Origin of the sequence: Bradyrhizobium sp. CB3481 (genome assembly GCF_029714305.1) — a bacterium.
In the GTDB taxonomy this organism is placed as follows: Bacteria; Pseudomonadota; Alphaproteobacteria; order Rhizobiales; family Xanthobacteraceae; genus Bradyrhizobium.
The window spans coordinates 5,023,905-5,254,590 of record NZ_CP121647.1; the positions used below are offsets into that span (position 1 = coordinate 5,023,905).

Genomic DNA, 230,686 nt, shown 5'->3' on the forward strand with positions numbered 1-230,686 from the left:
GATCTGCCCGACATAGATTCTTGCTGGATACATCCGCCGCCCCATTCGCCCGTGTAACGCGAACGGCGAGATGAAAACGGTGAAAGCGCCAAGCCTTCAATCGAAATAAAAGATCGGGCTGGCGGTGAGCGCGAGATTGATCAAGCCCCGACCAGACGACGCGATTGAAGATCAAGGTCGGCACAGCATCATCAAACGACTCAACAGCGCGTGAACAGTTGGCGCAAATGCTCTCTCGTTGTGACTTCGTCAATCCGACCGAGATGATTGGTCGCTCAAGGCCGGAAACACCTTGCGCGATTCGCCGCGACGGTGGATGGCACGACGCGATGCCGTATGACCGAGCTTCTTCTAATTGTACTCAGGCGCGAAGTTGAACAAGCCGCAAAATGCGTGAAGAGACCGTGTCGATCCCGTTAATGTCATGGGGATGTGCCCTGGCGACCGGTCTCGTCAGCTTGATCGGCGTGCCGACGTCAGCATCGTCGTCGGCAGCATGACGGTGCTGATCATGTTGCAACTTACTGCCGCCGCTGCTGCTGGCGAAAGTTACTTTGCGCCGGCAGATCGAGACCTATACCCGGCCTGTTGTTCGCAACACATTTGGACGGGGGGTAGAAGCCTCCTCATCGGAGGGCTTATCCGTAAGATCGTAGTCATTGGAGTCCGAGCCGAGCTAGTCATCATCGTAGGTCGCAATGCTTGTGCGGATCGCGGTTCTCCACTGATCGCCGCGATCCCATGCTTCGGCGAAGACAGAAGCAAGATCGGCGTGTTGCCGGTTCGCGATCATCGCGTCGACGGTCGATCTGGCCTGGAGCCGATCCTTTGCGCTCTTTGCCGTCGCGTCGCGATCCTCACGGCGGGATCCGATGATGAGCTTGTGGATGGCGTACCGTTCCGGTGATGGGGATGAGAACCGGCACGCCCGCACCATGCAGCAGCACAGCGCGGATGGGCTGAACATCAGCTAGTACCCGCTTTCTTGGAACGTGAGTCGTGATTCAAGGTCGGGATGATACCCGAAGCAAGAGAAGTCCACCTTTCGAGGAAAGATCGCAAGGTGCTTGAGGCGTGTTGTCGCTCACCGATGACATTGCAGCGCGATTTGAAGCGGGCGCGGATAGTCCTGTTGGCGGCGGACGGGCGCAGCACCCGGTCGATCGCCAACGAAGTTGGGGTCCAGCCGCGGATTGTCAGCCTTGGCGGCATCGCTATGCCGACCAAGGCCTTGAAGGGCTGCAAGACAAGCCGCGGCCCGGCAAGCAGCCTATCTATACGAAGACGACCGACAAGCGGATTCTGAAGCTGCTGGATAAGCCGCCCCCGCAAGGATTTGCGCGCTGGACCGGCCCTCTGCTGGCCGAAGCGCTCGGCGATGTTGACGTCCAATATGTCTGGCGGTTCCTGCGCAGCCACAAGATTGACCTCGCGGCTCGCAGGTCCTGGTGTGAGAGCAATGACCCGAACTTTACGGCCAAAGCCGCCGATGTCGTTGGCCTTTACGTCGCCCCGCCGGCGAAGGCTATTGTGCTCTGCGTGGACGAGAAGCCCTCGATCCAGGCTTTGGGGCGAGCGCAGGGCTATCTGAAGTTGCCCAATGGCCGCGCCTTGACCGGCCAGAGCCACGATTACAAGCGGCATGGCACCACAACATTGTTTGCCGCGCTCGAAGTCGCCACCGGAAAGATCATCGCTACGCATTCCAAACGCCGTCGCCGTGTCGAGTTTCTCGATTTCATGAACAGCCTCACCGCGGCCTTTCCGGGCCGAAAGCTTCACGTCATCCTCGGCAACCTCAACACCCACAAGAAGAATGAGAACTGGCTCAAGGCCCACCCCAACGTGCAATTCCATTTCACGCCGACAAGTGCGTCCTGGCTCAACCAGGTCGAGGTATGGTTCTCAATCTTGCAGGGGCAATCGCTCAGCGGCACCTCCTTCACAAGTCTCAAGCAGCTTCAGGAACACATCGATGCCTATGTCAACGCCTACAACGACAAAGCCGAGCCCTTCGTCTGGACCAAGAAAAAGGTCCGTCAACGCCGTTTCAAAGGCCGTCGTATCACTCAGCTCTGATTCCGGGTACTAGTCGAGAAAACGGAGCGGCAGTGCCGCCGCCCCGCCTAACGCCGGCATTGGGACAGGCTTTTGCAGTCTGGTGGTCGGACCACTGGTTCGGCGTCAAAAATTCCACGTTGAAGTTGTCCCTCGATACGAACTGGTGGAGACCCTGCCGTCGGCCTGGCTCGGAATTTCGCGAAAGCTCGGGTCGACGCGTCGAAGCACCTCAAGGATGGGGGCATGGAATCCTTGATGCCCACCGAGATTTCATGGAATGGCGCAAAGTCGGCGTCGCCAGTTTGCATGGCGACCGCATCGAGCCGTCTGCGAGCACGGCGGAGTAACGTTGGTAGGCTACGGTGCCGACGAGCACCCCCTCATGCGGAACAAGCCGGACTTCGCCAATGCTTCCACCACTTGGCCTGTTGTCGGCGACGGGCGCGGCAGATAGGCCTCTCGCGTCACGTGGAAGCGAGACGGCGGCGTCCTTCGCCGATGGCAGCTCGTTCAATTTTTTCAGGTCGGCCTTCAAATCCTTGAAGGCCTCGACCTTTTTGGTGATTTCGGGGTCGTCCACCGGACCGACATAGCGGCGCTCCTGGCCTCCTCCCTCGGGCTTGGGTGTATCGAAGTACCAATACTTTTTGCCCTTCACCTCGACGGCCACGAACCGCCCCTTCGAGGAGAACTCTGAGGTGAAACTCTCCTCGAGGCTGCGCTGGACCAGCTCGGAATGGAGTGTCTGGTAGGTAATGTCGAACCGCTGGCTCGGCGCCACGGCGGGGAACCAAACGCAAGGAAGTTATACTGAAATCGCTAACATTACGGGAATGTCAAACCGAACAACCTCGCCTGAAAAGTGAGGTCGGCAACCATCATCCCTTTAAGGTCCAATCCCGCGCTTCATGCCGATCGACCAGGATATGCCCTCCCCGCCCACATTGCCGGTGACCACCTGTCCGCGCGCCTTCTCCAGCACAGCGCGCCAAGGCACCAGTGCGAAGTCGTGGGACCGCTCGATAAGAGCGAAACGGCCACTGTTCAGCGTCAGCATTCGCCGGTAGACGCCCGTGAGACTGTCACCGGTCTTGAAGTCGAGATGCTCAAGCCCTGTTCGCGCAGAAATATCCGCAGCCGTCTGGCGGAGCTCGCGAGCTTCAAGCGTCCGCAACAGATCCCGCGCATAACGCACCTGACCATCTTGCTCCCGCGCAAGCCCCTGCTCGATCAGCCATTGCCTTCTCGCCCGTATTGCCGCCTCGACCTCAGCACCCCATCCATTTGGCCCGACCACCTCACGAGCCTTGGCGACAAGCTGACGATCGAGCCAGGTTGCGCCCACCGCCTGCGGCAGATCCTGGAGCCTTTGCCAAGACAGCACCGCAAGGCGCACCGGATTGCGGGAGCGCTGGCGGCTCTCGTACTGGAGCGCCCGATCAAAGTAGTCCTCGCCCACGGCCCAGTTGCCGTCATTCAGCCGGCTGACCATCCCTTCCTGCCGCATCGCTTCAAGCCGCCGCACATGGGTTGCGATATACTCGCCCGAGGCGTGTGGGTCGAATTGGCGATGAAGGCGGTCACTGTACCGCCCATGATGAGCGGCGATCTTCGCGATGGTTCGATCGATGTCGCGCGGTTCTGTCGAGCGAGCCTTGAGCTCAACAATCGTGTTCCGGACAGGCAACTCGTCACGACCGGGCAGGCTACCGATCTCGGCATAATGCGTCCGCCCATCGATGCCATCGAGCACGACATAACGGCGCTCCTTAAGCTCGTCCGAAAATCCTTCACCGACGAGGCGTCCGACTAGACGCTGGCCGCCCTTGCTCGGATCGAAGATGGTGTAGGTGCCCGCAGCCCGCGACAGTCCAGCGGCAAAAAGTTCGCGATGCATGGTCTTGATAATGTCACCGCGCTCGCCCATGCGCTTAAGCTTCGCCTCAAGCCCGGCATCGATCCGCCAACGGCTAGGGCCATCTTCTTCGGCCAACCCCATCCGCTCGAGGGTTCGCAGCCGCCCCATTCGAGCGGCCTGCCAGGCCGGATCCCTTGTCGGCATCATATTGAGCGCAAGAGCGCCATCCAGCGCGTCCCTCAGGATGGCCCGGTCGAGACGCGTGAACCGTTCAGCCGCAACCTCCTGCTGGAGCTTGCGCGCGGCCTCGATTTCCGTCTCTGGACCGAGCTCCCGCGTAATGAGATCCGTAGCTCTCGCTCGGAAGCCGTGAGCAATATAGTCCCGGGCGATCACGAGGTCCTGTCCTTTGTCATCCTTTCCACGCAAGATGATGTGGCTGTGCGGATGACCGGTATTGAAATGATCCGCCGCGACCCAATCGAGCCTGGTGCCCAGATCAGTTTCCATCTGCCGCATCAGATCGCGGATGAAAGGCTTTAAGTCAAAGAGTTCCGCACTATCCTCAGGCGCCACGATGAACCGGAACTGGTGGCGATCGTCCGCACTTCGTTCGATGAAGGGCTTGCCGTCGGCGCGGTCATTGCTTGCGTTATAGAGCTCGCCGGGCTCACCGTCCCGCGTGACTCCGTCGCGTTGCACGTAGCGCAGATGGGCACGGATGGCACCAGTATCGCCGGCCTTGATACGTACGATGCGCGCCTTGATCACGACCCGACGCAGGCCCTGATCTCTCGCACGTCCGGACAGTACCGCCCCGTATGCGTGCCCGCGACCGATTCGGTCGCCCGAGAAGTTCGACGCGCGATATGAACCGGCGCCGGCCTTCTCGGCAGCCTGCCGGACGCGCCGGAGATAGCTGGTTGCTTTCCCGGCTTTGCGGTTGCCGATCCGGCCAAGCTTCACTTTGAATTCGTCATCGTCGATGCCATGCATGCCGCAGGCTCTCCGTCAGGAAAGCCGCGGATATGTGACGCTGGGGTGTGGCCGCCAAGACGCAGACGAAATCAGCAAGCGACGCGATCGACTTAAGCTGCAGTAGGCGACATCGCGCCCAGCGGTGTCGCCAACTCTTGGATGTGCAGACAAGGACTTACGCCTCATCAAGCGCCAGTGCTTTTATCTTGCTCTCCCGATTCCCTCATACCCTCGTTTCAGCCGTTGATCTCAATGGAAGAGCTTGCTTGACCTCCTAGCTCGCGATCTGCCCCCAATGATGGCCCGGCCGCAAGGCTGAAGAGGTGCGCGCCCGTTTTGCGACGCGCACGATCGCCGTCATGTAGCACTTCAAGATTCCGGATTCCAGGTCCAGAGCGGGTGCGCCACGCCCAAGATATCGCACCGCAGAACCGGCCCGAAGTAGCGCGAGTCGAACGAATGAGGGTGGGGTTGCAGCAGGAAAAGCTCACCTTCGACGAGCCTCAGGCAACCTACCCAGGTTGGCAGTGACCGCCCCTTGTGGTCCTTCTCGAACACCTCGGCAATGACCTTTCCATTGATCGATATGGCGCCTACGGGCTCCTTGGCGCGGCACACTTCATCTCCCCCGGCCGCGGCTACCTGCTTCAGAAGCGGCACCGACACCGGCAAAACGCCATGTGCGATGATCAAGAGCTGGATGCCGGGCGGCGGTCTAAACAGCGCCAGTTCGCCGCGCGCGGGCAGCCGTTGCTCCAGGTAATAAAAGCCGAGTGGCGCGCTGCCCGAAGCATTGTAGATCAGCAGCGGCATCCCGTTCGTGAAGGAAATCAGCATTGCGATGATGCTGGCGCACATGACCGAGAGCACGGCAACCTGGCGCCAGGAAATGGCAGGATTAATCGGCATCGGAGGTCGACCTCCGCTTGTTCGCCTGCGAATACTCGATAAGGTCTTCGATGTGGTAGCGGACGTACCGTCCGTGCTTGCGGTAGGCGGGCCCTGTGCCGTTCACACGCATCTTCTCAAGGGTATTCTTGGTGAGACGCAGCCAGGCAGCGGCTTCCGCCGTGTTAAGAAACGGCCTCTCAGCCTCTCTTTCTTCATTCTTCATCATGCGAGACACTCCTTTTTTTGCACCTGACACAACTCAGAGGCGCAAGAAGAAGATTCGTCAGATTGAGGGAGGTTTTGGGAGTGGCGAAAATGACAGGCTCGAGTTCGCCATCCGGCGTCAGCAAAAATCGTCAAGCGAGGATGGCAAGGCCGCAGCCCAAACTAGAATCAGGCCCGATTAATCCAGCGAAGTGCCACGACCGCTTCGAGCCTATAACGGACCTCGGATGCTACCGACGCGGAAACGAGATCCCACGTAGTGCCGCGTGTGGGCGGCCGTGTGCGATCAGCACGATTCATGTCATCTAACCTGTGATGGCGGCACGCGCCCGAGATCTTTGGACCGCACAAGACGCTTTACAACAGCCCGAGAGACCAGCGATCGCAAGGGCACGCGGAGTCGCTGCCGGCAAAAGCCCAGCTCGGCGAGTTGGGATAAGATTCCACTGCCCTCGCCACCATAAGGATCAAGCACTACATTTGCCTGCTCCCAAAGCCGCAACTTCCCCTCCGCGCACGACACGCTGCTCTATCGCCAACGCCACCGCATCTCGAAGATTTTCGCCAAGCTCAAGGACATGCCGCCGCATCGCAATCCGATACGATAGGTGCGCACACGCCTTCTGTATCGCAGCTAACGTTGGCTAATGAGGCTATCCCAACAGATCGCGATAGCCGCCTTTCATCAATTCGGTCCCTTTGGCGACGAGGCGACGCGTGCGGTCCTTCAAAAATTGACTAGGCCCAAGCCATTCCTCAGCAACTTTCTTCTCTCCAAATAGAGTAATCGCGATCTGCCGATAGGTCTTGCCGTTCAGGCTTTCATCGAGCGCGATGAGGGCATGGCGGAGGCGTTCGTCGCCTGAAAGCGCTGGTGTTTGAAGGGTGCTGCTATCGCTCTCAGTGAAGCGGTGAAGCCGCTTCAGGATCTCGGTCTGCCCTAAGAGATCGTCGAGGTCGTGGAGTTCAAAAACCGCAACAAATGACGCGGTCAAGACGGACAGATCTTTGATTTCGACATTGACGCGAACGCCGCCCATGCCTTTGATCGAAACGTACTGAACGCCTTCGGTATCAATCACCGCTACTCGATCGCCATTGAAATCAGCGAGTGCGCGCGTCATGGCACCACTGTGCTCATTCGGCATCCTAGCCCTCAGCCGGACCACGCGTTTCAAGGCATTGGCATGCCAGACTACGGTTGCGTCATGGGCGCAGAGTCTCGGATCGGCGAAGGCGTAAAGCCCCCACTTCTCCGCACGCGGAAATCGCTGCCTGAGACGCAACAGCCGCGTGCCATCCTTCAATGTAATGCATGGCAGGTGCCGCGGAACGGAGGTTCGCCAGTCGGCGATATATTCCTCATTTCTGCGTAAGAACTCCCACGCCCAGTCGGCCCCATCGTAATCCGCGACCCTCAAGGAAAGCGCGTCCTCATCGGTGCGACCACGCGAAGAACCAACGGAATGATTCATTAGCCCCCGCAGATAGCTTTTTCAGCGCGGATGGTTCGGGCCAAATGGGGCAAGAGAACGGCCCTCACGAGTTACGTTGCGGTTCCGTTCTTTGCGTGGTGCATTTGGGTATTTGGAGAGACAAGCGACTTGAAAGGTCTAAGCGGGTAAGCGAGATGTCGCAATGTCAATATTGTCAATTTGATGTTATGTTTTCAGTGGTGCATGCCGATTCCCGGCCTGCACTCGTTCAGCTGAGGAATGATGGAGGGCACATGGCCAAGAAAGCGAAGAAGGCAAAAAAGACCACTGCGAAAAAAGCCAAAAAGAAGAAAAAGTAGCTCCTTTCCGTGACAACGTGCTCTCATCTATCGGGGCGTCGCACGGTAACCCGCTACTGTAGTTGACGTACCCGCCTTGATTAGATCGACAGCGCAGAACACCTAAGCCGGATCGCATGTGCCTTGCGCTATGCGGTCCGGCTTTTGGTTTACGTGGTACTGATTGTCCGAAGATGGTGGTCTCCAACGCAAAGATACCATGAGCGATTAGTAGAAGCCATTCATCATCGTCGGCACAAGTTTCGATAGCAGCAGGGCGATCGATGTCAGCGCCGAAAGGCTGACGATCGCTTGAGCGACGCAGATGCGCTTGAGCGTTGCCGCTTCATCGTCAAATACCTTAAACGAATGCGCCATCATTCGACTCCATGATACGGTCCATAGTTTCCTCTGGGCAGAGTTATAGAGCGAGTCGCACCCGATCGTTATTAGCCTAATTTGCTCATGCGAGCTTGACTCTTCAGCGACTCAGACGAGTCCTCCGTGACGTGGAAATCGAGCTTCGGCCTCGAATCGTTTGCGCGAAACCTGAGTAAAGAAAACGTTAAACGGAGGCCCGAGTGGCCGACCGGCAAACAGCGCAAATGCGATGGGAAGACGAAGCCTGTTGGGCCGATGGATAAGGAAGGGCCCGCCCGGATAAGACCGGGCGGGCCCTGGCAGCCTGCTCTCACTCTGGGCTCTTGCGCGGCCGCGACCAAAGGAGCGTGTAGCCTTCGCCGCTTTCTTCGTCGAACAGGTTCGCGTAGATCGGGGCGTTGAACGAGGGATCGTCGAGCTTGAGCGAGAGATAGTCACGGCCCTCCTCGGAGCGCTTCGACCAGGCCGCTCCGATCTCCGCCCTGCCGACGTAAACGCGGTGGCTGGGGGCGTTTTCGCTTGCGCGGTTGGGCTCGGCGACGATGCGGACGCCTCTGGCCTGCAGGCTCAGGGTGATGATCTCGCCCTGGAAATCGTTGCCGACCTTCTTGAAAGAACCGATGGTAGCCATGTCACTTCTCCTTGTTTCGAGCCCGCGACCACCGCGGCCTCGATGGCGATGAACAGGCCGAAGGCGATCGGCGACGCACCCGCTTGCGGGCCGAAGTGCAACGGAGGACGCCGGCGGAAAGACTTTCTTGCCTCGCGAGGAATGGGCTTTGCCCAGGGGAAGAAAGTCTTGACGACGGCGTTGCGGCTCAGACGATCGAGGCGCAGCCGGGCTTCGGCCAGATCAAGCCATCAAGAGGCCAGGTGCGTCCGCGGGCTGGACAGCCCAGGAGAAGACGTGAGCAATTATCGGGCTTCAGCATATAAAAGGTCGGCTCGTTCCAGCGCACGGACAGAAACCGCATGCGAGAAACGCGCAATCGTTTGCCCGGAAATTGCCCCGATCGCATCCGAGCACCCGCCCATTGCACTCGGTGCCGAATGATCGGCATTCTGGTCCTGTGACGCTCCGAACGATGTCGCGCTCACCACGCCGAAGTTCGATGGCTCCGCGACTCCACGTCAACGAAGGCCTGTTCGAGAACGCCGGTGGTGAAGCATCATCCCCCGTGCATTTCGGCCGCGAGGACCGGTTGAGGCTCGCTACGGACTGCGCTACCCGCGCCAAACGAGCGTGGCCCGGCGTAAATGGCTAGGCGGCTCCACGCGGTAGCACCGACACAAATCGCCCCGATCCAAGCGAAGACCTCACGCCAAAGCAGCGACGGCACGCCGATCTGGGAGGCCGCGAGAATTAGGTCGTAACTCGCCAGAGCCGCCGGACCGACGAAAGCCGCACCTATCAGTGTGCGGAGAATCAGCGGCCGGGCGGCAAATGCGAGTTGACCAATCGTAATCGCCGTGACTCCCGCGGCAATGCCGGTAAGAAGCGTGCCGAAAATTCCGGCGCCGCTGTGAAGCGCCGCCGTACTAAAACCAATGAGGAATGGAAGGGCATACACCGTGAGCTCAAAGACGAGCCAACAGAAGATACCGATTCCGAGAACGTTGAGAATGAGTCCAATGGCAAGCATGGTGGTGCGCTCCGTTCAAAGATGTGACGGGTCGCGCCTTCCACCACCACCACGGCGCGGGCGAAAGTTAACCGAAATGAGATGAAGATGCGAGACAAATCCCTCGCTCGTGGTCGTCCACCGAATAAGAGAATATGGAGCGAGCAACACGGACCGCGCAATTCTGTTGCGTCTGAAACGAGATGATGGCGCTTACGCGCCGCCGTCGCCGAATTTCCAAACCGGAATTCCAAGCCGCCTCGCTTTGTCGGCGAGATTGTCCTGGATGCCAGTGCCCGGGAAAACCATGACCCCGATCGGCATTAGCGCCAGCATCGTATCGTTGCGCTTGAAGGGTGCGGCCTTGGCGTGCTTTGTCCAGTTCGGTTTGAACTCGATTTGCGGCACCTTCCGGTTCGTTGCCCATTTCGCCGCGATCAGTTCGGCGCCCTTCGGCGAGCCGCCATGGAGCAGGACCATGTCGGGGTGCTTGACGTGAACCTTGTCGAGACGGTCCCAGATGAGGCGATGGTCATTGAACTCGAGGCCACCGGTCAGTGCGATCTTAGGCCCGGCCGGCAACAGCGGCTCTGTCTCGGCGCGACGTTTTGCAGCGAGGAAGTCTCTCGAGTCGATCATCGCTGCGGTGAGTGAATGATGGTTGACCAGTGATCCGGATCGGGGCCGCCAGGGCGATCGGGTATGGACTTCGAACTGCTCGATGGCCAGATCTCGAAAGCGCTCAATGCAGTTTCGGCGCTCGATCAACGAGATTCCTTCTGCGGTGAGCCGCTCGAGTTCGACCGATCGCACCTCGGAGCCATCCTGCTCACGTTGGCTCTTCCGCTGCGCCTGCTCGTTGTTGTCGAGCTCGCGCTCGACACGGTGCGTCGTGCGATGGAACAGATTGACCGCCGACCATAGCAGGTCTTCCAGATCCGGCTCCATGCGAGTGTCCCTTAGCGTGACGACCAGAGCGTCGAAAATATCAGCTACTGCGGCCGCGATCGTCTTGCCCTCGGGAAGCGGCCTCGGATCTGGCTCGTCGCTGTATGGACGATAACCGTAGAGCTGCAATTCGGTCAGAGCGTGGTCGGTTGGGGATGAGCCGTGCGGCGGTTCGAATTCGCTATCGTCATGATCGGTCATGGTAAGACGTCCTTTGCCGGATTGGCCGCGCCCATCGCGGCCTTCGTGGCGATCACCAGACGGCGGGCGGGTCGGACCAGAACCCGAAACGAAGTGGCGGGCCGAAGCGAAGCGAAGGATGGCAGGGGGGCGGGTATTTTGCTTCGCGATGCAAAGGCGGTATTGCCAATAGTTAATTTTTGAATTTCGATCACCGCCGGCGGAAAATAGCCGCACCATAGCCATTGGCGGTCCGCCCCCGCTCGCCGTCCGATCGCCCTTTGGAAGGCCGGGCGCGGCGCTATCCGGCAAGGGGCGCGCCCGGTTCACGATCTCCGACTTCGCGTTCGAGCGTCGGAAGTCTACACTATGAGCGCTGTCGCCGAAGACAAAAAGCGGGCGACGTCCTCCGGCACAAGCTGAACGCGCAGGCCTGCCCGAAGGTCGTCGATGCCGAAGGCGCGCAGATCTTCATTAAAGTCGCCAAGCCGAGGCGATAATGCGATCGCCTCGATGCCTGCTGTTTCGGCACGTTGCGTCAGAACGGTAGCCGCCACGTCGCCGGCGGCATCGTTGTCACGCGCGATATAGAGCCTGCGCAGACCCGGAGGAAGCAACATGGCAGCGAGGTGGTGGGCCGAAAGTGCTGATACCATCGGCAAGGTCGGCAGAGCGCAGCGCAGGGACAGCATGGTCTCTATGCCCTCACCCGCAGCGAGTACATCGTTCGCCACCCCGAATCGGACTGCATTTCCGAGCAGAAAACCCACCGCGCGGCGCGGCGTATCGATTGGCGCCTTGCCGCAACCTGAAGGATCAAGCCAGGTGCGATGGATGCCGGTGATGACGCCATTGAGGGTGGTGACGGCGGCGATCAGCGCGGGCCAGGTCTCTGTCGGCAAGTAGTGATCCGGCTTATAGTAGCAGCGCGGATGGAAGCGAAGGCTCTCGGTACCGTGCGAGGCCGAAATGCCGCGCGTCCGAAGATACGTTTCGGCGATCGTGCCATGGATGGGCGTTGAATTCGCCATAAGGCGCCTCACCGTTTCCCGTAAGCCGACTGGAGCGGGCGCAAACGGGGATTTCGACTCCGGCTTACGCTCAGGCCGCGGCAGGTTGAGAAACCGACGAGCCTCGGCAAGAACATCGCCAAATTCAAGCAGCCCACAGCTTTCCCTGATGACGTCGAGCAGATCCCCGTGCTCACCAGTTGCCGCATCGGTCCACTTGCCAGCGGAGCCCTTCCCTGCGCTAGGTCCGCTCAACCGAACAAACATCGACCGGCCGGGTGTGTTGCGTGCGTCTCCGACGATCCAATAGCGGCCAACGCGGCGACCGTTGCAAAGATAGTGGCGGCAGACAAGTTCGGCCTGCTCGGCAAGTCGGCGGGCGAGATCAGATGCCTGGATTGACATGGTTAGGCCCCGATAAACCGGCCGCACGGTGATTGGTCCTGGAGGAGTGCGCGGCGCGCAGCGCCTTGCGCAAGCTCCTTGATCGAGTTCCCCGCTTTGACGCAGCGGAAATTGGATTGGCTGAGCGCCAGCCTATTGAGGGGAACATCACCGGACTGACCCAGCGTGATCTTCTGAACAGATTTTGCCATTGAGATTGCTCCGACGACGGACGACCAGAGCCTTTCTCTGGATCTCCTGGTCCGTCACAAAGCGAAGTGCCGCCCTCTTCCTCTCGAGGGCGACGCCGAAACCGAAGCACAGCGATTGAAGTGGGCCGCGGCCGAAACTGCCGCGCGGGCCAACCGGCGTCAGGCGACCCGGTCGAGCAGCTTCTTCGCCTGCCCTTCGAGACTCAGCCGGACATCCTGGTGCGGCTTGTCGCGTGCGACGGCCGTGATGCCCTGTACGAAATCGAACACACTTTCGGGCTTGTGGCCTTCCTCGGCGAGCACAGTCTCAATGATTTTCGCCGTCTCTGATTTGCCAAACCCACGCTTGCGCAGGAATTCGGTTCGATCATCGTCCGTGCGCGCAACGATGCGGTCACGCGCAGCCTTGATGCCGTTCACGAAAGGCATGGGCGAGGAATTGGCGAAGCGGGTAAGCGCAGGTGCTGCTTCGTGGGCGAAGCGTGAGGCGGCATATTTCGAGTGGCGGATGGTGATTTCCTCAAAATCCTCCACGCCCCAGAGATTGCGATTCTGGCAAACGGCTCGGAGGTAAAAGCTCGCGATGCCAAGCGTCTTGGCGCCCACCTCGGAATTCCAGCAATAGAAGCCGCGGAAGTAGAGGTCGGGCGAGCCGTCCGGCAACTTGCCCGCCTCGATCGGGTTGAGATCGTCCACCAGGAACAGGAAAACGTCACGATCCGAGGCATAGAGCGTGGTGGTGTTTTTCGTGACATCGACCCGCGGGTTATAGATGCCGGTCGCCCAGTCGAGCACACCAGGGACCTTCCAGCGTGTATCGCCGGTGCCGTTACCGGCTATCCGCTGGACGGCGGCGACCAGTTCATTGTCGTAGATGCGACCGTAGTCGGGGCCCGTGACGGCGCGCAATTCGACGCGTCCGTCCTCGACCACGAGGGTCTTGATCAATTCGCCGCGATGCGACGTTAGCCCATACTGGAGATTGATGGCGGCGAGAGGTGCTGGGAGCTGACGCAAATAAGTGGACGGCGCACCAACCATGGTCGTGAGCTGACCGAAGCTCCAGTGGGTCGGCGCAAGGGGCACATCCTCACCCGGTAGCAACAGCGTCAGCCGCTCCGCATCATCGCGATTCGCTTCCACCCTGATCGCGGAGCTCTCGGCCGTCCGGGTGCGGCTTCGCTCGGCGCGGCCGCGAACGGCGGCATATAGCTCTGACAGCGAGAGGTACCGCTCGTCCGCCGGCCGGGAGAACCATTCGGAGGACACGCGGCCAATCCGCTCCCCTCGTCTTACATCCACCTTGTAGCCACCATGCTCAACGCGAGTGGCGTCCAATACATTCAGCTGGGTCATGGGTTATCTCCATGACGGGCGCCGCGAGCTATCTCGCGACTTCTAACCCGTCACGGAAAATTCCGGCCGACCTCTTACTCTACGGTGCCGGCTGATCGTCTCTGACGCCGCAGGGGACTTCGCCAAGACCCGATCTGAATGCTTCCGTAGGAGGCAAAACGGAGCGACTTGCGGGCGTGAGCCCACAGAAGACGCTGCCGCAGTAGCTTCAGCATAGCGCCGCCCCTCCCGGCGCGCCGCGGGATCGACCGCCGTCCGAAACCTTTAAGGCACTCGCAAGGATCGGCGCAGCGTCGGCGCGAAGCGCGGCGGGATCCGGAGCCGAGTGTTCCGGCGAGAGACAGACTTATTATGTATAGAGTGCGACGCACCAAGCCACCGTGTCGGGACATGGTGCGGCGCCTGCGGCACGCCTCTTCGATGGGCATCTAGGCTCATGGAAGCGATATCTCCTCTCGAGTCATCGTCTGCGCATCGTAGATTCTCACCCGAAGCATTGGAAAGCGCTTCTTCAGCTCTTCAGCCCCTGTCTTTGCTCCGTCTCTGGTCGTAAATTCGGCTTTCAATCGGCCATCCACTTCGAGCGCGTAGCCTGACGTGGGTAGTTGGCGGGCGGCAGCAACCATCTCTGCTTCTCTTCTATTTGGGCTGTTGAAGATGATGGCTTAGCGTGAGTCGCTCAAATCGCGCCAGCGGCAGAATGGGCTTCTGTGGATCGTCACGAGCCGGTAGCTCTGAGCAATTGGCCTTCCGGCCTTCGATACTTCGGGAATTGCTTGATTTCTTCGCAGCGACAAGCGGACGGGTGCCGGCCTTGCCAGCGCGATCGCGGGCACTCGGATGCCGACCCCCATGGGACGGCGCTTGGAGGCGGCGATGAAGGTCAGGTTCGTATGAATGCGAGCGCTCTTCCATTTTGCTCTTATCAAAGGGCTTGAATCGTACGTAGCGTCATATTGTAGGATCTCCGAGTAGATCGCGACAGCTCTGGTAACGCGAACCGAGACCGTTCCCTTACGGTCAATGGTGGCTGTGACAATTCTGAGGGCCCTATTGAGCTGCGCATTGGTCGCCACGGCCGACGTTTGTTGTCAGAGGTGAGACGATGACGAGCAATGCTATTGATGTATTTGTAGCCGGGATGGGTGTTATTGGCTCGATAGTCGCCCACGAGATCGCCCGAAGTGGATTCCGGGTGCTCGTTCCGAAGGCCGGGCGCTTCTCCCCGGCCTCAGTGGCAACTGTCCAAGCTGATATAGCGAGGGTCAACTTTCGTCGTAAATCCCGTTTGTTCCGAATATTTGAGCGAATCGGGAAACTGGATGAGTGATACCGGATGAGTTTGCAGGAGGACTTCCGCTTTGCGATCCCCGGCGGCAGGGTCTTGGAAATAACGACGACGACAGGCTGTATCGTCGGATGTTCTTATTGTCCCCAGGACAAGTTTGCCGCGCGGCAAAGAGCAGTATCTCATATCAAGTATCTTTGCCTTGACGATTTTAAGCGATGTGTGGAGCGCGTACCAGCAGCTATCGACATTAGTTTTGCCGGTTATTCGGAGCCTGGGCTCAATCCGAAGTGCACCGAAATGGTCGAGCACGCTTACGCGTGTGGCCATTGCATCCGGATTTTCACGACACTTGTAGGAATGAACGGGCGAGATCTACGACGCTTGCAAGCGCTTTCGGATTTTCATGGTCCATGTTTTCGATGATGGCGCGTACATGAATAGGCGCTTTGTGAGGCAAGAGTATCTCGATTTAATGCGTCAGTTAGTCGACGCAGATATTTCCTCGATTCAATTCGTAGTATTGGGAGAGGTCCATCCCGATGTCGCCGACATAATCCCTGCCGGAGCGCTAATTCGCACGCCACCGCTGAGTAGCAGGGTTGGAAGCGTCGATCCGAAGCTGGTTGAATCACGCCAGCCAGTCGTCGGACCACTGACATGTGTTGACGAACGACAGTATCGGAATGTCCTTCTTCCCAACGGCGACGTTGCTCTGTGCTGCATGGATTTTGAGCGGCGCCACGTTTTTGGTAATCTTCTGCGCGACGAATACGAAGATCTCTTCAAAGGGCCAATTTTTAGCCACCTTGGTCGATCATCGCAGGTTGCGCGCAAGAAATGGGCCGATCGCCTCGAGAACCCCCATCCGGGCTGCTCCGCAGGCTGCAGACGGCGGCGGCAATGGTACGTGCGCAAGCAACTTTCTCCGAGCTGATCCGCAGGATCGTCCCAGCTTGCGCATCACAGGCAGTGTGACTCAAACTCATCAGGCGGTTGGCAAACGATCGTGGTTGCAAATCATTCTAATTGTTCAAGCGCTCACCCCTTTAACAAGGCTAAGCCAACCATGTATCCATTCGGCAACTCACGGACTTTCATCACGCCGAGCATAGGCATTCTAACCACGAATGCGACGGACGCGATCAAGGCAGTGATCCAGGCCTTCTTTGAGAACGGCTAAGTTTCCTTATGGCGGAGCGAGTGACGGTTTTCTTCTATGGTCTGTTCATGGATCCGGAAGGCCTGGAGGCGAAAGGTCTTCGGCCGGTCAACGTGAGGCAGGCCTTTATCGAGCGGTTTACACTGAGGCTGGGAGATCGGGCGACGTTGCTGCCCGATCCGAACGGGCGGGTCTACGGCATCACCGCGACTCTCACCCACACCGAGTTAGATCGGCTCTATTCAGGGCCAAGCGTCTCAGCCTATCGACCTGAACCCGTCCTCGCCCAATTTGCCAACGGCACGGCCGAGCTTGCGCTTTGCTTCAATCTTCCGACCATCCCGCAGGAAAAATCGACCAATCCCAGTTACGCAGCTGACCTGCGAGCAGTCGCCCGGAAGATGGGCTTGCCGGAATCATACGTGGCCAGCATCGGAAAAAGGGAGTGAGTGCTACGTCCACATCTCGATACGGCAGTGCGAGTCTGCAAGTGGCTATGGCGGAGCTGACGCATTACCGGAAGCACAAACTGAAATGAGAGTTTGAGCGCCACTGGACACCGCGATCCTCTTCGCGTCAGGTGCCTTGAGGATGCCGGCCCTCTCAGTTCCTTGTCTCCGCTCCTTGTGGGAGGGGGGATTTTAGACATATTCATGCGATGCCGCTGAAACGGCTTGAATCGCACGTGGCGTCATCCTGTACGGCTCTCACAGGTCACGACTGTCTCTCGCAAACGGGGCTTGGCATGGACTTGCCGTAAATTCAACACTGGCTGTGACAGTCTCACCGCCGTGTTGACCTGCCCATTGATGGACAGTCGCCATGACGCATGGCCGATGTTTGTCGTCAGAGGTGAGACAATGACGACAATGACGGCCGATGCCTTTGATGTATGTGTAATCGGGAGTGGTGCCAGTGGGTTCGATAGTCGCCATGAGATCGCCCGAAGCGATTTTCGGGTGCTCCTCCTGAAGGCCCCAAGGCTACCCCGCGGCGCCTCATTGGCGACTGTCCAACACGATATGGGTGACGCGTTGGTGGGCTCTCCGCCCGCTGCCTTACCGCCGTTCGGACGCCCATGGAGGTGTCGGCGCTCGGCCGTGGAATGACCTCCTATGCTGGGATCGGCTCCCGTTAGCGCACCCGTCGAGCCCTACTACGCGGAGCTCGAGCGGCATTCATCAGGGGCCCGGACGGCCATGTTCAGGGCCGGGTTGATCCGCGGTGCAGCAATGAGAGCGAGGCTGTCCGGCTCGGCCAGCAGCTGGTTGACGGCCACGACGTTGACCTCTGGCAATTGGATCGACACGTCCAGACATTCAAGCACACCTCCGAGCGGCCAAGACTACGGCCACCAATTACTCGCGATGGTGTTCACTGATCTCGGACTCCGCCTGGCCAAAACTCCAGGTCGCGGTCTGCAGGGCATCCGTTCTGTTCCCAAATCTCCCGAGCTCGCGCAGCGATCGCCTGTTTCGTGCGTCTCGCCTCCAGATGCCGCCGCAGCTTCTGCCTTAGCTCGTCAACCCAAGCCCTCAGTCGCTCAACGGTCGTCTGGTCATTGATGCGGAAGGCAAGCCGGGTCGCTTGGTCGATCTTGAGCTCTAGCTCCCGGGGATCTTCACTCTGATCCATAGACCATCTCCGTCCAAATAAGACGGTTCGGGTCACGGTTTTGTTCATCGATCGGGAAAATTCTGGTCAGCCCGGCGCACGACGGGACCGGACGACATACGCCGGGCTTTTGCCAGTGCGAGGCGCCCCCAATGGCCTATTCGAGCTCAGTCTGATTCTTGGCAGAATTGGGCGCATGCCACGCGAACAGAAAATCGCCTTTGGCGAGATGCGGGATTCAGGCGTCTTCCGGGTAGTCGTGTTCTGCAGGGACTACCGCTGCAGCGACGCGACTCACCTACCCGTCGATGGCTGGCCCGATCATGTCAGGCTGTCGGATATCGAGCCGCGGTTCGTCTGCAAGGCTTGTGGCAAGCGTCGCGCCGACGTGCGGCCGGACTTTCAGCACCCCAAGTTGGGAGCGCATTGAGGTGGTCTTACTGCCCTAACTTCTTTAGGAGCCGGTCACGGTGGAATACATGCTGCGTTTGCATTTCACGAAATAGTCGCAGCAGGTTTTCAGCCTCTGCTGTGTCGTGACCCTCGCGTCGAAGCTTAGTGACCCTGGCTTCCTGCTCCGCAATATGTCTCTCACCTTGAGAGACGTGGCCTACTGTCTCTTCGAGGTGCCGGATATTCATCTGGCGATCCATTGGATTACTCCGGTGGGCGCAAGCCGGGTGACGAAAGCCATTCACATATATGGGCTGCAACGTGAGCAAAGCGGGCCTTGCGTTCAATTGCTTCCCTTTGTTTCCCAGGAGGAAGATGTGCGGCCTGTTCACTGAGGCGCTTCGCCTGGTCCGCTAGGCGCCCTTCAAGGGCTTGAGTTTGTTTGAAACGGCGCCGCTTCTGCATGGCGCTGCTCCCTGTGGGGTTGGGGCGGGAGCGCGACCGGCGTTCTCATCACTGATAACTGCCTAAGGACGGTGCGGTGACAGTAGTAAACGATCCCGGCGGGGTTCCGGGTCCAATTTCGAGTTAGGACCCCATGCAATAGGAACAATCATTTCTGATCAGCGTATACGGGACCCTCCAGCCAATGCCCCCTAAGTCCTGGAGGTAGGCCGCCGGCCCCGGATCCGGCATTCCCCGAGTCGCGGCTTGGCTCGCCAGCAGAAACCGGCGGGCTTTCCCAGTATCAGCCAAGCCTGAGATTTTCTGCAGATTCCTTGCCGCGGTTCGCTACCACCTCGTAGCTAACCTTGGCGCCTTCGTTCAAGCTACTCAAGCCCGCTCTCTCGACCGCCGAAATATGGACAAATACGTCCTTCCCACCGCTGTCGGGCTGAATAAATCCGTAGCCCTTGGTGGGATTGAACCACTTTACAGTACCTGTCGCCACATCCATTCTCTCAATGATTTCAAACACACGGAATGATGGTGACAGAAATCCGGCAAAAAAAGGGCCTTGCCAGCTGCCGCACGCATAAGCCGCCGCTGGGTTGAATCAGCGACGGCCCTACGTGTTACTCTCGCGATTCATGAGCTCCGCGATTGAACGGATGCAAACCGGCGCCGGCTAAGATCGATTAGCCGCTTAGGAACGAACATTCCCTATCGGCGTATACCGGCGCCTCCAGCAATTCGCCATCCCTCCAACGGGCTCGGAGGTGGGCTGGCGGCCCTGGACATGCCGATAGATCCGGGGCCGCAAGCCTGCCTATAGTGGTTCGATAACGAAACCTGCAGGGATTGCTGGAAGGACGGCAGGATCTTTAGGATCGGGCTACAGGTTGGACAGGGCGCACCAGCCGCTCCACAGTCGCAAGCACTCTCACCTAAGAACGGGCGCTTGTAGTGAGTCTCACAGACCCACCGGCTATTGTCGCATCTCTCGCAATACTGCATTGCGAACCCCTTAAAGAAAAAAGGGCCCCAGTCGCCGCTGAGGCGCTTCTTGGGCTGGGGTGTCGCAGCGAGGGGATGCGACGCGGGCCAACCCACTTCTCTCCTCCGCGTTCCTAACCTCCGAGACGGCGCTCTACACGCTTGCGGCTGGTACCGACCTTCTTGACCGCCTTCTTTACTGCGGCGGCCGACTTCCGAGTTTTCCCAGCGTCGTACCTGACCTCGTAATCCTGTGCGCCGGCGACCCGCGCCCGATCCTGCTTGCGGCCGCGGCTCGATTGCTTCTTTGCCTTCGCCATCCTGCGATACCTCCATTTGCGGAAAGCAACGCGCCATTATGCGCCAGGTTCCTGCCGAAACGATTTCATTGAAGTCAGTTTGAATCCGCTTTCCGCGTTGCGTGGAGTTTTGAAATGCGTAGATCCAACTGGACACCATCGATTGTCCCCAATCACGACGATCAAACGATCTACCTCGTGGCGGAAGATTTCGGTCGTTTGGGTAGAGCCTGGCGTGAAGCCGACTACGAAGCCACCGACCTGGAAACGGTCATTCAAGACCTGCTCAATGACCAATACAGAAATCCGATCCGCGTGGTGGCCTTCAACACCGCCGAGCGATGGTCGGAAGACGTTTCTAAGGACGTTGCGCGAGAGCTGCGCCGCCGCTGCGATTTGCGGATGCGCGATCTGCCCGCTTCGCTCTTAGATTTTGTAGAGCGTCACGAGATGGCGTGATCGGCGCCAGTTGACCTTACGGTTTGCTTAAATCGACTGTCAAACGCCATCCGGAACTGCCCCCCGCATTGCCTCACTAAAAATGTTACCGGACAACTTCCCTGTCGAGTCTGGGGCGGAGCTGCCGAATCAGTTCGGTGGCGGCTATGGCAGGAAAGATCAGCATGCGCGCAAAGCGCGAGATCACATCAGTGCTGGCCGAGCGTTATCGGGCGGGCGGGCGGCCCGAGAAGGGACGGATCCTAGACGAGCTTTGCGCCGTCACGGGATAGCATCGCAAGCACGCGATCCGAGCACTGTCAGTGGACGGCGCATCGGGATCGGCCGTGCCGCGGCGGCGGGGCCGGACCTACGGGGGTTCCATTCGCGTTGCACTGATTGTGCTATGGGACGCCTCTGACCGGCTCTGCAGTAAGCGGCTCGTCTCGATGATCCCGTTCTTGCTTCCGGCACTTGAACGGCACGGCAGATTGCAGCTTTCTGCCGATGAGCGGTCGCTGGTTTTGAAGGTGAGCGCGGCGACGATCGATCGCCTGCTGAGCGATGTAAAGATCGCCGCAGCCGGAGGACGCCGACGGCGGGCGGGCTTTTCCAGTGCCGTACGGCGGCAAGTCCCGGTGCGCACGTTCAATGACTGGGGATCACCTCCGCCGGGTTACTGCGAAGCGGATCTGGTCGCGCACGGCGGTATGTCCGTATCCGGCGCGTTCATTCAGACGCTAACAATGGTGGATATCGCAACGGGGTGGACCGAATGCTTTCCGCTCGTCGTGCGTGAAGCAGCTCTTGTGGTCGAGGCTCTCGAGCGCGCGCAGAACCTATTTCCTTGGCCCGTTCGCGGGCTCGATTTTGACAACGACGGCACCTTCATGAACGACACGGTCGTATCGTGGTGCCGCTCTCATGATGTCGAAGTCACTCGTTCCAGGGCCTACAAGAAGAACGATCAGGCGTTCGTTGAACAAAAGAACGGAGCTATCGTTCGCCGCCTGGTGGGCTACGGGCGGTTTGAAGGCATTGATGCCGCTCGCTCATTAGCTCGCCTGTTTGCGGCGGCACGGCTGCACATCAATTTCTTCCAGCCCTCATTTAAGCTGAAGGAAAAGCACCGCGAAGGTGCCAAGGTGATCAAGCGCTATCTTCCTCCCGCTACGCCGTACGAAAGAGCATTGGTCCACCCGAGGCTCAATGAGGCCTTCAAACGTCGGCTGCGGGAGATTTACCGCACGCTTGATCCGGTGGCATTGCTGGCACAGATGCGGGACGCTCAAAATGAGCTGGGCAAGCGCGTTGATCAGCGGGCTAGAAAGCCAGCGATGACTGTCGCGCCGGTGCAAAGCGACTTGGCGGCCTTTGCCCGAGAGCTCGGCGATGGTTGGAAACAGGGTGAGCAGCGGGGCATTCATCGGCGCCGCTATGTTCGGCGCAAGCCTGTGCCACGTCGGCCATCGATGCTCGACCCCTACATTCCTATCATCGAGGAATGGCTCGCCGCGGCTCCGCACCTGTCCGCAGTCGATCTTCTCTCTCGGCTGGAAGCGCATGCGCCCGGTCGGTTCGGCGGCCATCAGCGGCGTACGGTGCAGCGATTGCTGAAGAATTGGCGATCAAAGGCCGCTCGACAGCTCATCAGCAGCACAGAGATCACATTGTCGGTCCAAGCTTCGTGTCTGAGTATCTAATCCCAACAGGTTCTTTCGCCGAATCACCGCAAGCCGCTCGCTCGCTACGGCGCGCTGGAGGGCGCGCTTCGCGAGCGGCTTGCTCGGACTCGCGGCAGCTGATTCAGGAGACACCAGGGTGCGCTTCGGTAACATTGTCATCTGAGGCAATATGAGGGGGCAGTTTTCCATGGCGCGCGACAAATCGACTCGCATTTCGTCCCAGTGTGCCTATTTTTCCCGCATGCCTAAGCCTGCGTTTGAACCTTGCATTCCTACTCCTGGAAAGACGGTGCCAGCCGGCGCCGAGTGGATCCACGAAGTCAAGCATGATGGCTATCGCCTGATCGTCTAGCGCGAGGGCCAGCGAGTGCGGCTGTTCACGCGCAACCGCTACGATTGGAGTGATCGATTTCTGCTGATCGTTGAGGCCGCGCTGCGCAACCGGATCAGCTCCTTCGTTATCGATGGCGAAGCTGTGTTGATCGGTGTTGATGGGCGATCCGATTTCAACGGCCTCCATAGCCGCAAGCATAATGACACAGTTCTACGCGCTCGATCTGCTCGCTCTGCAAGGCGAGGACTTGCGGCAACTGCCGTTGCACCTTCGTAAGAACAATCTCGCGAGGCTGCTGGCACGGCGTATCGATGGCATTTTCCTGTCCGACTTCGAACAGGGCGAGATTGGACCCGACCTCTTACGGCAGGCCTGCCTGATGGGGCTAGAGGGTTTGGTTTCAAAGCGCAGAGAGCCCTTACCGCGCCGGCCGATCGCCGCATTGGATTAAGGTCAAGAACCGTACTCATCATTCGATTGAGCGCGTGAAGGAGGCTTTGCGATGAGGCCTATTCCTCGCGGCAAGTATCTGGACGAGCGGCTACGGCGTTCCTCGACTGAGGCTGCTAAAAATCACATCCGATGTCCGCTGTGCGGCGGATGGATTGACGTTAGTGATCTTGGCGCCCTCTCCGATCACGCCGGCCCGCTACCGCATCCTGCGATAGATCAGCCCCAATAGTGCAAAAAGCGGCTCCGGCAAATACGCCACGCGACGAAGCCGCTAGCCGGGAGGAAACACCGGCTGCGGGCTGTGGAGCGCCGTACAGCCAGGCTCCTTAAATAATCCGCCGGTATGGTCCAGCCTGTCGCCTGTCTGGCCACCGACAAAGACATGCCAGGCAAAAGCCGTCGCGGGAACAATCATCAGAGGTCAGGTTTACCGCCGTCTTCAGCCATCTGCCGCCAAAGCATCTGAAGGCGTGCTGTGGCCCCGGATTCTTCCCCGAGCCAGGGGCCACAACTTTGGCTCGTCTTAACCGGCCGCCATTGTGCGTGATCTAACGGCTCAGTCGCCTAGCGCGCGTCGGCAGCTGCTCGAGGTTGCGCTCTATGCGATCGGCGGAGGCGCTTCATCTTTGCTCGGCCGGATCGTCGCCCCGATCGCTGCCGCCATGGTCGCGCGAAGCTGATAGGATGTTACAGCTTCCGCACGGCTTGCTTTGTGGTACCATGGTTTATGGCAAAGATAAGTGTGGTACCAAAGAAAAAGCGAGGCCCAGCGCCGACTGGCAAGGGTGTTCAAGTCGGCGAGCGTTGGCACCCTTCCGAGCTTGCCGCGATCGATGCATGGATCGCATCGTCATCCGACAAGACGCTTACCCGAGCCCATGCAATCCGGCGGCTCGTTTGCCCTTGGTTTAAAAGTGAAAACACCGCGCGGCCGATCGAATGTGGGCGAGAAACTTCGTGCCCGTGAAATGGCTGGCGATACGATCGATCAGTTGACGGACACGACGGCGGCTCCCGACGATCAGACCGAACGCAAGCAACGCCTGCTCAAGGGCGCGGAAGAGTTTCAAGGTGTGAGGGTCGATCGGCCAAATAAGAGGTAACGATGGATGGGAGGATCTACAGCAGCAAGGGACAATACGTCGCCGACATCAGTGCCGACCAGATTTATGACTTAGCAGGTCACAAACTGTGTGATCTCCGAGGGCAAAAGATTTACAAGCCAACAGGTGAGCTAGTCGGTCATCTCAGCTCGGCTGCTGGAAATAGAAGGTGGTAGACAAATCCACCGACAGGCTGTTCCCCCACCAGTAAAGCCATCCGCCGGCGTGTCGATTAGGGCTAAAAGCTGAGTAAAATGGAAAGCGAAAAGGATCCTCTAGCTGAGTACGGGCTGGACGCCATCGACCTCAGATGGACCATGAAGGACATCGCGGCGAAGCGATTTCGAATGGTTAACCAACAGCACGTTGAGAAACTCATCGAGCTTGGCTTGGTGGAGAGGCGTGACGGTGTTCTCTACCTCACGATCGCAGGACAGAACACTGTTTGGGAGTAGCCGCAGTAAAATGAAGCCCCAGCCGACAGGAGTGATCTACACAATCCTGGCCGACGATAAGCCCATCGTCGCCCTTGCGGCCAGCGGACGCGAGGCCGGCGACCTCTGTAAGGAAGAGTGGTTTCGAGCAGAATTGTCAGCATTGAAATCGAACGGCGAGGCGCTTTACGGAACAGGAGTCCGATTGCGTGCTCGCCCAGCCGTCGAGAATGAGTTGGTCATGTATCAGGAACAGTCGGACAAAGCAGCAGCTTCCGACGAAATCCTATTCGTGTATTTGGTTGAGTTAGACCGGGAGTAATCCAGTGGCATGTCGACCGGAAGCCATCCGCCGGCTGGTTGAGCGGAGACTGAGAGCGACAAAATGAGCGGCGACAGCCGGCGTTGGACGCGCTCGCCTTCGAACCTTAGCCGGGGCTGATCGAACTATCCCAGCTGTTGCAAAAGAGCTGAAGCGGACAGAAGCTGCGGTCGCTCGGCGGGCCTACAAGCTGGGATTGCGATTTGGCAAGCCTAAATCACACGGTATGGGCATCCGCCGGCTGGTCAAGCTGGGGCTGAAGGTGAAGAATTGGCCTATTATCTGCGGCCGACTTGTCACCATCATTTCCTGGATGCTCTTGGCCGCTTCGCACAAGCAGCAGTTCAGTTCGTCGATGGAAAAAATGGCCTGGTCGAATTAGGAGACAAGCCTGTCACTCCGATCCCTGAGTCGCGGCACGTCAAAGGCTGAAGGATGTCAATTCTTTGCGTCGCCACCAAGCGAGAATGGCTCCGGCGAAAACGAGACCGGGCAACCCACCACAAACTAAGGGGCCGGGAACGGGTGCAACCCCCGACCACGGTAAGGTCGTAAACGACTCACACGGTGTAAGCAGGAACCCCTTCTGTTGCCCCAAACTGTTATATCCACTGCCCACAATGTAACCAAGGTTGTTGACGCCGTTGGCCGATGTGAGCGTCCACCCGATTCCACTGGAATCCATGAGGTTGTTGAGATCAACAGGGATGGAGTTTCCATTCCACAAGGTCGCGTGGCTAAAGTCACCAGAAACCAAACTATTGCCCATGATCACTCCGAAATCGTTGATACTAGCGGCCAAGCTGTTGCCGCCCAGCGAACCGAGGTCCGTGATTGTAGTACCCTTCCATATACTCGCGTGCTGAGAGGCAACGCTAATGCTACCCCAGCCCACGACCTGTCCGAGATTATTGATATCGAAGGCTACGCTGCTTGGTCCACCTAGCGAACCGAGTTGGTTCGGAATGCCGTCGGTCCAGACAGTTGCCTGTATTTGGACGGAAGCATCGGTTTTATAACGGACAACCTGGCCAGCATTGTTGATTCCAGCAGCTACGCTATAGGGCCCAGCAAGGGTCGTCTGGACGCCGCTACTCCAGATCGCTGCCATTCCCGCCACATTTAATCCCTCAATACCCACCACCTGTCCGACGCTATTGATCGCGTAAGCGGCGCTGTTACTTCCAGGACACTCGGGATTCCGCCGTTCCAGATCACGGCTGAAACGACGGCCCCGTTATTAGTCATCCCCACTACTTGTCCCGCGTTGTTTATAGCATTCGCAACGCTGTTTGCCCCGCCAAGCGTCGTCGGAATGCCGCCGTTCCAGATGGTCGCTTGCGCGGAGCCGCCACTGAGTCTGCTCCAGCCGACCACTTATCCGGAAGCATTGATCCATAAGCAGCGCTTGCCGTTCCGCCTGACAAAGGGCCAAGCTCGGTAAATATATAGCTTTGGGAAGCTGCGGGGTGCGTGAAGCCCACCACCGAAAGAAACGCAGCGACCGCGCCTAATAAACACGGTTTAGCAGCAGCGCTGAGACTCAAAAATCTGCGCATGACCTACCCCATGAATCGAGCATGTTAGCCGATCAAGCCGGCAACCTAGAGTCAACCGGGTGAGGCAAAACTAGCATGGGATGATTTTGACAAACCTCACGCCATCGCAGCGTAAGATACGCCGTTCCGGTGTCCACCCCGAGCGAACGGCATCAGAAATTATCGCCGTGAAGAACCGCGCTGCCATTCGTCAGCGTGATATCGGCGCAGGTCGTATCACCCGGCAGACAGACGTTGTAGGCATTGACGATATCTGGGCGCGCGCGAGCAGGAATACCAGCATATCGCCGCTGACGATATGGCCCCAGGGCCTTGGTACGTGGGCGGACTGGCGCTGCATCCTCCGATCATGCCGCAGCCGATAATGCGGCGGCCCATGCGGGCGCGATCGGCGAAATCAGCGTCCATGCATGCGCAAGCCAAAGCGTCGCAAGCAGCGCAACAATGCTGGCCTTAAGACGTGCGATCATCTGTCGTCCTCATTAACGTTGAGCAGTTAGGTTAAAAGCACGAACCATTGCTCGCCTGCGTTGCGCCACATCCGTCAAGCGACTGCAGGTTGCGGCCTGACTCTCACGCGGACCGCTCTGCTCCTTGCAGGACACGGGCCGCTGGTCTGCTTGTCCCCACTTGAGGCCGGCGGTCCACCTCAGCAATGCCTGGGTGGTTGATAGTTGAGGGCTCATCGCGCTCTGCCTGGTGTTACGCAGGAGTTACACCGATCGGTGTTCCTCCAACGGAACTGTTATTCCGACTCCACATCGCGTGAGGCTTGCGAAATACTTCGCAGACCGGGGCCGAGATGGATTTGATAACCGATTGGATTTGAAACCCGGAGGCCGCAGCGCGAGAATGCCTGCGGCTTTTCATTTGCTCGTCAGACATTGCTGAGCGGCGGACCGCGCTCAACCGCGCCAGTACGCTTGCGCCGGGCGCCTCCCACATCCGGGGCCGCCGCTTCCGCCCGGCAGATGACGCAGCGAGCCTATGACTAGCGCGATATCGCTGCATGACGCGCACATCTCCTCATCTCCACGTCTCCGGCCCCTCGTTGGACTAACCTCAGGTCAGATGGCCCTATGGGATTGCTCATCGCGCCGCCGACGAACGACCGCAGTTCATCGCGTGTCAAGCTTCCAGCCGACTTCGGGCGGTTTTTTATTTGCGTTTCCTAAGTTCAAAGCCGGACCGACGTCGCGACGGGAATATTCAATGATCCCGGCCCGGAAAAGATGATGTCCTTAGGCTTACCGCACTGGCTGATGATAGTAGGCACTTTTCTCGTGCTTGCCGGCTTCATTGGCTTCGCCTTGAGCCGAAACAAGGAAGTTAAAACAGATACCGCCGCTGTACCCGGCGAAACCAACAAGACCTCTCCAGATCCGGATCGCAATGGGGAGCCGAAGGCCAATCAATAATGCGATCAAAGCAAATCCTGATTTGGACGTCCGCGATTGGGTATTGCCGTGTATTTCGCAGTAGCGACCTATTTTCAATGTAGCTATCAAGGCAGACCCGGGCGCCCGCAGAGTTGTTCTTTTGCTCTCCCGTTGATGCCCAGTTCGCCGTGAGTGCAAGTGGCAAGTCACACTGGGGCCAACTTGATCATACAGTCAGTCGTAGGTGGTCATCCATCTAGCGCGCAAAAGATGGCTCTCGAAGGATAGCCGCGCTCGATCAGCCTCAGTGTTTGCGTAAGGCGAAGCACGAGGGACATACCGCCAGTTGCGCCTTGTTAATCAGCATCAAGCACGCGCATGTACCTGATCATGTGCCGCCCGTCGTCCTCAGGAAGGACCGGTCCGGCTGGCGCTACTCAGCGATGCTTGGATTAAGCGGTGGCATTTTCAATTGGACTCCGATGAGATTGGCAACCGATCAATCAATCGCTGCTCTCATGCGCCGATGTCAATGGAAAAACAATTAGGCATCCAAACCCCTCCGGCTTGAACGCGGGCTCTCAAGATCCACGAACCGAAGCAATGCAGTGTTCAATCAAGCTGGTGCCGAAGCCTTTCCGATCCGGCTGAGACAGGACAGGCACGCCGACTTCTTCCCACCGGATGCTCAGTTCATCCTCTGTGCGGGACCATTTAATCCGAAGCTGTCCTACTGGATTGGAGAGTGCCCCCGTATTTCACAGCGTTCGTGAGAAGCTCGTGCACGATTAGAATCAGATGACGCGTCTGCTCCGCCGAAAGCATTACATCAGCGCCGTGCAGGACGACTTGCTCCAGCTTTTTCCCACAATGCGTGTCTAAATTAGCCATACCAAACAACGAGCGGCCTCTATGTGGATAGCCTGTACAGCGGGCACTGATGTAGAATCAGGCTGCATTTGATTGTTGCATTGATTCGCACTTGATGGACTGGACAGCCTTGCGCAGCGCCAACCGCTTGCCGGGCTGTCCCTCCTGAACTGAGTTGGCTTTGACATGAGCAACGACACCCAGATCATCGTTCATTTCTCCTGTCCGCATTGCTTGACCATCTATCGAGCGAGGCAGGAACGAACAGCGGATGATTGTTCTGGCGAGTTCTATTGCAAGCACTGTGGGTCGCCGGTTCATGATTGGACCGGGAGTTATGATTTCTCGAACTGGAATCCGGTATTCGATGCCAGGCAACGTGGTTGGAAACCGCTATCCCTTCTCGCCTGCCAATTGCGGAAGTAACTAGCTCATGCGGCCGCCCTCTAGCATGGACCTCTCTACCTCATAAGCCAGCACCTTCAAATGTGCTGCGAGCCGCTCGAATAGTTCGCGCTTCTTCGAATCGGTCGCGGCGTTGCGGATTTGCTCGCAATCTTCCGCGTCCCTGCGCAGCTTCTCTAGTGAGCCAGCATGTCCTGCATCGGAGTGCCCCCTGCTTGCTCTGCTGATCAGACACCCAATGTCGATGAGAAGCAACAACAAACGTTAAGTGGCCTGCTCGAATAGGATGACCGCACCCACTCTGCATTCAACAGCTAGGGTCTCTGCGATACTGCAGCGCTCGCCTCGCGCTCTGTGCCGCTATTGGCTCAAATGCGCTATTGGATCAATCCCGGTACCCCTTGCATTTCGTTTCTTCCTTGTATTCACCGTGCTTGCCCCACTTCCGCTCGATCCTGCACGGGCCACGGTAGTATTCCTGTTTGTAGTCGCGGTCGTAATAGCCGTAACTCCGCTCGTAGCGACGATCATCGCCGTAGCCCCGCCGGCCCTTGCCGCTTTCATCTTTCCACGGGTCAGCGAGTGCGGGTGAAATGAGCAGGCTGGTAACCGCCAGGCTTGCGCACAGGTGTTTCATCAGGCTCCTCCTCCAGTCGCGGTCGGGATAACTGGGCAAAGCAAGCTGGGTTCCGTTTATCAGAGGAGGATACCATGTACGTGGCGATGGTTGAGGCGACGGTTGTTGAGGCGATGCGGATGAAGGCTGCTGCCCATTCTGGCTTTCCGCCGCCATGGGGCACACAGGTGCCTATGTTGCTGAGAAGTCGCTTGGCCTACACATCTCGCGCCTTGGAATAATCTCGACGCCGTCCGATGTTAAGCGCCGCGCTCCGATTCCAAGCCTCGAATGCGTCAGCGTAATGCCTGCGCATCTGTTCTTCGGCGGCGAGACAGTCAGAGAATTTGTCAAATACAAAGTCAGTGTTCACAGGTGTGATGCCGCCGACCAAGACAACCAGCATCCATTTCATAATTCACTCTTGCGTTCTCGCCCCACCTCAAAACCGACTGACTTTCTGCAAGTTCCAGAGCAGTCCATCCCGTTCTCACGGGGAATGCGTCGGTCTCGATAGTCAGGCCGGGTCAATCACACAAGGCCGCATCGGCAACGAGTGATCAACCCATCCTCCGCGACATCGAGCAACGCCTGAACTGTGCCGCTACTGGTTCGGTAGGTGACCAGCACGGCCTCGCCATCCAACTGTATTTCTTCGAGTTCAAGCGCGGGCTGTTCGATGAAGCGCTGCCGCCAATAGGTCGCGATACCCTCCCAACCAGTGATGATCTTGCGCCCTTCGCAAGCGCACTCAATCACGGCGTCCGGGCTGTACATTCCAACAATCTGATTAATGCGAGCAGCGCGGTAAGCGTCCAGCCAATCCACCGCGACGGCCATTGGGTCACATGACCTCATTTGCCCTTACCTACTTGCCAATATGCAGGCGACTTATCCAGGCGGAAATGAATGATCTCTGAATGTTTGAAGGAGCCGTTCTGGCGATTCGCGCCTTAACCTTCATTGGAGGTAAAACATGCCAGCAACACAACCAGCATGGAAGCGGCCTGGATCGCCCATTGGCAAGAAGGGACCGCGCAAAGCTAATCCGAAGTACAAACGCCGCTCGCGCCAGCCGTGGAGCGATAACGAAGTGAAGCAGCTACGCTCGCTTGCCAAGGCCAACATGCCGACCGGCGTGATTAGTCTGAAGATGCAGCGTCCCCCCGCTTCGATTGCGAGCAAGGCGCAGCGCGAGGGAATTTCGTTGAGGCCGGTGAACCGCTCACCATACAATCGTCGGAAAACAGCGCGGCGCTAATGGAGTGTGGATGGGGCTTCGAGGACTTGGCTAACGTCCGGTTCCTCAAGCCCGTCAACGCTGACGCATTCGCAGGGCATCCCCGCTCCGCATTGGCATCCCAGTTCTTCAGTCCATGTCCGCTGGGGATGGCTTTCGCATACCCAGCCCACGCCAAAGCAGACGGGACAATCAGGGTTCATCATTCCGAAATAGCCTTTTGAACGAACGGGCACGTAGTAAGCCCTCCGATGTGATATCGCGGTACTCAACGTCCGCAAAGAATTTCGGTTCAACCCACGTCGATTTCGGCTTCCTGATGTGTCGCATCAGCTTTGACTTCGGGCTGACCACGGTGTCCAGTTGGTTCCTGATCTGGCTGAAGACGGGGCGTGACCATCCGGTGCCAACCTTGCCCAATGGAGAAGGCCTTCGCCCTCCTGTTTTCCAAGATAGAGCGCCGCGACCCAACTAGGGTCCTTGATAAAGCCGACGACCGGAAACTTGCCCTTGTGAACAGCCTTGATCTTGAGCCAGTTCTCATTGCGCTCTGAACGGTAAGGGGCGTCAGCCCGGTTAGAGATGATCCTTCCCAGTTCAACTTCGCAGCATGTTCGAACATCCGTTGGCCATCGCCGACAAGGTGTTCGGAGTAGAGGACAGGCAATTCGATGCCGTTCTCACCCAATAGGTCCAGCAGCACTTGCTTGCGTTCGAGCTGCGGGAATTTGCGGAGGTCACCGTCGCGCCACAGGGGGTCGAAGGCGTAATAGACCAGCCGGTCCTGTCTGCCCGCTGCTAGCTCCGCCTGTAGTTCTGAGAAGTTGGTCCGTCCTTCATGAACGACAACTACCTCGCTATCGATGATCGCCTCACCGGGAATGTCGAGAGCGGCAGCTATGGACGAGAAGCGCCTCGTCCAGTTAAGACCATTACGGGTCTCGCTCTTGGGTGCCTTGGCCTTCAACGTGGCTAGCTGGGAAATACGGTTCGACCCAACGCAAGCTCATAGAGAAATGCCCGCCGCGCGGCGGACATTCTTACTCACTTTGCGGGAATGCCCAACAACCAGGGGGCGTGATCCATCGCCACTAGGTCGTCGCTGGTCTACCTATTCTCTTGCCGTTGCGAGTATCACATCAGCCGAAGCCTGATCGCGCCGGCCGAACTGGTCAGCGGTGCGAAAAGAAAATGCCCGCCGCATGGGGTATGCTACGGGCTGGAGACGGATTACTCATGTCCTCGTTGGGACAAGGGATAACAGCCAATCGGCCCAGACGTTCCCATCCGGTGTGCGAAAGTCATGTTGGAGGATTCAGGCGCGAGCCCCTAACCACTCGCTCATGTAGGCTGCGGTGGCAGCCTGATCAACCTCGCGGAGGCCGCTTGAACATTGTCGCTGCTCCCCTGCTTGTGTGAGGCGGGAGCGCACATTGCGTTCACGTCACCGACAGATGCCCAGAACCGCTCGGTGGTGGAACAATGATAAGCCTCTTCGGGGAACCTGGCTGAACGGTGTTGGACGGAGCGTGTCGAAAGCTGGCGTGCTGCACCAAGAAACAAAATTGGCCCCCGCATTGGGTATGCGACGGGCGGGAGACGCATTCCGTGTCCTCGTTGGCACAGCGAAAACAGCCGACTGGCTCAGACCGCTGACACAGAATCTGATCAGCTCAATTTTCCGGCAGCGCACAAACGAATTAGGTCGAGTTCAGGTTTTAAGTGCCCGCCGCAATGGGCAGGGTTGCGACGGGCCGGAGAAAGCGATTCATGTCCTCCTTGTCAGGAGGCATGAAAACCGCCAGACCAACGCCGCCGCCGGGCCGTCTCCACCACTTCAAGTCGTTTCGGCGCACTGATCGTATGGCTGTCGATACGTACAGTTCTCAACCATCAGGTCAGGCGACCACAAGGCGGCTCTCCTCGGCTCGTTGAGGGAGTTAGTCTCTCGGCGTAAACTGAAGGCCATCCAAGCAGGGTCTTACCGTCGTTAGCCATCCCGCCATACAGATGCTTCGAAAGACGTTGGTGTGCGTCAGCCACTTTGTTCCATGTAAGGCGCGGCTACTTGGCAATGGCAGCCGTGTAAAGAGGCCCAAAGCGCTCCCATTTCTCACCGTCGAAGCGCATAAGTTGTTCTTGTTTGATCGGAGCATAATCCGAGGGGGACGTGTTTAGCGTTATTCCTGGAAGCAACATATCGAGCTGAAACTCTTTCAGGCTGGCGGCCTGCCTCATGATGTTCTCTCGTGTCAGATCGTTCCCGCACATGTTCAGGACGGCAGCGAGCGTCTGCGCAACCGAGTACCCATACACGGCGCTCAAATCTGCCTTGTCCGCGTATCGCTGCTGGGTATCTTCTTGGGCCCCTTCTTGCTCTCGAGGTCAGGTAGAGAGCAACGCTTCTCGGCCGTCACCATGACAGCGACACAGTTTACCGTTGTGGAAGTGGTGAACTGCCTCAAATGAGCGTGCGCGGTACCGCAGCGCTGCCGCGCAATGCCCTGCCGTGCTCTTCATGCATTGTCTGCTGAACTTCGAGCTGTGTTCGAGCGGCCCGGTCATGGTGCCGCTCGCCACGATGTTGAAGGCTCTCAAGTCCGCGGACTAATTGCCGCAGAGATAAGCGTGGAGCGCTTCCACGCATGCATCGACGTTTTTCTTATTCTTCCCCTTGTGGGGCGGAACGACCGTGAGATTGGCTTGGCGATAGTGCGGCGTGCGCTGCTCTACCATTGCCTCGAAAAGCTTCTTCTTGATGCCCACCTCGTCGGAGCTCTGGGCGAGGTTGCTAGACTCCGCCTTGTCGATCCGCAGCAACGGACGGCTGGTGTCGTTTGCAAGGCGCTTCCATATCTCGTCCCGGTTGGTGTCGAGCCAGATCGACACCGCCTTATCCCGTATGAGGCTCCGCGTTTCCTCGCTCTCGAATGCCCCACCGCCGGTTGCGATGACCACGTTGCCTTTCTCCACGCACTGCGCGATCACGCTTGCCTCGCGCTGCCTGAACCACTGCATACCTTTGTCTTCGGTACTAAAGATTTCCGTTATCGTCATACCCGTGTTCTTCTCGATCATTTTGTCGGAATCGATGAAGGCCAGCCCCAGTTGCCGCGCGAGAGCTGGGCCGATGGAGGACTTACCGGCGGCCGGCAGGCCGACGAGCACAATCGGCCGCACGCCAAGGGCCGCAACAACTTCTTTTGCAGCCGGAGATATCTTGGGCATGCTTGTTCGTGCGGCGGCTCGCAACCCAAATTTTGCGTCAATAGCACGTGTACCCTGCCCTTCTATATCCCAATGGGGGAGGTCCTTGGCGCCGTACGGAATTGGCACCTCACTGCAGACGTTTGTCACGCGCTCCGCCAGGACGGCAATCTTAGATTCTTCGAGGGAAGCTCCAGTAGCTTGTCGCCGCAGCTTGTCCTCCTCCTTGTAGGCATCGTGATTATCAAGCTTTGCTTGATAGCTGTCTGGCGTATGGAATTCCGTCTCGAAGCGGTATCCGCCCGGGGTGGCGAGCACAGTCTTTATGCCGACGAAAGTCGGATGTGGTATCCTGAACCAATTGGTGGTGCGAATTTCGGCGTAGCCAAGCTCGTAAAACGCAAGCATGGCCTTCTTGAAGGCACGCGCAAAATCCTTGTCGGGGATTTCGAAGACATAGCGTACGGCGCTGCTGATCAGCTGGGTGTCGCCGTCGCATTTAACAGTGGTTCCGGTCAATTCCGCGGTCATGGAGTCTTTCGATCTCAAGCGGCGTTTCAAATGGGGCATATCCACCTGGATATCCGCCTGCCTGAGCATCTCAGCGACCTGGAATGCCGTTGCGGTGATCTCCTTCTCTTCTGCCGCGGCCCTGGCAGACTCGATCTTGGCGCGCTGCGCGGCCTCCTCGAGGGTCAATGTGATCGTCACGCCGGAATCCTCGGCCGTCAGGTTCCGGCCGAACGGCTTGGGCAAGATGTGCTTTTCGACAGCCACCTTGACCGAGGCTTCCATGACTGAAGCTGCCAGCGTGGGATTGTCCTTCAGCATCTCCAATGTTGCGTCGACATCGAAATGTCCCTGGTTAAGCGTCGCGGCCATGCTCTTGATGTAGGGCACGTTTTTCAAGCCTGGCGTCTGGTGGAGGAGCCGCTGGAGCTGTTGGGTTTTCTTCATAAAGATGCGGGTGCCAGTATCGGATTTATAGGCGTCGGTTCCGACCTTTATGCCGAGGCTCAGGAGATTTTGTGCGCTCTGTATGAGATCATCCGGATCGTAACCATCCGCTCGTGGATAGATCCGCGCAGGATAATGGTCGAGCACAGCTTGGACACGTTCCCGTGGATGGGCAGCGGTCACATAGGCCTCCGCCACATTTGGGAAAAGCTCAGAGAGCGCTTGGCTCAACGCCGCGGTTGGCTCGCTTACGCGTTCGATTGTTTCGGGCGGAAGATGCTCATTCGCGCTCGCAGCCCACGCCTCTAGATCGGCCACGAGCAATTCGGCGATTTCGCGTGCAACCGGATGCTCAGCAACCTCGATCTCGCGCGTCATCCTTTCAAGCTTGTCTTGGACATCGTGCCCGCTCACCTGTTCCCGGTCAAACAAGAGGCGGATATCTCGCTTGAGCTCGTGGTGAATGCCCTCGTAGGCGCCAAAGATGGCCCGCTCGGCAAACCAGCCTCGTGCTTCATCGGGTTGAGCCAAAAAGCTTCTCTGCAGACAACTATAGACCTCCAAAACGTCCTTTGTTGCAGCAAGGATCTGGTTGGCACGACTGAATTGGTACCTGCCGTCTACGATCGCCGGCGTATGCGACTTTGGCGGCTTGAGCGACCGAACTCCGCGAGCCTGCTCCGCCTGATCGAACTGCCGGACGTGCTCATAAAGCTGGGGCCGGTCGCCAATGATAATGGCCGTATCGCCATCGAAGTCGCCATCGAGTTTTTTCTGTTCATCAGGCGGGATGGCAACCAAGGACCCCGGAGCGAAGATCTCAGTCGCCTGCAGGATGCCGATACAATCGAGCGAGGTGTCCGCCGTTACGCGGTCCTTGCGCTCGGTCCAAGCTGAATGGGACTTAACGTCCTCGGCCGACATAACCAGCCCACGATCTCTATAGTTGGCCGGCCACATCTCGTCTGGGACCACAATCAGAATGCCTTTGGCGAAAAACATCGGATCGTCAGCCGATAGTTGATCGCCTGATTTTTCCGCAACATTAAAGCTGTATTGCATGGCTAAGCACTTATCGAGGAAGGCTGCGGTGGGGTCACCGGCAACGGATGACTTGACTTGTTCGAGAGCGAACGGGCGCAGGTTTGCCTTGTCATAGGGCGAGCGTCCGATCAGCACGCCAGCCGTATCGGCCAAGGTCTCGCTCTTGAGCTTAGGCACATGCAGATGGCCATCATCGGATGGCACGGCGACCGCGCCGGGACCCTCGATGTGTCCGGCCGTCACGGTGCGAAACAGCTGTTCGGACGAAAGTTCCTGCTCGTGTCTGCTCTCAAGCCAGTGCGCGGCCTTCTCTCGCACCTCTCGGGCCACCTGCTCACTGCGGGGATAGTGTTGCAGCGCCGAGACGGGCAGCGACGATCTCCGTCCCTCACCAAAAGCAAGCACCCGATCGGGCCCTTCCTGCTGGCCAGCCCGCTGAACAGCCACCATACGCTCGGCCAATGACGCCCGGATGAAGCCGCAGCCATCATGCGGTCGCAAAGCTATGGGCCCTTCCGCCCCGGTCAGCTTAAAGGGATGTTCGTGGCCGGCAGGGCGGTCCGGCAGCAGCGACAGCTTGAAGTTGCCCTCCAGCGCATAGTCATGAGGGCCTAGATTATTGATCGCAGGTGGCGCCGCAAATCCCCTGCGCTGCATGTAATAGTATGCCTCTTTGAATGGAGCCCAGGCGCGCGATAGCTGCTCGAATGAGGTGCCGGGCGCGCTGTTCGCGTAAGGAACGGCAAGCAGCTTACCGCCGGATGTAGTGGCTCCCGCGTCGCCCGGAGCGCGGGCCGCAATCTGAGAGACGGTCGGTTTCGGCGCTTTTAACTTGCTTCCGCCGAACAGGTCCATTCGATATGGCACACCGTCAACAGTGAGCGTCCGGGCTAACATGAAGGTGCTTGGCTTTCCCGGCAGTTGGACCGCTACAACCGGCACGGCCCCCGAAGTGAGCCGATGAAAAATCGAGTATCGTGTCTCGGGCTCCGTGGCCAGTCGTCGCCCCTGCATGTCAACGACAGGCAACTTCATGATCCCAGCCTGCCCCTGTGGGGGCCTGGGCTCATGATCCATCTCCCTCAGTACGGCATGCACGTCGAAGCTGGACGGAGGATGCTGGGCGTGGACCGCCGCCACATTCTGTGATATGAATGTGTCTAGCGCATCGAGCGGCTCGTCCGATTCGAGCTCTGCGATCAGATTCCAACTCATGCTGGAGAGATCGCTTTCAACAAGGCTGCGCGCGCTGGCCAGGATCTCCCTGGACTTGCGCTGAAGCTCTTGCCGTCTCATCTGCAAGTCAGGCTTCTTGCCTTCGACATAGGGCCGCCTGTATAACTCCTGCAGGATCGTCCGGGCCTTTAGCACTTGGTAAATCGAGAGGGCGGGACGACGGCTCGCGATGGGCCCACGTGCCCGCTCGGCTTTGCCTGCATTGAGATGTGCCTCGATCTTGCCTTCCACGATCGGCTGTAGCGCGTTCAACAAGTTGAGAGCCTGCCTGCGGTGCCAGCGCAACTGCTTCTGCTGGCTGCGCGCTAGCGGCAGCAGAGCTGCAGATAAATGACCCATGGTCTCGAGGTTATTCGCGGCGGCGAAATCAGGATAAGAACGTAATTCGTTGAGCCGATCCAATCCCACTGATGCAAGCGAACCGAGATCATCGAGCAGTCGCGCCTTAGCCAGTGCCTTAAAAATGTTCGCAATGGCCAAAACATCGGCCTGCTCAAGCCGATCATTCGCATACTGCAGATAATGGGACAGCTGGTGTAACCGATCCTTTAGCAGAGCAGATTCCGCAATCTCGCCATTGTCCTCGCCCGACATGAAAGCTCGCGCCAGAGCATTAGCAACAATGCCGAGCTGAAGCGTGGTAAAAGCGCTGAATCGTCGCACTCCCTCGCCTAGTCCCCTCGCGATTTTCACTATGACTTGCCGGCACGCCGCCTCTTCCGGCCATTTGCTGAAGTCGTTGATCAGGCTTGCGAGGTGCTGCTGAAAGAAATCAGAGAGTCGGTCGTTATCGCGGATCTCACAGGCAATCGCGACGGTTGCTTGGGCACAAAATTCTTCTTCCGGCCACTTGCTGAACCCGTTCACCAGGTTCGCCAGCTCTTGTCCGTTAAATTGAGACAGCTCCCTGCCAACAACATCGCGCGCGATTGCGACAGCGGCTTGGCGACAGTGCAACTCTTCTGGCCACTTGCTGAAGCTGTTCATCAGGTTTCCGAGGTCCTGCTGACTATAGCCAGAGAGCCGGTCCTGGCGGCGAAGGACTTCACGCGCGATAGCGACTGTGGCATGGCCTGCGTCCACGTCTTCCGGGCACTTGCTGAAGGCGTTCGCCAGGTTTGCCAGGTGCTGATGGGTGAAATCCGAGAAGTAACCTTCCGGATCGGCGTGGCCGTGAGCGATATCGCCTGCGATGCGAATTATTGCTTGGCGGCAGACCGTCTCTTCCGGCCACTTGCTGAAGCCGTTCGCCAGGTTTGCCAACTCCTGGTGAGTGAAACCAGAGAGTTCGGCGCGGCCGAGAATCTCATCGGCGATCGCGATCGTGGCTTCGCGACAGGTCGCCTCATCGGGCCACTTGCTAAATGCGTTTATCAGGTTTGCCAGTGCCTGCTCATCAAAATCAGAAGCTCTGAGGCCGGAACCAATGATCTCCTTGGCTATCGTGACTGCAGCCTGAGAACAGGACGCCTCTTCCGGCCACTTGCTGAAGCCGTTGACCAAGTTCGCCAGCTGGCGGTTGGAAAAAGCGGAGAGCCGGTTGGCGCGGTGGCTGCGATCAAGGATCGTGCGTGCTATCGCCACTGCGCCTCGGCGACAGGCCGCGTCTTTTGGCCATTTGCTGAAACCATTCACCAAGCTCGCTATGTGCTGGGGATCAAAACCAGCAAGCGGGCCGCCGCGGTCATGGAGTTCACAGGCAATTGCAGCTGTGGCTTCGAGGCAGGACGCCTCTGTCGGCCACTTGCTGAAAGCGTTCACCAGGTTCGCAAGGTCCTGCGGAATAGCATGGGAGAGCTGGTTGACACCATGAATCACCTCGTCGGCGACAGCGACCGTAGCCTTCCTGCAGTCGGGGTCTTCCGGCCACTTGCTGAACCCGTTTGCCAGTGTTGCGAGTTCACGTGTGGGGAAATTGGACAGCCGAGTGGCCTCACGGCCGCGAGCGCGAATCTCCTTGGCGATCGCGACGATGCCCTCACGACAGATATGCTCCGAGGGCCATTTGCTGAACCCATTTGCGAGCAGCGATAGGCTTTGGCTCCTCAGGTCCCGAAGCGCTCCGCTTTGATCGCGGTAAAATTCGGCGATTCTCATTGTCGCATTGCGGCATGTCTTTGACTCTGGGTGACGACCAAACGATGAAGCGAAGAGCGAAGGCGCCCTAGGGTCAAGTTTCTGGATCTGACCGTCATCAAGCTCTAACACCCGAGCTGCCATGGCCTTACAAGCTCTTATACCTGCTTCGCCTCCAGCGTCTCGGCTGACCGCGTTACATGTCGTGGCGTACCCCCATGTCCTCCGCCTGCGGATATCGTCCTCCAAGCTTTGAACAAATTCGCTCTCAAAATGAGAGGCGGCTCTTTGCAGGAATGTTGCAAGGCCCGGCATTCTCAGCTGCTTGGGATTGCCCTGCTTCGTACGATCCACCACAGCCGTTGCGAATGTGTTGAAATCGCGGGCGCGACAAGCGCGATCGATGGTATCGATCGCCTCACGGAGTTTCGCTGCATCCGGTTCTGCACGTCTGTGTGCTTCCGAGCCTGCGCCGTGCAGGCCTTGCGAGGTCACGTCGTCGATGCGCCTCTTTGCTGCTCTCTCGCTCAGTACGTGCTCGGATTGCTCACCTCCTGCGGACCCACGTCTCTGCGAGCTCCGGGGTGCTCGATCAGTTCGCAAGCTTTCGCCGCCCGCACGTGCGGAGGTCGCCCCCCGATTTAGCACGTCAGGATAGGATCTATAAGGCCGCTGGCCTGGTGTAGTCTCTAGGTAGGACAGCGATCGGCCAGATCGTTCAGTTTGGTCTGCCTCCGAGTTGCCAGTGCCCTGATCGGCACGCCACCGATCATCGCCAGAACGCCGCGAGATTGTTTGCCGATCAGGCGCGCTGGAAGGTTGCGGATCGGAACGCACGCGCTCCAGGACACCGACGAACGACCGATCTCGCGAAGGCCCGGGTAGTTCACCGCGCGCACTTTCCGCCCGCTGAGCACGTTCAGCTTCAGAATCCGAGATATCCGACCGCCAACGGTCGCCAATGTGTGTCAAGGTCGATCTCCATGCAGAAGAATACGTTAGCAGTAGTGTTTGTCGTACAACGCGGGGCGGCGCGTTCTCTCCGGCAAACAATCAGTGACATGAGGCTCGAGAAGGTTGCGGCACCAGCGAACGCGAACGGTTCAGTGGTGACGTCCAACGAGCCGGGTGATCCGACAGAAAGTCCGCAAGATCTCTGTCCTCTTCTCTGACGTTTATTTTCCGCACCGATGCAGCTGCCGGGGTCGTATAAACGTCGAGGTAAACGCAACTCGAGGGAGACCAGCCTCGATTTGAAGGAGCTGCATTTGATAAGGGCAACTATGCAAGACTGTCATTGAACTGCATTTGTTCGGCGCGGCCCCAGGGCGATGTAAACCGGGGTAGGTCGTTGGTCAGATGGGCAGAGATTCGCGCAGCCGCCCTCACTACGTCAATAAAACGCGCCGGCGTTTGCAATGCGTCAAGGCTGATGCCCACCCCTCCATCACTGGACCAGTACTTTAGATAGCCGAGCTGACAGCAAGCTGACGGAATCGCCGCGGACAGCGCCAGCAAAGATCAGGTCTTTACAGCCATGAGCTCCGGAGAGTTTATCAATCCGGGATTGATCTTGTTCCAATCAATAACCACGGAAGTCACGGGTGAAATCAGCAGGTGCCAGCTCGTCGTACTCTGCCTGGTCTCGGCATCCTTGGCGGCTCGACCTGGACTGGCGCTGGCATCAGGCAGCACTCAATTTCGGATGCATGATGAGCATCAATCACGGATGCGCACTCGATCGGGAAACTGGATCACATGCACTGGGATGTCGAGATGGCCCGTAAGGGCGGCGTGCCGCCCGACCGCATATTGAACGCGATGTCGCTTCGGGAAATTACGGGGTATTTCCCGCAAAAGCGGCGTTCGTCCGCCAAGGCGGCTTGAGAGTTCCTGTCAAGTCGGAAGAGCTCCGAGGCACAGTGGTCGCGGTGGCCTGCGACTCCGATCATCGTTTGAGTAAGCCACGCCGTGAAGTGATCCATCTCGTCGAAGGCCACGGCATAGAGGGCGATGCACATGCGGGAGCGCATGTCCGCCATCGTTACCTCGCTCGCCGCACTGCGCACGCTCCGAATCTCCGTTAAGTCCATCTGACCCGCTGAGTTGTTCGACGATCTTGCAACCTTTGGCTACCAGATCTCGCCCGGGGATATAGGCGAGAACATCACGACCAGCGGGCTCCAACTGGAGCGACTGCCCCTCGGCGCATTGCTGCGGCTAGGTCCGTCTGCCGCGGTCGAATTAACTGGCATGCGAACACCGTGCGTTCTCCTCGACCGTTTCCAAACGGGCCTGAAGAGACGGCTGCTCAATGGAAGCGAACGGCCACCCTACAAATGCGGCGTCATGGGCATCGCGCGCGCCGGAGGCCCCTTACGGGCGGGCGACAAAATTTGCGTGTTCCTGCCCGGGCGCGATCGGGCGCGGTTGCCACCTCTCTAGCAATGCGCCGTGAACGGCACGACCGCGGGTGCCGCGACGGCTAATGCGGCCTTACCTAGCCTACTCCCGGGCGCGTCGGACCGCACCTTGCAGCCGCTCGCGTTCCTTTTTCCCATCGTTCGTCCTCGGTCCGCGAGCGCTTCTCGAGTGCCTCGATCTCGGCCTGGATATACGTCGCCCGTTTCGCATGCTCGCGCTCAGCTTTATCCCGTTAGCCGTAGCCTTCGCGCGCCGTTCGCGATCCCTCTCCCGGGCAGCCTCCTCGCGCCGACGCTCGGCCTCCCGGCGCTTCTCCTCCTTCTCGAACTCGGCGGCGGCCTTTCGGGCGTCCCGCTCGCTGATCTCCGCAGATGGCCTCTTTGCCGGCTTAGTGCGACGTCCTTCCCGCCGCCTTCCCTTCTCGGCCGAAACCCAGGTCGGACGGCAGATCGGAGTGCTCCGCAAAGCGCCCGTTCGATCCTGCCGGCCGCTTCAGCACCACGCCCGGTCTTGACATCGGCGCGGCGACAACATCCGGGTCGTTCGTCTCCTTGGCGACGCCCTGATGGAATAGATTGCTGCCCGCACCCCACGCCTCAAGCGCTGCCTTCATCGAGGGCGCGGCAATCGCGAGATCGTAAAAGCCGAGCTAGGTCTGGAATGTCTTGAGCTTCCTGGCCATGAAAGTGCGGGCTCTGGGCCGCCTAGCGCCGGCGCGCGACCCAGATGCCAAGCAGAAACGCAACGAAGAGCGACTGCAGCGGGGCCTTCACCGTCACCCTGCGCAGCCGCTCGGCCCAGCGGATCGCCGCATCCTGCGAAGGCGTCTGAGGCGGCCGCCGCGCGTTGCCATCCTCCTCGTTCGTCACAGGTGGCTTCCGTCAGTGCCGAGGCTTCTTTCACATCCATGCGGCTCTCCTGCTCTGGCGTCAGGCGGACTTCCGGTGCGGCCTGGCCGCGGGCTTCTTCGTCGCGGTCTCCTTTGCTTGCTTCTTGCCAGCGATCGGCATCAGCATCTCCTTCTGACCGGCAGCGGCCTTCCGCTGCTTCTTCGCAGACTTCTTCGGAGCTGAGGTCTCGGACGCGGCGCCGCCGACGCTCCTGCGCAGCGCCTCCATCAGGTCGACGACGTTTTCGCTGCGCGGCCTTTCTTTCGGAGTAATCGGCTTGCCCGCGCGCTTCTGGTTGATGAGGTCGACCAACGCGGTTTCGTAATGGTCCTCGAACTTCTCCGGTTCGAAGCTGCCGCTCTTTTGATTGACGAGTGCTTGGCGAGATCGAGCATGTCTTTTGTAACTTTGACGTCCTGGATCTCGTCGAAATACTCCGCCTCGCTGCGCACTTCATAGGGGTAGCGCAGCAGCGTGCCGACGAGACCCTTGTCATGCGGCTCGAGGGTGATGATGTGCTCGCGGTTGGTGAGCACAACCCGGCCGATCGCGACCTTGTTCATTTCTCGGATGGTCTCGCGGATCACTGCGAAGGCGTCGTGGCCGACCTTGCCATCGGGTCGCAGATAATAAGGACGGATCAGATAGCGTGGATCGATCTCCGCTTTGTCCACGAACTCGTCTATGTCGATCGTGCGGGTGGATTCCAAGGCGACGTTCTCGAGCTCTTCCTTGCTGACCTCGATGAAGGTCTCCTTGTCGAGCGCATAGCCCTTGACGATGTCCTCGTTGGGCACTTCCTCGCCTGTGTCAGCGTCGACCTTCACATATCTGATGCGATGGCCCGTCTGCTTGTTGAGCTGGTTGAACGATATCTTCTCGCTCTCGGAGGTAGCGGGATAGAGCGCGACTGGACAGGTGACGAGCGACAGACGCAGAAAGCCTTTCCAGTTGGCGCAGGGGGCCATGTACGCGGTACTCCGGTTTCAGGGTGGCTTGGATTCAAGACGAACGGAGAAAGCTGGTTCCGACAAAGCTGATGCCCGAGCCCCAAATTTTTCGGTCCCGCGAGTCGACTCTTTGTTCTTATTATGTTCTCATTGGCTATGACCGATCGACCCGCCAGTTGGCGCATGCCAAGCAGGAAAGAGATGGAAAAGATGGCCTCCGCCGTCGGGAGGAAGGCTCCTCCGGTACCCGCCTTGGCTCCCGGCCATGACCTGCCGCCAGAATACTGGCAAGCGCTGCTGGAAGACGCGCGGACGGCGCCCCCATCGCCAGGACCATCGAGCCGCGCGCTGCGCCTATCCGAAATTGCCCAACACCTTCTGAGAGTGAGCTGCCGGCGCTGCGGCCGAACGCTTGACATCCAGAAAGTCGACGCCGTCCGGCTCTAAGGCGGCCGCACTTTCTGGAAACAAGTCGGGCTTCGCCTGTTGGACGACACCTGCACGCACAGGACCGGTCGTCATGAGGAAGACGGCTGTTGGCCATCCTACTAGTCGTCAACCGGACGATGACACCCAAGCACCACCCTGGCCCGCTTTCCGGAGGAGACCGCAATCCTTTAGCAAAGGAGCTCGGCAGAGCCCGCGCGATGACGACGATTCTCGCCACGCGGTCTGGCGAGGCGCTGGATCAAGGCGAAGCCTCGATCTGAACGGCCGATCAGTTGCTCTGCGAATCCTGGAATGTGGTCGGACGGCGAGTCGATCGACCGGTCGCCTACGGTCGACCAAGCCTTTAATGGCGGCTATAGCCGGCCCGAAATCCAATGCTAGCGCTGCAAGTCGAGGCGGAACGTCGACCTTGCAGGCCTGTCCTTAACGCCTATTGCTCGGCTTCGGCGGCGATTTTCCATGCGCATCATCTTCCATCTGGCGTGATAGGCGCTGCACCACGCAGATCAGCTCGACGAGCCGAACGCCGTCAATCGGGCGGATGTGCATTGTTGGCCGCCGCGCTGCAACAAGCTTCTGCATGTCGTGATCGAAGCCGGCCTGGTTTACAAAAACGTCGCCGAACACCTCCTCCCAATTCTTGCGGTTCAGAATGATCGACGCGAGGTGACCAATCTCGGTGTAGCTGATGAGTGGCATTGGAGCCTCCCCGCGCTCCAGAGCCTGTTTGCGGATGCGCTTGGCTTCGCCCGCAATGTTGCCGTCGACGCGGTGTTTGAACCAGTCACTGCCGCATCTAACCGAAAGCTTGCGTGTGATGTAGGCTCTAAGCTCTTCCTCGAAGCGGCCGAGCACCCTGTAGGCATCGTGCCGCGTTCCGCGTGAGCGGATTGTCATTGAGACTTCGCCGAACCCAATGACCGCGACCGTATTAGTATCGGAGCGGACGCCGCTGGTGAGACCGCTTTCCACGATGACCTCGACGGCGACCGCAAGATTCGCGCGAGCTAACCCGGGATCGACCTCAGCGGAATCGTACATCCGCCGGCGGACCCGCGCGTCTTGCCAGAAACTATCGGGCAGATCCGGACGCGTGCGCCATTGGCCGAACAGCGACTGATAGGCTTCACGCCAGGCAGGCGTCTGGGCGCCGATAAGATCGGTAACGCCTGCGAATGCGGACATCTTGAATCGGGTCGCCTCGAATGAGGCGTTAAGTCGATGATCCAGTCCCAGCACGGCACTCAATTGTTGTTGGTCCATGCTGATCGATGCCGATAGCGGTTTCAGCATCGAACGCTGAAGATATGTTACCTCGGCGGCAATGTTTGGGAGCGCGGGATAGAGCTTGCTGATGTCAGTGACTGGCAGCTTGCCGAGGGTGCTTGCCCACTGGCTCATGCGAGCGACATCAGCGACCGACCCTCCAAGCGACGCCATGAGCGACGTCTCGAGAGAGCGGTTTTGTTGCGCAATGGCTTTCACGGCCTTGTAGAACCCGCCCTGAGCATTTTCGAGGTCGGAAAACACCCTTCGAGCTTCGCGGATCGCGTTAGCGAACTCCGGCGCTATTGCGATCGTCTTGAGTTTCGCGAAGGCATCTGCGACCGACGGATCAACTCGAGCTGACTTCATTGCGGCAAGCATCTTGGCAATGCCGGGGTCGATCGTGAACCCTGCGAGCATCTTCGCTGCCGTGGTTATACCTTGCAGTTCCGCGCTCGAGGGCAACCCGATCCCGCGGGCAAGCTCGGTCGCGGGTGATTTCATGTCGCGTAAGAGTGCCGCCGCGGGCGAGTGTGACAATTCACGAGCGAGTTTGGCGGCCGGAGAGTCCGCCAATTCGCGCGCGACTTTGAACTGAGGAGACGCGGCGTAATCCTGCACCAGCTTGGCAGCGGGGGAAGTCGCTATTTCGCGAGCCAGCTTCACGCTGGGAGTATTGACAAGCTCGCTCGCCGATTTCGGCGCGGGAGAGTTTTGCAACTTGCGGCGGGGTGCTGCTGCGGGATCATCGGTAGGATGAGTTGGATCGGACATCGTCGACTCGCCATTTGCCAGCAAAACGGCGGTCGCTCGCCCGCCACTTCAGTATAGTGAATATATAGCGGCGGGATCTGCTGATTTCCATCACTCCGTCCGGCGAGAGTTTACGGCATCCGCACAGGCGCTCGCGCAGCGGTCCGAACTAGATAAGTGATGGTTGGAGCGGCTCGTGGTAGGAGACCTTTTGTGGTCCGAGGTGCGCGGACTGCACACGCAATCCCCAGCGGGCTGGAAATTGAGGAAACGGTAATGGCCGATTGTTAGGACGGTAGATTTGCTTGATGCGCGTCCGATTGGCAACTCCGGGGATATCGGGGTGCGCTACGCGGGCATATTTCGATATTTCGCAGAACAGGTTCTGACAGTCGATTGGCTGCAGCCGCCGGCCATAGAGACCGTCAAAGTGCAGACCGAGTCTGGCGAACTCGGTTTCCTGTCGATCGGTCATCCAATGGACGACGTCTTCGGCCGTTGCGCGGCCCGTATCCGAGAAGCATTTGGAAATGCCATCCAGCGCCCCAGGACCTGCCACGACCATGTCGGTTTCGTCGAAATCCAGGATCGAAGAATAGTTCAGGTCGATGGTATACTGGAACGCAAGGAACGGACCGATCCCCGGGTAACTCAGAACAAGCTCGTAGACCGTCCGCAACGAAGGCGCCTGCTTGATTCGCTCCGGCACCAGATCCTTCATCATCTGCAGCAGCAGCGCGATGTGGTTGCTGTGCTTGCGCTCTCGACCGTAAGACGGCGACGGCATGATATAGGCGGCGGAATAGATGCTGTTCCCTCGCCTGCGTAGATTCTCAAGCGTCTGATCGAGAGCCGCTGCGTTGAGATTGGTCCAGGTCAACGGGCCGAGGCGCTGTTCCAGTGCCTCCCACGTTTCGATCCGGTTGAATATCTTGAACAAAATGGTGCGAAAGAAGACTTCGCGAGGATCCTGGGATCGGTCGGCCCCTGCCTGGACTTCCGATATCAGATACTGGCTGACCCGATCGGCCGCTCGATACGTGTTGGTGAACCGAAAACCGGACAGAATCGGATCATCTGTACAACGGCCCACTGGATCAGCAAGGCGACGGTAATACATCGCTAGCCGCTCGGCGGCAAAACGCCAATAGGTGTCGAAGACAATGGTTGGAGTCATCCGACGCCCTGTGTCTGGGTGGGTTCCCCGGGCACGGCGTTCGTGCCTGGTGGGTAAAGAATCAGCGAAACGATATACTGCCGAGAACGGGCCGTCACGATGGCCCGAACAGGAAGAGAGGAATAGATGGTGAAAGGCGTTGATCGGCGGATATCGGTGTCCGAATTTGAGCGAAACGCGATCGCCACGGACAAGCTTGAGCAAAGGTTAGAAACCGCCCTGCTCGGCCTGGTCGGAGAGGTCGGCAGTCTCGTCAGCGCGCTGAAGAAAAAGCGTCGGGACACGGACGGATTTCTTGGATATCACGACGCTGTTGTAGAGGAGCTGGGTGATGTCCTGTGGTACGTTTCTGCTGTGGCGCGCCGCGGAGGAACGACGATGGAGGACGTTTTGTTGCGCGCGATCGGCGATGCGGCAGGCCTCGGCACGGTGACGTTGGGGGCCTTGGCGCCCAGCAGCTCGCGCGGCATTGACGAAAGCGCGTTCGAGGAGTCGTTGCTCGAGCTCGCAGGCGAGGCCGGCGACCTTGCCAAGCGGTATGTGGGCGGCAACTACACGCAGAATGTTGATGCTCTCCGCGGCGACCTGATCAAGTTTGTCCGTCCATTGGGCCACGCGGCATCGGCAGCGGAGGTATCGCTCGACGAGGCCGGATCCAAGAACATTACCAAAACGCAGGAAAGCTGGCCCACGCAGCCCATATTTCCGCCGTTGTTCGACGAAGGGCTGCATGTTGACGAACAGCTTCCTCGCGTGTTGCGAGTTGAGGTTTATGAGCGCGAGGTCAACGGCAAGAAGTTCGTCTTTCAGAAAACGGGGGGAATCCTGCTGGGTGACCGGCTGACCGACAATCATCTTCCGGAAGACGACTATCGCTTTCATGACGTCTTTCACCTGGCCTTTGCAGCGGTGCTGGGGTGGTCTCCCACCACGCGGGCCTTGCTGAAGATCAAGCGGAAAAGCCTGTCGGCCATCGATGAGAACGAAGATGGCGCGCGCGCCAATCTAATCGAGGAAGGGCTTTCGACGTGGATTTTCGAGACCGCGAAGCGGCATCAGTTCTTCGCCCACACGCCACGTCTTGGGCTTGACCTTTTGAAGGCGGTTAAAAACTTTGTACAGGGCTACGAGGCGCACCGCCTGCCGCTATGGATGTGGGACCGCGCCATTCTGCAAGGGTATGCCGTCTTTCGCGAGCTGCAGGTTCACAGGCGCGGGATCGTGACGGCGGATCTCATCAAGCGGGAAGTTCGGTTTGAGCGCTGGCCTGAAGGGTAAACGGAGCATATGGCGACGTCGGAAGGGGCAAGGCACGACACTGCCTAATGAGATCGTTCGCCTCAGAGATGCTCCAGCCGTGCACCACGCCGTTCTGAGTCTTCTTGCCGGCGTCGATCTCGGCATGCGTCGAAATGCAGGTTAACGAGCCGAGGCGCGCTCCTGACTGCGCTGCGACGAAAGCCTGCAGACGACCCAGACCAACGAAATTGCCAAGGGCGCGCCCGATGTAATGATGGTTGCGATACATTACGGTGAGCATCAAGGTCTTGTCATCGGTGAGCTTGAAGCTCAGGAAACTCAGGCACTGGCGGTTGGATACCTTGCCGGCGTCTCGCGCCGGGTCGTAGATCGTCATTTCGTAGGTGTTGCGATAGGTCCGTTCCGACTCGATCTGGGTTTTCATGAATTTGATCAGATCGTCCAGAGGATTGATGACGCGGATGTCCTGTCCTTTGACCTTCTTCCATGCCGTCATGCGCTCGAAATAGCGGCCCCAATCGCGCGTCATCTGCTTCATGCGTGGCAGGACTGCTTCATAGGCAGGATAAAGACCATCCGCCCCGTGCCGATCGAGCAGGCCTTGCGGAAAGATCGTATTGGCGACACTCGAGACGGTGTTGGCATGATGTCGACGGAGAAAGTCGTCGACGGACCGAAGAATCGCGTGATCATTTGGCGAAATGCCGAGGGGGTCTTCAATATCGATGATGACGTTATAAGCTTCGCCTCCCGCGTCATGTACGGCGGCGGCAGCGGCGAGCCAGGCTTGGGCATTGGTCGGCTGCGTCGCAATTGGCGTATACATGGATCAAACCTCCGTCGTCAGAATGGAAGCCTCGATGAGGCGAGGCGTTAAATAATCCTCTGCAAGCCAGGCATATCCGTTGAGACCCCACCCCTCGCCCCAGGAATTGCGGATCAAGATCAGTCTCCTGCCCCCACGCTCGCCATAACCAGCTGCGACGACAGCGTGGCGCCGCTTTGGATCGACGGCCTCGTTGCGGTCAACAACACCGCCAGTATCAGGAAGATAGAATGCGTTCGAGACGGTCATCGTGATCAGGACTGGCACGCCCGCATCAAGCTGATCGATCAGATCCTGGAAGCCCACGGTGCATGGCGCGTGATCGCGGAAAAACAGCGCGGTCGGCTTGGGCGGGAGCCAAGTCGCGACGTCGATCGGAGTGGTCCGGATATAGGGCCAATCCGGTTCGACCGGTTGGCCATCTGACTTGATGACGGCAAGCATGGAGGCCAGCGTCGAACCATCCTCCGGCTGGCCGCCATCACGCTTGACGGCGTGATAGTAGGCCCATTCGGCCGACAGGGGCGTGCATCCCGATCGTAGCGCCGCATGGGTATCGCTCGCTGCGAACGCCATGCATGTGGGACGAGGATTCTGATCCCGCGCAACGCCGAAGTTGCTGCGCAGGTCGACAATGATTTTGACCATGCTTATGCAGCCTGCAGCACCCGCCTGAGTTCTGGCTCCCACATTCCGGGGCTTTCCGGACCGCGGAGATCGTAGCGAAGAAGGAGTTGGTGAAGCGGAACGTCGGCGGCCCAGGGCCGCGATTCTCGCAGCGTGACTTCACCTTGCAGACGATCCTCCGATCGCGCCGTCACTTTACGCGTCAAGGCGCCGCCGATCGCGTCCGGTGCGGTATCCTCGCGATCATCGTCGACGAGCGCAAAGCCCGCATCACGCAGCTGGTCGAAATTCCAAAGATAGCCCGCGCCGCTGTTCTCCCGCAGCTTGACGACGAAAAGATCATTACGACCACCTTCAATCAGTGAGCCTTCGTCGCGCTCGGTCAGAAGCCAGACGTCGACGTGCCAATCCGGTGGCTTGTAATCGCCGAGAAATTCTTGCTTGATCTGCTTGGGCTCGACATCGATCAATCGCTCACGCTGGGCGCGGCTAATCACCTTGTGACGCTCCAACGCGTAGCAGGTCGCGCGATAGCTGGTGCCGAGACGAAGCGAAGCCTGATACATATAGGCGGGATCTGCGAGTTGACGGGCCGACCAGCCCTGTCGCTGCAACATCAAAGCGACCAGCCAGGCCGGCGCCAGAAACATCGACGCGAAGGCATCGGCCTCCCGCTCCTGCCGGTCTGCGGTGCCGGTTGTCGAGAAAGGCGAGCGTCTCAGGATGTTATCGTCATCGAGACTCGGCTCATGACGCATGTAGAGGTGGCCGAGCTCATGGGCGCCGGTGAATCTCTGCACCGGTAGTTGCCGCCTGGTCGTGATCAGGACACCAAGCTCTTCGCTGGGCAGATAGGCACCGAGAAGCTTATCCAGCGGCTGAAACATGAGCGTCGCCCCGAGCTTGGAGATGGCCGAGAACACATCGATGCGGCTGGCATTGCCGCGCTCGATTTGCTCTCGAATGCCGAGATCGCGATGGAGCGTATGCGCCGCTTTGGCGCCCGTCAGTATGGCCGCGCGATTATCGACCATCGGACGTAGCCTTGGCTTTTGCGCGTGATTTCAGGAAGTCGGCGAAGCGCGCTAGCTCCTGGCGATCTTGCTGCGAAAGGGTAGCGGCAGCGCGCGCGACGTGAGCAACCTCCTTCGCAAACTCGGTGGTCGCATTGGGATCTTCTCCGGTAAACCACGCAAGGGGTCGCTGATACAGTTTTGCCAATCGCGCGAGCTCGATGGCGTCGACCTTCCGCGTACCAGCTTCGATATTCGATAGCGCGCTGCGCGGTATGGCGAGGACCTTGGCAACGTCATCCTGCTTGAGACCGACGTATTCGCGCGCCTCTTTAAGGCGCTCACCAAGTACCTGGCGATCTGGTTCTGCTGGTGGCTGCGAAAAGCCGACGCGATCATTGGTCATGGTTTTGGGTCTCCTTCATCGACTGCTCCCAGACCATCTGTGCCTGGGACATGAGGTCGTTGACGCAGGCTTCGGCGCAATCGTAGCCACCTCGAGGAGAGAACGTGGCCGGCAGCTTAAGTCCTAGCATCTCTTCAACCGCACAGATGATTTCGACCGCGACGAGCGAATCGACCTCCGGCCCCCATGAAGGACCCGGGACAATGCCTGTTGTCGCGGGAACATGCAGCCGCAGGATGGCTTGATCGGCGGCCTGAAGGATGAGTGCATCTCGGATGCAGGCCTCAACCTGCGCGGCCGGAAATGCTGCGACCTGAGGGGTAGAAAACGTGGTGGCCATCGATAGCCTCCGTTTGCGCCAATCCAAGTCTGTATATCGGACTTAAATATAATTCATGTCCGATTTTCAGACAAGAGGAAATCCGGAAATCTCGGCTGATGAAGGGCCGGGGCAGGCTGTGGAGAACTCTGGCGGATCGTAGCGTGCCCTTGACGAGACCTCATCCCTAGCTATCTTCACATACATCACGTGAGGATAGTGAATGCGGCATGGCTTATTGAGCCTGGCGGACGGACGCAGCGTGTTTTCCGGCGGCATGGCTGGACGGAAGCTGCTGACGGCTTTGATCGCAACGACCCCCTCTTCCGAGGAGGCGAAGGCGGTGTTCCTCGATTTCAAGGGGGTAGAGGTGGCAACCAGTTCTTTCCTGCGCGGGGCCGTCATCGGCTTCCGCGACTATGCGCGCCGGACTCTGATCAACGTCTACCCGGTGGCCGCCAATATGGCTCCCGCGGTCCTCGAGGAGCTCGAGTTCTTCGTGCGGGCCCGCAATGATGTGTTCTGGATTTGTGACCTCGATGCCACCGAGCAGGTGAGTGGTGCTCGGCTGCTTGGCGATCTCGATCCGGCGCAGCGAGCGACCTTCGACGCCGTTCGCGATCTCGGCGCCGTAACGGCGCCTGAGCTCGCCGCCCGTTTTTCCGATCAGACCATTGGACCGACTGCTTGGAACAACCGCCTCTCCGGCCTCGCCGCGAAAGGGGTTCTGATCGAGCGCAAGGTCGGCAAGACCAAATCGTTCAGCTCCCTCCTGGAGATTGTTTGATGGGCCTCGATTATATTCGCGCCGCGACGGGCAAGCCGTGGAAGAAGCGCTGGAACGGCGGCTTGAACCGCCTGAAGCAGCCGACCCTCCTCGATCTCACCATGTCGGAGGCCGCCCGCACCGTGACGGTCGAGCTTCAGCCAGGCGCATCGTTGCACGCCGGCGACATCGTCATTGTCGAAAGTGGCCCGGCCGGCATCACCGTTAGTGATGGCCTGCGCTCGATCGGTCGGGCGCCAAATCCCTCCGCTGACCTCTCTGCCGCACTCGAAAGCGGCGGCGGCTATGCCGAGGGGACAGTAGAGCGCATCGGCCTGTTTGGCGACACCGGGGAGATCAGCATCCGATGAGCAAGCGTCCACCGCACGAACCGTCGCGTCAATTTCCGCAACCCCAGCGCCTTTGGGACGATGACACCCGTCACTCACCCTCGCTGGGTTGCCCCACCTGCCTGGAATTCGGGCGCTGCGGCGGCGTTCACACCGACGCCGGCGTTCTCGACTGCCGCGACTTGTGTTCGTGCCGAGATAAGAACCAATGCGACATGGTGTGCCGCTTCAATCCTCGCGTTTTCGTGGCTCGAATGCGGGAAGTCGGCGGGCTGTCGTTCGACACCGCGCCGCGAGTTAAGGCGCAGGGCGTTCCACAGTTGCCGGGCATCATCCCGTTCGTCGATCATCGCTATGGACGCGCGTCGACGCTGAACGAACCGGTCGTCGCCTTGTCGCTTTACGAGCTGGTCAACATGGCAACAGGCGCGCTGCACGCCACGTCACGGCAGGCGCTTGCCGAGCGGTTTCTCATCCCGTCTACCGCCACTGTCATCCTCAGTGGGGTGGACAAGGACGGTCCCCTCGAACGCTGGTGGGAGCTTCCGAACCGTCGAGAGATCCTTGCCGGCCTCGCGCGATTGGGCATCGCCGTTACCACAACGCCGAACTTCAGCGTGCTCACCGACGTGCCGCGGATGGACAATCTCTACGCCATGAAGCGCATCCTGCTCGCGTGGACGGAGATGGCGGCGGCCGGCCTGCCCGCCGCACTCCACGTCAACGCCCGCACAGACCAGGATTACAAACGATGGGGGGAGCTCATCGCCAAACGGCCGGAGATCGAGATGCTTGCCTTCGAGTTCGCCACCGGGGGCGGTCGCGGCGAGCGCTTTGATTGGCACGTCGAGCAGCTCGGCAAGGTGGCCGACCGCGTCGGCCGGCCGCTGGTTCTCATGATCCGCGGTGGCGGACGCAAGATCAGCGAGCTTCGCCGTCATTTCGGACATGTCACTCTAGTCGAGACCGAGACGTTTGCGCGCGCCATCCGCCGCCGGCGCGCTGTCATCACGGAATCGGGCCGCATTCGGTGGGCGCCTTCACCCACGCCGAAAGGCGCTCCCATCCGGACGGCGAACGCGACGCGTTTGACTTCCTAATCCTGTCCTGCCCGTGGATGGCGCCGGGGGATCGCCCCGCCGCCGTCGACAGCGCTATCCGACGGAAGAAGTTCTGGACGCCGGCGGCACTTGGCGACGCCCTAGGGCTGACGTGGGAAGAACACGACGGCTGCGGGATCACGACGATCCGCCCGGCCGGCGCTTCCGACGCCGATATGGCCGCCACGCGGAAGATGAAGAACACGGCCGCCAGACGTGAAAAGAGGCAGCAACAGAAGCTTAACGAACCGGAAGCCCCTCCCTTACCAGTCGCCCGGGCCAATGCCATCGCCGACGTCCTACAGCCCGGCGAGTGGTGCACCGTCAAAGAACTGTGCGCGAAGCTGAAGCGTCGCGTGCACTACGCGCACCTGAAAGGTCCCAGCCTTGTGGACGCGGTTCACAGGGCGATCGCCTGTGCGATCGCGGAAGGCTTCCTGCATAAGGAGGTCGAACCCGGTTTTCGCGGCATGCTGGTCGCGTGGATCAGCGCAAGGGACAAGGGGGGACAAGACAGGGACAAACCGTTTGTCCTCCCCTGTCCCTCAGGCTGCGGACACGAAAATCTATCGATAGAAAAACCGTGTCCGCAGCTAAGAGTACCAATAGTAGAATAGGTCTTCAGGGACGTCCTGCCTCGGGCATGCACAGCCTCAGTGGAGCACAAGGCGCATCCGTCGATGCAGCGGTGCTGAACGGCCGGGCGCGCGCTAAGCGCGCTACGGCCTCAACGCAGACCGGCTTCGACAATCGTCCGACCACAAACGACACTGTCGTTGTTGAAAGGGACAACAGCGTTCCGTCGATCAAGACTGTTGTTCGGAAGGAAGAAGGGAACGGTCTTCTTTGTTTGGAAGGAACGGGGACCGAATTTCTGGTCGACTGGTACACCGGCGAGTTCGACCAGCCGTGTCCACAAGGGGCCGGCGGCGCCAAGCCGACCGGCCCCGGCCCATGCCCTTCGCCCCGTCAGACGGCGGGTCCTTCCCTCGCCGGATCATGCGGGCGAGAGGCCCCCGAAGCGCGCCTAGCGTCGGCTTCTCGAATTGACTTTACTTTTCGGCCCTGCCTGAACCTTGGACATAAATGTGCCGCTAAAGTTGCATTGAGGCGCAACGATGAGAGCCGGTAAGGTACTGCTTTGCTGGGGGGAAACAGCCTTGAACTTACTATACGCATTCCTTTTTCTGCTAAGCCTTGCGGCGCTTCCTGTCAGTCTCCTGACAATGCTAAGCCGACGCTTGAGGCGGCGCGCTAAACTCGCGTTCGTCGCCTCGGCTATCACCTCAGTTGTATCGCTCGCCTTGTTCGAGCCAGATCGCCCCGAACGTCTAGCAGACCCCAATGGTAGCGCCAAACGATGACATGGTTTCCCTACCTGCTAACAACGCTCCGGCGATAGAACAGCAACCCCAGTCAGCACCCATAGCTGGTGCACCCGGAACTGCACGGATTTGTCTGACAGACAAAGACATCCGCCTCGGAGAGAAGGCTGAAATCCTAATCCCGGCGACCACCGTCTTTAGAGACGAAGGGCCGAATGTCGGCAAACTGGAAAACCCGTCGACGTGGCGCTACGAAATCAAACAGGGGAGCAGGTTCGCCGCTCAGCTGGCAACGCTGAGTGCAGTTTCCCTGAGCAAGAAAAATTTCTGTGCCGAAACGAAGGTCCAGATGCTTACAGGTCCCGGCGCCTCCGAAACAGCGGCACGCGCTTCAGACAAACACGTGTTCGCGATTGATAACGTGGTAGATTATCCTATCCCGCTGGAACGACCTGCGATCGAAATCGGCAAACTGATAGATGACATCAGCGTGCTGGCCGTACTGATCACCGATGTTAGTCAAGCAATGTCACGGCCTAAACCGCCCGTTGAGGACGAAGCGCAAACTTGTCTCGCTCGCGCAAAGCGGCTTGCAGCGTACCTTGGAGGTGGGACGGGGCGACAGAGAACTATGAACGTCGAAATAGGGCGATTGGGAAAGGATAGCATCACGTACGGCTGCCCTTCTCTGCTGAAGCGAAACGCATCTTTTGAAGTTTATTGGGATGGGCAAGCAAAGCCATTATCAACGACATTGGCCATTGTTGCTAAAGGCGGCGAATACGTAATAGGTGCATCGCGCGCAGAAATCATGACAGAGACGACTGCTTGCGTTGACAAGGGCTCTGAAGCCCACCTCGAACGAGGTAGCAGATCGTGAAGTCCGCGGCGTCAAGATTGAGTGCACAGCGTTCCGAAGAAAAGGCGGCGGCGGCAGCATTACAATTTACAGACGCTTTGGTATTGACCCGGTGCGTGCCATTCCGCCGGCAGAAGCAATGATCGCCGAGGATCGGGCGTCTCACGAACTTAAAATCGAAAATGAACAGAAAGCTGCCAATAGTCGTCAATTCCTTGATTGGTACCAAGACACAACAGTTCCAAAAGATGTGAAGGTCTTTGTGATGATGGTGGCGCGAGTGATAGCGCTTGAGCAAAAATGTCCCACCTCGAAATCACATACTGACAAGTTTGCGAAGTGGGCATCTGATATTGGCGTCCAGCCGTCCGACTTCGTCGCGGATGGCCGGTATGCTCCCCTGATGGCTACGATCTCGTCGCAGTTCGTTGCCGGATCGAAGGATGAAAGCACTGCCGAAGCGTGTGAGGCAATCAAGAGCTACGATTAAACCGGCATTCCCCCCGCGTGCGGGTTAATAGGGTCTCCCGATCAGAAGGATCGGTGGCAGATCGGTTCCGAAGCAGAGTGGTATACAATCGATGATGACAACGATGCCCGCGATGAAGAAGGCGTTTTGCTCCGACTGTAAGGGAGAGAGAAATTGTAATGTGCATGGTGAGTACATTGATTACGCAAGCGATGAAAATGTCTGGGAACGCAAGGAGTGGCTGCTATTGCAATGCTGCGGGTGCGAGCACGTTTTCGTCCGAACTGTAGGAACATTTTCTGAGGACTATAGCTATGGGGTAGATGATCGAACCGGGGAGACCGAACTTATTTACGATGAAACCACGGAATTTTGGCCTGCGACTGCGAAGCGACCGCGACCACAATGGTTTCCCGCCTATTGTTTTGAAGACGAGAAGTTGGAGGGGCTTCATGGAGTAATGACAGAGTTGTACGGCGCGCTTGACCATGACCTTCTGCGGCTGGCAGCTGCCGGCGTGAGGACCGCCTTCGATTTGGCCTCTGAGGCTCTTGGTGTTCATACTGCATTGACCTTCAAGCAAAAGCTGGATGCTTTGGTCGACGCCGGTAAGATCAACAATCTTGATAAGGACAGGCTTGAGACACTCACCGACGCAGCAAGTGCGTCACTCCATCGAGGATGGGCCCCCGCACCTTCGGACATCTCAACGATGGTCGATATTCTTAAGCACTTCGTTCACCGCTGGTTCATACAGCCGGCAATCGATCAAAAGCTAAGTGAACGCAGCGCCGTCCTGAAGCGCACCGTGCCGCCAAAGCTACCGCGTCCAAAGTCCTGACCATGCTTAATCCGAGAATTATCTCGAAGGCCGAATTCGGTCGGCGGATCGGCGTTACCCGGCCGCGGGTGTCACAGTTGGCGGAGGAGGGGCTGCCCGTCAGGAAAGACGGCAAGATCGACTTCGCCAAAGCGAAGCGCTGGTTCGATCGCCACATCGATCAGCATCGGCGCGAGGCCCGAAAGCCCGGCGTCAGCGGTGACGCGCTGTCAACGTCGGAAGCCCGCAGCTAGAAGATGCTGTGGGAAGCCAAGAACCGCGAATTGGAATTCCGCAAACGATCCGGCGAACTGGTCGACCGCGCGGAGACTGAACGGACGATCTTCGAACGGGCGACCGCTGAACGGGATCGATGGATCGGCTGGGTTGCCCGCGCGACGGCGCAGATTGCGACGGAAGCGGAAGTCGACCCGACGAAGCTGCATGCCGTTCTTCACCGGCTTGTCCGAGATCACCTGACCGAACTGGCGGCAACGCCTCTCAACAGCCTTCTCCGCGACTAACCTTCACATGCAATTGGAGAACTGCTACCTCTTGCAACGTGTCGTTGTTTAATTGCGGGGGCTATATGGCGAAGAAGGCAAAGAAGGCAAAGAAGGCAAAATCAGCTGTAGGAAAAACAGCCAAGAAAACACGCAGGCGCACGGGCGGGACCGGCCCGAGGCGCAAGTAACATGAAGCTTCAGGACTATCGAGAGACCTTCTACACGTTTTCCGGCAAGGCCAGTGATCTAAACCGTCAGCTTGCCTTCGCCGGGATTGCTATCATTTGGCTGTTTAAGAAGGAGCCGCTCGCCGGATTAACGGTTCCAAAAGAACTAGTCCTCCCCGGCTTGTTGATTGTCGCGTCTCTAATCGCCGACATGCTGCAATATTGCATCGCATCGGTACTGTGGCGTGTATTCTACCGAAGCAAGGAAAACCTGAATGTCTCCGAAGATAAAGACATAAAACATGGGGTGTGGTGGGAGCGGCCGATCTGGATCGCCTTTTGGCTGAAGATCGCGCTGATCATAACCGCCTATATCTTCCTGATGCGATTTTTGTGGTCAGCTATTTCATTTCGATAGTGGTCGGCCGTGGAAAGCGCCATTTGGGTTGACGAAATCTGGCGTTGCGGGCTTGCTCCCGAACCGCCCCTGACCGTCTCGGCATGGGCTGACGCCCATCGCATGCTGCCTGATACGGCATCCGAACCCGGACCATGGCGGACTGATCGCGCGCCGTACCTGCGCGAAGTCATGGACGCGTTGTCGGCATCGTCGCCGCGTTGAACGGGTCGTGTTCATGAAGGGCGCGCAGCTGGGCGCGACGGAAGCGGGCTTGAACTGGGTCGGCTATGTCGTTTCAAACGCGCCCGGGCTGATGCTGTATGTCATGCCGACGACTGAAAGCGCGCGGCGCAACGTCCGCACGCGCATCGATCCCCTGATCGAAAGCACGCCCGCTGTCCGCGACCGCGTCACGAAGGCGCGGTCGCGCGATCCCGGCAACACCGCGACACTCAAGTCATTCCCCAGCGGTCAGATCGCCTTCGTCGGTGCGAATAGCGCCGTCGGGCTTCGATCGACGCCCGCGCGCTACATTTTCTTGGACGAAGTCGACGGCTACCCCCATGACGCCGACGGCGAAGGCGATCCGATCGCCCTCGCAATTCAGCGCACCGTGACGTTTCGCGGCCGGCGCAAAATCTTCATGGTTTCGACGCCGACGATCGAAGGCGCATCGCGGATCGCCAAGGCGTTCGCCGAAAGCGATCAGCGCAGGTTCTTCGTCCCTGCCCGCACTGTGGCGCGTTCCAAACGGTACGCTGGCCGCAAGTCCGATGGGATCAGGACCATCGCGGCGGCGCTTGGTATCAGTGCGAGCATTGCGGCGATGCGATCTATGAACGGCACAAGCGCGCAATGCTCGCGCAAGGGGAATGGCGAGCGACGGCGGCCGGCGACAGCCGGACCGCGGGCTTCCATCTGTCGGCCCTGTATTCTCCTTTCGAGACATGGGCCGAAATCGCGGTCGAACATGGCGCAGTCTATCGCGATCCGCCGCGGCTTCAGACGTGGGTCAATCTAAAGCTGGGCGAGCCATTCGAAGATCGAACGGCGCAAATTCCAGAACCGACACAGCTGATGGCGCGCGCGGAAAGTTGGGGCGCCGACGTTCCGGACGACGTCGTCGTCATCACAGCCGGCGTCGACGTCCAGCAAGATCGCCTTGAATGCGAAATCGTCGGCTGGGGCAAAGGGGAAGAAAGCTGGAGCCTTGAATATCACGCCCTGGCTGGCAACCCCGCCGACGGCGACGTTTGGGCGCGGCTCGATGCAATCCTGACGGCCGCGCGCCGCCGGCGCGACGGCCGCATGCTGCGGGTCATGGCCGCCGCCGTGGACACCGGCAATTGGAGCAAGACCGTCTACGACTTCGCGACACCACGTCATGGCCGGCAAGTCTGGGCCATCAAGGGATCGTCGATCCGCGGCGCGCCGATCTGGCCGCGGCGACCATCGCGGCCAAAGCCGGGGCGACCGCCGCTTTACGTGGTCGGAGTGGACGCCGCGAAGGAAGTCATCATGGCCCGGCTGTCGATCGACGAACCCGGCCCGGGGTGCTGTCATTTCCCGATCGATCGCGATCTGGATTACTTCCGCATGCTGACGGCCGAACGGCCGATCCGCCGGTTCGTCAAGAGTGTCGCGGTGCGGGAGTGGACGAAGGCCGCGTTCGCCCGAAACGAAGCGCTGGACTGCCGTGTGTACGCCCTCGCCGCCTTTCACGGCCTCCGGGCGTATGGTCTAGATTTAGCGCGCGAAGCCGAACGACAGTCGGTCATCGCGGAGGCGGCGCCGGCGTCGGCCGCGCCCCGGATCATCCATTCGAAGTGGATGCAACGAACTAGGTGATAGATGGAAAACTTCGGCTACTTTCTTCTCGGCTCGGTCGTCACAGTGGCCGTGTCTGTTTTCTTCTACATGAGGGCCGGCGATGAATTGAAGCGGGAAGCCAAAAGGCTAGGAGACCAAGCGGAGCAACTTCGCAAATTGCATGAACTGGCCCTGTTCGCGATTACTCATCCGGAAGCGAAGCCTAAGCCAGTGTACGACGAAGCAGGTCGTGTCATTGGCGTGACCGCCCAACTGACGGGCCGGGCATCGGCCATGTCGTCGGCGCAAGGTTCATCGGCTACGACAGAACCGCCCGCGTCCTAGTTTTCCCTTGTCCAGCGACGTCCCAGCGACGCGGTCCAGATCGGGGCCTAGCGCCTTCGCGCGGGTCGCGTCGCGCTGGATCATCCGTTCTGGCTTGCCAGTCTTGGCCGCGGTATCGGCGGTGAAGCGGTTAGCTTCGCCAAGCTGGCGAACCTTAGGGCGCCCGCGCCCGGTCGCCCCGTTCTTCGTCTCCGGATGCACGGCTTCATAAGCCGCCGTCCGCTTTGCGTTCAGTTTCGCCCGTTGCGGCGGCGTTAGATCGCGGCGGACTGGTCTGCCGATTGAACGGAAGGCTTTGCCGCCGGTTTGGGAAATAGCCGATCCCACCTTGATCGCCAACTCAGTGGGAGATCGTTGTCCATGTTATCAAGACCCCGCACCATCAGATACACAGAGGCAATGAAGGAAAGCGCGGACGACAGAACTTCGCCGAATACCGATCCGTTTCCCAAGGAAAGGTGACCCGCCTCCGGATGGAAGACGGCAATTATCATCAGGCCGACTGCGGCAATGATTTCCAAAATCCCGTAACTAAAGCGATGCCTGCACCGAAGCCAATACGCAACGAAGCCAGCAAACATCAACAAAACAAAGAAGAACGCCTGCATAGATGCTCCCTAGTTTGCTAGGTCGTCGGCGGACGGTCTAACAGGTGCATGCCGATCGCAATTTCCAGCCTGTGCCACGATTTTAGGAAGCTGTCATAAATTTCAGCGGGCTGTTTCCGTCCGGGGTTCGCAAACGCCGTAGCATGCCGTCGCGCGTCCCTAGCTTGAGCAAGAACGTTCCTATCAGGACAGATGCCTTCAATGTGGTGAGTTAGTGCCGAAAGCGGCGCGACCCAATCGCTATTCTTATCGGTGATTACGCCGTAAATCTCGGAACAGCGCTCTTTCCAAGCTTCATATTGTGATCGATCAATCTTCATTCCGGCTTCCTCTTGGCGCACTCTGCTTCGCGTGCTACGCGCAGTTCCGGCTTGTCTGAACCCGATCCCTTCTTTTCGCTGAGCGGATACTCGACATCCTTTAGAACAACGCCGTTGTCGTCCCACACGCGCTCAGTGTAACGATCGCCAGCGCGGTCAATCCGGCGTATCTTATTGATGAAGTCACCGACAGCCTTTCGTAACTGTCTGCCTGTGAACACCTCCGTCAACGGCTTCTTCTTGCCGGGCCTCTTGTGTTTCATGGTTACCGCGCTGTCCATCTTCACGGCGTATTCGATCGTCTGGCAGAACATGCGTTTATCTGACCCGCATTGCTTGCAGGGCCCATCATGCAGAATTGGGGCAGAGCAGTTAGAGCATCTGACTTCTCGTGTTTCGGGCATCGACGGACTTCCCTTGAAACCGGCTTCTGGTTGCCAACTTTGGGCCGAAAGTGCTGCACGTCCTTTCTAGCACAATGCCGGGAATATACCCGGCGCCCGACGCTTTTCCCGGCTCTATTCCCGGTTGTTTTTGCACAGCTTTTCAATAACATCCGACGGGCCGCCGGCAGCGTCAACTGCCCGGCGGCCCTAACTTCCAACATGGAGTGGACCATGCCGAAAGCTGTTTCCGACAATATCATCTTTTTCGACCCGCGCCGCGGATCGAACCGTACCAGTTCTGCGCCTGACACGGTGCTGCGCATAATCGGCGAGGGACGCCGCACTGACGGAAAATGGGTGACGCGATGCGTGATCATTCAGCCGTCTGCAGAAATTGTTCCCTTGGAGAAAATCTGATCTTGAGGCGCGGCGGCTTCGGCCGCCGCTTCTCTGTGGAGCGCAGCACGATGACGACGATAGCCAGAGAGGATCGCGCAGAACGGATCAGGTCGCTGGTCCACACCCCGCTTGAAATCCTCCGCCGAACGCAACGTAGCAATCTCACCCTTCCCAACGGGACCCGCGTCCGCGATTACGAATTCCGCCACAACGCCCTCGCGCTGTCGTTCCGCCGCTGGGTCGACTTTGAAGACCGGCCGTCGATGTTGACGGTCGAGTACGACGGCGACAAAGTGCTGACCGCGTCGTGGACGGTCGACGGCTGGACGCGCCGGTCATATTCGCCCGGTCGGTGGGAAAACGTGCTGCGCCGGTGCGAGCGGATGCCGGCCCCGCCTTAACGAAGGGCCTCGAAGATTACTCTCGAACGTAGTCCGTCAAGGTTTGCAACACTTGGCCGTAGTTCACGAATGGACCTAATTCAAAGCGTACTTGCTCGCCCGGAGAAGTCTCCGTCGCCAGCCGCAGATATACGGCCGCTTTCGACAGCAATGATCTTGCGTCGCCTTCCATCGTCGTTGCGGTTCTCGGTGACGGACGAAGTCGCAGAGTGAGAATGTGCTGTTGATCTAGACTGCAACCCGGAAGGATCGTGTCGTCAATTCGGACCCCAGCCGATCGGCCCGGCGCTCCCGGGGCGGCACCAAAGATATAGTCGTGTTGCCTACCATCGCAATGTTGCAGTTGTTCGATGACGGACGTCCATTTGTACGCCGCCACCCTTCCGACATTTCGAACATAGAACGTGAGCACCAATCGTACGTACAACTCCCCGTTATGTTCCCATCCTGCTTCAGCATCGATTGCCGTCAGCGACGCTTCCAGATCAGGCGCGGTCATCCTTTGTCGAAGCAGTTCCAGATAGAAATGCGGGGCGGGTACAGATCGCCCGGCCGATCGGTAGAAATAACTGGTGTGGCGTCGGCTCTGATGCGGCGCCAAAGCGCTGTCACCGAAATCGATGACGACGACATCGCGACCATCAGGTATCGCGGACACATCCGATCGCTCTACAACATGCACGCGAAAGTCATTCAGCCTGTAGTCGAGTAAATCGGGAAGCTTCTGTTCAAGCCAGTCGCGTGTCGTTTCCCGCCCTGAAATCAGGTGAGGAACCCCATCAAACGACCCATCGTTTCGGATACCGATCACTAGATGACCGCCGCCCGAATTCGCGAAGGCCGAGGCCGCCTTGGCTAGATCGTCAAGCAAGTTGTTGCGATCACCTTCGATCAACGCCCCCGCCTTCCGCTCAAAATAGTCATGTTCTCCGGTCGGCAGGTTGGTCACGTCCGCCTCTGTCCAACTGGTCTTCTTCACAAATGACACCATGACCTCCCTTCGATGAGCGGCTGCCATCCGGGTCCTGCCAAGGCGACCCTGCATGACTGAAATCGGCGCCGACCGCTTCTGAATTCCGAGTAGATGCCAAATCACTTGGATCGACCTGCCCTCATGACAGACGCCGGGAAAATTACCGGAGAAACATCAAATGTTATCGGTCAACAAGTTGTTGATAACTTGATCAGTCGCTTGTCAAAACCGAGAAAGCTCCCGGGAATTTTCCCGTCTGTTGATCTGATGAACGGATCGTCGCCCTACGTTTCGCGGCTGCGTCACGAATTTTGTTTCGATTGTTCATTGTGTTGATCGCAAATCTGCGGATCAAAATTCAGCAAGGTAAGGCTTCCGAAAATCGGAAACCGGGAAAGCTCCCGGTAAACATCTGATTGTAACACGGAATTTACAACGACGATCCGCCGCGTGTAGCGAATTTGCAGAAACAAATCACGCTACGCGGGTCAGCCAATGCGCATTCGTCGAACCGAACTTATGAAGCTTACTGGCTTAACCCGGGATCGCTTCGACAGCTATGCGAAAGCACGCCAGCTTGCGCTGTCCAACGACGAAAACGAACCCAGCGGGTACACGTGGTTCGAAGCCTTCCTCCAGATCGCCGTCGACGATCTGTGCGACGAACCGAAGCAGGAACGCCGGTCCTCCGCGAAGGCGACGATCTGCGCCGTTGGGCCGGCCCTCGCCGCGCGCTGGCAGGATATCGTCCGGTCCGCCGCCGATCCGAAGCTTCCCGAAATCGTCTGGGTCCGGCTGACACACAAGCATTCCGACGAAGGCCCTCGCCTGTCCAACGTCGTCGGGACGACCAACGAAGTCGCCGCTGCTATCGCACTGGCACCGGACTTCCGAAAGATTGACGGCGGGTCGGCTACAGCCTGCGCAGCGCTCCTGATCCGCCGCGCCGACGAACAGGCGATCGAACTGCCCGACGATTTCTGGACCGCTACGCCGGCCTTTGTCGTCGAAGACGACGCCGCTGTCGACGCCATGTGGGCGCGCCCGATCGAAGCGTCCGTCGCGAAGGCGGCCAAGTGATCATGGCTGGCGCGCTGACGCAGATCGGACAACGTTTCAGGGCCGCGGCAATGGCATTTCGCAGCTACGAAGGCGCCGGCGGTGGCCGCCGTTGGCGCGGCGCCCCCGAGATTGCCCATCAGGGCGCCGCGATGACCGCGGCGCGCGGCCCGATCGGCCGACGCGCTCGGGCGCTGGTCGGCAACGTCGCGCTGGCCAAGTCCGGCGCCGACGCATGGACCTCAAACCTAATCGGCGCCGGCATCAAGCCGCAGTCGCAGCATCCTGATCCAACTGTTCGCGCCCAGATCAACGCTGCATGGGATCGTTGGACAGATCAGGCAGACTTCGATCGGATCGCCGACTTTTATGGCCTTCAAGCGACCGTCGCAGGCCGCATGGTCGTCGACGGCGACTGCTTCGCGATGCCGACGATGGATGGCTTCGACGGCAATCCGTTGCGCATCCGGCTGTTCGACGCCGAGCAGATCGACCCCACTCTTTTCCGCGTGCTTGAAGGAAGCAGCGGCCGGATTGTTGCCGGCGTTGAATTCGATGGCCGCGGCCGGAGGGTCGCCTATCACGCTTACAAGGAACGGCCCGAATTCAACTACTGGGGCAGCCTCGCAATGGTGCGAATTCCAGCGGATCACCTGTTGCAGGTCTTCAAGCCGGAGGCACCGGGGCAGGTCCGCGGCTTGTCGTGGTTCGCGCCGATCCTGCTTTCATTGGCCGACGTCGATCAACTCGCCGACGCCCAGCTTATGCGCCAGAAGGTCGCCGCATTACTGACTGGCTTCATCATCAACCAGTCCGGCGATGCCAGCCCATTCGCCGGCGACCCGTCTTCCGACGGCAGCGCAATCGACAGCGGCCTTGAACCCGGTACGCTGAAGGTTCTGTCGGCCGGACAGGACGTGAAGTTCTCCGATCCCGCGACGATCGACGCCGAAAGCATCGACTTCCTGCGCTTGACCGTTCGGCACATCGCCGCAGGGCTGGGCGTCCCCTACGAAGTTCTGACCGGGGACCTATCGCAGATCAATTTCAGCAGTATCCGCGCCAGCCTTCTCGAATTCCGCCGCCGCGTCGAAGCGATCCAGAACAACGTGATCATTTTTCAGTTCTGCCGCCCGATCTGGGAAAGATGGCTCACAGTCGCGGCGCTTAGCGGTGAAATCGACGCCCGCGGTTTCGCGCGCGATCCGCGCGCGTTCATGGCCTCGTCAACGACGATCTGAACGCCTTCGAAAGCGTTCCGCGCAAGCTGGGTCAGGCGGCGGCGTCGACCGAAGCGCAGGCCCTCGCGGACCTGCTTCAATCGAACAGCGGCAACGGTCCGACCATGTCGGACAATCAGCCGCTGTTCCACACGTCGCACAAGAACAAGGAAGCGACGACGCTGAAGAACTTCAACGACACGACGCCGACGGCGGACGCGTTGTTGGGCGCGGGCCGCCTTGCCCTTCGCAAACAGGTCGGACTGACCGGCGTCGAGTACCTGACGATCACGCCGAAGTTCTTGGTCGTTCCCAGCGAGCAGGAAACGGCGGCTGAAAAGGGTCTGGCGATCGTCGCGCCGACGAAGACGGCGGACTTCAATCCGTTCAGCGGCAAGCTTGAACTGGTTGTCGATCCGCGGCTGACCAGCGCAACGCGTTGGTACCTGGCCGCCGATAGGCTTCCGATAGTGTGCGAAATGCGACAACGCGAACCCGCTAAGCCCTTGATCTGCTTCGCATCATTCGAGCCTGTTCTTGGTATGCAGCCTGCTAACCTTCTTCAGTCCTGCCAGCAAGGCACGGCAGGCTGCAGATTGGATGAGACAGTAGGCACAACAATGCTCCACCGACCCATCTCCCCCGGGGAATTCGCCAAGTACACCACCAAGGATCCCAGAGAGATCCTTCTCGGTTATGAATATGAGATCGACTGGCCCTACGCTGGCCCGCCAGCTGCACTACTCGACCGCACCTTCCACCCTATTTATACCGGTACTGATGGTGATGACTTCTATGACGTCGATGACATGCCTATCTATATCAAGTTGCCGAGGGGTGACAAACGTGTGGATCGGAAGGCGATGGTCAATCCGATCCGCATCCTTCCGCCCTATTTCCAGGTCCGTTATGAACCCCTTGGCCATAGCTCTGGATACGAGATCAAGAGCGCCATTGCTCCGATGTCCATCCACAAGAGGCTCATCAAGCGAATTCTCTTCAAGGGTGTCAGCTTCAACGAACACCCCAATGGCCCGAAGAATGACGGCGGTATTCATGTCTCAATAAACAGAGACTACACCGTTAACCCCTTGAAGGATAAAGTATTTCCATTCGCCCACAACTTCCCTCGCCAAGCGCTCCTAAAGATCAGCGAACGCCAGCCGGAGACGCTAGACCTTTACGCTCAGCAGCATCCTGATTGCCCCGCCAAGCAAGCCGAACGCTACTCAGTCCTCAACACCGCGAACTCCAATCGCTTTGAGTTTCGTCTCTTCGCTGCTCAGAAGCATCTCCTGATCCCAGCCATCGAGATGGCCGACAGTCTCTTCAATGCAGCCAGGGACATTGAAGAGCTCACCGTGGAGACCTGGACCAACTACATCAACTCCAAAGTGAAATACGTTGATATCGCTCAGCACGTAAGGAGTAAGCTCAATGCTTAAGATCATTACCATCACCCTCGCTGTCATCGGCATGGCCATCCGCGCGCGACGATGACGGGCACCTCGGCGATCCAGAGCAGTTTGGCCGCCTGAAGCCGACCGTGGCCGGCGAGCACCATGCCATCATCGACCGCCAGGATTGGCATCGTCCAACCCCACTCGCGGATCGAGGCGGCGATCCCGGGCGTGTGCCGGCGCGAATTGCGCTCATACGGGCACAGCCGATCGATCGGCCAGACCTCAATGGCCGCGTGTCGACTTGGACATCCATGACTTGCCCGTTTATGGCCCGAATAGGTGGGACTCTCATAGCGCAGCCCACAGGCGTGGCTCGCGAGCAGGCGCTCGCATCCGAAACAGCAGATTGCTTCGGCATCCGCGTTCATCGTTAGCAGAATGATTCCGTCCAGCCAGCTATGGGCGAAGACGTCGCGAGGAGAGAGCGAAATCCTTGCTTGGTATGGGCGCCGTCGCTGCCGGTTTTGACTAAAAAGTCGCGGGGCAGTCCTCTCGACGCCCCGCATTCCAACGGCTTGATTTTGCTTCTCCGAGACAAATTTCTCTGAGACGAACATTACTCCGCAGCGTGAGGCTCACCAGGGGCGCAACCACTGCTGATTGGGTCTGCCGTTGCACTGATTTAGTGTAACGGGAGCACCGTCTATCGCTTGTGCTTCGAAGCACCACTGAGGGTTGACTACGCATAGGGTCTGGTGTATTCCCAGTCCTGGCTAGGCGAGGCAGCGTCGTAAGCCTTGAGCAAGAGCGGCTTTTCGGAGCGACAGAATTGTCTTCTGGCCCGATTGCAAGCTGCTCGTTCCTTGCGCTCAGCGCAAACTAGCCCGTGTCAAGGTTCACGTCCCAGAGAATGTAGCGAAAGTGCGTGTCTTTTTGCTGCGGAGTACAATCTCAGCGTCTACGCTCTGCTCCTTTACCCCGAGCACGAGGTTCGGATTTTGGTTGGACTGGATTATATAGATCGCCGTTTTTGGCCTCATCGATTGATGACAACCTGAAACTGAAGACGGTGTCTTCCGGCCACTTGAAGCAACTCAGGGACTTGAGCCTTCATCGGTGTCTTAGCAATCAGCGTGCCACGAAAGAGTTGAGCAGCCCCTGCTTCAGAAGGGCAAGACTGTGCGCTCACGCTGCGCCGGCGCAATACTTGCGCCCGGGTGTTGCGGTCCGGACATATGTGTCCGCAACCGGACAGGGCTGGACGCGACAACACGGGAGGCGGCGGCTGCCGCTCGTGTTGACCCGACCATCTGCGCGAGTATGATGTCTCAATGGTGACCCTCACCACCGAAGCGGAAGACCATTGAGATGCCCCCCTCACTTCCCGTTTAAAAGATGATCGAGCCGTCTGGCATGCCCCTGGCCCGCTTCTTGGAATCTTCGAGGAAGCAAAGGCCAAAAAACCATGCTGCAAATATGCCCGAACCGCGCAGTCCCGCGTACCCGCGCAGGCTCATCCTATCAGTAGTACCCGGTGAAAGTTCAGATCAACGACGACACCGCGCGGACCTTGAGGACGCGCAAAGAAGGCTCCTGTTGAATTCACACCCGCCGGGAATGTGCAAGCGTCACCGCGCACACCGGATGGAAGAATGAAACGCTGCGAAAGGCCTACCCCGCACATTCAGCGCGTGAGCAGGCCACTGTCGGCACTGGCGGCGCCGGCTGTCGGTATTGAGACCGATGTCAGCAACTTAACGCTACAATCGGTACGACGTGTCTGCAGAGCTTGCGAATTCGCTTTGGCACGCGGTTTGCTCTGTTCACGGCATCACCACCAATTGCAATGCGATGGACTTCGGGACGGACTTGGCGCGCGTCGCTGTTAGCGTCTGGTCCGTCCCGACGGTTTGCTGCGGCGACAACGGAGAAAATGGCGGCAGGCTTGTTTGTAGCCGATCTGGCCACCTTGGAGGAACACTGGGGTATCGACGATGTCGCCATAGATTGACAGACCGTGGGGATCAAAGGATGTCAGGCCGTAGCCACCGCCGACGTGCACACCAATATATCCTCCGGTCCAGCTCCACAGTGCCCGTGGGATCTTCACTGCAGTCGCGAGATCGCCCGAATTGGTAGGACCGCTTACAACCAGCGCAACTGTTGCGGCACCCAAAAAAGAACTCCAGATCGCATGATAATCTCACAACGCGCGTCACCTTCCAACGAACAGTTGGCAACTTGCGCAGTCACACCCGTCCATCAATGGACCAAGCGCGACATCTCCGCTTCAGGCATGTAGCGGCAGCGCACGCATACCGACACGCTGAAATGGCCTGAAGCTATTACGCCGGTTTCCAAGCCCCTTTTTCGCGGCTCCAGGATTTGCGCCAGCGCAAGCAATGCGCTGCCCTTTGGTTTTTCGTGCACAACGTCGCGTTCGCAACAGTTCGACTACTTTGAGACAAGCCGCGCGTTTGCTTTCGGATAAAAAGCGCTGTATATGCGCCGGCTAGTTCCGGCGGCAATAGATGGCCTCAGCAATTTGGCCAATGGCCAATCTCTTGCTACCGCAAGCGCCGAGAACATCGATTTCGGCATTAAGGGCGCGATGATCATCAGTTTTCTCGATTGTTTCGGCATTGAGCCGCAAATGGAACGCGAGGCCGCGACGATCGGACGCGCCGCCGTGGTGCGCCAGCCGCGGGAGACGATCGCGCGCGTCGCCTGCAAATGCTGACGACCGCGACCTTGGCCCGATCGGTCACGCTGCCGACCGGGCGGCTGGACATCGCCGTCGAGGAGGTCGCGTGGCCGCTCGACGCGCTCTGCGACTTCGCGGCACGCGAGAATCCACGGCGCGGGTTCCTGGTGGTCTCGCGCGTGCTGGGGCGCAATCTGCCGGCCGCGCCGCAGACGATGCGGCGCAGCGTGCGCGATCTGACCAAGCGTATTCCCGTCGACCTGCCCGGTCCGGTTATGGTGATCGGGCTGGCCGAGGCTGCCGTTTGCTTGGGGCACATGGTGCATGAGGAACTGTGTCAGCGAACGGGGCGCGCCGACATTCATTTCCTGCATTCGACCCGGCAGCAGCTGGATCATCCGCTGCTGTGCCGGTTCGAGGAACCACACAGCCATGCCGCGGCGCATCTCATCTACCGTCCTGCCCTACCGAGCCCGCGCGCGCTGGTGATCGTCGATGACGAGGTTTCGACCGGCAGGACTTTATGCAACCTCGCCGAGGCGCTGACGGATGCCTGGCCAGGGATCGAGGCAATCGTCGTAGCAACGCTCACCGACTGGTCGGTCGGGCGCGGCTGGCAGGCCCGGATGCCGCGCCCGACCAAGTTGGCGGCGCTGCTCAGCGGGCGGCTCGAATGGACGCAGGGCGCGGCGATCGCCGCCGATCCCAACTTCGCGACCGCGGCGGGCTCGCTCGGCCGCATGATCACACATCATAATTTCGGACGCCTAGGGCTGAAGGCACCGATCGCGCCATCTCCCGCCGGCACGCTGCCGGCCGTGCGCGGACCGCTGCGCATCGTCGGCACCGGCGAGTTCGCTTATCCGCCGTTCCGGCTCGCCGAACAGCTGGCGGAAGCGGGGCATGACGTCGTCGTGCAGGCGACCACCCGCAGCCCTGCGTGCCTCGGCGTAGCGATGGCGGCCAAGCTGCGCTTTGCGGACAATTATGGCACCGGGGTACCTAATTATCTCTACAACGCCGATCCGGCGGACGGACGCGCGACGTGGATCGCCCATGAGACCGGCGCCGACACGATCGACCCGATGCTGGTCGCCACGCTCGACGCGGCGCTGATCGGCTGGGTGCGATGATCCGCGCGATCGCCCTTGTGGATCTGGACGACACGCTGTTCCAGACATTTCGTAAATGCCCGCCGGACGTGCCGGTCGAACGGCTGACGCCGCTCGGCTTCGCGCGCGACGGCGCGCCGCTCAGCTATGCGACGCCACGGCAGATGCAGTTTATCGAATGGCTGGCCGAAACGACGCACCTCGTGCCGGTGACGGCGCGCAGCCTTGATGCGTTGCGACGCGCGGATATTCCCTTTCGCGCGGCGATTTGCGCGCATGGCGGCGTCGTGCTCGACGAAGGGGGCGAGGTCGATCCGATCTGGGCGGAAAACATCGCCAAGCGCGCCGCACCCTACGCGGGACAACTAGCGGTGCTGACCGATGCCATCTTGGCCGAGGCGGAGAGGCGGGGCGTTGCGATCAACGCTCGGGTGCTGAGCGAAGGCGAGCTGCCTCTCTACACGATCGCCAAACATGCTGACGCCGATACCGACGCGCTGTTGGCAGTGATCGATGCCGCTGTAGCGACGCTGCCCGCTGGCTGGACTGACCATCGCAACGGCAACAACGTTGCACTGATCCCGCCCTATCTGGGTAAGCATCACGCAGTGGCTCACATTTTGCCGGCGTTACGCGCGCGCTTCCCGGACGCGCCGGTCATAGGCATCGGCGATAGCCATACCGACGCGCCTTTCATGAGATTGTGCGACTTTGCGATGATGCCGTTACGTTCGCAGTTGGCCGGCGGCCTGTTTGATGCCGGTTGACCTCTGCACGCATATGGCGATTCCCTTCTCGGGCAGCTACGATCCGGCTGACGTCATCTTCCTGCTCAAGCCGGTGACGATGGCGACAACGGACGTCGCCGACAAGGAAGCGGCGATCCAGTCGGGCCTGCGCCACTATTCGGAGATGATAGCGCCCGAGAACGTGCCTGGCCCCGCCTATCTGGCGCTCTATCACGCCGCGCTGGAGCGCAACGGCGCCCGTCTGGCGCAGGATGTGTCGAGCCTGGCGGAGCATCTCGCCGAGCGCCGGCCTGGCCGCGAAGTGGTGCTGGTCTCGCTGGCTCGGGCAGGTACGCCGATCGGCGTGCTGCTTACGCGAACGCTGCGCGTCCGAGGGCACCGCGCTAGCCATTATTCGATCAGCATCATCCGCGATCGGGGTATCGATCGCATTGCGCTTGCGCATATCGCGGCCAGGCACGACCCTGGCGACTCCGTTTTCATCGATGGCTGGACGGGCAAGGGCGCGATCGCCGGCGAACTGCGCACGTCGCTGGCCGACCGGCCGTTCGGGTTCGCGCCGGAGCTGGCGGTCGTCGCCGATCCGGCCGGGCAGGCGGACATTGCAGCCACCGACGATGACTATTTGATCGCCTCTGGCCTGCTCAACGGCGTCGTCTCCGGTCTGGTAAGCCGCTCGATTCTCAACGCCGAGGTGGTCGGTCCGGAGGATTTCCACGCCTGCGTCACATACCCGCAATATGGGGAAGCTGACCTATCGCGTGCTTTCGTCGACACTATCGCGCCGCTGGTCGCCGCAGCATCGCCGCAGCCGATCGGCGGCCACACCGCCCGGCGCAAATTGCTGAACAGAAGGTGTGAAGCGATGATCGACGCGATGTTGGAGCGGTGCGGGACGCGCGACCGCAACAGGATCAAGCCGGGGATCGCGGAGGCAACACGCGCCCTGCTGCGGCGTATGCCCGACCGGCTGCTGCTGCGCGACCTCGGGGACCCCGATGTTGCGCATCTGCTCCACCTCGCCGACGAGCACGGCCTTCGGGTGGAACCGCTGGGCGATCGATCGCACTATCGCGCGGTGGCGATCGTCCGTAGTCTGGGACAAGATGTATGAGCGGTCAGTCTCCGCGTTGGCGCTGGGCGCGACGCTCTACATACCATGCACGCGGGACGATCTGGCCGAGACACTGCTCGGTTCGCGGTGAATCCCCGGCCTGCGCTCGGCCATGCTGTGCCTCGAGGATTCGGTGCTGGAACGGGACGTGCCGGATGCGCTGGCGCGCCTCGCGATGGTCCTGCGGATACTGGCCGAGCGGATTCCCGGCGCCGGGACCCGGTGCTGTTCGTGCGCCCGCGAGACGCGGCGATGCTGGAGCATGTGTTATGTATGCCGGGGGTGGAGCAACTGGCCGGCTTTGTCATCCCAAGGCAAATGCGGACATCATACCGGCCTATCCGAGGTTGCCGCTGCGCGGGCGGCACCTGCTGATGCCGACGCTGGAGACCGCGCGAGGCGCGACGCAAACGAATGCGGCGGCTGCGCGACCAGTTGGTAAGTATCCCCCGGCAAAGCCGGGGGCTTTAGGATTTGGGCCGCTCAAAGCGGCTTTCGGGACGCTAACGCGTCCCCGCTTTTGGAGCCGCCTGAAGGCGGCATTAGCGCCACAAGTTCATTTGATCTAACCGGGTATCCTCAGCCTCCTGCTTGCGGATGTACTCCCGGATCACCGCTTCGTCTCGACCGACGGTCGAGACGAAGTATCCCCGGGCCCAAAAGTGCTGCCCTACGAAGTTGCGTTTCCGCTTCCCGTAGACCCGTGCCAAATGGATAGCGCTCTTGCCCTTGATGTATCCGATCACTTGCGACACCGCGTATTTGGGTGGGATCGAAATCATCATGTGTACATGATCGGACATCAGATGCCCCTCTTCGACCCTGCACTCCTTCTGCATTGCCAGTCTGCGAAACACCTCCCCAAGGTGCTGCCGCAGTTCCCCATACAACGTCTTCCTGCGACACTTGGGAATGAAGACAATGTGATATTTGCACTCCCATTTGCTGTGGCTTAGGCTCTCGTAATCGTCCATCGCGAAACTCCTTCTCGTGTGCGTGGTGGCTCACGAGTCGCGAGTTTCGTCGATGGACGACCGCCTGAAATGTCAAACTTCTGCTGCCTCCCCGGCAAAGCCGGGGGCCTCCTTTGTTAGCTAGCCTAGTTGAGCCGCGCCATACCTAGTGCTCGAGATTGCCCATCGTCCGGAAGGACGCTGTCTCTCGCCGCCGTGCCAAGGACAATCGTCAGCTCTTCGCGCAGATAGTCCTCCGTGAAGAACGCGGACGACCGCTGATTTAAGCGATCTTTTGAGCCGGGACAGTTTCGGCGAAGGCCCGGATGATGGCACGCAAGAGTTCTGCGAGCCACCGCAGGAGCAGGCCGAAGTTGTAGCCGGCCGCGGCGAGGACGGCGTTGATGCGGTCGCCGACGCGGCCTTTGGGATAGTTGCGGTCCATGCGGTGCTCGGCCTTGACGTGGCCGATGACGGGCTCGACAGCCGCACGACGCTTCATCTCGCGCCGGATGGAAGCCGTGACGCGGCGGACCTGCCCCGAGATCCAGACCCTGAGCCGATGCGGGTGGTTGTGGCCGCGGTACCCTTTGTCGACATGGATGCGGCGAGCCTCCACGCCGGTGAGCTTCTCCATGTCGGCGACCACAGGGCCGAGCGTGTGCCCGTCGAAGGGATTGCCGTGCAGCGCCTTGGCATGCAGCACGAACTGTCCGCCCTTCGGGGACGTCACGGGGGTGGCGATACTGACCTTGCAGCCGAACTCGTAAGGCGCACGGGCTTTCCCCTTGCCGATGCACTCGACCTCCGGCCCATGTAACGCATAGACCTTGGGGCCGCGCTGATGCTGATCCTGGGTGCGCACCCGCTGCGCCAGATCGAGCAGCGGGCCGAAGCGAGCTTCCAGCGCCGCATCGCCATCAATCTTGCGGCGGATGTCGCGGATGATCCGGCCAAGTCGCGTCCGCAGGAACTTGAGTTGGCGCCGGGCGCGCTTAAACTGATGAGCGTGGGTATAGCGGCCGACCATGATGGCGGCGCGCTTCGCCAAGCGCAGATAGCTCTGGCGCAGCGGCACACGGTTGCGCTTGGCGAACCCGACGAGCTTGGTGATGGCCCGATGCATCAGCCGCGCGTCGGTCGGATGCGCAACGGCCTTTGGCTGCACCGTGGTATCGACCGCCACTCGCTCCAGGTCCTTGGGACCAATGGCGCCAGTCTTGTGCGCCACCGACAGACTTTCCTGGATCAGCGCGACGAGCTGCTCCTCGCCGAGCCGCTGGCGCCAGCGCGTCATCGATGATCGATCGAACGGCAGCCGGTGGCAGAAGCTCAACTCGCCGCAGAAGTATTGGTAATAGGGGTTCTCGATCCAGCGGGCGCACAGCACCTCATCCGAGAGATTGTGCATGTGCTTCAGGATGAACAGGCCGGCGACAAGCCGCGTCGGCAGGCCAGGCTGCCCCGGACCGGTTTGGCACACCGAACCAAAGCGGTCATCCAGAAACTTCCAGTCGATCAGTGCCGCCAACCGCACCAGCGGGTGGCCCATGTCGATGATTTGATCGAGGGCCGGAAGCAACAGGTCTTTCTGGCGATCATCCCGCGGTTTGCTCATCGCCTTCCCCAATGCCGATGACCCGTCGTCAGGGAATCACGAATCGCTCGAAAGCAAAATCCCAAAACGCAAGAAAGCGCAGCCCAACACCCGGCTTTCCTGCAAAATCGAATACTTTATCGAGACAACTTCTGCCTATCCCTCAGGCCGATCTGCATTCTTCACGGACGACCAGATAGCGCAGTAGCTCGAAGAGCAGCTGCAGGACAGCCGCATCACCAATGTGAGAGTGAGCTGGCTCGCTCCTCAGATCCTCAGCAAACGAACCCCATCCACGATGCCTTGGAAGCGCGGTAGCCCCCTCAATCGAAACCCAATTCCGTTGCTTGCCTGTGCGAGGCGCTGATGATCGGGATCGGCGATCATGGCGGAGTCGATCTCGGTCGCGATCTAGCTAGGTGGGCAGCTTGATAGTCTTTGCACTTCCCAGGCTGTCGATCGCCAGTTCTGGATGGGCTTAGGTTCCCTTCAGAACGCGCTCACAGTCCATCGCTCTCGCGCTTAGTGTAGCGGCCAGTCGTTCGATAACGGCATTGCCTAATCCTTCCTTTTGCGCGCGCGCGCGGATGTCGGCGATTAAATCGGGAATCTGCTCGGCCATGGAGATCAGTCGAGCAATGACTTCGTCCGCATCAACGCGCGTTTCGCGCGCGAACTTTTGCCACTGGCGCAAGCCGATTTGATCGAGCTTGTATTCGCCACCAACTTTCATTGCGAGCTTGATCTTCCGCATGTCGACATCGTCGTAGGGAAGAATGCTGGCCAGGTCATAGAGTGGCGCAAGTCGTACATGGGGCCCGCTGGCCAGAAGCAGGGAGTAGTTCTTGGCGTGTGCGTCTGGGCCTCCTATAAGCCAATTGAGGCCCAAAGCGCTGACGAATGTCTTGACGTCAGCCTCGCGGTCCGTCGAGTAGGTACGCAAGAGATCGATCACATCGGCTGGCGTGGGGCCACCTTCATTTTGATATTTCGTGGTCGGCAGGATACCCATGGATTGGCAGATATCTTCCTGATGGACCCGGATGATATAATTGCCACTCAGGTGGCGGTCATAGCGTTCAACCACGATCGCGACTTCGTTTTCGAAACACATTACCCTCGTATCCGCGACCGGCAGGCCAAGGTTGCGCGCCAGCAACAAGCAGACATGCTCGTTCTCGGCGTGTCCGTCGAAATGGCCGGTGGGCGGCTTTAGAATATGCGTGGTCGGAACACGCCCTGATGGAATGCCCCATCGGCCCTTCTTCAGAAGAAGCGCCGTTTTTGGCTGCGCGCCGGCAAGACTGAATTGGCCTGTGTCGCGCGGCAAACGCCAGGCGGCATGATCCTCGCGCAAGGCCTGGAGCCGTTTTGCGATCTCCGGCTCGTCGAGCCATTCAATCTTGTCCTCCTTGCCACTTCTCAAGGGCTCTAAACGATCAGGCGCAACGAACTGTACGGCCCCGGCGCAATCTTCGCCTACGTGGGAAATAAGAGCAAAGACATTGCGGGCCGAAACCTGGAATTTCTTGGCCCACCGATCAAGTACTCGCTCATTGTCCGGCAGGAGCCCCCAAAGGAAGGCCTGCACCGCTGCGGGGCCATGTTGTTCGGCAGCTAGCGGCATCGAAAGTGAGAGAGGGTAAGCCCCGTGTGTGCGGCGCCAGTTGCGATCATAAACAAAAGTCAGTCTGCCGCGCGGGTCGTTACGCACTCGGCCGACTTCGTTGCCATCCAGCAGCACGACGAGTTCGTTCGTCATGATTTGCCCTTTTTGGCTTTGGCGACAATGGCATTGATATCGACGCGGGCTGGTGCCGAGCCGCGGCTCGCCGTCGGCTCGGCACTGGCATCCAAGGGAATGCCGAGCGCGTCAAGTGCACGGAGCACGAGCGCCAATTCAGCGCGGGCGTGGCCATGCTCGATCTCGATTACCCATTGACGGCTGACGCCAATGCGTTTGGCCAGTGTCGACTGGTCGAGCTTGAGACGTTTGCGTCTGTCGCGAATGACGGCACCGAGATCGGCAGGAGTGCGTATCAGCATAGGCGGTCCAAATGTAAGCGTTCGCTTACATTACTATATGTCACCGCTCGCTGACAACAGAAAATGTCAGCATTTGCCTACAATTCCACACGTCACCGATCGCTGACATAGGGTCGGATCAGCCCACGAGACGACCGATTCCGTGAACTTGGCAGTGATGGAACGGAACGTTTGTTCGTGGATTCCTCGTTTGCGATTGACTGAACGAGGAGGAGCTTCATCATGGCAGGATGGCGGCAAGCGGTCGAGTTGGCAATGACCGATGCGGAGATCGAAACGTTGACGGCTCTTTCGCGGTCGCGGACCGAACCGGCGCGGCGGGTGTCGCGGGCCGCGATGCTGCTTGCCTACCGCGAGAATCCGTCGTTCTTTGGGGTGGGCCAAAAACTTGGCGCCCATCATCAGACGGTCCAGCGCTGCGTCGAGCGGGCGGTGGCTGATGGCGCACTGGCGGCGCTCGACGAGCGCCCGCGACCAGGCAAGGAGCCGGTGATCACACCGGAGGCCAAGGCCTGGCTGGTGTCTTTGGCATGTGACAAGGCCAAGGAGCACGGCTACCCGCACGAACTGTGGACGACGCGGCTTTTGGCACGCCATGCGCGAGCACGGACCGCGGGCGGGACATCAATGTCTCGCCCGTCTGGCTCAGGGCACGGTCTGTAAGATTCTCGGCCAAGAGGAAATCAATCCGCACAAGGTGCGCTACTATCTGGAACGCCGCGACGCCGAGTTCGAGCAGAAGATGGCGGAGGTTCTGTGTGTCTATCGCGAGGTTCAGGTCCTGAAAAAGGCCGCCGCCAAGTCGAAGAAACCGGGTAAGCCAGTGGCGATCGTCTCCTACGACGAAAAGCCTGGGATGCAGGCCATCGCGACGACGGCGCCGGATTTGTCACCCGTGCCGGGGGTCTATCCGGCCTTTGCGCGCGATTTTGAGTATCGGCGTCATGGCACGCTCAGCTTGTTGGCTGGAATTGATCTGCTGACCGGGAAGGTCCACGCTCTCGTCAAAGACCGCCACCGCAGCCGCGAGTTCGTCGAATTCCTCAAGCTGCTCGACGCCGCCTATCCGGCCCACACCGCGATCAAGTTGATTCTTGACAATCATTCCGCACACATCTCCAGAGAAACCAGGGCCTGGCTCGAGACACGACCGGCCGGCCGCTTCGAATTTACCTTCACGCCCAAGCACGGCTCCTGGCTCAACCTCATCGAGGGCTTCTTCTCCAAGTTCGCCCGCTCCGTCCTGCGCCACATCCGGGTGACTTCTAAACACGAGCTCAAGGAGCGCATCATGGCCGGCATTGACGATGTCAATCGCCATCCTGTCATCCACACTTGGTCCTACAAGCTGGCCGAGGCCGCCTGATATGATTCGAACCAAGAAAACGCTGACCTAGCATTACAGTTGTAATTTTTGCCTGAGATGGGCCTTGCGCGCGTTGGCCTGATGGGCCCTGCGCCAGGATGACCATGCGAGGATGTGGGCGTGCGAGATGCGCCGCTGGGCAAGCTTCATGGCGATGCGGCGGATTTCCTGGATCGACCAGCGGATCAAGAACGATGCTTCGGTCGAGGCCGCGGTCGGTTTTTTTTTGAGCAATGGCCCAGTGTTGCCATCATGGCAAAGGCAAGCATGACGAGTGAGACATGGCGATGCCAGCCATGCCAGGAGCGAGTTTCGTTGTGATCAAGGCCGAACTCGTTCTTAGCGGTTTCGAAGCTGTCCTCGATAGCCCAGCGATGGCCTTCCACGGACACCAGCTTCTGCATGGACGTGCCCTTGGGGCACCATGTGGAGAAGAAGGCTAAGCTGCCGCCGGCAATGTTGCGGCGGATCAGAAGACCTCGGGTCCATTCCCCGGCCAGGTCGTCGTTGTATTCGCTGGCGTCGAGGTCGGCCAGCTCAAGATAGACCCAGTCGTGCCAGCGTGGACCTTTGGTCCCCTCGCCGGACGGCAGGCGGCGCCAAGCCTTTTTGGGAAGGCTCTGCGCGATCGCGGAGGCGGTGCCGGCGATAGGCTGCGGCTTGCCCCAGGAATAGAACACATGATTGGAAGCAACACCCAGAACATAGCCTTTGCCTGCCTTGCGCAGCAGAGTTTCGATGTCTCCCGTGCCATACACGCTGTCCGCCGCCACGAACGAGAACGGCACCTTTGCGGCGATCGCGCGAGCGATCATTTGACGTGCGATCTTGGGCTTCGTCGCAAAGCCCACATCGCTCGGGACATGCGCTGCCTTCAGGCGAGCGGATTTATCCGTCCATTCCTTTGGCAGGTAGAGCGCCCGGTCGATGAAGGCATGGCCATGCCGCGACACATAGGAGGCGAACACTCCGATCTGGCAATTGGTGATCTTGCCCGCCGAGCCAGTGTACTGGCGTGCGACCCCACACGACGCCTTGCCCTGTTTCAAAAAGCCGGTCTCATCGATGACCAGAACCGCGTCCTCATCGCCAAGCGTCTCCAGCGCGTACCCACGGACAATGTCGCGCAGCGCGTCGGCGTCCCACTGGCCCCGGCCCAAGATCGCCTGCTGGCGCCACGGGCCTGGATCGCCGGCCGCCTCAGCCCGCATCCAACCCGTCTTGCGTGGCTCATTGCCCAACAGTCCGTCGAGAAACTGCCCCGCCGAGGCCGCGACCCGCTCCTGCGTAAACAGCGGACGGATGCCTTGGTTGGCATCCCGCAACGACGAAGCCCACAGCGTCAGCGTATCTTCAACCGACGCACCACCAATCATCAAATCCCGAATCATGGTCACCCATGGATTCAGAACCTTTGATACAATGCAACTGTAATGCTAGGCCGCGATGGCTCACGATCGCGGCGATGACTTCCTTTTCCCCGGGTGCATTCATCGCCGTCGCGACACCATAGACAAGACGTCATCGACATCCGGAATGGTGGCAATCACTGTCTCGATAGCTCGGGGATCGATAAAGTCTCCATTCCGTCGGATTGAGTAGCCCGCCCGGTGTGAGAAATAGAGCCAGCCTGCCTCGTCCTTCCAGCCTATATCGCCCGAATGGAACCAGCCTCCCCTCGTCTTCTGTTCGCTTGCCTCCTTGGCGCCGAAATAGTTCACGGGCGGGACCGTACCGTCAGCGTTACGGAAACATATTTCGCCCAACTCCCCCGCGGGCACGGGCCGCATCGCCTCGTCGAGGATCTCACAGACGGTGCCCGATAGCGCCTTGCCGATCGATCCGACAGGCCCAATCCCGGGAGGATTGAGAGTGAGACCGCCTTCAGCCGTGCCAAAGAACTCGAAGATGGCGACGCCGAAGCGCTCCTCGAAAGCGCGCCACATCGATGCGGGCATTCCGGCGCTGAGAACAAAGCGCACATTGTGTGCGCCGTCAGAACGGCCAGGTGGTTCTGCGAAAATCGCAATCGTCATTCCGCCAAGCAGGTTAAAGGTCGTGCAGCCGTAGCAAGCAACAATCTCCCACAGCCGTGATTTGGTGAACTGTTTGCTGAACACGCCGGGCAATTGTCCACGAAGAGAATTCCCCAGGGTGCTAAATTGAGCATTGGCGTGAGTGAGCGACAATCCGGTGTACAGGCGGTCCCCTGATCGATATCCGATGGACTCGCCCAGGCTCGCCGCGAAAGCAAATCGACCATGGGGCGCGAGAATTGCCTTGGGATGTCCGGTCGTGCCCGATGTGAACAGCATCTGCATCGGCGCATCAAGCGGCCTCGGCTCAAGCTCATTTGTCGGCGTTGCCTCCGCCAACACGGACTGGAGAGATCGGCGGGATGCCGGAGCGCATCGGGACCGATCGTCCAGATCCATCGTAGGTCGGGGAGCTCGGATGCAAGATCTACGACGTGAGGCACGATTTCCGGCGACACGATCGCGCCCTTGCATCTTGAAAACTTGAGCATGTACGCGAGCCGCTCTCCTGGCGTGCGCGGGTCGACTGGCACAAACACCGTGCCTGCAATCTCCGAGGCAATCATCGCCTCGACAAATTCCGGCTCGTTCCACAGAACGATAGCAAATGCGTCGCCTGCCCGCGTTCCGGCACTGTGCAAGGCCCCCGCCAGCAACCGCGCCGCGGACAGCAAGTCGCGATAAGATCGTCTGGTTTCGACGAGCCGGCCCTGAGCGTCTACATCAACAAATGTCAGAATCGGATCGCCGTCGTCGACGCCAACTCCATCCTTCACCATCTCCAGCAGAGTGCGCTGAGTCATCATTTCGCCAACACAGTCATCGTAAGAGCGGCAGCCTCCCCGCCAATGAAGCCTCCGCCGTTTTCGGCCAATGCCAGCCTGGCTCCCTCGATCTGACGCGGGCCTGCGCGTCCCCGCAGTTGAAGAACGAGCTCATAAATCTGCCCGAGGCCCGTGGCGCCTATGGGATGTCCTTTTCGTACAAGCCCGCCGGAAGGGTTGACCGGCACACGTCCGCCCAACTCCGTCGCTCCCGTCGCCAGAAACGATGGTCCCTCGCCGTCACCGCACAGCCCCAACTCCTCATAGTAGATGAGCTCCGCTGGCGATGTCGCATCATGCAATTCGGCCACGCTCAACTCGTTCGGGCCGATGCCCGCCTCTTCATAGGCTTGACCTGCGGTTAGGCGGGCCAAGCTAGGCTTGTCTGGAGCCGCATCAAAACCGCTCGCCAGAATCGAAGACAGAACCCGGACAGGCACTGTCAAACCAAGACGCGCAGCCACCCGCTTCGAAACGATCACCGCAGCGGCAGCACCGTCGCCGATCGGCGAACACATCGGCAGGGTGAGCGGCGGGGAAATCGACCGCGCTGCGAGAACATCCTCGACGGTGAGGACGTCCCGGAACTACGCGAATGGGTTGAGACTGCCATGACGAGAGTTCTTCGCAGAGACCCGGGCAAAGTCTTGCTGAGTGGCGCCGGTCTTCGTCATGTAGTCTCGCGCCAGACGCGCGTATATGTCCATAAAGAGAGATCGGCGCTCGCGTGGCGCCGCTTTGACCTGTTCCTCGCTGAGGTCTTCCGCCAGAAATTGATTGAGCGCTTCCGGCTGCTCAACATCGACGCAACCGGCGTAAACAGCCATCGGCTTCTCTTTATCGACGTGGTAGAGCTTCTCAACGCCGAATGCGAGAACTGCATCATAAGCTCCGAGCGTCACCATCGAGCACGCCTGCTGGAATGCCGTCGATGCCGTGGCGCAGGCGTTCTCGACGTTGACAACCGGGATACTGCCTGCCCCGAGCTTGCGCAGGATCGCTTGACCGGCGACGCAGACCACCGATGTCGGAGCGTTTCTCGGCCTGACACCTCGGCGCTATCAATCCGGCGAGGTCGATATCTCTGGCCGGATATCCAAGTCAGGCGACCGCATGGCGCGAAGCCCTCTGTTCGAGGCGGCCAACGCGCTCACGACACGCATGCGCAAAGATTGTGCCCTTCGCCGTTGGGGGCAGCAATTGATGGCTCGGATCGGGTCGCGAAAGGCGAAGGTCGCCGTGGCGCGCAAACTCGCCATCATCCTGCACCGTATCTGGTTGGATGGCACGGAGTTCGCAGCTGCGCCGGCTAGCTAAGCTAGTATCTCTGCAGATCGTCCTGGAAGGACGCTGGCTGGATTATCCCGCAACTTCTTGGGCGGCTTCAGACCGCGGGAATCACATGGGGAGATCCACTGGCAGGGACCATGATGAGGCGGCACATTCTTCCGACCTCGAAAGGAACGACGATCGAATTCATTTGCCACAAGCCTACTCCTAGATGCCGAGAATGCGGAAAACAGCTTATAAAAGATGCTACGTTTGACCGAGTCGAAGCGTCGCGTCCTGTCGAGCTAGTTGCAAGCTACTCGATCAACTTGATCCAGACGTCGGCTTCGGCTCAAAGTAAGCGTCGTTCTCAGGCCACGGCTTTGAGGGCTTGAGGGCGGTAGGCCCAGGGCAGCAGCTGGTCGATGTCGCGGTTGGGATGCCCGTTAACGATCCTGGTCAGGACGTCGGTGAGATAGGCGAGCGGATCGACGTCGTTGAGCTTGCAAGTCTCGACCAGGGACGCGGCGACAGCCCAGTGTTCGGCACCGCCGTCGGATCCGGCAAACAGCGCGTTCTTGCGACTGAGCTTGATACCACGGATCGATCGTTCGACGGTATTGTTGTCGAGTTCGATGCGGCCGTCATCGATGAAGCGCGTTAAGCCTTGCCAGCGCGAGAGGGCGTAGCGGATGGCCTCGGCGAGCTTAATCTTCTGGCTGATGAGAGCCAGCTTGGCGCGCAGCCATACCTCGAAGGCATCGGCCAGTGGTCGGCTCTTCTGCTGCCGCACGAGGCGACGCTCCTCGGCGCTGCGGCCGCGGATCTCCTTCTCGATCGCATAGAATGCGGCGATGTGCTTCAGCGCCTCGCTTGCGATCGGCGCGGGGCCGGCTGTCGCGAGTTCGTAGAAGTTGCGCCGCATGTGCACCCAGCAGAAGGCGAGCTCGACCTCGCCACGTTCGGCAAGCTTTGGGTAGGCGTTGTAGCCATCGACCTGCAGGACGCCCTTGAAGCCGGCAAGATGGCTGAACAGCCGCTCGGCCTTGCGGTCGGGTGCATAGACATAGGCGATGCCGGGCGGATCGAGGCCGCCCCAGGGCCTGTCGTCGGCGGCATAGGCCCAAAGCTGGCCGGTCTTGGTGCGCCCTCGACCGGGATCGAGCACCGGCACCGTCGTCTCGTCGGCGAACAGCTTGGACCTCGCTCGAAGCACCGTGAGAAGGCGCTCATGCAGCGGGCGCAGATGGAAGGCGGCATGCCCAACCCAGTCCGCCAGTGTCGATCGATCGAGAGCGATGCCCTGGCGGGCATAGATCTGGGCCTGCCGGTACAGCGGCAGATGATCGGCATATTTGGACACCAGGACCTGGGCGACGGTTGCCTCCGTCGGCAGTCCGCCCTCAATCAACCGGGCCGGAGCCTCGGCCTGCAGGACGCCATCTTCGCAGGCGCGGCAGGCGTATTTGGGACGCCGGGTAACCACAACGCGGAACTGGGCCGGCACCATGTCCAGTCGCTCGCTCCTGTCCTCGCCGATCTGGTGCAGGTCGCCCTTGCAACAGGGACAGGTCCTGGCGTCGAGGTCGACCACGACTTCGATCCGCGGCAGATGCGCCGGTAGTGCTCCGCGATTGTTGCGGCGCTTGCGTGCGCGCTCCGCCCGGCCTTCCGGAGCTGTCTCGTCTTGGCTGGCTTCCGTCCAGGCCGCAGCCTGTTGGACGTCCTCGAGACCGAGCAGCATCTGCTCCTCGGGAAGCGTCTCGGCCTTCCGGCCAAAGCGATGGCGCTGCAATTCCTTGATGATCTGGCGCAGCCGCTCGCTCTCGTGCCGCTCGGCCAGCAGCATCGCCTTCAGCGTCTCGGGATCTTCAGGAAGGTTATCGCTCACAGGCAAATCAGAGCATATTCGCGCCCGCCTGACGACGTGCTCGATGCCCCTGATTCACTTCGCCGCAGCGCGGCCCACAATTATCCGGCTTGCGTCGGGACGACCGTCTCCCGTGCGTCGTGGACACGCCGCCAATCAAGCCCTTCGAGCAGCGCCGACAATTCCGCCGCCGACAAACGCATCACGCCATCCTCGATCTTCGGCCAGCGGAAGACGCCTTCCTCGAGCCGCTTGGCAAACAGGCACAAACCCGTACCGTCCCAGAAGATCAGCTTGATCCGGTCCGCCCGCTTGGCTCGGAACACATAAACAGCACCCGAGAACGGATCGGCCTTCATGTGCTCGCGCACCAACATCGCAAGCCCCTCCATTCCCTTGCGGAAGTCGACCGGCTTGGTTGCCACCATCACCCGGACAGTTCCGGACGGGCCGATCACCGGCTTGCCTTCAGCGCATGGACGATGGCCGCAATCATCGCCACGTCCGCGCCTCGGCCGACCCGGATAGTGACGCCTTCGGCTTCGATCTCGATTCCCCCGACATCCGGCTTGGCCTTGCGTCGCGCTGTCTTGTGCTCATGGCCACCAACCGCGACTGGTGCCATGGCGTCTACCACCGCCGGTACAAACGGCGGATCGTCAGCCATCGGCGTCGGCAACCGGCGTGCTTGCCGGCGCCAGGTGAAAACTTGTTGCGGCGTCAGCCCGTGTCGCCGGGCAATCTCGGAAACGACCGCGCCTGGTACCAGCGTCTCCTCGACGATCCGGGCCTTGTCGTCCTTGGAGAACCAACGACGGCGTCCCGTCTCCGTGATCACTTCCAGCCGGCGCGCCGTCACGTCCGACTTAAGCGTATGGTCAAGCATAGACACAAGCCGATCCCTTCAAAGAGATCGTGAAACTCGCCTATCCCATGTGCCGCGAGAAGGTGGGAGCGGAACGACGCTTACGGCTCAAATGCGAATAACTCGGTGGAATTCAGTCTCATCCGACCGCACGCGCTCCGCCACTCTATCTTGGAAAGTCGATAACTCGTCGCTTTCCGAGTTAGCGCAAAAGACGCAATTTGATTACGAACTCGAAGCTCAGTTCGAGCAGTCGGAGATGCGAGATCTATTTCACCTACTTACCGACATCACTCTTCCAACGCTCAATCTGCCTTGAAATGTCGGTGGCGATCACGTTTTCTATTTGATTTTCTTCATTACCACTCCAATATTCAAATCGTCCCAAGCCGCCGCCGCGCCTATAGGAGTCGGCGTACCGCCCGGTCTTTTCGAAGTCTTCCTTGCATTCATCGAACTTGAACTTCTCGACCCAAGTGTGGCCTCCGCCTGTCGCAACAATATTGTCGACACGATAGTCAGTGTAGTGCCCCCCGAATAGATCATCGTACTGGATCTTCAGGCAGTTCTGCATGTAACTGAAGCGGTCAATGACCGTTTCAGGTTTAGTTCTTTCAATAACTCTTTCGATCACAGCTCGAAATCCCTTCCGTTCGCTGCCAAGTGGCAGCACCACCAAATTGGGCCCCTTCTCACCGCGGCCAATAATTACTCCGGGTTTTTGGCTTCCGTAGCGCCCGTTCAGGCCGTAGTCCTTACCATCCTTGCGCCAATGGAGATCTGTTTGAATAAATACAACCACCTCGACGTCCAAATTCTTGATCGGTCCGCCTGAGTTCGTCAGCGCTACATCGTCGTCTTGAAGCTTCCATTCCGTGCGCGGTTTGTTTTCCTCTTCCTTTTTGCGCTGCTCTATCATCAACGACAGCAGGCTTGCATTCAGCTTTTCTATAGCTTCGGTCAAATCCTTGCCAGTTAGACCTGACTTTAGAAGCAGCTGACATGTCGTACTTGCGATCAGCTGCGCAATGACCAGCTTGTCGGCGTTTGGATACTTTACGAATAGATTTTCAGTGATCGGCGTTACTTTACCGACTGCGTCCAAACCGACCAGCTTACCAAGCGCTCCGATCTTTAGCTCGGCGTCGGTTTGGATACCTTTCTCAACCTGAGACGGCGGGGGTGGACAAGTGTCGGCAATCACCGCGGTTGAAGATAGAAGGGTGAGCGTCACGACTATTAGACCTAAATGCTTCCAAGCCACGGCACCTCTCCTTCTCCGGATGACCCAGCATGCGTAGCCCTGCATCAGCGAGAAATCAGAGCGGTGCTGGCTCACATAGTCATAGCTTCGCAAATACCCATTTTCCGCCCTCAGCTCGAAGTACATAAAGTTCGCCCGAGGAGAACGGCGTTTCAGAAGGGTCTCTGCCGTCTGTGTTTAACACTCCCTTCAGCTCGGCCGGCGGATCCACGTCGATGGTTATGACCTGATGCGGCTGCAATGTAATGGTGCGAGGTGCGCCGCTGACCAGCAACTGAAACTTCAGTGTCTGGTCGCTCGACTCGTTGTAAAAGCCAATATTGTTCTTCGAGACAATGGGATCCTCTATGGTGCGGCGGCGAGATGTCACAGGCTGGGCCATGGTCGTGGCTCCGGGCGTCGCGCCTGGGACTTGCACCACAACTGGGGCCACCGCTCCAGGCGTCGGCGCGAGACCGGGTATGTTGAACGTGTTATTGCGTCCTGAGAACTCTCTCGCCGGAGTTGTCGGCTGAGGCATTCGCAGGCCATAATTTTCGACATTCAGATTGAATTGAGCGTAGGATGGTGGTGCTGATTGCATGATAACAGCGAAGATCAGCGCCGCCGCGCTTTTCAATCCAGTCTCTTTGCGCATCTCCTCTCTCCTTGATCATCGCGGCAGATCGCCGAGAGCTACTCCTGTCGTATTGGCTGGACTTCCGTCACGCGGTGGCTCTGCTCCTGCGTTCACCGCATTTCCATTCCGCGCTGGCTCAGCACGAACTCGGTTAGGTTCGTTCTGGACGCCGGCCTGCCCGTCCGGAGTGCTCGATAGACGGCCAAAAATATATCCGGCGATCGTACCCAATAGGCCGAAGACCGGTGCAGTTTGTTGATCCGTGTAGCCGGCCACAATCAAGAATAAGGCGGAGAACACAACGACCAGTATCAGAAACGCCTTGTAAAATTCTGGGGTCAACGTTCCGGTGTACGCCATCAGACACAGCATCCCACCCATTACGATGAGTAGAAGGATCGTAAGCGCGGTGAGCCAGAATTCGTAGGGAGTCTTGTAAGTCAGGTAGGCAGTAGGAGAGCGCTGCTCTGGAGTGTTCTTTTGCTCAGCTGGCGGCGGCGGATTGGAGATCCGTTGGTCCGACGGGCTCGGAGAAGACGCGGGATTAGTCAGCGCCGGCGACTGTTGTGAGTACGCAGGTCGAGGGAATTGTGACGTCAAAAGTAGCAGAAGGACACCAATGGTAAGCCCCAAGAGAACTCTCATAGCCCGCTCCTAAGCTACCAGGTTTCTGCTCAAGACAAATTCACGCAGTCCTCGGAGATACGCCAGCGCAAGCTTATCTTCTCCAAGGGCTGCAACCCTTAGGCAATCGTTGGGGTTCGAACCAAAAAACGGCTCGCAGAGCACGCTCGGAACGTTTGGCAAGGCAGAAACAGATATCCACCCACGACCGCCGCGGGAAACGACAGTCAAGCCGTTGTTGCCTCTGAGCCTCAGGCCCAATGCGCTCTTCACGCTCGATACCAAGCTAGACGCAAGAGCGGTCGCGGCTGGCTTTCCGCCGACTAAAAGTACCTCCGAGCCTGTGGCCGTTGCATCATCCGACGAATTGAAGTGAAGCTCGACCGCGCAAACCGGATTGAAGGCTGCTACCTGCTCGTACGCAGCCATAATTTCGTGCTGCACGCTCGGATTCGATTGTCGCGTAAAAACCTGCAGCTTAATATTGTACTGTGCCGCATTCCTCTGCATAAACGCGGCAATCTCAGAGTTAAACGTAAACTCAGTTCTGGAAAGTGGAGAGCCTGCGCTCGAGCCGGGCGATCGCGCATTGTGTCCGATAACGATAGCGACCCGTGCCGATGATCCGTCGGCCCTCGGTAAATCTGGCATGCGCGGAGACGGCGGTGGTTCTGTCCTTCCCGACGCTCCGGAGCTATCTTGGTTCAGTAGCGAAGTGGCTTCGTCAAATAGCCTGAGAACGCTCGTCACATAATTTGGGTCAGCCGAATAGTTCGGAGCGATAAAGCGAATGTATGCGGCTGCGTTGGTGTTGTACCCCTCCCATCCGGAATACGCATCTCCGCTAGCTATGAAGTGCCAGTAGCCTTCGATGAAGGCTGACGGCGAAGAAAAATTGCAATAGGTCGTACTCTCACCGTCAGTTCCCGTGTAGTCGATGGGAGTACAATACCCCTGCATGCGCGCCCGGTATTTGAGTCCGCCGAAGTTATTGTAGTCTCGCGCCAACCGACTAGTCCCACGACCAGATTCCTGGATCCATTGGGCAAGGCTTGCGACCTTCAGGTCGTTGCTGATCGTATTGTTGCCTCGGTATGCCGCGATGAGCCCAGACCACCCGTTGCCGCTTGCCGGAGGAGTTGCGGCGGAGCCTTGAGGGGGCCGGCGTCGATCTCTACGAGCAGGTGTTCCGGCATCTCTTGGAGGCTCTGGACCACGAACTGGCAAGCCGGCACGAGTACCAATCCCGTTAAGATCCTGAATGAAGAAGTTTGCGATCACGCCGTTCAGGTTGTCGATGATCCGCTGGAGCGCGTTCGTTAGCGCTTGTATTTCTGCCGCCGCAGTTTCGAACTCACTTAAAACAACCTCTTCTTGCAGATCGGCGAGCCGTTTCAGCTCATTCTTGATCTTCTGCTTTTGCTCATCGTCCGTGGCTTGTGCGAAAGCATCTCGCAGTTTGCTGCGTATGGCCTCAATTATGTCGAGAGTATCACTCATTGCAGTTACTCCACGCAAAACAACTACTTTGTGGCAAGCTTCGCTAAATTTGTTTTCGCTGATTTTGCCGCCGTCTCCATTTCGATCGCGAAGGCCGTAAGCCCCGTTACGTTATCCACTAACGTCGGCGGCGCCTCTGCGGCCGCTTTTGCGCGATCCAATGCCTTGATGGTCACCTCAAGCAGAATCACCCAATCAGCCAGCAGCTTCCGGTACGTTTCGATCCGCTTGCTATCCTCCGCGGACATCGCTCCACCATCATTGAACTCTCGGACTGACGCTGCAGTAAGGACTGGGAAAATAGCTGACGTGCCGTTGCGCAGGTGCAAAAGCAGGTCCCGGACAAGACCATAGTTCTGAACCAGAAACGTTCTGAATTCCTGTTGCGCTCGGTACTTGAGCCCGAGTTGAATGAAGGGGAGTAGGGTCTGGAAAATCTTATCAAGCGCAGCCATTGACGTGGCGAGCGAGGCAGCGTTGGCGCCAGTGGCCGTTGCAGCAACGCCGCCCACCGCAACGATCGAGCTGCTGGTAGCCGACTCCATGGCCGATAGTTTGGCTGCTAGGGTTTGGGCGGTTTGTCCGCTCTCCAAACCATACAGCAGATCATTATACGCTTTGATGACCTGCAGAGCGCCTCTGAAGGCAGCCGTACCAGGCGGATCAACAGAGTCCGTCAAGAAGCGAGCAAGCCCGGGTTCAAAATGAGTGGCGCTCCTCGCATACTTGTAGTGTCGCAGGAATAGCGCGCGTTCCTGCAATGCCAATTGGTCTAGAATGGCGGTCGAGGCTTCGTTCGTCTTATCAAAGGCTGTCTTGTAAACCTCGAATTCTTGCACTGAAATCGAGGCACATCCGACCATAAGAAGAAAGAACAAGGAACACGCAATCAGTCGCCGCATACAAACCCCAGGGGCGGCGCAAATAAGAAAGTGAAAAAATAAAAAGGAACGCAGGCCCCACGCAATCTTTACACGAACCTATTCCTACTTACAATTGAAAGATCGATAGCCGCTCGATGGATCTAAAATATCGTTAGCGGCTGCGTTTAGCGAGATCGCGCTTGCAACATCGGATCATGTTTGTTGCGCTGCGAAATCGCGCCCGACGTTGGTGCGACCTAGCGTACCCCGTGCACGCTCAACCGCTCCCGTTTCGTACAGATGGAATGGGCCTGTAATTAGTTACCAGAACTGATCAGTTCGCAACCCAAAACGATTTTTGCTCAAGACATCAGAGTGTTCAAATTGGCACCTCGGATGGCAGCCCGTCTGCTAAGGCTCAACAACAACGAGCCATTGCTGCGCCTCTATCGTGATCTACGGAAGAAAGAACTCAAACTGATCTTCAAAAATCCGCGCCCGCCAGTCTTCGTTCATGGCCTCTAACGCACCATTGATGTAGTCGAGGGAAACGGAATGTACATTGTACATGCTCTCCGGCGAGAATTTAGAATGCGACCGAAGGTAGGTCTCGCGAACCCTATCGACGACAGCCAACTTTTCATTGTAGCCGGGCGTTGCGCCACCGCGGCCAAATTGCGCGAGATATGGATCAACTGGGAGCCCAAGCGCACGCTGATGCACTTCGTAACCTGACCGTGCAGGTGGCAGCCACACTCCGGGTCCAGCTACATGTCCGCCTCCGCCGCCCACGACGACCCCGTCGCCGGCAACGTGTCCACCACCACCATGGCCGCCTTGAACGCCTCTGGCGTCACCTGAGACGCGACCGCCGGGTCCGCCCATTGACAAACCATTCCCCTTCGAGCCGGGCACTTCCACCATCTCCGCCGCTCGCTGGCGGGAGTTTATTCTGTGCCAATGCTTGCTCCATTAATAGGAACGCCAGAAGCGGAATTGCATAGCTCGCTATAAGGCGGCGATCCTGTGTCATCTTGCTTACCGTCACCTATCGGTCACTTGTCCGCCGGAGCCCCCGATAGCTGTGCCGCTGCCACCCACACTGGCTGCTCCACCAGCACCACCCTGACCGTAAGCCTTCTTTCCAGCGACCTGTCCACCACCGCCGTTAATAGCCAGGCCGTTGCCCTCTACTTGGGCGCTTCCACCGGCGCCTCCCTTCGCGGACGAGACATCTTTCTTTCCAATAAGAAATGGCACCACGATGAATAGGTAAGCACCCAACAAAGCGCCAATCACAGCCCGAAGCGGCCACGGCTGCTGCACTAGGCCGTTCCACAATTCTACGAAAGCATCGCGCATTATCGCCCTCAAAAAAAACAAGTGGCTCAGATGTATGACGAAGTTCGGGCAAGACAAGCATACGGCACATAGGCCGGTGAGGCAGTCGGCTATGAGCGACCGCAGTGTCACATCAGCGGTGGCCTAGCGTTCTACAAGTTTTGGCAAAGTAGCAAGCTGGGCAGTGCATCGCGCTGTCCCAGCGACGGCAAGACTGTGTCGCCGGATTTTTATCGTTGGTTCAGCGGCCGTGCGCGTTCGGAACGATTCCTGATTGCCCGGGTTGGAGCAGCCTTGCGTGGGAGGCAACGATGTTGCGTGCGTCAGTAAATCGAGACCAGTTTGGTGTGTCTCCGCATGGTATCGTTCACAAGCCTACGGATGCGGCATTCACACCTACGCCTGGGAATCCCTACTCGGGAATCATGCAGCTAGGCCACCTTGGTGATAGTCAGCCTAACGACGGCGGCTTTCGGCCGGATGATGTATGCCGAATGATGAATGACCTTTGGGTTGATTACGTTGAAAACAACCCCGAGCTGTTTAGGCCGGTTGGCCGAAAGCCACATTAGCCGTCGCGTGACAGGTACGCTCAAGCGCAAAGGACGGCCCGGCGCACGACGGGACCGGACGACATACGCCGGGCCTTTGCCACTGCGACGCTTCGAAATGGCCTATTCAAGCTCAGTCTGATTCTTGGCAGAATTTGGCGCATCTCCGATCGCGTCCGCATCATCAAACACGAGGCTGTCCCGGACTGCGGCAGCTTCGAGGTCCAGATTCCCGGTCAGCCCAGCCAATATTTTTATTGGGATGACCTTCGGAGCCGCAGGCTTAGGCCTGATCTGCTGGAGCAAAGGACCGCACTGGAGAAGGCCAAGGCAGTAGCAAGAGCCGCCCGAGAACGCATTAAAGAGGACCGACACTCGCGTAAATTTCTATCCCTCTATTTTCAAAAGCCTTTCCTTGTCCTGGTCCGCCCCTTTTGACAATCCGATTCCGCTGCCGCGTGGGCGCCGCCTCATCACGCTGAAAAATGCTGCCGCTTACATCACAAAGCTACCGGAAGCCAAGCACTCCACGCCGGAATGGCAGGCCGCGATGGAAGCGCTGATCGGCGTCATGCGTGCTTGTCACGTTGAACGGATGTTTAATCCGGATCTGAAGATGCCGCATTGGGGCAAGCGCAAGCTGAAGAGAGACCAATGACCGTTTTGTCTACGTCAACATCGCCAAGCAGGTCGGCGATACCGAGCACATCAAGGTGTTCGCCAACGTGATGCCGCCGAGAAGTGGTTCGAGGAAAACGACCCTGAGGGCGTCCCTTCGAATACGAGGTTCTGGAATGAACCGCATTGGCCGCCGGACCGCTTACGCCATACTGGTTATTTCTGGTGCTGGCGATCATCTGGGAGGGGCTGGGGTCGTTGTAAGGCCCGGCAACGAAAAGCCCGGCCGCTACTAGCCGGGCGAATCGAAATATTGGGAGGGTGCTAAAACGGGGAGATTTAAGCACGGACGCGTTTACGCGTCGGTTCGCCTTGCGACTCCGGAGAAAGATTTCGGGAAAGAGCGGCAGTAAAAACCCGCCAGCGTGAACCGGCGGGCGCTTCAATGGGGCCTAGTGGCCCACTGAAGCGGTCTTACAAAACACCTATGCAATAAAGATCATCCGCATCCTGGCGGGTGAGCACCACGCAGGTGTTTCCTCTCAGATTTGGTCGCGCGGCAGCCAACTCTTGCGCCAGTCGCTTAGCGGCATGGAAAGCTTCCATGTCGTTTTCAAATGCTAGGCCGCCTGAGTCGTGGGCATTCTGAGCACCCTGGAGGCCGAAGTAATATCGCCCCATCGCGTGCATCCTAGGTCGAGCTTCAACCGTCGGCATATCATGTCACGAGTATGAAATCTGTTCCGGGCGAGAAAGGTGAGAACTGTATCTTGGTTATGGCGAACGGAGCGGGTACGGCTTTTTTGTGCATTCGGCGTCCAACACTGGGACGGCTTGCCACTTTTTCCCAATGATTTGGTAACCAAAGAAGCTGTCAATTGCTGAACGACCATGAAGAACGCGAAGAATCTTGCTCATATGTCCATCAGTCCACAGACTACAATTTCGATAGTGATCATGATATCTGGTGGTCTTGGCGCAGCAGCAAGCCGGGGCCGTTTTTTCATTCCAAAACGAGAATAGAAAGAAATTCATTTCCCGGTTTGGGTCCGCACATTAAAGGCGTGCGCCATGAATACTCCGGATGAGGACACCGTATTGAAGGCAATTGAGGATGCCAGGCGCATCCTTGGCGAATACATCGCACCAGGGCCGCGCGACGCCACTCAAACAGTGCACCGGCTATTGGCCGTTCTCGATAGAGAAGTAGTTGTCCGCGCCCTTGATCGCATGAAACGTCGCCCGACTATGCGGCTCGTGGAATAGACCCGCCAGCGTGAACCGGCGGGCCGTCTAGGAACGATCATTTCCGATCAGCGTCTACGGGAGCCTCCAGCTTTCTCCGTACCGCGAACTTGATCTGACTGTCGAAAAGCGCGTTCAAGCGTCGGTCAGTCAAATTCAGATCAAAGCCCGCCAGCAAGCCGATGAAGCCGCTCGGCTGCGCGTCGTTGAAAAAGACCAGACGATCGAGTCGATGGCTCGCACGATCGAAGAACTGAAGCGCAAAGCTGAGCAAGGCTCTCAGCAGTCACAGGGCGAAGCGCTTGAGCTTGAGCTCGAGGTACTGCTGCGTGGGCGTTTTCCGACCGACCTAGTTGAGCCTATCGGCAAGGGCGAGCTGGGTGCCGATCTTGTCCAGTAAGTCAATGGTTCGATCGGCCAGGCCGCCGGCATCATCCTTTGGGAGTCCAAACGCACCAAAGCGTGGAGCGATAGGTGGTTGGCGAAATTGCGCGACGTAAATCCTGTCCCGGGATCGAGTCTACAGTCGGCATGCTCGGCGACCTGTAGGCGATTCCCGGCAAAGCCATGCCGGAGATTCCAAGCCTCGACATGCCACTACTGGCAGAGCTCGGCAGAGACGGAACGGAAGGCCGGATAATGATGTGGGAAGCCGCTAACCGTTCTACTCTGCTTTTGGACGTGCGGGATTTTTTGGAATGGCATTCATCCTGACGCCTTGGTTCGCCACCACTCTACCACCAGCAACGTCAAAGCCGGCTCGCCCCTAACGCCGTGGTCCGAAGCCGGAAATCTTAAGGCGGGCATCAGGATTGAGGATAACCGAGGAATGAAGCAGCCGGACATCGAACTCTCCGGCGTCGAGAACGGCTGCTCGCCGACTTCGATTGGGATAGTCGATGGCATCACCTTGAGGGTTTCGCTCGCAATAGCGAGAATGTCGCACAATTGGTCGGCGCTGCTGGCGCGAAATGCGAACCCCGGAACACCGCCTCAAATACTTCAATGACCCGGCCTACAGAACCGGAAGAATCAAAGCATCTCGGCGCGATGGCATTAGGCGGTTATCGGCGCATGGTGGTGGACTCGCCATCCACGAACCCGTCCTGGAAAAGGGAGACCACCCGCGCAACTACCTCGCCTCTTTACGAGCATGCTTTTCTCGAGCCAGGACGCGAGCCAGTAAGAGGTTGAGAAACTGCCATCCGGACGACCAAGATCATCGAACGTTGGCGTCTATCGGTAAGTCTGTTGTTTTGCAACGCTGATCTTGGGCGGTGATTGTGGGTAACTGGTGGTTTAGGTCCTTGGTCGTGGTTAGATTGGCCCTCTAAACCGCTTGCAAGACCGCCTATTCGTTCTTGATACGTTCCACACCCATCACCCTAGCAGAGCACCACTAAAGTCGCTCAGGAGCTTCCTGATTGATTTTGTGAGGCCTTTCGGCGGACGGCCGCGCCAACCAATTACCCTAATCAACCGCAGCAGGCGCGACCTAATCTAAGCTGATGCCGGCACGACGGAGTGACTTGGATCACAGATCAAGATTATGTGCTCTGATCATGTGGTGCTGAAAAACTGGCGTTTTCATTCGTTTTTCGAGGGTTTTTGCCCGGAGCAGCGCTAAGCGCTTCTTAAGGTCCCCCCGGAACGAACTTCAAATGATTTGACTTGTACGGGATCTGACGTACAGTGGTCGAGCCAGAGGGAGAAGTACTATGTTGGCGTTTGAAGAGGAGACTTGCGTCGCCCGTGGGCAGAAAAGTGCCCGAATGGAGCAACGTACCACTGTCGAGGCGAAAGAGATCATCGATCGCGCCGCGCGGCTTCTTGGCGTCAACTCATCCGAGTTTGTTGTCACGGTTGCCGCGAGGGTTGCAAGGGAGACTCTGAGAGATTACGAACAAACAAAGCTGACGGCTCCAGACCACGAAGCGTTTCTGAGCGCGTTCGAGGCAACGGAACCCACGCCTATGTTGGTTCGTCTTATGAAGCTCCACAATGAGGTTTCGAAGCCAAAATGAAAATCGATCGCGCTTTTCTGGCGCGTCTGAGGATTGAGCCGCTCGATCGTAATCTTCATGATCGAGCGGCTTTTTCGTCGGGAGTGGTTCGTGTCGACAACTTCCTTAAGAACAATTCCGGCAGCCAGCAAGACAATGACCTCACCCGTGTTTCCGTCGCCTGCCTCGATGATCAGATCGAGGTCGTAGGCTATTACGCCTTGAACTCACACGCGATTGATATCACGACCCTGCCCGAACCCATCCGGAAGAAGCTTCCCCGCTATCCAACGATCCCCGCGATTTACCTGTCGATGATTGGTTTCTCTGACAAATATCGTGGCAGGGGCGGCGGCAGTCATCTACTGGCCGACGCCTTGAAGAATTGCGTCAGGGTAGCCGATATCGCCGGTTCACATATGGTGGTTCTCGATGCTCTCAATGAACGGGCGGCCAAGCTCTATCGCCTGTTTGGCTTCGTCGATCTTCCGAACCATGCGCCTCGCATGACCGTCAGCATGAAGGTCTTGCGAGCGGCAGTTGCTCAGGCCGAGGCGGAAGCAGCCGCTGAGGCCACCGCGGCGGCAAGCACGGAGAGAACTGGCACGTGACGGGCCAACCGGTGCTCGCTCTACGATCGATCCGTCATTTCCGCGAATCAAAGCTTGCGCGCCATACGTCCGCCGATCCGGGAAAGCGCGGCATCATGACGACAATCTCTTTCGGAGATTGGCGTCAGTGTCGTACCACTCTGCCTGACTGCCGTAGTTTTCTGCCACAAGAGCTAAAAGCCTTTGACGTGAACGGCCACTCCACGGCTGTTTGCTGCGACCAGTTTTGATCCTGCGTGGCTAGGTCACGCTCCTGACGCCCGCCCACAACCGTCACTGAGCACCTCGCTGGTTCATCAAACCGATTACCATGCCCCTGGGCGATCTTTCCGTTTCCGATCTCTTCACGTCTCGAACGGGCACGAGGGGCCAAACTCCATCGTTGTCTCGACCGCTTTTCGACAACAGCTCACCGATGCAGTGTTTCCGGCGCTCTCGCGACCATACGAGTTGCACAGCGCCCTCACCTCCGTAACCCACGCTTTCAACTTTTCCGGATCGACTTTTCCATCCTCGGCCGTGCCCGTAGACGCATCACTCTGTGAAGAAGTCAGTAGGTCTGACGTGCGACGCTCTCTCTCACCTTCTCATTCTCAATATGCCACTCTGGCGGGTCCTCCCCGTCTCCCCTGCGCTTGTAGGTCAGTCCGACTGCCTGCACGAAGAGGGCTGGCGTTTCGGCAATCTGACGTTCCAAGTTCGGATCCACCCTTCTGCACGCTGCTCTTATATGGTTCAGGAGCTGGGGTCTCGGTGATGGTGGAATCTATCTCTGCTTCTGCTACCACTCCCTCGAATTGATCACCAACGAAACATCGATTGGTCGAAGTGGACCTCGAAGCGCCAGATTGGGCGTCGGAGGGTTACGCGCAGCATTACTGCCTACGCAGTCCGTCAGTTGGAAGCGGCATGGTATTTCGCCCGAGACATCGGCAAACCAATGAACTGTTTCGTCACCATCCGAGCACACGACATCGACGGTCAGACGCCAATCGAGCGGATCGACACCGGAAGAAAGTGGCGAAACAAGCTCGCCCAGTTCGCTCGGGATAATGGATTTGAGTTCACCAGCATCTGGACACGGGAATCCGACCCCACCAGCGGCAACAAAGAGCATTTGCACCTGCTCATGCATGTGCCCCGTGCTCGCCTCCGTCAATTCGACGACCTCCTCGCGAACTGGTCAGCCGGCAAATCGACAACGAACCAGCGACCTACGTCGCAAGGGTCACAGCTACCGGCCGGCACAAGAACGTCTTCAACTAAATGACCAAAAACTCACCTCAGGCGGCGTACAAGCGCAAACAATACTTCCGGAGCGGTGGTCCGATCTTGGGGAAGCGATACGGCACAACGGGAAACATCGCCGGCAAAGCCCGCGAAGGCGGAAGTGCGGGGCGGCCTCAGGCGTGATCTAGGGCTGCCAATCACTTCCCGAACAGCAGGTGGCAAGGTTAAGGAAGCGCAGACGTCGTTAAAGATTATTTGTCCAGGCAACTCGCGTTCGGCTCAGGCAAAGGTCTTGCTTCCATCCGGAACGAATGGGCGTGTCGGACAAATGCCTAACCACGCCCGCGCGAGCACGGCTGTCGGGGCAAAGGCGCCCGAGCTTGAGGCCACCTCACGACAAAAGCTGTTGAACCTTTTGTTTCAAAAGCGCATCGTCCAGACATACCGCCCATTCCAGCAGCATCTGTCGCACCGTGGTCGGCAAGATGCCGTGAAGCGCAAGTCGATTCAAAACGAGTGATCGGTCCGCGTCAACACGCGCCGCGATGAGGTCCGATAGCAAGCGTACGTCATATCCCCGCTCGACCGCCTGCAGCGCAGCAATAAAGATCTCCTCTTCGAGCCAACCTCCTGCGTAGAAAATGATCCCGGTTTGGGCTGAAGCCAGACCATCTGTGAACCGGCGATCTCGCCAAATGGAAAGTACGTCGACGTCCAGTTGCATCATCGAGTGGGTGAGTTGCTGACGAATGTCAATCCCGTTCGGTTGGCATTCCCCGATAACGGTCGACGCAACGGCGAACATCTCCAATCCTGTCTGCAGCAATGAGAAGGTGCTGTGACGTGCGGCAACAGCGGCCGAAGTGGGCGTCTCGCCGCGCGACAGATTAATTAACATCACTCGACTATGTCGTGGGTCTGCGAACATTTGCCTATCAAATCACCTTTAATGAACCTTGCTCACGAGGATTCTGTGGTCAGGCGGCCGCATTGACAAAATCGGGTGAGAGAAGCACAGGACCGCTGACCTCGGCTCGTTCGTACATCATTTGAAGCGCTTGTTCGGACGTGTCGAGAAAGCCGGCGACCGCCATGGTTGATCCGACCTGCTGTGGCGCAGCGATGCGTCTCAATGGCCAGGCTGCTCGCCGGAGAATGCGCTCCATACGCGTATCGGTGACTGTCACGATGTTGTCTGCGCACGCGCCACGTGCCGCCTCAATCATCGCGGCGAAGAGGATAAGCGTGGCGCGGTTGAGGCTGTTGGCGGCCTGCTCGGTAATAAGCCTGGTGTCGACGCAGAAGCGGGAGCTTTCGAGAATTCGTTCGTCCTGCGGCGCGAGTGTCCCGCCGAGCAGGATGGGAAAGGTGTCGGCCAACATGGTCGGTCCCAGCGTTGGAAGCAGACGAACCGAACCAACTGGCTCTCCGTCGTCCGACATCAGAATGAGATAGGTCGGCCCGAGCGTGTCATACACATCGAGCTCGAATTCACCTGAGATGGACACCGACCAGTCGAGCCTGTCCTTGAAGACACGGCGCCGCAGCCGATACATCGCCGTGAGCAACTCCAGATGACGGCCAAATTGCGGCGCGCGAAGTCCGAGGGCATGCATGCCAACCTCCTGAAACTATCCGGAGGCTTCAAGACCAGAAAGGAACTTTCTAATCGCCTGTTAGATTTTACAGGTGGGTCTGGTTCAGCTTGATTTCGCTAGACCTTTTTGGACGGAGTACAAAAAATAATGCCCGGCGCGACGAGCGCCAGGTCGGTTCTGCATCTCGCGAGATGGCAGGGTGTGGATGATTAGGACAACAAACCGCGTCGCAAGGCCTCGGCGACGCACTGGGCAATAGATGCTGCACCGAGCTTGCGGCGAGCGTTTTCAAGATGAAAGACTACTGTGCGCGGCGCAATCTGGACCAGCACCGCGACATCCGCGACAGTTTTTCCCTGTGCGGTCCATGCCAGGCATTGACGCTCGCGCTGAGTGAGTTCGCTCCCAGCGAGTTTATCGGTGGAGGGTACGTCAACTCTGGCGGCGACATGACTATGAAAATAAAAGCCGGCGAGATGTACGAGATCCTTCCAGTCGGCCGCGCGCCGCTCCAAATCAACGTCGCGGTCATCGGTCGCCAGCGTAAATGCGGCCATCCGTCCAAATCCGCCCCGGATCGGCACAGTGATACCAGATCTAATGCCAAAGGTCGCCGCTTCATCGAAGAACCGGCGCTGTTCGCGGTTTCCGACCGGGGATGAACCCTCCCCTCCCCAACCGAACAATGCGCGCTCGAGGCGTGCGCGGCGTACCACAGGATCGAGTTGCTGATAGGCAAGCTGGAAATAACGACTGGTCCAGGATTTGGGATAGGATGAAATCAACATCGGCGTGTCGCCCGTGAGGCGCAGATAGGCAAATCGCTGGAAGCCGAGCTTCTGTGTGAGACGCGTTGCGACGCCCTCGAATTCAGCCGCGTTGCTTGCGGTTTGGATACTATCACTGAATTCCTGCAAGATACTTTCGACCGGGCTCATTCACGCCCTACCATCATGAACATAAATTGCCGTACTGACGCGCGCTTGGCAGAGGAGCTGTCTGCAAGTAGTCGCGCGACCTCCCGACCGATATAGAGCTGTCCACGATGGCGCGCGGCTGGGTTGAGGAGCACAGGACGAAGCTGCGCTCCATGAGATGGCACTGCTCGATGAAGCGAAGCCCCTTGGGACAGTCCCCCGGCAACTCTGAAAACCCCTCCCACGTTGGACTAGAGCATACGCGGGTCTCGGTGGTACCGCTTTCGTCCACATCTTGCAAACAGCTAAGGCCAGCACTTGCTATCAGCGCAAATGCTTCGTCGCTCCCGATAGAGGCACGCCGATAATAAACCAGAACCATGCTCCAAGTTGAACTGCAAGGTTCACTGCAAAGGCGGTCTGGTAAGCAACTTCCGGGTAATGGCCATACAGAGGCGTCCAGTGCTGAACCACGAAACCGATGAGAGACTGGACCACAAACGCGCAACTGATGTGTAAGACGTTGAGCGCCGCATTCGCACGTCCAGAAAGCTCTTTTGGAAAAAAATCGGCCAAAATCGCGGAGCTAAGGACCGTTCCCGCCCCCACGGCAGCGACGATCATCCACGGAGCGGATGATGGCAGGGGAACCCGCAGAATTACTGCCAGTTGGGCGACGAAAAACAGAATTGCGACAAACTTCAAGAGCGGGCGTGGACCTATTCCGTATCGCCGGAGCTTTTGAGCCGCAACGCCTAGAACCAGTGCGCCCGCACTCGATGCGAGTGCCATGGCAAAGAGATTGCGAAGCAATGTCGACCGGTCCAGACCCTCAACATCCGAGAACCACTGGGCAGCCCACAATCCGTGAAGCGCCCAGGCAGTACCAATGCACGTCGCAGACAGGGGTGCCAAGCGCCAGAAGCGAGGATCTGTATAGATCATTCGCAGTCCAATGGTGGTCTCCTTCGCTTTCAATGAGCGCGTGGCCTTTGGCACGACAAGGAAAATTGCAAGCGCGCATCCAACCGAGGCGATGGCTAGGAGTTCAAACAATCCCCGCCAGCCGACCGAAACGAGCAGGTATTCGGCCGGCAATGTTGCCGTCGCGCCGCCAAGGGCAGCCAGCATGACCATCAGGCCATTGAGCAGCGGGCCCTGCTTGGCGGGAAACCAGAGAACGACAGCTTTCAATCCGGCCATCAATGCTCCGGAAGCGCCAAGGCCTATTAACGCCCTGCCGAGAAGAAGCAGCAAAAAGTTGTCAGAGATAGCAAATAGCGTCGCCCCGGCGGCGGCTGCCAAAAGCACGGCACTCTGGATTTGGCGCGGACCGTATCTGTCCAACAATATCCCAATAGGAATCTGGGCTGCCGCGAAGGTCAGGAAGTAGATAGACGTCAGGAGACCGAGGTCATCGGCACCCAGACCAAACTCGTGAGTCAGCGGTCCAGCAATCGTCGCATTGATGTTGCGAAAGAGTAAGGAAAGGCAGTAAGCAGCGACGAAAGGCAAGAACACGCGCAAGATTAACAGACAATCTTGGAACAAGCCCAGTGGCCTCTGTCGGGCCGTCGCACGCCGGACCGGCAAAAGGGACCGCGATGTCGCGCCGGGACTTGTTTGCTCGGCTCTTAATGCTGGTTCCTGCTCGCACGGTGCCGCTCCGGCAAAACGCGGAGTTTGTCGTTTGTTGCCCGCGGCAGTCCTCGCAGCACCCTTCAGTTCCGGGTGTGTTGAGCGGGTCGGCGCTTCTTGCCTCACTGATTCTGTTGCAACATGCTCCCGATCAGTCGAGTTCACCCGCTCGATTGTTTCCTTGATGAGGGACGTTCCCAAATGGACCCGCCTTGCCACTTGGGCAGCAAATTCGTCGAAGCGCGCAAGCCCGAGGGCACAGGCGTTTGGTTGGTCGGCGGTTGTAAACGCGGGCGTGACGGCAAGAAGAAATCGAGCCTGAAGCGCAACAGTCTCGCTTACAATTCGCACATCTTGATGAAGCTGTTCAAGATTCTCGTGGATGGCGCTCAGCCGGCGATCGATAGAGAGCTCTTTGATGTCATGATCGGCATCGAGGAAATGCGTGAGCGCAGCCTCGATGATCGCCGATTTGGTCGCCCCCGGCCGTTGCGCTGCGACTGCGAGCCGTGCCGCGACGGGCTCGGAAAGATAGACACCGATGCAGGGCTTCATGGAAGCGCCCCGTCGAAAGTCAACCCGGCGGCTGTTGAATTCTCATGCCTCGAGACGGACTGTCTCAGTTGATCGAAATGACCCCAGCCTCCTCGCTCGACGGTGCTGAAGAAACGTTCAACCTGCACGTTGAAGGCCGCAGGTTCTTCGAGATTGATGGCATGGCCCGTATTGGGGCATACCCAAATGCCGGCCGAGGGAATTGTGGACTTGAGCATCAAGCTGGTGTCAAGACATGGGTCGTCTTCGTCGCCCACCGCGAGCAGCACGGGTGCCTTCATCTGTGAAAATTGATCCCGGAAGTCGTACAAGGACGGTCGCACGGCTTGGCACTGGAGCAGAGTGTTGGACATCCCGCGTGCAGAATGCTGCTTCAACCGCTCCGCAAAGTCCTGCCAGCCCTTCGGGTCTTTGTGCTTCAGTCGAATGCGGGTGGAGTGGCCGGCCATTTTCTCGGCCATGGCATCGATACCTCTTGCCGCCAATGTGCGCGCCAGAGCCGTCGCGTTTCTTGACCAATTTTCACGATCCGATGCTGGAGATCCTAACCCTGCTCCAGCTGCAACGATCGCACTGGCCCCTTCGCGGTACCACAAACCAAATAGCAGAGCAGCATAGGCACCCATGCTCGATCCAACCACGTGGGCTCGACTGATCGACAAACCGCGCATGACGGCATCAATGTCGTGAACGGCGATCTCCCAACCGTATGCGGCGGGACTATCAGGAGCGTCGCTCGGTGGATATCCCCGCGCATTGTAGGCGATACATCTATAGCTACGGGAAAAATAACGGATTTGTGCTTCCCAGCTGTGCAGGTCCGATTCAAATTCATGAACGAAAATGATTGGATAGCCCCGACCGTACTCCTCGAAGTAGAGCTTCATTCCACCTGACGCGATAAAAGGCATCACCACCGCCGATCTTTTGGAGCGTCGGCAGGCACGCCGCGCATTGGACGGCGTTATGGCTGAGCAGCTACGAAAACGGAGGTGTCGATTATCAATGATCGGATTTCGACACACCCTGCTTTTCGTATGCGCCGGGAGATGAAGTTTTCCAGTGATTAGGTGTTGCCTGGCTGCAGCGGAGGATTCGACCTCGAAATGGCGAGATAGTGACGCCTCAAGCCGGACGATGCTCTGAGATCGGAGATCGCATTGGGATGACTTGCACCAGTGCCGCGGCGCCTGGCTGACCTTCAGTAAGCCGATGCAAGCTTTCGGGCTTCAATGAGCCAAAAAGCTCCCAGCTTTACTCCTGGCGTCCATCTGACGCTAGCCACGGGAGCTGAGCTTTGAGCGTTGTATAGTCCACCTTCCACAGCTTCGATCGCATATCATCTCTCGAACACAAACGCGCGCACCATCTTGCAACGGGCCGAATGGCGATGTTGTTGGCGCAGCTTTCACGCCGCTTGTGGTGTGCAGGATCTCGGCCAGCGGATGCGACGCGCATTGCCCGCGGACTTTTTTCGTGGCGCTGTCGCCTTTGCAACAAGGTTGTGCTTATTGAAACAAGCTGCGCGTGTGATGTCGAACACAAAGCGGTTGCCACCCCTGCATTTCCGGCGGATTGAATAGTGAACTCTTTCTTGAACAGGTTCGTCTCCTGTTCCGGTGTCGCACAATCGTGCAATGAACTTGTGCATTGAGATCGTTGTGTACCACGCGCCCTTCGGAGAGTAGGTCATGTACGATTGACTCCCGGAAGAGACTTTTCGCGAAAATCCTGCCAGCGGTTAGGCTGCGCGAGCGAGGCGGAGCTTGCTGCACGGCTTCAGATCATGAAATCGGTCTCATCGATGCCGTCGAGTAGCCCGTATAGTGCGGCAGTCCAGTCACCCACGTCGCTCCTTGACCCTCGCCGATGCCATCAACGTCGCCCGCGCATTTTATCGTTTCCATCGATCTTCGCTCGTTCGCGGAAATCTCATTGTTGGTACGATACGTACGAAAGTGGTGCAGTAAGGGCACATGTGATGCGTCGCGCAGACACATACTCTTAAAAACGATCTCTGGATTACCTATTTTCTAAAAGAAACCGTAGACAATGCACACGGAAGCAAACCTTGAACCCGTTCCGAATGCGAGTCCGCCGATGATCAGCGAAGATTTGGCAGCCATGCGCACTCATCGCAACCGTATCCACTACTATCGTCGGTTGCTTGAGGCCCAGCTGACTGAACCTCAGCGCCAATATCTCGAGATACGCCTTTCTGAAGAGCGCCGTGCTTTTGAGGATCTAAAGGCCGCTATCTTTCCGCTAGTTTTCACAATCTCAGACTCACCGGCCCGGAACCCTCCCGTTGCGGCGTGAGCAAGGGTTTTCGCAGACCTCCCAAGGTGCCGCGATTTTCCGTGGCTTGAATAAAAAGCAGATTTTCACGTGGGAATCGTACAAGTCTTAGTGCCAACCGTGCCGATCATCTGCTGTTGTGAAGATCGAGGGAGAGGGTCCCCCCTTGCTTAAAGACGGCACCTATGCGGCTTGGTTCAAGACCGCACTCGGCCAAGACGCCGGCATCCTCCATGTGGAGGACGGCAAAATCTGGGGTCATGATAGCGTGATGAGCTACAGCGGCTCTTGCGAAGTCGATGGAGATCGATTTACCGCGACTGTCACGACAAAACGGCATACCGACGGGCAGCCAACAGTTTTCGGCGACGATCAAGAACTAGAGCTAAATTTCGAGGGAACATGCTCCGGAAAAATTGCCACCTACGTTGGCAAGGCGGAGCAGTTTCCAGGAGTGCTCCTTGAGGGAACGCTTATTTTCAGTGAACAACAGCCGCCTCCGCCGGAGCCGAGCGGGTCGATGCCAAAGTCCTATCCTGATAATCTCTCGAGATTGCCGAAGCGCCCCCTCTGATGAATCAGTATCGTAGCGCGAGCGGCCCGTCAGTATCGTCCGCACCGTACGATGGATTGATCCATCGCTTGATTAAAGGCCTTCGTCAATGTGCCGCCTCCACCTTCGGCGGACGCTCCATGCAGCTGAGCTAGGAGTGCACTCCGTCGGCCGAGCCACACAAAACTACAGCCACAAACCGCTCTCTCGTCAACTCGGGTCGGTTCAGATAGCCCCGCGCGATGCCCTGCATTCCATCAACTGCCCGAACCGGGGCTCACCATGGCCGTCTAAATCCGCCTGTTCGAGCTCGGACGACCAATAGGATACAAGTCGGGTGTCAGCGTAATGGGTCGGCCGCGAGACGGTGCTCCGTGATCATGTGGGTTTCTGCCGCCCCATACTCATTTATCAATCTCACCCTCGGGTGCACTTCGAAGAAAGATCTAAGCATTGGGGTGGTCCGCAATTGCTCACGCGCTGTATAGATCTCTCTCAAAGAGGGCAGCAGCACTCCTTGCGCGCCCCAGGCCTCCGCAAAATGATTCAGCGCTCCGAAGGGGAGGAAAAGTCGTTCTATCTCTTCCGTCCACAGGAGTTCTAGCAGTACGGTGAAATCGGTAAGGATCGTTTCCCGCACGATCGCAAGCACGCCGCCCTCCTTCCAACAACTGAACAATTCCTGGAACGAGACATCGATATTGAGGGTCGTGAGCTGAAGTGTGCGTCGCTTTGGCGCTCCTAACTCTGGCGAGGACCAGAGCAGATTCAAAAGCGTGCTGTGAGGCATTTCGACGCCCTTCGGCGTGCCGCTCGTTCTCGAGGTGTAGCTCACATAGGCGAGATGGCGCGAGGTCAGGCCGAGGGTGCGCGGGTCCGGATCCGACGCCAGCAGATTTGCCCAACTCGGCCTCGTCGTTTCGAGATCGACTACCGTCACATCGACCAGCGCATCAGAACCAAGCGTGGATCTTCCAGCAGCATCGGCCAGCAATAGCCGCGGTGCCGCACCCGCAAGAACCTGCCGCAGCCGCCCGGACGGATGGGTCAGATCCAGCGGCAGACATGCGCCACCGGCCTTCAGGATCGCCAGCAGCCCGACCATCATCGCGAGGCTGCGCTCCAAGCAGATCGCGACAGGCTGATCCGGCCTCACCCCCAGCGCGATCAGATGGTGCGCGAGTTGGTTCGCCCGTGCATTGAGGTGGCCATAGCTCAGGCGTGCGTCCTCGTAGACCACCGCCACCGCGTCCGGCGCCTTGCGCACCTGGACCTCAAACAGCTCATGGATGTATTGTTCCGAAAGATCGCGCGTCGCCATCCGGTTCAGCTCCTCAGCAAGGCGCGGTTATCGGACGACCGCAACCCAATTCGTCGCAGGCATCGGGGGACCACAGCACACAGCAAAGCTTGCAAATGCTGTGTAACACGGTCGATCTGCTTGGGTGCGAAGCGACTTGCATCGAAATGCATCGAAAGCTCCCTCCAGAGTACTCAAATGTTAGCAAATCACCGGACAGGACTGCCTCAGAATTCAGGTTCGAAGCTAGATCGCCAACTGCAGAACAGTCATTTGCCTTGACTGCAATGCCAATCGGCCAGGGTTGGCATGATCGCGGCACCTCCATACGCCGCAATGTTGGCACCAAGTACGAAACCGCGATAGTCCTAACGGATCCATGAACATGTCCTAGCAATCTGCGTGCCGGCAACGACGTTGTGCGAGCTGCTTTAAGAGAGGCAAACATGTGCTTCGCGCGACCGAATACCTGCGCCTCATTGGCGCGTTCCAGACATAGACGTCTTCAACCAGACACGGCCTAACAAGGCAGAGCGGTCAAATGACGACGATCGCGCCTTGTCTTGGACTCGAGCTTGCTCGAGAGTGATTTCCCTGTCGCAACCTCATGACCGAGCGTTCCAGCGTAGCGGCACTATAGCGCAGTTGAGTCGACCGCTGTCGGCAGGGTCAAATGTTGGCGGCCCCGTTTCAGAATACCCTTTGGACAGTCGCTTGCCGGGAGATAATTGCGGTCACGGCTATGCGGGTAGTGAAGCGGCTCCAATGAACACAAATCGGCAGGGAGCAACCCTATGGGGCGCGGCAGGCGCGTCTTCTTCATATGACTAGTTTGCATTTGCCGTCGTACGCGCTGGAGGCGTGCTATATTGGATAGATTCAACCGATAGTCAGGAATCCGTAGCGCGTCATTTCCGGTTGCGGTGCTTCATACAGTGTCGAGCACCTGATCAACACATTGAGTCTTGTCATTGATTGGCGGTGCAGGTGCATTTTCGTGTTCTGTGACGTTTCGCTACAGTAGCACTGCTATTCCTTCGAGCACGACGGCAGCAACGCACCGGAGAGCAGCTTTCGTTTTGCGGATCGGGGGCACACTCGGGTTTTCTGCCCGACGAGACACGCCCGTTCGTTGGAGTTACCGCGTATCTTGAAGGAGATTTGCGCTAAACCTACGCCGTCGTTTCAGGTCATTTGACGCAATGTACCGGCTGACGATGCCCCGTGAAGCTGCCGCAGGAGAAAATTGTTGGATGTTCCACGCACGAGCTAGCAGCACGACGTCTTGTCGAGCGATCGTCACCCAGACCTCAGACGAACAGAAAATCGCTGGCGTGGAGCTGGCTCAGTGTCTTGTTCTGAATCTCGATCGTGTTATTGGCATCGACCGTGATCACGACGCTGGTGCCAACCTCAGCCATGTGCGATTGCAGCGCGCTGAAGTCGGCAAACAGGGTCTTGTCGAGCTGAATGACATCCTGCACGCCTTCGGTGTTCTGAAAATCGGCAATGGTGTCGTTGCCGAAGCCAGGGGCGAAAACGAACGTGTCGTTGCCGGCACCGCCGACCAAATAATCGTTTCCGCCGCCGCCGGTCAGGCGATCGTTGCCGCTGCCGCCATACAGGAACTCGCTGCCGCTGCCGCCCTGCAAGCTGTCGTTGCCATCGTCTCCGAACATTTGGGTTGCCGCGGTGCCGCCTTTGAGCTGGTCGTCACCGGCGTTGCCATGTATCGTATCCAGTCCACCGCCGCCGGAGAGATAATCGTTGCCGTCACCGCCATTCATGACATTGGCCGCACCGCTGCCATAGAGCTGGTCCTTGCCGGTGCCGCCGTCGAGCAGGGCGCCGGTGTCGCCGGTGCTAGCTTTGATGATGTCGTTGCCGTCATCGCCATAAAGTTGGTCCGTCGCCGTGATGAGGCCGGTGCCACTGCTGATCATGTCATCGTCCAATCCGCCGTGGATCACATCGGCGCCAGGACCGCCATTGATCGTGTCGTTGCCCGCGCCACCCTGGATCGTGTCAGTCCCGGCACCGCCGTTGATGACGTCGTTGCCTGCTCCTCCGTCGAGGATGTCGTCGTCCGTCGGCGCCCCGAAGAACAGGTCCTGGTGAGCGGCCATGTCATAGTGGATGGCTTTGTTCTGATAAAGATTCCACGTTCCCGGCGAGCTTGGGTTGACGGCGTCGGCGACGGAAAGATGCTCGCCGTTGACGGTAATGTCCTTGATATAAAGGTTGCGGTCGCCATTGGCGTTGGCGATATCGTTGATGAAGGCGAGATCGAGACTGGAGACGGCCGCTGGGTTGGTGAAAGTGAATGTGAAGGTCTGGAAACCCGATGGGTCGGTCGCGCCGTGGAATTCGACTGTGCTGCCGACCTGCTGCCCATTGATGAGCAGCTGCATTTTGGCGCCGACGCCGTCAACGACGGAGCTGTAGCCCGTCACGGTGACGGTGGTCTCCGTGAGTTTTGGAATTGTATCAGGGCCGCCGGTAATGGCGTCGTCGCCCCCGTCTGCCTTGATCGTATCGTTGCCGACCCCGCCCGACAGCACGTCATTGCCGCCGCCGACATCCATCAAATCGGCAGACGGAGAACCCGTTAGGGTCTGGCCGGGCGGCTGGTGTTGACCTCCGTACCATTCACTAATCAACTGCTGTGCAGGCTTGCCTTCGGGCGAATAACCGATCGGCGAGTATTTGTTGTTCGTATCCCAATTCCAGATCGACGCGCCCCTGAACCAGCTTCCGCCTTCCGATCCCCACACCTGAAAGAAGGCGTTGAAGGCATCGTATTGCTCCTGGACATCCTGCGTCGTGCTCTCGGCCCAGCCGCCCGGGCTGATGTTGGTTCCATCGACGCTGCGATAACCGGTTTCAGTGAAGAGCACCTGCTTGTCGTACCGCAAGGCAAGGGAATGGAAGAAATCGACCGGCGACATGTGATTCATCGCCTTCGCCCAGTAGTCGTCCGTGGACATGCTGTTCCACGCGTTGACCATCTCTTCGACGGTCGGCTCGGTTGTCGTCGTTAGCGGCGGATAGGCGTTGATGCCGATGACATCAACCTTGTCCCAAAAGCTGACATTGATGGCTTCGTCGGTTGCGGCTGCATAGGTGATCTCGCCATGGAACACGGCGCGTACGGAATCGATGATATCGACCCAGTAGCTTCGATATTGGGGTCCGGAGAGCTTGCCGAGTTCATTGCCGATCGAGAACATAGTCGCGCCGGCTTGCTCGGCGATTTCAGCCATGTGGACGATATCGGCCTTGTAGGATGCGAAGAAGGCGCCGGGATCGCTCGGAATGAGTGCGTATGCGAGCGTGCCATCAAGGGCTGAGACCATAGGCTTCAGCGTGACCGAAAGACCGAGCGCATGCGCATTTGCCGCGGCTTGGAGAATATTGGCGTCGCTCTCGGTCTTGTTGGGATCGGCGAAGACATCATTCGACGTCCTGGTTTGCATAAAGAGCCGCGGAGCGAGCTCGATCGAATTTGCATTGGTGCCTGCGATCGCCTGCATGGCAGCGAGCGCGGAACTAGCGACGAATGCACCATTGTAGTTCGAAAGGAATCCAAATCCTTGAACAGGAAACACGCCCGCCATCTACAGCTCCTTTTCTCTTGCACTTTCCGTTGCTGCCTGTGGCTGCGTCGTTTTGCGCAAACTCACCAAGCCGCATGTCCCGCTTGTTCGATGCGGCACAATTTGTCCGCATTTTCACCCGCGCAAAGCGAAACAGCAGCCACACCTACGCGCTCAACGTGAGCGTGTGGTGGCGAGATTGAGTCGATGTTGCGATTGTTGATAAAGCCGCGCGCGTGGTTACGACGTCGTTAGGCTTTCACGACAAATTGGAACGGCTCGCTCAGGAACTTCTCGTCTGCTGGTGCAGGGCAATTCGGGCGCCGGCAAACCCCATCTGCTGCGCCTACTGTTGGAACAGAGTGCGCCCTGAGTTGCACGCCCCTAACTTGCCAAAGGCCGCTTGAAATAAGTTTCGCCTAGTCGCCGGTATCGATGTTCCCTCTACTCGCAGTGACAGGCGGAATCCGAGGCCATGATCCGCATCCCCGACCGCTTGTCGTTGCAAGAAAGCTCGATATGGAAGTACGAGTGATAAGTCCATTTCGGTAAGGCACAGCCGAAAGATTGGCGCTCAATCAAAGCTCGGTGGCGGGATCGCATGAGGCTGCCACCTCGATGATTGATGGATGCATAACTTGAGCTACAAAATCGACAGAATGGGGTGCGGTGCGGCACCACTGTGGAAGATGCCGGATAACGCCTCGCCCTTATTGTGCAGCAGAACTTGTTACAACAGCCTCTACGTACACAGCGCCGGTGCACGTGGATGCAAGGCCATTTGGTCCGTTAACGACGTATTCGACAGCGTGCGAACCGTGTGGCGGAGCTGAGCCCGCGGGACGCCGGCCGGAAATAGAACTGCCCACCAAATCGTGTCATGGTCTCGCGCGACCGAGGAGGGAAAACGATGGCCGCGGACCAGTGGGTGATGATGGAAGAGCCGCAGCCGATCGAGCAACAGAAGCTCTTTGAAGAAACGCACAAGCGGATGGAGCTAGTTCGACGTGTCGAGCACATGATGCTGACCATCGTGAAAACGCAGGTGATCATTGAGCGCTTCATGATCGGGCTGCTCGAAGCGCACGACCGCGATCAGCATTGCTTCTTTACACGGGCAAGAAGATAGAGGGATTAAGGGACAAAATTGATCCACCTGAAGTCGGCCGGCCAATATGGGAGGCTTTTGTCCCTTTGCTCTCATGTCAGAAACGAGCTCGTGCACTCTCTTAATACGGAGACGCTCCCTGACTTTGGAAGGATTGGTTGCGGCAATATTACCCTCGGCTGTCGGCACGAAGCTGACATGCTGCAAACACGGAAAGCCAACGCGGGCATTCTTTATGTGATGCCAACGTGTGCGGGTCTTGATCGACGCCAAGCCGTTTTTCGGACCTAGCGAGTCTTGGAGGAGTTCCCACGTCTCGATCTTGTTGAACAGCTTGAGGCCCGAGCCGCTGATTGTCCCCGACGTCATCGCGCGGCGCCGACCATCGCGCGGCGCCCGCGGCAGGTCGTCACGACAGATGACATGACGGATGAGATATTGGCTGACCCGGTCGGATGCGCGGTACGCATTGGTGAATCCAGATTTGCGTAGGGGTCGCTGTTTCCGGTGTCCAGCCTCGGACCGAGAAGGCGTGACGCAGGCCGATGATCGGCATGAGGATGAAGCCCGCGAAGGCATCGGCCAAAAATTCCTTCGGATCTTCTCATGGATGCGCTTTTGCACTTTCTCGCAGTTCGTCGATTGACGAGCCGTGGCCGAACACGTGATGGCCGAGCTCGTGCGCGCAGTTAAAGGCGCGTCGTGCCAGTGGACGCCGTGCCGAGAGATGGATGCACGGCGAAATTCTCTTCTGGTACATCCCTTCCATATTGATGTTGTTGAACCGCACCTGGACGCGCATCGACTGGCACACACCGTAGATGCAGATGGGGCTTATCTGGTCGAGCTTGACCTTTGCCGGGGTGGGCAAGGCCGCTTGCATGGCTTGGGTTGCCAGAGCGCGTCCATTGAAGCCGGTTTCGTGGTGCACATCACGTTCATCAGCGATTGCCTCCGTCCGTGGGATCGCTGCGCATGGCGGCTAACAGCTTGAGCAGGCGTTCCAGGTCGTCGGGCTTGAGTTTGGACAGTTCGCGCGCGGCCAGCTCGAGCCGCGGGTCCTCCGCGTCAAGCTTGTCAGGCGCTCCGAGTAACCAGGCGACGCTGACGTCATAAATCTCGGCAAGCCGGGCGAGTTCATCGGCGGAGACGCGGCGGTTGCCAGCTTCGATCTCGGTGACGGAGGGGCGATGCAGACCGAGCATCTTCGCGACATGGCCTTGCGACAGGCCGGCGAGCTTGCGTGCCTCTTTCAGGCGCTCGGCGATCTGGGCCCGCTTGACGGAATCGAGCTCGATCATGCCGCCGCTGCTTCCTTTTCGCTCTGCTTGTTGAGGAGATCACCGACAAAGGCGGCCGTCTCGTCGATAGAACGAGGAAGCTTGGTCGTCTCATCGATGAAGATGTTCACATCGTCCGGAATGGTGGCGCCGATTTCCGTGGCAAGGATTGTGGTGGCGGCTAGCCAGACCTTCCTGTCGAATTTCGGCAGGCTTTCAACCGGTTTGATGGCGCCACTCAGCTCCCGACATTCCAAGCCGCTATGAGCCTGTATCTGAGTGAGACGTTAATAGTGTTTACAATAACGGGGTCCATGCTCCCCGCCTCCTGTATCCGACACTTAGTAAGATAATCTTACATAGCGAACCATTTAAGGGGGTTCGGCACAAAAAGTGTGCCTGGGGAAGGGCTGACACTGTCTTCGGGGGTTCTTGTAACGTAGACTAGCATCTGACGGCAGAACACATAGGGAACAAGGGGGCGGCCTGCGCGGTAGCTGGTTTTTTACTGACGGACGCTTTCCCTTTGAGGACAATGGAACATTCATGACCATTCGGGTCAACCAGGAGCATGTGAACGACACCGCGAAGCTGATGATTCATCGGCTTATTGCGCGGGCGATCGGTCGCGACCCTTCGTTGATCGACAGGACGAAGCTTTCGCTCGATCGTAGTTCTTCGGAGCGTTACGAAGGCTATTCGTTTGTGACCGAATGGCATGATTTGCTTCGTCTTCCCCCGTCGAACCTACGTCGTCGTTTGACGAGCCGCGACGAGGAAATGACCCGCTTGCGTCTATCGTCTCCGTTCGTCATTGCCGATGGGATCGACGTCAGCGACGTTGCACTCAGACGTCGGATCTGGCAGGCGGCAAGGCGTCTTGCCGCCAAATCGGTTGCGCTGGAATCCGCGGGTGCGCGGGTCGTCGCGTGACGCAGCAATCGTTCGTGCGTACTTTTGAAGACCTTGTCGAGACAGTCAGGCGATAGCTCGGCTGTTCAAAACCGATAAGGTCTTCATTATTGGCAGTCAGAGCATCCTCCTTTCCTGGCCGGATGCTCCGATCCTCTTGAGGACGTCTGGCGAGATCGATGCCTACCCCGAGAACGCCAGGCTTTGGGAGGTTACGCACAAGGAGTCGGATCCCGATTTCCCTCCCGAAGCCTCGGAAGAGATCAATGCACTCTTCGGCGAAGGTTCGAGTTTTCATCGCCAACACGGCTTTTATATCGATGGCGTCGACGAGAACACAGCCCGTCTTCCGCTCGACTGGAATACAAGAGCAATCTACAAATCGATTGATGTGGATGGCCGTGCGGTTCTGGCGGTTGCGCCCTGCCCTGAAGACGTGATCGTCTCAAAGCTCGCTCGATTGTCGGATAAAGACAAGGAGTTCGTGGAGGCTTACCACGCTGCACGTCCACTCGACGCTGAACTCTTGGTGGAGCGAATGCAGGCGACCTCGCTGGAGCCTGAACTGCAGCAACGGGCGATAGGCTTTCTTAATCGTCTGGCAAAGCGACCGCAGGGCACGCCTTCGAGCCCGGCCGGTTAGTCGCCCCACCGAGCCTCCGAGGTGCCGAGACCTTGCGGGTGATCGTCTTCGAGGCAAAGAGCTTGCTCTTGAGCGCGGTCCCGCTTTCCACACGCACGCGGACCGAGTGCAGCGACGAGGCCAGTTAGCGGCGGCCCCCGGGACAGTGGCAAGTGATAGCGACGCCGAAAGCGGACTGCTTTGCCGCGTGTCCAGCGAGAAGCACATACTGCTTGAACTGATTCGATCCCGGCCCTCTCGCTCCCCTGCCTCGAGATTGATTCGCCTTAGCGAACCCACGCAAGTAGAAGTTGCATTATTTGAGCGCGAGACGTGCACCGAATCGGCAGACCAGTTATTCTCGGCAAGGATCGCCGATTCTCTCTTGGGTCGGCCAGCGACATGCAGCCGGGGACCACGCCATGAAAGTTTTGCGATGGATCGAGCGAATCGCACACTCGATCGGCCTTTTTCTTGCCATCGTGGCCATCGTCGCAATCGGGGTGATTATTGGTCGTCCTTCGGAGAAAAGTGGCAACCAGCCGAACTTTGCGGGCGCAGAGCAGCAGCAAAAGCGCCTAGCGGTTTTTCTCGACGGCACCTGGAACAGCGTCAACAGTAATACGAACGTCTGGCGCATGCGGGCGCTGTGCGCCTCGAAAAGCAAGGATGGCAAGCCTCAACTCGTCTACTACGAAGTTGGGGTCAACGGCTTCCTGGGCGGTGTTTTCGGCCAAGGGCTCGATGAGAACATCCGTCTGGCTTACGAGTGGCTTATCGAAAACTACAACGACGGCGATGAAATCTTCATTTTCGGTTTCAGCCGGGGCGCATTTACAGCCAGAAGCTTGGCTGGATTGATCGCCATCGACGGCATCCTGAAGGCGGGCTCTCCGATCGGAATCACCGAACTGTTTGATCGCTACAGGAAGGGAGACGAGGAAAGCATCTGGACGTTGAAGGAGAAGGAAGCGTCCGGAGACGCCAGCAAGCTGACCGAGCAGGAAAAGTGGCTGCTGAAATATTCCCAGCCAGTAAAGGTGAAGGTAGTCGGCGTATGGGATACCGTCGGTTCCGTCGGCTTAGCGGCTGGCAACATTCCGGGCATTAGCCGCTCTTCGTTTGATTATCTGCAGACAGGATTACGCATCCACATCCTGAACGGCTATCACGCTCTCGCGATTGACGAGCACCGCAACGACTTCGCTCCCACGCTCTGGGACGTTCGCCACCCGAAAAATCCGAACGCGGTCATCGCCCAGGTGCGTCCTCTCTCCAGCATTGAGCAGCGCTGGTTTGTAGGCGCCCATGCAAATGTTGGAGGTGGCTATCAGACCGATCTTCTCGCTCAGGCTCCGCTGCGCTGGATGATGAAGAAGGCGGAATCGCAGGGACTTTCGTTCCGTTCGGAGGTCGATCTGGATGGAGATGCCGTAACGGCGCCGATTGCCGACTCCTACAAGTCCTTTGGTTCAGGATGGTACGCTAAGATTTCTACGCCTCTTTATCGCACCCTCGGCCGAGAGCCGGATGTTCGGGAAGACGGAAGCCACATCAACGTCAACGAGACGATCGATGCGAGCGTGTTCCAACGCTGGCGCGCTGATGCAACCTATCGCCCGGACAACCTTGTCGAATGGGCACAGCGCAAGAAGGTTGATCCCGCCCAATTGCAAACTTCTGTGCGGGCTGACGATCCTCGCGTAAACGTGCCCGACCAATAGGCTTGCGGCAGATATGGGTTATGCTCGGCCCTCTTTTGAGTCTCTTCGCGAGCTATGACCATGGCGCTAGACCACTACGTGTCGCCGGTCCATTTGCGGAACTTCAATTCCCCTGTTCTTCAGAACAGGCGCTATGCCATGCGCAAATCGAACCTCAAGACATTCACGCCACCTCGAAAGACGTCTGCCGTATCGAAGAAGGTAATACGAACAAGAATTTGACCGATTCAGGATTTTTTTTCGCGCGGTCGAGCCCAAGTACAACTCGGCGCTCGCAAAACTCCTGAATGGTCAACCTGATCAGAAGGCAATCCACGTCATTGCGGGATTCTGTGCTTCCTGCGCTCCCGCAGCCATGCGGCTCGGCACTGATCCCCTCGACGCAACGGTGCGATCGACGGCAATGATTCTCGACCGGCAGGGCGTGTTTGGACGCGCGCTCGCCTCGCAACAAGACTATGACGGAGCTTCTGGCCGCCGGCACTGTCGTAATCGATGTCGACGAGAATTATCCGCAAGCCATCGGCATTAGCACGATCCTTGCAAAGGTCTCGCTCTTCGGCGGGTTCGGCGCCGTCGCAAGCCAGCGCATTCTGCCCCACGAGCGAGCTAAGACATCGCCTGATAGTGCATTACAATCGGTTTCAGCCCCGGTCTCGTCGGACGCACCGAAGCCAATAAACGAGCCAACCGTCATGTTGCTAGATCTCTTCACGCCGGTCACCACTGACGACAAGTTGCATCCAAACTTCCGGCGGACGCTCGATCCCGGTGCAGCAGGCGTGCGCGCGGTGCCGAACGGCTGGGCGGACGGTTTCGAGGACCGCGACAGCAAATTCGTTCGAGAATTCCGGACCACTTACAATTCCTTCTTTTGGGAGCTCTATCTTTTTGCCGTACTCAACGAGCTCGACATCGCGGTGGATTTTTCCCATACGGCGCCCGATTTCGTGACGCACGGTTTGCCGCTCGCGATCGAGGCCACAATCGCCAGCCATGCGGTGTAATCGGGGTTGTCTTTCTAAGAATGTGTTGATCAAGCATTCAAGCGAGCTTCTACCAATTTTGAGCCGCCTTGCCCGAGGTGCTTCTATGACAGCAATACCATCACATGTAACCCATCGAAACTGGTAGTGAGCGGCGCTGTGTTTCACACATCGCGCTGGCAAAGACTCGGACATCCGGATCTATCCAGCGCTTAATCTCAAGCTGGGTCCTTCGCGACTGGACTCGATACGAGTTCCGAAACCGATCGGCGCTTTCGCGCCGACCTCATTTCCGGCCTCGGCCGGTTTTCGGAGATCAACCAGTCTATCGCCGAGACGTTGACGTTCTGAGCAAAGGCAAATGTGGAAGGTTGCGCGCCGAGAGTGTGTCCTCAGTGAGATGGGCACGATTTCGCCCTCGGGCGCGAGCCTCTTGCTTTGCAGCAGATGCAATCATGAGCGCCTACTCATACTGATGAACTGCGGCGGACGTACATGACTGAGACCACATGTTAAACAGATAGACGAAGAGCCATGAATCCATCTGCCATGTAAATGGTATCTATCAAAACAATCGATTTTTCTAGTTGTCCGAATGAGGAATATGAGGTGTGGGGCGGCGCCGTTGGGCTAACTCTTAGGAGCATTCGCGATGGCAAACATTATCTGGGGTCGCTCGGATAACAGTAGCGACTTCGGCACCAATGGTGACGATATGATCATGGATCTTGGGGGCAATGACTGGATCGACGCTGGTCCAGGCAACGACTCCATCTCGGCCGGCCCGGGCAATGATCGTGTCTTCGGTGGGGCGGGCAATGACCAGGTCTTCGGCGAAGAGGGCACTGACTATCTCTACGGCGGCAACGGGCGCGACCAACCGCGTATCATCGGTCCAGACAATGACAAGCTCTACGGTCCTGGCGATGATGTCCTCTTTGCCGGTGACGGCAGGGATACTCTGATCGGCGGCGCCGGCCAAGACACCTTTGTCTTCCAGTTCCACAACCCGATCTCAGGGGTCGACCCGCAATCCGGACAACACCAGCATCTTGGATTTCGATCCGGCGCATGACACTCTCGCCTTTGACGCCGTCGGTCTCGACCACGACGGTGTCGGCGCGAACTTTGTCAACCACGCGGCCTTGCAGCCTGGCTCTCCGGTTGATACCTTTTACAGCGGTGCGGCCTCCGTTGCGAACGGCGAACACGTCGTGGTGATCACTGATCTGTCTTTCGCCTCTGGTACTGAGGCTGCGAGCGCGATCTCCGGCGAGCATGCCGGCGACATTATCGTCTACCACGACTACCAGACCCAAACCGCGAATTTGGCCTACGTCACCTCCGAGAACCACGTGGACGAGTTCGGCCATCTGGGCAGTTTTCCCACGGTGGCCGACTTTGCCCACTTGCACCTGACCGCGTCAGACTTCACCTTCGTCTGATCCGGGAGGAGCCATGCCCCGCACCCCGGCGGGGCACTTTATTTTCCACAACTTGCCGCGAAGCATGTGCCAAAGGGCATGCGAGGGTGTTCGTCATAATCTACTTACCCCTAGCAGGCCACTTTCGCCGTGCCTAGGCGATTTCGCGAGCTCCGCTCCAGACGAAAAACGGCTGGTCCTACTATTCTGGGATTGAAAAGTAGTCATAAGTACCGGCAGGACGTCAGCGTCAGGAGCATCAGTTGCCACGCAGATCCGGCACGCCTGCATCGTTGCGGCCCGATATTCCAGATTGCCGTCTGGTAGATAGCGCGCAAGATCACCGCTCTGGTACATCCGCGCGCCGGCGCTGAACGGATCGGCGACAAACCGTTCCGCTAGGAGTTTAGCTCGCGCCTATTCTTCTGTATACGCGTATTCACCTCAGGTGCGGCCCATCCTACAATCATTCTGCGTATACGATCATCGTGATGAACTGGATGTGATCGTCTAGCAGCTGTTCCGGGGCATGAAGAACATTGCCAGAGAATGTGAATGCGTCACCTGGCTCAACGAGAAATGTTTTGTCACCAAAACGATATTGCATCCTACCGCTCAGCATATAAATGAACTCCGTTCCGGGATGCTGAAAGCTCGGATAGCTCTTTCTGTCTTTATCTATGTTGATGAGGAAGGATTCGAAAACCTTGCGCGGTCCCTTGTGATAGGAGAGCAAGCGGTAGGTGTGCCCGTACTTCGTACCTGAGCGGACGACCTCCAATTGGTCAGAGGCCTTGATGAGTCGTGCCTCTCCCATCGTTTGCTCGACCTCACTGAAAAAGGTCGAAAGATCAGTACCTAACCGAGCACAAATTCGGTCAAGCAAGGCAAGGCTGGCGGTAGATTGCCCGGTCTCGAAGCGACTGAGCATCTGGACAGAGAGACATGCCGCCGATGCAACATCGCCAAGCGTAAGTCCACGCTCAAGCCGCGCGCGCCGAAGAGCCGCGCCCATTCTCTTCTCGATCGGCGGTTTCATGGTCGCTGCAGCACTAGTGGAAAGCCGCTCCGGCACGTGTGCTTTTTTAAGCTTACCTTGGCGCTTCTGATCCGCGCTCTTGACCCTATCCAATTCGGCGTCTCCGGATGAATTACCTGTAGAAGATGATGTTCGAGTGGTTTTTTTGCACTTAGCGACGCCAGTTTATCAATATTGCTTCTCCTAACTGGTCCATTGCCAGTGGCAGTGCTCTCAACTGAAGAACGTGTCGCCGAGTTGGTCGGAAGCCAAGATGTCATTATCGAACCCTTACAGTCAGCGGTGCTCGCGAAGGCCTTGAACAAGCCTGTCTGTCGCGCGTCGTTAGGTTCGATAGTTTCGAGCACTTCGCCCACTTGTAAGATTAATGGCGCTACGCGCAATCAGAACGATTGGCTGCTACGCGCTCACCTAGAATCGTTCTCTCTAGACGCGGATTGCACGATTACACCTCTCAACAAACAGAATCGGTCGCAAGCGCAATGAAGCGCCAGTGAATTGCGTGGAGAAGGAGGCAAACAAATTCTCAATGCTCCGCATCCTCGCGATTCCCTCTACAACTCCGGGACCGGCTTGGCCTTACTGCCATCGATCGCAGTGCAGGATTTGGGCCACTGCGATGCTGCAGAACATCCGGCTTTTTCAGGCGTAATGTCGCGTTCGCTACAGCTTGGCGGGTTCTAGATCGAGGTGCGTCTGCTTTCGGACGAAAGAACGCTTAAGCCCCACAGGCCCAAGTATCTGTTCTTTTTACGGGCATTCACGCCAATGGCGGCTTACGCGCGCGCCATGCGGCAGGCCAATTTGAGCTTCCCTCCTGCCGGGCCATTCCTTGCACTATCCGAGACCGATTGAGATCTCGAACAAGCCCGAAACTGCGATCTCGAAGCAGGGTCATCCCCCGCTCCGTCCGTCCCAGCCACCGATCAAGTCTCGCAGCTTTGCCGCTATGGTTCTGAAATTGTCACAACCGCCTTCATGATCGGGTTCGGCCCTCAACGGCGTGGCTCCGCTTACCGGTTAGGAAATGCGTTTGCACATCCCTCCCATTTCTGAGACGCCGGCACCCCAGCCCGACCCGGGAAAGGCGGCCACACGCCGGAAACAGTAGCATCTGCATTTTCCACCTGCCAGCTCGCGCTATCGCCAAATCGCACATCATCCAGCGTGATCCCAACGGCATGGTCCGGATCCAACCCGCGAATCACCAGCGCTCCCTCACCGCCACGCACATGGCGCAGAACGATCTGGCGAAAGATCGGAATGCTGCTGCCGCGCGCGTGGGGATCGTAGCGACTATCGAAATTGATCGGCCATCGGTTGCCGCGCAGGCATACGTTTTCATAGATCACACGCTCCACGACGCCGCCGCGGGTGACATCGCTCTTGATGCGCAAGCCCGATGTTGTGCCGTGGAGCCTCAGGCCGCGCACCAGTATGTCGCTGACGCCTGAGTTCACCTCGCTGCCAATCGACATGCCGTGCCCCCAGCCGAAATAGTTATCGATGATAGAGACATGGCGAGTGGGACCATTGTTGCCGGCCTTGATTGCCACATTATCGTCTCCAGCGCGGATAAAGCTGCGGGTGATGGTCACATCCTGACTGGCGCCTGGGTCGATGCCGTCGGTATTGCGCGCGTCGGCTGGTGCATCGATGGTGATGGCCCAAAAGGTGGCACCTTCCACTTGGTTCATCGCCACGTGGAAATTGGGCGAATTGCGCAATGTGATGCCGTGGAAGGTAATATCCTGGGCATGATCGATCTGGATGAGCCGGGGGACGTTTTGGTTTCCTCCCTCGGTCTGCGCGCGGCGGGCCAGCCGCCACCACGTTTCGGCGCTGCCGACCATGGGCGTGCCGCCCTGGCCATCGATAATTCCGTCACCATAGATGCCGCCGCCGCGCGTTTTGGAAAAGCTGATGAATGGGCGGCAGCCGTCGCCCTTACGATCGATGCGACCACAGCGTCCCGAGCCCTTGTCATAGGCAGCCGGGTCGGCGACGGCAAGAAGCGTAGCACCGCGATCAATCCAGAGCATTACGCCGGATTTCATTTCGAGAGGTCCTGACAGGAATGCACCACCCGCCAAATAGACCGCTGCGCCAGCAGGACAATGTGCAATAGCGTCTTGCAGCCTGGTCGTATCATCCTTGGTAGAGGGCACTAGGCGGGCGCAGACATGGCCAGGGGCAACAGGTTCAGCGATCGAGCGGCGGTCTCTCGCATGGGCCTCGCCGGCGCGAAGAACCGTAACGACAACCAGGGGAAGCACGATCCAGCAGCGGAAAAGATTTATCACGAGCACCTTCGCACGTTTGCTGCGGAATTCGACAGGAGGACCTTCAGTTTATGGGAGCAACTCCGCGCGAGTTGCTCGCGGCGCATGGAGTGGACGCTTGCTCGGCTGGCGACCTGCGCTTATGCGGCCCTCGGCCCGCACATCTGGGGCGCTCCCCTGACAAAGTCGCCGTTTCGTAATTTAGCTGGGCCTAGCGCATGGAGCAGCCTTCGAGTCCGCAACAGTGCGCCGGCGGGTAGATGCACTGCATCGTCGGTGCACTATCTATTCCCTGGCCAAGTGTGAGCTGTGGGTCGGCCTCGCACGTCTTGCTACGGACTCGCTGAGAGCGCCTGCTGTAACTGCGCCATAATCGAATTCGCCAGCTGCAAATTCTCTTCCCTCTTGGCCTCGGCTAGATGTTGCGCCTCCCGAATTATGAAGGGATCGGAAGCCAGCCGGGAAATCGTGTTCAGCTCGCTCGATTGAGCGGAAATGCCGGACAATGCTGCTCCCCTGCCGGCCAGCAACTCCGTGCAGGTTCTAAATAACTGCCGATATGCTTCAGTGACCTCCCGGCCCTTATCCACTACACCGGATTGCTGTGCGTACCGAAGGTCCTGCTCATACCCGATCTCTTTCAATAAGTCAGCCCCGACTAGATCGGTCACTACTTGCATCTCTTCGATGCTCAGTTCGGTCTGCCACGATTGGACTGAGCGCTCATCGACTGTCCTTTTCTCTAGGATCTTTCGATCCCCAAAACTACTGGAACGGAGATAGTCCGCTTGTTCCATCTCCGCCGACGTGATGGCCGTGGGCTCATAGCCGAGGCCAGCGATCACACGGCGCATTTCCTCGTCAGGGCGCGCCACCAAGAGTTCGTATTGCACCACTTGCGTCTGACGGCGACCGCGATGCGCGGCAAGCGTAGGCAGGCCCAGAACGATATCGGCGAGAGAAGATGCGATGGCGGGCGCAGGCTGGTCCATCACAAGACCGGCGAGACACGCAGCTATGGCGGACGGGCAGCTTGCCGATAGAAGCGAAATACCCCATGTCGACTTCAGCGATGCGGCAATAGCGTAGGGATTACGCATTAGAAGGATTCGTGGCGCTTCTGGATAGAGGGAATCCAAAAACTCGAGCACCAACCAATTGCGCGGGGTTTTGTCTACGAAGGTACGCTTGCCCGCAGCTGCCAAATATTGGCCATAAGCCGCATCGGCAAAAGCGCGGCTAACGATACTACGATCTATTCGGCCCAAGAATTCGGAGGTTGCGACCTGAATCAGTGCCGCCCCCGCTAGGTGACGGTGGTCCACCCTGCCAAATGCCTCAAGTGCCAGCATCAGCCAGGGCTCGGGCGGCGCCGCAATATCTGGATGCTGCTGGAGCAAATGCGCCAGCAGCGTCGTCCCCGACCTGGGAAGGCCGAGGAGAAAGCAGACTGTAGGCAATTGTTTGATATCCTGGCTCATGTTTCAACGCCTTATGATTAGATAAAGCGAGCGGCGTCCCAACGGCCGTCACCCGGATGAAGGAAATAACTGCAGCCGTGAGAGCCGAGACCGCTCAACAAGCAACTCACCGGGGTCGGCGAGAAGTGCCTTTACGGCCGCGCCGCGATCCGGCGAACCAGGACTAGTAAGCATCATCAATTCAATCGTCCACTTCTCGATCGATCATGCGCTGCGAGACGATCTACTGCTCGATTTTGAACGCGAGCGCCGCAGGTCCGGCTCACCTGGTCGAATCAGTTCTTCACGTGCGAGTAATTCCTCTGCTTCACCTCTCTTGGCGCTTTCCTGCGGGCTTGCAAGGACAGCCAGAGTTTTGCCAGCCTCTCTCGGCTTCTTCAGCGCCTTTGCCTTCGGGCAGTGTGACAATCCTGCGACACCTCCCTCAATCAGCCGTTATAGATTCTCCAATTGCAGACGAGTCCGCAGCAGGAGAAAAAGACTGACATAGGCTTGTTCTAAGAGATTGTGTTCCTAAGCAATACATCACCCTCGACTTCGCGGGGATATATGTTCACCACTTCGAATGAAGGTAAGAGATCAAGGATGGCTTGCAGGGTGAGCTGCCCTTCGTAGAGCTCTTTGTCGCTGTATTCGGTGTAGATAAAGCGCGTATTGCTCAAGGTTCGTCTGCCGCCAGCGATGACATCTGCCTCGGCTCCCTGCACATCCATCCAGATCAAATCGATCTGGTTCAGGTTCGCTTCGCTGCACCAGTCATCCAGCCTCCGGGTTTCGACTGAGATGGGGTGATCGAACCGAACCCAGCCATATTCGGTAAGGTGATTTTTCGGTGGGCGTATCGAGCCAGAGAGGTCCCATGCTTTCGCCTGTCCGTCTCCATTGCTTGGGTGAAAATCGATCCTGCCATTTCGGTCACTAACCGCGAACTCGAATAGCTTTACCTTATCGAGGCACATATTCATGTTGCTCTTGAAGCGGGTAGCCGCTCGGGGGTCCGGTTCAAAGCAATAGAGCTGCGCCTTTGGACATAGAAACAGAAAACATTGGCTATCGGTCCCGTCATTGCAGCCGATATCCAAGATGACGGGATCTGGCTTTTGAATAAGCGAAATGATGTGCCCATGTATGTTTAACAAGAAGCAGACTCCCGCGTGCGTTCCAGACTCTCTCGCATCGGCCGAAGGATCGATTTTGCGGGCTTTGCTCTTGAGACCGCCGTATTTCCATCGACATCCAATTTCGGCCGACGCTTGCTTATCTGCCATTCTCAACAATCGGTAAAATAGATTGTTTTGATAGAACGCATCCACACGATGGATCGATCCAGGAGGGCTTTTGATCTATTCTTGCGGTCGCGATTCCTCTGCAGCATCGACGCCGCCACTGCTACCACTTGTAACGTCTCCTACCCTGGCTCCAGTTCCTGTCAAACTCCTCGCCCACCTCAAACTTCAAGTCACCCCAAAGTGAAATTCGGGGTGTTCTGTGATTATCGGTCCAGATGCAAACGATCAGCGCTACCGAGTTCGAGCCGAGCGACGCGATCATCTGCGAGTGGTGTTGGATCGCGCCTGCATTCGCAGATATCGTCGCGGGTCCGTGGATTATTTCCTTTTCATAAAGCCGCTTGCGAACATCAGTGAGCGCGGTTCGATCTTTGCGGGCCGTACACTGATGCGCTTTGTGTGCCGCGAGTATGGCTATGGTTTCTTTTCCGCGTCAGCCGTCGTGCCTCTTTCAGCGACGCTGGGGATGAGCCTTAGGGCGATCGAAATTACGTCATCACGGTGAGACTGCCGCGCGCATTCCTTTGCTGGACTGTACAACGCAGCGCCCCGTTTGCTGAAGGACGGGTGAGAGACGGGCGGCTAATCCAGTCCTTCTGGCCCGAAAGCCCTTCTCATGGACCTCCTTGAGCACCAATATCCGTTTGTGAGGCTTTTACCTCGCCTTCTTCCGCGGTGGTGACCCGTGCGATCGCGTCGTCAACTCTTCGGCCGTGCTGGCACCGAACGCCACGCGCCGATGAACTTGGCTAGGCCCCATCGTGGCCTTTGCTGTTAGTCAATCTTGGCCGACTTGGCGAAGGTCTCGCGTGAAGCCATCGGAATTGCGCCTCCACGGGTCGGGTCCGCGTAGAAGCCCCCCGTCGACGCGTAGCCCTTCCCTTTGCAACGCTCGAGCACGATGCCGATCGATTCGATGTTCGGGATGTCTGACTCGCTTAGCTCGGGCATCGAGGCCTTGCGGGAAAGTGCAGCCTGTACGTAGGGTGCCAGCTCCTCTTCTTTACGGCGGACGCGCTCGTCTTCACGTTCTTTCAGTGCAGGCATCACCTCTTTCGCGAAGAGCTCGAGTGCCTCGCAGATATGTTCGTGCCTATTCATCCCGCACTGCTGGATAAAGATCATTTGGTCAATACCGATATCGGCATACGCCGCCAGATGCTCGCGAACACTCTGAGGCGGGCCTATGCTACCCGAACCTGGCGTCTCCTTCATGTCGTCCTTGATCGCTTGAAAGCGCCGCCACAAATCCGTGCGCCCAGGACGGTGTTCGCCATACACCGCGTAATGCGCAATCGAATAGCCGAAGAACTTGAAACCATCGAGTCCTCGACGCATCGCTTCCTCGGCGTCCTCATGAACCATCATACCATTGAGAGTAGCGATATTTGCGTTCACCGAATGACCTATGGGCACGCACTCGTCGGACTTGATGATCTGATAATACTCGTCGCGCCACCCTTTCGCTTGGGACGCTTCCACGAAACCAAAAACCAGCGCCCCCACTCCGTTACGCGCAGCACGCAAAATGCTTTCGCGCCGGGAACACGCCATCCAGATCGGTGGATGCGGCTTCTGGACCGGCTTTGGCACGACGTTGCGGGTCGGCATTTTGAACAATTGCCCGTTATACCCCGGATACGGCTGCATCGTCATCATATTAGCCGTCTGCTCGACGCCTTCCCGCCACATAGCACTCTTCCGGTCAGGCTCGATCCCGAAGCCGTACATCTCGATCAGCGACGCGGACTCCCCGGTTCCCCAGTCGACGCGCCCTCCAGAGATCAGATCGAGCGTGGCGAGACGCTCAGCGACCCTCGCCGGATGGTTATAGTTCGGCGGGGAAAGGCAAATGCCGTGACCAATTCGGATATTACTTGTACGCTGCGAAACGGCACCCAGAAACACCTCGGGTGCAGAGGAATGGGAGTATTCCTCCAGGAAATGATGTTCGACCTCCCACATGTAATCAAACCCGAGACGATCGGCGAGTTCGATTTGCTTCAGCGCGTCGCTGAACAATTTTCGTTCGCTACCTTCTTCCCAAGGCCGCGGCACCTGGTGTTCATAGAACAATCCGAGCTTCATCCGTTTACCTCTTGGAGCTCTAGGTCCGCGTGCCGCCTCTTATTTTCGGCACGCCGCACTAAGGACCGTTGGCCCGGCACTTCGGTTCTTTCGCCCCGCCTGTTTTAAGATCAGAGCAATCGGCGAGCCACAAGACGTTCTGGCAGGCTCTTTTGAAGATAGGTAAACTCCTGTGCTTCGCGTCGCGTCCGCGGAAACGGGAGCGCCTTCGTGTCGAGTTCCGAACTCTTCAAACGGATACGGCTGAATACGATACGCCGAGACACCTGCGCCGTCTCAACGGCGGGCTATTTCATCGATCCAATCTCACGGCGCTCCAGCATGGATTCGCCGATGACTTTCTTTCCCTTCGTTTTCACTCCCAGGCTCGATCAAACACTCTTATGACCAGCTTTCCTTCCACAGCATGAGTCCGATCTGCCAGCATTAAGATGCCCCCGCCTCGGCAACGTCATCCCCCCAAGTGAACGGCTTCGCAATGGCCGCTGTTAACGGATCTTGTTCTCAATCCACGGCGCAAGTCCCCCTATTCTGCTGCCTCAATGGGCCCGCGCATTCCACGAGAAAGGGCTCTTGCCATTCGATGTTCTCGCAAGCCGCCGATAATTTTGCGGGACCACGCCGCTCGAATCTTATTTGCCAATGAGCAATAGACGCTTGCGTCGTACAGTTTTGGTCTTCCTTTCAGTGCTACAACCTGACGCTAGGTGAGATTCAAGCGTCTTATATTTCCTCGCCTTAGCGGTTCCACCGATGTTTAAACGCCGGTTTGTCCGCCGTGCCGATGATCTGTACCGGCGCTCACGATTTGCTCGACGAAGACACGAAGCGCCGCCACTCGGCAGCATTTCCAAAGGGGAGTGCCAATAAATACGACCTTTAGGGATCAAGCATCCTCGAGAAAGATATTGGAAACTGCGACCGAGCCGCGCAACTAAGGTACCTCCAAATCCGTAACTCACTTCGGCCGCGTTCAACGGCCTGATGCCCTGCAGCCGTGTGGTGCACCGCCAAGTGCGACCTCTATTCGGGCTCTCAACGCAAATTGAAAGTCCGCCACATAGATGACGCATTCCACTGTTTGAGGCTCGGCGAGCAGCGAAGCGCTAAGGATGAGCAGTACTAATCGAGATGCAGCATCAGATCGGCATCTCGCGGCCTTCCGGCCCATGGCTGGCCCGGCTTCCTAAGCACCTCGTCAGCCATGACGCAGAGCAAGGGGCATAGATCCGTCAGTGCGATTACATAGCGAGTCCAGGGCAAGCTTTGACGATGCGAAAAGGCGCTAGCTCCATGCCTCATCTACCCGTCGCCGTTGCACGCGGTCGGCCTCGTGCGGGTGACCAGATCGAGCAGATAAGTATGGAAGCTGACACCTTCATGGAGACAAGGCTGAAGGGATGGAATTGTCCGGCGTACCGCGTATGCTGAACCGGTTCATCGGAATCAGGCGGTTGGCCGCGTGTGCTTACGGGCATTGGTAGGAGAAAATGAGATGAGCTACATCTATGGTTTGCTTGGCGGGTTTTTCAAGATCCAGAAGACAGTGCAAGCTGAGGGACGGTACTCAGGCGTTGCGCAGCAATTCTCGAAGGCAAAAAAGGACTCGGAGGACAACGTGGTCTACGTCGATTTCAAAAGCATCTCCAAATCGGAGAAGGGCTCGTGAGAGCGCAAATTGGGGAAAAACTTGAGGCTGGCCGCGTACGATATGGCCAGTTCGCAAGCGCGCCGGGTTCAGGTCCTTGCGGTCACTTCTTTGTGCAAGGGCCTTGCGGATGTAAACTCAGGATCATTGGATTGGTCCACCCAGGGTGGGAGCATGTGTCAGTCTCGACGGCGCGGCGTTGTCCGAACTGGGAAGAGATGTGCTTCGTCAAAGACCAGTTTTGGGATGAAGAGGAATGTGTGATGCAACTTCATCCGCCGCAATCGCAATACGTGAATAACAGCCGGTATTGCCTCCATCTCTGGAAACCGACCAACCAGGACATTCCGACACCACCGGCATGTTTCGTCGGCGTCGTTGGGCTTGGACCATCCGAAGCGGCGATGTTGTTCGCACGGATCGGCACGCTATCGTGAAGAACTTGACCCGCGACATTCGCCCATCTGATCACGCCGAGCGGCCCCCGAAACGCCCTGCTCCATTTCAATAGCAATCTCTGAGGACCGGGGCAAAGCTCGGCGGACCTGCTAAACTTCGCAAAACGTGCATGCCGGCTTGATCAATCCAATTTGCCTCGCAGCAAGGACGAGTGGTTCGTGGCATCATCCTGCCGGCTCTTGCTCGTTAGCGACGAAGTTGAGAAGTGGGACGTGGAGCGACCTCGACCTGCTCATAGGCCGTCTCATTCAGCTCCGGGACCGTCAGGTCGGTGGCGTACTTGGGAAATCAGAATTGGGGTTCGATTGGTCCCACTGAAGGGTCTCGGTGCCGTTAATGAGGTTCTTCACCAGGACAGGAGCAGCGAGATCCGCCCGGTTGTCCGCATCCACTAACGAGCACTCTCGAGGAGCCCACCAAGACGCGCGCTTCAATGGAGCTAGCACGATGCGCGCGGCACCCAAAACAAAACACGCTAAGCCGCGCCGCAGGTGCTGACCGCTTGACTGCACGACAGGTGACCGTCAGCATTCACTGTTATCTTGTCGTACGATCCTTGTCCGGTTGACGAGTCGATGTGGGGAACCTGACTAGGTAGCTAAGTCATCCTCGCCGGTGCCGCGGCAACGACATTGTTCTTCTCTCTTCAACGATGCACACAGCACGTTCTCGTGCGGCACGCCGATTGCTGAGATGAGAACCGCTGCAGCAAAAAGGAAGCGCACCGGTCACTGTCCTAGGAGTCTTGCAATGAGATTTGGTCTATTGACCCTGATTGACATTGAAGCTGGTCCTAGCTTCCCAACCGGCAGACATTGATGTCACAGCCGTTACCAACTTTATCGAATCGACTAAGGAGATCGCCGCGAGCATCAAGCAGACCAATCCGGTAACGAGAGAGCCTTGAGTTTCGGCACGGATCGGCACTACACCCGCACCACGCAGGCGCGCCATTCCACATGATTAGGCTTAGCAGTCTCACGACCGTGTTCCGAGGGGCGCCCGGCGCTACTCGCCTGGTTTGGTGGTCTTCTTTGCTGTGACACTGGCGGTGGCGCTGACCAACTAGTTCAACCCAAAACTACGGTACGAAATGACGCACTGGTGCAAACAAAGACCGCGCGTAATTGAAGGCGGCAGAGCCAATATCGCATTGTGTCCTGATGCTTCGCAAACGCGGACGAGATGGAATTTCTGGCCTCTTCTGGCGATCCTGATCAACGCGCTGCTCTGGGCAGGTATCTACTGGATTGTCAGGGCGTTCTTATGAGCGAGATGGCGCTGGTTAGCAGTCCTGAGCTAGCAGGATCTGCACGCCCCTCCCGACTCTGACGCGCTCCGGAAGATGCCTGTGGCGAGTTGCTGGCCTTCACCAGAAAATATTTGTCTTCCAAGCCGCTGGACTGGTGTTGGCGTCGAGCACCCCACCGCAGCGCGCTGCTGGCCGAAATTGGCGGCATCGCCGTCCAAATAGCTCTGCTGGCTCAAGATGCGGGTTTCGGAAAGCGCGATCGTCTTCATCTTAGCCCAGGGGTATCCCCAAATACCCGGGTGAAAAGCTCTCCCAGAGTATTGATACCGAGACTATTGATGTTGGCGAGCACGCGTCTTGAAGCGACTCGTTCAACCGGCGCTATTACCCCGCGATCTCCCCCCGGGGGTCCGCTTGCTTCTTGCATCGTTTCATCTGACCGGCAGCTCGAATAAGGGAGCCGTAGTCTGGACTTACAGCAGGGCCGCCAAGCAACGCGACGATGAATCAACAATGAGGGCGGATTTGCGCTCTTAACATACTAAGCACGTGTCGCCGATCACTCATTGTGATGGCGCGCCCGGATTGCCCCGGGTCTCCCGCGGCCTTTCTGTTGCGAAAATTTCGCATTGGCACGCCGTGGGTAGAACAGCGTCTGGCGATTTGATCCGGCAATCTGTTGCCTGCCGAAACAGCAAGGAAAGCCCGACGCACCCAGGAGAACAGATGCGTCGGGCCCACAACCCGGGCTGGTTGGGGCATGTGGGGATCCATGCCCAAGATGATCCTGCAAATGATGTGCCGCTTGAAAACTCGATACTATGCCTCCAGCTGGCCAGCCGCCGAGCGATACTGCAGCATTGGTAATAGTGCGCCCATTTTCCACATTACGAGGGGACTTTCGGCCATCAACAGACCTGTCGGGCATCGAACAAACGTGTCATCGAACGGACGAGCCAGATCCGTCTATTTTCGACCGCTCGCATCTCATGACACGCGGTGCTCAAGATCGCTAGGCATTCCCGCGGCCGCACTCGGCAAAGCTCGAGGGCCGTCGACTTGCGCGTCAGGTTGGCGGGCCGCTGCCAAGGGGGCGACGATTCAGAAACACTGACACGTGCCTGATGGTGGCCACCCGTCACTCCCAGGCTGACGGGACTGCCGATCTTGATTCGTCCGTAGTACGCGACGCTATTCACGCCTTTCAACAGACTGTGCCAACACACTGAGCTGAACACGCCGGAAGAACAGCGCCCCGGACGAATGACGTAGGCCCCAGATAAGTGGTGAAGCGTGCTGCCGCGGCTGCACAAGAACTCATTTTCACAGTTCGTACATCGTCAAACGCGCGGAGCGCTGCAAGGGATGATCAAGACCGCCGGTCGGGTCACTGCTGGCGCGCATCACTTCTTTGGCGCTTTAAGCAAACCATCCATTTACCTGCATCGACTGGATCGCCACAGGCACGCGTCGCAAAGCATGCGAACCTCGACCAAGTTTCTTCGGCTTGCCGCAGCGCGGATAAACGCCTTCATGTTCAACGATCGGCACATCCGCATTTCGTTTCACGACCGCGTTCGCGGTGTGTTGAGATTCCGCCACGCGTTGCTTCTTTGAATCATCAGGAGTTCCGTCAGCAGCAGGCGCCGCGCACCCACCGCACTCTGCATCAAAAACACGTTCGAACCCCGCTAGAATGTTTTACAGGCCGGGAGATTTATTCCCACGTTCGTATTTCAGAACTGCAAGAAGTGGTTTTGTCGCGAGACAATGTTCCAATCCCTCAATGCAGATAGAAATCGCGCGGCTGTGTCGGTTATCCGACAAGCGGCAAAATACGACCTGGACGGGTGTCTCCTATGTTGGAAATGAAAAAGCCCGACGCACGCTTCCCGGTACGAGGTGCGTCGGGCCGGTGGGGATCGGCCCGGCTCAAGACCGTGTCGCCCACAGAGCACGTCTTGCAAACTACGTGCCGCCCAGAAACCACCGATGATGAATAGCCATCCAGCCTCTTAATGGAGCCGGGCTTCCTATTTGAAGGCGCGGCGTGCGTACGGGTCCATCTGCTCCGGATATAGTTTCCGTTATCCGTTTCCCTGCCCGATCTGGGTAGCACCGTGTCCTAGACGAGAGCTTCTAGATTTTCTCTCGTACCGCTCGGGGCTTTCAACACGATGGATTGAAGTAGGTCAGCGAGGATAGCCAGGATCTCGACGTCGAGGACAAATTCCATTGATTGAGGGACATGCGGGCAGATTGGCGGATAAATGCCACCGGAACACTTTCGCCGCTCCGAGCCCGAGCCACCACGGACTTTGAAGTAGTAACGAAAACATTAGGAATGATTGGACTCTGGGTCCCGGTACTCACTTGACCACTGCCCTTCTTCTGCGCGCCGGGCTAGCCGCTCATATTCCTCGGCGACCTTAAATAGCCTGTCTCTGGTTTTGGGACAGGCAAGCGACTCTGCTTTGGCCCGCGTCGCTTCCGCCCGCTGGCGCCAATGTTGCGGACCGTACAATGGGTTTCTCGGCTTCATGTAGGTCGATATGCAATGGCTGGGCCAAGAAAGCAGGATTGCGATTCGAACAACGAGGGCAGAGAGAGACGGTCTGTCTTGGGAGTACCGATCGAATAGCTGCCAATCGTCCGCACGCCGATCTTCAGCATGAACGCGTGATTGAGCACTGGCGCCTTTCTACCGGGGGAGTAAGTATATGACGTCACGTAGTTGGCGACCAGCACCAAGCATCCGCTTGTCGCGAATGCCGGCGATATTCTGCTCGAGCATCAACTTCGGCAAAGGCGAACGACCGTTGCCCAAATGGCGTGCTGCTAATCCCGAAGCGAAAGCCCGCGCAGCGACAGATACGAGATCTGCATGCATTCAATGTTGCGGCAGGCGCTGGAGCAAGGAGCGCAGGCAAGTCGACAGCTGCGGATCCGGGCCGCGCCGTGCGCGAAATCGCCTCAAGCCTCCTCCTCTAAGTGAGGTGAGCTGCGATTTCGGCTCAAGTTTAGCCTCTCTCATTAGATTGTGACACATGCTTCTGGAGTACGAGTTTGAAGATATTCACACGTCTGCTTCCAAGGGGGCTTGAATCGTACGTAACGTCAGATTGTAGGGTTTCAAAACAGTGCGACGGGCCTTGGGATCGCACAATCGTTCTAGCAGGTAGTACAATTGCGAATGTCTCAAACGCTTAGGCTGAAGGCCCAAGAGGGTCCGAGGATCCAGCAACGATCCGCTTGGCCAGATAGATTGCAGGTGACGGATCGTCTGGACCGATGTGGCTCAGCATGTGGTCGATCAGCTATCAACGACCTTCTTTAAGCCGCGCCGCACTGCTTCTTTCGTCCTTCTCGTTTCGTGGCTTTGATCTCATCGCTCGGCTTCCAGCTTCTAGCAAAGCTGACTGCAAACTGGGGCCAAACATCGGAAGCTCAACATGCTCATATCTCTCGCGGTCCAGCTGCAACTGATCAGCTTTTTGGTTGTAGTGGTTCAGGTAACAACGTGGCGGACCGAGCCGGGGCGATGGGTGCGCAGACCGGCAAGGGCTTCCGTGGCCATCGGTGCTTTCAACGGTTCTGGCCTGTTTCGCGTCGACCGGTGAAATTGCGCATCGCCGCAGAAAGCGCAGTATCGCAATATGTACGGACTAGGAGACGATATGGTGACTCGAAGTAAGCGTTGGTGTTGGATCTTCAGAGCACGTCCTCGTGCCGCAGTATTTGTTATTGCTCTAGCGACGACCGCAGCCCTATGCAGCGATCGGGCGGGAGCCCAAGACCGGCCGGCGACAGCGGAGGAGCGGCAGGCTTGCACACCGGACGTGTTTCGGTTTTGTAGCGGCCACATACCGGATGCGGATGCCATCACTGCTTGTCTAAAAGCCAAGTTCACAAGCTTAAGTGACCAATGTCGCTACGTGATGTCAGTCCGATACACTGATAAAGGAAAGGCAGGCCCGAGATGAGGTTCCGACAACGAACCGGCATCTTCGATCGCTCGCCTCCGGACTAGCTCCCCTCCTCATCAGCAGTGCTAATAGCTCCGCATGTGGCGTTGTGACATGTGACCGGATGTGGTGCTTGAGAACAACGTCACTCAGTTACGAATGTCGGGCCTCCCGACCTCATGCAATCCTTTGAGTAGACGAATGTCCAAATTATCCTTTGGCACTGTCCTGATTGCCAATAGAGGCGAGATCGCCGTACGCATCATTAAGACGTTGCGCAAACTGGGGCTTCGCTCTGCAATCGTCTACCACGATGTCGATACGCGGACGCCTGCCGTTTCCATAGCCGACATGGCAATTCCCATCAGCGGCCGTACGCCCGTCGCAGCTTATCTCGATAGTGCGCAAATAATCGCAGCCGCCCGTAAGGCGAACGCAGGCGCGCTGCATCCGGGGTATGGGTTTTTATCAGAGAATGCGGATTTCGCCAGAGCCGTGATGAACGCCGGCATTGCGTTCATTGGGCCGGCTCCGGAGAGCATCGAACTGATGGGCGACAAGATCCGCGCCCGTAACTTCGTTCGGCGGAACGGCTTTCCGGTCGCGCGGTCAGCGATCGAAGATGACCATCCAGCGACTTTCGTTTCCAGGGCCAGTTCGATTGGAGCTCCTATCCTGGTGAAGCCATCCGCGGGAGGCGGCGGCAAGGGCATGCGGATCGTGCGCGATCTTGATGGCCTGGAGGACACGATTGCAGAGGCGCGCAGTGAAGCGCAGCGACATTTCGGGGATGGCCGGCTTTATATGGAGCGATCATTCTCCCATCAGGGCGACGGTTGCGGCCTCCTTACCATCTCCGGCGAAACCGAGCCGGTCAGGTTCGCGATCGACGGCGATACGATTCATATGCATTTCCGCGGCAAGATGCGCATTTTGCGCTACCGAGACCTGTTGCGATCGTTTGCTTCAGCGAATGAGAGATCGGATCATCTAGTGGCCGGCGCGCCGATGCCGGGCGTGACGGTTACCACCAGGGTTTCACCCGGCCAACCCCTTTCAGCAGGCACGGCGCTGATGATGATTGAGAGCATGAAATTGGAAACCGTCATACGCTCTCCAAATGACGGCGTCGTCGACCGGATTCACTTTAAACAAGGCGATAGCTTCGAGCGAGACGCGGTGCTGATTACCCTGTCGGAAGCAGGACGCTGAGATGCAGCGGATCCCTTCTCTGGTGGATGTCAAGTCGCAAGAATTTCGGCTGAACGAACTCCACAACAGACGACTTGCGGCCGAATTGAGCAAGCGCCAGCGTGCCGCTCGCTTCAGCCGTCCCGAACGGGATCTTGAGCGCCTGCGGCGGCAAAGCAAGCTGATTGTTCGTGATCGGATCGATGCCTTGCTCGATCCCGACACGCCATTCCTCGAGCTTTCGACGCTGGCCGCTAACAAAGCTTACGACGGCGAGGTTCCTGGCGCCGCACAGTCGTCGGAATCGGCATTGTGGCGGGTCGCGAGGTGATTATTCACGCGGACGATGGCAGCGTGAATGGCGGGGCATGGTATCCGCTCTTCGTCAAGAAGATCGTGCGGGCGTTGGACATAGCGATCGAGAATCGTCTCCCCGTCCTTCATCTGTGCGACTGCGCCGGCGGATTCCTACCTTTGCAGGCGGAGTTCTTCGCGGTCCGCTACTACGCGGGACGACTCTTTCGCAACCAATCCATTCTCTCGAAGATCAGAGTGCCGCAGGTCGCCATCGCAATGGGACATTGCACCGCAGGAGGGGCCTACGTCCCGGCGCTTAGTGACTACAACATAATCGTTGAGGGCACGGGCGCGATCTTTCTCGGTGGCCCTCCAGTCGTGAAAGCTGCCACGGGCGAGACAGTTTCTGCCGAGGAGCTTGGCGGCGCTCACATGCACATTAGCGTGTCGGGTACGGGTGACTATTTCGCAAGCTCATGCGAAAGCCTCTATCTATCGAGCCACTCCAGAGCCGTGAAAGGCGTGGTATCACCAAAGATGGCGCCAAGATGATCATGGCCGTATCTGGTGCCTCGGTGCCCAAATTCACAGTCGTTTGCAATGGCTCCCACGGAGCGGGAACCTACGCTATGGCGGGACGGGCTTTCGACCCACGATTTATGTTCACCTGGCCGCAGTCTCAGATCTCTGCGATGGGCGCGGAGCAAGCGGCAGGCGTGCTCACCCATGTCAAGGCAAGACAGTTGGCCCGTGAGGGTGGACGCCTCTCTAAGCAGGAGTTAGCAGCCATTCGAGAGCCTATTCTCGAAGAGTATCGGGAACGATCGAGCGCCTATTATGCAACCTCCGAAATCTGGGACGACGGCATTCTTGATCCGGTCGACACCAGAAACGCGCTCGCAATCGTTCTTAGCGCTTCCGTTAATACTCCCATTGAGGCGCCACTCACGGCGTCTTCAGAATGTAGCGATCTTCCTTCTGAAAATGCCTATCGTCTCCGCCGCGTCAAAAGCGAACACCAACTCGAGCTAGTAATCCACTGATGTCATCCTCTTCAAACAAAATCGCGCTCTTTATCGATGGCGCTAATCTTTACGCGACCGCCAAAGCGCTCGGCTTCGACATTGATTACAAGCGCCTGCTCAAGGAATTCCAGAGCCGCGGCACGCTGTTGCGCGCCTTCTACTACACCGCGATCATCGAGGATCATGAATATTCGTCGATTCGGCCCTTGATCGACTGGCTCGGTTACAACGGCTACACCGTCGTTACCAAGGCAACCAAGGAGTTCATCGACGCCTCCGGCCGCCGCAAGCTCAAGGCCAACATGGATATCGAGCTCGCGGTCGATGCCATGGAGCTCGCGGATCATATCGACCAGATGGTGCTGTTCTCCGGCGACGGCGACTTCCGCTCCGTCGTGGAGGCGGTGCAGCGCCGCGGTGTACGAGTCACGGTCATCTCGACTATTTCAACCGAGTCGCCGATGATTGCCGACGATTTGCGCCGGCAGGCCGATGTTTTCACTGATCTTGTGGAGCTGCAGTCGAAGCTAGGCCGAGACCCGTCCGAGCGGCCGGCGCCGCGCGAGTCGCGTCATCATACCCCGCAATTCCTGCAGCGGGAGACGGTGGCGCCTGGAGGCGGCGATGACGACTTCGACAATCGCGACTGATGTCACAGTTGAACTAACGCTCAGCAAGACCATTCAAGGGCTTGAATCTTACTTAGTGTCAGGTTGTAGGCTTGGAACTGACAATGACCGAGCCTACACGATACAACCCGACGGGGCGTCGGTTGTGGCGAGGTGACATCCGTCCGCACGAATGACAACTCTCCGCTACGATCGCAGTCCTGTTCTTCTGGCCTCTCCAAATATTGAAAAATCTCATCATGATTTCCGTCCTCGTGGCAGTTGCAATCGCAGCTTGGTGCATAGAGTGGCAGCTTGTATCTTCGTGTACAGAGTGGTCTCAGGATCAACGAGCGAAATGCCTGGCCCTTATGCCTCCGTTGATTTGCCGGTACAAATCGGCAATGACCGAAGCTCTGCGACGCCGCTCAAATTGGGGGGTATTGGCTGCAGCGGAAACCAGGTGCTGTGTGCACGAATGCTAATGTACAATTGAAAGCTGCTCGATGGATGACCTCAAATCGCTTATTGGCAAAGTTGCCAGAGGGGCTACGCTGACCCGCGGGGAAACGGCATTCGCCGTCGACAGCATGGTGGCTACACCGTCGCAGATGGGCGGGCTCCTGATGGCGCTGCGGGTGCGCGGCGAGACGGTGGAAGAACTCACCGGCGCGGCTTCGGCGATCCGCAGTAGGATGCTGCGAGTCATTGCGCCGCACGATCCCGTTGACATCGTCGGCACGGGCGGCAACGCTTCTGGTTCGGTCAACGTGTCGACCTGCACCGCTTTCATCGTCGCGGGCGCTGGCGTACCGGTTGCCAAACATGGCAACGTTGCCCTGTCCTCGCGCTCGGGCGCCGCTGACGTATTGGCGTCCCTTGGCGTGAGGATCGACCTCGCCCCTGACGAGATTGCTCGCTGTGTGCACGAAGCCGGCATTGGCTTCATGTTTGCGCCAGCTCATCATCCCGCCATGAAGCACGTCCACCCGACCCGGGTTGAGCTCGCGACCCGCACCATGTTCAATCTGCTCGGACCACTGTGCAATCCGCTCGGCGTGAAGCGACAGATCGTCGGAGTGTTTTCGCGAAAATGGGTGCTGCCTTTGGCCCAGGTCCTGAAAACTCTCGGCGCTGATTCTGTCTGGGTCCTGCACGGCTCTGACAGACTTGATGAGATCACCCTCACCGGCCCGACGTTTGTTGGCGCGCTGCAGACGGGTGAAATCCGCACCTTCGAGGTGACGCCGAAAGACGTCGGCCTTCCCCCTTGTGACAGCGAGGACCTGAAGGGTGGCAACGCCGATGCGAATGCGGCCGCGCTGCAAAACGTGCTCCACGGCACGCCCAGCCCGTATCGCGATGTCGCGCTTCTCAACGCGGCCGCCGCATTGATCGTGGCCGGTCGCGCCACAACTTTGAAGGAAAGCGTCGTCCTTGGGCAGAAATCGATTGATAGTGGTGCCGCGGCGGCGCGATTGAACGCCTCATCGCGGTCTCCAACGCTTGACAGCCGAGTTGGCTGATGTCGGACATTTTGACCAAAATCGAAGCCTATAAGCGCGAAGAAGTCGCAGCGATCAAGCGCGCGCAGCCATTTTCAGAAGTAGAAGCGCGCGCAGCCCATGCGCCGGCTCCACGCGGCTTCATCAGCGTGATCCGCCATAGGCACGCGGCAGGTGAGTACGCCCTCACTACCGAAATCAAGAAAGGCTCGTCCTCCAGGGGCCACATTCGCGCCGACTTCGATCCGCTCTTACTTGCGAAAGCCTATGAGGCGGCCAGCGCATGCTGTCTCTGGGCCTTGACAGACAAGCCACCTTTCCTGGGGCATCTCGATTACATGGTTGTCGAGCGCGGCGACAACTCTGCCGGTGCGACGCAAGGACTTCATCTTCGACACCTACTAGGTGGCCAAGACGCGAGCCGATGGCGCGCAGTGCATCCTAGTCGTCGGGGCGGCGTTGAACGACAGCGCTGCCCGCGACATCGAAGCCGCCACTCTGGCGCAAGGCACCTGGTCGAGATCCACGACTGGCTGACACTCGATCGAGCCCTGCCCCTCCGTTCTGGAATCGACAACCGCAACCTGCGCAGCTTCGAGACGACAATTGCTAACCAGCAAAGCGCAGGCGCCACGCGCTTGTCGCGGCGGAGGATGTGTCTCGTAGCATTCTCTGCCGAGCTGACCGCGGCTGGAGCGCCACCCGATAGCAGACCGCGCTGACAGCGAAAGCCCCAGCAACGCGTCCGGCCGAGATCGCCGATACGCCAGCGGGGCTCGCTTGCGTGCTGTCGCGTTAAAGGAGAAACACAATGATGTCCTCGCGAATGATCACAGAACTCGGATCCATCGCAAAATTCGAACTCGTGCTTCGGAAATTTCGGGAGATGATCGATACAGACAATTCGATCCCACCCGAGTTGCGGGACTCGCTGCACACGACGCTAGATCAGCATCTTCTTTCCGCGAGAAAGCGCCCTCTCCTCACGACCGGCGGGCAAGAAAGGCGATTGCGATCGCCAATCAAGCAATCACCGCATCGTAAACCCACGGAATCGAACACCAGTCCGGAAGTTGGCTACGAGTTGCCAACGTCGCTGAGCACGAACAAAATTAAATCCATCGACCCGATCGAGTTTCGGCAAGCGATGGGAAATCTGGCGAGCGGCGTCGCCATTGTAGCGGTCGGAACAGCCCTGGGACGGCGCGGGTTAACGGTAGGTTCTGTTACCTCCATCTGTATGGAACCGCCCTGCTTGCTGGTCGGTATTAATGCCTCTTCTGAGACTCACGATGCGATACTCGCAAACGGCCGATTTGGCGTTAGCCTTCTCGGTGGCGATCAGCGGGACATCGCACTGCGTTTCGCTGGCCGGGATGGTGCCAACGGCGTCGACCGCTTCGATACTGCGGCGTGGGATCAGGGCGTTCTCGACGTACCGATTCTGCAAAGCGCAGTGTGCGTGCTTGAATGCGTTTTGCATCGCCACCAAGTCGTTGGCACCCATGGGATCTTTATGGGCCGCATTGTCGCGACGCGACCAGGTCAAGGCACTCCACTCATCAACTTCCGGCGCCAGCTTCGAACGTTACCGCACGGGTGAGTGCAGTTTCCTTGCCCCGCAGCTATTAGGCACGAACTGCGGCTAGCCTCATCTTCCGAGCCACAAAGTTCGGGTTAATAATGATCATAGAATAGCCGTCAGAATGCGGCGCGCACCTGGCGGAGCCCTTCGATCTACATAGGTTCAAGGGTCTTGAAAGGCGCAGTGACGGCTAATTGTCTAGCCTCGAGAGGACTCACCCCACTAGACCAGGACAATGCCATGGTCCCTATTGATGGTTGACCTTTGCCTTGCCGCTCTTAGGCGATCACACTTCTGACGGACCCTACACGAAGATGACGGCAGCGCCCCCAAGTACGGCTGGTCTTTCGCACCCATCAAAGGAGATTTCTAAGGCGAAGCGCTTCAATTCACCAAGAGGTCGCTCGCATCTCGCAACTTCGTGCCTTGCATGGAAGTGGTGCTCAATTTCCCATCACTTAGAGGCGAGCAGCATGCGTGCGGCGAGAGCAACAGTCACGAGAACGTGTCAGCTTAGCGGCTCCTTAAGATCTCGGCGTAGCAACCCGCTCTCCGAGTTTTTTGAGGAATGGGGCTGCTTTTCGCTTTCTTTGATCGCACTCCTGGCGCGACGAGTTTGGACATATTCACATGAGCAATCTTAAAAGAGGGCTTGAAGCGTACGTAACGTCAAATTGTATGACGTCAAAGTAGATCGCGTGCCGGCTTTCTTGTATCAGAGGTCCGAAAGAAGTTCTGTCCGCACAGTTCACCTGGGAGCTCGTATGCCGGCAAATCGCGGAAACGCACAAAGATCGACCCGGCTCCAGAAGTATTCAACAAGCTTCTGCGACCATTGTCGCTCGTCAAGATTGGCGCGACATTTCAAGAATGCACGGTACCTCGGAGCGGCAACGTGAAAAAACGGGACGGCGCCAAGAAGGTGTTGCTAGTCGATCACACTGAAGGCCAATGTCGGGCGATTGTTGGCTTTAAGAATGGAGATCGGGCAATCCCCTATATGTGCGGCGAGCCAGTATTGCGAAAGCCGCGTAAGAAAACGTCGTCGTGGTGCTCTTATCACCATCGTCAGGTGCATGCAGCTCCTCTCGAGCAGTACTTGAGCAAGATTCCATTTTCGATTCGGCTACCACAAGCAAATCAAAAGCGCGGCGCTCAAATCTTTTGTATCCAGGCAATACGCTTGAGCCGACTTTGGCGAAACCGGAGCTTACGTCGACCAGGGAACGTAAAGAGCGGCGCAGACCTCTGTCCTGCACGGGTCCCTTCAGCTTCTCGCGCTGTTCAGGAGCTCGCAAGCTGCGATCATTCTGACCGGACACTACAAGCTTGTTGGATTGCGCAGCTCGCGGATTAAAAGCAAGGCAAGCGACGACGTAATCCTGATCTGCCAAGCGGGTTGGGAGTGCTTGGCCCTGATGCCGTTGGGAGAGAGATACTGTACAAGCCTAAGACGAACTGGACGATTGATGGTAAATCTCTGCACGCTGATTGAGCGCAACGCGGCGTTTGCTCCCGACAAGCCTGCAATTCATTTTGAAGGCGAAACCTTGAGCTACGCCCGCGTCAATGAGAGGGTCGAGCAGGTCGCGCGCGCCCTAAAAAGCCAGCTGGGTGTCGGAAGTGGCGATCGCATCGCGATCCTTAGCCTTAATCGACCTGACTATCTGGTGCTGCTCTATGCGTGCGCGCGGCTCGGCGCAATGCTCGTGCCATTGAACTGGCGGCTTGCGGTCGCCGAGCAGCTTTTCATTCTGTCCGACTCCGCTGCCAAAGTACTGGTGCTTGAACACGCCTTCGAGGGTCTTCTGCCCGAGTTAGCAGAGCAATTGCCGGATACTTTCCTCGTCAGCTTCGACTTTGCGCCGCTCGGTGGCAGCAAGTGGGATGGCCTATTGGACAGAGGCCGCGGTAATGGACGCAATCCGGAGGCGGACATGTCCTGCCCGCTTCTGATCGTCTATACCTCTGGCACAACAGGGCGGCCGAAAGGCGCCGTGCTGCGCCAGGAAGCCCTGCTGTGGAATAGGGTTATGAGTCAGCACATGCATGGCCTCTCGGCTGCCTAATCACTCCGCTTATCTTCTTCCTGCGCCGGACGCTGGAGGAAACGCCGGAATTTCTCGCAATGAAGAAACATCCCACGGTCCGGGAGGTCTTTGCCTCGGCACTCGCCAACTGGCGCATCGTTATTCTCGGCATGATGATCGCGGTCCTGACAACAACGACCTTCTATTTGGTCACCGTTTACACGCCTACATTTGGCAAGAGCGTATTGAAGCTGTCCTCCCAGGATGCGCTCTTAGTGACGCTCTTGGTCGCCCTGACCAACTTCATCTGGAACCCCATCGGCGGCGCCGTCTCTGATCGGATCGGCCGCAAGCCGGTTCTGCTAACAATTGCCGGGCTTGCGTTAGTGACTACCTATCCGGCATTGTACTGTTGGTAAGCGGCCCCACTTTCGGCAAGATGCTGGCAGTTGAGATGATGTTCTCGTTCTACTTCGGTACCTATAGCGGTGCCATGCTAGGCGCTCTTGTCGAGATCGTGCCGAACCATGTGCGCACTACCTGCTTCTCCCTTGCCTTCGCACTTGCGGCCGCGTTGTTTGGCACATTTACGCCATCCGCCTCGACTTGGCTGATTGACCGCACCGATGACAAGGCTTCACCCGGCCTCTAGCTGATGTTGGCAGCCGTGCTCGGCATCATCGCGGCGCTCACCGTCTATCTCGGGACCGCCGAGCCGTCAAAAGTTGCCAAGTCCGTCGCAGCCTGAGCCAGCTGACAGATCTTTAAGCGGACAAGCCACGTCATTGGCTAGCTGGCTAATTCAGCGCGGTGCCCATGTTCGCGCTCTACGGACGATGATCAACCGGGTGCTCGACCGCGCTCCAGCTACCAAGCCACGTGTCTACATCCTGCCGGGGGTGCTCTATGCCGATTCATTCACCCAACCACCGCTGTCTCCACCCGCCCTGGGCCAGTATCGACGCACTGTGCGGCTGATGCAGGCGGACGTGACCTGCCCATCGACATCATCTTTTCTCAGTTGTTGGCGTCGTCGGAACGTTGATGATCGTCTTCGAGCCTATGCCGAACGCAACGAGGGCCTCTCGCTAGCGAAGCGATCTGCCGAGCTTCCGTTAGCGACTCGCGTCTATCCTGATGACCACCACGGCCGCCGTGCTGACAAGGTCGATTTCTCCGCCTCCAGCGCGTTGTTGACACGAACGAAGTTCTGTATCGCCTTCGAGACGAGCTGCTGATACGTGAGACGAAAGTTTTCCGGCTGCGTATGCAGCGGGGCGAGCATGGCATGCTTTTTCGATTGATTGAAGCACTCATCCAACATCTTCTTGTATAATGAAAGGCTATCCGATCTTATGAGATCGCCGCGCGACTTCGCCCGGAAGATCGCTTCTGCCGCAATTTTCCCCGAGGTCATCGAAGCGTTGGCGTCTTCGTTGGCGGCAGCCCCGACCACCAACCAGCCCTTGCCATAGAGCCTCGGTATGGTGTTGTAGCCACCTTTGGGAATGAGGTGTGCGGAATACTCCCCAAAGTTCGAGCCATCGATTAGGCGTGCGATCGATGGGTGACGCTTGAACCGGTCGAGTAGTTCGTAAGGTGTTTCGCCGGTGCGCTGGAACTCGGAGACAAGGCAGGCGATGCCGAGTGAAAGGCTCTCCTTGTTCGCGTAGATGAAACCAATGGCTGTCATGCCGTGCGAGATGTTGCCGGCGGCCTCGATCACGACGCCTTTGTTGCCCTTGAGATTGAAACGGCCTTCGATGGCCTCGCGGGGCAAACAGTGCATTTCTTTCACCGTCAGCGCAACCTGGTCGGGCTCCGGCCTGTCGCGCAAGCCCGCACGCGTGCCGAGCAAGCCGTTGACGCCCTCGGCGAGCACTACCACATCGGCGTGGATGATGCCATCTTGGCGGTCGGTACGTACACCAATGACGCGGCCGCGGCGGTTCTGTGCTAGTTCCGTAACGGTGGTTTGGCACAGGACTGTGGCACCCGCCTCCCTTACCTTGGATGAGAACCATTTGTCGAAATGGGCGCGGAGAATAGTGTAGCGGTGCGAACGCTCGTGGTTGAAATCGTCGAAAGGATAGCGCAGACCGATAAGAGAGCAGTCATCCAGCATCCAGAACCGCTGCTCGGCTAGATAACGCTCGAGCGGTGCGTCCTTACGGAAGTCCGGGATTAGCTCGGCCAGGATATCCGCGTGCAGGATTGCACTCTGGATGTTCTTCGATCCAGGATATTCGCCGCGCTCGAACTGCAGCACCTTCATGCCGCGCTTGGCCATGGTCAGCGCCGCCGCGTTGCCGGCCATTCCAGCGCCAACCACGATTGCATCGAACCTCTCTTCAATCATGACCCTTCTCTCTTGTTCAGGGAGGCACCTTTGTAGACAATGTTGGCGCCGTAAGAGGGGTGCGAACGTGGCATTGCGCATCGCGTGGCGCTCGGAGCCGAGCGCGACGCCGGCGACATCGACCTTCAGCTTGTCGTGCGATCGGTCCCCATCAGTTGCCGAACAGGAGATGCATCTGCCTTAGCGCCTGCTCGATGCAGAGCCAGAGGTGATTGCAGATCTTAAAATGCTCCGCCCGCTCCTTCTTGCCGGCGGCACGAGCTCCCCCATTTGACGCGGGAACTATTATTGCAGTGCTCATCGATAAAAGTGCTTCGGATCAGATATCGCCGGTCAGGGCTGCAAGGTCGGCTTCCAGCCTAGGCTGGTGCTTGAACATGGCTTCAATCAACGCTTCTGCCGGCTGCTCGGCAGGGTCTACCAGCACAGCTTTCTCAGCGCGCGCAGGTGGCGCGAAAACGCGCTTGACGAGTGTCGGCGAGCCTTTGAGACCGCATTTTGAGACGTCTTCGACATCGACGTCCTGGGCGCTCCATTTCACGATGAGGGCCCGGGCGGCACGCAAAGCGTCCGCCATGGTGCCGCGGCGGATCTGGTTAGTCGCCTCCAGCATGGTGATAAGACAGGGCAGTCTTGTCCGCAGCACCTGGACCCCGCCTTCTGAGCGCCGCTCCGCTTCAATGGTGCGCGCGGTGAGATCGAGGGCTCTGATCTTGGCGACATAGGTGAGTTGCAGCACTTGAAGCCGCTTCGCGATGCCGGGCCCAACTTGCGCGGTATCGCCATCGATGGTCTGCTTGCCAGTAAAGATGAGGTCGGGCTGGCCGTATTCCTTGCCGATCTTGCGGATAGCAGTCGCCAGCGTGTAAGTTGTCGCCAACGTGTCCGCGCCTGCAAAGCAGCGGTCGGTGAGCAGTACGGCGCGATCGGCGCCAAAGGTCAGTGCCTTGCGTAAGGAGTCCTCCGCCGACGGCGGTCCCATTGTAAGAACGGTGATCTCGCCACCAAATTTATCGCGCAGCTCGAGCGCGGCTTCCAAGGCAAACAGATCATAGGGGTTGATGATGGTCGGCACCCCTTGGCGCATTATCGTGTTGGTCACGGGGTGCACACGGATCTGCGCGGAGTCTGGGACCTGTTTGATGCAGACGACATTGTGCATGGGCTCCTCCAGCATTGCGTTGGCCGGCAAACCAACAGCAAGTGTTGTACCATTGCGCCGATCTCGAAAACGGGCAGCAACACAAGGGTTTGTGCACGTGTCATGAAACTGTCATGTACCGTTCCCCAGCGCCGCAATTACGACATTCGTCGCGAATGCGACAGCACCGTGAACACCAGCTGATTGACCGATAAGAGCGCCGCCTGAACCGGTACGCGGCCTTGTTCGCTTCAACACACACGCGGATCGCCTAGACTCTGCGAATAGGTGCGCTGCAGCGCTCACCAGAAACTGTGACCAACTGAGCCAGTTTGTACTCGACGATGCTTCTCACAAACAAATCGACCTCTCCGTCCGGACCGTTGATACGGTCTCCTTCGAGCTCGGCTCTCCTTCAGCTCGCCTTGCGACGCAAAGCTCGCACGTATAGCAGAGCATCGTTCAAGTCACACGAGCTCCTTTGGCGCGCTCAGGCCACCGTCCTTTCAGAAAACGCTTGATCTCGATCTTGCATTTCCGCAGGGCGTAGCCAATCTGACGCGGCGTCACTCCAAGCAGCCGCGCCGCCTTTGCCTGCACCCAGCCGGACCTCTCCATGGCCGCGATAACACGCTCGCGATCGACCATATTCGCACCGCTGACGAGAGGTGTGCCGGCAGGCGCTAGTGGCGCCTGCTCGCTGCCTAAGGGGGAACCGTAACTGCGCCGGACGGACCAGCCTGGATTGTGGCCGGCCTTGCGGGCGCAGCGACAATTGGGCCTGGGTGCAGCGGCTTCTCATCCGAAGCGCTCTTCCACAGAATCGCGGAAAGGCACTGGCCGTGGCAACACGCGAACTCGTCTCTGACAATCGATGGTCCAGCGGCGAGCGTCGCTGTCCGCTGCACGCAATTTTCGAGCTCGCGAACATTGCCGGGAAAACCGCAGTTCATTAGGGTCAGAACTCATTAATTTCTCTGCAGAGAGAATACGATCCTGATTCGTTTTGGAAGGGATTGGGATCGTGCGTAAGAATTTATTTTGGTTGAGCGACGAACAGTGGGAGCGCATCGCATGGCTGTCCCCCGTTTCCACTCACAACGAAGTGCAGAGAGCAAAGTGAGGCTGCTCCAGCGAGCTGGCCGCACGAGCGCCTTGGCGGCCGGCGATGATCAGGCCGGGTTCGTCAACAAGAACTGGATTGGTGAGTCCAAGAGCACGATCGGCTATGCGGTTGATCTGATCCTGGAGTGCGTGTGGCTGTTGCGCTGGTTCGGCGTGTAGCGAGAGCGGCCAGTGCTCACAATTCTTGCCGATGTCGCGCATCGATTTTGCACCCAAACATCTGCGCGGCTATTGCCGCTCCGGTCGGGGTTCCGACGTTGCGGAGCGTGGACAGTTATTCAGCAAATTCCCACGCGCAATCGTCGTGGAGCTCAAGCGCGACGAGGACATGCGGCGGCTGACCGTCATCACGAAGACCGAACGCGGCGTCTGTTGATGCGCGGTGATGTAGAGTTTTCAACACCGCTCTGCGGTGCTGTAGGGTTTTCAACACCGCTCTGCTGAGCTGTGCGCGCACGCTACTTCCAAACGCGCCCATTTTGCCCCTGACAGGCAGTGGCATGGCGGTTGCTAAGCTTGGCCCAACACCGTCAACATGAAGGACATGGAAAGCAGTTATGACCGCTCGAATGGATGAACTTGTCCAGACCTGGTGCCGCTCTGATGTCACTCATCAGCCCCGGGGCACGGTCCAAGAACCGCGCCTCACCTCGCGGCTCGCCGCCTGCGCTGCTGCAACGACGCGCGGCAACTTCCTCGGCAGAGATGCCTCCGGTCCCGCTGCAGAGGGCGAGGCGATTTTCAAGGACCCGAGAAATCTGACGACGGCGATCGCGTCGATTCTCAGCGAACCCGAGCAAGATCACAACCGAGCGTGCCATGACCGCTGCAATTGAAATCTACACCCGCCCGGGCTGCGGTTACTGCAGCGCGGCCAAGTCGCTGCTGACCCGCAAGAAGGCGGCCTTCACCGAATTCAACATTGCCAGCGATGCGGCCTATCGCGACGAGATGTACAAGCGGGCTGGCGCAGGTTCGACCTTTCCGCAGATCTTCATCGGCAACACCCATGTCGGCGGTTGCGACGAACTCTATGCGCTCGACCGCGAGGGCAAGCTCGATGATCTCTTAGCGAAGGGTCGGCCGCCGATTCACGGTCGCCGAAAGGTGAGGTAGTTACCGCTAGCACACGACAAAGACCGTATTGCGAATAAGGAGCTATCACCGCCGAGGGTAAGTCCGTTCACGATTCCAAACAGCTCCCACCCGCCTAATTCCCGCTTACAACGAAGTGCAGAGGACCAAAGTGACGCTGATCCAGCAATTGACCGCGGCAAGACTCCACCTATCCCAGCTCGTCGTAATCGTTGGTATTGGCTTGAGCTCGTCGTGCCATGCCCAACCGGCATCTGCAAAACAAGAGATTTGTCTGCGTAATCTTACGAAGGAAAAAGCCCCGATTATGGGCCTCGAGATTATGAGCCCGGACGAGTATAAGAAGCGGGCCGTTCTGTCCGAAACCATCTCCCCTGGCCAGGTTGGTTGCATTGATCTGAGGGGAGTTACGCCGACAGAGGGAACACGTTATCGAGTCTGGTTTTTGCCGCACGACGGCGGGCCGGACGTGCCTTGCAGCCCGGACCGGCCGCCCATTTCATCTCGCAACGAGTCGTCCATTGTCTACAATGGCTCGGGTACAAGGCCGAATTTCAAATGCGAATTGCAGCGATAGGCGGTCCTCCCGATCATGACGGTTACACAATCCGAAGACGGCCGGATGGTTTAGAAAATGGAAAAAGAGGCCCTTGCAGGCCCCGAAATGAATAGCGACGATCAAAGCAAATGCCCGCGGCGCGCAGCTCTGGGAAAAGGCGCAGCTCGGGCGTGAACTGGGTGGTTCGCGAGTGCTCTTTCCACCACCGGGTCCGTAGACATCGCGATACACGACGCATCACCCGGCAGGTTTCCCTCCAACCACACTGCATCCTTCGGGGAGCAGCAGTCCGACGATGATGGGAGAGAAATCGACCGGCATTGAATTGCGCCAGCGGATTGTGTTTGCCCGCCGCTGGTCGGGCTCTGGGGGCCGGTCGCTCCCGGCTTCACCGGTCAATCAAACGCAGTCGCACTCTCGGGTTTAACAGTGGGGGTCGCTTACTTCATGGCTCTTGCTCCTGTTGGCTTCGCTCGTCATAGTGGCCTCCCTGCGGTGCTGGTCCAGGACGGACGCGTGCTCGCGGCCGTCGAAGAGGAACGGCTCAATCGGATCAAACACTCCAACAGGTTCCCAAGCCGTTCGATACGATGCTGCATTGCAGCCGCAGGGGTTCAGCTCAGCGATATCGATCGTGTCGCGTTCTGCTTGTGGCGAACCGTTCCTCGTCAAAAAAAAACGCGCGGCGAGGCTGCAGAATGGGCCGCGCTCGCGGTCTCATTGCTGCCTTACGTGTCCCTTCATTACGCCCGCGCTTACACCGCCGACGATCGCCAGGAGACCGTATCGGAGATCCGACGCGGCCCCTCCGGCCGCGGCGGCATGCGTATTTCCCATGACGTGTTCGATCTCTTGATGCGGATCGAAGGCGAAGCCGTGCTCGGCGATCTCCTTGAGACGATGACGATCGATCAGGTGAGGCGGGAAGCTCCTCGTCAAGGAACTCAGGGGACTGTGGCAGGCGCGGCTCATTCGGCTACATTCCTAACAGACAGCTCGCGCGCAGTAAGAGCGCGATCAAATGCCGGACCAAGTGGAGGCTGCATGAACATGGCCGTGGCGATTGCTCGATATTCAGGAACGGCGGGGTGGCTGGCGCGAGCATATCGGTTCACAGCACTGTCGGCTCGAGCCGAGAGCCTGCCGGCCCAGCGGCAGCTCGGCAGTGCTGCTACGAGCAGCCTCCCGGCCCGATTGGCTCACATCACGTTGGCCGATGATAGCAAGGCCAGCTCTCGGATCTCAGCAAGCCCCCTATCCGTGTGGCATCCCGAACAAGGCAGCGCAAATGCGTGTTGGTGGCGCGATGACCGATCGGTTCGTTGTTTCGCGGCGACGTACCGGTTTCGGAGATTGTCTATGGTCGCTCGCCGCAGCTTGGAGCTATGCGCAGCGGACCGGCCGGACGTTCGTGATGGATTGGCGTGGCTCCTGTTATCTGAAGGAGCCCTTCACCGACGCCTTTCCCATCTTTTTCGAGCCAATTGACGAGATCGCGGGTGTCCGCATCACCTGCGATGATAGCATCAATCAGTTCTCCTTCCCCGGACCATTCTTCCGACAGTGGTGGAATAAACCGTCGATCGAATGCGTGTACCGCCCAGATGAGCATATCTTCCGGGGACGTGACGAGCTGGGTCAGCTGTTCGGAACCCAACGGGAAGTGCCACACCGTGGTGTGTGATGCTTGCTTGATGTGGGGGTGCGAGGAGGCGGCCGAACGGCAGATATTTCGCAGCATCACACCGAGACCAGAGATCCGAACACGGATTGATGCGATCTATCGTGAGCACTTGAACGGATACAGCGTCATCGGCATTGATGTGCGGCACGGCAACGGCGAAGACATCATGGGCACGCGCCCTACTGGCCGATCCGGAGCTCGCCCTGCGGCAGGTATGCACCGCCATTGAAGCGGCCATGGCGCTGCCGCATCCACGGCCGGTAAGGGTGTTCTTGTGTACAGACAGCGCGCTGGTGCTCGAGCAGCTGTCGGCTGTGTTCCCCGCCAAAACATTTCCAGGCGCACCAGGCCGGCCCATATATAGTGCAGAACTCGGGCTCGATGGCGCTTGTTCCGCTCTCATTGAGATGTATCTCCTCGGCCGATGCGACACCGTGATTCGCTTTCCGCCGAGTAGTGCCTTCACGCGCTTTGCCCGGCTATTCTCCCACGCACGATTGAATTTGATCTGAACGATCCAAGCCGTTTGATCTTGATCGAGGACGGCTCCCAGGATCTGCCGGCGTTTTTGAACGCGTGCGGCGCAGACCCTCAACAGTCGAACACAACCCGAAGAGGCTGGCGTGCAAACGGGGAGAACTCGGTTTGAGCTGACTGGAAACACCATCTTTGTTGTCGGCCATCGCGGCATCGTAGGCGGTGCGCTGGTACGCAGACAGGGGCCCGTTCCGAGCTCCCGGCATGCTTGGCAACGACTTGGGATTCCTTGGGGCCATCGCTTAAGCTTTCTGGTGATGCCATCATTCAGCGGGCGTGGTACCGAGCAAGCGGCGCACAGATGAATTGTCGCGCCACTTCGCGAACGAACCTCACGTAGCACGCGGATCACGTCTGGTTACCACTTCAGCCTCGACGGAGTGCTGAAGACATCGCGGCGTATCGGATCGTGATCACTGACGCGCTGAGCGGCTAAACAGCAAACGGTCTGCCGCCTAGCGACCCCCCGCGGATCGATTAAGAGAGCTCGCCCGCGGTTTGATCGGGGGGCAATTGAGCTGACCGACATCGCCAAAGCGCATAACAGCATTTCTCGGGCGCGGTGCGCGTGAGGATGCCTTGCAGAGCTCGAAATCGCTTGGTCTGGCGCCGCGCGAGCTGTTGTTCGAAAGCCGACCTATCTGATGTTCGAAACTCACCAACGTGTTTGCGAACGCGACATTCCGCAGCAAAACGGCGCGCGTTTTTGCGCATCTTACTGGCCCAAATCCTGCACCACCCTGCGGGACGAGGGCAACCTAGTGAGAGGCGCGTTTTGAGTCTTGATCTGACAAGCGAAGATGCGGTTACCGGTCCAGCCGAACCGACCGGGGCGCGCTGTCGATTTCAAGCCGATCCAGGCGAACCTGGCAGCGAGAGCGGAGGACGTTGGTACTGACAGGGCCGTCGCGCGGCACCGGTCATGCGACCGGAAAGCTGTTCTCGGAAACAGGCTGGCGCATCATTTCCTGCGCGCGCCAGCCGTTCGATGGCGGGAGATGCCCGTGGAAGTCAGGAACCGATGATCATGTCCAGGTCGACCTCAGCAACTATCGCTCGCTGCCGCGCGCCATCGCCGAGATCAAAGAGCGCCACGCAGGCGAACCAGTGCACGCGTTGATCCATAATGCCGGTATTTCACCGAAAGCGCCGAACGGCACACGAATAACGTCGTTGACGACGTGGATCGAAACCTGGATGAGCGTTTTCCACCTCGATCTAATGGCGCCAATCCTGCTCGCGCAAGGCCTGTTTCAGGAGTTAAAAGCCGCGTCGGGATCGATTGTCAACGTCACTTCAATCGCAGGTTCGCGAGTGCACCCGTTTGCCGGCAGCGCTTATGCGACATCGAAAGCTGCGCTCGCGTGTTTAACCCGCGAAATGGCGCACGACTACGCGCCGCATGGAATTCGCGTCAATGCGATCGCGCCCGGCGAGATCAAGACGGACATTTTATCGCCTGATACGGAAGAGCGACTTGTGCCCAAAATCCCGTTGCGCCGCGTAGGCACGCCGGAAGAGGTCGCAAAAGTCATCTACTTCTTATGTTCGGATGCGGCGAGTTATGTCACCGGCACCGAGGTGCCAATCAATGGTGGCCAACACCTGTGATCGATCGCCGCCCGGTGGACAAATCGGAGCTGATTTGAGCTACCTCAATGGAAGCGCGTTCGCGGCGAAACCGTATGCGCGACGGTCCCGTGAGGAGAAAAAAGCAGATTGACGGACATTAATTTGCTGTCGTGATTATTGTCATGCCATGAAGATGCGTTATCTCTTCCCATCATCCTCTGAAATGGGGCGCGAGATCGAGCATGCCAGTGCAGCACAATACTCGTAACTTCGAACAAGGTGACAGGGTCGATGGTCATACCAACGGAGACGTCCTAACGCTGGATATCAATACGGCACGAACGCCGAATTTGAGGTCCCAAACTGAGGTCACAGCTGTCGCCTCGCAAGAGAACGCGCGCGCCGGCATATTCGACCGGTCGAAGGTACTCGCCGGTCCCTGCCGCATCGAAGTCACGCTGGCCAATGTCGTTGAGATTGTGAAACCGTTTGTGCCGGCACGGCGCTACACCATCTTGCTTTTCGGCAATGATGGCGGACCGGATCTCACCGTGGGCGCAGGCTTGAGCGATGGGTCCGATGAGCGCTACCGGAAGCGTCTGCCGCAGAAGGCAATCGATCAGATCGTGGCGACAGAAAGGGAGCTCGTCGCGGAGAACGTCAGGGCGCATTCGGCCTTCAGTGCCATAGACCTGGACGCGCTCGGGGCGCCCGACAACATTCCCCTGTCGTTCATCGGCGTTCCTATTCGCATCGAGGCGAAAGTCGCAGGTACGCTGACCATCGACCGCTTCCTGGACGACAAGTCGAGGGTCCGGCTCGACTCCGACGCCCGGCTGCTTACCGTGATCGCCCACCTGGTGGGTCAGACGGTCAAGCTGCATCGCTTGTTCGCGTCCGACCGCGAGCGACTTATGGCGGAGAAAGACCGGCTGCAAAAGCAGTCGTCCGAGCTCAAGCAGTCATCCGAGTTCAAGCCGCCGGCTGGGAAATGTAAGAAAGGGCATGCCAAGGGTATCGTTGGCGACAGTCCGGCGCTGCGCGCGCTGCTCGAGAAGGCCGCAGTGGTAGCCAAATCGAGTAGCACGGTTCTGATACGCGGCGAATCCGGTACCGGGAAAGAGCTGGTCGCCCAGGCCATTCACGAGCAGTCTGCCCGCGCCAAGCGGCCATTCATAAAGCTCAATTGCGCGGCGCTACCTGAGACGGTACTGGAATCCGAATTGTTCGGCCATGACAAGGGTGCCTTTACCGGCGCGGTCAATTCGCGCAAGGGCCGCTTTGAGCTCGCCGACACGGGCACGCTGTTTCTGGACGAAATTGGTGAGATCTCGGCGTCGTTCCAGGCAAAGCTGCTACGCGTGCTGCAGGAGCAGGAATTCGAGCGGGTCGGCAGCAATCAGACCATCAAGGTCGATGTGCGCGTCATCGCCGCCACGAACAAGAACCTGGAAGACGCGGTGACAAGGAATGAGTTCCGGGCCGACCTGTATTATCGCATCAGTGTGGTTCCGTTGGTCCTGCCGCCGTTGCGAGAAAGGCGCACCGATATTCCGCTCCTCGCTGCTGAGTTTCTGAGAAGGTTCAACAGCGAGAACGGCCGTGCACTCAGCTTCGATGCAAGTGCGACTGCACTACTGATGAGGTGCGGTTTTCCTGGCAATGTCCGGGAGCTCGAAAATTGCGTGCAGCGGAGCGCGACGCTCGCCCCGGGACCATTGATCGTCAGAGACGACTTTGCCTGCTCCCAGGACCAGTGCCTTTCTGCCAAACTGTGGAAGAGAGCATCGGACGAGATGGCGCAGCACCCGCGGCCGCCGACACCAGTGCCGGAAAACGTTCCCGCACTCCCCGATGAGCCTGCTCCGCCGCCTGCAGGTGCAGTGTCTCGTGCCGACGGTGAGCAGGCTCCGCTAGCGCCCGCCGACACACGTCTCGTACGCGGTGCGAATATGATTGATCGCGAAAGCCTTATCGCCGCCATGCAAAGAGCCGGCTGGGTACAGGCAAAGGCGGCGCGCCTACTCAAGGTGACGCCGCGGCAGGTTGGCTACGCCCTGGGGAAATACGGTGTCGAGATCAAGAAGTTTTGAACGGGCCATCGGGTTGTTGGCGTGTAGGGCGCCGCCATCATCGCGTGCTGAAACGAATAGCCGGCACAAATCAAGTCTGCGTAGGTTAGCGCCGACGGGCCAGGCGACGAATCCAGATACGGCTTGCGCGTGGTCGGCCAGTCGAGTCTCGACCTTGATCTGATGCGAATCCGATCAGCGAGTCGGTCAAGGTGGCACCCAAGGTCGAGTCTATGGACGTGGCCCTCGTGTCATAGGCAGCGGTAGCTGCGGCGCGCGCCGGCTGCGCAAGTAACGCCTTCCAGGCAGCCCGCTGTGACGGAGCTTGAATGACAGTTTTCAGATCACCGGATGTATTTCGGCGAACTTGGCCGATTCATATCGAGGGCGCTTCGCTGCTCGAAGTGGCGTAAATCCCCGGAAAACTGACCGGCAGCCCCTTTCTTGCCTCTGAGCGAGCCAAAGAATCCGCGTGTGATCTGATACGGCCGGGAGATGCGCACGAGCTTTGCGTCTGCTCGCGTGACTCAGGGGGAGCTGCCCTCGAAAAGAGGTTCTCCCATTGCGGACGGACACGTCGGTTTGCGCCTGCTATGCGAAGGCATCGTCAAGGTGGCTCAGGCGGTTACCAGCACCCCCTACGGGAGTGCTGGGATCCACCTTTGCATTGAAGAGTCACATCGTGGTTCAGGATCGCGGCCCTTGTGATGCAGATGAACGATCTATCACTTTGCGTCCCCGGCGCTGTCGCCTTCGCGAACGCTGGGAGTCTTGGCGCTGGCGGCACGTAACAGCATCATGAGACTGCACAGATCTTTCTCCCATTTTCCGGATTTCTGTAGGACTCTTGCTGTGTTCTCGGCGATCTTCGCAACGTCTGGTGAGGCACATGCACAACATCGTCTGCATCAAGCAGGTCCCTGACTCCGCGCAGATTCGGTTGCACCCAGTGACCAATACAATCATGCGTCAGGGAGTGCCTACCATCATCAACCCCTACGATCTGTTCGCGCTGGAAGCCGCCTTCGAACTGCGAGATAAGCTCGGCGGCGAGATCACCGTTCTTACAATGGGACCGCCGTCGTCCGAGGATTCCTTACGCAAAGCGCTGACCTTCGGCGCCGATCGCGCCGTGCTGCTCACCGACCGCTGCTTCGCGGGTGCGGACACGTTGGCGACGACTTACGCGCTGGCAACCGCGCTTCGCAAAATCGGCCAGGAATACGGCCCGCTGGATCTCATTTTCACCGGCAAGCAGACCATCGACGGCGACACCGCGCAGGTTGGGCCCGGGATCGCGAAGCGGCTTGGTGTGGCGCAGTTCACATACGTGGCCAAGATCAAGGCCCTCGATCTCACCTCGCGCACGATTGAAGCGGAGCGGCGCTCTCGAAGGCAGCGCCCAGGTGCTGCGCACGAAGCTGCCGTGTCTCATCACCATGCTGGAGGGCACCAAGCAGATCCGCCGCGGCGCCATGGCAGATGCCTTGCGTGCAACTCGGGCACCGATCGTGAAATGGAGCGCACTTGAGGCCGGTGTCGAAGACATCACGAAATGCGGTCTCAACGGTTCCCCGACGGTCGTCAAGCGTGTCTTCGCGCCATCTTGCCGGACACCGCTGTCGAGCGGCATTGAAATCCGGAGTGCGTGTCACGCGTAGCTTGCCGTGTGTTGTTTCGAACAGGTCGAATGGAGGAGCTCTCCGCACACGCTCCGATGTCAGCTTTGCAACAACAGTGAGTCACGCTGGGTGAGCGCTCTATCCAACTGCAAATGCGTGCATTTTTGCGTCGGGGCCGGGGCTGGTACTCTTATTGCAAAACGGTTGGCCGAGAGCCGTAAACCGCAACACGGAACAAGGATATCAGCATGAGTCTCGTCACGGCCCAGAGCACCGGAGAAATCGAAGCGGGGAAAGTACATGGCTGAGTGCTACAAGGACGAGTGCATGAACAAAGAGGACGAGTGCATGAATAAGGAGAATGACACGCTATGGGCGCGGCGGGGCAGTAACTTCTTTCCAGTCTCTGCCGTCACCAACAAATTACCAGCAGGTGCTTATCGCTGCTACGAAAATGACTGCAGCGCTTTTCTCGAACAGGTGCCGATTAAGACTGATAAACTGTTGGACTTACCGGACCCCACTATCGAGAGGCTTTCAGCCGAGCACAAGAAGTTCTGGACCCTGGGCGAGCAGTACGCCGAGCGCGGGTTCACGTACAAGCGCGGCATTCTCATGCACGGGATACCCGGTACTGGCAAGACCTGCGCAATCGGGCGAATGATAGAGGATGTCGTACGAAATCATAATGGCGTGGTCGTCCTTGTCGATGACCCGGAACTGGCTAGCGAGTGCCTCCGTCTGCTGCGTCGCATTGAGCCCGAGCGGCCCGTGATCACCGTTATGGAGGATCTGGACGAGCTTGTGGCAAAACACCGCGCTGAGGGCTTCCTTGCGTTACTCGATGGCAACGCTGAGATTGGGAAGGTGCTGCATGTCGCGACCACCAACAAGCTATACCGTCTGGACGGGCGCTTTGTCCATCGCCCTGCTCGCTTTGACACCATCATAGAGGTTGGTCCGTTAGCCGCCCAGGGCCGCCGCGCCTATTTCAAAGCCAAGGAGCCGTCGCTTGATGATGCCACGCTCGACCGCTGGGTTCATCAAACCGAAGGCTACACCATAGCCCATCTGCGCGAAGTGATCATCGCCATCAATTTCTTTGGCCAGGACGAGCGCGCGGTTTTCGAACGGTTAGACAGCATGCGTGAGGGAGCGGAGACAAACAAGATGCCCTACTCGTAAGCTATGGCGGCCCTGATCTCGTCTTAGGACCCGAATAGCTCAACCGGAAGGTGGTGGCTCGGCACGCGTAATCACGCTTCTCACTCGGGGCCGACGGACAATGGCACCTGCCCGCCTGAGGCGCGAAGTACGCTACACTCCATGATCCTGACGAACTTCTCGCGGGGCGCTGTCCACACCCCGCGAGAGGTTTTTGTCGGGTCGCCGCTGGCGCTGCGGGGTCGCATGCATTTCGTGGTGCCCGCTACGACTCGCGCCAAAAGCGCGGGCGCGTTGATCAAAACAGGAACGTTCAAGCCTCGAAGACCCGGCGGGGTGGCGATGCTGTGTAGAGGCCTCACAGCCTGACGGTGCCGCCACCTCGAAATGATCGCAGCCAATGAGCGGATTGTGGAAGTAGACTCCTCCAGCATCGCTGCTCACCGACCGCTGCTTGGCGGGTGCGGACACGTTGGCGACGACTTACGCGCTGGCAACCGCGCTTCGCAAAATCGGCCAGGAATACGGCCCGCTGGATCTCATTTTCACCGGCAAGCAGACCATCGACGGCGACACCGCGCAGGTTGGGCCCGGGATCGCGAAGCGGCTTGGTGTGGCGCAGTTCACATACGTGGCCAAGATCAAGGCCCTCGATCTCACCTCGCGCACGATTGAAGCGGAGCGGCGCTCTCGAAGGCAGCGCCCAGGTGCTGCGCACGAAGCTGCCGTGTCTCATCACCATGCTGGAGGGCACCAAGCAGATCCGCCGCGGCGCCATGGCAGATGCCTTGCGTGCAACTCGGGCACCGATCGTGAAATGGAGCGCACTTGAGGCCGGTGTCGAAGACATCACGAAATGCGGTCTCAACGGTTCCCCGACGGTCGTCAAGCGTGTCTTCGCGCCATCTTGCCGGACACCGCTGTCGAGCGGCATTGAAATCCGGAGTGCGTGTCACGCGTAGCTTGCCGTGTGTTGTTTCGAACAGGTCGAATGGAGGGGCTCTCCGCACACGCTCCGATGTCAGCTTTGCAACAACAGTGAGTCACGCTGGGTGAGCGCTCTATCCAACTGCAAATGCGTGCATTTTTGCGTCGGGGCCGGGGCTGGTACTCTTATTGCAAAACGGTTGGCCGAGAGCCGTAAACCGCAACACGGAACAAGGATATCAGCATGAGTCTCGTCACGGCCCAGAGCACCGGAGAAATCGAAGCGAGGAAAGTACATGGCTGAGTGCTACAAGGACGAGTGCATGAACAAAGAGGACGAGTGCATGAATAAAGAGAATGACACGCTATGGGCGCGGCGGGGCAGTAACTTCTTTCCAGTCTCTGCCGTCACCAACAAATTACCAGCAGGTGCTTATCGCTGCTACGAAAATGACTGCAGCGCTTTTCTCGAACAGGTGCCGACTAAGACTGATAAACTGTTGGACTTACCGGACCCCACTGTCGAGAGGCTTTCAGCCGAGCACAAGAAGTTCTGGACCCTGGGCGAGAAGTACGCCGAGCGCGAATTCTTGCACAAGCGCGGCATGCTCTGGCACGGGATACCCGGTACTGGCAAGACCTGCGCAATCGGGCGAATGATAGGCTGAGTTGGGCACAATTGGGCGACCGCCCCTGGTTCGAGCTTCCGTTCGCTCGAAACTTGCATCCGACGGTGTGATGAGGCGCTCTTCGCGAATGTCATCTGGGGAGCCCGGTGCGGGAAATCTGCACGCCGGATTCTGCTCGGATGTCGTACGAGATCATAACGGCGTGGTCGTCATTGTCGATGACCCGGAACTGTGCTTCCGGTCAGTCCAGGGCGGAGCCATCGCACCTGGTCGCGGGAGGCGAAGGAGCGGATTGTCGGGGAAACGTTCGCGCCGGGAGCGAACGTGTCGGCGATCGCGCGGGCTCACGGGCTTGATCCGTCGCAGGTGTTTGCCTGGCGGCGCAAGGCGCTGGCCTCGGGAATTGTTGCGCCGCTTTCCGAGCGAGCCCGACCGATCAAGTTCGCGCGTTTTGAAGCGGTGGCGGGCGAGACGATGGAAATTGTGGTTGGCGATGTCGCGGTGCGCATCGGCAGCGATGTGGAGCCTAAGCGGCTTGCTGCGGTAATCCGGGCGGGTCGGCAGGCATGATCCCGCCAGGTGTTCAGGTTTACGTGGCCAGCATGCCGGTTGACTTCCGTAAGGGAGCGACCGGCTTGATGGCGCTGGTGCGAGATGGCGGAGCCGACCCATTCAGCGGCGCGCTGTACGTGTTCCGTTCGAAAAGAGCGGACCGGATCAAGGCGGTTTGGTGGGAGGGCAGCGGGATCTGCCCGTTTGCCAAGACTCTCGAGGAGACAAAGTTCTGCTGGCCGAAGATTGCGCCCACCCGGGTGCGGCTGAACCATGCACAGTTGCTCGCGCTGATCGACGTGCTGGACTGGACGAAGGTGCGTCCGGTGGTTGTGAAGCGCCCGCAATCGGTGGGTTGATAAGTTGTGGCGAATTGAGTCAGGGCACTGAAAGGGTTGGAAGATTGGCGGCGGCTCTGCTGTGATGGGCGCCAATGACGCCGCCCGTTGCAGAGCTTCCGACGACCCTTGCCGATGCCCATGCGCCGATCCTCGCCTTGGCGGCAGAGCGGCAGGCGATCGAGGCCGAGAACAGCCGCATCGTCTCCAAGATTGCCACACTGACTGCGGCGAACGCCGATCTCGCCGCGGTCAACCAGGCGGCCGACGCGCGGATCGCGGAGCTGACGGCGATCGTGAAGATGTTGGAGCGCACGCTTTACGGCACGCGCTCGGAACGTTTGCGCAGCGACAAGCCGAGCGATGAGCAGATCGCCTTCGTATTTGACGAGATCGCCACTGGCGTGGCGGCCATTGAAGCCGAACTGGCCAAGGCAGGTGGCAAGGACGACAAGCCGCAACGCGCGCCGCGGCCGCGCAAGGAGTTCGGCGCGCATCTGGAGCGGGTGGAGATCGTCGTCGAGCCCGAGGTGCCTCCTGGTTGCGAACGGCTGGAGAAGGTTCTGATCGGCGTGCGATTGTGACCGATAAACTGTTGGACTTACCGGACCCCGCTGTCGAGAGGCTTTTGGCCGAGGTCAAGAAGTTCTGGACCCTGGGCGAGAAGTACGCCGAGCGCGAATTCTTGCACAAGCGCGGCCTGCTCTGGCACGGGATACCCGGTACTGGCAAGACCTGCGCAATCGGGCGAATGATGGAGGATGTCGTACGAGATCATAATGGCGTGGTCGTCCTTGTCGATCACCCGCAACTGGCTAGCGAGTGCCTCCGTCTGCTGCGTCGCATTGAGCCCGAGCGGCCCGTGATCACCGTCATGGAGGATCTGGACGCGCTTGTGGGAAGGTACCGCGTTGAGGGCTTCCTTGGATTACTCGATGGCCAGGCTCAGATTTCGAACGTGCTGCACGTTGCGACCACGAACGACCTAAACCGCCTGGACAGCCGCCTTGTCGATCGCCCTGCTCGCTTTGAGACCATCATGGAGGTTGGTCCGTTGTCCGCCCAGGGCCGCCGCGCCTATTTCAAAGCCAAGGAGCCGTCGCTTGATGATGCCACGCTCGACCGCTGGGTTCATCAAACCGAAGGCTACAGCATAGCCCATCTGCGCGAAGTGATCATCGCCATCAATTTCTTTGGCCAGGACGAGCGCTCGCTTTTCGAACGGTTGGACAGCATGCGTCAGAATCGCATCAAGTAAGGGAGCGGAGACAAACAATGATGCCTTACCGTGAAGGTGGTGGCTCGGCACGCGTCATGACGCTTGTCAGCTCGGGAGGAACCTTCAAGCCTCGAAGACCCGGCGGGGTGGCGATGCTGTGTAGAGGCCTCACAGCCTGACGGTGCCGCCACCTCGAAATGATCGCAGCCAATGAACCGATTGTGGAAGTAGAAATAGATCCCTCCAGCATCGCTCCCGTACGGGTTAGCCAAGAACTAACCGCTGATCGCCAACCTCGAAGTGCGCGCTCTTGGTGGAGGCGCCGCGCGGCGGGCAGGTCGGCGCGGTCTCTGGTTGGCCAAGAACGCGCGACCGCGATCCTAATCAGCGGCAGTGATGACGGCTGCTACGGAAGACTATGTACTCATTCCGCCATCTCATCGAGGCCATCCGACAGAGGGTTTAAACCCGAACAATGCAGGGATCACCAAGGACCACATCGCGCGTGGCATTGAAATCCGGAGTGCGTGTCACGCGTAGCTTGCCGCTGTGTTGTTTCGAACAGGTCGAATGGAGGGCACACGCTCCGATGTCAGCTTGCAACAACAGCGGTCACGGTAGGTGAGCGCTATCCAACTGCAAATGCGTGCATTTTTGCCTCCAGGCAGCGACTGGCGCCCTCCTTGCAACACACAAAAGTCCAGGAGCCTAACCGCACCGGTATGGGCCTATACAGTGGAGACTGAGAACGTGCACGACACAATGATGGGCATGTAGTCGAAGAACACAGTTGGACCCGCGCAGAACTGAATGGAGGCAAGAACATGTCAACTCACGACCACGAGGATAAGTCTAGCCACAGCACCCACATGGTTGGTCCGTTGTCCGCCCACGGCCGCCGCGCCTATTTCAAGGCCAAGAAGCCATCACTTGATGATGCCACGCTCGACCGCTGGGTTCATCAAACCGAAGGCTACAGCATAGCCCATCTGCGCGAAGTGATCATCGCCATCAATTTCTTTGGGCAGGACGAGCGCTCGCTTTTCGAACGGTTGGACAGCATGCGTCAGAATCGCATCAAGTAAGGGAGCGGAGACAAACAATGATGCCTTACCGTGAAGGTGGTGACTCGGCACGCGTCATGACGCTTGTCAGCTCGGGAGGAACCTTCAAGCCTGGAAGACCCGGCGGGGTGGCGATGCTGTGTAGAGGCCTCACAGCCTGACGGTGCCGCCACCTCGAAATGATTGCAGCCAATGAGCCGATTGTGGAAGTAAACCCCTCCAGCATCGCTCCCGTCCGGGTTAGCCAAGGACTAACCGGCGATCGCCAACCTCGAACTGCGCGCTCTTGGTGGAGGCGCCGCGCGGCGGGCACGTCGGCGCGGTCTCTGGTTTGGGCGCGCGACCGCGTTCCTGATCAGCGGGACACGGCTGGTCAAAGCCAGACTAAGACCCGTCGAAGGGAGGCGGAGGTCGTTGGGAGAGAGCACGACGCGCCGTCCTCCAGTAAAACTCTAAAATGTGCATGTGTGTCGGTGATAGTGTGATTAGCTCGTGCGCTGTCACGAAAACGGCAGGCAAATGTGCTCTTGATCTGGCCACGGAAGGCGGCGAGGCTGCCGCGGCTTATCGGATTGCTCGTTGTTTGCAGGCCTCTTGCCAGCGAGTCGTCGCCGTCGTGCCGGCATGGTGCAAAAGCGCCGGAACATTGCTCTGCACCGGAGCTCACGAGCTTCGGATGGGTGGCCATGGCGAGCTCGGTCTATTGCTGTACAGCTGACCGAACTTGATCAGCCAAGCTCATCCGGACTAAGCTAGGAGTGCGAGGCAGGCCATGTTCTTTCGCATCAGCGCGTTCACGACGTTTATGCACGGCTAGCAGAACAAGCCACAAAGCGTGCACTCTTGGGGCAATTCAACACCGATTGCAACGATGATCCTCTCTGCCGTGTTAACCGCGGCCGAGCTTCTCATTACGGCGCTGCACGGAGGAAGGAATTCGCATCGCTTTGCGGTACTTCACGACGGTGCGGCGGGCGATATTGATGCCCGATGCGCGCAGTCGTTCCACGAGCTTATCATCAGAGAGGATTGCGGATGGCGATTCGGCGTCGATCAACTGCTTGATTAGATGACGCACGGCTTTGGCCGAATGCGCCTCTCCGCCGTGGGCGGAAGCGATCGAGGCCGTGAAGAAGCCCTTCAGTTCAAACGTGCCACGATTGGTCTCGATATATTTGTTGCCGGTCACACGCGAGACGGTCGACTCGTGCATCTTTATCGCATCCGCCACCGCCTTCATCTTGAGCGGCCGCAAATGGGACATGCCATGGATGAAGAAGCCCTCCTGCTGGCGCACGATCTCGGCTGCGACCTTGAGGAGGGTATGGGCACGGTGATCGAGCGCGCGCACCAGCCAATTCGCCTCCTGCAGGCGTTTTGTGGCCCACGACTTGTCGCTGTCTTTCCGCATCGTCTTCGACACTTCGGTGTAATAGGTCTCGTTCACCAGGACGCGCGGCAAAGTGTCACTGTTGAGCTCGACATCCCAGCCGCCGTCGTGTCTCCGCCGCGCATAGATGTCCGGCATCTTGATTTCCGGCCGCAGCCTGCCGAACTTCAGACCCGGCTTTGGATCGAGCCTGCGAATCTCGCCGATCATGTCGGCGATGTCTTCTTCGTCGACGCCGCACAGCTTGCTCAGCGAGGCCGTATCGCGCTTCTTCACGAGATCGAGATGCTCGACCAGGGCCTGCATCGCCGGGTCGTAGCGATCAAGCTCGCGCAGCTGGATCGCCAGGCACTCGCGTAAGCTTCGCGCGCAGATGCCGGGAGGGTCGAATTTCTGCAGCACCGCGAGCACCGCATCGACCTCGTGCTGCGGCCCACCGAGACGCTCGGCTGCCTGCCCGAGGTCCGGCGGCAGGCGGCCGTCCTCCTCGACGAGGTCGATCAGAAATTGCCCGATCATACGTTCTGAAGGCGAGGTGAAAGCGCCCGCAAGCTGCTCGGCGAGATGGTCGGCAAGCGTCAGCTGGGCAGCGACAAAGGCTTCGAGATTGTAGTCTTCGTGGCTCGAGGCGCCGCCGCCCCATTCGGTACAGGCTCTCGGAGCCGCGTCTTTCGCGGCGCGTTCGGCAGCCTCGGCTGGCTCCTCGGGGAAGACATTTTCGAAGCCGGTATCGAGCGTCTGCTCGATTTCGGTGCGGCTGCCGAGATCACGGTTCAGGCATTCCTCCCGGCCCGGCTCGAAGCTGTCGGCGGAGGAACTCGCCGACTTGCCGCCGGCATCGTCGCCGTCGCTGGAACCTTCAGTCTCGGAAAACTCGGGCCGCTCCATAGCAGACTCGCCCGCGACCAGCGGCTCCGGCGCGTCGTCGGCCCACTGCAAGAACGGATTCTGCTCCACCATCTGCGCCACGGAGTCAGCGAGATCCATGTTGGACAGTTGCAGCATGTTGATCGACGCTCTCAGCTGCAGCGTCATGACATGCGACTGGCGGAGCGCAAATTTCTGGGTTAGTGCCATAACAGGTGATCCTTGAACATTGGCCCGATTTCCATCAGCCACGGGGCGGCAAAGCCAATCATCTCGCGCAACAGGTCAGCGTCTTGCGACATCTCTACAACGGCGCGTACGTTCATCATCTCGTCCATCATCGGGAATTGCTCAAATCAGATTCATGTCAGCGTCCCAAACTAGCACTTCGGTCGCACTCGCATCAAAGGTGAGCGTATCGCCGTTTTCGCTGTTGAACTTCTTAAGAAGCTGAGCGGCAAGCAGAGGAATATCACTGCGCTTTTCGCGCAGCGGCGGCAGCAGCAAGGGAACCACACTAATGCAATAATAGAGATCGCCACGGAACTCGTTCCGAGCCACGGCGTCTTCAAGGTTCTTAGTGGTGGCGGCAATTGCATCGACCTTAATGGTCTGGTTGCCGCCGACTCGAACAGCGTCTCCTTATCAGCAAGCTCGAACCGACCCTTGCGGGCATTGAACGCACCGGTAAAGAAACCCTTCTCATGACCGAACAATTCGGACTCAAGTACCGTCTCAGAGAGCGCCGCGCAATTGAGCTTTATGAAAGGCTTCTTGGCACGGGCCGACCGCTCGTGAATGGCCTTGGCGACCAGTTCCTTCCCGGTGCCGGATTCTCCGCGTAAAAGAACGGTGCTGTTCGATTTGGCTACTACCGCGATCTTCTGGAGCATCGCGCGCAGCGCTGGGCTGTCGCCAATGATCCCCGCGACATTAACCTTCTTGCTCTCCCGCACCGGCGGCCTAAGCTCGGACAACTGCTTCTGCAGCCGGTCTTTTTCCGCCATAAGTCTCTCGCGGTCGCGCGCGAACAAGCGATGCAGCTTGACCGTCTGGCTCACCAGGTCGGCGATCATCGTAAGCAGCCGGACGTCGTGGTCGAGCCGGGCACTCGACCTGCTGTCTAAGATGCGGTCGATCGTCAGCGTACCTACGACTTTCGCCTCGATGCGAATAGGAACGCCGATGAACGACAGGGGCATGTTGTCGGGCGCCCCGAGCGCGTCCAGGTCTATGGCACTGAAGGCCGAATGCGCCCTGACGTTCTCCGCGACGAGCTCCCTTTCTGTCGCCACGATCTGATCGATTGCCTTCTGCGGCAGACGCTTCCGGTAGCGCTCATCGGGCCCATCGCTCAAGCCCGCGCCCACGGTGAGATCCGGTCCGCCATCATTGCCGAAAAGCAAGATGGTGTAGCGCCGTGCCGGCACAAACGGTTTCACAATCTCAACGACATTGGCCAGCGTGACTTCGATGCGGCAGGGACCGGCGAGTACCTTCGACCGGTCGAATATGCCGGCGCGCGCGTTCTCTTGCGAGGCGACAGCTGTGACCTCAGTTTGGGACCTCAAATTCGGCGTTCGTGCCGTATTGATATCCAGCGTTAGGACGTCTCCGTTGGTATGACCATCGACCCTGTCACCTTGTTCGAAGTTACGAGTATTGTGCTGCACTGGCATGCTCGATCTCGCGCCCCATTTCAGAGGATGATGGGAAGAGATAACGCATCTTCATGGCATGACAATAATCACGACAGCAAATTAATGTCCGTCAATCTGCTTTTTTCTCCTCACGGGACCGTCGCGCATACGGTTTCGCCGCGAACGCGCTTCCATTGAGGTAGCTCAAATCAGCTCCGATTTGTCCACCGGGCGGCGATCGATCACAGGTGTTGGCCACCATTGATTGGCACCTCGGTGCCGGTGACATAACTCGCCGCATCCGAACATAAGAAGTAGATGACTTTTGCGACCTCTTCCGGCGTGCCTACGCGGCGCAACGGGATTTTGGGCACAAGTCGCTCTTCCGTATCAGGCGATAAAATGTCCGTCTTGATCTCGCCGGGCGCGATCGCATTGACGCGAATTCCATGCGGCGCGTAGTCGTGCGCCATTTCGCGGGTTAAACACGCGAGCGCAGCTTTCGATGTCGCATAAGCGCTGCCGGCAAACGGGTGCACTCGCGAACCTGCGATTGAGGTCACGTTGACAATCGATCCAGACGCAGCTTTCAGCTCGTGAAACAGGCCTTGCGCGAGCAGGATCGGCGCCACCAGATTGAGGTGGAACACGCCCATCCATGTTTCGACGGACGTTGTCAACGAGGTCAGCCGGGTGCCGCTCGACGTCTTGGGTGAAACGCCGGCATTATTGATCAACGCGTGCAACGGTGCGCCTGCGAGGCGCTCCTTGATCTCGGCGATGGCTCGCGGCAGCGCCCTATGATTGCTGAGGTCGACCTGGACATGGTCGGCTGCGCCCGACTTCCATGGGCACCGCCCGCCATCGAACGCTTGGCGCGCGCAGGAAATGATGCGCCAGCCGGCTTCCGAAAACAGCTTTCCGGTGGCGTGACCAATCCCGCGCGACGCCCCGGTCAACAGCACGGTCTTCTGCTCTGCCTGCTGGATCCGGCCTCTATCGGCGTGAAATGGACAGCGCACGTCCGTCGCCGAGGGTGAATCGGCAACGGCACCGTCGTTTCTCAGCTCGAGACTCACACGCGCCTCCAAATCTTTTACCCCACCCGTGAGCACCTGCAGGATTTAGGCCAGTTGCGATGGATTAATGCTCTGCGGTTTGCGCTCGAGTGTTCACAACAGTTTGTCGCGCTTCCGACATAGGACGTTTGCTTTCGGGCAGCGGCAACGCGTTGCGCGCACCAATTCGAGTTCGAGCGCCCGCGAAGCACACCGGTCCACGGCGCTATGCATAATTCCCGGCTCACTCTCCAAGCGAGCATAGTGCAGCGTTGGCGGTTGTCGCTGTTCTCGGTTGCCGTTGCAGTCACCGTGAGGTTCACAATTTAGGTTGGCCCGATACAAAATCGCTAGTGAGCTCACTCGAGTTCGAACTCCGGCGTCCATGTGCGCGAGGAGGACACATTGTTTTTTAGCGCTCCGCGCATCCTAAAGAACCAGGATATCGTCCACGTCATTTCAATTCACCCTCTCCTCGATCGAGTAGCTCCGCTTGTCCCATGAAGTGAGCCGATGAACAAGAGGAGCGCCTCTTCCCAAAGCAGAATTACCTCTGAAAGGACGACACGCCACTTTCGCTTACAGTCGTTTTGAGCCTTGGCTGGCGATGCTAATCAGACGTGACCCCCGCCCTACGTGAGGTTTGGCTTCGAAGCGCCACCTCGTTCACACTCCCTGCACTATCTGGTCAACGGCACCCGCTTCTCGCCGAACGAAGGGGACAACCAGAGGCTCTTTCGTGATTTCAGCATCTATCTGCAGCAGCCAATCCGCTCTTTGCATCCGCAGTGATGCGGCAACGCATCGGTGAAGGCCGAAAACTAGCGTCACCGTCTTTATCACGCGTGGAAGGTCGACGCTATGCGACCATCGCTCCGCACTTAGCGCGTCGTCACCCGGTGTAGTCGAAACAGCTTGTCGAAGAAGTCGTGAATCAGCCTTTTTGGCTCCGTCGCCAACCAGCTCATTGGTGCCAAATCGGTAGACCTCATAACCGGCCAGCCGTAACTCGCGGTCGGCCGACACCATCTCGCTGTAGACCTTCAGCGATGGCCTTTCGCCCTCCGAGAAGTGATGCTTGCCATCCACTTCGATCACGACTCTTTGGCGGCCGGGAAGCAGGAGAAGAAAGTCCATGCGTTGTCGTGGCAGCGGAAGGCGATGCCGGAGCGTTTTCACCACGGCCGGATCGTAGTGCAGATAAACTTGAGGCAGCAGCGCAGGCAGAGCGTCGCCAAGGGCGGTTCGGTAGGCTTTGAAATAGGTCCCGAAGACCTTCCTCTCAGCATCGGAGGCGAGAGACTCCTGCAGGCGCTTCCCGAGGGCAACGGCATCACCACCAGACGCTGGTTCAGACCACCATGTCAGCAAGTCTGACCACAATAGGCCATTCGCGCTGATCGGGCGGTCGTACACGAGGCAGCTCGCCTCACCGGAGAGGATGACGACGTCGTTGTTGATGGCATCGGCAAAGCCGAGCTCCGGCTTCGGCCCGCGGGAGGCGAAGATCAGGTTTTTCGGCCCCTTACACCCCGAATGATCGGCCGGAATGCATAGATCGGATGTCCCGACTGATCGCCATCCACCGCCAGCTCGTAACCATCCCGTGCGAGAATCTTGTTGAGTGCGGTTACGGTTTGAAGTTGCTCCTCGCCCGAGCGGGCCAGCGGGTAGACCGCGTCCTGAAGCACGGCGGCGAACCGCGCCCGCGAACAGTCGAATGCACCGATCTCCCCGAAGAGAAACTCCACCGACCAGTCGCCATGGTTGCGCACCAAGGTCGATGTTGTCCCGGAGGCTCCTGCCGGTGCCACCAAATGCTTCCTCAAACGGATCGGAAATAACGAAATAGCGACCAACCAGCTCGAGGAGGTCCGCTTCCCCAACCAGGTCGTCTCCGAACACGCGCGCGACATCCCGACGCGTGATGCGGGTCAACGGCGGCTCGCTGGCCTCAAGGACTTTGCGACCCGCCTCGTCCAAGGCGATGTCACCTCGTTCCTGAGCAAGCGTCAGCGCTAGCCTCGCCATCTCCCTTTCGGAGAGCCCGTCCAGGGCAGCATCGATGCGCTGGCTTTTCGAAAGCCCGTCCCCGCGTGGAATCTCCAGCCCCGCAATGCGCATCGGCTCGACGTCGAGCGCGGCGTGGGACATCGGATGGAAAAAGCCGGCTATCTTGACGCGGAGATCTGCAGCCATCGTCGGGTTGCCGCCATCGCTATCCAGCGGGGATCGGGATCGCGAGCTGGTTAGCGATCGGCGTATAGATATCGATGTTGGCGCCCGGAGCGCGAACCGAGACCAAAAGCGAATAGCGCGCCGACCGATCCCACCGTTGCAGCGCCGGCTTCTCCTTCCACCACCCGCTTACCGGGAAGACGCCAATTGCATCACGATCAGCAAGCGCGGCCGCACTCCCGCGCCAGATGTCCGAATGGATCGAGCCGCGATCGCGGATGAGCCCGAGAACCCAGTCGTCGCCACCCGCGGCAACGCCGATCTGCCCGGCCTCCTCCGCCTCGGCAGCCCTGTTTATGCGCTGCCGAAACTGCTGGAGGCTTTCGAGCGAGCGTTTGACGGCAAATCGCAGGGAGTGCGAGGCGTAGCGATGCCTGCGTGTCCAGCCTCGCTCACCGGGATTGGGCTCGACGAAATAGGACAACGTCAGCCTCAGCTCGACGTCCTGATCGCCAAGCGCCAGCAGCTCGTCACGAGGCCATGGCAACTGATGCAGATTCATGTTGCGCGTCTTGATGACAGAACCGTCGCGCCGAAAGGGCAGCAGCGCGTCCTCCACCATCAAGGTAGCGTCGTCCGTCGCGCTCCATAGAGCCCGACCGAGGTCGGGTACGCCCCAACCATAGCGTCGCAGCATCGCCATCTTCTGCACTTGGGTCGCGGCAGCGTCAAAGCGTGCCCGCATTGCCGGCGTCCAGTCGGCGGAATGCACAAGCAGCCCTCGCACGGTCTCCGGCCAGAGCTCCGGCCGCGTCGCCAGCACACCAGCAGCAAGGTTCGAGCCGAGCGCCGCAGCAGCGCTCGTGTCACCGAACGTCTCGAACATCCGCATGTTCGGCCGGTAGTGCGTCGTGATCAATTGGAGATCGTCGATGGCCGAAGCCGGGTTCGCGCCATCGTGCGCGAAGTTGCCTCCCTCGAACACGACGTCCGGACGGATTGGCCACTGCCGCTCCCAGATACCAGAGGTGCGGCTGGCTGGCGACAAATCGCCTGCAGGGGCGACAGGCGCCCATCCCGCATAGTCCCGGTGCGTGATGGTGATCTTGTCCGTGTAGGCACCTACAACGAGCGGATTCCAAGCCTGTGCGGGGCTCTCGACTTCCTCCAGATCGTTCCGATCGAGATACTCACCAACGTCGATATCGCCGCGTAGATTTCCGGCGGCCAGCACCATCAGCCGCCTACGATCCCCGCCACCGTAACAGAGCTGATCGATCGCCGCCGACCAGGACGACGGCCGCCCTCGACCGAGCCCGACCTCGCTGGTCACGGCCAGGCAAAAGACACGACGGCGCCGCGGCGCGCGCGCCTCCGCCTTCCCGATACCGACTTCGGTGATCGCGCCGTAAAGCTCAGGATCGTTTTGACCGGAAAGCGGCAGGATCTTCACGGTCTCGAGGCGGTGACGCAGATCGATCTCGTCCCCATGGCTGAGCGCGGCTTCGAGGTCGCCGTACAATGCGACGCCGGCCATCGACGTGCCGTGCCCATTCCAGAAGGCACTGTCACCTACGCCCCATGCGTCGTCATACGCATGCTGATCCGGCGCGTCCAAGCCGGGCTCGATCAACGGATGGGCTCGGGTTGCACCACTGTCGAGAATGCAAACGGCCGGCCCAAGCGCGTCCGGGCCATCGACACGATCGACAAGGTCGCCAGCCCAATCCGCTTGCTCGACCGGCCGCATCTCGAGGAAAAGCGTGGGCGTATCCTTCGCCAGCCGAAGCTCCGCAACGGCGTCCGAATTCTCGACCAACCGCCCCATCATCTGTTCGGTCGCGAGCGCCAATATGACATCGCGTTCCGGGAAGCTGATCGCGTGCGCCTTCAGCGCAACGTCCAGCCGCTGCGCCACATGGCGAAACGTCTCAAGCCGACCATCGCGAACCCAAACCTCCCACCAGGCCTGTCGCCCGGCTTGAGGAAATAGCGCAATGTCGTCGGTGAACAGCGATCGGACGATGGCGAGCCGGACATCCTCTATCCGGGCGACGAGAGCCTCGTTCTTAGGCTTGCCCGTCTTCGTGTTCTCGTCGCGGTCCGCCGTGATCTTGCGTGAAAAAAATTCCGCGGAACGCTCCGGCACAAATACTGTCGCGGAGACCATCTCGTCGCCATCGGCCACCGGACGGACAGCCACCAGCTCGATCGCAGCAGGCCGGTTCTCAAGGGCCTCGACGGCAGCACGCTCCGCGACCGGGATCTCGAATTCGAGGTAGAAACCCTTCTCGCCTTCGGCGACCGCTTCATCGCGCGCCGCCAGCTTGCGGCGGGCGTCGGCGACGGCACTCCCGATCGCCCTCTCCAGCTTCTGAGCGTGTGCCGCCCTTGCGCGCGCGGGCGGCAATCCGGTGATGACCAGGCGCGGCGATGTGTAGGGTTCTGCCTGTCCGCCGCCCTCGACATGGAAGTGCGGCCGATTGCGTGGAGCTCGGGCCATCTCGCGGCGACTACCTCAACTTATGGCGGCTCTGCGCTCCGCCAATGTCGAGAGCAGCGTCGACGTCCTGATCCCATCTGCTTCGGCGAGCACCGCGACCTTTGCCGCCTCGTCGGCGGCACGCGACACTTCAGCCTGGCTCAATCCCGAGGTCGCTTCGAGAACCTGAGTCCAATCCAAATCAGTCAGCTCGAATCCGCTCAGGTGAGATTCGAGGATGCCACGCGCGATTTCGGGGCTCGGCAGGCCATAGGTAATGACATCATCGAACCGCCTGAACACCGCCTTGTCGAGCAGTTCCGGATGGTTGGTGGCCGCGACGATGAGGCTCGGGCCGTCATCGTTCTCCAGGAATTGCAGAAAGGAGTTCAGGACGCGACGAATCTCGCCCACGTCGTTCGGACCAGATCGTTGCGAGCCGATCGCATCGAATTCGTCGAAGAAGTACACGCCGCGCTGGACAGCGATCGCATCGAACACAAGCCGTAGCCGCGTCGCGGTCTCGCCCATCAGTTTGCCGATGAGCCCATCATACAGCACCGTGAGCAGCGGTAGCTTCAGCTCGCCCGCAAGAGCGGAGGCCGTCATGGTCTTCCCGGAACCAGGGGGACCGACGAGGAGGAGCTTTCGACGTGGCGCGAGACCCCGCGCCCGCAGCCGTTCCTTCTGGCGTTGCTCTGTGATGACCCGCGCTAGCCGCTCATGCAGCTCATGACCAAGCACCATGCTGCTGAGGCGAATGTCTGAATAGCGAGCCGCCAGCAGGCTGCTCAGCTCGCCCTTCGGCTGCGCGAGCGGAACCGGGCCAGCACCGCGACGAGCGACGGTGGCGCCCTTGCCTTTCGCGGCGTCGATCAGCTCGCGCAGTTCTTGGGCGAGCTTCCCATGCCCCTGGCGCGCCTCATGCGCGGCAAGCTGCGTTGCCACGGAGAGGAAGCGTTCCTCGTCTCCGTCAATATGGCTTCGCAGCAGTGCAACGATGTGGCGAGCAGTGGTCATGTTCTCCTTTCGGCGCGACCTGCGGTCGGCGATTTCAACACTAACGTCGTCGAGTAGGCCTGTATCGAAGAAAATGCCCCTGCGTTGGTCGATCCACAGCGTTCGTCCCGCACAGACTACGCGTTGCTCGATTATAGCCGACGGATGTTAACGGTCTGGGGCCGAGCCTCACATACAAGCTGTCGCGCCTCTTGCCCCTTGACTCGCGCCTCCGAAGAGAGAACAAATGAAGAACATGATGCTATATCCGCCCCTGGAGGTCAACAACGAGCTTGCGGCCCGAGCCCGCCCTAGAGTCATTGCGCGCTCAGATCGAGAAGATCGAAGGCAGCGGCCGGCGGGCGAATCGGTGCTTCCATTCGGGATCACCGACATCGACTCGCGCCTTCCAGGCGGCGGGCTGGCGATCGGCGCACTCCACGAGATCGCCGGCGGCGGTAACGGCGCCGTGGACGGCGCGGCGGCGGCGCTCTTCGACGCAGGGATCGCAGCACGCACCAAGGGCAAGGTCTTGTGGGTCATCACGCGTCCCGATCTCTTCGCGCCAGCGCTGGCGCAGGCAGGTCTTGGCCCCGACCGTGATCTATGTCGAAGCCGGAAACGACAAGACCGTGCTCGCGTGCATTGAGGAAGGCCTGCGTCACGGCGGGCTCGGCGCGGTCGTCGGCGAAGTGGCGCGGCTCGACATGATCGCGTCGCGGCGGCTCCAACTCTGCGCCGAAGGAAGCGGCACGATCGGGGTCGCTCTACGCCGCTGGCGCCGGCAAACCGAAGCCGCCGATTTCGGTCAGCCTACGGCCGCAGCTACGCGATGGCGCGCCTCGGTCATGCCCTCGGCGGCATTGCCCGTCCCCGGCGTCGGCCGCCACCGCTGGCTTCTGGAGCTGATCCGCGCCCGCGCGGGCGAAAGTGCAGACTTTGAAGTGGAGGCGTGTGATGACTCGGGTCGTCTCGCTCTTCCTGCCGAGCTGGTCCACCGACCGGCTTTGCGGAAGGCCGGCGACGCGGCGCCTCCGGCTGAGGCGCCGCTCGCTCTGATAGGCCGTGACAGGCGAAAGCAGGTGGTGCTGGCGGTGGACGCCGCAGCCGATGCCGCCGGCGTGCGCGTCGGGATACCAGCGACGAAGGCGCGCGTTCTCGCAGGACGTCCCGCATCCTCCCGATCACGAGTATGTTGGTCGCGTACGCCCTGCCGCGGAACTCGTCGATGCTCTTGATTTAGGCGCTGCGGCTGCTAACGCCCCAAGCAGAACCGAAACCGCGTCGTCGACACGCGGATGGCTATACAGCGCAATGCAAAGAGGCGACAGATCGACGAGAATGCTGGTAATGGTTCTCATACAACCGAGAGATCTGCGGACGATTGCTCAACCAAGATCAAACGAGCGGGATCATTCAAGTCGAACTCAATGACTCGGGGCACGAAAAGGCGCGCATAGCGCGTGAAGGCGCTAGTCGGCGGAAAACGAATGACGGTATCGCATCGTCCAAGAAGATACATCTCAAGGAGAGCGGAAAAACCGCCATCGGCCCCGAGGTCTGCACTATGTAATGGCCCGGCCTGATGCGCCTGGAAACGTTTTTGAATAGTGAAAAGATCGGGAAACACACCCGATACCCGATCAAGGATCTGCGCGCTATCCGTGCACAAGAACACCCTTACAGGTGTCGGATGGGGGAGCGCTTTGGCCTTGTGAATGGCAGTGCATACCTGCCGTAAGGCGAGCTCTGGATCGGCCCAGTAGGGCGTATGCCCCATAATATCTTCGCCGTTGCCGTGTCGAACATGAACACCAATAATGCTGTGCCCCTTGAAGTGTTCCTGATAGATCGCATCAATTCGAGCTCGGATTTCAGACCTCGGTCTGATGCTCCGAAATATCTGTCGTTCGGCATCCTCATCGCAACGCCACATCAAACAAGCATCACACACCACGGTGTTAGCTTCACTATCCTTAATGGTTTCGAACAACTGACTCAGCTCGTCACGTTCTTGGAAGATTTGATCATCTGGGCGGTAAATGCATTCGATGGGTGGTCTATTCCACCAGCCTGGGAAAAACGGACCCGGAAATGAGAACTGATTAATCTGGTCATCGCAGATGACCCGTACGCCGGCGATTTCTTCAACTGGTTCAAAAAACACTGGAAAGGCGTTGGTGAAGGGTTCATCCAGATAGCAGGAGCCACGCCAATCGATCGCGAGCGTCCGTCCCGTCCGCTGTGCAAAACGCCAAGCTGCCGCGAGCGACCACAGGCAATCACCAAATCCAGTACGTCGTCGGGAAACAACGAACCGGTCGTTCATCGAACCTCCAACAGGCATTTGCGTCGCCTCGCTCCGTGATACCGCATGGATGGGATCGTTATGGAAACTCTAGGTAAGGCCTTGTCACGATCAGCAATAGTGGCGCCAGGCAAAGCGGACTGGGAGGTCGCTCGTAGCACCGCTACCTCGGAGATTGGGAGGCTGATGCTTCCCGGCCTTACTTGGCCGCGCAGAAATGGTGCGGTGGATGTATTTACTCGGATGGGTCTCGCTCTATTGCAACAGCCTTCCGAAGATTTCTCGAGCATGTTGACGTCGAATGGGACCGATGTAGGGGCCCCTTGTCTCTGCCGAGCTGCTGCGGTGTTGCTAAACTCTCCCCACGAGCTCTGCCACCGGATAGGCCCTTCTCCTAGCTGGCCCTCGTATTTGGAAAAGTGGACACGGCCATATTTATGGATGCCCTGTTGCTCGTCCCTATTGGATCGCATTTCTTAACGCACCCGAGCGCCGCCTGAGGGATGTAATCGAACGAAGCGCTGCTCCCACAATCCCCGGAGCTCCTTGACGAGAGTTTCACGCCTAGCCTCCTCAACCGCAATTGTATCGAGAAGATCTGAGAGCACGGCTTCGCCCTCGATCCGCATCAGCAAATCGAACAACTCATGGGAAATACGCACGCCGTCACGGCTGGAGACGCTCGTACGGATCTTGCAAACTGTCTCCTGGCGGTCTCGGGCCGTGTAAGCGCGGACCCGATGAAGGGATACATAAAGAGGCAATGAAACGGAGAGCCCAGTCCAGTTTTCCAACGTCGCAGCCCGCTTTTTGACGAGAAACGAGCCGACCACCAGTCCATCCAGCTCTGTGGTCAGAAATGTGGCAATCGCATCTGCAACCGAGTCTACGATCGGCTCGGCATTGTTGTTAAACGAGGTATTGAGCAGAACTGGTATGCCCGTCCGCTTCTTGAACTCATTAATAAGTTCCCAGTAAGCCGGATTTGTCTTCCGCGATACTGTTTGCAGCCGCGCCGTACCATCAACGTGCGTGATGGCACCGAGCAAGCCACGCTTGGCCTCGCGCACGCGAACTACGAAGTTCATAAAGGGCAATTCGCGCGTGCCATCCGGAAGATCGAAAAATTCGCACGCATCCTCCTCGAGCACTGATGGCGCGAACGGTCGATAGCCCTCACGCTTCTTGACCATCGCGTTGATCCGGTCCTTGTTCGTGGCAGGCCGCGGGTCGGCAAGAATGCTGCGGTTGCCAAGCGCGCGTGGCCCGAACTCCGAACGGCCTTGAACCCAACCGATCACGGCGCCATTAGCCATCCAGTCGGCTGCATTCCTTGCCACGTCGCCGCTGTGTTCAATGTCGAGATGGCCGGCCCATGCATTCAGCTCCTGCTCTAGGGCTTGGTCGCCCCCAATATCAGGGCCCCAATAGACCTCCTGGAGTCGCTCACGCGGCGCGGGCCGTCCAAGCTCGTTAGACATCATTAGTGCAGCGCCTAACGCGCAGCCAGCATCGTGCGCCGCGGGTTGGACGAAGATGTCCTCGAACAGCCCTGAATACAGTAGCTTACCGTTCATGGTGCAGTTGTGGGCTACCCCTCCAGCTAAGCACAACTGCCTCATACCGGTGGCCTCGCGATGATGCCGGAGAATGTGAAACACGATCCGCTCCAGCGCCTCCTGCAATGAGGCACTCACATCTCGATGCTGCTGCGTAAATGGCATCCCCTTTCGCCGGACTTGGATGTTGCGGAGCAACGTCGGACCGATGCGATCCAGGTAGACGCGGTAGCCACCACTGTCTAAAAGTTCGTAGAACTGCGTGAAGAGCTTGCGATAGGGAGCGGGATCCCCGTAAGGTGCAAGCCCCATGACCTTATATTCGTCGAATAAGCCATAACCGAGATATCGAATCGTCTCGAGATAAAACAGCCCTAAGGAATTGTTCTCTGGGAATGTTTCGAGTTGCGCAACTTCAGTTCCAGAACCTCGCGCCAAGAGGCCCGAGAGGAAATCACCGCCGCCATCGATTGTGAAGACCAAGCTTTGCTCGAATCCTGACATCGAAAATGCGCTGACGGCATGCGCCATATGGTGACTTACGAATGAGACACGTGACGCGTCGACGTCCGTGCCGAACTCCTGCGCTAGTAAGTTCCGCAGCACGAGTTTGGCGTCCAATGGAATGCCGAGGTGCGGCTGGGAAACCAACAACTGTTTGAGCATGGTATTTGAATAGGCCTCGGTCGCGTAGAACGCGATGTGATCGATGTCGCTGAGCTGCACTCCCGCGGCTGAAAGGCAGTATTGAATCGAACTACCCGGGAATTTGTTCGAGTGCTTGATCCGATTGAGGCGCTCTTCTTCGACCGCCGCAATCACCCGTCCGTCCCGGACGAGCACCGCAGCGCCATCGTGCAGAAATGTGTTTCCAAGCTCTAGGGGGTTTTCGTAAACTTTGTCTAGCCCGCCGCTCAACCCCAGACACAGCATCTTAATGCTCCATTACTTTTGGCAGAGGCCCCTACTGGCCTCATTTCAAAAATCATTCCAGCTAAGTCGGCTCGCCGTTGCGAAGGCCAGTCAGACGTCACGAACCTCCACGAACTCTTGCGTAAGGTCTGCACGACTCAAGGACATAAGCTCATCCGATCGTAGTGCCGGCGCTCCGTAGTGCTTATAGATTGCCTGGTTTGTCAGACTGATTTCCCTGCTAGCGATGTCGTGCTTTGTTCGCAGCACGGAGGCAGCATCTACGACTGTGCTTCCAATGAATGGTCGGCTGTTGACGAAAGATAACGCGCCGTGCACTACAGATGTGACCTTTACAAAAACGCGTAGCGTCTGCGACTGCCGCATGCTGCGCCGTCCCACGCCGTTAGGGCCTACTTCACGGTACTGCATCGTATGTCTCCATCCTTTCTGCCGAACGTCGCGTCAGCGCATCAGGCGTCGACGAAACAGCGCCGTCGATAGGAAAAACGGCAGCACCGCGTATATGCAAAGCGCGCTGATATGCATGATGACACTGCCGGCCGGGCGTCCAAGCATCGCTGGCCGAATGAGGTCGACCGAATGTGCTAGCGGCAATACGCCAGCCACGCTTTGAACTACGCTGGGCAGCTGGGCTATCGGAACGACTGCGCCGCAGAGGAAGATCATCGGCGTGATGAAGAGCGTCTGGTAGAACACAAAGTATTCGTAACTGGGCGCAAGCGATATGACGACCATCGCAAGGCTCGCGAAGACGAGGCCAGTGAGGGCGATTATTGGCAGTACATAGAGGATTGATCGCCACTCAGCATATCCCAGCGTAGCGGCAACAATCGTGATTACAGTTCCGGCCAGAACGGCCTTGGTCGCTGCCCACGCCAATTCACCGAGAACGATGTCGCCCAGCGTGAGCTGTGTGCATAAAATTGCTTCCCAGGTGCGCTTGGCATCCATGCGGGCGAAAGCCGCGTACATCGTTTCGAAGGTCGCGGAAACCATCGCACTCGTTGCAACCATGCCAGCCGCCACAAACGCGATGTATGACGCGCCGTCAACGCGCCCCACTATCATTCCGAGACCAAAGCCGAGACCAAAAAGATTCGTCAGAGGATCGACAAGATTCCCCAGAAGCGATGCAAGCGCAACTTTCCTCCATGCCAGAAAATTGCGACGCCATACCGAGACCCAGTTGTAGGCGTTCCCGGGCATGGCCGCCGCATAGTCGTCACCCATCACTCATTTCTCCATCTCGCGCCCGGTTAGCCGCAAATAGACATCCTCAAGGTTTGGAGGCCGCTGCAGCAGTCTTAAACCGGCATACCCGCGCAGCCGCACGCGCACCTGCTCCGGATCCGGCGCATAGCAAAAGAGCGTCTCGCCACTTACTTCGATCCGCCGCGCGTACGGCTTGATCAGCACGCACAGCTCTTTCGGATCACCGCCATAGATCTCGATAACGTCGCAGCCGATCTGCTCATCGATCAGCGTAAGCGGCTTGCCTTCGGCGATCTTGCGTCCTTCATCAAGTACACACAGCCGATCGCACAACCGCTCGGCCTCTTCCATGAAGTGGGTGGTCAAGAGAATTGTCTTGCCGCGAGCCAAAAGCAATCGCAGCCGTTCCCAGATCAGATGGCGTCCGTGCGGATCAAGACCGGTGGTCGGCTCGTCCATTATCAGCACATGCGGATCGTTGATCAGCGCACGTGCGAGCGTCAGCCGCCGCTTCATACCGCCGGATAATTGGGCAACGCGCGCATTCGCTTTGCTCTCGAGGCGAGCGAAGGCAAGCAGTGGCGGCACGATCGCTTCAATCTCGGGCGCTCTCATGCTGAAATAGCGCCCGAATATCAGCAGGTTCTCGCGCACGGTGAATTCGAGTTCAAGGTTGTCGAACTGCGGCACAACGCCGATCCGCATGCGTGCCAGCCGAGCGCGTGCCGGCACTGGCTCGCCGAGCACGGTGATCTTGCCCGCGTCCGGCCGCACCATACCGAGGACCATACGGGCAATCGTACTCTTGCCCGCGCCGTTCGGCCCCAGCAGGCCAAAGCACTCCCCCGGTGCAACAGCGAATGACAGGTCGTTGACGACGGCCTTGTCGCTATACGACTTTCTTACGCCGTTAAGTTCGATTGCTGTCGTGCTCATGCGCCCACGTTAGCCCGCAAGAAGTCGCTCGGCGGGAGCTGGCTGTGCTGCGAGCTTTTTTCGCCAGAGCAAGCCGTCGCACCAGACGTGTTCAACGCGCCCCCACTCGCAAGCCGCTGCGGCATCCGGAAAAAACCCACGTCCATGGTGGTTGGCGCTCGTATTGCAAAGTAGCGGAATGCCGGTGAGTTTTTCGTATTCGACGAGGAGCTCGGCCACCTTGTGCTGAGAGGTTCTTGGAACGGTCTGCAATCGCGCAGATCCGTCGAGATGTAGAACAGCGGGGATTTTGTCCCAGCATTCTGTCCGTATCTGGTGATCGAAAAGCATGTAAGGATCCGGCGTTCCGGGGCTGAAAATTTCCGGCGCACGGTCCTCAAGGCATATCGGCGCCACTGGCCGGAAGAGCTCACGAAGCTTGATGTCGTTGAGATGGTCCTTCATTCCCGCCGATGTCGCGGCTGCGAGAATGCTTCTGCCGCCCAATGCCCGTGGTCCAAGTTCGGCGCGACCGGCGAGGAACACCACGGGCTTGCCGCTCGTGAGGATCATAGCAAGTTCACGCATACTGCATGGCGCAGAGTCCCATTCGGAGGATACGTCGCTGCCTGCCAGGGCCGGGCCACTATACACCGACCATTGCAGCGGGACGAAGCCTTTCTCCGCCGCCATTGCGGAGCAAGCGGCGCCGATTGCCGAGCCGCTGTCATTCGGAAAGGGCGGCACCCAAACAGCATCGAACAGTTCGGTAGCCCGTAGTGCACTATTCCATTTGATATTGAGACCGCAACCACCGGCTATGCATAAATTGCGCGGTCCAGGACGTGAATGCCGCTGCAAAGCAAGGGCCATTTCCCGGACGAGGAGCCGCTCGAGGAAACTATGAAAGGATGCAAGTATGTCTTCGGGCAGCTTGGTCTTTAATCGGAGCGCGCTCGTGTCGAAAAAGTCGTGCGTAGCTTCGAGTGAGCCCTCCGCGCTGTTGATCTGCGCACGGTAACGAAGCGCTTGCTCCGTGTCGCCCGCAAAGCGGTCCTCGTATAGCTCTTGAAACACCGCAACGATGTCTTCATCAACAGACCCGAGCGCGATATAAGCCATCAGCTTGCCGGCAACACCTAGATCCCAGCTGGTACGGCTCGTCCGTTTATAGGGTCCGAAGTGATGGCCCGCGACAGCATAAGCATGACCTATGATCGGAAATAAGCATTCGATAAATCGCGCGCCGCTGGGTTCTACGCAGTAGAGACGTGGAAGGATGCACCCGTCCCATATCAGGCAGAAGGCGGGTTGTCCGGCTTTGGCAAAAGGACTCGTGCAGTATGCGGAGGCCACATGGCCCGTGACGTGCGGATAGCTTCTATACGGGAAGACCCCGCCGTCGAGCATCAGACTAGAACCGTCGCGCGAAGTGAGAAGGCCTTCGGCCTGGCGCTCAACATACGGCGCCCCTTTGAGACTGATAGGTGTGGCCCCACTGAGGACCTGGAATTGCGACTCGACCTCCCCGTCCCAGCCGTCGATGACGAACTGGTCAATATCGTCCGGCTCCAGACCGTGCTCCCTCAAAGCGACAACGACTGCGTCAAGATTGTCGATGGTTTGATACCGCGGATTGTTGCCCCGTTTCTCCTGCTCGACGCCAAAGACCAGCCGTCCGTCCTCGACAAGAGCGACCGCCCCGTCATGCGTCAGCTTGATACCGCAGATCCGCATAGTACCTCCATGTCAACGCTGCCGATTCGATCGGCTCGATCGAAAGGGATGCCGAAAGCCTGCGATCAGGCAATCTTCGTTAACCGACTCGCCCCGACAGTGCACACGCTCTACCTCGATCAACGTTTCGTTCAACATGGCGATGACCGTCTCGGCACCGGCAGCGTGACCCCAGCGCTGGCAATTGGCATCACGCGCGGATCCGAAAACCAGATGACCATCTGGCGCAAGCATACCCACCACGTTGCTGATCGCCGCGCGCATCTCGGGCACGTCACTGAGGTAATAGAGAACTTCCGCCATGACGATTAGATCAAACCGCTCCGCAGTCGAGAACTGTTGGATGTCGGAGACCACCCAGTTGGTGTGTGACCACCTTTTCGTCCGTTGGCACGCTCGACCAATTGCTCGCGGCACGACATCGACCACGGTCAGTCGTTTGCAGTGAGGTGCAAGCTTTTCCGTGAATGCGCCGGCCGCGCACCCGACTTCGAGCGCATTTGTGATGAAGCCTTGAGAAAGCGACAGGCGCAGCATTTGCGTGTGACGCTCCCGCTCGAACTGATTACTGTCGAGCCGCCACGGATCGTCGGCAGTTAGTTCTTGCTCTAATATTTGATAATTCCTATTCAACTTCACGCTTCCCTTTACCTCGATAAAAGAGCACGATCACTTCCGCACTGTCGACGCGTCCGAGGTCACCAACCTCGGCGAGCCGCGAGAACGATCCGTACTACGAATTGACCCCAGACATTTCCGAAGCTCCTGTGACGTTCGCTCCAGCGATCGGGCTTCGGATGACGACCTGCTTTTCAACCCCGTTCGGCAGGTTGGCAGCTTTCCGTGACAGCCAATCGCTATTGCTCAATGTACACAACGCGTAGGCCTTCACGGGGAGTAAGAGAAAGAGGTTGATGAGTGTGTGCAGAGAAAAGCCAAGAAATCGAAGTTGGCGAGCACGAATGGCTGCCACGCTGCAGCGGACGATGGTCATTGCTGCGATCATGACGCACGTCCACCACGGCAGTGTGGCCGTCAGTGCGACCTGCGCGAGCCCCGTTAGCAGTGACAGGGCGAGCAATAGCGGCCCGAGATTCTGCCCGACAACATCTAGCGTGAGATAGCGATCAAGTCCGGAGAGCAGGCGCAGCGCAAGCAGCGTGTCCCGGAAAGTACTCCGTGCCCAACGGAGTTGTTGGCGCAGATAGGGCCTTAAGCTATCCGGGACCACTGTTGCAGCGATGGCATCCGGAACGTACTCGGTTCGAAACCCTGCTTTCAGCATGAGAATCGTAAGATGCCGATCCTCACCGAAGTCGCTTGGCTTTCCCCGAAACAGTTGTGTCTCGTACTGATCTAGCAGCAAGAGAAGCGCGGACCGGCGGTACATTGCACAGGGGCCGCAGCAACACATCACGGCACCGAAGCGAGCCTGCGCCGCGCGCTCTTCGTTGCAGGCCAACCAGTATTCCATATCGATCAACCGGGTCAGCCAGGTGTTGCTCCGGTTGCTGGCTGTCAACTGACCCATGGCCGCGCCGATCGCTGGATTGTTCATCTTGCGCGCAAGTTTCGTGATTACATCGCTGGCAAGAATTGTGTCGGAGTCGACGTTCAGTACCAACTCTCCGGATGAGCGCCGTATCGCGGTGATCTGCGCCTTTCGCTTGCCAACATTCTTGCGCAGCAGAACGAAGCTGAACCTTCGATCTTCCGCGTAGGCGTCGTGGATCGGCGCTACAGCATCGAGATTTCCGGAACCGTCATCAACTACATAGACTCTCAGACTTCCTGCGTAGTCCTGACTTGCGATGGACTCTAGGCACGCCGAGAGCGTACGCGGGTCCTCGTTGAAGCTGGGGACGATGACATCCACGCTCGGTAAAAAATCGACGTCGACTACGTCGTCCGGCAGCGATGAAACGTCGACCGGCAGAGCACAAAGCGTCTGCACACTCTTATAGACAGTCGAGAGCAGCGCATAAGACAAGATAGCGACAGTGCTGGTTGTGGCAAGCAGGTTCATAGGGACCCGTCTGTTCAGTGAGGTTGAGGAAGCGAGCGGACTGCAAAGCCACGGTCATGCATTGCCGGAATCAGGTGGGAAAGCGACTTGAGTGTCTGGTCGCGCAGACAAGCGTGAGTGCCCCTTCCCAGCTCATCGGGAGGACATCCGTCGTGCAGGAGAACAATTGCACCCGGCCGCAGAGAGGCCAGCACTGTCTCGACAATCGCGTTTACCCCAGGACGAGACCAGTCTCGCGGATCGACCGACCAGTGTAGGGCAGCCAGGCCAGCCCTCGCTGACGTAGCGAGCGCTTCTTCGGTCCACACCCCATAGGGCGCTCGCATGTGCCGCACCGAGGCCTCCGGGCATGCCATCCTGATGACGCGGCTCGCCGCTAGTATTTCATGTTGGACTTCAGCCGGTTCGCATCTGGATAGGTCCGGGTGGTTCATCGTATGGTTTGCGACTTCGTGCCCTTCTGCGACCATTCGTCGGATCAGTTTCGGCTGCTTTGCGGCGTATGCGCCGATGACGAAAAACGTCGCCGGCACCCGGTGTTCCGCCAGCACGTCGAGGACGTCTGGTGTGCAAAGCGGATTAGGACCGTCGTCAAACGTCAAATAGACGTTGCGATGTCCGGCGGGCTCGGCGCACTCGGTACGCGCTGCGGACAAGCAGTTGAGATATTTCATAGCTCTGGCCCGTTCCGATCAATCATCGTACCGGTCGGCCACTCGCTGATCGGCCGTCCAATTGGTATCACCACAACGAGCACGTCTTCGGTGCGCGTGGGCGACAGGTTGGGATACACATCTGGGAGGGTGGAGCGCACGCGAACGCCCGAGAGCACGGTAGCCAGACCCGGCCGCTCGAGCAGTCTTGTAAGATGTTCTTTCAGTGCATGCCGAACCGCGCCGAAGCCGAATGGAACGCCAAGCTGCTGGAGTACTGGATACATTACGCGTCGCACTGAGTGGGCGATTCCGAGCCCCTCAAGATCCGGACGTACACCGTACAATCCTAGTTCGGCGACTAACAAGTCGACCTCTCCGACCTTGATGAAGCGGCGCAGTGCACCGATGTGAGCAGCTACGCCGCGCGTGTCGTAGCCGATCACCCGGACCTCTGGCCTCGCGCCGGCCCAACTTCGCCCCCCTTCGAATGGATCTGCATTAAACTTGCCGGTCGGTCCGTAGGTCTTTCGAAAGAACTCGGCCAGTTCGATGTGGTCGGCGAGTTGCAATTCACTTTCCCAGCACACCTTCCACCGCACCTGAGAGCGCATAGAGGGACCTCCCGCAGAATTGGACGCGACTATATTCATGGCCGCACCTGCGCATCGTGCAGCATCTGAGAGTGGAGTTGATGCACGTGAGCCCATCTCGCTCGCTGAATGGTTTGGTTCTCTAATGGGACCTGCCGGCACGTAGCGCGCGCGCCCTGTCCTCTCCAGGATGGACCGTAAGCAGATTGGTGGGGATTGCCTTCCCAGATGCGACCAGATGCTCGCATCAATCGACGGTCCTCCCCGCCCAACTCCGTGTCGGCGCTCAAGCTGGACGCGATGAGGAGGCGGTTGAAGTTCAGCAAGTCATCTGCGCTGTTGAGCGGTTCTCGGACGTAATCCATCGAAAAACGCCTGTCCGTCGGCGCCACACGGACCGCTTGTTCGGCATCTACGACGGACACGACATTTAGCCTTGGTGCCATTCGCACCAAATCTACTTCGCACTTCCGCTCCGTTCTCTGATCGATCTGATCGAGATGGACGCGCGATCCATTTGGCCGAAGTGCACAAGAATTTGGCACTTGCAATCGATTCCGGCGTCCTTGCGAAGCTACGACCACGTCGAGCGCTGGTTCTGCAGCACGCAGATAAGCGGCCGATATACGCAAGGCTGGGAATACTATACGAAGGTTTATCGGCAGTCGGCGCCAATGCGATCTACGCGACGCTTGTCGCATCGAGCCCAAGCGATGCAGCTTGCGCGGGCCGCCAAACCTAGCCGCAATGGACACACGGCTCGGTTGATGCTCAACACACACCTGGAATTTTTTTCTCTCAAAGCCAGGGCAAAGAATATTAATCATCCTGGTATCTCTGAATTCGATTTCTCAATTGATGTTTTGCTATCCGTCATTTCGTAAAATTGGTAAAATCGATTGTTTTGATGGAAAACATTCACACCATGGATAAGTGGAGATCATGCGTTTCAAGGGCCTGGATTTGAATCTCCTCGTCGCGCTCGACGCTCTGATGACCGAGCGCAATCTCACCGCGGCGGCGCGCAGCATTAACCTCAGTCAGCCGGCCATGAGCGCGGCCATCGCCCGGCTCCGTGCCTATTTTCGCGATGAACTATTTACGATGAGAGGGCGCGAACTTGTCCCAACACCGCGTGCTGAAGGGCTCGCCGGCCCCATTCGCGAGGCTCTGCTGCACATCCAGCTGTCCATTATTTCCCGGGATACGTTCAACCCAGCCCAATCGAATCGCCGCTTCAGGATCATCCTTTCCGATTTCATGACCATCGTGTTCTTTGGAAAGATCGTGGACCGTGTCGCGCGGGAAGCGCCCGCCGTGCGGTTCGAATTTCTGCCTTTGGCGGACGATCCCGATGGGGTTCTTCAGCGCGGTGAGGCCGATTTTCTGGTCTTACCGGAAGTGTTCATGTCGACTGCCCACCCTAAAGCGATACTGTTCGACGAGACACTTGTGTGCGTAGGCTGCCGTTCGAACAAGCAGTTATCCCGGCAGCTTACATTTGAGAGCTACATGTCGATGGGACACGTTGCGGCCAAGTTTGGGCCGACGCTGAGGCCCTCGATCGAGGAATGGTTTTTGCTCAAGCACGGTCTCAAGAGACGCATTGAGGTCGTTGTGCAGGGCTTTAGCATGATCCCGCCTATGCTGTTGAACACCGGCCGCATAGCAACGATGCCCGCAAGGCTTGCCAAACAGTTCGCAAAGTCCACCCCACTGCAGATCGTCGAACTTCCGCTGCCAAATGCTGAATTCACTGAGGCCGTCCAATGGCCTGCCCTTCACAATACTGATCCGGCAAGCATATGGATGCGGCGGGTGTTATCGCAGGAGGCATCCCGCATGGCTTCTCCGCGAGAGGCCACGCGAAGTCGCAGGCGCTCCTAATTTTTTTGCGGGGTTTTACCGCCTGCTCTTCGAATTGCTCCAGAAATGATCTTAGATCCTGCAAGATCCTGATCTTTTGGACCGATCTCTCTTCCTGCAATTTCGCGGATGGGTTGCCCTGCAATAGGCACGCACGCCATCTTGTTGCACGCAACAGAGATGCTGAATTCGATATCTGCGGCCGCGAGCCTCGAATCAGCGCGAGATGAAGTTGATGCTTGCCATCCACTCTATCGCGTGATGAAGCGATCCCTTCTTCCTCGTCCCGCGCTGCGCATGAGGATCTTGAGCGCCTCGTGTAGCAACAGCCGCTGCAAACATTCTGGAAACTAGCCAGACGGCGCGGCTTAATGGTTTTCTGGGACCTGCGGCGGGCAAATGCGGCGGCGGGTTTCCGCGAGGCAGGCGCAACACTACTGCGAGACGACCATCCTGATGAATGGAAATAATGTTCTACTTCAATGAATTCGCTTGAATCGCACGCCGCGTCAGGTTGTAGGCTTGCAATCAGCACCTAAGCACGCCCGGGCGCATCGACAGTGCGTTGGCGAACATGCAGCGCTGCCGGCGTTCCCATCGCGCTAACGCATCACTGCGGTTCACAGTAAGCAATGTCTGAGAGCGATCGCCGGAGCGCGCCTAAGGCCTGCCTCAAAACCGCGAGGGCGACTTCCACGCCCGGCCTGCCCATTTAAGCTGCTAGCCAGCGAATATGAGAGCATTTCTCTCGATCGCGCGTGAAGCCAGAAGGGGCGGTTCTGGCCGAGAGAGATCGTCATGGAAAGAACCGTTGTTGGCTGCAGAGTAAAAACACGTGCGTTTCAAGGGACTTGATCTAAATCTCCTCGTTGCTCTCGACGCACTGATGACTGAGCGTAACCTCACGGCAGCGGCACGCAGCATCAACCTGAGCCAGCCGGCCATGAGCGCAGCCCTCGCCCGGCTACGGGCCTACTTCTGCGATGAACTATTTACGACGAGCGGGCGCGGACTTGTCCCAACACCGCGTGCGGAGGGGCTCGCCGCCCCGACTCGCGAGGCTCTGGCGCATATCCAGCTCTCGATCATTTCCCGGGATACATTCAACCCCGCCCGGTCGACCCGCTGCTTCAGAATCATCCTTTCCGACTTCATGACAATCGTGTTCTTCCGAAGGATTGTGGACCGTATCGCGCGGGAAGCTCCCGGCGTCAGATTCGAACTTCTGCCACTCGGCGATGAGCCCGATGAGCCACTCCGGCGCGGTGAGGTCGATTTTCTTGTCTTACCGGAATTGTTCCTGTCGAATGCGCATCCTAAAGCGACACTATTCGAAGAGACACTTGTGTGCGTGGGCTGCTGTTCGAATAGGCAACTGCCAACGCAGCTTACATTCGACAGATACATGTCGATGGGGCACGTTGCTGTCCGGTTCGGGCTGACGCGGAAGCCCTCGATCGAGGAATGGTTCTTGCTCGAGCACAATCTTAAGAGACGTATCGAGGTCGTTGTGCAGAGCTTTAGCATGATCCCGCCTATGCTATTAGACACCGACCGTATAGGGACGATGCCACGAAGGCTGGTTGAGCATTTCGAACAAACGATGCCTCTGCGGATCATTCAACTTCCTCTGTCGCTTCCCGCTTTCACTGAGGCCGTGCAATGGCCTTCCTCTCACAACAGTGACCCAGCAAGCATCTGGATGCGCGAGATACTACTGCAGGAGGCTTCCCGGATGGCTTCTCCGCGCGAGAACAACACGCACCTATAAGTTACGGCAGAGCGCCCCTTCTACTCCTCGCATCAATCAAGATCCAGTCCGATCGAAGGGGCTCATTCATTGTAAGCGCGCAGCCTCAAAGCAACTCTCATAAGGATCTCGCGATCCACCTCGGCGCCCGACATTTGGGGCGCCCAAGGATCTTCCGCCGGGAACAGTTGGCAACGCTGCACTCAATGCTAGCAGCGTTGCTGCGGTCGATCTGCTGCGTCTATTGGAGAGCGCAGATCAAGGAACTCGGCGAGTCTGCCCTTGCGACGATGAGCAACCGTGGCATCGGTCTATTGGCAACGGCGGTTGAGGATGATCGCCTGCCGGCGGGGTCACTTCCACCGGCCCGCACCCTTCATCGCTATTATTCGCATATATCTAGGACTCACGTAGCGGATCGCCTGTAAAGCGAGGATGCCAGATAGCCCCGCCGCCGCTCGATCGCCTGCTCTGTTGCCATTCTTAATCAGCATCGGCCAACCGAACGATTTACGCGTTGGATTTTTCGCCTTGTTGCAGCCATTTCTTTGGGATCAGCGTCGCCACGAACGCGAGACTCTCTTCCGCGGCCAATCCGGCTGCATATAGAGACCGCGGTACTCGGCGAGTTTGCAAATGAAAGTAGTTCGACATCGCTTGTGCGATTCAAGACAAGCCCACTACAACTGTGTTGCACAACTGCATCACTTGAAAGCCCAGCGCATTTCGTCGATGTACGCCGCCGGTTTGTCTCGATTTGACCCTACCGCAGTCAAATGTCTCGACCACGTGCGCCGCCCGGCGCGATGACAAGTACGGAGCCGAATGTTGCAGCAATACAGTGGTGTCTACGATTCCGAAGACCTTTCGGCCTTAGGAAGGATTTTTGACAAAGCATTCGCGGCTTTACCGGCATCTATGCAAACCCCTGAAAACCGGACGGAAATCGCCAAGCTTGTTCTCGCACGTGCAGAGGCCGGCAAGGCCGAGTTGGCGTCCTTGACGAACTTGATGGACGCCATTGCTTCTGCAGCTTGATCAAACGCACTTGGTGTAAAGTCAGCTCGCTTGCGCCGCAAACCAAGTCGTTTCAGCTAGAGCATTGAAATAGCTTGATTCTCACGCGACGTCAGGTTGTAGCTTTGTAAATCGAGCAACATGACGAAAGGTATACCGCGAATGCGTCGATGGCACGTCGGCAGTCTTGCAGAGGGATCGCCTCGCGCAACGGTACGCACGTTGCATCAGGGAGCACACATTAGGTGCGGAGTGCATCGACGGCCGTCAGGCGGACGTACGAGCACGAAGACGTAAAACAAGTATACCGTATTCCAGCGCTGCACGAGGTTGTCCTCTCTCTTCACGAGCGGAGCCACACGTCGCCGCGATGCAGCGGTGTCTACGAACCAGGAGGCCTCTCGGTCTTGGAACGATTTCTGATACAGCATTCGCGGCGTTATCAGCGCCTATGCGAACTTGCGAAGAATGGCACGGCGATCGCCAAGATCATCAGCAGCCGCAAGCGAGGCGGAGTCCACATCCCTGATGAACTTGGTGGACATCATTGCATCATCGCTTAATCAAGCGGCGATCCTAAAGGAGAGTCACCTTGCTTGCGCCCGGATGGAAGAGGATTCAGCTAGATCATTGAAATAGCTTGAATCTCACGCGATGTCAGGTTGTAGGCTTGGAAATTGAGAAACATGACCAAAGCTACACCACGATGGCGTCGATGGCGCATTGGAGAACTTGCAGAGGCTACCGGCCTAACGGTACGCACTCTGCATCACTACGAGCACATAGGGCTACTCCGTGCCTCGGAGCGCACCGATGGCGGTCACCGGATGTACGACAGCGACAGTGTACAGCGAGTATACCAAATTCGAGCGCTGCGTGAGATTGGCTTCTCCCTTGAGGAGATTCGCAAAGCGATGGAGGGCAGCTCTTCGCTTACGGACCTGTTGCGCAGCCATTTAGAGCGCATTGAGAATCAAGTCGAACGTACGACCATGCTGCGAGATCGTTTACGCAACATGACAACCGATGGCGAAGTACAGGTCAGTGTCGATGAGCTACCCGCGACTTTGGATGCAATGTCGCGGGTTAATAAACGCGCTCAAGCGCCCCGCTGCAGATGCGCCTCAGATCCACATCGAGAAGAGCGGTGGCGACGGATCCACGAGGAGTTGCGCGATTGCATGACACGGGGCGAGCATCCTCGCAGCGAACGGGTCACTGCTGTGGCTCTCCAAGCACGTTCGCTAATCACCGAAGTCGCAGGAGCTGATTCGACAGCTTCGACGATACTGACAGTTCTTGCGCGATTGAGCGCGCCTCCAAAATTGGCTGGCTGGGATCTCAGTCTAGTGCAGTATCTCGATCGCGCACTCGCCGCGCTGGAGTGAGTAGCCGTGCTGACGCTTTCGGGATAACGTGCTCGATCCCGCTTGCCTTTCGGAGCCTGTTGGCTCTCTATCAGCGTCTATTTGGACCTCGACAGCCAGTCGGCTGAGGCGACGAGCGGCCGTTAAGGCAAATGCACAACCAACGCCCGCTTCACCTTACCGATCGGGGGGGTGCCCCCTGGGGGCGCCGCCGGTGGCCCTGCAAGCATCTTCGGCGTCTGAAGTCCGATGCTCGGAGCCGCGGTCTCAAGTGATCCCACGGCAGTTGTGTGCGTCAAGTTCAGAGCGCGCAGCACCAAGCTCGGAGAGCGGAACGTCTCTTGTGGCCAAGCACGACCGTGACAAGCGGAGGACGAAGCCACCCGGCTTGAGACATGCTGATCATTGGTGAACCAGAGCACCTTGCTTGGATAACTGACGGCGATCTTCGCTAGCTCGAACGAGTTGTGCCGGCTTTCCGGCTTGAAAACTCTTTGCATACGTTCCCCGTGATTCCGACCGGCTCTCTGAGCGTGGCCAGCGAACGGTTTGCTTCTGGTTCGCGCCGGATGCTTTGGGGTATGCCGGTGACTTCTTGATGATCTGCTCGTGGGTCCGCGAGCTTTGTCGTTTTTTTAATCGCAACCCTTGAAGGGGCTTGAATCGCCCGTAGCGTCAAATTGTACAATTTCAAGTAGATGAGCGCTCTCCGGCAGAACGACTGAAGACCACTTCGGCCGTCTGTGGAGTTCGCCTTGCGCTGCACTTAGTTCTAATTCTGGGCGAGAGCTCTTCCGCACCTGGGGCCGAAATGGACAATCGTCATGACATTACACATCTGATCACTGCGCGCTCGCTTCCGTTATCTGGACGTCTGAGCCGGTGAGGGACACAACACGACTGATCGCGGCCTTGCACCAACATCGAGAGCTCCAATGACACTTAATTTTACCAGTTCAGCCGCAAGTGCCGCCATCCTTGCTTGTGCTTTGGTTTCGACTGCGCCCGCTAAGGATGTTAGTATCGCCGTGGCCGGACCAACAGGAAGCACTGCTGCGATCGGTGCGCAGATGCGCGAGGGGGCTGCCGCGGCCGTTGATGCTTTGAATGCCTCGGGCTTACTTGGCGATACAAAGGTTATATTGACCGTCGCCGACGACGCGTGCGGTCCCAAGCAGGCGGTCGCAGCAGCGAATCGCCTGACGGCGGATCGGGCCAGATTGGTCGTTGGCCACTTTTGTTCTTCTTCCTCGATCCCAGCTTCCGACGTTTACGCTGAAGGGCAAGTTGTTCAAATCTCTCCAGGCTCAACTAATCCGCAGCTGACAGAGCGCGGTCTTAAGACCGTGTTTCGAATCTGCGGCCGCGATGACCAACAAGGCGTCGTGGCAGCCGAATACATCCTGCGACATTACCCGAACAACAAAATCGCCGTCCTTGATGACAAGAGTACGGCTGGCAAGGGCATTTCTGATGTCGTCGAGTCGCGCCTTCAGCAAGCCGGCCAAAACGTCTTTCGACAAAGCTACGTGGCCGGCGAAAAGGACTACACGGCTCTGGTCTCGAGGATGAAGAGGGACGGAATCCAGATCGCCTATATCGGCGGCTATTACACCGAGATCGGCCTGATTGTACGCCAGGCCCCAGAAGCAGGCGCAGGTCTCACGATCATGGCAAACGATCCGTTGATGACTCACGAGTTCTGGGCCATCACGAGTAGAGCCGGAAATGGCACGCTGTTCACCTTCATGCCCGACGCCAGCAAGACTCCCCAAGCCGCGGACGCCGTGGCCAAGCTCAAGGCTTCTAATCTGTCTGCAGAAGGCTATACGCTCTACGCGTATGCGGCCGTCCAGGCTTGGGCGGACGCGGTGAAGCGGGCCGGGTCCTTCAACCCGTCACGGGTCGCAGCCGCGCTTCGTTCGCAGCCAATCGAAACGGTAATCGGCACAGTCCGATTTGACTCCAAAGGCGACAACGCGGCTCCCGGCTTCCTGGTTTACCGCTGGCACGACAATATCGTCGAACCCGTCGAGCAGAACTGATCGTCGCGGCTCAGACGGTTCCCGAACATTCAACCTGTGATCGCATCAATGAGACACTTTCCCAGCGCAAATCGCTTGCTACGCGCCTCGCTTCCCGCGCTCGCGGCAATACTTGCTGCCCTACCCTACCCCTGGATGACTCTGAGGAACATGCAGCGTCGCCGAAGCCGCTCGGTTACTTTTGCCAGGCGCCGGACCATTCCAGGAATGATGTTGCAGCCAGTTCAAAAACGACGGCGACCCCACTCCGGTTGCCGAGCCTCCTCGTTGCGCAAATGCGATCCGCTCGACGATTAGCCGCTCGGTTTCAAAGGGGGCTGCGCCGAGCGACAGGTTTATCCCGCCTCTCATAGATTAGCACTTCGAACTGCTGCTAGCTGAGAGATTTGGATGGCCGCCGTTTTTATTTCAAAAAGGCATCCAACTCTGACCTCTGCCATCGCAGGGCGCAACAGCTGGCATGCTGAGGATTGCGAGCGCCTCGGCGGCTCAAAAGGAGAACAATATGTCGGATGCAAAATTGCAAGCTGTGCTCTCTTCTCTTTCGCCGGCAGCGAGACAGCTAGATGCTCTGCCGTGCGACCGGCCTGCGCCGGCGACTGATTACATCAAGCTAAACACGAATGAGAACCCATTTCCACTACCAACAATCGTATGGCAAAGCGCAATTGCGGCGCTTGAGCGACAATATCTATATCCAGAAGAGGACAATATTAGCTTGCGGGAAGCAGCTGCCAATGCTTACGGCCTCACCAAAGATCATGTGATCGCCGGTAACGGATCCTCTGAACTTCTCGGGCTCATCTACCGCGCTTTTCTTGCGCCGGGCGACAGCGTGGCAATGATATCGCCGGGCTTTTCGTTCAACCGCAAGCTCGCCATGTTGCAGGGCGCTCAATTGCTCGAAATCGGAACGAGCGAAGCTCGTTCCCTCCCGCTCGAGCAATTGCTTCTTGGTCCCGCAAACAATGCCAAATTCATTCTGTTAGCTAATCCGAACAATCCAACCGGGACCTTCGTTCCGGTAGCCGATATCGAATGTCTCCTGGCACAATCGAACCGCTTAATCGTTTTGGACGAGGCCTATGTCGACTTTGCACCTGATAATGGCCTGCGCCTCGTCAGTCGCTATCCAAATCTTCTACTCTTAAGAACATTTTCGAAAAGCTATGCTGCCGCTGGCATTCGCGTCGGCTTCGGTTTCGGCCATCCTGAGCTCATTGGGAGGCTACGTAATATCCAGAACGTCTTCAACATGAATGTGGTCGGGCATGCGATCGGCACCAGCATTCTTGCCCATCGCGCTGCTTACGAGGAGAACCACCAATATATCAGGCATGAAAGACAGCGAGTTACGACCGCTCTGGCGCAACTCGGATTTTCCGTAACACCTTCCTACGCCAACTTCTTGCTAGCCCGAGTGCCAGAGGGAAAAGACGGCAGGTGGTGGCAGGCAGCTTTGGAAACGCAAAAGATACTCGTTGCCTTCTTTCCTGATAAAAGCCTTGGCGATTGCATCCGGGTTAGCATCGGCACAGAAACGCAAATGGATGCGTTCCTCGCAGCAGTCGGTCACATCTCCGAGATCTTAAGAAGTGGAAGATCGCGCGCTTCGCGGAGCTAATGTCGTCTTTTGCGTTCGTCGGCGATAGCACCACGTCACGGGCGGGCTGAGTGCGATTTATGCCGATGGCATAGGTCAGTTGTGGCTGAAGGACGAATGGTAGCAACGGATCGATGCCTTACCGGCTGACGCTTGTCAGTGTCGAGACGGAAGACGAATCGCCAGTGATCAGCGGCATGAACGACTAACGACCCCAACACAGCAGGCTGGAACGTGCCATCACAATAAGAGCCGTCCGTCTTTAGCGCTCGGATGCCCACAAGCGAGCGACCCTCCCGCCTTCACACTTCTACCTGGAGATAATCGAATGAGAGACGTCTTTCCTTCAAAAATAACCTGCGGCATCTTCGATCACCTGGATGCCGACGGCCGTGATATAGCCCGACAATACGAAGATCGCCTCGTACTAGCGGAGGCGTACGATCGCCTCGGTTTCTATGCTTATCATGTGGCAGAGCACCACTGTTCGCCCCACGGGAGAGGCCCATCACCAAATCTGTTCTTATCAAGCGTCGCGCAGCGCACAAGGCAACTTCGTGTTGGCCCATTGGTGATGCTGCTTAACCTTTATCACCCGCTACGCGCGTTCGAAGAGATTTGCATGCTCGACCAATTGAGTGGTGGCCGGCTGGAGCTGGGCATCGGACGTGGATCTCTCCCCGTCGAATGGGGCTACTTCGGAGTCAGCGCGGACACGGCGCCAAGCCGTTATGAGGAAGCCAGCGAGATCCTTATAAAGGCGATGAAAGGCGGCACTCTGTCCTATCGAGGCAATCACTTTGAGTTGAATGACGTTCCTTTGACCCTTGGACCTCTTCAACGTCCCTGGCCGCCGACATGGATTACCACCAATAGACCCGAGTCAGCAGCTTGGGCCGCCGCGAATGGTGCAAATCTCGCATGCGTGGGCCCCTCCTCTACCGTTCGCAAAGTTACTGATGCCTTCCGCGCTCATCGCGAGCCTAACCGTGACGTTGATGATCATGCCCCGTTCATCGGATTGCTCCGCATGGTCGTGATTGCACGCTCGGAGCCAGATGCCCATTCGCTCGCGGCCTCTGCCTACGAAGGATGGCTTAAGAGTTTCAAATTCCTTTACGAATATAATGGCATTCCGACACCGCCAAACCTGCCGCTGACCTTCGACGCAGCAATCGCGAGCGAATTGTGCGTCGTCGGAACGCCAGCTTCTGTTCGGAACGCTCTTCTTAACCAGTTGGAAGCGGCAGGTGCCAACTATCTGATTTCTCAACTCGCTTTTGGGAATCTACCGCTGGATGCTTCCCTATACGCCGCAACCACGATTCAATCAGAAATCATCGCTCGACCTGACTACGTATGACTTCGATCCGACGTTACAGATCCAAATTGTTGTCGAGCGCGCCTTTTCTATCCGCGTACGATCGGCCGGGACTGACAGAAGCTCCCATAAGCCGGGTCGAAAAGCGCCACGCTGGCGTCCTCGAGACTGAACAGACCTTCAGACGCCTCGTTTAGTTTACCGCAGAAGCCCCTTCGTAGGGCCGCAAAAATGCCAATCCACCATTAGCAACAATGGAGAACGATTAACGTGTCTGATCAGCGAATGACCCGCGACAGCCTCTCGAAAACACCACTTTCTGTTCGTCTAACAGCTGTCTTCAGCACGTCCTTTAAGATCAGCCAATCATCGCTCCCTCCTCCTGGCGAACAACACGGCCAACCGTAACCTCTTCAGCCGCCTGCAGCGCCTGATGCATATCCGCAATCAGGTCGCTCGCTCTCTCCATCCCCGCATGAATCCGGATCAACGGGCCTTCGAAAGCGAGCGGCGTTTCCGTTCGGTTCGGTGGGTCAACCGGGAGCACGAGGCTTTCGTATCCGCCCCAGAACGCACCGATGCCAAAAAGCCGTAGGCTATTGAAGCGGACCGAAAGCTGAGTCCGCGACATGGGTTTCAGGACCACTCCAAATAGTCCGCTTGCACCCAAAAAGTCCCGTTTCCAGATTGCATGGCCGGGATCGTTGGAAAGCGCTGGGTGCAATCCCCTGTCGACGAGCTATATGCGACTGCAGAGTCTGCGCCAGCTTGACGCCATTATCCCAATGCTGGCTCATCCGGACCGCTAGCGTACGAAGTCCTCGCACTGCCAAATGGATGTCCTCTGGCCCAGCGATTTCTCCAAAATGATGGGCGCTCGACTGCAACGCGGGCCAGGCGGCCTCAGTCGCAACGCCCAGCAAGGCGTCGGAATGACCAACGATATACTTGGTCGCGGCATGGATGGAGATGTCGACACCATGCTCAAACGGCTTGAAATAAAGAGGCGTCGCCCACGTGTTATCCATGATCACGAGCGCATCAGATCGATGCGCGATGGCAGCGAGTGCGGGGGCGTCCTGAACCTCAAACGTCAGGGATCCGGGCGACTCCAGGTAGAGGGCCCGCGTGTTTGCTTTGATTTTTGCCGAGACCTCTGAACCTAGCGTCGGACGGAAATACTGCACTTCAATGTGAAGCCTTGCGAGAACTTGGTCCGCGAACACTCTCATAGGGACGCTACCGCTGATTAACAGATGGTCGCCTGCCTTCAAAACTCCAAGAAGCGAGTGCGTGCAAGCAGATAACCCCGATGGGAATAGGATGGAACGCTACCCGCCCTCCAATTCGCAAACGGCCGCCTCAAGCGCGCGAGACAACGGTGATCCGAAGCGTCCGTAGCTACTTATCGGATTGCGTCTGCGCGCCTCCCATTCTTCCAGGGTCGGCGAAAGGATTGTAGAGCCGCGATAGATGGGCACATTGACCATCCCGGCGTGCTTTTCGGGCTCTCGACCGAGATGACAGAGTTGCGTCTCGGTTGCCGTCGTTCAGGTACTTCATAGCTCTTCTATCGGGATGTCCTTGCGCTGCCCAACAACTGAAGCGACCGCGATCAGCTCCTTCAACCAAAGAGCGTCCTTTGGTTTCGCGACACTAAGGGCTCCCCACTCAACAGCCTCTTCAGTTTGCGGTGCAGAGAGCCCTTCAAGATCTCAAGTTGCATTCGCCTGATCGACAACACCTGTCTATCAACGGCGATACTGCACTCATGGCGTGTTGCTTCTAAGCCGTTTGTAAGATCCGCATGATGATCAACCAGTTGCGCGCGCATTTCATCGCCTCTTGTGCCGCCTCTCCAATGCCATTGCGCAGCAATGGTGCAAGAGCCGGGCCACACTCGAACGGCCGTGCGATCGGAAGGGCCCCGATAAGTCGCAAATCACATAGGCGTCATCTATACCTCCGTCCAAAGCAAACGGATCATGTTTCGAACCCGCCACAGCCGTTTGGGAGCACGAAGTGAGCTAAGACGGAGAGTTCCAGAGGTCGGCAGATCTCCACACCTGGGACGCTGGCCAAAGAGCAGCAAACAGTGCGCCTCAGAGACGGCCTGCGGCCGCCCATACTTCCCCCGCCAGACAAGTCTCTCGGAACACCGGTCGACACGATCCCGAGCCGCGCGTTTAGCCAGCTCTCGCCGGCAAGATTCAAAGATCCATGGAGATCTCAATGCTGTGCAAAGGGCGGCCTCGACGGAGCACGATGATGGTCCACTGCAGAAGATGCTCATCGGCCGCATTCGAACTGACCCGTTTCGACGTGAATGCTCGCCATATCGAAAGAGCATAGTACAACGTATGCGCGCTGACGCCTCCGACAACCTGATCGTGCAACGCGTTCGCATGTAGCGAAATGAATAGGCTCACGGCGTGGTTCTAAGTGAAACGGTCATGGGAGGGTCGAGCGGAATTAATAAGTCATCATAACGCGTTAGCATGAGTAGCGGCCGCCTTGCTCGAGCGCGGCTTTCGAAGAGCGCTCCATATTGTGGTACGCTTCTCGAGCCGTCCAGTAGCGCCGATCGCGCCGGGATTATGGCCGCCCCAGTATCCAGCATGATCAAGGGAATGCATTTTTGAGCGGCCACAGCAAGCTCCGCAGGACGAGCATAGAAAGACCGGCACACAACTTGCCGGAACTCAAGCGGCCTCTTCTTGCCGGAGCTCAAAGCGCCTCTTCGCCTCGCCTGACAGGCTCCGTCCGATGCCTTCAGAAATCAAATTGGGCATGGTGTTCAAAGAAGGGATGATCGGTAATCTCCTGAGGTGAGTTTGAGGAATCGGAACGATGATGCGGGTTTGGCGCCACATTTGGGAAGCACGACAGCGCGATCGATCGTGACAGGCTCAGATGCGCATCGATGCGATGCTGTTTTCGTTGGAGTTGATACGGGCGACCATCTGAAAGCGAGCACCCTAACGAAGTAGAGAATGATAGTGGCCCAGGCCTGCAGCCTCTAACTGTTTGGACGCCAAACGGCTGCTTTCGCAAAGTGAAAGATATCGTCGCGCTGCTTCCCAGCTGCCTAACTGTCAGCAATTTGAGAGTCGCCTCGATCTCCCGCTCCTTTCCTTCATTTTCATAGGCATTCAATAAGTCATTGAACCACATCGCGATCCGGTCAGTTCGTCGCGACACTAGAGCGTGATGGCATTAGGTTCGATAGCCTGAATTTTTGAGGTAGTTGGCACATTCTTCTGAAGTGAAGGCGTCGAGTGCGTGGCCGACTGCGGTACAGACGGCCTCGACGGTTCGCGCGGCAGCTTTACGAACCAAGTGCTTTAGCTTGGCAAAGACCTGCTCGATCGGGTTCAGGTCGGGCGAGTATTTTGGCAGGAAGAAGAGTTTGGCGCCGACCGAACGGATGAGCTGGCGAACCGCCTTGCTCCTGTGGCTGCCGAGGTTATCCAGGACGACGATGTCGCCGGGCTGAAGGGTCGGCAGGAGAACCTTCTCGATATAGGTGCGGAAGCTCACGCCATCGATCGGCCCCTCGATGAACCATGGCGCATCGATCCGGTCATGGCGCAGGGCCGCCAGGAAGGTCATGGTCTTCCAGCGGCCGTGAGGAACTTTGGCGTGAAGTCGGTGTCCGCGCGGCGCCCATCCCCGCAAGGGGGCCATATCGGTCCTGGTCCAGGTCTCGTCGATGAAGACCAGCCGCTCAGCTTCGACGCGACCTTGATACTTTGCCCACTGGGCTCGCCGCCGCGCCACCTCGGGACGATCGCGTTCGCCAGCCGCCACGCTTTTTTTTGAAGCTGAGCTTCGCGGCATGCACGAAGTCCCACACCGAGTGGTAGTCGACCTTCAGGCCACGACCGGCCAGCTCGGCAACGAGCCCCCGTATAGTGAAATCGCCGTCCTTGATCCGTTGTGACAGCCAGACCGCGTGCTCGCCCGAAATTGCCTTCGGCTTGTAGCCGCCGATCTGGCCAGGCTCAACGCTGCCGGTCTCATCGACCCGCTTCATCCAACCGATGGCTGTGCTGATCGCCACCCCAAACTGCTTGGCGGCCTGATTGCGGGACATCCCGCTCTCAATGGCCGCCACCACGCGCTTGCGAAGATCCAGAGAGTACGGCTTGCCCATCCATGCTGGCCTCCAATCCAGTCAGCATGGTGAATCAGAAACACACTGATTTGGGAATCCCAAATCGATTCAGACTAACCCCATCCCGCTTTAATTCCAACGTGAGCTTCGGCGCTGGAGCGTGCGCGCTTCGTTATCGCTGGAATCAGAACGCCTCCAAGAGTCCTATCCGAGCACACGATCTCTCGGTAACGACGGATTGCCAAAGACCGTGCGAGTTAGCTCGATGCTTCAAACAGATTCGTCTTTCTCCGCCTTAGAGGGCCTTCGCCTCGCTCACATTCTGTGACGAGGCTTGCGTGATTAAGTCGATGGCGGGTCGACGTGGCCGCTGTGAGACCAGGCGGAAATCCGAGCTCCGCCTTTACTAGCCGCAGAATTGAACATGCGTCAGCTAAACTATTCGAGGCCGCGCATCGCTGACCTCGCAACAATGCGCGCCATTTATTAGCGAGCTTCGATTCGAGCACCCTCAGCGCATGCCCGCGGATCGGATACGCCATCGATGTTTGTCGTGTAAGCTTAGTCATCTTCCAACGCTACAACCTCACGCAGCGTGAGATTCAAGCCATTTCGTCAAAATGAGTGTTGCGCTGTGATTACAGCAATTTGCGACAACGCTGCTAAGACGCGCGTGGCCTGGGGGCTAACAAAACGGAATGAAACTGGAATGAAAAACTTGTTGCTTGTGACTGCAAGCATTGCCGCCTTTGGCGCGGCGGTGCCCGCATTGGGTGCGGATCTCGCTGCGCAGCCCGTCTACACCAGGGCGCCGCCGCCCGCGGTGGCTGCTCCGATCTACGACTGGAGCGGTTACTATCTCGGTATGAACGGCGGTTTGGGCACAAGCCATAACTCCTGGGATTTTGCGGGCGTCACGCCCGAGGGCTCCCATGACGCGATCGGCGCGACCATCGGTGGCCAGATCGGTTATCGCTGGCAGTCGGGCCCGGTGGTGTTCGGTGTCGAGGGTCAGGGCAATTGGGCTGACTTCAGCGGTTCCAATGTCAGCCTCGCCTTTCCAGCCAACATCAACGGCACCAAGACCGATGCGTTCGGTTTGATCACTGGCCAGGTCGGCTACGCCTTCAACAACGTACTGCTTTACGCAAAGGGCGGTGCCGCGGTGACTGGCAACACCTATCAAATCAACTCGGCCGGCGCGCTGCTGGCAAGCTCTGACGGCGCGCGTTGGGGCGGCACGGTCGGCGTTGGCGTGGAAGTCGGCTTCGCACCCAACTGGTCGCTAGGCGTCGAGTACGACCACCTGTTTAGGCAAGAAGGCACCGGGGCCTTCACCGGTGCGACTGGTCCACTAGGCAACGATCGCATCAGTCAGGATTTCGATATCCTGACCGCTAGGATCAATTACAAGTTCGCCCCGATGATTCTCCAATACTGATCCCTTGGCATTCAAACGGCGGATCGAGAGCCCCGGCCCATGGCCGGGGCTTCTTTTATCCATCGCCGCGCAATCTCGCCTTCCCTACCTTTCCGGGAGTGCCGCCTCACATCTATGCAAGCCCGCTCCGCCCGGCGAGCCGCAATCGGTTGACCATGTTCGACGTGACCACTACCCAACGCGACGGGCCGAAATGGGAAGGCCATGGGCGACGGCGCCGGCACGCTGGTGATGCACGCAGCGGCAAGAACACCAGCCCAGTTCAATTGCGCCCCCCATGCTTCCGCGGAGTTTCGCTGTTTAACACCGCGCAAGCCCGCCACAATGAAACGACGTGCTATCTGCCTAAAGAGGGCGCCGGCGTCCCCTCGGTACGCGTTGGCAGTATTGGATAATCTATTTTCGGCAGCCGCCCGGTCAGCGAATTCAGAAACGCCACAATATCGTTCTTCTTCCTTGTCGCTAAGGTTGGTGCCGAGCTGGACTTTAGCCATGATGCCGACCGCTTGCTTAAGGCTCCACACCTGACCTGAATGGAAATATGGGGCTCGCAAAACAACGTTACGCAACGGCGCGGCGCGAAAAACGTACTCGTCGCTGGCCGCTTTAGTGACCGCGGACCGGCCCTTGTCACAGTTTGGAAGCAGGCTTGCGGCCGGCCTTTCGATCACGCCAAACAGGAAGTAACCCTGTCCACCAACGTTGATTCCGTTGTGACAAGAGGAGCATCCCTTTTCAACAAATAGCTTCAATCCTGACTTCTGCTGATCATCGAGCGCGTTCGTGTTGCCATCGAGGTATTGATCGAACGGGGCAGCGGGCGCAATCAGAGTGGCTTCAAAAGCCTCGATCGCCTTCGCGAAATTATCAAAGGTCACGGGTCCAGCCTCGTTCGGGAACGCCTTCTTGAACATGATGACATAATCACTCATCGAATTCAGCTTGTTGATCACATGATCTGGGGTCGCGTTCATTTCGACACTCGCCTGCACGGGTCCCTTGGCTTGCGCCTTGAGGTCTGCCGCGCGGCCATCCCAGAACTGCGCTATGTTGAATACGGCGTTATAGACGGTTGGCGTCCGACGTGACCCCTGCTGCCATCCGAGACCAACCGAGGTCGGACCGGCATCGACTCCGCCCGTGCCAAGATTATGGCAGGTACTGCAGCTAATGATCTCGCTGGCGCATATGCGCGGATCAAAGAATAGCATCTTGCCGATTCCGACCTTCTCGTGGGTAACCGGGTTGTCCTTCACCACAGGCATACGGAGGGGATCGCTTTGAACCCGCCTAGCAGCTCTCATTAACTCACCGTCCGCGCTGGTTTGTGATGAGGCCAAGATCGCGAGGGCCACGATCGCTAATTTACGCACGAAGTGAAGCTCATATCTTGCTGATTTCATCATAATAGGTCTCATCGACGCTAGTTCTCATTTGATGCTTCAGGGGGGGCCCGGTCGAAGACATGGCCTGCGCCGGGCGCCCGCTGGACCACTGCGCTCCACGCACGGGGTCTTTCGGGATCGAAACCTCATCATATGTTTCGAAGCTCGAAATCCTCGACGCTGCCAGCCTTCGCGGCGACGCTTACGATTGTGATGACCCCATGCTCTGGTGTGCAGAATCAGGCGAGCGGTGTCCGCTTGGACTCGCAGCCCACGATCTGATTTCGTGAGAAAGCCGTCGGACGATCGTCTCGCCGATACCACACTTGCCATAAGCGATTTGGCAAACGAGGTCATCTTGCATTCTCCATCAAGTGATTGGCAAGGATGCGTTATCCGCACGAACTTGGTTCCTCAGTAAGGGCGCCATGCTCGCGTGTCTGCTCGCGCAGCCTTCACTTATTGTTGCTACGGTGTGCCAAAGGCGTCCGCACCATGTCGGAGCGCACGTCGTAGGATCCGAGCGGTCGGTGCTTGCGGCGTTCAGAATTCAAATAAGATTATGTCGAACCGCCTTCACGATAGCCTGTGTCCGGTTTGTCGTGCATAGTTTTCGATTGACGTTCTTAAAATGGAAATTGGCCGTATTATCGCTGATCTTGAGTATCATCCCGATTTCCCAAGACGTTTTCCCTTCTGCCGCCCACCGCAGGCAATCTTTTTCGCGATCGGACAGCGTAACTTTACTGTTGCAGCTGCTATTCGATGCCTGCGCGATCTCCGCTAATGCGATGTGAAAGAGGCAGGCCACTACGTAGAGATGACTCCTACGATACTAAGGTTCGGCATCGTCGAAGGGTGATGTAAACGAGACAACAGAGACGCCCGATGGCCCGAATAGTGGCACGCTTATGGCATGCTTCAAACCTGCCTCTCTGGCCTCGTCTAATACGCGCTGCTCGCCTGCTTCCAGCTGATATTGGTTGCCAAGTTCGTCCCACAGAAACGGCACCGAAAGCATTGGTGTTCGCCGGACCACCGGGTCGATGACCCGCTAGTTTCGTTCAAAATAGCGCTGGCACCAGTCAGGCGGGAAGCTCACAGTCCCTGCGGATGGCAGATACTCCAGTAGACCGGGCGGCTCAGCGCAGGTGAGCGCTCCGTAGGCGACTTCACTGAAGCCCTCCTCGCTCGCGCAGCTCACAAGAAGATCAAAGAGAGCCTGGATAGAGCGCGTTCGGTTCGCGCATTCTCTGAAGCTGAAAAGATCCATGTGGCGTCTCACGATACCGGACCAAAAGGTTAAGCATTTGCGCTGTTCGATTGAGCGTGTCATAGAAGTCGTCGCGTTCCAAGCCGCTCACCTACGTCTTCTCTGCTCTTCATGCAGCCTGAACACTGCGGCAAACGCGAATTCGTGGAACTCTCGCAGCATGCGTGCTAGGGCTCGCCGGCGAGATAGATGCAGCATTCGATGCAGGTGTCGCAGGTGACACCCACCTCGCACTTGTCCTTCGGCTCGCGGCAGTGCGCGTGGCCCGCTTTCCCGAGTCACTGCGCCGATACTGCCCACCATCCCTACGCCAACCGAGGTGCCCTCGAGCTTGCATCGATCGTGACAGCTTCCTCTCGCTCGCGCCCTAGTACCCGCTTTTCTTGGAACGTGAGTCGTGATTCAAGGTCGGGATGATACCCGAAGCAAGAGAAGTCCACCTTTCGAGGAAAGATCGCAAGTTGCTTGAGGCGTGTTGTCGCTCACCGATGACATTGCAGCGCGATTTGAAGCGGGCGCGGATAGTCCTGTTGGCCGCGGACGGGCGCAGCACCCGGTCGATCGCCAAGGAAGTTGGGGTCCAGCCGCGGATTGTCAGCCTTTGGCGGCCATCGCTATGCCGACCAAGGCCTTGAAGGGCTGCAAGACAAGCCGCGGCCCGGCAAGCAGCCTATCTATACGAAGACGACCGACAAGCGGATTCTGAAGCTGCTGGATAAGCCGCCCCCGCAAGGATTTGCGCGCTGGACCGGCCCTCTGCTGGCCGAAGCGCTCGGCGATGTTGACGTCCAATATGTCTGGCGGTTCCTGCGCAGCCACAAGATTGACCTCGCGGCTCGCAAGTCCTGGTGTGAGAGCAATGACCCGAACTTTACGGCCAAAGCCGCCGATGTCGTTGGCCTTTACGTCGCCCCGCCGGCGAAGGCTATTGTGCTCTGCGTGGACGAGAAGCCCTCGATCCAGGCTTTGGAGCGAGCGCAGGGCTATCTGAAGTTGCCCAATGGCCGCGCCTTGACCGGCCAGAGCCACGATTACAAGCGGCATGGCACCACAACATTGTTTGCCGCGCTCGAAGTCGCCACCGGAAAGATCATCGCTATGCATTCCAAACGCCGTCGCCGTGTCGAGTTTCTCGATTTCATGAACAGCCTCACCGCGGCCTTTCCGGGCCGAAAGCTTCACGTCATCCTCGACAACCTCAACACCCACAAGAAGAATGAGAACTGGCTCAAGGCCCACCCCAACGTGCAATTCCATTTCACGCCGACAAGTGCGTCCTGGCTCAACCAGGTCGAGGTATGGTTCTCAATCTTGCAGGGGCAATCGCTCAGCGGCACCTCCTTCACAAGCCTCAAGCAGCTTCAGGAACACATCGATGCCTACGTCAACGCCTACAACGACAAAGCCGAGCCCTTCGTCTGGACCAAGAAAAAGGTCCGTCAACGCCGTTTCAAAGGCTCTGATTCCGGGTACTAGTCGCGCAAATTCAGCGGCGGGCGCGAGCCCAGCGCGACTCTCAGCACTACGACAGACGCCGATGCTCAGTCCCTTGCATAAGGATTGGGTGGCCTCTGGAGGTCGATGGCGAGGACGGTGAGTTCGACGGCGAACCTGTCGCTTAGGTATGGCACAGCTCGCGGCGCGGACGGATCGTATGGGTCGATAATGGTCAGTCTCGCCCTGGCGCACGTAGTTGTTGGCCACTGGGTGCGCGCAGATCTGCGCGAAGCCGGAACTCCGCTTAATGCAGACAATACCTTGCATGCGCTACTCCACAAGTTGGGAGAACCTGGGATCAGAACAGCAAACCTCGTACCAGGTGCGGGGCTCCCGAAATCCGGCATGAGTACAAACGCTTGAGGGAATTGGCTATCGATTGCGTCACGTTGGCATTGACAATTGCGACATACGTCGGAAACGCGACATCGCCCTTTGCAGCAGCTGCGATATTTTCTGCTACAGATCAATAAGACCGCGGCTTAAAGAAGGGATGCGTTTTGTCCCCTCGACTGTGGCGAGGACGGGGGCCTAACGAAGGTGAGCGGCCGTAGCGCCACGAGGACCGAAACCCTTCCGATCCCACTGAACAACGCTTCGTATTGCCGTGAGCAACTCGAGATCTCGGATCGTCTGGACGGCGAGCAGAGCAAGAAGTGCGGAGACGACGAGGATTTCGACTATCGAACGTGTGCGCTTTTGATTTTCACCACCTCCGATCAAACCCCTTGTGATTGTCAGCGCCTGAACTTCGGAGGATCCTATATGGCGATATGCAAGAGCGTGCCGCTGATCAACTACCAACGCTAGTGATTGATCGAGATGACAGCCGCATGTCACCTAGTGGGTGAGCTACGGGATTTTCCGAGCGGCTCCGACGCTGGGCGACGTGCACCCTGAATGCCGGGCCGGTCGATCGCCCCCAAAGAGTCGCACGCAAGATCAATCATAATCTTTTCTCGCCAACGGCCTAGATCGATGTGCAGACTTTTTATGTCCGGGAATGCTGCGCGCAGAGATCCGCTCCAATTCCGACCTCTCCTTTCTCATGGAGGCTCATGATGCACTCTCGGGCGCTATCGCCAAGCGCGCAGGCTTCAGATGATCTCTGGGCGTCGGCCTATCAATTGCCTGCTCGCTCGGTGACCGCGATGCCCACAGAGCTTCATGGAGCCAAATGGTTGTCGCAGTCGAGCGCATCGTCGACTCGACTGAGCTGGCGGTGCTCGTTGACGCGATGGCGGCTTCGGGAATTTCAAGGACGCCCGCCTCCTGGCGCGCAAACTCCGTCAACGGGCGCTGCCGGGGTTGCGTTGGAGGACAGCTGCTTTCCGAAGATGAACTCGCTTCTTGGCGATCGGCATCCGCGCGCCGATATCGATGAATTTCTGGCCGGCTGCGAGCCGATCCAGGCGACTTGGCCCTCGTCCCTCGGATCGAGGCGCTGATCGCCGGCCATGGAATGGACAACGCAATCCTACGTGCAGCGCTTACGCCCCGCTGCGGGAGCTGACGCTATCCTCATTCACTCGCGTAAGAGCACGGCTGACGAGATCCTCTCGTTTGCGAGTGCCTTGAAAAACTGGCGGCCCGTCGTAATCGTTCCAACGAATTACCATCGACACCCGTCTCTACATACCGTGATGCCGGCATCTCCACTGTGATCCGGGCCAACCACTCGATGCGAGCGGCGATAACGGCAATGCGGCACATTTGGGGCCGAATTATCGCTGAGGAAAGGCTTTGCCGCCAATGAGCCACCTCGACGAGGTATTCGATTTGGTTAGATACGACGAGCGTGCGAAGCGCGATATGTCCATGCCACTTGAACTGCGACAGACCCTCTCATCCACACAACAACGTATTCGTTCTAGACCTAAGCCTGTCATGCACCGTCTTCCCTTGCCCTCACACTCAAATGCACTCTCACGACGCATTTGTTTGGCCGAAACTGGCGAACGTCTACGAGCTGCTTCCCTTTCGGAGACCGAACGACGAGGCCCATAATTTGTCTCTTCTGACTCGTGGGCTCGCATTTCCAAGGATTCGGACCGGCATCACGCCGCTGCAACAACGATAGATTCGGTTTCGGGCTGCTCGTCGAGGTCCTCAAGGCCTGCAAGCAAATGCGCAATAAGGCAAATGAAATGGCTAGCAATGCTCCCAAGAAAGCCGTCATTCTCGCCGCCGGATTGGGCTCCCGTCTGCGTCCGCTGACCGATCTGCTTCCGAAGCCGCTGCTCAAGATCAACGGAACTCCGATCCTTCAGAACGCTCTGCGCAATTTGGAGTCCATCGCGCGTAGAGGAGGTGACGATCGTCGTGGGCTACCGGAAAGAAGCCATTCAATATGCCTATGGCAGCCGCTGTGGCGAGCTTGAAATTAAATATATCGAGTCGATCGTCTTCGACCGTACGGGTAGCGCCTATTCCCTATGGCTGGCGCGCGAGGCGCTTCTTTGCGAAGACCGCTTTCTTCTTGAGGGCGACGTTTTCTTTGAGGAGGATGCGCTGCGCTACCTACTGTTCGGAGAGGCGACCGATGTGGCTGCAGTCGCCCCCTTCAATGCATTTGATGCACGGGTCCGCGGTTCTATTGTCCGATCGCAGCTTCATCTCAGGTTTCCGCATGCATTCTCAGCAAAGCTTACCGCGGATGGTCCAAGACCATTCAAGACACTGAAGCTGCTACGACTCTCGGCGATGACGCTCAGAGCCATGATTGTTCCAGCTCTTGATGATATCATCGGCTCGGGAGCTAAGCAGGCCGACACGGAGGAGCTTTTCGCCGATCTGGTGGAAAGACGTGGTCTACGGCTCGCCACCGCGCGTTGCGACGATCTCAGGTGGTACGAAATCGACAGCACCGAAGATCTGCGCATCGCGGAACGCATTTTCGCAAGGGCGAAAGCCTTCGGCGTGCCGAATGAGCTGCATTATAGGTGAAGTTCCAATGCTAGCACCATCGGCGAGTGATTGTCCGATTGGTTCGAATCGCCCTTCGAAGATGGAGATTGCTTTGTGCCGCAAGTAGTGTCGCGGCGTTTGAACCACCGGATCCGAGGCAGCGCGAAATTCCGGGTCTCGATCGAAGCTTGCTTGATGCGTTGTCGCTGACATACTCCGTCAATTGAGAGCGCCTTCATAACCCGCATTGCGCTTGTTTTATCCGATGTTGACGGTACGCTGCTCACCGGGGGATGCTGCGCGCAAGCTGCACGCCGCGGGCATCGGCTTCACTATCGCTTCCAGCTGGCCGGGCGATCGGCATGGGTTTCCTGATCGAGCTTTAGGTGCCGAACTGGTTGAGGCGCTGACTGCTCCGGTGGAGGCCTACACCGGACGGATTTACGAGAATTATGCATGGCAGATAAACAAGGACGGGACCGGTCGGAATCGAAGAGCTAAGGTTTGACGGCGATCCAGGTTGTCGTTGAGCGGGAGAAGCAAGAAGAACTAAGATCGGTTATCTACCATACCCGTGTGAAGGTATCGGCACCCTTCAGTTTTTTTTGCGGTCGGCCATTTCCGTCGACATAAAACAACGTCCAGGACGCTGCCATTTGAGAACCATTGGTCCTTCCGACCCAGCGCGTGAACGAATTGCATTGAGAAAATGTTACAACGAAATACAGACTGGTTGGTTTAACCGCGCCAGATGCAGGATATGGAATCCCCTGGCATTGGAAACCCTGAGCATGATTTGTAAAAGTGCTTTGTATGCGCCCGTTGTTGGAGCACCACATAAACAACTCCGAGCCACGCTCATTCTTCCAATACGACGGTGCCGGCAGCCCTTGGGCCAAGACCTCGCCTGAGAGCAAGAAAAACTGAGCGATCTGGAAAAGTCCTACAAATTTTTTTCATCATGAGAACTCCAATAAGCTCGCTTAGAAATAGCAGCCTATATTACATTCTCGGCTTCTAGAATGCCTTGTACAGAACATTCTTCGTATGGGCAGTAGATGCGCCCTTTCATCAAGATGGGCGAGCCAATAGATGTAATGTCGCCCGGCGAGCGTATGGCAGAAGTTGAAGAAGAACTGAGCCCAGTAGATCTCTTTCATTTTGATGAATAGGATACTCCCGGTGTCGACTAGGACAACAAACCGCGTCGCAAGGCTTCTGCGACGCACTGGGCAATAGATGCCGCACCGAGCTTGCGGCGAGCGTTCTCAAGATGAAAGACCACAGTGCGCGGCGCAATCTGGATCAGAACCGCGATATCTGCGACAGTTTTTCCCTGTGCAGTCCATGCAAGGCATTGGCGCTCGCGCTGAGTGAGTTCGCTTCCGGTAAGTTTATCGGTGGAGGGTACGTCAAGCCTGGCAGCGACATGACTATGAAAATACAACCCGACGAGATGTACGAGATCCTTCCAGTCAGCCGCGCGCCGCTCCAAATCAACTTCGCGGTCGTCCGTCGCCAGCGTAAATGCCGCCATTCGTCCAAATCCGCCCCTGATCGGCACAGTGACGCCTGATGTAATGCCGAAGGTCGCCGCTTCATCGAAGAACCGGCGCTGCTCGCGGTTTCCGACCGGGGCTGAACCCTCCCCTCCCCAACTGAACAATGCGCGCTCGATACGCGCGCGGTGCACCACAGGATCGAGCTGCTGATATCCAAGCTGGAAATAACGACTGGTCCAGGATTTGGGATAGGACGAAATCAACATCGACGTTTCGCCGGTCAGGCGCAGATAGGCAAATCGCTGGAACCCCAGCTTCTGTGTGACACGCGTTGCCACACGCTCAAATTCAGCCGTGTCGCTTGCGGTTTGGATACTATCAATGAACTCCTGAAAATTGCTTTCCACCGGGCTCATTCCGACTCTACCATCGTGAACACGTCGCTGTGCTTTCCAATGAACTCACGGCTCTTCAGTGAACAAGCTGCCCGACCAAGTAGGTCATGCGACCTCCCCAGCTGTGCAGAGACAATCGGCAACGCTGCGCGGCCGAGCTAGACGCGCAGAGGGAGACCACTGCCCTTACGCCAACCCAGTTATGGAAATCCATGCTCCTATCCTTAGGGCCGGAAATTGTTTGGCCCCAATATCGTTGGGAGTAATAGGCCGGTGAGAGACATCAAATAACGTGATGCACCCCTTTGATTGGCAATCGATTTGTTCGAACGGCTCTGCAAGTCGTTGAGTACCACGCAGTGGCAGTGGCCACGACCAGATGAAGACGCACGAAATCCTAAGCGCCCTGATATATTATATCGGCCAGCGTGGAACCAAAGAGCCATGTCTGTACGTAACGTACACAACATGTGCTTGATTTCGTCGCTGTAATCGAAGCGCTTCACTTTCGTCCGAAGCGTACCAGCACTTTCATCTGTTTTCTGGGACGGCATTGTCCCTGCTTTCAGTTTACGCTAAGCGGAAAACAAGCCAAGGGTGGAAACCGAAAATACCATGCCGCCGGATTTGCCTAACCTAGCAAGAGTGATCGGCGGTTGCTCTGCTGAGAGTCACGAGATGGTCCGGCGATTCAAGTGGGAGATCAGGTCCATCAATGTGTACCTGGAGGCACTTCGGCAAGTCCAGGCCAACGTAGTAGGCATCACTGGGCCACAGTGGATGATCGTGATGGCCTTGGCGGACTTTGACAGAGAAAACGGTGTTCCGGTCAACGTGGTGTCAAAATTGATGCACGTCGACTCTTCATTCGTCACGACCCAATCGAAGCTGCTAGAGAAAAAAGGTCTTTTGCGACGCAAGCCCTCCACAAGCGATGCCCGGGTCGTACAGATGTCGCTGACGGACAAGGCTTACAAGCATCTCGCGGGCCTCGCGGCACAACAGGACGCACTCGATGAATTCGTTTTTGGTGAATTCGATGTTCGCGAGTTGACCGAGTTCGCTAACAGGCTCGCTGCACTCAGACATCGGCTAGAGAAAGCTCGGTTGAAAGTAGCTCTGGATTTCTGAGGAGCGGAATGCACGATCCTCGGAAATGGCGTCTCTTTCTAGGTCGCGTTAATTCCGATTAGAAACACATGCAGCTAAAAGATACCCGTGTTCTCCCAAGAGACTCTCACTGTGGGTCTCCGCCAGCGGTTACCGGTTCTGCGGGCATTGCCGTGTAGTCTGATAAAGCCTTGATGGGTCCCTCCCAGATACGTTTCGCTGTGGATGCTCATTGGTTGTTTGTTCTGCCTCGGTTATTCAGTCCTTAGTAGCGGAAAAAAGCGTGTCCGATGCAGATAAGTGAAGAGGATCTGGCTCTCTCGCCATTGCGGCAACGGCTCAGGGCTCCTTGATCTTTGCCATCATCTCGCTCGATGCAAATACCTCGCCAGCCGACTCCGGAATCGTTGCACCAGCCCCGTGTCGCCCGCCATGGAAAACTGCCCCCTCATATTGCCTCAGATGACAATGTTACCGAAGCGCACCCTGGTGTCTCCTGAATCAGCTGCCGCGAGTTCGAGCAAGCCGCTCGCGAAGCGCGCCCTCCAGCGCGCTGTAGCGAGCGAGCGGCTTGCGGTGATTCGGCGAAAGAACCTGTTGGGATTAGATACTCAGACACGAAGCTTGGACCGATAATGTGATCTCTGTGCTGCTGATGAGCTGTCGAGCGGCCTTTGATCGCCAATTCTTCAGCAATCGCTGCACCGTACGCCGCTGATGGCCGCCGAACCGACCGGGCGCATGCGCTTCCAGCCGAGAGAGAAGATCGACTGCGGACAGGTGCGGAGCCGCGGCGAGCCATTCCTCGATGATAGGGATGTAGGGGTCGAGCATCGATGGCCGACGTGGCACAGGCTTGCGCCGCAAATAGCGGCGCCGATGAATGCCCCGCTGCTCACCCTGTTTCCAACCGTCGCCGAGCTCTCGGGCAAAGGCCGCCAAGTCGCTTTGCACCGGCGCAACAGTCATCGCTGGCTTTCCAGCCCGCTGATCGACGCGCTTGCCCAGCTCATTTTGAGCGTCCCGCATCTGTGCCAGCAATGCCACCGGATCAAGCGTGCGGTAAATCTCCCGCAGCCGACGTTTAAATGCCTCATTGAGCCTCGGGTGGACCAATGCTCTTTCGTACGGCGTAGCGGGAGGAAGATAGCGCTTGATCACCTTGGCACCTTCGCGGTGCTTCTCCTTCAGCTTAAATGAGGGCTGGAAGAAATTGATGTGCAGCCGTGCCGCCGCAAACAGGCGAGCTAATGAGCGAGCGGCATCAATACCTTCAAACCGCCCGTAGCCCACCAGGCGGCGAACGATAGCTCCGTTCTTTTGTTCAACGAACGCCTGATCGTTCTTCTTGTAGGCCCTGGAACGAGTGACTTCGACATCGTGAGAGCGGCACCACGATACGACCGTGTCGTTCATGAAGGCGCTGTCGTTGTCAAAATCGAGCCCGCGAACGGGCCAGGGAAATAGGTTCTGCGCGCGCTCGAGAGCCTCGACCACAAGAGCTGCTTCACGCACGACGAGCGGAAAGCATTCGGTCCACCCCGTTGCGATATCCACCATTGTTAGCGTCTGAATGAACGCGCCGGATACGGACATACCGCCGTGCGCGACCAGATCCGCTTCGCAGTAACCCGGCGGAGGTGATCCCCAGTCATTGAATGTGCGCACCGGGACTTGCCGCCGTACGGCACTGGAAAAGCCCGCCCGCCGTCGGCGTCCTCCGGCTGCGGCGATCTTTACATCGCTCAGCAGGCGATCGATCGTCGCCGCGCTCACCTTCAAAACCAGCGACCGCTCATCGGCAGAAAGCTGCAATCTGCCGTGCCGTTCAAGTGCCGGAAGCAAGAACGGGATCATCGAGACGAGCCGCTTACTGCAGAGCCGGTCAGAGGCGTCCCATAGCACAATCAGTGCAACGCGAATGGAAGCCCCGTAGGTCCGGCCCCGCCGCCGCGGCACGGCTGATCCCGATGCGCCGTCCACTGACAGTGCTCGGATCGCGTGCTTGCGATGCCATCCCGTGACGGCGCAAAGCTCGTCTAGGATCCGTCCCTTCTCGGTTCGCCCGCCCGCCCGATAACGCTCGGCCAGCGCTGATGTGATCTCGCGCTTTGCGCGCACGCTGATCTTTCCTGCCATAGCCGCCACCGAACTGATTCGGCAGCTCCGCCCCAGACTCGACAAGGAAGTTGTCCGGTAACATTTTTAGTGAGGCAATGCGCCCCTCAGCGTCACGAGGAATTGCCCCCTCCTCGGATAGCTGAGGAGAGAGTGAATGAAGCGGGAACGAATCACTGAAGGCTGGCGATCCACGGGGGCAGGTGATGAAGACGCCGGATGACGTGGCGGAGATGATGCGCCTGAGGGCGTGCGGGTGGGGTGTGAAGCGGATTGCACGGCAGCTGGGCTGCAGCCATCACACGGTGAAGGACTACGTGGCGGCGGGCGGGGTGAAGCCGTTCAAGTCGCCTGAGCGGCCGAAACGTCTCGACGGCCTTGAGAGTTGGCTGCGCGAGAGGCTCATTCGGCATCGCGGCAATGCCGACGTGGTGCGCCAGGATCTGCTGGCCGAGAAAGGCGTAGCCGTCAGCCGGCGGACGCTGCAACGCGCCGTGCAGCCCTATCGCCAGGCGCTGAAGGCGGAGGCGCTGGCGACGACGCGGTTTGAGACGCCCCCGGGCCGGCAGCTGCAGATCGACTTCGGGGAGCGCCTGGTCGAGATCGGAGAAGCGAAAGTCAAGGCATTCGTATTCGTGGCAACGCTTGGACACTCGCGACGGCTCCATGTGTGTGCGTTCCGGGCCGAGAGGCAGGAGCATTGGTTCGCCTAGCACATTCACGACCTTCAGCGGTGTGCCGGAGGAAGTGCTGATGGACAATCCACGCGCGCTTGTCGTGCGCCACGACGCAGTGAGCCGGTCGGTTCAGTTCAACGACAAGCTGATAGCCTTCGCAAAACATTGGGGCTTTCGCCCTCGCGCTTGCGCGCCATATCGGGCGCGCACCAAGGGCAAGACGGAGAACGGCGTCGGCTACGTGAAGAAGAACGCGATCGCCGGTCATTCCTTTACAAGTTGGGAAGCGTTCGAGGCGCATCTCGACAAATGGGAGCGAGAGATTGCGAACGTTCGGATCCACGGCACGACCGGCGAGGCGCCGATCATCCGCTTCGCGCGTGACGAGATACATCGGTTGAAGCCGCTCGGCGGGCAGCCGTCGTTCGGATCCTTGCGTGAACTGTCCCGCGTCGTCGGCAATGATTGCGCCGTCGAGATCGACACGAACAGCTACTCGGTACCGTGGCGGCTGATTGGCGAGCGCGTGGCGGTAACGATCGCGGCCGGCGAAGTGCGGACCCGCCATGGATTGCAACAGGTTGCGGTCCACAAGCAATCGGAGGGTCGCCGGCTGCGGATCATCGACTCCGCCCATCTCGATGGTGTTGCTGGTCGCAATGGCGCGGTCCGCCGGGCGGAGATCGCCGCGGCGGTGCCGGCGCCGTCCTCACCGCCGTCGTTGTTACGTCCTCTTGCCGAATACGAAGCCGTGGTCGGAGGAAGCTTCTGATCACGAGGGCAAAAAAGGTAATGGAAGCAACGACCGATCCGCTAGATGCCATGCTGGCGCGATTGCAGCTCTCCGGGATCCGCGATCAGCTCGACAGCCTCCTCGACGAGGCGGCGCGCGCGAACTTGTCGGCGCGTGAGATGCTGATCTTGCTGTGCGAGCGCGAGATCGCACGCAAAGACCATCGCCGCATCGAGATGGCGCTGAAGCTCGCACACTTCCCGGCCGTGAAGGAGCTCGCTGGCTTCGACTTCGAGGCGCAGCCGTCAATCGATCCAAAGCAGATCCGCGATCTTGCCGCGTCACGTTGGATCGCCAACGGCGAGAATGTGCTGTTGCTCGGGCCGCCGAGGGTGTCAGAAAGAATGTGTAAGCAGGTTTCTGTGAGTTTACCTTACCGAGGAGACTCACATGACGACCGACACGACGATTACACCTGAACTACTGGATCAACTGCTTGCTAACTATGAGAAGCCTGAAGATCTCACAGGTGCGGACGGGCTTTTCAAGCAGCTGAAGAAGGCGCTGATTGAACGGGCGCTTGGTGCGGAGCTGAGCGATCATCTTGGCTACGAGAAGGGGGACCCGGCCGGCCGCGGCAGCGGCAACAGCCGTAACGGGACCAGCGCGAAGACAATCCTGACCGAGGACGGCGAGATCGACATAGCCGTGCCACGCGACCGGGCCGGCAGCTTTGAGCCGCTATTGATCGCCAAGGGCCAGACCCGTTTCGACGGCTTCGACGACAAAATCCTGAGCCTCTACGCGCGCGGCATGACGGTGCGCGAGATCCAGGGGCATCTATCCGAACTTTATGGGGCCGAGGTCTCGCCGGATTTGATCAGCCGGGTGACCGACGCGGTTCTCGACGAAGTCCGGGAATGGCAAACCCGTCCGCTCGACCCGGTCTATCCGGTGGTGTTTTTCGACGCGCTGCGGGTCAAGATTCGCGATGAAGGCATGGTCAAGAACAAGGCCGTCTATGTCGCGCTGGCGCTCAATCCGGACGGCGAGAAGGAGGTTCTGGGCCTGTGGATCGAGCAGACCGAAGGCGCCAAATTCTGGCTCAAGGTCATCAACGACCTGAAGACGCGCGGCGTCAACGATATCCTGATCGCGGTGATCGATGGACTCAAGGGCTTTCCCGAGGCAATCGCCTCGGTCTATCCGCAGACCGTGGTACAGACCTGCATCGTGGGGTTGTTGAAGAAGTCTGCAGACGTTGATTCACTGGTCCCGCCGGTTCTCTTTGATTCGCGAGGTGGGCAGGATGCTAGGCCGGAAAGAGCGCGATCAGCTGGAGCTGTTCATCACTGGTTCGTTGCGACAGCTCGTTCCAGACGACCACATCCTCGCTCGTGTCGATCGCGTGTTGGACCTCTCGTGGCTGCGTGACGAGGTCACCGATCTCTACTGCACAGATACCGGACGCCCGGGGATCGACCCCGAAGTGGCTGTTCGGCTCATGGTTGCCGGCTTTCTGCTGGGAATCATCCATGACCGACGGCTGCTACGCGAGGCGCAGGTCAATCTCGCGATCCGTTGGTTCGTCGGCTACGGTTTGCACGAGGTGCTACCCGACCACTCGTCGCTGACGCGCATTCGCCAGCGCTGGGGTGCCGAGCGCTTTCGCAACATCTTCAAACGCACCGTGAAGGCGTGCATAGCAGCCAAGATTGTGGCCGGCGAGATCATCCATATCGATGCATCGCTGATCCGTGCGAATGTGAGCTGGGACGCTTTGGCCGTACGCCATGTTGCCGACGTAGAGGCGGCGAATCCATCCGAGTTCGGATGGGAAGACCGTCAGAGCGGCAAATACAAAAAGATCTGCACGACCGACCCCGATGCGACTATGGCGACGAACGGTCGTAACCGTCATCTCGAACCCTCCTATAAACAACATACGGCTGTCGATGATCTGAAGGGCGTCGTTGTCGACGTCGAGGTGACGACCGGCGAACAGAACGAAGGCATGGCCCTAGAAGCTCAGCTCGATGCCATCGCCTTGACAACCGGTGTCGCTATTAAGACGGCGACCATGGATGCAGGCTACGCCTATGCTAAGGTTTTTCGGGCGTTGGAGGACCGCCAGATCGATGCCGTTGTACCAGCCAAGGCCGAACGGCAACCTGGCAAGGTCATACCGACGCGGCGCTTTAGGCTCGATGCCAAGCACAACCTGGTGCGCTGTCCAACCGGCAAGATCCTGCGGCCCAAAGGCAAGCTGCAACGGGACTCTTTCCAACACTTCCATGCGAGTGGCAAAGACTGTTCGGCCTGTCCCCTGCGGCCGCATTGCGTGAGCTCCTCCCGCCACGCTCGTGTGGTCGTGTTCAATGTCAACCACCCGTCGTTACTGAGAGCGCGGCGCAAGAGGCTCAGATAGGGGGAGCATGAACGCCATCTCTATCGGCGTCATCGTTGGCGGGTCGAGGGCGTCCATGGCGAAGCCAAGACTTGGCACGGTCTCCGTCGCGCCATACGCCGTGGCAGAGACAACATGCGTAGCTTTCCTCACCGCCGCTGCTATCAATCTGAAGCGGTTGGCCGCAGCCGCTTTAGCCATTTTGCTCGTGTTCGCTCCTCACGTTAACGATCGGCCGTTTAAGGATCGCCTCGACCTGAGGCCTCCCAACGGCGCGACTGTCATCTTGCAAGAACGCGAGTCAATCGAAGATACGGGCTTCTTCAACGACCCCATCGTGCACCTGATCCGCAACAGCCTGGCGTTTGTAGCCTGGAAGGATCGCAAGGCGATCCTGCCTGCCATCAAGGCAATCTACCGGGCCGAGAATGCCGACATGGCGCTGGTCCGGCTCGAGGAGTTCGAGGACGAATGGGGCAAGCGCTATCCGGCGATCGGCCAGGCTTGGCGCCGCGCCTGGGAACAGGTCGTGCCGTTCTTCGCGTTCGCTCCTGACGTCCGCAAGATGATCTACACCACCAACGCGGTCGAGGCGCTGCACCGTAGCTTGCGCAAGATCATCAAGACCCGCGGCAGCTTTCCCAACGACGACGCGGCGTTGAAGCTGCTTTATCTCGCCATCAAGAACGCCGGATTGAGGTGGCGGCGAGGCGTCGAGTGGACTGCCGCCATGGGTCAGTTCGCCATTCAGTTCGGCTCGCGTTTTCCGGGATCAGCGCGATGACCAAAGTGTCGATCAGCCGTCTCATCCGGCGGCACGAGTTTGGCCGATCAGCAAGCTCTGTAAAGGCGGACCTGCGGCCCCCGCCTGCGGCGGCTGCGGCCTTGACAGAGCTTGCTGCCCGGCCATTGTTAGCCACCATCAGATCGATGGCAATGTCCGGCTGATGCAAGAAACGACTGCGATTCAACCTTCACAGAGGCCTCTTACACAAAATATCTGACATTCCCGGGCCGCCCGAGTCAGATTCATACTACGCATCTCGCTACCCCCTTAGAGTTGAAGTTCTTTTTGACCCGGATCGCCAGACGATGGCCGCCGGAACCGCCGCGCATGCGCGGCGCGCTTGACATCGGGATGTTCCAGATCAACCGCTTTGATCATCCACGGTGCGCCTTTGCACAGCTGCTGCGCAGGCAAGCTCTGTTCTTCGATCAGACGGCGAACCGTCGAAGGACTGACTTTCAACGCAGTTGCAGCTTCGTCCAAAGTGACCTCTCCACGCTCGGCGCGCTCGCCCTCTCGGTAGGCCGCAATGGCGTGTTGATTGCGCAGGCTGCAAACGCGGACACGGGTCCAACTGTTGCCCCGCCCCGTCGATTTACTGGCGCGGTTGAGAACCGCGGCGATGGTGCTATCGGGCATCTGACGCGCGAGGACACGAACGAGATCGACCACATCTGCTGCGGTGCTCCAGCGGTGCTCGCCGGTGCGGTTCTTCCTCACCTGCAATGCCGTGTGATCGCCGCCATGCCAGTGGACAATCAAGTCCAGCACCTCGTCGTGGATGCGCACAACGATCTCATGGATCAAGCTTCGGATGATCCTCTTGCGCGTCGCAGCTGTTGCACCCGGACTTTCCCAAGCTCTCTCGAGATCGGCACCAAGCGCAAGTAACCGATCGCGATCGATGTCGCTCAACGTCATCTCCGGCGTAGCCAACAACGTCTCGCGCTCGCCCTCAAGCTCGCGGACAGCGACCAGGCGTTCGTTCCAGCGCCGCTCCAGCTCGCCGGCAACAAGGCGATTGTCCGGATCGACAGCCTCGTATCGCCGACGAGCGCGAGTTGCCTCGTAGCGTGCCTGCTCCAGAGTCAACTCGAGCTGACGCAGCTTGTCGGCGTGTTCACGCCCGCGCGCTTCCATGGCCGCCAGTGCCGCCTGTACACCCAGCGGCTGCAGCCGCGCGATGACCTCCGCGCTGATCGCGCGATCCGCGCGCAGACCGCCGAATGAGATGCACGGGTCTCCACCATGGTTGATCTGGCTACCGCGGCAATGATAGCGCCCGACAGTACTGTGCGTGCCGCTGTAGGCAACGTGAAGTTTGCGGCCGCAGTGGCCGCAACGAAGAAGCCCCGCGAGAAGGCCTTCGCCGCGGCGGACCGAGCCGCGACTCATGAAGCTTTTTCCGTTGGCGTTGTCGGTGATCAGGCGCTGATTCCTCTCGAACTCCGCCCACGTAATGTAGCCCTCATGGTGGTCCTTGATCAAAACCTCCCAGTCGTTGCGCTCGCGCCGGAAGCCCCGCACGATCCTCTTGCGGCCGGCCTCGATCGTCACCCGACTGCCCGAGCGCCCGAAGACATAGGCGCCAGCATAGGCGGGATTGGTCAGGATGTGGTGGATCGTATTGTATACTGGTAACTTCCATTCGACGTGGCGGCCCTCGGGGCCATGGCCGACCGCGGGCAAAGTGATTCGCTCCTGCCGTAACCAGAGGTGGACCTGGCGCAGTGTCTGCATCTCGGCAAACTTGGTGAACACGAGTACGAGCGCCTCCTGAATGCGCCGATCAGGGTCCTTCTCGATCCGATCGTGGGAGACCTTGAGATAGCCGATGGCGACGTTGAGGAAGAGCTCACCCCTACGTGCCTTCTGCTTCAAGGCTTCAAGCGAGCGTTGCCGAAAGATAGACAGCTCCATCTCGCTCATCGTGCCCTTCATGCCGAGCAGAAGGCGATCGTTGGGGTGGCGCGGATCGTAGACGCCATCCTCATCGACGATCAGTGTTCCAACGAGCCCGCAGAACTCCAGGAGCGTATGCCAATCCCTGCCGTTGCGGGCCAGCCGAGAGGCCTCAATCGAGACCACAGCGCCAACTCGCCCTTCGCAAATGGCGGCGAGCAGCTTCTCGAACCCGGGACGCGCGGTGCCGCCACCCGAGCGACCGAGATCGTCGTCGATTACGACCACCTCGCTCCAGCCCAGCTGCCGCGCACGGTCGGCCAAGCCGTACTGGCGGCGCTGGCTCTCGCGGTTGTTGATAACCTGGTCGGCCGTCGACTGACGAATGTAGACGACGGCGTGGCGAGCAAGGTGCTCAGGCGTGATCTTGCTCATCGCTGTCCTCCCGGTTCACGTCGTGTGCCTCGACTGCGCTGTCGGTGAGCGCTTCGGTCAGAAGCTCCTTTAAGAGCTCCAGCATTTGCTGATGGGTTTCGATTGGAATGCTGGTGTATGTCGGAGGGCTCTCGAACAGATCCCCCTGATGACGTGATGCATCCGCCATGACCACCTCCTCGCGAATGGGACGATTCGCTGGAAGAGGAGGCTAAGAGCGCGTCGACAAGAAGACGCGCCTCCAGTAGACGATCCACCGGAAGCCGCGGATCAGCTTTGAGATGGAAGGAAGCGGCGGCGGGAGCCGCCATCCATGCCGGCAGCAGCGTTAACGTGGCGTCAGGTTGTCTGATAACAAAATGCGTCTCACCCCCAAGCCGCTTGCAGGCGACAACCACGACTGACGCTCCGCATCGCGGATGGAACGGGTAAAGGATCTCCACATCAGATCCCAGACACCCGGCATTATGACGCTGGTCCGCCCGGCGTCGGCAAGACGCACTTGTCGATCGCGCTGGGGCGAGAGGCAATCCTGGCCGGGTACACGGTGCAGTTCACCACTGCGACGACGCTGGTCGCGGGCCTTGCCAAGGCGCATGGCGAACGGCGTCTGGACGAGAAACTGCTCGCGCTCTCGAAGCCAAAGCTGTTGATCGTCGACGAGCTCGGTTTACCTGCCGCTGGAACCTGACGCGGCACATTAGTTCTTCCAACTGGTCAGCCGGCGTTATGAAACTGGCGCCATGTTGATCACCTCGAACCGCAGTGTTGCTGAATGGGGCACCGTGTTCGCCGAGCCGATGACTTCATGATGCCTCCTTCTTCGAACGCTTGGTGCGTCGTACCCGATTGCGAAGCTGACTGATTTGTTCGTTTGAGAGCTCGATCTGCCATGGCTGGCCTTTGGCCAGGGGCGCAAGTCGCTGGGCCGACATCAGATCCTCCGCCGCTGTTTTCAGCCGCCATCTCTGGCACAACGACGCGAATCCATTGCGAATCTACGATTGCGAACTTGTGACTCGGGACACTAGCAAGTAGAATGCATGATATCGCGCGTAGGTGACCTGCTTGCGGATCTCGGCAATGACAACAAAGTTGACTGCCTCATCGTCGATGTTGATGCCGTCAAACGGCGACAGAAAGAAGTTTTCGCTGTTTCTAAGCGCGTCGTCTATTCTGCTCTTATCGCGCCGAGAGTGGGTGTGCCCAAGATTGCCAGCTACTCCAATATAATTGCCCCTCGTGACGAACCATCAGGACGGCGCCAGATTTCCAGATTGTAAAGTACCCTAGCCATCAGCATCCAGCGTTTTAGATGTGAGATCTCGACCGAGCGTTGATGCGACGAATGCCCGAGCTTGCTGTCCGAAAGTTGAGGCGGTCTGGTGCGCGGTCGTGAGTTGTTTTGAGTGCTGCCGGGGCATATGCACCGGCGTATTTTGTCCGCTTACGCCATAACAATCGACCCTTCAAATAAACGCCGGACCGAATCTGGAGCATTGGAAACCAAGCTTTTGCATCCGCCCGTTTCGTAACTGTCTGTGGCTTGTTCCCATCATAGGCCAGCAAAAGTCAACCTGATCCTGTGTTTTGGCTTAAGTTTGCTACACAGGAGGGCCATTTTCCCGCGCCCCGTTCACCCCTAAGCAGTCCCCATGTGCAACGGATACTTTGTGCCCGAGCTATCCAGGTTCAGGCGTTGCCCAGTACTCAGGTGGCAAGACCTATTGACCTTTCGCCGTAATTACTCACCAATAGCGCCCGCGATCTCTAGCCGCGGTTCTCGCATGCTGCGGTATGTCTGAACACCGGCCGTGGATCGACGAATGGCGAATTTCTTCGTCCTGGTCTGCCATTCCTTGGCGGGGTGCTTGTTCTCTGCAAGCCCAAGGTCCTGTCGTGCCATTCATGTTCAGCTCGTTTTGTTGCCTTGCTGCGAGACAGCAAGGACCGTGCCAGTTATCGCATCTAGCATGTATTGATGGCTATCGAGAAAGCCTGCGAACACGTCCACAATGAACTCAGCGTCGGCGTGCGTCATCGGTGTCGAGATGGAAGCGGCAGCGCCATGCGGTAAGATAATGTCGTTCTCCACAAAAAAACGCGTGAGCTCCTTCATCACAGTTGCTGCGGCAGGCGCGGGATGGGCCTCACGGTAATCATTCGGAATTTGTGCCACTGGATGGATACGAAAAAGCGAGGCCGCTCCGGTAACGCACAACGGCGCGCCTCGGTTCGAGATGGCCCCGCCAATCCCCTCCCGGACAACATTTCCAAGCAGCTCCAGATGTGCGAAAGCCGCATGATCTAGATGCCGCATGGCGGCAAGACCGGCTGTCATGGATAGCGGATTGGCGGAAAATGTGCCGCCTTGCGGAACTAGTGGCCTGCCCGCTGATGCGTCGAATACTTTCATCACGTCCTCGCGACCGCCGATTGCTCCAATCGGCAAACCGCCGCCGATGATTTTTCCCATCGTGATGAGGTCCGGAACAAGGCCATAGCGGGCGGAACTACCCCGGAAATCCTGCCTGAGATTCAGGACTTCATCGGCAATCACGACAATGCCGTTGTTGCGGGCAGTTTCCTGAATTGCGCCGATGAATTCAGGCTTCGGGGCTATTAGACCACCGCGGCTTGGCATCGGATCCAAAAGGATGGCGGCAAGCTCGTGCGCATGCAGTGACAACAATCGGCGAACGCCCTCAACGTCGTTGAAGCGGAGCACAACCACTTCATCGAGCACGCTTGCGGGTGTCCCGCGATAGAAGGCCGTAGGCTTGGGTGCGGTGGGATCACCCCAATTTTCCGGCGTCGCCGCCAGGCTCACCTCGCCCCAGTCGTAGGCGCCATGATAGGCGCCTTCGAGCTTGGCGATTTTCGAACGCCCGGTGAAGGCCCGCGCAGCCTTGATAGCAAACAGCACGGCCTCTGTTCCCGTATTGACGAAGCGAACGCGATCAACCTGCGGAATGCGGCCGCACAGCAGTTCCGCGAGTTCGATCTCGCCCTCAGTGGGATTTGCGAAACAGCTGCCGCGCTGAAGCTGATGTGTCAGCGCCTCCACGACGGGCGCGAAGGCATGCCCATGGATCAACGTCGTGAAGTTGCAATTGAGGTCGAGATACCGGCGGCCATCGACATCGAACAGATAGCTGCCCTCTCCGCGGTCGATATAGAGCGGCTCCGGATCCCGCTCGACGGTTACTCGGGACGTGCCGTCAGGAAAGACCAGCCGTGCGCGGGCAAAGCTATCCTTAGATCTCTGCCCAACACGCTCGATTCCCGTCACATTCAAACCTGCAAGCTCCTGGTTCACGGTGTCCTCATCGATTTATCTGCCGTTTTGCTGAGTGTGGCCGAGCACTACTTCCTGCCGGGCCCCCTCTGTCGGGACTTTGCCATTTTACGGGTTGTCTCCGGAGCGCCGGCGTCTCCGGAGCGTGAGGTCCCGCTGATCTGAGCACCGCAGGGCTTGCCTGCTCTTGAAATTAAGCGGTGAACAGGATGAGCTCCCCTCGTGCCGAACCGCCGGAATTCACCTGCATCAGCGAGGCCGCCGACATGCGTCCTCGCGCGCGTGCGCCGCAATAGGAGCTTCGGAGTTCGGGATTGCTAGGAGTGTCATTATGCCGGAGCTGCGTGTGGCGGACCATGCCCGTGACCCTCAGATGAGCTGCATCATAGCTTGCGCGGCGAGTTGCCAACTATGGTATATGTGAACAAGGGATCGAGACACTACCTACTCTGGTGAGGAATAGTGCCTTTGATTATTTGAGGAAACGGTGTCGCCAGGTATCAAAGTTGCGCCAGACAAAAGTAAGACGCCAACTCGATCGTAGGCAGCTACCCGGTCGGCGAATTCAGACACACAATAATAGCGTTCTCTTGCCGGTCGCGAGCTCGGCCCCAAGCAGGATTTCACTCGTCACGCCAAGTGCGCACCGCGGTTTATTGTCAGCAAGCGGTCAGCGAGATGTCGATGCAAGGACGTCGATGATCAGCCTTTGTTCACGACGGTTAACTCCGTCCCAGTGGAGGGTGCTGCGCCGTACTCTCTGGCGGAACACTGGACCGAGTCTGACGCATTCTGATCAGCAGGCGGCCGATCTGCCAGCCTGAGTGGTCATCAATTGGGGCCACAGCTCGGATTTTCAGTCAGAGGACACCTTTTTTGCTCTTGCGAGCTTCTCTTCAGAGAGCATTGCCGTACCGATGATGCCATCGCTCTCCAATTGCGCGATCTCGGCATCCGATAGCCATAGAAGCGCTGATAAGTCTCTCTGTTACCTTGTCCAAGCGTCGGCGCCGATGTGCGGATCGCATAGGGCGATCTATCTTCGCGAATCGGCATCGAAGACTGCGGATGCAAGCCTATGAAGGCGCGTTCGATTTCCTGCTGATAGGCGCGCGCTCTGAGATGTCGATCCTTGAGCAGGTCAATGGCAGGCGTGCTACGCCGGCCGCAATCCTTGCATCCTGCAACTCGGACAATCTCTTTCGGTCACATCCTCGATGCCGCGGCGAGCTTCCGCAGATTTCAGCGATGCGTCCATGGCTCAGTCTGGCCGCCCAATGGGGATAGCAAGCCTCTGCCACATGTCGGCGTCCGTCGCGGTTACCACGATCTAATTGTCCTCACCCGCACACCGGAAGCAGCCATGCGGCACGACTGCGTATGTCGATTGCCGTATCGTGTCGGCGGCATACCGCCGATCGAATGGAGGGTAATCCATAGCGCCACAAACGGCATCATGCATTCGATCCGCGCCAGAGTCGATACGGCCCTGACGAGATCAGACGTCTTCGCGTATTCGCGAAAGTCGGCTGCTCGCCGGGAGCCGGAACCTTGCCGTCCCGGCGCGGCGGCATCAATGTCAGCCGCTGCATCGAGCCCGCCGTCAGGCCCTCTTCTTCGCCAAGGAGGACGGGTACGATCGCGCCGCATTCCTCTTCTGCGCGTCCTGCAGCAGATCGGAAATTTCGGGTACCGGGACGATCGGGGATCTTGCCCTTCAGCCATTACGCAAACCACTCCTGCGCTGTCTGCGTCTTCAGCTTCAGCATGAACTCTCGTTTCGATCGGATCCATGTGTTGCAGGCGATCGGCACCGAGGACGAGCGCCGGATCGTCACGCAACGGTCAGATCAAGCATGTCGCAGAAGACGTGCCATTGTGCCGGAGGGATTGTCGTGACGCCGAGCAAGCCCTTTTTGATTTCGTAGATGCCGGCCGGAACGTTCGGCCAGAAGCGGTTTAATGCCGATCCGGCGCATAACGTGGCCGCGCTCGAACGCCTCGAGCATCTGATATTCGCTGAGAGCGAGCTCGCTTCAAAATCACTGAGCGATCACGACCGTCTGGTCCCGGCGCCGTGCATGTCCGCAATCGCCGAGGAACCCGCGGCAGTGAAGCCCCACAGACCGGCTAGGATACCCGTCTGGAATCCGGTGCGTGCAATGGCGGGCCCTCGGCCGGTCCAACCAGCTTGATAAGACCGGCGAGCTCGCGCACTGTCGAATCGGGTGCGGCGGGTCCGGCATAAGGCCCCGCGCGGCCAAACCAGTTTGCTTCGAGGTAGACCAACCCAGGGCGCCGCCGCTGGATCGCGACGATATCAATGGACGGGCAACCTGCGGAATCAACATCGCGGCCATCGACCAGAATGTCGCAATGCTCGATCAGTGCTGTCAGGCGCGTGAGTCGCGTCAGGGTGGATGGCATCCATAATGATGCTAGACTTATTGAAGTTCAGGAACGCAAACCACGCGTTATGGCCCTGGGTGTAAGTGGTGCGCTACGGCGGAGTGGATCGCCTTCTGGCGGCTCGACCTTCTGAACATCGGCGCCGAAAATCGGCAAATAAACCGCGCGCAATAGTCGCCGCCGAGCTACCAATCTCGAGGACCCGGAGATGCGATAACACTCCCATGGAGGGCTCCTTTTTGCAACCAGGCTGATGCTTCGGAATGTCACCTGCCACGCGACTCTAGCCTGTCGACATCGCAACCGCGAAGTTTCTTACCTGACCACGGTCCCGGTGGCTGTGATTGTCGGAAGGTGGCGGCAGTGTGATCGCATTGAGCCTTGATCCGACGTCCACCACCGATGACGACCAGGGAGACGAGCGATACGCCCATGCTGTTCGGCTGAGCCCTGCAACTTTTTTCTTGGTAGAGTATGCGGACAGATCGGCAACTTCATCCATTTCCTTGCGGAAACCAGACCGCACGCAAGCGTCCCCACCCCACGCCGCCGAATTCGCTAGGCGACTACCCCGTGGCATAATAAGTAGGCATGAACACCGAACAGCGAGAGGATGCCGGCGGTTAACGTATCCGCATCCATCTCCTCCATGTTCACGCGCGACTTTATAACGGATCCGCGCGGCTTGAAAATCGAGCATTCCGCGAGCCCGAGCGAGTCCAGCATTGTGCCGTCGGCGGTCAAAAGCGATATGCATCCGCTTAGGCGGCGAACTCGCCGCCCGTGATATCGATGGTTGCACCTGTGATAAAGCCCGCCATCGGCGAGGCCAGAAAGCTTGCGACGTGCGCCACTTCTTGAGCAGTTCCAAAACGGCCGACCGGAATCCTGCTGAGAGCGGAGCGGTTGACCGCGGCCTCGGGTGGTCCAGTCAGATCGCTGAGCACCCGCCCAGGAGCGATACAGTTGACTGTAATACCGTGTGGAGCGAGATCCCGCGCAGCAGCGCGGGTTAATCCGACGAGTCCCGCCTTCGACGCGGCATAGTGCGGCCCTGCGATTATTGGCATGGCACGGCCCGCGAGTGACCCGATATTGATGATACGTCCATAGGCTTCCGCGATCATTGCTGGCGCCAAGAGCCGTATGAGACTGAAGGGACCGTTGAGATTGACATCGATGACCCGCGTCCACTCATCGAGGGATGTCTGCGAAAGCCAAGGTGCATCCTGGTCCACGCGCTTGGGGGAGATGCCTGCATTGTTCACCAAAACCGCTATCTCGCCCCAACGTGCCCGGATGCGCTCAAGAAATCCCTCCACCTCGTTGTGGCGCGTTACGTCGATCCTCTCAGCGTACAGACGCTCTTCTGGACGGTCGAGAATATTAAGCGCCCGCTCCACATGTTCTGCCCTTGTCGCCAGAAAAGCGACCTGATGCCCATCGGCCAAGAACCGGCGGACGATCTCGAGCCCAATCCCGCGTGCTCCTCCGGTCACGAGAGCAACGCGCCCATCGCCTTGATGACTGACTTTTCGTGATTGCAGCATGATCGTGAACCTATCGTAAATGGCACGGAAAGCCGATCCACAGCACCGGGACGAACAGGAGGGTACGGCTCAGGAGGAGCTATCGTAGTTGTGTTGCATCATGCTGCAAACAGGACCGGGTTTTCGCGCCTGGCGTGCAAACATTTGCGTGGAGGACGTTGACTCCGCGGCAGCCGGACCAGTGAGTTTGCGATCGACAATGCCAAACGTTCCAGCGCAGGACGAAGCTTGAGCATGTCGGCGAGTCCTGCTGGCCGGAGCGGTACAAGCTCTCCTGATTTGCGCGTAGCACCTTCGCTGAAACGATCGACGAAAGCACATCGCGAACCGGCGTGATATTAATCTCGAGGTCTTGCGCCAATGTCCCAGACGCGGGATGTTTTCTCAGGGCGCACTGACCGAAAATGACGTGTCTCAGTCGACCATAGGCGCGCTCTCTATGTGCATTCATGCTTGCGTACGGACGCGCCAAGGACGTTGGTTTCATCGATCCGGAGATGCCTTCAAAGTCGAAGAATGGATCAAATATTGACGAGCTTTCATCCTTCTTGTCCGGATGAGACGACAGCAACTTGGTCGCACCGGGCAGCTGCATGAACTCCCTCTACTGAATCATCCTATCACCTCAGAGGGTAGGGCTTGCCGGTTGTTTCGTCGATCTTTTCCAAGATGCAGCCGCACAGCCGCTCTATATCGTGGTCTTCATGATCCGCCGTAATGCACATCCGAATCCCTGCCCTTCCTTGCGCGACAGTCGGAAAAAACGTAACGGAAGTATAGAAGCCGGACTCTAGAAGCTCTTTGGCGATTGCAATCGCGTTGGTTTCGGATCCGATCGCGATCATTCTGATAGGAAATGGATTGCCCTGCTCCGCGGTCGCGACACGACGATCAAAGATCTTGATCCGTTGCGCCAATCGCTGCTGCCGCTCGCCGAGTTCTGCCGATCGGTGAATCTTGCACGAGCCAAGTGCCGCGCCCACCGCCGCCAGATTGGGAGCCACCGAGAACGCATATGGAATGGAGTACCGTCGAAACAGAGCCTCCTGTTCGGCTGTTCCGAGCATCAACATGCCTCCCGATGCCCCGAATCCCTTGGCCAGTGAAGCTACTATGATCGTGCGATCACCCAGGACTTGCGGAAACTGAGAGCGAGCAAATCCCTCACCTTGGCGTCCGAACAGCGATATGCCGTGAGCATCGTCGATATAGAGAAAGAGCCCATGGCGTTCCTGGAGCTGGCGCAGTTCCTTGACAGGTGAATTCCCTCCCATCGAGTAAACACCGTCGCATACGTAGGCGACCACCGGGTGTTCGCGGCACAAGCGTTCAAGAGCCTCGATATCGTTGTGCGGAATCGTTTCCACCCGCGTTTCATCAGCGATTACCGGCTTGTGATAGGCTAGCGATATGTGAGAAAGGCGATCGAATACGACAACCGGCTTCCTTCCACCCGTCAATTGGCCAGAAGCAAGCAGAGGCATCGCGCCTAGATTGGCGAGCATGACGGTGGAAAAGGCGATTACACGTGCGCAGAACATCTCCGACAGGGTCGCTTCAAGCTCTGCCAGAAGATCGAAATTGAGGCGCGTTCGTGCGCATGACCAGTGTAATGACTGATGCGCCTCAATCGCGTCGATCGCGCCAGCGACAATCACCGGATGATTGTCGAGGCCCAAGTAGGAGCATCGCACGAAATCAATTATCTCCGGTCGGTTGTCAAGCGGGCCGTCTCCCAACGAAAACTTGCGTCCGGTCGTGGAACGTCCCTGGACGGCCATGAGACCAGCCGCGTGGGCTGCATCGAAATATGGGCGGCTCTTGTTGACCATGTAGGCGGTGTTCCGAAAATGTCCGGCGGGCCGGCCACCATCGGAGAGCGGATTCCGCTGTCGCATTTCATTCTCCGTTCCATCTTCCGAGCACGCGTATCCGAGCGTTCAGCTGAGCGGGACATGACAGGCGCCTTGGCGATACCGGGCCGCACCGAAGGTGCCATACAAATCCTACGGGCCGCTCGATCGTCCCCTTGTTCAAACATACTTAACAACTGGGGACGCCGGTTGGGCAGCTACCAAATCCGATAGCTAGAGCGCAACAGAATGAGGTAAGATGCGCTAATGTTGGAGCCGCTTCGCTGTGACGATTAGCGATGAATGAGATGCCCGATCAACGCTTGGCCTGGCCGGCGCAGCCCTTTATAGATGCGGCGCACAGGTCGGTGCGATGCTCAGGAGATGCGATCACAATGTTCACGGAGGAGCCTGCGAGGGACACCACACGAATAAGCAATCTTTCCGCGCTCTTCATGTGCTCTAAACACTTGCGCGCTTGCGGCAAACGCGCTTCAAATTTCCTCAACCTTTCCGATCCAGCCGCACGCAAGATAGGTGAACCGAAGACCGATCAAGCAGCGGAGGCGTAGCGGCACACTTCCCCGAGCTTGAACCGGACGCTATAACCGCCGGTCTGATGTCCATTCGATATTGCCTGTCGGCTTGCCGACCATGAGCGGCACGTGGCGATGACGGTATGTACAACATCCACGATTTACGCGTTCTTCTCCGTGTGGACGGACGACCTGGCTTGCGCCGTCCACGCTGGCCGATGATGGATCGCGACGGCAATGCCGCGTAGCCGTTACTGCTGTCTCCATTCTATGGCGATGCACAAAACTTGCTGTGGTCAAACTACCAACGCTAGTGATTGATCAAGATGACATCTCATGGCAACGATAGGCTGACAACCGGGTGGCGGGTCACACGTCACTTGCAAGAATTCGGCATGCAACATCAACCTCACTCTGTTCTCGCCAACCGCGCTGATCCACGTGCTGGCTCCTCGCCCGCAGAAGTG

193 protein-coding genes and 31 pseudogenes (1 of these 224 running past the window's edge) are annotated in these 230,686 nt (G+C 58.4%); 107 read left to right on the forward strand and 117 right to left on the reverse strand.

Features of this window, described 5'->3' with window-relative positions:
* Together QA643_RS24545 and QA643_RS24550 are read right to left on the reverse strand one after the other, a co-directional pair.
* A protein-coding gene (locus tag QA643_RS24545; protein ID WP_283034917.1) for a conjugal transfer protein TraG crosses the window boundary here: on the reverse strand, positions 1 to 33 show its beginning. Its footprint begins 1,995 nt before the window's first position; 33 of the gene's 2,028 nt are visible here — the first part of the coding sequence; it begins with the start codon at positions 31 to 33; the stop codon falls past the left edge of the window.
* A 643-nt stretch (positions 34 to 676) separates the two neighbouring features.
* On the reverse strand, positions 677 to 967 hold the full coding sequence (locus QA643_RS24550; RefSeq protein WP_283028452.1) for a GSU2403 family nucleotidyltransferase fold protein: 291 nt from the start codon (positions 965 to 967) through the stop codon (positions 677 to 679).
* A gap of 48 nt (positions 968 to 1,015) precedes the next feature.
* Here QA643_RS24550 and QA643_RS24555 point away from each other — a divergent pair.
* A pseudogene (locus QA643_RS24555) lies at positions 1,016 to 2,079 on the forward strand (IS630 family transposase).
* A gap of 211 nt (positions 2,080 to 2,290) precedes the next feature.
* Here the strand turns inward: QA643_RS24555 and QA643_RS24560 are convergent.
* From QA643_RS24560 to QA643_RS24615, 12 genes are all read right to left on the reverse strand, one after another.
* The gene (locus tag QA643_RS24560) at positions 2,291 to 2,842 is read right to left on the reverse strand and encodes a hypothetical protein (protein ID WP_283028453.1); all 552 of its coding nucleotides are present in this window, start codon (positions 2,840 to 2,842) and stop codon (positions 2,291 to 2,293) included.
* Positions 2,843 to 2,947: 105 nt separating this feature from the next.
* Positions 2,948 to 4,915 (reverse strand): relaxase/mobilization nuclease RlxS, encoded by a 1,968-nt coding sequence (gene rlxS / locus QA643_RS24565; RefSeq protein WP_283028454.1) that lies wholly within the window; start codon positions 4,913 to 4,915, stop codon positions 2,948 to 2,950.
* Between the two features lie 351 nt (positions 4,916 to 5,266).
* Entirely contained in the window at positions 5,267 to 5,806 is a 540-nt protein-coding gene (locus QA643_RS24570; protein WP_283028455.1) for a S26 family signal peptidase, read from the reverse strand.
* On the reverse strand, positions 5,796 to 6,014 hold the full coding sequence (locus QA643_RS24575) for a helix-turn-helix domain-containing protein (protein ID WP_283028456.1): 219 nt from the start codon (positions 6,012 to 6,014) through the stop codon (positions 5,796 to 5,798). Before QA643_RS24575 ends, QA643_RS24570 begins: the two co-directional genes overlap by 11 nt.
* Positions 6,015 to 6,666: 652 nt before the next feature.
* Positions 6,667 to 7,488, reverse strand: a complete 822-nt coding sequence (locus tag QA643_RS24580; RefSeq protein WP_283028457.1) for a DUF2285 domain-containing protein — start codon at positions 7,486 to 7,488, stop codon at positions 6,667 to 6,669.
* 527 nt (positions 7,489 to 8,015) lie between these two features.
* The gene (locus tag QA643_RS24585; protein ID WP_283028458.1) at positions 8,016 to 8,165 is read right to left on the reverse strand and encodes a hypothetical protein; all 150 of its coding nucleotides are present in this window, start codon (positions 8,163 to 8,165) and stop codon (positions 8,016 to 8,018) included.
* 313 nt (positions 8,166 to 8,478) lie between these two features.
* Positions 8,479 to 8,799, reverse strand: a complete 321-nt coding sequence (locus QA643_RS24590; RefSeq protein WP_283028459.1) for a DUF736 domain-containing protein — start codon at positions 8,797 to 8,799, stop codon at positions 8,479 to 8,481.
* A gap of 538 nt (positions 8,800 to 9,337) precedes the next feature.
* A complete protein-coding gene (locus QA643_RS24595) occupies positions 9,338 to 9,811 on the reverse strand; it encodes a hypothetical protein (protein ID WP_283028460.1) in 474 nt (157 codons plus the stop codon).
* Positions 9,812 to 10,003: 192 nt separating this feature from the next.
* A complete protein-coding gene (locus tag QA643_RS24600) occupies positions 10,004 to 10,939 on the reverse strand; it encodes a DUF2493 domain-containing protein (protein WP_283034918.1) in 936 nt (311 codons plus the stop codon).
* Positions 10,940 to 11,280: 341 nt separating this feature from the next.
* The gene (locus tag QA643_RS24605; RefSeq protein WP_283034919.1) at positions 11,281 to 12,333 is read right to left on the reverse strand and encodes a toprim domain-containing protein; all 1,053 of its coding nucleotides are present in this window, start codon (positions 12,331 to 12,333) and stop codon (positions 11,281 to 11,283) included.
* A gap of 2 nt (positions 12,334 to 12,335) precedes the next feature.
* Positions 12,336 to 12,524, reverse strand: a complete 189-nt coding sequence (locus QA643_RS24610; RefSeq protein ID WP_283035098.1) for a hypothetical protein — start codon at positions 12,522 to 12,524, stop codon at positions 12,336 to 12,338.
* 159 nt (positions 12,525 to 12,683) lie between these two features.
* A complete protein-coding gene (locus QA643_RS24615; protein WP_283028461.1) occupies positions 12,684 to 13,880 on the reverse strand; it encodes a DUF932 domain-containing protein in 1,197 nt (398 codons plus the stop codon).
* 1,694 nt (positions 13,881 to 15,574) lie between these two features.
* On the opposite strand from QA643_RS24615, the gene QA643_RS24620 reads away from it, so the two are divergent.
* Together QA643_RS24620 and QA643_RS24625 are read left to right on the forward strand one after the other, a co-directional pair.
* Positions 15,575 to 16,105 carry an SPASM domain-containing protein gene (locus tag QA643_RS24620; protein WP_283028462.1) on the forward strand — a complete coding sequence of 177 codons (531 nt, stop codon included), beginning with the start codon at positions 15,575 to 15,577 and terminating at the stop codon, positions 16,103 to 16,105.
* 266 nt (positions 16,106 to 16,371) lie between these two features.
* On the forward strand, positions 16,372 to 16,779 hold the full coding sequence (locus QA643_RS24625; RefSeq protein WP_283028463.1) for a gamma-glutamylcyclotransferase family protein: 408 nt from the start codon (positions 16,372 to 16,374) through the stop codon (positions 16,777 to 16,779).
* A gap of 707 nt (positions 16,780 to 17,486) precedes the next feature.
* On the opposite strand, the gene QA643_RS24630 is transcribed toward QA643_RS24625, so the two are convergent.
* A complete protein-coding gene (locus QA643_RS24630) occupies positions 17,487 to 17,639 on the reverse strand; it encodes a hypothetical protein (protein ID WP_283028464.1) in 153 nt (50 codons plus the stop codon).
* A 501-nt stretch (positions 17,640 to 18,140) separates the two neighbouring features.
* Here QA643_RS24630 and QA643_RS24635 point away from each other — a divergent pair.
* A complete protein-coding gene (locus tag QA643_RS24635) occupies positions 18,141 to 18,374 on the forward strand; it encodes a hypothetical protein (RefSeq protein ID WP_283028465.1) in 234 nt (77 codons plus the stop codon).
* 711 nt (positions 18,375 to 19,085) lie between these two features.
* Here the strand turns inward: QA643_RS24635 and QA643_RS24645 are convergent.
* Entirely contained in the window at positions 19,086 to 19,295 is a 210-nt protein-coding gene (locus QA643_RS24645) for a cold-shock protein (protein ID WP_283034920.1), read from the reverse strand.
* Positions 19,296 to 19,908: 613 nt separating this feature from the next.
* On the reverse strand, positions 19,909 to 20,094 hold the full coding sequence (locus tag QA643_RS24650) for a DUF3606 domain-containing protein (protein ID WP_283028467.1): 186 nt from the start codon (positions 20,092 to 20,094) through the stop codon (positions 19,909 to 19,911).
* Positions 20,095 to 20,208: 114 nt separating this feature from the next.
* On the opposite strand from QA643_RS24650, the gene QA643_RS24655 reads away from it, so the two are divergent.
* Together QA643_RS24655 and QA643_RS24660 are read left to right on the forward strand one after the other, a co-directional pair.
* On the forward strand, positions 20,209 to 20,532 hold the full coding sequence (locus tag QA643_RS24655; protein WP_283028468.1) for a hypothetical protein: 324 nt from the start codon (positions 20,209 to 20,211) through the stop codon (positions 20,530 to 20,532).
* 428 nt (positions 20,533 to 20,960) lie between these two features.
* A complete protein-coding gene (locus QA643_RS24660; RefSeq protein WP_283028469.1) occupies positions 20,961 to 22,214 on the forward strand; it encodes a DDE-type integrase/transposase/recombinase in 1,254 nt (417 codons plus the stop codon).
* A 103-nt stretch (positions 22,215 to 22,317) separates the two neighbouring features.
* Here QA643_RS24660 and QA643_RS24665 read toward each other — a convergent pair whose 3' ends face one another.
* Positions 22,318 to 22,716, reverse strand: coding sequence for a hypothetical protein (locus tag QA643_RS24665; RefSeq protein ID WP_283028470.1), 399 nt, complete (start codon positions 22,714 to 22,716; stop codon positions 22,318 to 22,320).
* Positions 22,717 to 22,729: 13 nt separating this feature from the next.
* Between QA643_RS24665 and QA643_RS24670 the strand changes: the two genes are divergently transcribed.
* From QA643_RS24670 to QA643_RS24690, 5 genes are all read left to right on the forward strand, one after another.
* Complete coding sequence (locus QA643_RS24670) at positions 22,730 to 22,981, forward strand: hypothetical protein (protein WP_283028471.1); 252 nt, start codon at positions 22,730 to 22,732, stop codon at positions 22,979 to 22,981.
* An 880-nt stretch (positions 22,982 to 23,861) separates the two neighbouring features.
* Complete coding sequence (locus tag QA643_RS24675) at positions 23,862 to 24,086, forward strand: hypothetical protein (RefSeq protein ID WP_283028472.1); 225 nt, start codon at positions 23,862 to 23,864, stop codon at positions 24,084 to 24,086.
* A 254-nt stretch (positions 24,087 to 24,340) separates the two neighbouring features.
* Complete coding sequence (locus QA643_RS24680) at positions 24,341 to 24,541, forward strand: hypothetical protein (RefSeq protein ID WP_283028473.1); 201 nt, start codon at positions 24,341 to 24,343, stop codon at positions 24,539 to 24,541.
* Positions 24,542 to 24,551: 10 nt separating this feature from the next.
* Complete coding sequence (locus QA643_RS24685; protein ID WP_283028474.1) at positions 24,552 to 24,842, forward strand: hypothetical protein; 291 nt, start codon at positions 24,552 to 24,554, stop codon at positions 24,840 to 24,842.
* Positions 24,843 to 25,038: 196 nt separating this feature from the next.
* Positions 25,039 to 25,224, forward strand: coding sequence for a hypothetical protein (locus QA643_RS24690; protein WP_283028475.1), 186 nt, complete (start codon positions 25,039 to 25,041; stop codon positions 25,222 to 25,224).
* Between the two features lie 39 nt (positions 25,225 to 25,263).
* Here the strand turns inward: QA643_RS24690 and QA643_RS24695 are convergent, their stop codons facing one another.
* A complete protein-coding gene (locus tag QA643_RS24695) occupies positions 25,264 to 25,953 on the reverse strand; it encodes a hypothetical protein (protein ID WP_283028476.1) in 690 nt (229 codons plus the stop codon).
* Positions 25,954 to 27,633: 1,680 nt separating this feature from the next.
* Between QA643_RS24695 and QA643_RS24700 the strand changes: the two genes are divergently transcribed.
* The gene (locus tag QA643_RS24700) at positions 27,634 to 27,819 is read left to right on the forward strand and encodes a hypothetical protein (protein ID WP_283028477.1); all 186 of its coding nucleotides are present in this window, start codon (positions 27,634 to 27,636) and stop codon (positions 27,817 to 27,819) included.
* A 909-nt stretch (positions 27,820 to 28,728) separates the two neighbouring features.
* Here QA643_RS24700 and QA643_RS24705 read toward each other — a convergent pair.
* The 4 genes from QA643_RS24705 to QA643_RS24720 form a co-directional block, all read right to left on the reverse strand.
* Complete coding sequence (locus QA643_RS24705; RefSeq protein ID WP_283028478.1) at positions 28,729 to 28,866, reverse strand: hypothetical protein; 138 nt, start codon at positions 28,864 to 28,866, stop codon at positions 28,729 to 28,731.
* Positions 28,867 to 29,440: 574 nt separating this feature from the next.
* Positions 29,441 to 29,692, reverse strand: coding sequence for a hypothetical protein (locus tag QA643_RS24710; protein ID WP_283028479.1), 252 nt, complete (start codon positions 29,690 to 29,692; stop codon positions 29,441 to 29,443).
* Positions 29,693 to 29,888: 196 nt separating this feature from the next.
* Positions 29,889 to 30,086 (reverse strand): hypothetical protein, encoded by a 198-nt coding sequence (locus tag QA643_RS24715; RefSeq protein WP_283028480.1) that lies wholly within the window; start codon positions 30,084 to 30,086, stop codon positions 29,889 to 29,891.
* A 116-nt stretch (positions 30,087 to 30,202) separates the two neighbouring features.
* Positions 30,203 to 30,511 carry a nuclear transport factor 2 family protein gene (locus QA643_RS24720; protein WP_283028481.1) on the reverse strand — a complete coding sequence of 103 codons (309 nt, stop codon included), beginning with the start codon at positions 30,509 to 30,511 and terminating at the stop codon, positions 30,203 to 30,205.
* A gap of 136 nt (positions 30,512 to 30,647) precedes the next feature.
* On the opposite strand from QA643_RS24720, the gene QA643_RS24725 reads away from it, so the two are divergent.
* Positions 30,648 to 30,932 carry a hypothetical protein gene (locus QA643_RS24725; protein ID WP_283028482.1) on the forward strand — a complete coding sequence of 95 codons (285 nt, stop codon included), beginning with the start codon at positions 30,648 to 30,650 and terminating at the stop codon, positions 30,930 to 30,932.
* 171 nt (positions 30,933 to 31,103) lie between these two features.
* Here the strand turns inward: QA643_RS24725 and QA643_RS24730 are convergent, their stop codons facing one another.
* From QA643_RS24730 to QA643_RS24750, 5 genes and pseudogenes are all read right to left on the reverse strand, one after another.
* Positions 31,104 to 31,286, reverse strand: a complete 183-nt coding sequence (locus QA643_RS24730; protein ID WP_283034921.1) for a hypothetical protein — start codon at positions 31,284 to 31,286, stop codon at positions 31,104 to 31,106.
* On the reverse strand, positions 31,204 to 31,878 hold the full coding sequence (locus tag QA643_RS24735) for a hypothetical protein (protein ID WP_283035099.1): 675 nt from the start codon (positions 31,876 to 31,878) through the stop codon (positions 31,204 to 31,206). Before QA643_RS24735 ends, QA643_RS24730 begins: the two co-directional genes overlap by 83 nt.
* 1,097 nt (positions 31,879 to 32,975) lie before the next feature.
* Positions 32,976 to 33,251: pseudogene (locus tag QA643_RS24740) on the reverse strand (branched-chain amino acid ABC transporter substrate-binding protein); the annotation flags it as partial.
* 267 nt (positions 33,252 to 33,518) lie between these two features.
* On the reverse strand, positions 33,519 to 39,452 hold the full coding sequence (xopAD, locus tag QA643_RS24745; RefSeq protein WP_283028483.1) for a XopAD/skwp family type III secretion system effector: 5,934 nt from the start codon (positions 39,450 to 39,452) through the stop codon (positions 33,519 to 33,521).
* A 668-nt stretch (positions 39,453 to 40,120) separates the two neighbouring features.
* Complete coding sequence (locus QA643_RS24750) at positions 40,121 to 40,393, reverse strand: hypothetical protein (protein WP_283028484.1); 273 nt, start codon at positions 40,391 to 40,393, stop codon at positions 40,121 to 40,123.
* 687 nt (positions 40,394 to 41,080) lie between these two features.
* Between QA643_RS24750 and QA643_RS24755 the strand changes: the two are divergent.
* Both QA643_RS24755 and QA643_RS24760 read left to right on the forward strand, forming a co-directional pair.
* Positions 41,081 to 41,318 (forward strand): annotated as a pseudogene (locus QA643_RS24755) (DNA polymerase/3'-5' exonuclease PolX); the annotation flags it as partial.
* 219 nt (positions 41,319 to 41,537) lie between these two features.
* Positions 41,538 to 41,876, forward strand: a complete 339-nt coding sequence (locus QA643_RS24760; protein ID WP_283028485.1) for an MOSC domain-containing protein — start codon at positions 41,538 to 41,540, stop codon at positions 41,874 to 41,876.
* 367 nt (positions 41,877 to 42,243) lie between these two features.
* On the opposite strand, the gene QA643_RS38705 is transcribed toward QA643_RS24760, so the two are convergent.
* The 3 genes and pseudogenes from QA643_RS38705 to QA643_RS24775 all read right to left on the reverse strand — a co-directional run bounded on the left by QA643_RS38705 (position 42,244) and on the right by QA643_RS24775 (position 43,713).
* Entirely contained in the window at positions 42,244 to 42,468 is a 225-nt protein-coding gene (locus tag QA643_RS38705) for a hypothetical protein (RefSeq protein WP_349253218.1), read from the reverse strand.
* 91 nt (positions 42,469 to 42,559) lie between these two features.
* Entirely contained in the window at positions 42,560 to 42,724 is a 165-nt protein-coding gene (locus QA643_RS24770; protein ID WP_283028486.1) for a hypothetical protein, read from the reverse strand.
* 60 nt (positions 42,725 to 42,784) lie between these two features.
* Positions 42,785 to 43,713: pseudogene (locus QA643_RS24775) on the reverse strand (Ku protein).
* Positions 43,714 to 44,261: 548 nt separating this feature from the next.
* Between QA643_RS24775 and QA643_RS24785 the strand changes: the two are divergent.
* A pseudogene (locus QA643_RS24785) lies at positions 44,262 to 44,523 on the forward strand (hypothetical protein); the annotation flags it as partial.
* Positions 44,524 to 44,568: 45 nt separating this feature from the next.
* Here QA643_RS24785 and QA643_RS24790 read toward each other — a convergent pair.
* Complete coding sequence (locus QA643_RS24790) at positions 44,569 to 46,185, reverse strand: hypothetical protein (protein ID WP_283028487.1); 1,617 nt, start codon at positions 46,183 to 46,185, stop codon at positions 44,569 to 44,571.
* A 148-nt stretch (positions 46,186 to 46,333) separates the two neighbouring features.
* Positions 46,334 to 47,341: a nucleotide kinase domain-containing protein gene (locus QA643_RS24795; RefSeq protein ID WP_283028488.1), complete on the reverse strand. Its 1,008-nt coding sequence runs from the start codon at positions 47,339 to 47,341 to the stop codon at positions 46,334 to 46,336.
* 126 nt (positions 47,342 to 47,467) lie between these two features.
* Between QA643_RS24795 and QA643_RS24800 the strand changes: the two genes are divergently transcribed.
* Complete coding sequence (locus QA643_RS24800; RefSeq protein ID WP_283028489.1) at positions 47,468 to 48,619, forward strand: nucleoside triphosphate pyrophosphohydrolase family protein; 1,152 nt, start codon at positions 47,468 to 47,470, stop codon at positions 48,617 to 48,619.
* Here the strand turns inward: QA643_RS24800 and QA643_RS24805 are convergent.
* Genes QA643_RS24805 through QA643_RS24825 form a run of 5 tightly spaced genes read right to left on the reverse strand, consistent with a single transcriptional unit; the run spans position 48,579 to position 51,813 of the window.
* Positions 48,579 to 49,427 carry a hypothetical protein gene (locus QA643_RS24805; protein ID WP_283028490.1) on the reverse strand — a complete coding sequence of 283 codons (849 nt, stop codon included), beginning with the start codon at positions 49,425 to 49,427 and terminating at the stop codon, positions 48,579 to 48,581. The genes QA643_RS24800 and QA643_RS24805 overlap by 41 nt on opposite strands.
* A 3-nt stretch (positions 49,428 to 49,430) precedes the next feature.
* A complete protein-coding gene (locus QA643_RS24810; protein ID WP_283028491.1) occupies positions 49,431 to 50,075 on the reverse strand; it encodes a C1 family peptidase in 645 nt (214 codons plus the stop codon).
* A 2-nt stretch (positions 50,076 to 50,077) separates the two neighbouring features.
* Positions 50,078 to 51,088 (reverse strand): ImmA/IrrE family metallo-endopeptidase, encoded by a 1,011-nt coding sequence (locus QA643_RS24815; protein ID WP_283028492.1) that lies wholly within the window; start codon positions 51,086 to 51,088, stop codon positions 50,078 to 50,080.
* A complete protein-coding gene (locus tag QA643_RS24820; protein WP_283028493.1) occupies positions 51,078 to 51,473 on the reverse strand; it encodes a helix-turn-helix transcriptional regulator in 396 nt (131 codons plus the stop codon). Before QA643_RS24820 ends, QA643_RS24815 begins: the two co-directional genes overlap by 11 nt.
* Complete coding sequence (locus QA643_RS24825) at positions 51,463 to 51,813, reverse strand: acyl carrier protein (RefSeq protein WP_283028494.1); 351 nt, start codon at positions 51,811 to 51,813, stop codon at positions 51,463 to 51,465. The genes QA643_RS24820 and QA643_RS24825 overlap by 11 nt, the downstream gene beginning before the upstream one ends.
* 202 nt (positions 51,814 to 52,015) lie before the next feature.
* On the opposite strand from QA643_RS24825, the gene QA643_RS24830 reads away from it, so the two are divergent.
* The 13 genes from QA643_RS24830 (at position 52,016) to QA643_RS24885 (ending at position 60,708) form a co-directional block, all read left to right on the forward strand.
* Positions 52,016 to 52,579 (forward strand): hypothetical protein, encoded by a 564-nt coding sequence (locus QA643_RS24830; protein ID WP_283028495.1) that lies wholly within the window; start codon positions 52,016 to 52,018, stop codon positions 52,577 to 52,579.
* Positions 52,579 to 52,929, forward strand: a complete 351-nt coding sequence (locus tag QA643_RS24835; RefSeq protein WP_283034922.1) for a hypothetical protein — start codon at positions 52,579 to 52,581, stop codon at positions 52,927 to 52,929. The genes QA643_RS24830 and QA643_RS24835 overlap by 1 nt, the downstream gene beginning before the upstream one ends.
* Positions 52,926 to 54,008 carry a DUF4417 domain-containing protein gene (locus QA643_RS24840; RefSeq protein ID WP_283028496.1) on the forward strand — a complete coding sequence of 361 codons (1,083 nt, stop codon included), beginning with the start codon at positions 52,926 to 52,928 and terminating at the stop codon, positions 54,006 to 54,008. The genes QA643_RS24835 and QA643_RS24840 overlap by 4 nt, the downstream gene beginning before the upstream one ends.
* Entirely contained in the window at positions 53,939 to 54,625 is a 687-nt protein-coding gene (locus tag QA643_RS24845) for a hypothetical protein (protein WP_283028497.1), read from the forward strand. The genes QA643_RS24840 and QA643_RS24845 overlap by 70 nt, the downstream gene beginning before the upstream one ends.
* Before the next feature lie 727 nt (positions 54,626 to 55,352).
* The gene (locus QA643_RS24850) at positions 55,353 to 56,213 is read left to right on the forward strand and encodes a hypothetical protein (RefSeq protein WP_283028498.1); all 861 of its coding nucleotides are present in this window, start codon (positions 55,353 to 55,355) and stop codon (positions 56,211 to 56,213) included.
* Positions 56,167 to 56,682 (forward strand): hypothetical protein, encoded by a 516-nt coding sequence (locus tag QA643_RS24855; RefSeq protein WP_283028499.1) that lies wholly within the window; start codon positions 56,167 to 56,169, stop codon positions 56,680 to 56,682. Before QA643_RS24850 ends, QA643_RS24855 begins: the two co-directional genes overlap by 47 nt.
* A 112-nt stretch (positions 56,683 to 56,794) precedes the next feature.
* On the forward strand, positions 56,795 to 57,502 hold the full coding sequence (locus tag QA643_RS24860; protein WP_283028500.1) for a DUF4145 domain-containing protein: 708 nt from the start codon (positions 56,795 to 56,797) through the stop codon (positions 57,500 to 57,502).
* 2 nt (positions 57,503 to 57,504) lie between these two features.
* A complete protein-coding gene (locus QA643_RS24865) occupies positions 57,505 to 57,735 on the forward strand; it encodes a hypothetical protein (RefSeq protein ID WP_283028501.1) in 231 nt (76 codons plus the stop codon).
* A 3-nt stretch (positions 57,736 to 57,738) separates the two neighbouring features.
* Positions 57,739 to 58,005 carry a hypothetical protein gene (locus QA643_RS24870; protein ID WP_283028502.1) on the forward strand — a complete coding sequence of 89 codons (267 nt, stop codon included), beginning with the start codon at positions 57,739 to 57,741 and terminating at the stop codon, positions 58,003 to 58,005.
* A gap of 171 nt (positions 58,006 to 58,176) precedes the next feature.
* Positions 58,177 to 58,572 (forward strand): hypothetical protein, encoded by a 396-nt coding sequence (locus QA643_RS24875; protein WP_283028503.1) that lies wholly within the window; start codon positions 58,177 to 58,179, stop codon positions 58,570 to 58,572.
* Positions 58,573 to 58,789: 217 nt separating this feature from the next.
* Positions 58,790 to 59,575 (forward strand): phage terminase large subunit family protein, encoded by a 786-nt coding sequence (locus tag QA643_RS38710; RefSeq protein ID WP_349253219.1) that lies wholly within the window; start codon positions 58,790 to 58,792, stop codon positions 59,573 to 59,575.
* Positions 59,512 to 60,402, forward strand: coding sequence for a terminase gpA endonuclease subunit (locus QA643_RS38715; protein ID WP_349253294.1), 891 nt, complete (start codon positions 59,512 to 59,514; stop codon positions 60,400 to 60,402). Before QA643_RS38710 ends, QA643_RS38715 begins: the two co-directional genes overlap by 64 nt.
* Positions 60,403 to 60,405: 3 nt before the next feature.
* On the forward strand, positions 60,406 to 60,708 hold the full coding sequence (locus QA643_RS24885) for a hypothetical protein (RefSeq protein ID WP_283028504.1): 303 nt from the start codon (positions 60,406 to 60,408) through the stop codon (positions 60,706 to 60,708).
* Between the two features lie 254 nt (positions 60,709 to 60,962).
* Here QA643_RS24885 and QA643_RS24890 read toward each other — a convergent pair whose 3' ends face one another.
* Genes QA643_RS24890 through QA643_RS24900 form a run of 3 tightly spaced genes read right to left on the reverse strand, consistent with a single transcriptional unit; the run spans position 60,963 to position 61,950 of the window.
* Positions 60,963 to 61,316 carry a hypothetical protein gene (locus tag QA643_RS24890; protein WP_283028505.1) on the reverse strand — a complete coding sequence of 118 codons (354 nt, stop codon included), beginning with the start codon at positions 61,314 to 61,316 and terminating at the stop codon, positions 60,963 to 60,965.
* 17 nt (positions 61,317 to 61,333) lie between these two features.
* A complete protein-coding gene (locus QA643_RS24895) occupies positions 61,334 to 61,636 on the reverse strand; it encodes a hypothetical protein (RefSeq protein ID WP_283028506.1) in 303 nt (100 codons plus the stop codon).
* Positions 61,633 to 61,950, reverse strand: a complete 318-nt coding sequence (locus QA643_RS24900; RefSeq protein ID WP_283028507.1) for a hypothetical protein — start codon at positions 61,948 to 61,950, stop codon at positions 61,633 to 61,635. Before QA643_RS24900 ends, QA643_RS24895 begins: the two co-directional genes overlap by 4 nt.
* Positions 61,951 to 62,253: 303 nt before the next feature.
* On the opposite strand from QA643_RS24900, the gene QA643_RS24905 reads away from it, so the two are divergent.
* Both QA643_RS24905 and QA643_RS24910 read left to right on the forward strand, forming a co-directional pair.
* A complete protein-coding gene (locus tag QA643_RS24905) occupies positions 62,254 to 62,439 on the forward strand; it encodes a hypothetical protein (RefSeq protein WP_283028508.1) in 186 nt (61 codons plus the stop codon).
* A 50-nt stretch (positions 62,440 to 62,489) separates the two neighbouring features.
* Positions 62,490 to 62,822: a hypothetical protein gene (locus QA643_RS24910; RefSeq protein WP_283028509.1), complete on the forward strand. Its 333-nt coding sequence runs from the start codon at positions 62,490 to 62,492 to the stop codon at positions 62,820 to 62,822.
* A gap of 16 nt (positions 62,823 to 62,838) precedes the next feature.
* On the opposite strand, the gene QA643_RS24915 is transcribed toward QA643_RS24910, so the two are convergent.
* Positions 62,839 to 63,810 carry an ATP-binding protein gene (locus tag QA643_RS24915; RefSeq protein WP_283028510.1) on the reverse strand — a complete coding sequence of 324 codons (972 nt, stop codon included), beginning with the start codon at positions 63,808 to 63,810 and terminating at the stop codon, positions 62,839 to 62,841.
* A 480-nt stretch (positions 63,811 to 64,290) separates the two neighbouring features.
* Here QA643_RS24915 and QA643_RS24920 point away from each other — a divergent pair, with 480 nt between their 5' ends.
* The 3 genes from QA643_RS24920 to QA643_RS24930 all read left to right on the forward strand — a co-directional run bounded on the left by QA643_RS24920 (position 64,291) and on the right by QA643_RS24930 (position 67,519).
* Positions 64,291 to 64,875 (forward strand): hypothetical protein, encoded by a 585-nt coding sequence (locus QA643_RS24920; protein WP_283028511.1) that lies wholly within the window; start codon positions 64,291 to 64,293, stop codon positions 64,873 to 64,875.
* Positions 64,876 to 65,006: 131 nt separating this feature from the next.
* Positions 65,007 to 66,095: a phage portal protein gene (locus QA643_RS24925; protein ID WP_283028512.1), complete on the forward strand. Its 1,089-nt coding sequence runs from the start codon at positions 65,007 to 65,009 to the stop codon at positions 66,093 to 66,095.
* 104 nt (positions 66,096 to 66,199) lie between these two features.
* On the forward strand, positions 66,200 to 67,519 hold the full coding sequence (locus QA643_RS24930) for a hypothetical protein (protein WP_283028513.1): 1,320 nt from the start codon (positions 66,200 to 66,202) through the stop codon (positions 67,517 to 67,519).
* A 23-nt stretch (positions 67,520 to 67,542) separates the two neighbouring features.
* On the opposite strand, the gene QA643_RS24935 is transcribed toward QA643_RS24930, so the two are convergent.
* Complete coding sequence (locus QA643_RS24935) at positions 67,543 to 67,905, reverse strand: ParB/Srx family N-terminal domain-containing protein (RefSeq protein ID WP_283028514.1); 363 nt, start codon at positions 67,903 to 67,905, stop codon at positions 67,543 to 67,545.
* A 2,075-nt stretch (positions 67,906 to 69,980) separates the two neighbouring features.
* Here QA643_RS24935 and QA643_RS24940 point away from each other — a divergent pair.
* Genes QA643_RS24940 through QA643_RS24955 form a run of 4 tightly spaced genes read left to right on the forward strand, consistent with a single transcriptional unit; the run spans position 69,981 to position 73,156 of the window.
* The gene (locus QA643_RS24940; protein WP_283028515.1) at positions 69,981 to 70,217 is read left to right on the forward strand and encodes a hypothetical protein; all 237 of its coding nucleotides are present in this window, start codon (positions 69,981 to 69,983) and stop codon (positions 70,215 to 70,217) included.
* Positions 70,218 to 70,228: 11 nt separating this feature from the next.
* Positions 70,229 to 71,314, forward strand: a complete 1,086-nt coding sequence (locus QA643_RS24945; protein WP_283028516.1) for a phosphoribosyltransferase domain-containing protein — start codon at positions 70,229 to 70,231, stop codon at positions 71,312 to 71,314.
* A complete protein-coding gene (locus QA643_RS24950) occupies positions 71,311 to 72,060 on the forward strand; it encodes a hypothetical protein (protein ID WP_283028517.1) in 750 nt (249 codons plus the stop codon). Before QA643_RS24945 ends, QA643_RS24950 begins: the two co-directional genes overlap by 4 nt.
* Positions 72,050 to 73,156 (forward strand): cysteine protease StiP domain-containing protein, encoded by a 1,107-nt coding sequence (locus tag QA643_RS24955; protein ID WP_283028518.1) that lies wholly within the window; start codon positions 72,050 to 72,052, stop codon positions 73,154 to 73,156. Before QA643_RS24950 ends, QA643_RS24955 begins: the two co-directional genes overlap by 11 nt.
* A gap of 542 nt (positions 73,157 to 73,698) precedes the next feature.
* On the opposite strand, the gene tnpA is transcribed toward QA643_RS24955, so the two are convergent.
* From tnpA to QA643_RS24975, 4 genes are all read right to left on the reverse strand, one after another.
* Entirely contained in the window at positions 73,699 to 74,130 is a 432-nt protein-coding gene (gene tnpA, locus QA643_RS24960; protein ID WP_283028519.1) for an IS200/IS605 family transposase, read from the reverse strand.
* A gap of 262 nt (positions 74,131 to 74,392) precedes the next feature.
* Positions 74,393 to 75,727: an IS5 family transposase gene (locus QA643_RS24965; RefSeq protein ID WP_283028520.1), complete on the reverse strand. Its 1,335-nt coding sequence runs from the start codon at positions 75,725 to 75,727 to the stop codon at positions 74,393 to 74,395.
* A 457-nt stretch (positions 75,728 to 76,184) separates the two neighbouring features.
* Entirely contained in the window at positions 76,185 to 77,468 is a 1,284-nt protein-coding gene (locus tag QA643_RS24970) for a type II toxin-antitoxin system HipA family toxin (protein WP_283028521.1), read from the reverse strand.
* A complete protein-coding gene (locus QA643_RS24975) occupies positions 77,465 to 77,752 on the reverse strand; it encodes a helix-turn-helix domain-containing protein (RefSeq protein WP_283028522.1) in 288 nt (95 codons plus the stop codon). The genes QA643_RS24970 and QA643_RS24975 overlap by 4 nt, the downstream gene beginning before the upstream one ends.
* Before the next feature lie 222 nt (positions 77,753 to 77,974).
* On the opposite strand from QA643_RS24975, the gene QA643_RS24980 reads away from it, so the two are divergent.
* On the forward strand, positions 77,975 to 78,415 hold the full coding sequence (locus QA643_RS24980) for a helix-turn-helix domain-containing protein (RefSeq protein WP_283028523.1): 441 nt from the start codon (positions 77,975 to 77,977) through the stop codon (positions 78,413 to 78,415).
* A complete protein-coding gene (locus QA643_RS24985; protein WP_283028524.1) occupies positions 78,348 to 79,118 on the forward strand; it encodes an IS630 family transposase in 771 nt (256 codons plus the stop codon). The genes QA643_RS24980 and QA643_RS24985 overlap by 68 nt, the downstream gene beginning before the upstream one ends.
* 33 nt (positions 79,119 to 79,151) lie before the next feature.
* On the opposite strand, the gene QA643_RS24990 is transcribed toward QA643_RS24985, so the two are convergent.
* The 5 genes from QA643_RS24990 to QA643_RS25010 all read right to left on the reverse strand — a co-directional run bounded on the left by QA643_RS24990 (position 79,152) and on the right by QA643_RS25010 (position 83,000).
* A complete protein-coding gene (locus tag QA643_RS24990) occupies positions 79,152 to 79,307 on the reverse strand; it encodes a hypothetical protein (RefSeq protein ID WP_164719132.1) in 156 nt (51 codons plus the stop codon).
* Complete coding sequence (locus QA643_RS24995) at positions 79,304 to 80,509, reverse strand: IS701 family transposase (RefSeq protein ID WP_283034923.1); 1,206 nt, start codon at positions 80,507 to 80,509, stop codon at positions 79,304 to 79,306. The genes QA643_RS24990 and QA643_RS24995 overlap by 4 nt, the downstream gene beginning before the upstream one ends.
* Before the next feature lie 99 nt (positions 80,510 to 80,608).
* On the reverse strand, positions 80,609 to 81,628 hold the full coding sequence (locus QA643_RS25000) for an AMP-binding protein (RefSeq protein WP_349253220.1): 1,020 nt from the start codon (positions 81,626 to 81,628) through the stop codon (positions 80,609 to 80,611).
* Between the two features lie 328 nt (positions 81,629 to 81,956).
* Positions 81,957 to 82,496, reverse strand: a complete 540-nt coding sequence (locus QA643_RS25005) for a hypothetical protein (RefSeq protein WP_283028526.1) — start codon at positions 82,494 to 82,496, stop codon at positions 81,957 to 81,959.
* 69 nt (positions 82,497 to 82,565) lie between these two features.
* Entirely contained in the window at positions 82,566 to 83,000 is a 435-nt protein-coding gene (locus tag QA643_RS25010) for a beta-ketoacyl synthase N-terminal-like domain-containing protein (RefSeq protein WP_283028527.1), read from the reverse strand.
* On the opposite strand from QA643_RS25010, the pseudogene QA643_RS25015 reads away from it, so the two are divergent.
* Positions 82,996 to 83,295: pseudogene (locus QA643_RS25015) on the forward strand (transposase); the annotation flags it as partial. The gene QA643_RS25010 and the pseudogene QA643_RS25015 overlap by 5 nt on opposite strands.
* Before the next feature lie 322 nt (positions 83,296 to 83,617).
* Here the strand turns inward: QA643_RS25015 and QA643_RS25020 are convergent.
* The 9 genes from QA643_RS25020 to QA643_RS25060 form a co-directional block, all read right to left on the reverse strand.
* Positions 83,618 to 85,096: an IS66 family transposase gene (locus QA643_RS25020; protein WP_283034924.1), complete on the reverse strand. Its 1,479-nt coding sequence runs from the start codon at positions 85,094 to 85,096 to the stop codon at positions 83,618 to 83,620.
* 122 nt (positions 85,097 to 85,218) lie between these two features.
* Complete coding sequence (gene tnpB, locus QA643_RS25025) at positions 85,219 to 85,575, reverse strand: IS66 family insertion sequence element accessory protein TnpB (protein ID WP_283028528.1); 357 nt, start codon at positions 85,573 to 85,575, stop codon at positions 85,219 to 85,221.
* Positions 85,572 to 86,003, reverse strand: a complete 432-nt coding sequence (locus QA643_RS25030; protein ID WP_283034925.1) for a transposase — start codon at positions 86,001 to 86,003, stop codon at positions 85,572 to 85,574. The genes tnpB (QA643_RS25025) and QA643_RS25030 overlap by 4 nt, the downstream gene beginning before the upstream one ends.
* 256 nt (positions 86,004 to 86,259) lie before the next feature.
* Positions 86,260 to 87,372 carry a hypothetical protein gene (locus QA643_RS25035; protein ID WP_283028529.1) on the reverse strand — a complete coding sequence of 371 codons (1,113 nt, stop codon included), beginning with the start codon at positions 87,370 to 87,372 and terminating at the stop codon, positions 86,260 to 86,262.
* Complete coding sequence (locus QA643_RS25040) at positions 87,326 to 87,883, reverse strand: hypothetical protein (RefSeq protein WP_283028530.1); 558 nt, start codon at positions 87,881 to 87,883, stop codon at positions 87,326 to 87,328. The genes QA643_RS25035 and QA643_RS25040 overlap by 47 nt, the downstream gene beginning before the upstream one ends.
* 15 nt (positions 87,884 to 87,898) lie before the next feature.
* Positions 87,899 to 88,510, reverse strand: a complete 612-nt coding sequence (locus QA643_RS25045; RefSeq protein WP_283028531.1) for a hypothetical protein — start codon at positions 88,508 to 88,510, stop codon at positions 87,899 to 87,901.
* 9 nt (positions 88,511 to 88,519) lie between these two features.
* On the reverse strand, positions 88,520 to 89,989 hold the full coding sequence (locus QA643_RS25050; protein ID WP_283028532.1) for a glucosaminidase domain-containing protein: 1,470 nt from the start codon (positions 89,987 to 89,989) through the stop codon (positions 88,520 to 88,522).
* A 23-nt stretch (positions 89,990 to 90,012) separates the two neighbouring features.
* Positions 90,013 to 90,891, reverse strand: a complete 879-nt coding sequence (locus tag QA643_RS25055; RefSeq protein ID WP_283028533.1) for a hypothetical protein — start codon at positions 90,889 to 90,891, stop codon at positions 90,013 to 90,015.
* Between the two features lie 417 nt (positions 90,892 to 91,308).
* The gene (locus QA643_RS25060; RefSeq protein WP_283028534.1) at positions 91,309 to 91,776 is read right to left on the reverse strand and encodes a hypothetical protein; all 468 of its coding nucleotides are present in this window, start codon (positions 91,774 to 91,776) and stop codon (positions 91,309 to 91,311) included.
* A 1,383-nt stretch (positions 91,777 to 93,159) separates the two neighbouring features.
* On the opposite strand from QA643_RS25060, the gene QA643_RS25065 reads away from it, so the two are divergent.
* Entirely contained in the window at positions 93,160 to 93,402 is a 243-nt protein-coding gene (locus tag QA643_RS25065; RefSeq protein ID WP_283028535.1) for a hypothetical protein, read from the forward strand.
* A 434-nt stretch (positions 93,403 to 93,836) separates the two neighbouring features.
* Here QA643_RS25065 and QA643_RS25070 read toward each other — a convergent pair whose 3' ends face one another.
* Positions 93,837 to 94,043, reverse strand: a complete 207-nt coding sequence (locus QA643_RS25070) for a hypothetical protein (RefSeq protein ID WP_283028536.1) — start codon at positions 94,041 to 94,043, stop codon at positions 93,837 to 93,839.
* A 667-nt stretch (positions 94,044 to 94,710) separates the two neighbouring features.
* Here QA643_RS25070 and QA643_RS25075 point away from each other — a divergent pair.
* The 4 genes and pseudogenes from QA643_RS25075 to QA643_RS25090 form a co-directional block, all read left to right on the forward strand.
* Positions 94,711 to 95,103, forward strand: a pseudogene (locus tag QA643_RS25075) (DUF2130 domain-containing protein); the annotation flags it as partial.
* Positions 95,104 to 95,436: 333 nt separating this feature from the next.
* Positions 95,437 to 95,616 (forward strand): hypothetical protein, encoded by a 180-nt coding sequence (locus QA643_RS25080; RefSeq protein ID WP_283028538.1) that lies wholly within the window; start codon positions 95,437 to 95,439, stop codon positions 95,614 to 95,616.
* 709 nt (positions 95,617 to 96,325) lie between these two features.
* Positions 96,326 to 96,631, forward strand: a complete 306-nt coding sequence (locus tag QA643_RS25085) for a DUF1778 domain-containing protein (RefSeq protein ID WP_283028539.1) — start codon at positions 96,326 to 96,328, stop codon at positions 96,629 to 96,631.
* On the forward strand, positions 96,628 to 97,221 hold the full coding sequence (locus tag QA643_RS25090; protein WP_283028540.1) for a GNAT family N-acetyltransferase: 594 nt from the start codon (positions 96,628 to 96,630) through the stop codon (positions 97,219 to 97,221). Before QA643_RS25085 ends, QA643_RS25090 begins: the two co-directional genes overlap by 4 nt.
* Positions 97,222 to 98,002: 781 nt before the next feature.
* On the opposite strand, the gene QA643_RS25095 is transcribed toward QA643_RS25090, so the two are convergent.
* The 6 genes from QA643_RS25095 to QA643_RS25120 all read right to left on the reverse strand — a co-directional run bounded on the left by QA643_RS25095 (position 98,003) and on the right by QA643_RS25120 (position 104,046).
* A complete protein-coding gene (locus QA643_RS25095; protein ID WP_283028541.1) occupies positions 98,003 to 98,380 on the reverse strand; it encodes a hypothetical protein in 378 nt (125 codons plus the stop codon).
* A 462-nt stretch (positions 98,381 to 98,842) separates the two neighbouring features.
* Complete coding sequence (locus QA643_RS25100; RefSeq protein ID WP_283028542.1) at positions 98,843 to 99,379, reverse strand: hypothetical protein; 537 nt, start codon at positions 99,377 to 99,379, stop codon at positions 98,843 to 98,845.
* Positions 99,380 to 99,428: 49 nt separating this feature from the next.
* Entirely contained in the window at positions 99,429 to 100,067 is a 639-nt protein-coding gene (locus tag QA643_RS25105; protein ID WP_283028543.1) for an acyl-homoserine-lactone synthase, read from the reverse strand.
* Positions 100,068 to 100,258: 191 nt separating this feature from the next.
* Positions 100,259 to 100,987, reverse strand: a complete 729-nt coding sequence (locus QA643_RS25110; RefSeq protein ID WP_283028544.1) for an autoinducer binding domain-containing protein — start codon at positions 100,985 to 100,987, stop codon at positions 100,259 to 100,261.
* A gap of 303 nt (positions 100,988 to 101,290) precedes the next feature.
* Entirely contained in the window at positions 101,291 to 103,159 is a 1,869-nt protein-coding gene (locus QA643_RS25115) for an MFS transporter (protein ID WP_283028545.1), read from the reverse strand.
* Entirely contained in the window at positions 103,156 to 104,046 is an 891-nt protein-coding gene (locus tag QA643_RS25120) for an alpha/beta hydrolase (protein WP_283028546.1), read from the reverse strand. The genes QA643_RS25115 and QA643_RS25120 overlap by 4 nt, the downstream gene beginning before the upstream one ends.
* Positions 104,047 to 105,623: 1,577 nt before the next feature.
* On the opposite strand from QA643_RS25120, the gene QA643_RS25125 reads away from it, so the two are divergent.
* Positions 105,624 to 106,031, forward strand: coding sequence for a hypothetical protein (locus QA643_RS25125; protein WP_283028547.1), 408 nt, complete (start codon positions 105,624 to 105,626; stop codon positions 106,029 to 106,031).
* A gap of 319 nt (positions 106,032 to 106,350) precedes the next feature.
* Here the strand turns inward: QA643_RS25125 and QA643_RS25130 are convergent, their stop codons facing one another.
* Together QA643_RS25130 and QA643_RS25135 are read right to left on the reverse strand one after the other, a co-directional pair.
* Complete coding sequence (locus QA643_RS25130) at positions 106,351 to 107,331, reverse strand: AMP-binding protein (protein ID WP_283028548.1); 981 nt, start codon at positions 107,329 to 107,331, stop codon at positions 106,351 to 106,353.
* 1,289 nt (positions 107,332 to 108,620) lie between these two features.
* Entirely contained in the window at positions 108,621 to 110,927 is a 2,307-nt protein-coding gene (locus tag QA643_RS25135; protein ID WP_283028549.1) for a carbohydrate-binding domain-containing protein, read from the reverse strand.
* 889 nt (positions 110,928 to 111,816) lie between these two features.
* On the opposite strand from QA643_RS25135, the gene QA643_RS25140 reads away from it, so the two are divergent.
* Positions 111,817 to 112,035: a hypothetical protein gene (locus QA643_RS25140; protein ID WP_283035100.1), complete on the forward strand. Its 219-nt coding sequence runs from the start codon at positions 111,817 to 111,819 to the stop codon at positions 112,033 to 112,035.
* Positions 112,036 to 112,341: 306 nt separating this feature from the next.
* Here QA643_RS25140 and QA643_RS25145 read toward each other — a convergent pair.
* The 4 genes and pseudogenes from QA643_RS25145 to QA643_RS25160 all read right to left on the reverse strand — a co-directional run.
* Positions 112,342 to 112,593 (reverse strand): annotated as a pseudogene (locus QA643_RS25145) (nucleotide kinase domain-containing protein); the annotation flags it as partial.
* Positions 112,594 to 112,618: 25 nt separating this feature from the next.
* Positions 112,619 to 112,945 (reverse strand): ImmA/IrrE family metallo-endopeptidase, encoded by a 327-nt coding sequence (locus QA643_RS25150; RefSeq protein ID WP_283028550.1) that lies wholly within the window; start codon positions 112,943 to 112,945, stop codon positions 112,619 to 112,621.
* Between the two features lie 10 nt (positions 112,946 to 112,955).
* Positions 112,956 to 113,315, reverse strand: coding sequence for a helix-turn-helix transcriptional regulator (locus tag QA643_RS25155; protein WP_283028551.1), 360 nt, complete (start codon positions 113,313 to 113,315; stop codon positions 112,956 to 112,958).
* Complete coding sequence (locus QA643_RS25160) at positions 113,312 to 113,551, reverse strand: hypothetical protein (protein ID WP_283028552.1); 240 nt, start codon at positions 113,549 to 113,551, stop codon at positions 113,312 to 113,314. The genes QA643_RS25155 and QA643_RS25160 overlap by 4 nt, the downstream gene beginning before the upstream one ends.
* Before the next feature lie 289 nt (positions 113,552 to 113,840).
* Here QA643_RS25160 and QA643_RS25165 point away from each other — a divergent pair, with 289 nt between their 5' ends.
* From QA643_RS25165 to QA643_RS38725, 6 genes are all read left to right on the forward strand, one after another.
* A complete protein-coding gene (locus QA643_RS25165; protein ID WP_283028553.1) occupies positions 113,841 to 114,227 on the forward strand; it encodes a hypothetical protein in 387 nt (128 codons plus the stop codon).
* Between the two features lie 103 nt (positions 114,228 to 114,330).
* Positions 114,331 to 114,849 carry a DUF6036 family nucleotidyltransferase gene (locus tag QA643_RS25170; RefSeq protein WP_349253295.1) on the forward strand — a complete coding sequence of 173 codons (519 nt, stop codon included), beginning with the start codon at positions 114,331 to 114,333 and terminating at the stop codon, positions 114,847 to 114,849.
* A 401-nt stretch (positions 114,850 to 115,250) separates the two neighbouring features.
* Complete coding sequence (locus tag QA643_RS25175) at positions 115,251 to 116,552, forward strand: DUF2235 domain-containing protein (RefSeq protein ID WP_283028555.1); 1,302 nt, start codon at positions 115,251 to 115,253, stop codon at positions 116,550 to 116,552.
* A gap of 458 nt (positions 116,553 to 117,010) precedes the next feature.
* Positions 117,011 to 117,559, forward strand: coding sequence for a hypothetical protein (locus QA643_RS25180; RefSeq protein WP_283028556.1), 549 nt, complete (start codon positions 117,011 to 117,013; stop codon positions 117,557 to 117,559).
* Positions 117,560 to 118,190: 631 nt separating this feature from the next.
* Positions 118,191 to 118,613: a hypothetical protein gene (locus QA643_RS38720; protein ID WP_349253221.1), complete on the forward strand. Its 423-nt coding sequence runs from the start codon at positions 118,191 to 118,193 to the stop codon at positions 118,611 to 118,613.
* Positions 118,591 to 118,983, forward strand: a complete 393-nt coding sequence (locus QA643_RS38725) for a hypothetical protein (RefSeq protein ID WP_349253222.1) — start codon at positions 118,591 to 118,593, stop codon at positions 118,981 to 118,983. Before QA643_RS38720 ends, QA643_RS38725 begins: the two co-directional genes overlap by 23 nt.
* Positions 118,984 to 119,428: 445 nt before the next feature.
* On the opposite strand, the gene QA643_RS25190 is transcribed toward QA643_RS38725, so the two are convergent.
* The 5 genes from QA643_RS25190 to QA643_RS25210 all read right to left on the reverse strand — a co-directional run bounded on the left by QA643_RS25190 (position 119,429) and on the right by QA643_RS25210 (position 127,141).
* Positions 119,429 to 120,094: an XRE family transcriptional regulator gene (locus tag QA643_RS25190; RefSeq protein ID WP_283028557.1), complete on the reverse strand. Its 666-nt coding sequence runs from the start codon at positions 120,092 to 120,094 to the stop codon at positions 119,429 to 119,431.
* A 920-nt stretch (positions 120,095 to 121,014) separates the two neighbouring features.
* The gene (locus QA643_RS25195; RefSeq protein WP_283028558.1) at positions 121,015 to 122,058 is read right to left on the reverse strand and encodes a glycosyl hydrolase family 28 protein; all 1,044 of its coding nucleotides are present in this window, start codon (positions 122,056 to 122,058) and stop codon (positions 121,015 to 121,017) included.
* Positions 122,059 to 122,615: 557 nt separating this feature from the next.
* On the reverse strand, positions 122,616 to 123,764 hold the full coding sequence (locus tag QA643_RS25200; protein ID WP_283028559.1) for a sulfotransferase: 1,149 nt from the start codon (positions 123,762 to 123,764) through the stop codon (positions 122,616 to 122,618).
* 497 nt (positions 123,765 to 124,261) lie between these two features.
* Complete coding sequence (locus QA643_RS25205; protein WP_349253296.1) at positions 124,262 to 124,903, reverse strand: FkbM family methyltransferase; 642 nt, start codon at positions 124,901 to 124,903, stop codon at positions 124,262 to 124,264.
* A gap of 924 nt (positions 124,904 to 125,827) precedes the next feature.
* Positions 125,828 to 127,141, reverse strand: coding sequence for an LLM class flavin-dependent oxidoreductase (locus QA643_RS25210; protein ID WP_283028561.1), 1,314 nt, complete (start codon positions 127,139 to 127,141; stop codon positions 125,828 to 125,830).
* Positions 127,142 to 128,636: 1,495 nt separating this feature from the next.
* Here QA643_RS25210 and QA643_RS25215 point away from each other — a divergent pair.
* From QA643_RS25215 to QA643_RS25280, 14 genes and pseudogenes are all read left to right on the forward strand, one after another.
* Positions 128,637 to 128,810, forward strand: coding sequence for a hypothetical protein (locus QA643_RS25215; RefSeq protein WP_283028562.1), 174 nt, complete (start codon positions 128,637 to 128,639; stop codon positions 128,808 to 128,810).
* 242 nt (positions 128,811 to 129,052) lie between these two features.
* The gene (locus QA643_RS25220) at positions 129,053 to 129,226 is read left to right on the forward strand and encodes a hypothetical protein (RefSeq protein ID WP_283028563.1); all 174 of its coding nucleotides are present in this window, start codon (positions 129,053 to 129,055) and stop codon (positions 129,224 to 129,226) included.
* 2,639 nt (positions 129,227 to 131,865) lie between these two features.
* Positions 131,866 to 132,117 (forward strand): hypothetical protein, encoded by a 252-nt coding sequence (locus QA643_RS25225; RefSeq protein ID WP_283028564.1) that lies wholly within the window; start codon positions 131,866 to 131,868, stop codon positions 132,115 to 132,117.
* 1,135 nt (positions 132,118 to 133,252) lie between these two features.
* Positions 133,253 to 133,367: pseudogene (locus QA643_RS25230) on the forward strand (Effector protein NopP); the annotation flags it as partial.
* Positions 133,368 to 134,666: 1,299 nt separating this feature from the next.
* Positions 134,667 to 135,677 carry a biotin carboxylase N-terminal domain-containing protein gene (locus QA643_RS25235; protein ID WP_283028565.1) on the forward strand — a complete coding sequence of 337 codons (1,011 nt, stop codon included), beginning with the start codon at positions 134,667 to 134,669 and terminating at the stop codon, positions 135,675 to 135,677.
* 1 nt (position 135,678) lies between these two features.
* Entirely contained in the window at positions 135,679 to 135,987 is a 309-nt protein-coding gene (locus QA643_RS25240) for a hypothetical protein (protein WP_283028566.1), read from the forward strand.
* Entirely contained in the window at positions 135,969 to 136,505 is a 537-nt protein-coding gene (locus tag QA643_RS25245; protein WP_283028567.1) for a carboxyl transferase domain-containing protein, read from the forward strand. The genes QA643_RS25240 and QA643_RS25245 overlap by 19 nt, the downstream gene beginning before the upstream one ends.
* Entirely contained in the window at positions 136,502 to 136,996 is a 495-nt protein-coding gene (locus QA643_RS25250; protein WP_283028568.1) for a carboxyl transferase domain-containing protein, read from the forward strand. Before QA643_RS25245 ends, QA643_RS25250 begins: the two co-directional genes overlap by 4 nt.
* Positions 136,996 to 137,628, forward strand: coding sequence for an NYN domain-containing protein (locus tag QA643_RS25255; protein ID WP_283028569.1), 633 nt, complete (start codon positions 136,996 to 136,998; stop codon positions 137,626 to 137,628). Before QA643_RS25250 ends, QA643_RS25255 begins: the two co-directional genes overlap by 1 nt.
* Before the next feature lie 464 nt (positions 137,629 to 138,092).
* Positions 138,093 to 139,096 (forward strand): annotated as a pseudogene (trpD, locus tag QA643_RS25260) (anthranilate phosphoribosyltransferase).
* Positions 139,097 to 139,111: 15 nt separating this feature from the next.
* Positions 139,112 to 139,726: pseudogene (locus tag QA643_RS25265) on the forward strand (indole-3-glycerol phosphate synthase TrpC); the annotation flags it as partial.
* A gap of 176 nt (positions 139,727 to 139,902) precedes the next feature.
* Positions 139,903 to 140,694, forward strand: coding sequence for a flavin reductase family protein (locus tag QA643_RS25270; RefSeq protein ID WP_283028570.1), 792 nt, complete (start codon positions 139,903 to 139,905; stop codon positions 140,692 to 140,694).
* Positions 140,695 to 142,145: 1,451 nt separating this feature from the next.
* Positions 142,146 to 142,739: pseudogene (locus QA643_RS25275) on the forward strand (AMP-binding protein); the annotation flags it as partial.
* Positions 142,733 to 143,355, forward strand: a pseudogene (locus QA643_RS25280) (MFS transporter); the annotation flags it as partial. The pseudogenes QA643_RS25275 and QA643_RS25280, both read left to right, overlap by 7 nt.
* A gap of 543 nt (positions 143,356 to 143,898) precedes the next feature.
* On the opposite strand, the pseudogene QA643_RS25285 reads toward QA643_RS25280, so the two are convergent.
* The 3 genes and pseudogenes from QA643_RS25285 to QA643_RS25295 form a co-directional block, all read right to left on the reverse strand.
* Positions 143,899 to 145,065: pseudogene (locus QA643_RS25285) on the reverse strand (FAD-binding protein); the annotation flags it as partial.
* A 319-nt stretch (positions 145,066 to 145,384) separates the two neighbouring features.
* A complete protein-coding gene (locus tag QA643_RS25290; RefSeq protein ID WP_283028571.1) occupies positions 145,385 to 146,227 on the reverse strand; it encodes an electron transfer flavoprotein subunit beta/FixA family protein in 843 nt (280 codons plus the stop codon).
* 441 nt (positions 146,228 to 146,668) lie between these two features.
* Positions 146,669 to 147,162, reverse strand: a pseudogene (locus QA643_RS25295) (helix-turn-helix domain-containing protein); the annotation flags it as partial.
* Between the two features lie 118 nt (positions 147,163 to 147,280).
* On the opposite strand from QA643_RS25295, the gene QA643_RS25300 reads away from it, so the two are divergent.
* The 5 genes and pseudogenes from QA643_RS25300 to QA643_RS25320 all read left to right on the forward strand — a co-directional run.
* Positions 147,281 to 147,490, forward strand: a complete 210-nt coding sequence (locus QA643_RS25300; RefSeq protein WP_283028572.1) for a hypothetical protein — start codon at positions 147,281 to 147,283, stop codon at positions 147,488 to 147,490.
* 31 nt (positions 147,491 to 147,521) lie between these two features.
* Positions 147,522 to 147,707: a hypothetical protein gene (locus tag QA643_RS25305; protein WP_283028573.1), complete on the forward strand. Its 186-nt coding sequence runs from the start codon at positions 147,522 to 147,524 to the stop codon at positions 147,705 to 147,707.
* Between the two features lie 181 nt (positions 147,708 to 147,888).
* Positions 147,889 to 148,167, forward strand: coding sequence for a hypothetical protein (locus QA643_RS25310; RefSeq protein ID WP_283028574.1), 279 nt, complete (start codon positions 147,889 to 147,891; stop codon positions 148,165 to 148,167).
* Positions 148,151 to 148,447, forward strand: coding sequence for a glutaredoxin 3 (gene grxC / locus QA643_RS25315; protein ID WP_283028575.1), 297 nt, complete (start codon positions 148,151 to 148,153; stop codon positions 148,445 to 148,447). The genes QA643_RS25310 and grxC overlap by 17 nt, the downstream gene beginning before the upstream one ends.
* A gap of 985 nt (positions 148,448 to 149,432) precedes the next feature.
* Positions 149,433 to 149,588: pseudogene (locus QA643_RS25320) on the forward strand (hypothetical protein); the annotation flags it as partial.
* A gap of 114 nt (positions 149,589 to 149,702) precedes the next feature.
* Here the strand turns inward: QA643_RS25320 and QA643_RS38730 are convergent.
* Positions 149,703 to 149,957, reverse strand: coding sequence for a hypothetical protein (locus QA643_RS38730; RefSeq protein WP_349253307.1), 255 nt, complete (start codon positions 149,955 to 149,957; stop codon positions 149,703 to 149,705).
* 316 nt (positions 149,958 to 150,273) lie between these two features.
* Between QA643_RS38730 and QA643_RS25330 the strand changes: the two are divergent.
* The 12 genes and pseudogenes from QA643_RS25330 to QA643_RS25385 form a co-directional block, all read left to right on the forward strand.
* Positions 150,274 to 151,222: pseudogene (locus QA643_RS25330) on the forward strand (nodulation protein NodZ); the annotation flags it as partial.
* Positions 151,223 to 151,981: 759 nt separating this feature from the next.
* Positions 151,982 to 152,817 (forward strand): annotated as a pseudogene (locus tag QA643_RS25335) (SDR family oxidoreductase).
* Between the two features lie 203 nt (positions 152,818 to 153,020).
* Positions 153,021 to 154,871, forward strand: coding sequence for a nif-specific transcriptional activator NifA (nifA, locus tag QA643_RS25340; protein WP_283028577.1), 1,851 nt, complete (start codon positions 153,021 to 153,023; stop codon positions 154,869 to 154,871).
* 868 nt (positions 154,872 to 155,739) lie between these two features.
* A pseudogene (locus QA643_RS25345) lies at positions 155,740 to 156,457 on the forward strand (electron transfer flavoprotein subunit beta/FixA family protein); the annotation flags it as partial.
* Positions 156,458 to 156,799: 342 nt separating this feature from the next.
* On the forward strand, positions 156,800 to 157,657 hold the full coding sequence (locus tag QA643_RS25350) for an AAA family ATPase (protein WP_283028578.1): 858 nt from the start codon (positions 156,800 to 156,802) through the stop codon (positions 157,655 to 157,657).
* 415 nt (positions 157,658 to 158,072) lie between these two features.
* Positions 158,073 to 158,541, forward strand: a pseudogene (locus QA643_RS25355) (electron transfer flavoprotein subunit beta/FixA family protein); the annotation flags it as partial.
* 345 nt (positions 158,542 to 158,886) lie between these two features.
* Positions 158,887 to 159,231, forward strand: coding sequence for a hypothetical protein (locus QA643_RS25360; protein ID WP_283028579.1), 345 nt, complete (start codon positions 158,887 to 158,889; stop codon positions 159,229 to 159,231).
* A 252-nt stretch (positions 159,232 to 159,483) separates the two neighbouring features.
* A complete protein-coding gene (locus QA643_RS25365) occupies positions 159,484 to 159,762 on the forward strand; it encodes a transposase (protein ID WP_283034926.1) in 279 nt (92 codons plus the stop codon).
* Positions 159,763 to 159,794: 32 nt separating this feature from the next.
* On the forward strand, positions 159,795 to 160,103 hold the full coding sequence (gene tnpB, locus QA643_RS25370) for an IS66 family insertion sequence element accessory protein TnpB (protein WP_283028580.1): 309 nt from the start codon (positions 159,795 to 159,797) through the stop codon (positions 160,101 to 160,103).
* Between the two features lie 74 nt (positions 160,104 to 160,177).
* The gene (locus tag QA643_RS25375; protein WP_283028581.1) at positions 160,178 to 160,666 is read left to right on the forward strand and encodes a transposase; all 489 of its coding nucleotides are present in this window, start codon (positions 160,178 to 160,180) and stop codon (positions 160,664 to 160,666) included.
* 44 nt (positions 160,667 to 160,710) lie between these two features.
* Positions 160,711 to 161,340 carry an AAA family ATPase gene (locus tag QA643_RS25380; RefSeq protein ID WP_283028582.1) on the forward strand — a complete coding sequence of 210 codons (630 nt, stop codon included), beginning with the start codon at positions 160,711 to 160,713 and terminating at the stop codon, positions 161,338 to 161,340.
* A 785-nt stretch (positions 161,341 to 162,125) separates the two neighbouring features.
* Positions 162,126 to 162,386, forward strand: a complete 261-nt coding sequence (locus QA643_RS25385; protein ID WP_283028583.1) for a hypothetical protein — start codon at positions 162,126 to 162,128, stop codon at positions 162,384 to 162,386.
* Positions 162,387 to 163,254: 868 nt separating this feature from the next.
* On the opposite strand, the gene rpoN is transcribed toward QA643_RS25385, so the two are convergent.
* From rpoN to QA643_RS25425, 8 genes and pseudogenes are all read right to left on the reverse strand, one after another.
* Positions 163,255 to 164,832, reverse strand: coding sequence for an RNA polymerase factor sigma-54 (rpoN, locus tag QA643_RS25390; protein ID WP_283028584.1), 1,578 nt, complete (start codon positions 164,830 to 164,832; stop codon positions 163,255 to 163,257).
* Positions 164,823 to 164,963 carry a hypothetical protein gene (locus QA643_RS25395; protein WP_283028585.1) on the reverse strand — a complete coding sequence of 47 codons (141 nt, stop codon included), beginning with the start codon at positions 164,961 to 164,963 and terminating at the stop codon, positions 164,823 to 164,825. Before QA643_RS25395 ends, rpoN begins: the two co-directional genes overlap by 10 nt.
* A gap of 40 nt (positions 164,964 to 165,003) precedes the next feature.
* Positions 165,004 to 166,301: pseudogene (locus QA643_RS25400) on the reverse strand (sigma 54-interacting transcriptional regulator); the annotation flags it as partial.
* 203 nt (positions 166,302 to 166,504) lie between these two features.
* Positions 166,505 to 167,284 carry an SDR family oxidoreductase gene (locus QA643_RS25405; protein ID WP_283034927.1) on the reverse strand — a complete coding sequence of 260 codons (780 nt, stop codon included), beginning with the start codon at positions 167,282 to 167,284 and terminating at the stop codon, positions 166,505 to 166,507.
* Positions 167,285 to 167,986: 702 nt separating this feature from the next.
* Positions 167,987 to 168,736 (reverse strand): hypothetical protein, encoded by a 750-nt coding sequence (locus tag QA643_RS25410; RefSeq protein ID WP_283028586.1) that lies wholly within the window; start codon positions 168,734 to 168,736, stop codon positions 167,987 to 167,989.
* A gap of 92 nt (positions 168,737 to 168,828) precedes the next feature.
* Positions 168,829 to 169,236: a hypothetical protein gene (locus tag QA643_RS25415; RefSeq protein WP_283028587.1), complete on the reverse strand. Its 408-nt coding sequence runs from the start codon at positions 169,234 to 169,236 to the stop codon at positions 168,829 to 168,831.
* 302 nt (positions 169,237 to 169,538) lie between these two features.
* Positions 169,539 to 172,001 carry a S8 family peptidase gene (locus tag QA643_RS25420; protein ID WP_283028588.1) on the reverse strand — a complete coding sequence of 821 codons (2,463 nt, stop codon included), beginning with the start codon at positions 171,999 to 172,001 and terminating at the stop codon, positions 169,539 to 169,541.
* A gap of 15 nt (positions 172,002 to 172,016) precedes the next feature.
* Entirely contained in the window at positions 172,017 to 173,000 is a 984-nt protein-coding gene (locus tag QA643_RS25425) for an ATP-binding protein (protein WP_283028589.1), read from the reverse strand.
* Between the two features lie 299 nt (positions 173,001 to 173,299).
* Here QA643_RS25425 and QA643_RS25430 point away from each other — a divergent pair.
* A pseudogene (locus QA643_RS25430) lies at positions 173,300 to 173,971 on the forward strand (ImuA family protein); the annotation flags it as partial.
* Between the two features lie 365 nt (positions 173,972 to 174,336).
* Here QA643_RS25430 and QA643_RS25435 read toward each other — a convergent pair.
* The 9 genes from QA643_RS25435 to QA643_RS25475 all read right to left on the reverse strand — a co-directional run bounded on the left by QA643_RS25435 (position 174,337) and on the right by QA643_RS25475 (position 184,978).
* A complete protein-coding gene (locus QA643_RS25435) occupies positions 174,337 to 175,326 on the reverse strand; it encodes a nodulation protein NodZ (RefSeq protein ID WP_349253223.1) in 990 nt (329 codons plus the stop codon).
* A 437-nt stretch (positions 175,327 to 175,763) separates the two neighbouring features.
* Entirely contained in the window at positions 175,764 to 177,779 is a 2,016-nt protein-coding gene (locus QA643_RS25440) for a carbamoyltransferase (protein ID WP_283028591.1), read from the reverse strand.
* Between the two features lie 444 nt (positions 177,780 to 178,223).
* On the reverse strand, positions 178,224 to 179,012 hold the full coding sequence (locus tag QA643_RS25445) for an ABC transporter permease (RefSeq protein ID WP_283028592.1): 789 nt from the start codon (positions 179,010 to 179,012) through the stop codon (positions 178,224 to 178,226).
* A gap of 3 nt (positions 179,013 to 179,015) precedes the next feature.
* Positions 179,016 to 179,930: a nodulation factor ABC transporter ATP-binding protein NodI gene (nodI, locus tag QA643_RS25450; protein ID WP_283028593.1), complete on the reverse strand. Its 915-nt coding sequence runs from the start codon at positions 179,928 to 179,930 to the stop codon at positions 179,016 to 179,018.
* A 9-nt stretch (positions 179,931 to 179,939) separates the two neighbouring features.
* Positions 179,940 to 181,646 (reverse strand): nodulation protein NodU, encoded by a 1,707-nt coding sequence (gene nodU / locus QA643_RS25455; protein ID WP_283028594.1) that lies wholly within the window; start codon positions 181,644 to 181,646, stop codon positions 179,940 to 179,942.
* Between the two features lie 12 nt (positions 181,647 to 181,658).
* Positions 181,659 to 182,285 (reverse strand): nodulation methyltransferase NodS, encoded by a 627-nt coding sequence (gene nodS, locus QA643_RS25460; protein WP_283028595.1) that lies wholly within the window; start codon positions 182,283 to 182,285, stop codon positions 181,659 to 181,661.
* A gap of 94 nt (positions 182,286 to 182,379) precedes the next feature.
* Positions 182,380 to 183,672 (reverse strand): chitooligosaccharide synthase NodC, encoded by a 1,293-nt coding sequence (gene nodC, locus QA643_RS25465; RefSeq protein ID WP_283028596.1) that lies wholly within the window; start codon positions 183,670 to 183,672, stop codon positions 182,380 to 182,382.
* A gap of 14 nt (positions 183,673 to 183,686) precedes the next feature.
* On the reverse strand, positions 183,687 to 184,346 hold the full coding sequence (nodB, locus tag QA643_RS25470) for a chitooligosaccharide deacetylase NodB (RefSeq protein ID WP_283028597.1): 660 nt from the start codon (positions 184,344 to 184,346) through the stop codon (positions 183,687 to 183,689).
* Positions 184,343 to 184,978, reverse strand: coding sequence for a NodA family N-acyltransferase (locus tag QA643_RS25475; RefSeq protein ID WP_283028598.1), 636 nt, complete (start codon positions 184,976 to 184,978; stop codon positions 184,343 to 184,345). Before QA643_RS25475 ends, nodB begins: the two co-directional genes overlap by 4 nt.
* An 882-nt stretch (positions 184,979 to 185,860) precedes the next feature.
* Between QA643_RS25475 and QA643_RS25480 the strand changes: the two genes are divergently transcribed.
* From QA643_RS25480 to QA643_RS25510, 7 genes are all read left to right on the forward strand, one after another.
* On the forward strand, positions 185,861 to 186,805 hold the full coding sequence (locus tag QA643_RS25480) for a LysR family transcriptional regulator (RefSeq protein ID WP_283028599.1): 945 nt from the start codon (positions 185,861 to 185,863) through the stop codon (positions 186,803 to 186,805).
* An 814-nt stretch (positions 186,806 to 187,619) separates the two neighbouring features.
* Positions 187,620 to 188,555, forward strand: coding sequence for a LysR family transcriptional regulator (locus QA643_RS25485; RefSeq protein WP_283028600.1), 936 nt, complete (start codon positions 187,620 to 187,622; stop codon positions 188,553 to 188,555).
* An 807-nt stretch (positions 188,556 to 189,362) separates the two neighbouring features.
* Entirely contained in the window at positions 189,363 to 189,572 is a 210-nt protein-coding gene (locus QA643_RS25490) for a hypothetical protein (protein ID WP_283028601.1), read from the forward strand.
* A 665-nt stretch (positions 189,573 to 190,237) separates the two neighbouring features.
* Positions 190,238 to 190,939, forward strand: a complete 702-nt coding sequence (locus QA643_RS25495) for a MerR family transcriptional regulator (protein ID WP_283028602.1) — start codon at positions 190,238 to 190,240, stop codon at positions 190,937 to 190,939.
* A gap of 914 nt (positions 190,940 to 191,853) precedes the next feature.
* Entirely contained in the window at positions 191,854 to 192,963 is a 1,110-nt protein-coding gene (locus tag QA643_RS25500; RefSeq protein ID WP_283028603.1) for a branched-chain amino acid ABC transporter substrate-binding protein, read from the forward strand.
* 505 nt (positions 192,964 to 193,468) lie between these two features.
* Positions 193,469 to 194,587, forward strand: coding sequence for a histidinol-phosphate transaminase (gene hisC / locus QA643_RS25505; RefSeq protein ID WP_283028604.1), 1,119 nt, complete (start codon positions 193,469 to 193,471; stop codon positions 194,585 to 194,587).
* 307 nt (positions 194,588 to 194,894) lie between these two features.
* On the forward strand, positions 194,895 to 195,929 hold the full coding sequence (locus tag QA643_RS25510) for an LLM class flavin-dependent oxidoreductase (RefSeq protein WP_283028605.1): 1,035 nt from the start codon (positions 194,895 to 194,897) through the stop codon (positions 195,927 to 195,929).
* Between the two features lie 316 nt (positions 195,930 to 196,245).
* On the opposite strand, the gene QA643_RS25515 is transcribed toward QA643_RS25510, so the two are convergent.
* From QA643_RS25515 to QA643_RS25525, 3 genes and pseudogenes are all read right to left on the reverse strand, one after another.
* A complete protein-coding gene (locus QA643_RS25515) occupies positions 196,246 to 196,575 on the reverse strand; it encodes a PLP-dependent transferase (RefSeq protein ID WP_349253297.1) in 330 nt (109 codons plus the stop codon).
* Positions 196,484 to 197,377 (reverse strand): annotated as a pseudogene (locus QA643_RS25520) (PLP-dependent transferase). Before QA643_RS25520 ends, QA643_RS25515 begins: the two are co-directional and overlap by 92 nt.
* Before the next feature lie 1,726 nt (positions 197,378 to 199,103).
* Positions 199,104 to 200,043, reverse strand: a protein-coding gene (locus tag QA643_RS25525) for an IS630 family transposase (RefSeq protein WP_283028607.1) whose coding sequence is annotated in 2 segments (ribosomal slippage) — positions 199,104 to 199,698 and positions 199,697 to 200,043 — 942 coding nt in all. Because the reading frame shifts where the segments join, the coding sequence is not laid out codon by codon here.
* Positions 200,044 to 200,713: 670 nt separating this feature from the next.
* Between QA643_RS25525 and QA643_RS25530 the strand changes: the two genes are divergently transcribed.
* Positions 200,714 to 201,445: an outer membrane beta-barrel protein gene (locus tag QA643_RS25530; RefSeq protein WP_283028608.1), complete on the forward strand. Its 732-nt coding sequence runs from the start codon at positions 200,714 to 200,716 to the stop codon at positions 201,443 to 201,445.
* Positions 201,446 to 201,782: 337 nt separating this feature from the next.
* On the opposite strand, the pseudogene QA643_RS25535 reads toward QA643_RS25530, so the two are convergent.
* The 3 genes and pseudogenes from QA643_RS25535 to QA643_RS38735 all read right to left on the reverse strand — a co-directional run bounded on the left by QA643_RS25535 (position 201,783) and on the right by QA643_RS38735 (position 203,851).
* Positions 201,783 to 202,851, reverse strand: a pseudogene (locus QA643_RS25535) (cytochrome-c peroxidase).
* A gap of 529 nt (positions 202,852 to 203,380) precedes the next feature.
* Positions 203,381 to 203,641: a LuxR C-terminal-related transcriptional regulator gene (locus QA643_RS25540; protein ID WP_283028609.1), complete on the reverse strand. Its 261-nt coding sequence runs from the start codon at positions 203,639 to 203,641 to the stop codon at positions 203,381 to 203,383.
* 24 nt (positions 203,642 to 203,665) lie between these two features.
* Positions 203,666 to 203,851: an autoinducer binding domain-containing protein gene (locus tag QA643_RS38735; RefSeq protein WP_349253224.1), complete on the reverse strand. Its 186-nt coding sequence runs from the start codon at positions 203,849 to 203,851 to the stop codon at positions 203,666 to 203,668.
* A gap of 665 nt (positions 203,852 to 204,516) precedes the next feature.
* Here QA643_RS38735 and QA643_RS25550 point away from each other — a divergent pair.
* From QA643_RS25550 to QA643_RS25560, 4 genes and pseudogenes are all read left to right on the forward strand, one after another.
* Positions 204,517 to 205,579 (forward strand): annotated as a pseudogene (locus tag QA643_RS25550) (IS630 family transposase).
* Between the two features lie 1,024 nt (positions 205,580 to 206,603).
* Positions 206,604 to 207,403, forward strand: a pseudogene (locus tag QA643_RS25555) (isocitrate lyase/phosphoenolpyruvate mutase family protein); the annotation flags it as partial.
* Positions 207,404 to 207,747: 344 nt separating this feature from the next.
* Positions 207,748 to 207,981, forward strand: a complete 234-nt coding sequence (locus tag QA643_RS38740) for a sugar phosphate nucleotidyltransferase (RefSeq protein ID WP_349253298.1) — start codon at positions 207,748 to 207,750, stop codon at positions 207,979 to 207,981.
* On the forward strand, positions 207,911 to 208,546 hold the full coding sequence (locus QA643_RS25560; protein WP_349253308.1) for a phosphocholine cytidylyltransferase family protein: 636 nt from the start codon (positions 207,911 to 207,913) through the stop codon (positions 208,544 to 208,546). The genes QA643_RS38740 and QA643_RS25560 overlap by 71 nt, the downstream gene beginning before the upstream one ends.
* A 524-nt stretch (positions 208,547 to 209,070) precedes the next feature.
* On the opposite strand, the gene QA643_RS25565 is transcribed toward QA643_RS25560, so the two are convergent.
* Positions 209,071 to 209,346 (reverse strand): avidin/streptavidin family protein, encoded by a 276-nt coding sequence (locus tag QA643_RS25565; protein WP_283034928.1) that lies wholly within the window; start codon positions 209,344 to 209,346, stop codon positions 209,071 to 209,073.
* A gap of 350 nt (positions 209,347 to 209,696) precedes the next feature.
* Positions 209,697 to 210,425, reverse strand: coding sequence for an autoinducer binding domain-containing protein (locus QA643_RS25570; RefSeq protein ID WP_283028610.1), 729 nt, complete (start codon positions 210,423 to 210,425; stop codon positions 209,697 to 209,699).
* A gap of 594 nt (positions 210,426 to 211,019) precedes the next feature.
* Between QA643_RS25570 and QA643_RS25575 the strand changes: the two genes are divergently transcribed.
* A complete protein-coding gene (locus QA643_RS25575; protein ID WP_283034929.1) occupies positions 211,020 to 211,535 on the forward strand; it encodes a MarR family transcriptional regulator in 516 nt (171 codons plus the stop codon).
* A gap of 582 nt (positions 211,536 to 212,117) precedes the next feature.
* On the opposite strand, the gene QA643_RS25580 is transcribed toward QA643_RS25575, so the two are convergent.
* Positions 212,118 to 213,653 carry a DDE-type integrase/transposase/recombinase gene (locus QA643_RS25580; protein ID WP_283028611.1) on the reverse strand — a complete coding sequence of 512 codons (1,536 nt, stop codon included), beginning with the start codon at positions 213,651 to 213,653 and terminating at the stop codon, positions 212,118 to 212,120.
* Positions 213,654 to 213,838: 185 nt separating this feature from the next.
* Here QA643_RS25580 and QA643_RS25585 point away from each other — a divergent pair, with 185 nt between their 5' ends.
* The 6 genes and pseudogenes from QA643_RS25585 to QA643_RS25610 form a co-directional block, all read left to right on the forward strand.
* Positions 213,839 to 214,345, forward strand: coding sequence for a helix-turn-helix domain-containing protein (locus tag QA643_RS25585; RefSeq protein ID WP_283028612.1), 507 nt, complete (start codon positions 213,839 to 213,841; stop codon positions 214,343 to 214,345).
* Between the two features lie 40 nt (positions 214,346 to 214,385).
* The gene (locus QA643_RS25590; protein WP_283028613.1) at positions 214,386 to 215,081 is read left to right on the forward strand and encodes a hypothetical protein; all 696 of its coding nucleotides are present in this window, start codon (positions 214,386 to 214,388) and stop codon (positions 215,079 to 215,081) included.
* Positions 215,082 to 215,101: 20 nt separating this feature from the next.
* Positions 215,102 to 215,431 (forward strand): annotated as a pseudogene (locus QA643_RS25595) (ATP-binding protein); the annotation flags it as partial.
* Between the two features lie 61 nt (positions 215,432 to 215,492).
* A pseudogene (locus QA643_RS25600) lies at positions 215,493 to 216,290 on the forward strand (IS256 family transposase); the annotation flags it as partial.
* 61 nt (positions 216,291 to 216,351) lie between these two features.
* A pseudogene (locus QA643_RS25605) lies at positions 216,352 to 217,663 on the forward strand (IS1182 family transposase); the annotation flags it as partial.
* Positions 217,664 to 217,783: 120 nt separating this feature from the next.
* A pseudogene (locus QA643_RS25610) lies at positions 217,784 to 218,137 on the forward strand (transposase); the annotation flags it as partial.
* A 366-nt stretch (positions 218,138 to 218,503) separates the two neighbouring features.
* Here QA643_RS25610 and QA643_RS25615 read toward each other — a convergent pair.
* Positions 218,504 to 220,573, reverse strand: coding sequence for a recombinase family protein (locus QA643_RS25615; protein WP_283028614.1), 2,070 nt, complete (start codon positions 220,571 to 220,573; stop codon positions 218,504 to 218,506).
* Positions 220,554 to 220,742: a hypothetical protein gene (locus QA643_RS25620; RefSeq protein ID WP_283028615.1), complete on the reverse strand. Its 189-nt coding sequence runs from the start codon at positions 220,740 to 220,742 to the stop codon at positions 220,554 to 220,556. The genes QA643_RS25615 and QA643_RS25620 overlap by 20 nt, the downstream gene beginning before the upstream one ends.
* A 306-nt stretch (positions 220,743 to 221,048) precedes the next feature.
* On the opposite strand from QA643_RS25620, the pseudogene QA643_RS25625 reads away from it, so the two are divergent.
* Positions 221,049 to 221,382, forward strand: a pseudogene (locus tag QA643_RS25625) (ATP-binding protein); the annotation flags it as partial.
* Positions 221,383 to 222,485: 1,103 nt separating this feature from the next.
* On the opposite strand, the gene QA643_RS25630 reads toward QA643_RS25625, so the two are convergent.
* The 6 genes from QA643_RS25630 to QA643_RS25655 form a co-directional block, all read right to left on the reverse strand.
* Positions 222,486 to 223,892, reverse strand: coding sequence for an aspartate aminotransferase family protein (locus QA643_RS25630; protein WP_283028616.1), 1,407 nt, complete (start codon positions 223,890 to 223,892; stop codon positions 222,486 to 222,488).
* Between the two features lie 2,109 nt (positions 223,893 to 226,001).
* The gene (locus tag QA643_RS25635; RefSeq protein ID WP_283028617.1) at positions 226,002 to 226,298 is read right to left on the reverse strand and encodes a CoA transferase; all 297 of its coding nucleotides are present in this window, start codon (positions 226,296 to 226,298) and stop codon (positions 226,002 to 226,004) included.
* A gap of 540 nt (positions 226,299 to 226,838) precedes the next feature.
* Positions 226,839 to 227,024: a hypothetical protein gene (locus QA643_RS25640; protein ID WP_283028618.1), complete on the reverse strand. Its 186-nt coding sequence runs from the start codon at positions 227,022 to 227,024 to the stop codon at positions 226,839 to 226,841.
* 17 nt (positions 227,025 to 227,041) lie between these two features.
* Positions 227,042 to 227,830 carry an SDR family NAD(P)-dependent oxidoreductase gene (locus QA643_RS25645; RefSeq protein ID WP_283028619.1) on the reverse strand — a complete coding sequence of 263 codons (789 nt, stop codon included), beginning with the start codon at positions 227,828 to 227,830 and terminating at the stop codon, positions 227,042 to 227,044.
* Positions 227,831 to 227,909: 79 nt separating this feature from the next.
* A complete protein-coding gene (locus tag QA643_RS25650; protein WP_283028620.1) occupies positions 227,910 to 228,425 on the reverse strand; it encodes a hypothetical protein in 516 nt (171 codons plus the stop codon).
* 25 nt (positions 228,426 to 228,450) lie between these two features.
* Positions 228,451 to 229,728 (reverse strand): aminotransferase class I/II-fold pyridoxal phosphate-dependent enzyme, encoded by a 1,278-nt coding sequence (locus QA643_RS25655; RefSeq protein ID WP_283028621.1) that lies wholly within the window; start codon positions 229,726 to 229,728, stop codon positions 228,451 to 228,453.
* Positions 229,729 to 230,686: the final 958 nt, after the last annotated feature.

Excerpts from the sequence above, each read along its gene's own strand:
- QA643_RS25645 (WP_283028619.1), bottom strand. The coding sequence starts at position 227,830 with ATGCTGCAATCACGAAAAGTCAGTCATCAAGGCGATGGGCGCGTTGCT.
- QA643_RS24805 (WP_283028490.1), bottom strand. The coding sequence starts at position 49,427 with ATGTATACGCCAATTGCGACGCAGCCGACCAATGCCCAAGCCTGGCTC.
- QA643_RS25475 (WP_283028598.1), bottom strand. The coding sequence starts at position 184,978 with ATGAATATAGTCGCGTCCAATTCTGCGGGAGGTCCCTCTATGCGCTCT.
- QA643_RS24695 (WP_283028476.1), bottom strand. The coding sequence starts at position 25,953 with ATGGCAGCGATCTGGAGTAGCGGCGTCCAGACGACCCTTGCTGGGCCC.
- QA643_RS24620 (WP_283028462.1), top strand. The coding sequence starts at position 15,575 with ATGGTCCATGTTTTCGATGATGGCGCGTACATGAATAGGCGCTTTGTG.
- rpoN (WP_283028584.1), bottom strand. The coding sequence starts at position 164,832 with ATGGCACTAACCCAGAAATTTGCGCTCCGCCAGTCGCATGTCATGACG.
- QA643_RS24725 (WP_283028482.1), top strand. The coding sequence starts at position 30,648 with ATGCCAGCAACACAACCAGCATGGAAGCGGCCTGGATCGCCCATTGGC.
- QA643_RS25195 (WP_283028558.1), bottom strand. The coding sequence starts at position 122,058 with ATGAAATCCGGCGTAATGCTCTGGATTGATCGCGGTGCTACGCTTCTT.
- QA643_RS24660 (WP_283028469.1), top strand. The coding sequence starts at position 20,961 with ATGATCCCGTTCTTGCTTCCGGCACTTGAACGGCACGGCAGATTGCAG.
- QA643_RS24865 (WP_283028501.1), top strand. The coding sequence starts at position 57,505 with ATGCTTAATCCGAGAATTATCTCGAAGGCCGAATTCGGTCGGCGGATC.
- QA643_RS24710 (WP_283028479.1), bottom strand. The coding sequence starts at position 29,692 with ATGAAACACCTGTGCGCAAGCCTGGCGGTTACCAGCCTGCTCATTTCA.
- QA643_RS38740 (WP_349253298.1), top strand. The coding sequence starts at position 207,748 with ATGGCTAGCAATGCTCCCAAGAAAGCCGTCATTCTCGCCGCCGGATTG.
- QA643_RS25385 (WP_283028583.1), top strand. The coding sequence starts at position 162,126 with ATGTCAACTCACGACCACGAGGATAAGTCTAGCCACAGCACCCACATG.
- QA643_RS25585 (WP_283028612.1), top strand. The coding sequence starts at position 213,839 with ATGAAGACGCCGGATGACGTGGCGGAGATGATGCGCCTGAGGGCGTGC.
- QA643_RS24595 (WP_283028460.1), bottom strand. The coding sequence starts at position 9,811 with ATGCTTGCCATTGGACTCATTCTCAACGTTCTCGGAATCGGTATCTTC.
- nodU (WP_283028594.1), bottom strand. The coding sequence starts at position 181,646 with ATGCGGATCTGCGGTATCAAGCTGACGCATGACGGGGCGGTCGCTCTT.
- QA643_RS25635 (WP_283028617.1), bottom strand. The coding sequence starts at position 226,298 with ATGCCATCCACCCTGACGCGACTCACGCGCCTGACAGCACTGATCGAG.
- QA643_RS25135 (WP_283028549.1), bottom strand. The coding sequence starts at position 110,927 with ATGGCGGGCGTGTTTCCTGTTCAAGGATTTGGATTCCTTTCGAACTAC.
- QA643_RS25085 (WP_283028539.1), top strand. The coding sequence starts at position 96,326 with ATGTTGGCGTTTGAAGAGGAGACTTGCGTCGCCCGTGGGCAGAAAAGT.
- QA643_RS24930 (WP_283028513.1), top strand. The coding sequence starts at position 66,200 with ATGTCGGACAATCAGCCGCTGTTCCACACGTCGCACAAGAACAAGGAA.
- QA643_RS25310 (WP_283028574.1), top strand. The coding sequence starts at position 147,889 with ATGACCGCTCGAATGGATGAACTTGTCCAGACCTGGTGCCGCTCTGAT.
- QA643_RS24875 (WP_283028503.1), top strand. The coding sequence starts at position 58,177 with ATGAAGCTTCAGGACTATCGAGAGACCTTCTACACGTTTTCCGGCAAG.
- QA643_RS38735 (WP_349253224.1), bottom strand. The coding sequence starts at position 203,851 with ATGCTTTCGGTGCCGTTTCTGTGGGACGAACTTGGCAACCAATATCAG.
- QA643_RS25270 (WP_283028570.1), top strand. The coding sequence starts at position 139,903 with ATGATGTCCTCGCGAATGATCACAGAACTCGGATCCATCGCAAAATTC.
- QA643_RS25175 (WP_283028555.1), top strand. The coding sequence starts at position 115,251 with ATGAAAGTTTTGCGATGGATCGAGCGAATCGCACACTCGATCGGCCTT.
- QA643_RS25120 (WP_283028546.1), bottom strand. The coding sequence starts at position 104,046 with ATGAAGCTCTACTTCGAGGAGTACGGTCGGGGCTATCCAATCATTTTC.
- QA643_RS25000 (WP_349253220.1), bottom strand. The coding sequence starts at position 81,628 with ATGCAAGGGCGCGATCGTGTCGCCGGAAATCGTGCCTCACGTCGTAGA.
- tnpA (WP_283028519.1), bottom strand. The coding sequence starts at position 74,130 with ATGGACGATTACGAGAGCCTAAGCCACAGCAAATGGGAGTGCAAATAT.
- QA643_RS25445 (WP_283028592.1), bottom strand. The coding sequence starts at position 179,012 with ATGGGTGACGACTATGCGGCGGCCATGCCCGGGAACGCCTACAACTGG.
- QA643_RS24830 (WP_283028495.1), top strand. The coding sequence starts at position 52,016 with ATGCGGCATGGCTTATTGAGCCTGGCGGACGGACGCAGCGTGTTTTCC.
- QA643_RS24685 (WP_283028474.1), top strand. The coding sequence starts at position 24,552 with ATGAAGCCCCAGCCGACAGGAGTGATCTACACAATCCTGGCCGACGAT.
- QA643_RS24650 (WP_283028467.1), bottom strand. The coding sequence starts at position 20,094 with ATGGCGAAGGCAAAGAAGCAATCGAGCCGCGGCCGCAAGCAGGATCGG.
- QA643_RS24895 (WP_283028506.1), bottom strand. The coding sequence starts at position 61,636 with ATGAAGATTGATCGATCACAATATGAAGCTTGGAAAGAGCGCTGTTCC.
- QA643_RS24860 (WP_283028500.1), top strand. The coding sequence starts at position 56,795 with ATGAAGAAGGCGTTTTGCTCCGACTGTAAGGGAGAGAGAAATTGTAAT.
- QA643_RS24835 (WP_283034922.1), top strand. The coding sequence starts at position 52,579 with ATGGGCCTCGATTATATTCGCGCCGCGACGGGCAAGCCGTGGAAGAAG.
- tnpB (WP_283028580.1), top strand. The coding sequence starts at position 159,795 with ATGCCGGTTGACTTCCGTAAGGGAGCGACCGGCTTGATGGCGCTGGTG.
- QA643_RS24680 (WP_283028473.1), top strand. The coding sequence starts at position 24,341 with ATGGAAAGCGAAAAGGATCCTCTAGCTGAGTACGGGCTGGACGCCATC.
- rlxS (WP_283028454.1), bottom strand. The coding sequence starts at position 4,915 with ATGCATGGCATCGACGATGACGAATTCAAAGTGAAGCTTGGCCGGATC.
- QA643_RS24950 (WP_283028517.1), top strand. The coding sequence starts at position 71,311 with ATGATCCGCGCGATCGCCCTTGTGGATCTGGACGACACGCTGTTCCAG.
- QA643_RS38710 (WP_349253219.1), top strand. The coding sequence starts at position 58,790 with ATGAAGGGCGCGCAGCTGGGCGCGACGGAAGCGGGCTTGAACTGGGTC.
- QA643_RS24935 (WP_283028514.1), bottom strand. The coding sequence starts at position 67,905 with ATGAACGCGGATGCCGAAGCAATCTGCTGTTTCGGATGCGAGCGCCTG.
- QA643_RS25435 (WP_349253223.1), bottom strand. The coding sequence starts at position 175,326 with ATGCCTGTTGGAGGTTCGATGAACGACCGGTTCGTTGTTTCCCGACGA.
- QA643_RS25500 (WP_283028603.1), top strand. The coding sequence starts at position 191,854 with ATGACACTTAATTTTACCAGTTCAGCCGCAAGTGCCGCCATCCTTGCT.
- QA643_RS24940 (WP_283028515.1), top strand. The coding sequence starts at position 69,981 with ATGCGCCGGCTAGTTCCGGCGGCAATAGATGGCCTCAGCAATTTGGCC.
- QA643_RS25420 (WP_283028588.1), bottom strand. The coding sequence starts at position 172,001 with ATGGCCCGAGCTCCACGCAATCGGCCGCACTTCCATGTCGAGGGCGGC.
- QA643_RS25440 (WP_283028591.1), bottom strand. The coding sequence starts at position 177,779 with ATGCTGTGTCTGGGGTTGAGCGGCGGGCTAGACAAAGTTTACGAAAAC.
- QA643_RS24600 (WP_283034918.1), bottom strand. The coding sequence starts at position 10,939 with ATGACCGATCATGACGATAGCGAATTCGAACCGCCGCACGGCTCATCC.
- QA643_RS24965 (WP_283028520.1), bottom strand. The coding sequence starts at position 75,727 with ATGAGCAAACCGCGGGATGATCGCCAGAAAGACCTGTTGCTTCCGGCC.
- QA643_RS25350 (WP_283028578.1), top strand. The coding sequence starts at position 156,800 with ATGAACAAAGAGGACGAGTGCATGAATAAGGAGAATGACACGCTATGG.
- QA643_RS25045 (WP_283028531.1), bottom strand. The coding sequence starts at position 88,510 with ATGAGAGTTCTCTTGGGGCTTACCATTGGTGTCCTTCTGCTACTTTTG.
- QA643_RS25110 (WP_283028544.1), bottom strand. The coding sequence starts at position 100,987 with ATGAGCCCGGTCGAAAGTATCTTGCAGGAATTCAGTGATAGTATCCAA.
- QA643_RS25060 (WP_283028534.1), bottom strand. The coding sequence starts at position 91,776 with ATGGTGGAAGTGCCCGGCTCGAAGGGGAATGGTTTGTCAATGGGCGGA.
- QA643_RS25480 (WP_283028599.1), top strand. The coding sequence starts at position 185,861 with ATGCGTTTCAAGGGCCTGGATTTGAATCTCCTCGTCGCGCTCGACGCT.
- QA643_RS25020 (WP_283034924.1), bottom strand. The coding sequence starts at position 85,096 with ATGCTGCTGGCCGAGCGGCACGAGAGCGAGCGGCTGCGCCAGATCATC.
- QA643_RS24665 (WP_283028470.1), bottom strand. The coding sequence starts at position 22,716 with ATGGAGGCCGTTGAAATCGGATCGCCCATCAACACCGATCAACACAGC.
- QA643_RS25155 (WP_283028551.1), bottom strand. The coding sequence starts at position 113,315 with ATGATCGAGCTCGATTCCGTCAAGCGGGCCCAGATCGCCGAGCGCCTG.
- QA643_RS24985 (WP_283028524.1), top strand. The coding sequence starts at position 78,348 with ATGCGCGAGCACGGACCGCGGGCGGGACATCAATGTCTCGCCCGTCTG.
- QA643_RS24570 (WP_283028455.1), bottom strand. The coding sequence starts at position 5,806 with ATGCCGATTAATCCTGCCATTTCCTGGCGCCAGGTTGCCGTGCTCTCG.
- QA643_RS24900 (WP_283028507.1), bottom strand. The coding sequence starts at position 61,950 with ATGTTCTGCCAGACGATCGAATACGCCGTGAAGATGGACAGCGCGGTA.
- nodI (WP_283028593.1), bottom strand. The coding sequence starts at position 179,930 with ATGAGCACGACAGCAATCGAACTTAACGGCGTAAGAAAGTCGTATAGC.
- QA643_RS25165 (WP_283028553.1), top strand. The coding sequence starts at position 113,841 with ATGACCATTCGGGTCAACCAGGAGCATGTGAACGACACCGCGAAGCTG.
- QA643_RS25580 (WP_283028611.1), bottom strand. The coding sequence starts at position 213,653 with ATGGCAGGAAAGATCAGCGTGCGCGCAAAGCGCGAGATCACATCAGCG.
- QA643_RS25255 (WP_283028569.1), top strand. The coding sequence starts at position 136,996 with ATGTCATCCTCTTCAAACAAAATCGCGCTCTTTATCGATGGCGCTAAT.
- QA643_RS24910 (WP_283028509.1), top strand. The coding sequence starts at position 62,490 with ATGACGACGATAGCCAGAGAGGATCGCGCAGAACGGATCAGGTCGCTG.
- QA643_RS25575 (WP_283034929.1), top strand. The coding sequence starts at position 211,020 with ATGCCGCCGGATTTGCCTAACCTAGCAAGAGTGATCGGCGGTTGCTCT.
- QA643_RS24885 (WP_283028504.1), top strand. The coding sequence starts at position 60,406 with ATGGAAAACTTCGGCTACTTTCTTCTCGGCTCGGTCGTCACAGTGGCC.
- QA643_RS24605 (WP_283034919.1), bottom strand. The coding sequence starts at position 12,333 with ATGTCAATCCAGGCATCTGATCTCGCCCGCCGACTTGCCGAGCAGGCC.
- QA643_RS24975 (WP_283028522.1), bottom strand. The coding sequence starts at position 77,752 with ATGCTGATACGCACTCCTGCCGATCTCGGTGCCGTCATTCGCGACAGA.
- QA643_RS25030 (WP_283034925.1), bottom strand. The coding sequence starts at position 86,003 with ATGCTTGACCATACGCTTAAGTCGGACGTGACGGCGCGCCGGCTGGAA.
- QA643_RS25530 (WP_283028608.1), top strand. The coding sequence starts at position 200,714 with ATGAAAAACTTGTTGCTTGTGACTGCAAGCATTGCCGCCTTTGGCGCG.
- QA643_RS24810 (WP_283028491.1), bottom strand. The coding sequence starts at position 50,075 with ATGGTCAAAATCATTGTCGACCTGCGCAGCAACTTCGGCGTTGCGCGG.
- QA643_RS38720 (WP_349253221.1), top strand. The coding sequence starts at position 118,191 with ATGGCAAACATTATCTGGGGTCGCTCGGATAACAGTAGCGACTTCGGC.
- QA643_RS25050 (WP_283028532.1), bottom strand. The coding sequence starts at position 89,989 with ATGAGTGATACTCTCGACATAATTGAGGCCATACGCAGCAAACTGCGA.
- QA643_RS25300 (WP_283028572.1), top strand. The coding sequence starts at position 147,281 with ATGGCTGTCCCCCGTTTCCACTCACAACGAAGTGCAGAGAGCAAAGTG.
- QA643_RS24980 (WP_283028523.1), top strand. The coding sequence starts at position 77,975 with ATGGCAGGATGGCGGCAAGCGGTCGAGTTGGCAATGACCGATGCGGAG.
- QA643_RS25375 (WP_283028581.1), top strand. The coding sequence starts at position 160,178 with ATGACGCCGCCCGTTGCAGAGCTTCCGACGACCCTTGCCGATGCCCAT.
- QA643_RS24795 (WP_283028488.1), bottom strand. The coding sequence starts at position 47,341 with ATGACTCCAACCATTGTCTTCGACACCTATTGGCGTTTTGCCGCCGAG.
- QA643_RS25210 (WP_283028561.1), bottom strand. The coding sequence starts at position 127,141 with ATGAAGCTCGGATTGTTCTATGAACACCAGGTGCCGCGGCCTTGGGAA.
- QA643_RS25090 (WP_283028540.1), top strand. The coding sequence starts at position 96,628 with ATGAAAATCGATCGCGCTTTTCTGGCGCGTCTGAGGATTGAGCCGCTC.
- QA643_RS24610 (WP_283035098.1), bottom strand. The coding sequence starts at position 12,524 with ATGGCAAAATCTGTTCAGAAGATCACGCTGGGTCAGTCCGGTGATGTT.
- QA643_RS24970 (WP_283028521.1), bottom strand. The coding sequence starts at position 77,468 with ATGACGAACGAACTCGTCGTGCTGCTGGATGGCAACGAAGTCGGCCGA.
- QA643_RS24955 (WP_283028518.1), top strand. The coding sequence starts at position 72,050 with ATGCCGGTTGACCTCTGCACGCATATGGCGATTCCCTTCTCGGGCAGC.
- QA643_RS25620 (WP_283028615.1), bottom strand. The coding sequence starts at position 220,742 with ATGGCGGATGCATCACGTCATCAGGGGGATCTGTTCGAGAGCCCTCCG.
- QA643_RS24820 (WP_283028493.1), bottom strand. The coding sequence starts at position 51,473 with ATGACCAATGATCGCGTCGGCTTTTCGCAGCCACCAGCAGAACCAGAT.
- QA643_RS24720 (WP_283028481.1), bottom strand. The coding sequence starts at position 30,511 with ATGGCCGTCGCGGTGGATTGGCTGGACGCTTACCGCGCTGCTCGCATT.
- QA643_RS25040 (WP_283028530.1), bottom strand. The coding sequence starts at position 87,883 with ATGCGCAAAGAGACTGGATTGAAAAGCGCGGCGGCGCTGATCTTCGCT.
- QA643_RS25425 (WP_283028589.1), bottom strand. The coding sequence starts at position 173,000 with ATGACCACTGCTCGCCACATCGTTGCACTGCTGCGAAGCCATATTGAC.
- QA643_RS25200 (WP_283028559.1), bottom strand. The coding sequence starts at position 123,764 with ATGAGCCAGGATATCAAACAATTGCCTACAGTCTGCTTTCTCCTCGGC.
- QA643_RS25240 (WP_283028566.1), top strand. The coding sequence starts at position 135,679 with ATGCAGCGGATCCCTTCTCTGGTGGATGTCAAGTCGCAAGAATTTCGG.
- QA643_RS25070 (WP_283028536.1), bottom strand. The coding sequence starts at position 94,043 with ATGGGGCGATATTACTTCGGCCTCCAGGGTGCTCAGAATGCCCACGAC.
- xopAD (WP_283028483.1), bottom strand. The coding sequence starts at position 39,452 with ATGAGAATCGCCGAATTTTACCGCGATCAAAGCGGAGCGCTTCGGGAC.
- QA643_RS25130 (WP_283028548.1), bottom strand. The coding sequence starts at position 107,331 with ATGGCGACGCGCGATCTTTCGGAACAATACATCCATGAGCTGTTTGAG.
- QA643_RS24550 (WP_283028452.1), bottom strand. The coding sequence starts at position 967 with ATGTTCAGCCCATCCGCGCTGTGCTGCTGCATGGTGCGGGCGTGCCGG.
- QA643_RS25590 (WP_283028613.1), top strand. The coding sequence starts at position 214,386 with ATGGACAATCCACGCGCGCTTGTCGTGCGCCACGACGCAGTGAGCCGG.
- QA643_RS24670 (WP_283028471.1), top strand. The coding sequence starts at position 22,730 with ATGACACAGTTCTACGCGCTCGATCTGCTCGCTCTGCAAGGCGAGGAC.
- QA643_RS25005 (WP_283028526.1), bottom strand. The coding sequence starts at position 82,496 with ATGTGTTCGCCGATCGGCGACGGTGCTGCCGCTGCGGTGATCGTTTCG.
- QA643_RS25290 (WP_283028571.1), bottom strand. The coding sequence starts at position 146,227 with ATGCACAATGTCGTCTGCATCAAACAGGTCCCAGACTCCGCGCAGATC.
- QA643_RS25615 (WP_283028614.1), bottom strand. The coding sequence starts at position 220,573 with ATGAGCAAGATCACGCCTGAGCACCTTGCTCGCCACGCCGTCGTCTAC.
- QA643_RS25220 (WP_283028563.1), top strand. The coding sequence starts at position 129,053 with ATGCAACTTCATCCGCCGCAATCGCAATACGTGAATAACAGCCGGTAT.
- QA643_RS25035 (WP_283028529.1), bottom strand. The coding sequence starts at position 87,372 with ATGTACTTCGAGCTGAGGGCGGAAAATGGGTATTTGCGAAGCTATGAC.
- QA643_RS24575 (WP_283028456.1), bottom strand. The coding sequence starts at position 6,014 with ATGATGAAGAATGAAGAAAGAGAGGCTGAGAGGCCGTTTCTTAACACG.
- QA643_RS25140 (WP_283035100.1), top strand. The coding sequence starts at position 111,817 with ATGGCCGCGGACCAGTGGGTGATGATGGAAGAGCCGCAGCCGATCGAG.
- QA643_RS24655 (WP_283028468.1), top strand. The coding sequence starts at position 20,209 with ATGCGTAGATCCAACTGGACACCATCGATTGTCCCCAATCACGACGAT.
- QA643_RS24870 (WP_283028502.1), top strand. The coding sequence starts at position 57,739 with ATGCTGTGGGAAGCCAAGAACCGCGAATTGGAATTCCGCAAACGATCC.
- QA643_RS38730 (WP_349253307.1), bottom strand. The coding sequence starts at position 149,957 with ATGAGCCGCGCCTGCCACAGTCCCCTGAGTTCCTTGACGAGGAGCTTC.
- QA643_RS25055 (WP_283028533.1), bottom strand. The coding sequence starts at position 90,891 with ATGCGGCGACTGATTGCGTGTTCCTTGTTCTTTCTTCTTATGGTCGGA.
- QA643_RS24700 (WP_283028477.1), top strand. The coding sequence starts at position 27,634 with ATGATGTCCTTAGGCTTACCGCACTGGCTGATGATAGTAGGCACTTTT.
- QA643_RS25115 (WP_283028545.1), bottom strand. The coding sequence starts at position 103,159 with ATGAAGCCCTGCATCGGTGTCTATCTTTCCGAGCCCGTCGCGGCACGG.
- QA643_RS24995 (WP_283034923.1), bottom strand. The coding sequence starts at position 80,509 with ATGATTCGGGATTTGATGATTGGTGGTGCGTCGGTTGAAGATACGCTG.
- QA643_RS38705 (WP_349253218.1), bottom strand. The coding sequence starts at position 42,468 with ATGAAGGCAGCGCTTGAGGCGTGGGGTGCGGGCAGCAATCTATTCCAT.
- QA643_RS25105 (WP_283028543.1), bottom strand. The coding sequence starts at position 100,067 with ATGCATGCCCTCGGACTTCGCGCGCCGCAATTTGGCCGTCATCTGGAG.
- QA643_RS24635 (WP_283028465.1), top strand. The coding sequence starts at position 18,141 with ATGCCACGCGAACAGAAAATCGCCTTTGGCGAGATGCGGGATTCAGGC.
- QA643_RS25415 (WP_283028587.1), bottom strand. The coding sequence starts at position 169,236 with ATGTCGCGCGCGTGTTCGGAGACGACCTGGTTGGGGAAGCGGACCTCC.
- QA643_RS24925 (WP_283028512.1), top strand. The coding sequence starts at position 65,007 with ATGACCGCGGCGCGCGGCCCGATCGGCCGACGCGCTCGGGCGCTGGTC.
- QA643_RS24645 (WP_283034920.1), bottom strand. The coding sequence starts at position 19,295 with ATGGATGTGGCGACAGGTACTGTAAAGTGGTTCAATCCCACCAAGGGC.
- grxC (WP_283028575.1), top strand. The coding sequence starts at position 148,151 with ATGACCGCTGCAATTGAAATCTACACCCGCCCGGGCTGCGGTTACTGC.
- nifA (WP_283028577.1), top strand. The coding sequence starts at position 153,021 with ATGCCAGTGCAGCACAATACTCGTAACTTCGAACAAGGTGACAGGGTC.
- QA643_RS24715 (WP_283028480.1), bottom strand. The coding sequence starts at position 30,086 with ATGAAATGGATGCTGGTTGTCTTGGTCGGCGGCATCACACCTGTGAAC.
- QA643_RS25250 (WP_283028568.1), top strand. The coding sequence starts at position 136,502 with ATGATCATGGCCGTATCTGGTGCCTCGGTGCCCAAATTCACAGTCGTT.
- QA643_RS25655 (WP_283028621.1), bottom strand. The coding sequence starts at position 229,728 with ATGCGACAGCGGAATCCGCTCTCCGATGGTGGCCGGCCCGCCGGACAT.
- QA643_RS24840 (WP_283028496.1), top strand. The coding sequence starts at position 52,926 with ATGAGCAAGCGTCCACCGCACGAACCGTCGCGTCAATTTCCGCAACCC.
- QA643_RS25305 (WP_283028573.1), top strand. The coding sequence starts at position 147,522 with ATGTCGCGCATCGATTTTGCACCCAAACATCTGCGCGGCTATTGCCGC.
- QA643_RS25235 (WP_283028565.1), top strand. The coding sequence starts at position 134,667 with ATGTCCAAATTATCCTTTGGCACTGTCCTGATTGCCAATAGAGGCGAG.
- QA643_RS25225 (WP_283028564.1), top strand. The coding sequence starts at position 131,866 with ATGATCAAGACCGCCGGTCGGGTCACTGCTGGCGCGCATCACTTCTTT.
- QA643_RS25100 (WP_283028542.1), bottom strand. The coding sequence starts at position 99,379 with ATGTTCGCAGACCCACGACATAGTCGAGTGATGTTAATTAATCTGTCG.
- QA643_RS24905 (WP_283028508.1), top strand. The coding sequence starts at position 62,254 with ATGCCGAAAGCTGTTTCCGACAATATCATCTTTTTCGACCCGCGCCGC.
- QA643_RS24705 (WP_283028478.1), bottom strand. The coding sequence starts at position 28,866 with ATGAACGATGATCTGGGTGTCGTTGCTCATGTCAAAGCCAACTCAGTT.
- QA643_RS24825 (WP_283028494.1), bottom strand. The coding sequence starts at position 51,813 with ATGGCCACCACGTTTTCTACCCCTCAGGTCGCAGCATTTCCGGCCGCG.
- QA643_RS25395 (WP_283028585.1), bottom strand. The coding sequence starts at position 164,963 with ATGATGGACGAGATGATGAACGTACGCGCCGTTGTAGAGATGTCGCAA.
- QA643_RS24890 (WP_283028505.1), bottom strand. The coding sequence starts at position 61,316 with ATGCAGGCGTTCTTCTTTGTTTTGTTGATGTTTGCTGGCTTCGTTGCG.
- QA643_RS25650 (WP_283028620.1), bottom strand. The coding sequence starts at position 228,425 with ATGCAGCTGCCCGGTGCGACCAAGTTGCTGTCGTCTCATCCGGACAAG.
- QA643_RS24675 (WP_283028472.1), top strand. The coding sequence starts at position 23,862 with ATGCAATCCGGCGGCTCGTTTGCCCTTGGTTTAAAAGTGAAAACACCG.
- QA643_RS24590 (WP_283028459.1), bottom strand. The coding sequence starts at position 8,799 with ATGGCTACCATCGGTTCTTTCAAGAAGGTCGGCAACGATTTCCAGGGC.
- QA643_RS25510 (WP_283028605.1), top strand. The coding sequence starts at position 194,895 with ATGAGAGACGTCTTTCCTTCAAAAATAACCTGCGGCATCTTCGATCAC.
- nodB (WP_283028597.1), bottom strand. The coding sequence starts at position 184,346 with ATGAAATATCTCAACTGCTTGTCCGCAGCGCGTACCGAGTGCGCCGAG.
- QA643_RS25565 (WP_283034928.1), bottom strand. The coding sequence starts at position 209,346 with ATGTGGTGCTCCAACAACGGGCGCATACAAAGCACTTTTACAAATCAT.
- QA643_RS25180 (WP_283028556.1), top strand. The coding sequence starts at position 117,011 with ATGACGGAGCTTCTGGCCGCCGGCACTGTCGTAATCGATGTCGACGAG.
- QA643_RS24800 (WP_283028489.1), top strand. The coding sequence starts at position 47,468 with ATGGTGAAAGGCGTTGATCGGCGGATATCGGTGTCCGAATTTGAGCGA.
- QA643_RS25570 (WP_283028610.1), bottom strand. The coding sequence starts at position 210,425 with ATGAGCCCGGTGGAAAGCAATTTTCAGGAGTTCATTGATAGTATCCAA.
- QA643_RS24585 (WP_283028458.1), bottom strand. The coding sequence starts at position 8,165 with ATGGCGCATTCGTTTAAGGTATTTGACGATGAAGCGGCAACGCTCAAG.
- QA643_RS25080 (WP_283028538.1), top strand. The coding sequence starts at position 95,437 with ATGAAGCAGCCGGACATCGAACTCTCCGGCGTCGAGAACGGCTGCTCG.
- QA643_RS25215 (WP_283028562.1), top strand. The coding sequence starts at position 128,637 with ATGAGCTACATCTATGGTTTGCTTGGCGGGTTTTTCAAGATCCAGAAG.
- QA643_RS24790 (WP_283028487.1), bottom strand. The coding sequence starts at position 46,185 with ATGTCCGATCCAACTCATCCTACCGATGATCCCGCAGCAGCACCCCGC.
- QA643_RS24850 (WP_283028498.1), top strand. The coding sequence starts at position 55,353 with ATGGTAGCGCCAAACGATGACATGGTTTCCCTACCTGCTAACAACGCT.
- QA643_RS25360 (WP_283028579.1), top strand. The coding sequence starts at position 158,887 with ATGAACAAAGAGGACGAGTGCATGAATAAAGAGAATGACACGCTATGG.
- QA643_RS24615 (WP_283028461.1), bottom strand. The coding sequence starts at position 13,880 with ATGACCCAGCTGAATGTATTGGACGCCACTCGCGTTGAGCATGGTGGC.
- QA643_RS25495 (WP_283028602.1), top strand. The coding sequence starts at position 190,238 with ATGACCAAAGCTACACCACGATGGCGTCGATGGCGCATTGGAGAACTT.
- QA643_RS24580 (WP_283028457.1), bottom strand. The coding sequence starts at position 7,488 with ATGAATCATTCCGTTGGTTCTTCGCGTGGTCGCACCGATGAGGACGCG.
- nodC (WP_283028596.1), bottom strand. The coding sequence starts at position 183,672 with ATGAACCTGCTTGCCACAACCAGCACTGTCGCTATCTTGTCTTATGCG.
- QA643_RS24815 (WP_283028492.1), bottom strand. The coding sequence starts at position 51,088 with ATGGTCGATAATCGCGCGGCCATACTGACGGGCGCCAAAGCGGCGCAT.
- hisC (WP_283028604.1), top strand. The coding sequence starts at position 193,469 with ATGTCGGATGCAAAATTGCAAGCTGTGCTCTCTTCTCTTTCGCCGGCA.
- QA643_RS24920 (WP_283028511.1), top strand. The coding sequence starts at position 64,291 with ATGCGCATTCGTCGAACCGAACTTATGAAGCTTACTGGCTTAACCCGG.